The sequence below is a fragment of the Janibacter sp. CX7 genome, from assembly GCF_024362365.1.
Taxonomy (GTDB): Bacteria; Actinomycetota; Actinomycetes; order Actinomycetales; family Dermatophilaceae; genus Janibacter.
The window spans coordinates 1,070,813-1,298,789 of record NZ_CP101464.1 but is presented as its reverse complement, the minus strand read 5'-3'; the positions used below and the strand labels follow the sequence as shown (position 1 = coordinate 1,298,789).

Here is a 227,977-nt window from a genome sequence, read left to right as displayed (position 1 = left end):
AGAGGTCGTCGCCGGGCGGGATCCGGATCGTCAGACCGAGCACGACCGTGCCGACGACGAGCGTGACCCCGGCGATGACGCGTCGCCGACGGAAGAGCGCGTCGGGTTCACTGTGGTCACGCGGTACCGGCTCGACGAGCGCGGCGGCAGCGAAGTCCCGCAGCTCCTTGACCGGGTTGGTCACGGCGGCCTCCCGTGGGTGGACTGTGAATGCGTCGAGCCTCTCATGGCGTCCCTCGGCCAGGTCACCGCAGGACGGGTCACCGCTGCACGATGACCCGTCCTCGCCGAGCGCCAGCCCTGTTGACGAACCGCCCTCACGCAGCAGAGTGGGGGGATGACGAAGCGACGTGTCCTCATCACCGGTTCGACGGGCGGGGTCGGCACGATCCTGACCCAGCGCCTGCACGACGACTACGACCTCGTCGGGCACGCACGCGAACCCGACCCGGGCGCCGACCCGGTGGTCCGCGGGGCCGACCTGGTCGACTACGACGCGGTCCTGGCAGCCATGGACGGCATCGACACCGTCGTCCACCTGGCCGGGGTGGCACGGGTCGTCTTCGCCTCGTCCAATCACGCGATGGGCATGTACGACCGGCTCGAGCAGTGGCCGGTCTACCCTGGCACGCTCCCGCGTGCCGACTCGCTCTACGGGGTGTCCAAGGTCTTCGGCGAGACGCTCGGCCGGTACTACTTCGACGAGCACGGGCTGTCCTTCATCGCGTTGCGGATCGGCTGGGTCTGCGGTGACCCGACCCTCGTCGACACCGATCTCCTCCATGCCATGTGGCTGAGCGAGGACGACGCCGCACAGGTCGTGCGCTGCGCGATCGAGGCGGACATCGGCTTCGGCATCTACTACGCGATCTCCGACAACCTCAATCGCCGCTGGTCGATGACCAACACGACGCTCGAGCTCGGCTACCGACCCCGGGACTCGTGGTCGCACGAGGCACCCGCCGACGAGCCCGTCGTCGAGGGCGGCCGCGCCGTCGACGACTCCTGGCCGAAGGGGTCGTGACCCGGCCCTGACAGGATGACGCCATGTCCCGCATCACCTGTCCGCTCCTGAGCACGCGCGTCACGACAGCGGAGAGCGCGGTCGAGCACATCCGCCCCGGCGACAACGTCGGGATGAGCGGCTTCACCGGCGCCGGCTACCCCAAGGCGCTGCCGACGGCGCTGCACGACCGGATGGTCGCGGCCCACGCACGTGGTGAGGACTTCCGCATCGGGCTGTGGACCGGTGCGTCCACCGCACCCGACGCCGACGGTGTCCTCGCCGAGGCGAAGGGGGTCTCCTCCCGCCTGCCGTACAACTCGGACCCGACGATGCGTCGCCTCATCAACTCCGGCGAGGTGGACTACGTCGACGCGCACCTGAGCCACTCCGCCCAGCACATGTGGTTCGGTTTCTACGGCAACCTCGACGTCGCCGTTGTCGAGGTCACCGCAGTGCTGCCCAACGGCCTGCTCGTGCCGAGCAGCTCGGTGGGCAACAACAAGACATGGCTCGAGCAGGCCGACCGGGTGATCCTCGAGGTCAACCACTGGCAGCCGCGCGAGTTCGAGGGCTTCCACGACGTCTACTACGGCACCCAGCTGCCGCCGCACCGTCGCCCGATCCAGCTGACCGACCCGATGCAGCGCATCGGCGACCCCTACCTGCGGGTCGACCCGGCCAAGGTCGTGGCCGTCGTCGAGACCGACCGACCGGACCGCAACTCCCCCTTCAGCCCGCCCGACGAGACCTCGCGGGCGATCGCGGGTCACGTCGTCGACTTCCTCCGGCACGAGGTGAAGGCCGGGCGGATCCCCCCTTCGCTCCTGCCGTTGCAGTCCGGGGTCGGCAACGTCGCCAACGCCGTGCTCGCGGGGCTGGACGGCAGCGAGTTCACCGACCTCGTCGCCTTCACCGAGGTGCTCCAGGACGGACTGCTCGACCTCCTCGACAGCGGGACCGTGCGGGCCGCGTCGGCGACATCCTTCGGTCTCTCGGACGTCGGGGTCCGGCGCTTCCTCGACAACATCAGTGCGTACAAGGGGCGCATCCTGCTGCGCAGCGAGGAGATCTCCAACCACCCCGAGCTCGTCCGGCGCCTCGGCGTCATCGCGATGAACGGCATGATCGAGGCCGACATCTACGGCAACGTCAACTCCACCCACATCGCCGGCAGCCAGATCATGAACGGCATCGGCGGCAGCGGCGACTTCACCCGCAATGCCTTCCTCAACTTCTTCCTCACCCCGTCCACGGCGAAGGGCGGGAAGGTGTCCGCCATCGTCCCGATGGTCAGCCACGTCGACCACACCGAGCACGACGTGCAGGTCATCGTCAGCGAGCACGGGCTGGCCGACCTGCGGGGGCTCTCCCCGCGCAAGCGGGCGCCGCGGATCATCGAGCACTGCGCCGACCCGACCTTCCGTCCGGCGCTGCACGACTACCTCGAGCGGGCGCAGGCGGCGCGGCCGGGCGCCGTGCACACGCCGCACCTGCTCGGCGAGGCGCTGGCCTGGCACGAGCGCTTCCTCGAGACGGGGAGCATGCGCGAGGGGTGAGTGGGTCCGGCCCTTCGAGACGGCCGCGGGCGGCCTCCTCAGGGACCGGTGGGGGTGAGAGACTGCTGCCAGTGAGCAGTGTGTGGACCGCGCGGGGGATGCCCGCGCTGCTGGCGGCGACCTTCCTCGGCTTCAGCGGATTTTCCGTCCTCATGCCCGTCGTGCCCCTGTGGGTCGTGCGCGGTGGTGCGGACGAAGGGGGCGCCGGTCTCGTCAACGGCGTGCTGCTGCTCGTCACCGTCCTGACCCAGTTCACCGTCCCGGCGCTGCTGCGGCGCTTCGGCTGGGGGCCGACCCTGGCCGCCGGGCTGGTGCTGCTCGGCGCCCCGTCCCTGGGCCTGATCACCAGCGACGAGCTGTGGGCGGTCCTGGCCCTGTCCGCCGTGCGCGGCGTCGGCTTCGGCATCCTCACCGTCACCGGCAGCGCGGCCGTCGCCGAGCTGTCGACCCCCAAGACCCGCGGCAAGGCCGTGGGCGCCTACGGGCTGGCCGTCGCCGGGCCGCAGGTCGTCCTCCTGCCGCTCGGGTCGTGGGTGGCCGAGACGATCGGCTTCGCCTGGGTCTTCGTCGTCGGCGCCGTGCCCCTGCTCGGCGCGCCCGCCGCGCTCGCGCTCGGTCGGGTCCTCTCCCGGCTGCCGCACCCGTCGGCCGGGGACGAGGACGCCGGTGGCCCGAGCACGCCGCGGGTCGCGCTCACCCTGCTGCGGCCGATGGTCCTGCTCATGGGCGCGACGATCGCCGGCGGCGCCGTGCTGACCTTCGGGCCGCAGATGGTGCGCGACCCCGCGGTCGTCATCCCCACCCTCGCCCTCATGGAGCTCATGGCCGCGATCTTCCGCTGGTGGATCGGCGGCGTCGCGGACCGGCACGGTGCACAGCGGTTCGTCGCCCCCTTCGTCGTCCTCACGGTGCTCGGGGTCAGCGCTATCGCCTGGGCCGTCGACGAGCAGTCCGTGCCGCTGCTGCTCGTGGGTGCGCTCGTGCTCGGCAGCGCCTACGGCGCGCTGCAGAACCTCACGCTCGTGCTCTCCTTCGCCGCGGTCTCCCGCCGGCACGTGGGGCTCGCCAGCTCGATCTGGAATGTCGGCTACGACCTCGGCACCGCCATCGGCTCCATGCTCGTCGGTGCCATCGCGACGGCCTCGGACTTCCCCACGGCGCTGCTCGCCACGGCGATCTTTGCGCTCGTCACCCTGCCCCTGGCGGTGGCTTCGAGACGGTCGCGGGGCGACCTCCTCAGCCAGCGGTAAGGGAGGCGGAGGGCGCCGATCAGTGCCACTCTGGAGGGGTGAAGCGCACGCTCGCCCTGACCAGCGCCGCCGCGGTTCTCGCGGTCACCGCGGCGTCGGCCTCCGCCGCACCGACGACGGGAGCGGCGCCCCCTTCGGTCGTGACCGCCAGCCGGGCCGACCAGGTGCACGCGGCGATGACCCGGGACCAACGCATCGGGCAGCTCTTCATGGTGGCCACCCCCGCCGACTCGGTGTCCGCGGGCCTGCGCTCGGCCGTCAGCGAGCAGCACGTCGGCAACGTCATCCTCATGGGGCGCAGCACGAGCGGGGCCGACCACATCCGCTCGGTGACGACCTCGCTGCAGCGGCTCACCGAGCCCGCCGACGCGACGGCCGCGGTGCCGGCCTTCCTCTCCGCGGACCAGGAGGGCGGCAACGTGCAGGTGCTGCAGGGTTCCGGATTTTCGCGGATGCCGACGGCGCTCTCGCAGGGCACGCAGGCCACGTCGACCCTCCAGACCAATGCCGTGCGCTGGGGCACGCAGCTGTCGCGGGCGGGGGTCAACACCAACCTCGGGCCCGTGCTCGACACCGTCCCGTCGGCGTACAAGGCGACCAACGAGCCGATCGGTCGCTGGGACCGCGAGTACGGCGCCTACTCCGCCACCGTGACGACGAAGGGAGGTGCCGTGCGGGCCGGCATGTCGCGCGCCGGGGTCGCGACGACGGTCAAGCACTTCCCCGGTCTGGGGCGGGTCACGGGCAACACCGACACCACGAGCGGGGTCACCGACACCGTCACGACGAGCACGTCGGCACTGCTCACGCCCTTTTCCGACGCCGTGACGGCGGGGACCCCCTTCGTCATGATGTCGTCGGCCTCCTACTCGCGGATCGACTCCTCGCAGCCAGCGGTCTTCTCCCCCACCGTGATCCGCACGATCCTGCGGGAGCGGATGGGCTTCGACGGCGTCGTGATGACCGATGACGTCGGCAACGCGAAGCAGCTCGCGGCGTGGACTCCCGGGCAGCGGGCGACGAAGTTCATCGACGCCGGCGGCGACATGGTCCTCACCGCCCGGACCGACACGCTGCCGCAGATGGTCTCGGCGGTGCGCAGCCGGGCCGCGAGCGACGCGACCTTCCGGGCGAAGGTCGACGCCGCCTCCCTGCGGGTGCTGCGCGCCAAGGAGGCCGCCGGGATGCTCGGGACGCGGATGACGCCGACCGGCACCTTCAGCCCCTATCTCGTCGGGCGGATCCAGCGCTGGCTCGGCAAGCCCGAGACCCGCGTCTGGGACTCCGCGACGATCACGTCCCTCCAGTGGCGCATCGGGGCGACCACCTCGGGCCGCTGGGACCCCGCGTCGATTCGGACGCTGCAGGACTACCTCGGCATCAGTCGTGACGGGGCGACGCGGTGGACGCCGCGGACGACGGTGCAGCTGCAGCGGTACCTCAACACGCAGCTGTAGTCCCTTCGAGACGCTTGCAGAGCAAGCTCCTCAGGGACCGGGACGTCGGGGCGGGGAGTGCTCCCCCTCCCGTGGGCGGCCCTCTGCGTGAAAGGATCGCGCCAGACCAGCACCACGAAGGGGAATCGCCTTGAGCACAGGGGCACAGCAGTTCATGAACGCTGCCCGCCAGGTCGCGGGAGCGGCCGGCATGGGTGGCGCCGTCGACCAGGCGTTGGAGCAGGTGCAGCAGGGCACCGGCTTCGACCTCAATGCGCGGGACTTCCCTGCGGCCCGGGGCGAAGGGGGGTCCGCCGGCACCCGGATCAACGCGGAGCACGTCTCGCTCGACGACGCGGCCGAGGCGCTCAGCCGCAGCCGCTACGAGATGAGCCAGACCGGCCCGGTGCACGTCATCACCCCGATGGTCATGCCCAAGGGCGGCCGTCTGCGCGCCATGATCCCGGTCATCGCGCTCGTCCTCATCGGCATCGCCGGCGGGGTCGTGCTCATCCCCTTCGACCTGAGCTTCGGGGTCTTCGGGCCGCACTACTGGCTGCTCGTGCTCGTCGCCGCGGCCTTCCTCTGGTGGCGCCAGGGCATGGTCATGGTTCCCGAGGGCTGCACCGCGCTGATCTCGCGCTTCGGCAAGGTCGAGGCCGAGGTCGGTCCCGGCCGGGTGACGCTGTGGAACCCGTGGAAGCGCGTGTCCTACATCGTCAACACCACCCGCGAGTACCCCTTCAACGCGCCGATCCGCTCGGCACCGACGAAGTCGGGCGTGCAGGCGTCGGTCGACCTCTTCCTGCAGTTCCGCATCGTCAGCGCCCGTGAGTTCGTCTTCGTCCTCGGTGCCGTCCAGGGATTCCAGGACAAGCTCAACAACGCGATCTCGGAGACGACCCGCTCGCTCATCTACGAGCAGGAGGCCTCGGGCATCTACGACCTCGTCGGCGAGAGCACCGCGCGACTGCTCGAGCAGCTCAACGCGCAGTTCGCCCCCGCAGTCGAGCTGACGACGGCCAACATCACGCACGCGGAGCCGTCGGCGCAGGAGTACCGGATGGACCTCGCGGCGCCGGAGATGATCCGGGTCGCCAAGGAGGCCTACACCTATGACTACGAGCTGGGGCTGAAGAAGGAGCAGAACGAGGGTGACCTCAACAAGGACCTCGCCTCGCTCAACGAGAACCTCTCCGCCATCCAGGCCGACATCGCCCGCTACCAGGCGCAGATGGACACCGCCCTCGAGCGGGAGACCAACCGGGCCAACGCCGTCGCGCGCCAGCGCTTCGTCGAGTCGGAGTCCGAGGCCAATGCCAATGCCGCGCTGCTCGAGGCCCAGGCCCTCGACATCCGCGCACTGAGCGCGGCCCTCGCGCCGGAGATCCTCGACTACCGCTACCAGCAGGACATGCTCGACAAGATGGAGGGCGTCTCCGGGTCGCTGCCGCAGATCGTGCGCGTCGGCGAGGAGTCGGAGGGCGTCGACTACCTGCAGATCGCCCGCCAGCTCGTCGGCGGTCAAGGCGCCCAGCTCTTCACCGCCGAGGACATGGAGGCCATCCGCGCCCGCCAGGCCGACATCGCCGCCCGCGTCTCCGAGCGCGAGGCCGACATCGAGCAGCTGCTGCAGGTGCCCGAGGAGAGCGACGTCGAGATCCTTCCGGTCACCGAGTCCGACCTCGACGCCGAGGGCGCGCAGCGTCTCGACGAGATCCGGCAGTCCGTGACCGACGAGAGCGTCACCGAGGCCATCGGTGCCGTGCAGGAGGAGGCGACCCCGCCCCCTTCGGTCCCGGAGGACACCAACCCGCGGTCCGACCTGCAGGACGAAGGGGAGGACCCGCCGCCCCCGCCGCCGGGCCTGGCACCGCCCGCCCCGGGTGCCCCGCCGGTGCCGCCGGCACCCCGCGTGGCTCCGGCCCCGCGCGTCCAGGTGACCGACATGTCGACGGAGGGTGAGCGCAGTGAGTGACCAGATGATGGAGCAGGCGGTCCGCGCGGTGCGCGGCCAGGGCATGAGCTCGATCAAGGAGGTCGTCTCCGGGTGGGGCGACGTCGCGCGCTACCTGCGCGGTGGCGACTCCGGCTCGCTCGTACCGGTCGTCATCCCCAAGGACAAGCGCGGGATGCGCTGGACCTCCCTCGTGTGGTTCGGCGTGTGGGCACTGCTCAGCGGTGTCCTCCTCGCCGCGACCGACCACGGCGCCCTCGGCGGGCTGTCGATCTTCGTCGCGATCCTCGCCTTCATGCTGTCGGCCCTGTGGTGGTGGCGCAGCTCGATCATCGAGATCGAGGAGGGCACGGTCGGCGTGCTGACGAAGTTCGGCGCGATCACCGGCCCCGGTCTCTCCCCCGGCCGCCACTACCTGTGGCACCCGTGGGCGCGGGTCGCCTACGTCGTCGACGTGACGACCGAGATCCCTTACACCGCACCGGTGCTCAGCTCGCCGACGCACGAGAACGTGCCGCTGAAGTCGATCGAGTTCTTCCTGCGCTTCCGCATCGTCGACGCGATCCGCTTCGTCCAGACGATCGGCGCGGGCAACTTCGACCTCGTGCTGAGCAACTCGGTGCAGGACGCGATCCGGCAGCGCAGCCGCCAGGTGCGCACCGAGCAGGCCTACGACCTGCGCGGCAGCGACGTCAAGGACATGCAGGACCTGCTCAACCGCCAGCTGACCCGCTATGGCGTGCAGATCATGGGCTGCAACATCCCCGACGTGCAGCTGCCGGACCAGTACCGCGAGCACCTCGCGACGCGGGAGCGGGTGGCCAAGGAGCTCGTGGCCTACGAGAAGGAGTGGGAGCTGACGCGCAAGCGCCGCATCGACACCCTGCTGCTCGAGATCGAGCGGTCGAAGAAGGTGCGCGACGCCAAGGTCGTCGAGGTCCAGGCCTCGCTCAACAAGGCGCGCAAGGACGTCGCCCAGATGCTCGAGGAGCGCGAGACCGAGGCGCAGAAGGTGCGCTACGAGATCGAGACCCGCGCCCGCACCAACCTCGTTGCGGCACAGGGCGAGGCGAAGGCCCAGGAGCAGCTGGCCACCGCCTATCGCGACAACCGCGCGGTGCTCGGCTACGAGCTGGCCCGTCGTCGCCTCGACGTCGGCGCGACCCTCGCCGAGGACGCCCCGCGCCCGGTCATCGTGCACACCGACGCCGGTGCCGGGGACAGCTCAGCGCTGTCGACGCTGCTCATGGCCCAGCTGCTGCCGCAGCTGCAGTCCGGTGGTGGCGCCGCGCCGCGGGCTCCGCGGCAGGTCAGCGGGGCCGTCGGCCAAGCCGCGCAGCGGGCCGCCGAGGCCGTGCAGGAGCGCACCCAGGACTGAGGTCCGAGGCTGTGCGAAGGGGGCCGTCCCGGGAGACCGGGGCGGCCCCCTTCGTCGGCTATGCCGTTGCTCCAGAGCACGAGCCAGAACTCTGCAAGACCCTAGGGTTCTGCAGAGTTGGGTGCGCACGACCTCCAGGAGATGCGAAGGGGGCGGGGTCAGCCGTCGGCGCGGGCGTCGAGGACGGCGATGACCCGGCGGCCCCCTTCGTCGGCTATGCCGTTGCTCCAGAGCACGAGCTAGAACTCTGCAAGACCCTAGGGTTTTGCGGAGTTGGGTGCGCACGACCTCCAGGAGATGCGAAGGGGGCGGGGTCAGGCGTCGGAGCGGGCGTCGAGGACGGCGACGACCCGGCGGCCCCAGCGCAGGTTCTCCTCCTCGAAGCTGATCCCCCGCAGCAACGTGAGGTACTGGCCCACCGGCTCGCCCGAGGCGAGGAAGTCCTCCTCGCTGCGGCCGGCGAGGGTGCGCTCCTGGACGAGGCGGTAGGTCGCGAGCTTCGCCTCGAAGGTCTCCATCCGCTCGACGACGTGCTCACGGATCGCCTCGGGATCACCGGACTCGAGTGCGGCGACCTGGACGAGCATCTCGTCGCGCACCGCGAGCGGCTTGGGCGAGCGCAGGGTGTGCGCCCGCAGCGCCTTGCGGCCGGCGGCGGTGAGTCGGAAGACCCGCTTGTCGGGACGCTTGGACTGGGCGACGTGGCGGGCGGCGACGAGGCCGGCCTCCTCCATCTTGTCCAGCTCGCGATAGAGCTGCTGCGGGCTCGCGGTCCAGTAGTTGGCGACCGACACGTCGAAGGCCTTGGCCAGGTCATAGCCCGACGACTCGTCGTGGGCGAGAGCGGTGAGGATCGCGTCCTGGAGGGCCATGGGGCGATCGTAGGCGTCCCTTCGAGACGGTCGGCCGCGGGCGGCCTCCCTCCTCAGGGACAGAGGGGTTCCTCTTATTCACTTTGTTGAGTAGGTTGGCGTCATGTTCCGAGACGCAGTGGAAGCCAAGGACCTCGACGCGGTCGACGCTCTGCTCGCGGAGGACGTCGTCTTCCGCAGCCCGGTCGCCCACACCCCCTACCCCGGCAAGGCGATCACGAGCGCGATCCTGCGCGAGGTCGTGGAGGTCTTCGAGGACTTCCGCTACGTGCGCCAGCTGCGTGACGGGTCGGAGGAGGCCTACGTCTTCGAGGCGAAGGTCGATGGGCTCGACATCACCGGATGCGACTTCCTCACGCTCGACGACGAGGGCAAGGTCATCGAGTTCATGGTGATGACCCGCCCGCTCAAGGCATCGCAGGCGCTCGCCGCCCGGATGGCCGAGCGCTTCGAGGCGATCAAGCAGGCGGCCGCCAGCCGGTGAGGTCCGGCCGCTTGGCCACGACCCCGTCACCCGACGAGCGTCCGGTGAGCCGCCGCCCGACCCACGGGCCGACGTGCTCGCGCACCCAGACCGCCTCCGTGCGCACCGACCGACGCGGCGGATCCCCCTGCGGCACAGCCGCCCACGCGCCGACGTCCGGCACCCCGAGAGCGTCCGCCGCGGCCATCGCCAGACGCTCGTGCCCGAGCGGCGACAGGTGCAGCCGGTCGTCGGCCCAGGCCCGCCGGTCCTCGAAGACCGTCCCGGTCGTCACCGCCGGCGGCTCCATGCCGTGCTCGGTCGACAGCCACGCATAGATCTCGTTGAGCACCACCCGCCGCCGCGCGAGCAGCCGCCCGGCCGGCGAGACCGACCGGATGTCGGGGATCGGCACGACGACGAGACGCGCCCCCTTCGCCGTGAAGGGGGCGACGATCTCGGCGAGCGTCGCCCGCAGCGTGGCGGCGTCGAAGCGCGGACGCAGCAGGTCGTTCATGCCCGCGGTGAGCGTCACGACGTCCGGCTCCATCGCCAGCGCCGGCCCAACCTGCGTAGCGAGCACCTCGTGGGCACGCAGGCCACGCACCGCGAGGTTGGCGTAGTCGACCTCCCCGTGGTGCGCGGCGAGCAGCGCCGCGAGCCGGTCGGTCCAGCCCCGCGGCGTGCCGTCGGGCCACAGCTCGTCGCCGATGCCCTCCGAGAGGCTGTCGCCGATGGCGACGTAGCGCAGCGGCTGTCCCGTCATGCGATCAGACCGCAGCGGCGACGCGGGTGCCCTGGTCGATCGCTCGCTTGGCGTCGAGCTCGGCGGCGACGTCGGCACCACCGATGAGGTGCACGGTGACCCCCTTCGCCTGGAGCTCGTCGTGGAGGGTGCGGTTGGGCTCCTGCCCGGTGCACAGGACGATCGTGTCGACGTCGAGGACCTGCGGTGCCCCGTCCACGGTCACGTGCAGACCGTCGTCGTCGATCCGCTCGTAGGTGACGCCCGGGACCATGGTCACCCCACGGGCCTTGAGCTCGGTGCGGTGGATCCAGCCCGTCGTCATGCCCAGGCCGGCACCGACCTTGGAGGTCTTGCGCTGCAGGAGGGTCACCTCGCGTGCTGCCGACCGGTGCGAAGGGGAGGTCAGCCCACCCGGCGTGGTCTCGGCCTCGTCGATGCCCCAGGTCTGCTGGAAGGCCGCGATGTCGAGGCTCGCGTCGTCGCCGGGGTCGGTGACGAAGGCGGCGACGTCGAAGCCGATGCCGCCCGCGCCGAGGATCGCGACGCGCTCCCCCACCGGGGCGCCGCCGCGCAGCACGTCGAGGTAGCCCACGACCTTGTCGTGGTCGACTCCCGGCAGCTCGGGCACACGCGGGGTGACGCCGGTGGCGATCGCCACCTCGTCGTAGCCCTCGAGGTCGTCGGCCTCGACACGGGCGCCGAGCTTGACGTCGACCCCGGTGTCGGCGAGCTTGTGCCGGAAGTAGCGCAGGGTCTCGTCGAACTCCTCCTTGCCCGGGACGCGCCGCGCGACGTCGAGCTGGCCGCCGATATCGTCGGCCGCGTCGAAGAGCGTGACGTGATGGCCGCGCTCGGCGGCGGTCGTCGCGAAGGCCAGGCCGGCCGGCCCAGCACCGACGACGGCAATCCGCTTCGCCAGCCGGGTCGGGCCGATGACCAGCTCGGTCTCGTGGCAGGCGCGGGGGTTGACGAGGCAGGAGGTGATCTTGCCGGCGAAGGTGTGGTCGAGGCAGGCCTGGTTGCAGCCGATGCAGGTGTTGATCGTCTCGGGGGCACCGGCGGCGGCCTTGTTGACCAGCTCGGGGTCGGCGAGGAAGGGCCGGGCCATCGAGATCATGTCGGCGAAGCCGTCGGCGAGGAGCTGCTCGGCGACCTCGGGGGTGTTGATCCGGTTGGTCGCGACGAGCGGGATGGTGACGGCGCCCATGAGGCGCTTCGTCACGCCGGCCCACGCGGCACGCGGAACCTGGGTGGCGATCGTGGGAACGCGGGCCTCGTGCCACCCGATGCCGGTGTTGATGATGTCGGCGCCGGCGGCCTCGACCTCTCGGGCCAGCTCGACGACCTCGTCGTGGGTCGAGCCGTCGGGCACGAGGTCGAGCATCGACAGGCGGTAGACGAGGACGAAGTCGCCGCCGACGGCGGCGCGCACGCGGCGGATGATCTCGAGCGGGAAGCGCATGCGGTTGGCGTAGGAGCCGCCCCAGCCATCGGTGCGCTGGTTGGTCCGCGTGACGATGAACTGGTTGATGAGGTAGCCCTCGGAGCCCATGATCTCGACGCCGTCGTAGCCGGCCTGCTGGGCCAGGCGAGCGCAACGTGCGTAGTCCTCGATCGTGCGCTGGATGTCGGCCTCGGTCATCTCCCGCGGGACGAAGCGGCTGATCGGCGCCTGGATCGGCGACGGCGCGACCATCTGCGGGTGGTAGGCGTAGCGGCCGGTGTGCAGGATCTGCATCGCGATCTTGCCGCCCTCGGCGTGGACCGCGTCGGTGATGAGGCGGTGGTCGGCGACGTCGTCCACGCTCGTCAGCGTCTTGCCTCCGGGCAGTGGGGCGCCCTCGTCGTTGGGCGCGATGCCGCCGGTGACGATGAGGCCGGCTCCCCCCTTCGCCCGCTCGGCGTAGAAGGCGGCCATCCGTTCGAAGCCGTCGGGCTGCTCCTCGAGGCCGACGTGCATCGAGCCCATGAGGACGCGGTTGCGCAGGGTGGTCCGCCCGACGGTGATCGGCTCGAGCAGGTGGGGGTACGAGTGAGGCATGGTCGACGACTCCAATGGTCAATTTGTTGTCTAGGTGGAGTCTGCCACGTCGACCGGTGGTCGCGGAAGGTGTCGCGGCTCAGCCGACGCCCTGGTCGACGAGGCGCCACCGCTCGTCGTCGCCGTTGCGCGCGAAGACGTAGCCCCAGGTCGTGCGACTCGTCGGGGAGAAGGACCCGTCGGACTGGAGCACCCGAAACTGCACCGGAACGTACTGGACCTGCTGCCAGCCGTTCAGCCTCGTGCCGGCCAGCCAGTAGTCCCGCGCCCTGCCGATGCTGTCGTCGGTGACGACGAGGTCCTGCTGGGTCAGCAGGTCGACGTAGGACGGCACGAAGTGATCGGCCCGGTCCTCAGAGGCGATCGCCCGCATCGTGCCCAGGTCGCGGGCGTTGGCGGCGTCGATCCACGCGCGAGCCACCTCCTCGGGCGTCGCCTGCGCCGTCGGCACCGGCACCTGCTCCCGCGGCCCGACGAGCACATACGCCCCTGCCCCCACCAGCACGACGGACATGACCACGGCCACCACGGCCCACTGCCAACGCGACATCGCGTCCCCCTTCGATCCCCTGGGGGCACAGTACTCCGGCGGGCCCGCGATGATTGGGACCTAACGGCCCGCCACGTCCACCTAACATAGGTGAAGAACACTTACCCTATGTAAAATCGTCCCATGGCTCGTGCAGGTGACACCTCGATCACCTGGGAGACCCTGCCGTGGGATCGCGACCCTCGGCAGGTCCTCTCCCGCAGCCAGCGCGCCCGGATCACGTCGAGGTACGAGGCCGCCATCCCCCGACGCATCGCGACGCTCGCTCCCACGATCACGGCAGACGCCGCTGCAGCTGCCGACGACGCGCGGGCCGAGATCTCACGCTTCGACGCCGAGCTGTCGACCCTGCTGCCGGGCGCCGAGCTGGCCCCGCTCGCCTCGGTCCTGCTGCGCACCGAGTCGGCCTCCTCCTCCCAGATCGAGGACGTCACTGCCGGGGCGCGGGCGCTCGCCATGGCGGAGCTCGACCTGGCCCGCCCCGGCAGCAATGCCCAGCTGGTCGCCGCCAACGTCGAGGCGATGCGGCGCGCCGTCGAGCTCGCCGAGGAGATCTCGCCCGCCTCGATCCTCGCCGTGCACGCGGCCCTCATGCACGGCACGCCGACTGCGGACCCGGGCGCCTTCCGCGACCAGCAGGTCTGGGTCGGCGGCTCGTCGGTCTCACCGCACGGGGCGAGCTTCGTCGCCCCGCACCACGACTGGGTCCCCGCGGCCATCGACGACCTGTGCGCCTTCATCGGGCGCACCGACGTGCCCCTCGTCGTGCAGTGCGCGATCGCGCACGCGCAGTTCGAGACGATCCATCCCTTCGTCGACGGCAACGGACGCGTGGGGCGAGCCCTCGTGCACGCCATGCTCCAGCACTCCGGCGCGACGACCCGCGCCACCGTCCCCGTCTCCGCCGGTCTCCTCGGCGACACCCGCAGCTACGTCGACGCCCTCACGGCCTATCGCGAGGGTGACGCATCCCCGATCGTCACCCGGTTCGCCGACGCCGCCTTCGCCGCGATCGGCAATGGCCGGCAGCTCGCGCACGACCTCGTCGAGATCCACGAGACGTGGACGGCGAGGATCACCGCGCGGCGCACGGCCGCGATCTGGCGGGTGCTCACCCTGCTGCTGCGGCAGCCCGTCATCACCTCCGCGACGATCCAGACCGAGATCGGCCTCTCGCAGCCAGCAGCCGATGCCGTGATCGCCCGGCTGCGCGACCACGACATCGTCAGTCGCGCAAGCGGCAGGCAGCGCTACGTCGCGTGGGTCGCACCTGAGGTGACCAGCGCGCTGGACGCCTTCGGCGAGCGGGCTCGACGCGGCTGACGTCACCTGACGAAGGGGGCGACGCTGCGGTCATCCCCCCGAGGCCACCGCCAGCAGCGCCGAGGTCGCCGGGCTGAGCCGAGCGCCCTTGCGCCACACCGCCGTCAGCGGGCGCTCGAGGTCCAGGGTCGTCGGTACGACGACGAGCCCTCCGGCGTCCACCTCGGCGTCGACCGCCCGCTGCGAGACCACCGCCGGCCCGAGACCGGCGCGGACCGCGCCGAGCAGCGCAGCGGTCGAGCCTGCCTGCAGGGCCACGGTCGGCCGCTGCCCGAGCGCCCGCTCGAAGGTGCTGCGCGTCCCGCTACCCTCCTCGCGCAGCACCCACTCGGCAGCGCCGAGTGCTGGTGCGCTCAGCGGCGAACGGCGTCGCGCCCAGGGGTGGTCGGGTGGCACGACGACGACGAGTCGGTCGGCGCCGACGACGCGGTGCTCGAGGCCAGGGGTCGTCATCGTCGTCTCGACGAAGCCGATGTCCACGAGCCGGCTACGGACCATGTCGGCGACCCGGTCGCTGTTGACGACGTGCAGCTGGGGGTGGACCTCGAGGCGGTCGCCCAGCTCACCGAGCCAGCGCGGCAGGATGTGCTCGGCGATCGTCAGGCTGGCCGCGACGCTCACCTCGCCCCGCCGGGCTCCCCGCAGCGAGGCCAGGCCCGAGCGCATCGTGTCGGCCTCGCGCAGCACCTGCCGCGCCCAGGCAACGACGGCCTGCCCGTCGGTGGTCAGCCGCGAGCCCCGCGGGGTGCGGTCGAGCAGCGTCAGCTGCCATCGAGCCTCGAAGGCCCGCACCCGGGCGCTCGCCGAGGGCTGGCTGAGCCCTCGATCGCGTGCGGCCGCGCTCAGGCTCCCGGAGTCGTCGACGGCGACGACCAGCCGGAGGGTCTCGATATCGAGGTCGGGCAGCTCAGCCATAGTCCAAGACTATGACCCGTGCCGGGTTCGGGGTCTACCGAGGGGCTCGCGCCCACGGCACCGTGGTGGTCATGCAGACGATGACCGCGCGGCCCCCTTCGAGACGCTTGCTGCGCAAGCTCCTCAGGGAGCGAGGGTCGGCAGCGACCCTCGTCGCGCCACTGGCGGCCGCCGCCCTGGCGCTGGCCTTGGGCACGGTGGTCCCGCTGCTCGGCCCCCTGCTCATCGCCCTGGTCATCGGGGTGGTCGTGGTCAACAGCCGTCTGGGCAGCCACCCGGCCATCGCCGATCACGGCGGCACCACGAAGTTCCTCCTCCGGCTGGGCGTGGCCGCGCTCGGGCTGCGCCTCCCCTTCGCCGACATCGTCTCGATCGGGCCGAGCGGGCTCGTCGTCATCGCGGCCACGGTGCTCGCGACCTTCACGGGCACGCAGTACGTCGGTCGGCGGCTCGGCCTGGAGGACGGACTGGTCATACTCATCGGCACCGGCTTCTCCATCTGCGGCGCCGCGGCCATCGCCGCCGTCGAGGACACCGTCCGAGCCAGGCAGCAGCACGTCGCCCTGGCCGTCGCCATGGTGACGATCTATGGCTCGGCGATGATCGTCGCCGTGCCCTGGCTCGCCGGGGTCATCGGTCTGAGCGATGAGCAGGCGGCGATCTGGGCCGGCGCGAGCATCCACGAGGTCGCGCAGGTGGCCGCGGCGGGCTCGCTCATCGGCACCTCCGCCGTGGCGCTGGCCATGACGGTCAAGCTCGGCCGGGTCGCCCTGCTCGCACCGCTGTCGGTCGTGCTCGCCCGCACCACCCCCGGGGCGAAGGGAGCGACCGCTCCCCTCGTCCCGTGGTTCATCGTCGCCTTCGTCGGCGCCGTCGCGGTCCGCACGAGCGGCCTGCTGCCGCAGGGGGTCCTGTCGGTCACCGACGTGCTGACGACGCTGCTGCTCGCGGCCGGCATGTACGGCCTCGGCATGGGCATCCGCGCCCGTGACCTGTGGCCGCTGCCGGTGCAGGTGCTCACCCTCGCGACGATCTCGACGCTCATCGCCGCCGGGACCTCGCTCGCGCTCGTCCTGCTCGTGGGCTGGGGGGCGTGACGCTCAGGTCGACGTGCGGCCGTGGAACAACTCGGAGGTCAGGTCGTTGAGCACCATGTCGGGGCGCTCACCGTAGGTGAGGACAGAGTTGATCCGTGGCCTCGTACCCCTGATCGGGGTGGAGCGCCCTGGCGGACCGCGCGCGGTCCAGCTCACCGCTGCGGGAGAGCTCCTGCTGGGGCACGCGGGGGCGATCGTCGCCCGCTTGGACAGTGCCCGGGCCGACCTGCGGGCGTTGGCGGAAGGGGAGTCCGGCGCGCTGCGCGTCGGCTGCTACCAGAGCGTGGGCTCCCGGCTCCGGCCCCGCGTGGTCCGCGAGTTCCGCACGGCATGGCCTCAGGTGCGCATAGAGCTGACCGAGGCGGAAAACGACGAGCAGCTCCTGGACCTCGTCGAGAGTGGCGAGCTCGACCTCACCTTCGTCGTCCTGCCGATGATGAGCGGGCCCTTCGGCTATCAGGAGCTGCTGGAGGACCCCTACGTCGTCGTGGTCCGAGAGGACAGCCCCTCGTGGCGGACGGTGGGCCGATCCACCCTCGCGAGCTGACCGGCATGCCGCTGCTCACCTACGGGCACATGCGTGAGGTCCACGCCATCGAAAACCGCTTGGGGCGTCCGGAGCTCTTCGATCAGATCCTGCTGCGCTCCAACGACAACGGCACGATCCTGGGACTGGCCGCCGAAGGCGTGGGTGCCGCCGTGATCTCGTGGCTGTCCGTGGACTCGGCCCGCGAGGGACTGCGCACTCTCCCGCTCCAGCACGTCACACCGCGCACGGTCGCGATCGCCTGGCACCGCGATCGTCGCCGCAACCCCGCAGCAGACTCCTTCCTGCGCGTCGCCCGGCAGGAAGCTCATGCTGCCGCGCCCTGATGACTTCGGCGCGACGATGCGCGGCGAAGGGGAGCCGATGGGTCGAACAGGCCGCGGCGCAGCAGGTCACCGCGCGAGGCCCACCGGGACGGCGACCTCATCGAGATCCAGAGGGCTGGGTGTCGGCGATCTGGGCCCGCCGGACGGTGGCGATCTGGCGGGCGCTGCTCTCTCGGCAGCCATCGATCACATCGGCGATGGTTCAGCGCGAGATCGGTCTGTCACAGCCGACCGCAGACGCCGTCATCGCGCGCCGGCGTGACGCTGGCGTCGTCACCAAGGCGGCGGGCCTACAGCGTCGACGCCGGGTGGGCGGCTCCGCAGGTGACGTCGGCGCTCGACGTCTTCGCCGAACGGGCCCGGCGCGGCTGACCTCAGACCGCGAGATCGACCTGGTCACCGACGGGCGAGAGCACGATGACCTCGGGCTGAGCGAGCAGGTGCGGCGCGACGGTCTGGCTGAACTCGGCGAAGGCGTCCATCTCGCCGTGCCGCTTCAGCGCCTCCGTGGAGTCGTAGGCCTCGAGGAGGATGTACTCACCCTCGCTCTTGGCGACGCGCTGGAGGTCGTAGCGCAGACACCCCTCGTCGGCGAGGAATGTGCCCCGCGCCGCGGCGACGGCGGCCTCGATGGCGTCGGTGGACTCGGGCTTGGCGGAGATGCGGGCTACGACGTTGATCATGGGTCCACCATATGTGAATCATGGTTCAGATCAGGTGCAGCGCGTCGCCCTTCGACAGCCACGTCCTGCCCCCGCATCACCAGGGGCGCGGCTCACGCCGGGTCATCCGGCAATTGCATCGCCAGCAGGTCGACCGCTTCCGTCGCCACTCGCGCCGTGGTCTCGAGCAGCTCGTCGACGGAGGACGAGCGCAGCAGGGTCAGCTGGTCGAGGGCACCGACCGGTGCGATGCCGGCGAGTTGCCAGCTGCGGGTGACGGCATCGTCGGCGAGCTCGACGTCGGCGGGCCAGGTGTCGGAGCGGTGCTCGCTCATCACCGCGAGGGCGCGGCAGACCGTCGCCTCGGTCTCGGCGAGGATCTCGGCGTGCTCCCTGCTCCACCTGAGCTCGGGCAGAAGCCGCACCTCGGCGCGCGGGTAGGGGTCGTCGGGCAGCCAGCGGACGACCTCGAAGCGCTCCTGCCCCCGCGCCAGCAGCAGGACCCGCCCGTCAGGCGTCGGCCACGCCCGCTCGACCGCGGCGACGGTGCCGACGGAGAAGCGGTGGTCTCCACCGCCGACCTCGAAGCCGCGCTCGATGAGGACGACGCCGAACCTCCCTTCGCCCGCCGCGATGTCACGAAGCATCGCGAGGTAGCGCGGCTCGAAGATCTGGAGGGGCAGCGGTCGGCCGGGCAGCAGCGCCGCCCAAGGGGGAACATCGGCAGGACGTCCATCGCCCCAACCTCCCACACCCGCTGACCCACGGTCCCTGAGGAGCTTGCGCAGCAAGCGTCTCGAAGGGCCGGATCCCCACGTTCCCTGAGGAGGTCGCGAAGCGACCGTCTGGAAGGGGCGGGCGTTCCCGCCTGACGAACGGGCTGATCCCCTCTTTGCCTCGTCCCTACCTTTGGCGACGACGTCGAACAAAGGAGTTCACATGTCCCAGCACCCCGAGCACGGCCCTCATTGCCTGTGCGACCAGCTCCCCCACGAGCCTGTCCACTCGGAGCGCGAGGAGGCGATTGACGAGGCGCGTCGTGGCCTCGGGATCTCGCGCCGCTCGATCATGGCCGGCGTCGGCGCCGCCTCGGGTCTCGCGCTCGTCCCCGGGATGGCGGCGGCCTCCCCTTCGTCGAAGGGAGCGAAGGCTCGCCCGCCGCGTGGCAATGGCCTGGAGCTCGTCCTCCTCGGCACCCGCGCGGGCCCGCCGGTGGACCTGCACCAGGTGGGCGCGGCGAGCGCCCTCGTCGTCGACGGCCGCACCTATGTGGTCGACTGCGGTCGCGCGTCGGTGACCCAGTTTGCCGCAGCGGGGCTGCGCTTCGACTCGATCGCGGGGATCTTCCTCACCCACCTGCACGCGGACCACATCGCCGACTACTACAACTTCTTCATGCTCGGCGGGCACATCAAGAACCAGGCCGGTGACCACATCGAGCGGCAGGTCCCGGTCTTCGGGCCCGGTGCCGCCGGTGGTCTGCAGCCGAAGTTCGGCGGCGGCGAGGCGCCGACGGTCAACCCCGCGAACCCGACGCCCGGCACCGTCGAGATGACGCAGTCGCTGCACGCGGCCTACGCGTACAGCATGAACGTCTTCCTGCGGGACATGAACGTCGTCGACATCCGCACGCTCATGGACGTGCGCGACATCGCCCTGCCGGCCGGCGTGCACGCGACCTACCTCGACACGGCTCCGCGGATGCGGCCCTTCACGATCTTCGCCGACGACAAGGTGACGGTAACCGCGACGCTCGTGCCGCACGGGCCGGTCTTCCCCGCCTACGCCTTCCGCTTCGACACCGAGTACGGGTCGGTGACCTTCAGCGGAGACACGCGCCACTCCGACAACCTCATCGAGATGGCCGAGCGCACCGACCTGCTCGTGCACGAGGCGATCGGCGTGAAGGGAGCCGGGCTCGGCGAGGCCTCGCTCGACCACATGCTCCAGTCGCACGTCGAGAGCGACAAGGTGGGTCTCGTCGCCGAGGCGGCCCACGCCAAGCACCTCGTCGTCTCGCACTACGCCGACCTGGGCGCGGCCAAGGTCGACAAGAACCAGTGGCGACGCGATGCGCAGAAGGGGTACCGCGACAAGGTGACGATCGGGCAGGACCTCGACCGCTTCACCCTGCCGCTGCGCAATAAGGGACGAGGTCGCGGCTGACGTCCTAGAGCAGCTCGTCGAGGCACCACTCGGGGGCGCGGGACCCAGTCCAGCCGGTCACCGCATCGTCGGGCACGATCTCCGGCCCCGGCCACCCGGGGCCGGAGCCGGAGCGCAGGGACTCCATGCGGGCGCGCTCGGCCGTCGCCTCACGCCACTGGTCGGCCATCTCCCGATCCCTGGGGTGCTCGACGTCGACCCAGTCGCCACAGCAGTCGCAGACCTCCATCTGCTCGGCCCGAGTGGCTGACCCGCGACGCCACTCGTCCAGAACCCGCTGCGCCAGCGCGGCCAGCTCGCCCGTGCCCAGACCGCTCCGCAGGCCGTCCGTCATCCCACCCAAGGTCACTCCCCCTTCGTCCTCCGCCGACGAGGCCAACACTAGGTGCGGGCACCGACAACGCTCGGGCGTCGGACTGCTGCGAGGCTCCTCCGTCGCACCTCAGCCAACATGCGGGGAGCGCTCCCCCTGTCCGCGGGTCGCCGGGGCCGAAAGTATGTCGCCCATGACGACCTTCCCGCTCCCACTCCCTTCGACCCAGCCCGAGCCGCAGCCTGCCGTCGACCTCGGTGGTGGCACCGTGGCGACGCTGCGCTGCGCGACCGAGGTGGCTCCCTTCGCCCGGCCGGTCGTCGACCGCTACCGCCGCCACCACGAGGCGGGCAACACGGAGGACGGGCTGCGGACGATCGTGGGCTTCGGCTTCTGGCAGCTGCGGCAGGACCGGGAGACGCAGTTCGCGATCACGGCGCCGGACTACGCGGCGGAAGACTTCGTCGACGCCACGACCGACGACCTGACGCTCGCGCTGTGGATCGAGGCCGCCCAGGCGGACACGCTCAGCCGCGCGGAAGTCGATGGCGCGCCGATCGACATGGCGATGGGCGTGACCTTCACCAAGGCGGCTCTGACGGTCGTCGAAAAGGGTCGGACCGACGAGCTCGTCCTCGTGCGGCGCCCGTCGACGTCGGAGGACGACTCCGGCTGGCTGGTGCGCACGGCCGAGAAGTCCTTCCTGCGCAACAAGGAGGTTGAGATCCTCGCCGGGCTGCTCGTGCAGTCGGCCGCCTACCTCGTGCCGTTGCTCGCGCTGCCGACGGGGACGGTGGCGCGGGTCGCCGACGGCCGGTTCCTCGGTGCCTGGGCCACGCGGGCCACAGACGGCACCGTCACCGCTGCGGACCGGCAGCTGCTCGACGACGGTCGCGGCGCGGGTGCTCCCATCGGCGAGCAGAGCCCGGCGGCACCCACCACCGAGACGATCGAAGAGGTCGTCGACGGCGTGACCCTGCGCGCGCGGACCCACCCGCAGCTCGCGCCGCTGGCCGGCAGCGTCCTCATGGCCTTCGCCGCCGGCGCGGCCGGTCCGCTGCAGCCGGGCGCCCGGCTGCAGATGTCGTATGCGCCGTACACGCTCGAGGCCACGGACGAAGGGGGCGTCCTCCTCGTCACGACCCCGGACTTCTCCTCTCCCGAGGCCTATCGGGAGCGGACGACCGACGACCTCACCGGCGCGCTGATCGGGCAGGTCGAGCAGTTGCAGAAGGCTCGCCAGGCAGGCGTGGACGCGGCACCGGTCAGGGCCACCGAGACCATCGCGATCCAGTCGGCTGCCCTCGACGCGATCGTCCTGGGGCAGCCCGCCGCGTTCGTCATGGAGCGCTTCGAGCTCGACCCCGGCGCGCAGGCCCTGACCGATGGCACCCGCCGGTCCGGCTGGTCGATCGTCTTGCCGTCGGCGCAGAGCGACGAGGAGCGCGCGCTGCGCAACATCGACGCGGGCGAGCTGCAAGCATGCGACCGCACCTTCGGCCCCTACCTCGGGCTGCCGGTCGGGTCGCTGCTGCAGTTCGCCGGTGGTGAGCTGCAGTCGGCGCACCTCGTCGACCAGGCGAAGCTCGCGGAGGTCTTCGAGCGGGGCGAGTACCGCACGATGGGTGAGGTGCTGGCCTCGGGCAAGGCGTCGAGGCCGCTCTTCGTCGAGGCGGACTGAGGGCGGGCGCGACTGCCGACGCCGCCCGGAGGCCGTCAGTCGGACTTGTCGGGTGACTGGAGCGGCAGCAGCTCGAGGGCTTCGCTCGTGAGGCGCGCGGTGGTGTGCAGGAGCTCGCTGACCGATGCTGACCGCAGGAGGGTCAACTGGTCGAGGGCGCCGAGCGGGGCGACCCACGCCAGCTGCCAGCTGCGCGTGACCGGGTCGTCGGCCAGCTCGATGTCGGCGGGCAGCGCCGGCGATCGGTACCCGCTCATCACCGTCAGGGCTCGCCGGACGGTCCGCTCGGTCTCGGCCAGACGCGGGGCGTCATCGTCGGCTCACGTCAGGTCCGGCAGGCGCCGCACCTCCGCTCGCGGGTAGGGATCGTCGGACAGCCAGTCGACGACCTCGATGCGCTCCTGTCCTCGCGCCAGCAGTCCCACGCGACCACCGGGCATCGGCCGGACCTGCTCGATGCTCGCCACGCACCCGATGGCGAACCGCTGGTCTCCCCCACCGACCTCGAAGCCCCGCTCGATGAGCACCACGCCGAAGCCCCCGGCGCCGGCCGCGACGTCGCGCAGCATCGTCAGGTAGCGCGGCTCGAAGACCTGCAGCGGCAGGGGCTGCCCGGGCAGCAGCACCGTTCCGAGGGGAAACATCGGCAGGACGTCCATTGCCCCAACCTCCCACACACCGATCCCCGGGGAGGCCCACCCCTTCGTCCCTGAGGAGGCGAGGAACGAGCCGTCTCGAAGGGGCCGTCTCGAAGGGCCCGCGACGGTCAGGACCGTCGCGTCGTCAGATCACCATTCGCCCCTGCACGTGCCGCGCTCTCAACCGGGACAATTGCTTGAGTTCCGCACGTATGAGCGCGGCCTCAACTCGCATGTGCTGACCCCGATGCTCTCGAACGGCTACCCACACCCCTCCCAGGCCCCCGAGGGTCAGTGCCAGCGGGAGCAACCGCCCGTCCCAGAGAAGCCACGCGGACACGATCCACCAGGCCAACATCAGGGCGGCGGTGGTCGCACTGAGGCACGTCAGGGAGCGCGCCGCCCATCCCGACGACCCCACCTGACCGGCGACATACGTCATGGCAGGGGCACAGACCATGAGCGTCGCGCCAAGCCCCAGCGACCACATGACGCCAGCTTGATCGGCTGTCGCCGCCGATACAACCAGACCTCCCAGGACCGCTGCCGCGCCAGGCAGCAGGCCGAGTCTCCACCACGACCGCCAAGACATCGGCGTGAGGTCGTGTCCTTGGCGCTGGGAGGCACGGACCTTCAAGACCTCGAGGCGCGCTCGGAGGAGCGCGATGTGAGAGTCGGTCCACCGCATGGCATCACGCGAAGACATCCGGGGCATGACCAGTTGCAGTGCAGCAAAGGCGGTCATCCACGCCATGAACAGCGCCAGAACGCTGACGTGCGGCAGCCACTGATCGTCCGGGGGGACGGCCACCCAGAGGGACGAGAATGACCCAAAGAGGAGAGCACAGATGAGCATTCCGAGGCGGTTCTCCGCATCGCCACGCGTCTCCACTGTGTGTACGCCCTGAAAGTGCGTCAGGTCCTCGCCGGCCGGAAACGGCTTGAGCACGGCAAACGTCGGAGCCCCGAAGAAGGCGAGCAGCAATAGCTCGTCACCGACGGCGATCCCGCGTGAGGCCCTGAGCAGCTCCCACCCCTTCTCCATAGGTTCGGGGCGGACTGACTCGCCACCTCCCCTATCCAGGACTGCAGCTCCGAGTCCTATCACCAGAACCACGAGGCCCGAGACCAAGACGAGCAGCACCGGCACAACGGCGCGAACAAGCCACTTCCGCCCGGCGATCCGACGCCGACGCTCCCGTTGCTGTCGGAGCTCACTGTCGCGCCAACCTTCAGCCCCTCGGAACCGCACTTGGGCGCGACCGAGAGCGCCGTCACGGTTGGTGTCGTCACGTGCCGAATGCTGCATCGCCATCGCCCCTCTGGAGTCACTGCTGCTTAAGCCGTAGGCATATCAACCAGGTGTGACAACCAACTTCGACCCACCCCGCTGGGACTGCCACGACCGGCCCTGTCACCGGCTCCCAGTACCTTCGCTCGAAGAGACGCGCGGGACTGAAGACGGCTATTCGACTGGACGGCGGAGGGCGCATGGACAGCACGACGATCGGGACACTCATGGTGATCGCCGGAGGCGCTCACCAGATGTCGACCGCGCTCACACCTCTCAACGCGCTGCGCCAGGTGCTCGAGAGCGACGAAGGCTGGTCCGACCTGGCGAAGGACCCCACGTACCAGTTCCTTGCTCTGGTGTTCACCCTCATCGCCTTGGCCTTCGCGCCCCAGTCTCCGGCAGTCGTCATCCTGTTTCTCGGAGGGACTGCCATCTCGGCCCTCTTGGCCCTACGCCTCCTGATCCTCACCGCCGCCTTCCCCCAACGCATCTTCCCCATTCGCATCGACGAGACCCTGTCCGCCGACGACCAGGACCTGTTGTCGAAGGGTCCGCCTTCATTCATCGGATGGATGCTCGTCGTCATGGGTTCGAGCGTCTTGCTGTGGAATTCGATGGGCGCCGCGATCTCCGCCATCGCCGTAGGCTTCGTGTCCGGCCTCCTCGCGAACAAGCAGCGCCAGGAAGTCTTGGCCACTCGATTTCGCTCTCGCTACATCGGGGGTCGTGGCACACGTCGTAGCTAGCCGATGCAAGCTTCAGTTCTTGTTGTATCCAAGCGGGGTCCTACTCATCAGCGCGGCCTTGAAGTACGACTCCCCCTCGTTTACGACCTTCAGCGGGACCGACGGGTCGTAGACACGCAGCACGCTGAAGACGAAGTTGTGCCGGTGGTCGGGCGCCGAGTCCGAGACCTCCTTCAGGGCAACGTTGCCGCCATGCCCGTCGGCCGCGTATTGCCGCCAGCGCCCCAGGATGCGCTCACGCCCGTCCGCCTTCCCCACGTAGAGCTTGCCGTTGGTGGTGTCGGCGATGACGTAGATGCCTTGCACGGATCCGAGGGCTGATCGCCAGTTGGCGTAGCGCGACTCAGTCATCACCTCGACGAGCTTCCAGTACGGCAAGCTCAGGCGCTCGAAGCCCGGAAACACCTCCTCTTGCCGGTCAGCGATCTCCACGACCGGGAAGGAACTCGCCAACGAGCCCTTCTTGGACCAGTTCACCGCATCGAGAGACCACTGGATGACCAAGCGGCCCCGAAGGGACGACAACACGTCCGTGGCCTCCAGGTCGAAGTACTTGAGCTCGCTAGTCCGGTGCTCGGCGACCTCACCGCGGTTGGTGAAGGCTCCGTAGTACCGCGACCTCCGCTGGCCGTCGGCAAAGAAGCACAACCATGTCTTGGCCGACGCCCCAACGCTCCACGAGACACTCTGTCGCTGCGTGTATCGCAGCACGACCTCGGGCGGGGTCTGCCCCTCGACCAGTCCACCTGCGTTGTAGGTGTGCCGGATGACGACGACGTCCTCCGCGGCGAGGCCAGCGGCGTCCATGACATGGCCGAGCGTCAGGTCTCCGGCAGGGCTCAACTGACTCATGCAGCCACTGTGCCGCATCTTCCGCGACATAAGCCCGCGCCCTACCGCACCCGCGGTTCGTCGTGGCCATAGGCTCACCCCAACCACACCAACGAAGGGAAGAGATGGCGCCAGTTGGCTTCGCGGACAAGGTCGCGTTCGTGTGGAAGGTCGCCGACAGGTTGCGCGGCACCTTCAAGCAGCACGAGTACGGGTCGGTCATGCTCCCCCTGCTCGTCCTCCGGCGCATGGACGCGGTTCTCGCTCCCACCGCGGACGCAGTCCTGGACGAGGCCGTCAAGCTCGGAGCGCTCAAGGCCGACCGCAAGACGATCGGCAAGCCTGCCGACGGGGCCATCGACGAGTTGCTCAAGCGAGCGGCGGGGCACCGCTTCTACAACCTCTCCCCACTCACGTTCCCGAGCCTCCTGCACAACGACACGCAGCTTGGATCAAGGAGCTCATGCTGGACCGACACGACAAGAACGGGACACTCTTCTCCCAGTTCTTCGCGAACCCGGACTTCCAAAAAACCCTCTTAACATACCTTGGCGGCACATACTAAGCCCTGAGGACAGCCAATTGAGAAATATCCGTCGCTCGCGACAGGCAGGTAGTCGATGCAACCTATGCCCACCTCCCTAATTTCGCGCTTGAAGCTCCACCAGGCTGCGCTTGAAAAGGACACACTAGGACGAAGCCTCCTGCCCGAAGAGCCCAACTGGCGAGTCAAAGGGCACGCCCACATTGTCTCCCAATCAATTCAGGCACAATTGTCACAAGGCATGCCCATTCATGCCCCTGCGCAAATTTCCGCACGCAAGTCCCGGCACGGCCTAAGACCCATCCCAGTCTTGGGTGTCCATGAGCGCATAATCTATGCCGCGCTGGTCGACGCAGCGACCGCAGGTTCCTCCACCCCGAACTCAGGGCCCAGCGACTGGCTCAAATTCGTACGGGAGCCGATCTTGGCCGCCGAGGCTGAAATGCAACCGAATGTGCCGAAATTCTTTCTTCCATTTAGCACAAAGTTCAAGTATGTCGTCAAATCCGACGTCGTTGCCTTCTATAGGCACGTGGACCACGAACTCCTCAGGGATCAGTTGACGCTGATCGGAGGCGACTATGAAGCAATTACATACCTAATGCAATTTCTGGGTGAACTACAAGGGCGCTCGACGGGTCTCCCCCAAGCCTCCACTCCATCAGATATCCTGGCAGAGGTTTATATCAGCGCAGTAGAGCGCTCCATGATTCGACGCGGTCACCACGTTTGGAGATTCAGTGACGACTTTCGAATCGCATGCACCAGTTACACGCATACGATGGATGCCATCGACGATCTAGACCAAGCCCTTCGATCAATGGGGCTAACACTTAACGAGTTCAAGACAACAACACCTTCGTATGCCAACTATTACCTCGATTCCATGGACCTCGAAGAGAGTCCCGGTGGGCCAATACAAAAGGAAGACGCTGAGGACATCGTCGGCGACTACACTGACGATTTCGATCAAGATCCAGACAGCGCCGCCGAGTATCTCGAGAGATTTTCCCCCACACCGGACGGCGACGCCCAGCTCTCCCTGAGGGACGCGGGAGCCGCCGAAGTTAGGATGGCAAGAAGAGCCCTATCTTCTCTCGCTAAGAGCAAAGACCTTCGCGCACTCGACTCCGTGGCAGAAATTGTTCGGTTCATGGCTCCCGTCACGCCCAGCGCAATGCGATACCTCATTCAACTTGGTCAAGCCAAAAGGTCTCGCACCAGAATTGCGGCCGTCTTGGATGAGCTGGCCCATAAAGCGGCCCTGAACGACTGGCAAAAGACTTGGATTATCCATGCCTACGACGCGACCGGATGCCTGACCCTCAAGCGAAATCGAACCTCACGCATTGAATGGATCCGTCATGAGACGGAAAGTCGATCGAATGCAATTTTGAGCGCCCATGGGGTCTGGGTCCTCGCACGCCATCATGAGGTTGACGCTCCCCAAATCATGAACTTTAACAACTCAGCGCCGACCGCACTAAGTATCTTTTACGCCGCGGCCATGTCTCACGTAGACGATCCAACCAAAGGCGCAAAGGCCTTCGATGAACCACTCCTACGACGGATCGTCACGAACTCATGATCCAGCCGATCCTCGGAGCAACCGAAGAGACCCTGCTCCTACTGAGACACTCGGAGGGCGGCTGCGCGGAGACGTTGACCCGAAATGCGGCCGATTCACACACCCGCAACCTAGTATTAGCGGGTACCTGGACGAGTCTAGTCAGTTACGTCGAGTTCTATTCAGACAAAATTGTCGAGTTCCTCCTAGAGGCTGCGGAGACCACGGCCCAAGGCGTGGCGAAAGAGCTCGTTAAGAGGCATCGTAAAAACGCATACCAAAGCTGGGATTCACGAAGGGACACTCTGAATTGGGGACTGCACACGTCAATTCAGCAGTGGCCCGAGTGGCAACTGTTCGACTGCGCCGTCTGGGTCCGAAATGGGATTGCCCATGGCCGGGGCAGTCTCACTCGCAAGCAGAAGCCGAGCGAAGCGCTAAAGGGCGCGAGCCTTGGAGTAGTCGTGGTCGATGGCCGGTTATCACTTTCCGGTGACTCACTCAAGCAATGCCTCACAGCGTGCACGGATTTCGTCCTACGACTCGACTCTGAGGTGCGTCAATCAAGCCACGATATAGTCGATCTTTGAAATACCTGCACCCGCTCGTTATTGACGGTCCCTCAAACTCTTCACTTTATTGCGCGGACCGGGTCGGGGCCCTCCTCGAGGTCCTGCTGGTAACGATGAGTCCATCAAGCTTCCCTTCCCTAACCCAGACTCGAAGACGGCCCCCGGAGCCTGGTCCAGATCGTCGCCGGTCCTGGCCTTCGCCCGTTCAGTTGAGTCCCCGATAGTGGTGTAGCGCGGTGCCTGAGTTCGTCTCGGTCGTGGACGTAGGCGCGGCCACCGCGTGATCCTTCGAGTTCATCTCTCACAGCTCTCTCATTTTCCCGGCAGGTTCGCCTGCGACAGGTATGCCGCCGCTCGACGCAGGACCTCGTTCTCCTGCTCCAGCAAACGGATGCGTCTCTTCGCATCCCGATGGTCAGCGTTCTGCTCGCTCGTGATGGCTGTCGCGTTCCCGTCCTCGACGTCAGCGCGCTTGAACCAGTTCGTCAGGCACGACTCGCTGATCCCGAAGTCAGCAGCGATCTGCTTCAACTGCTAACCCGGCTGACGACTCCTGGCCACCCGGACCACGTCGTCACGGAACTCTTTGGGATAGGTCTTGGGCACGGTGTCCATCCTTCCAGCAGCGTCCCTCGACGCCACAGATCAGATGTCACCTATCCGTGCAGCAATCCCCCTCGATCGGCTCAACGGGCTGGCTTCAAGTTCCCGAACAGGGACACCGCTCGACCAGACACCGAGCCCGCGGGCGACCACTCAGCAGTACAGGGATCACCACGTGTCCCGGTCGGTTGTTCGGCCCGCCCGCGGACCCACTCAGAGGCTGAATGTCGGTGGTCACCGCTTGACTGTTCTCATGACCGACATGGTGATGAGGCCGGCGACGCAGCCGGTGGGGGTGGGGGCGGTTTCGAGGCTTCGGCCGCAGGCGGCCTCGCGCCTCAACCTGCGTGAGGCGCACATCGACATCGACGCGGAGATCTCCGCGCTCGAGGCACACCTCGCGGAGCTCCTCGCGGCCCGCGAAGCGCAGACCACCGAGGACACCACCCCGTGGGTCCTTGACCACAGCGACGACGAGTGGACGAGCTCCGGAGCGGTCGGCCAGTCCGCCTTCGGACGGCGCGCCCACCGCACTCCCCTGCTGACCGCGGAGCAGGAGGTCGTCCTCGCCCGCCGCATCGAGGCCGGCGCCTTCGCGCAGCAGCGCCTCGACTCCGGTGTCGAGCTGCGCCGCACCGAGCGTCGCGGCCTCGAGCACGTCGTGCGCACCGCCGACGAAGCCCGCGAGCGGATGATCCTCGCCAACGTCCGGCTCGTCACGAGCATCGCGCGCAAGGCGCTGCCGCGCGTGGGTCAAGGCATGCAGTTCGACGACGTCCAGCAGGCCGGCCTCATCGGCCTCATGCGCGCGGTCGACAAGTTCGACCACACGCTTGGGCACAAGTTCTCCACCTACGCCACGTGGTGGATCAAGCAGAGCATCAGCCGCGCCATCGATGACGAGGCCCGCGTGGTCCGCATCCCGGTCCATGCCCTCGAGTCCGCGCGTCGCATCGACACCCCAAGGCGAAGGGAGGGACTCACCTGGCAGGAGGCCCTCGCCGACCCCGGCCGGCTCGGTCTCGACGCGACGAGTGACGACATCGCGAAGGCCCAGACCCATCTGCGGCCGTGCCTGAGCCTCGACCAGGTCGGCGCAGAGCTCGACGTCGTCGACGACGACCCGGGCCTCGACCCGATCGAGCAGTGCATCGACCGGCTCGACGACGAGGCCGACGTCCACGACCTGCTCGAGAGCCTGGTCGAGCTGCCTGGCCTCGGCACTCGCGCGGTCACCGTGCTGCAGCTGCGGCACGGGCTCACCGGTCAGCCGCCGATGACCCTCGACGAGATCGGCAAGCGCTTCGGCGTCACCCGCGAGCGGATCCGCCAGATCGAGAAGAGGGCACTCGATGCCCTTCGCGAGCGCGTCGAGACACGTTAACCAACCAAATTGACCAACTTACCGTTGACGGTATGGAGGTCACGGTGCACGAGGCCAAGACCCACCTCTCCCGACTGCTGCGGAGGGTGGAGGCTGGCGAGACGATCGTCATCCGGCGGGGCGCCCACCGGGTCGCGATCTCAGCCCTGCGCCCTTGGTCACCGAGCAGCGCATGATCTGGGGCGACCTCGCCGGCTCCTTGCCCGACGACTTCGACGCGCCCGTGGCCGACTTCGCCGACTACTCATGACGCGATATCTGCTCGACACCAATGTCGTGGTCCGCCTGCTCCTCGGCGACCGCGACTCCATCTCGCCCGAGGCCACGGAACTCATCAGCGACCCAGGCAACGAACCACTGCTGAGCGCTGGCACCACCGCGACCCCTTCGACAGGCTCCTGGTCGCACAGGCCCTCTGCGAGGAAGCGATCGTGGTGACGAGCGACCCGCAGATCGACGCCTACGACGTCGCCACGCTCAGGGCCTGACCACGGCGCGAGCAACCCCCTTCGCCTCAGGAAGCGGAGGACCGCCGCTCCGCCAGCCTCTCCAGCAGCCGCTCCTCAGCATCCTGACCGGGCGCCACTCCCCCGGGCACCCGCACGAGGAAGACGACACCGAGCAGCCACCACAGGCCGAGGATCACGTAGGGCTGCACGTCGAGCATCGCGGGCATGCCGGGGACGTAGAGCGCGAGCAGGCAGGCGGTGGTGATGACGGCGGCGACGCCCACCGCGATGCCACCGGCCGCCGAGCGACCACCGACTCGCAGCGGGCGGTCCATCTCGGGCTCACGCCGACGCAGCACGATGAAGACGGCGGACACGAGCAGATAGGTGATGACGATCGACACCGAGCTCGAGTCGACGAGCCAGCCCATCATCACCTCGCCGAAGAAGGGCGCGACCGCGCAGATGGCGCCGATGAAGAGCAGGGCGTTGACCGGGGTCTTGTGCTGCGGGTGCAGCTTGGCAAACCACGCCGGCAGCATCCCCGAGTTGGCCATGGCCCACATGAGTCGGGAGGCGCCGATGAGGAAGGCGTTCCACGAGGTGAGCAGGCCGGCGAGCCCGCCAGCGACCACGAGGTTGCCCCAGAACTCACCGGACAGCGCCGCCATCGCCTCCGCGGTGACGAGGTCGAAGTCCTGCATCTCCGATGCCGGCAGCGCCAGACCGGTCGTGACGATGATGGCGACGTAGAAGGCCGTCGCCATGGCGACCGAGACGATGACGAGGCGGCCGACCTTGTGGGGCGGGACCTTGACCTCTTCGGCCGACTGCGGGATGACATCGAAGCCGACGAAGAAGAAGGGGACGACGACCAGGACCGCGAGCAGCCCGGCGCTGTCGGTGAAGAGCGGCTCGGCATTGCTCGTGTCGCCCTCGAAGAGCGAGAGGCCGACGAGGGCGAAGGCCATGACGACGAGGAAGACGATCACCGAGCTCTGCAGCAGGCTCGCCGCCTTGATGCCGCGGATGTTCAGCGCCGTCAGCACGATGCTCGTGATCGTCCCGATGAGCGCCCACACGAGGTAGACCTGCGAGCCGGCGACGCTCCACAGCGGGATCGAGTAGACGTCGGGGAAGATGTAGGCGACCGTCCGCGGGATCGCCACCGCCTCGAAGGCCGCGACGCTGATGTAGCCGCCGATGATGCCCCACGAACCGATGAAGGCCAGCCGCGGCCCGAAGCCGCGCATGAGGTAGTTGTGCTCGCCACCCGCGAGCGGCATCGCCGCGACGAGCTCGGCGTAGACCAGGCCGACGAGCCCCATGATCGCGCCACCGATGACGAAGGCGATCGCAGCACCGAGCATGCCGGCGTCGTTGAGCCACGTGCTCGTCGAGGTGATCCACCCGAAGCCGATCATCGCGCCGAAGCCGATGAAGAAGATCTCGATGCGCCCGAGCGAGCGCTTGAACCTCTCGCTGCCGTGCGGGCTGGTGTCGGTCCGGGTGCTCACGATCGCGCCTCCTGCGTCGTCGGAAGAGGTGGTCGGGTCAGCATGGCATCGTCGCGACGTCGAGGCGCGGTGGACCGAGACGCAGTCCACCGTCTGGGCAGGCAGCTGGTCGCACGTATCGCAGCAGCACCACGCCACCGGCAAAGGACCGGCTCTCGAGCGGCGCGAGGAGGGAAGATGGGGTCCATGGGCATGGACATCACCAACGACACCGACCCGGACGAGGGACGTCTCGCGGCCAAGATCGATCGGGTCCACACCATCGTGCGGGCCTACGGAGACACCCCGCCCGGCCGGGACCGCGTAGTGACCGACGGGGACGACCTCTACGACGAGCAGACCGGACTCCCCCGGTGATCGTCGCCTCGCGCTGAGTCCACTGATGTCGAGCTACGCAGGCGCCTGTGAGGTGTGCACCGCGGCGTGCATCCACGCAGCCCGCCACCCCAGCGTGCGCCAGGTGGCGACAGCCGACTGGGTGCAGATCCGCCACTGCAGCCGGTGCGGCGCGTGGTGGGACATGCAGCCCGCCAACCGGCCCGCGGTCATCACGCGGGACGAAGCGGCGCGTCGAGTGCCCGATGCGGACGGCTGGACCGTCGTCGGCCCCCTGCTCGAGCCCCGCGCCCCCGGCGCCCTCCTCGTCGACACCCAGCGCGTCGACGCCCACTCAGGCGACCAGGTCGACCTGCACCGTCAGGTCGAGCTCGCGGGCGACGCCACCCTGCGCGATGTCGTCGTCACGGTGGTGGAGCCCTTCGTGTGGAGCGCGCCGCGCACGACGTGGCTGGTCCGCGGCCGGTCCGAAGGGGGCGCATGGCTGCCCCTTGCCGAGGTCGTCACCGCTGGCCCACCCGAGAGGCACGGCACCCGGATGCTGCTGGCGGACAGCTCTGCTCGTGAGTTCGCGGGTGGGTCTCGTCTGGAGATCTCCTGCCTGACCCCACGGTGACCAGCCTCTACTTCCCGGCGAAGACCGCCTTGGCCACAGGAGTCTCCACCGGCTTGCCCTTGTTGGTCGAGCGCTCCACGGTCCACGCCTGCTCGTCGTCGTCGAAGGTGTCGGCGATCTGCTCCTCGGTCAGCAGCTCGGAGCCGTCGGAGCAGCCGTACCAGCTGAACATGTCGTCCCAGTGCTGGGCCTGGTCGTGGCTGAGCACCCCGCACGTCGTGCCGTCGCCGAGCTCGACGTAGAGCGGGATGGCCTCGGCCTCGCGCTTGCTGACCTTGGCGGGGTCGATCGGCTGGTGCGGGAAGTGGATCGCGATGCGGTCCTGGCCGTTGGCGACACACGTGGCCGTCTCGCCGCCCTCGTCGTCGAGGCAGGCGAGGGCGCTCGATGCCGTCGCCCCGCACGTGTAGACGTCGTCCTGCGTCGAGAACTGCGACTGGTAGGCCGACCCGCCGCACACGTCCTCGTCGACCTCCTCGACCTTCCACGAGTCGTCGACCCAGACGTTGACGACCTGAGTCGCAGGTCCCGCGGCGCCGTCGTCGTCACCGTCGTCATCGCCGTCCGCCTCGCTCGACGTGGGGCTGGAGGTCGTGGTCGTGGACTCGACGGAGGATGACGTGCTCGACGGCGCCGTGGTCGACGACGAGGTCTCGGTCTCGCCCCCTTCGGTCGTGCTCACCGAGGTCGTCTCCATGACGGTGGGCGAGTCGCCGGCGTCATCCCCCGACCCGCAGGCAGTGGCGCCCACGAGCAGCAGCGCGGCGGCGCAGGACGTGATTGCGGTGCGGTACATACCGATTCCCCTTCGTCGCGACCCCCTGTCGCGTCGCCTCCATGACACCGTGTCGAAGGGAGGTCCGCAACCGTCGGCGTGTCAGGCAGCGCTCAAGGTCACTCCGGCAGCAGCCCGAGGATGTCGGCGAACTGGTAGATCGCCAGCCCGGTGACGACGATGAAGACCAGCACACCGAGCGTCGTGGCGACCGGGCCGTTCTTGTGGCGGCCGAGCACGGACGAGCGGCTCATCACCACGAGGAGGAAGCCGGCGACGATCGGCAGGAGCAAGCCGTTGGCGGCCTGGGCCAGCAGGATGATCTGGATCGGGTTGACCCCGGTGAGGGCGATGACCATGCCGATCCCCATGACCGCGATCCACACGGCTCGAAATCGGGGCGACTTCAGGTCGCTCCCCCAGCCCATGACTCCGCAGATCGCGTAGGCGGCGCCGAGCGGACCGGCGACGGCGCTCGTCATGCCGGCGGCGAAGAGCCCCAGCGCGAAGACGTACGGCGCGGCCGCGCCGAGCAGCGGCTCCAGCTGCGTGGCCATGTCCGCACCCGACTCGGCGGTCACTCCCTTCGTCCACATCGCGGCAGCTGCGGTGATCATGATCGCGAGGGTGATGACGCCGCCGATCAGGATCGACACGATCGTGTCGACCTTGGCGTCACGGATCGCGCGGTCCTTGGGGAGGCCACCCCACTTCTCCTGGGCGAGGTTGGCGTGGAGGAAGAGGTTGTACGGCACGACCGTGGTGCCGATGAGGGCGATCGTCGTGAGCAGCGCACCGCTCGGGATCGTGGGCGTGAAGGTGCCTCGCAGGATCGCCCCGACGTCGGGCCGGACGACGATCATCGTGAGGAGGAAGACGGCCGCGAGCACGGCCACCATGACGACGAGCGCCCGCTCCAGCACCTTGTAGCTGCCCGTGATGAGCAGCCCGAAGATGATCAGCCCGACGACCACGACGAGCAGCTTGGGCGACAGACCCGTCAGCCCGGAGAGGCCGAGGGCCGTGCCCGTGGTGTCCCCGCCCGCATAGCTGGCTCCACCGACGCCGATGGCCGCGACGATGAGCGCGACCATCGCGAACCGCAGGACCGGGTGCTGGAAGGTCGTGCGCAGCGCCTCGCCGAGCCCCTGCCCGGTCGCGATCCCGAGCCGCGCCGACATCTCCTGCAGGATGATCGTCGCGACGATGGAGAAGGCGATCGCCCACGCCAAGGCGTAGCCGTACGACGAGCCGGTGACCGTCGCCGTCGTGATCGTCCCCGGGCCGATGAACGAGGCGCTGATGATCAGCCCGGGACCCATCCGCTCCCAGATGCCCTTGCGTGCCGAGGGGTCGCCGACCTGCTCTGCCTGTGTGGACTCGTCGTTGAGTCTGCTGCGTGCCACCACGTGCTCCGTCTCGTCAGGGGTGGGTGAGTCACCAGACGTTAGGGATTGTTGAGCAGTTCGTCAACGCCTTCTCAACCAACTGTCGACTCTTCGAGCGTTGGCACGTGAGATTTGTTGAGCAATCGTCGCGACGTCGCTACTGTCTCCCCCATGACTCAGGACCAGCCGGGCGGCACGACCTCGCAGCTCGCGGCCATTCTGCGCTCGCGCATCATCACCGGAGACCTCGCCCCGGGGGCACCCGTGCGCGACTCTGCCGTTGCCGCCGAACTGGGCGTCTCCCGCAACACCGCCCGCGAGGCGCTCAGCCTCCTGCGGCACGAGGGCCTGCTCGATCACCGCAACCACCAGGGCTTCGTCGTGCGCACCCTGACGACGGCCGACGTGCGGGACATCTACGCCGCCCGCATCGCCCTCGAGGTGCGCGCAGTCCAGGACGCCGCCTACGCCCCCGACGACGCGCTCGACGAGCTGCGCCGGGCCGTCGAGACGACCGAGACCGCCGAGCGCGCAGCGCGGTGGGAGGACTACGCCAGCTCGAGCCTGGAGTTCCACTCCGCGCTCGTCCGCCTGCTCGGCTCTCCCCTGCTCGACCAGTTCTTCGACACGATCCTCGGTCGGCTGCGTCTCGCGTTCCACGCCGCCGGCGACACCAGTTCCTTCCAGCGCCCATGGGGCCCGCGCGACCGCGCGATCTGGGAGCACCTCGCCGACGGCGACCGTGCGGGTGCCGAGCGCCTCCTGCGTGGTTACCTCCACGACTCCGAGCTGACCGTGCTCGACATGGTCCGCCGCCAGACCACCCACCGATAGGAGACCCCATGGACCTCACCGAAGCCGCCTACCAGGCCGACCCCGGCGGCCCCCTCGACGTCGACCGCGAGCTCTACGGCCGCATCGGCTCGACGACCGAAGGGCGGGAGCTCGTCGACTCCTTCACCATCCCGATCCGCAGCGGTCGGGCCTGGGAGGTGCCGGCTGGGCACGTGTGCCGGATCGTCACCATCGAGGGTCCGCAGGTCGCCGACCTCAACCTGTGGAACCTGCACGACCCCCGCGAGCGTCTGTGGGCCTCGCGCACCCGGCAGCTGCAGGCCGCGCACGTCTCGGTCTTCGACCGACTGTGGTCGACCCTGCCCTTCCTGCGTCCTCTCGTGACGATCACCGGTGACTCGCTGGCCGACTACGGCGTCGATGACGAAGGGGGGCGCGTCCACGATCTGCTCGGAACCCGCTGCGATCCCTACGTCAACCAGATGCTCAACGACGCCCCCTTCGACTACCACTGCCACTCCAACCTGACGCGGGCCGTGCGACCGTGGCACCTCACGGAGTTCGACGTGCACGACGTGCTCAACGTCTTCCAGTGCACGGGGCTGAACGACGACGACCAGTACTTCATGAAGACCTGCCCTGCGCAGCAGGGCGACTACTTCGAGTTCTTCGCCGAGATCGACATCCTCGCTGCGCTGTCGACGTGCCCCGGCGGCGACCTGTCGGTGCCGATGTTCGGCCCCGAGGCCGGCGACACGGAGGCGGTCTGCCGCCCGCTCGGCATCGAGGTCTACCAGGTCCCCGACGCCGCGCTCGAGGGTTGGACCCCGCCGGAGCGTGCTGCCTACGCGCAGGACCACGGCCTCGCCGCGCGCCCCTGGGCCTGAGCACCCGCCCCTGCCGCCGAGGTCGGGCGACGTCCGGGAATTAGTTGCCGTGACAACCAGTTGCACGGGTCATGCACGCCTTCGGATTCTTGAGCTTCGGGCACTACGGCCACGGCAGCGGGCCTGGTGACCCCGACGCGGGCCAGGCCCTGCGCGATGCCGTCGAGATCGGGGTCGGGGCGGACGAGATCGGCGTCAACGGCGCCTACTTCCGCGTCCACCACTTCGCCCGGCAGGGCGCGGCGCCCATGCCGGTCCTGTCGGCGATCGCGGCCCGGACCAAGCACATCGAGGTCGGCACCGGCGTCATCGACATGCGCTACGAGACCCCGCTGCAGCTGGCCGAGGAGGCTGCGGCCCTCGACCTGATCTCCGAAGGGAGGGTCGCGCTCGGCGTGAGCAGGGGGTCACCGGAGCCGGCCCTGCGTGGGTGGGAAGCCTTCGGCCACACCGGTGCTCGCGATCCGCGCGGCGCCGACATCGCCCGCGAGCACTTCGACACCTTCATGTCCGCGGTCCGAGGGGACAAAGTCGTCGACGCCGACCCGACGCAGGGTCCCGCCGGCCGGCTGCGGGTCGAGCCGCACTCCCCCGGCCTCGACCGCCGCATCTGGTGGGGCGCCGGCAGCCGCGAGACCGCCGAGTGGACCGCGCGCCAGGGAGTCAACCTCATGAGCTCGACGCTGCTCACCGAGGCCACCGGCGCCTCCTTCGGCGAGCTCCAGCGCGAGCAGATCGACCTCTACCGCGCCGCGTGGCGCGAGGCGGGCCACGACTGGTCGCCGCGGGTGTCGGTCTCCCGCAGCATCTTCCCGATCGTCAGCGACCTCGACCGGCACTTCTTCGGCCTGCAGGGCCAGGGCAGCGACCAGGTCGGCATCATCGACGGCTTCCGCTCGACCTTCGGCAAGACCTATGCCGCCGAGCCCGACCAGCTCGTCGAGCAGCTCAAGGCCGACCCTGCCATCGAGGCCGCCGACACCGTCATGCTCACCATCCCGAGCCAGCTGGGCGTCGACTACAACCTGCACATCCTCGAGGCCTTCGCCCAGCACGTCGCCCCCGAGCTCGGGTGGCGCCGCAACAGCGACGGCCCCGTCGCGCCCATCCCCGCCTGTAACCCCAACAGATAGGAACACCATGAGCACCATCGTCATCTTCGGCGGCACCGGATACGCCGGCGGCAACATCGCCCGCGAAGCCGCCTCCCGCGGCCACCAGGTCATCTCCTACAGCCGCACCGCCCCGGCCGAGCAGGCCGAGGGCGTGGAGTACCGCACCGGCTCGCTCACCGACGACACCGTCCTCGCGCAGGCCGCGGCCGACGCCGACGACCTGGTCGTGGCCACGCACGGCGCCGACGTCGGCGGCTCCCCGCTCGTCGACCACGTCGCCCGCCTCACCTCCGCCGCCATCGACCACGGCGCGCGCCTGTCCTTCGTCGGCGGCGCCGGGTCCCTGCACGTGGCGAAGGGCGGTCCCCGCCTCATCGACACCCCGGACTTCCACGAGGACTGGAAGCCGGAGGCCCTCTCCCACGCCAAGGTGCTCGACGCCCTGCGCGAGGGCCCGGCCGAGCTCGACTGGTTCTACGTCTCCCCCGCTGCCCTCTTCGGTTCCTTCGCTCCTGGCGAGACCACCGGCAGCTACCGGCTCGGCGGCGACGAGCTCGTCACCGACGCCGAGGGCAACTCGGAGATCTCCGGGACCGACTTCGCCCTGGCCTACGTCGACGAGATCGAGCAGCGCAAGCACCCGCGCCAGCGCTTCACCGTCGCCCACTGACGCGGCGTCGGCCGGCGCGCGGTCCGCATGGCGGGACGAGTTCGGGCCCTAAGGTCAAGATCCGGTGACGAGATCGCCGACTCGCCACTCTGGATCGCCGGATCGTGCCATCGGTGCAACCGTGGATGACATGAACCTCACGACAGGCCTTCTGACGGGAGCGGCGACGATCTCGGTCGCGGCCCTCCCCTTCGTCATGGCCTGGGTCGAGCAGACCCTCATGACCAACTCGCGCGTCAAGCAGCCGCCGAACTGACCCACGACTCCCTTCGCCCCGCCGGCCCACCGGCGGGGCGATGAGTCGTCGGCGGCGCTGGTGGGCGGGGCACTCCTGAGGCCCCCAGAACCGCGCCCTGTCGGGCCAAATCGGCGACTACGCCGTTGCTCCGTACGACGGGCCACGCCGGGCCTGTGGATCGTCAAGAGGCGGCTTCCCCGGATTTCACTACGGTGGATGCAGTTCGGGGGCGGGCTCTGCCCCACATGCGACGAAGGGGAGAGCCCGTGCAGTCCACGCGAGGTGCAGCGATCCTTGCTGCCGTGGCAGTCCTGACCGGCGGCCTGGCCGCCTGTGGTGACGACAGCGAGCCAGAGGAGTCGACGACCACCGCCTCCCCCATCGACGCGAGCAAGTCGTCGTCCACGTCTTCGGATTCGAGTTCCTCGTCCGAGTCCAGCTCGGAGCCGAGCACCTCAAGTGATGACCCGTCCTTGCCTGACGACATGCCAGCCGAGGCCCGCGAAGAGACGAAGGAAGGCGCAGCAGCCTTCGGCGAGTACTTCCTTCTCGCATACGGAGACGCTGCCAAGAGTGCCGATACCACTGTCTTCCAGACCCTTGGGGCCAGCGATTGCAGCGTCTGTGCAACCGCCATCAAGAACATCGAGGCTGACAAGGCCAAGGGCTGGAAGAAGGACAAGAACCCATACACGGTCCGACGGGCAGTCGCTACAAAGCGGCCCGACGAGGGCTACAAGGTTGTCCTTGACGTGACTGTCGCTAGCCATCACCGCATCGACTCGAAGGGCGTGTCAAACGGAGATGTGAATGCCACGAGTTACACAGTGACCGAGCACGTGTCCTGGGCGGATGGCCGCTGGCAGGTCAAGGATTGGATTGTCACGTGACACGGCCAAGCCTGTGGGCCTTCTGCATCCTGCTGGCTGCGTTGTTCGCAGGCCCTCAGATCGCGTATGCAGACCACGGCAGTCCGCATAGTGATCTCACGGACGGCTTCGCGGAAGCGTCCGTTGAAGAGCACGGCGTTTTGCCAGGTACGACCAAGGGCGCGGAGGCAGGCGGCGCGCCTGCGGCGCGCTCGGGGACACCCCGATCCGCCAACATCTCGCAGCCGACGGTGAAGGGCACGAAGAAAGCAGACAAGATCGAGGTCATGTACGACCCCCGTGCGAACCGGACATGGACGAGTGCAACGGCACACGCGCAGGGTGCATCACGCTCTCGGGAGACCCCAGCAACTTCGATACCCCCATCGTGACCTCCGTCCGGGTCAACAACGGGCCTTGGGAGCCCGTCCGGGTCTCATGCGGTATCCCTGACTCGGTGACGGTTCCAGGCGCACCCGGGCAGCCCCCGCGAACGGTTCCGGTCCAGGCGCCGCCGGTCCCGACCTTCGCCCAGATCCAGACCGCCTTCCGCGAGCTGCCCTTCAGCAAGCCGAGCGTCACCGTCCAGCCCAGGGGCAACAAGACGCTCAAGGGCCTCAAGACCTTCTACGCGGCCCAGTGGCCCGACGACTCGGGCCTCGAGCCCGGCGAGGTCAGCGACAAGATCAAACTCCTGTCCTGGACCGTCGAGTTCAAGGTCGCAGCCAAGGAGTACCGCTACGACTTCGGCGACGGCACGACCTCCGGCTGGACGACGAGCACCGGCGGGACCTACCCCGACGGCGACGTCGTCCACACCTACAAGGACACCGGCACCCGGGAGATCAAGGTCGACGCCCGACTCACCGGCCAGTACCGCGTCAACGGCGGTCAGTGGCAGGACATCGCCACCGTCGCCGACCTGCAGGACGAGCCCGTCGACACCCTCGAGGTCCTCGGCACCCGCACCCGCCTGACCCGCTGAGTCGCCCCGACCGCACCGCCAGCCGACGTCACCCCGCCACGAAGTCAGGCCACCCCGCGTCGAGGTAGTCGATGAAGGTGTCGCTCACCCGCTCGTCACGCAGGTGCTGCCGGCTCACCGGCAGCGCCGCCATCGCGAAGCTCGAGTCCTGCTCGATCCGCCGCGGCATGTCGTGGTGGATGATCGCGGCGCGTCCGAGGTCGACGAAGTCCGCCCCCTTCGCCAGGCACCACCGCGCCTGCTGCGCGGAGCGGATCTTGCCCGCGACACCCAACCGCGTCCGGCCCCGCTCGAGCCCGGTGAAGGCGTCGATGAGGAGGTCCTCCCCTTCGCCGACGGTCATGAAGGCATCCCACAGCGACATGTCGACGTAGTCCACGAGGCCGGAGTCGAGGGTCCACTGCGCGACGGTGACGCCTTCGTCGAGGACGATCCCGTTGCCCTGCGGCGTCAGCCGGATGCCGACCTGGAAGTCCGGGCCGGTGCGCTCACGGATCCCGCGGAGCACCTCGAAGATCACCCGCGCCCGGTCCTCGAGCGACCCGCCGTAGCCGTCGGTGCGGTGGTTGTGCCGCCCGTCGAGGAACTGGCACAGGAGATAGCCGTGCGCACCGTGGACCTCGACGCCGTCGAAGCCCGCACGCTGCGCGCGCTCCGCCCCGACGACGAAGTCCTCGACGGCCTGCTGGACCTCACCGGTGCTCAGCGCCCGCACCCCGCGCTCGGGGTCCTCCCACGGCGCGACGTTGTCGACCCCGGTGACGCCCGGGTCGGATCGCCGGCCGCCGTGGTGCAGCTGCACCGACGAGACGCTGCCCGCGGCGCGGATGCCGTCGGCGAGCCGGGTCAGACCCTCGAGGTGGCGGTCGTCGCTGATGCCCAGCTGGCCACCCCACGCCTGCCCCGCGCGCGCCACGTAGGTCGCGCAGGTCATCGTCATGCCGAAGCCGCCCTCGGCCCGCGCCACCAGCCACCGGTACTCGTCGTCCGAGAGCGTCCCGTCCGCGTGGCTCTGCGTGTTGGTCAGCGGCGCCAGGGCGAGCCGGTTGGCCCACGCGGGCCCGTGGGTGAGGTCGAGGCGATCGTGCAGCGAGGTCATCGCGCCATCGTCGCAAACGGGCGCGGCGCCCCTCACGTCGAGTACCACCGCCGCGCACCGTCCGGCGCGACGTGCAGGGTCAGCCCACGCGGCCGACCGCGCCTCCCCAGGCGAAGGGGGTACACGGTCCCGGGCGGCGGGTGCGGGCCGGAAGCCCCCTTCGGGTACACGGTGCGGTGGAAGGGCAGCCACCACCGCGACAGGTCCGCCACCGCATACGACGTCGCCGGCTGCGCCCCGCCGAGCACCGCGTCGACGTCACGACGCAGGCGGCGCTCCTGCCACAGCGCCCCGGCCGCCAGCAGCAGGAAGACGAGGGCGATGCCGCCGACGAGCAGTCGCCACACCAGCGCGGACTCCGTGTAGGGCATGCCCGACGTCGACCAGATCTCGACGCGCTCACCGACGTCGTACTCGCCACTCCCGCAACGGGTGATGGTCTCCTGACGGGAGGCGCCCCCTTCGTCCCAGGTGAGCGTGTAGTGGTGCTCGCGCTGCGCGCTCCGGCCGCACAGACCACCCGCGTCGACGCCGACGACCGTCGCCTGCGTGTGCACGCTCTGCCCGAGGAGATGCTCGCGCCGATCCTGGGCGCCGAGGGCCACCGCGACCGTGCCGACGACGATCGCGACGAGCAGAGCGGCACCGCCGCGGAAGACCCAGGCGGCGGTGCGGCGGTAGGAGCGGAGCGCGTGGACTTCGTCAGGAGGCACCTTCGATGACTACCACGCACCCCGCTCCCCTGTCCGGGTCAGACCCGCAGCGCGCCGAAGACCTCGTACATGTAGTCGCTGCCCTGCTGGAGCGCCTCGACGTAGATCCGCTCGTTGTTGCCGTGCATGCCGATGAGCTGCTCGTTGCTCAGCACATAGGGGTAGACGCCGTAGCCGGGCACGCCCTTCTCCCGCCACGGGCCGAGGCTCGTGCCGGCCTCGAAGAGCGCCGGGGCGAAGGGGGTGCCCTCGTAGGTCTCCTCCGCGGCCGACTCGAGCGCCCGCCACAGGTCGGTGTCGATGTCGGCCGGCGGCGTCGCCCAGGTCGTGTCGAGCCGGGCCAGCGCCTGCTCCTCGCTCTCGCCGGGGTTGCCGGCGAGGACGACCTCGACCTCCTTGTCCGCGAGCAGCTTGCGCACCGCGGCGAGGAACTCGCGCGGCTTCTCCCCACCGGGGATCCCGCGGCAGTTGACGCGCGTCGTCGCCTCCGAGGGGATGACGTTTTCCTTGTACCCCGCCTCCTGGATGACGAAGGCGTGCGTCGTGCGCAGCAGCGCGCGGTGCAAATAGGGGTAGTCGGAGTGCTTGACGACGAGCGCGGCGGCCCGCTCGCGCGAGGGCTGGCTCTTCGCCTTGAGCATCAGGCGGATCGCCTTGGCGAAGTCCCGGTTGGTCGTCGCGTCGGCGAGCGCCTGGAAGTACTCGCGGGTGACGTCGGTGAGCTCCACCCGCGCCTCCCACTCGCCGAGCGTCGTCAGCGCCCGCGAGAGCGTGACGATCGCGGAGTCGTCGGGCATCGGCTTCGACGAGTGCGTGGCGGTGCCCTTCGCGACGATGTCGATGTTGAAGTAGACGTTGTCCTGCCGGGTGGCGGTGATGAGCATCGGCGTCGTCTTGTCGCTCTGCGCGAGGAACCAACCTCCTTCTGTCAGAACGCAACCCGCGTCGATCTTGTCCCAGTGGTTCTCCGCCAGCCAGCCCGAGCCGTAGGAGCCGGCCTCCTCGTCGCAGTCGGTGAGCACGATGATGTCGCGGTCGAAGGTGGCGCCCTCGTCGAGGTGTCGGAGCAGGGCGCTGATCATCGCGGAGTTGGCGCCCTTCATGTCGAGCGCACCGCGGCCGTAGATCTCGCCGTCGACGACCTCGCCGGCGAAGGGGTCGACGTCCCAGTTTTCCTCCTCTACGGGCACGACGTCGGAGTGGCCGAGGATGAGCAGCGGCTTCTCGCTGCCCTGTCCGGGGATGCGGGCGAGCAGGTGGACGTTGTCCGGCTGCGGGGTGTCGATGATCTCGGCCGTCACGCCGGCGCGCTCCCACACCGCCTTGAGCATCTCGGCGTGCGGCCGGGTCTTGCCACCCTGGCCGCTGTTCTGCGTGTCGAAGGACAGCATCCGCTTGAGCAGGTCGAGCGGGTCCATGTCCGCGGCCGGGATCGCCGCCCCCGACATGCCGGTCGAAGGGGGCGACGTGCGCTGGAAGGCCCCGGCGCCTCCCGCGGTGGCCACCCCCATGACGGCGACACCCACGCCGCCGAGGAAGGCGCGGCGCGGCAGTCGGCTGGTCGTGGCGTGGTCGTCACCGGTAGGGCGGTCAGCGGTCCGGTCAGGGGTCTCGTCGGGCGAGCTGTGCATCTGCGACTCCTTTGTCGGTGGTCAGCGCAGGCTGTCGCCGAGCACCCGAGCGACCCAAGGGTGACCGCTCGGTAGTGAGGCGAGCGGTCCTCCCTTCGCGACCGGCGGGCACGACCTGACCGGGCCATGAAGTCCCCCTGACGATGCCGTGACCCGGCTAGCGCCGCACCCCGCGCATCGCCCGCCGGACCGCCTCGTCGAAGCCGACGAGTCCCTGCGCGGGCAGACCCACGAGGGCGTCGAGGTCGTGCTCGCGCCGCACTACCTCGTGCACGAGGCTGCCGACGAGCGGCTTCGCCACGCCGGCGTCGACCGGGGTGACGACCCCGACCCAGTGGCTCGCGAGCCACGGCGTGAGCACCGGCAGCGTGACGACCACCCGTCGCCGCAGTCCGGTCACCGTCGCGAAGCGCTGGATCATCTGCTCGTAGGTCAGCACCTCGGGCCCCCCGATGTCGAAGGCCCGGTCGACCTCAGCGGGCAGGGACGCCGCACCGACGAGGTAGTGCAGCGCGTCGTCGATCGCGATCGGCTGGATCCGGTTGCGCAACCACCGCGGCGCGACCATCACGGGTAGCCGCTCGGTGAGGTAGCGCAGCATGTCGAAGGAGACCGACCCGTCGCCCAGCACGACCGCCGCCTGGAGCACCGCGGCCGGCACCGGCCCGTCGAGCAGGATCTGCCCGACCTCGACGCGCGAGGCGAGGTGCTCCGACAGGTCCGCACCCTCGGGGTGCAAGCCGCCCAGGTAGACGATGCGCCCCACTCCGGCCTCGTCCGCGGCCGCGGCGAAGCCCTCAGCGAGCTCTCGGTCGCGGCGCGCGAGATCACCCCCGCCGTCCATCGAGTGCACGAGGTAATAGGCGACGTCGGTCCCCGACAGTGCCCGGCGCAGGTCGGCCTCGGACGTCGCGTCGCCCTCGACGACCTCGACACGGTCGGCCCAGTCGCGGCCGCGCAGCCGCTCACTCGAGCGCGTGAGGACCCGCACCGTCCAGCCGTCGTCGAGCAGCCGGGGCACGAGCAGCCCGCCGATGTAGCCGGTGGCGCCGGTGACGAGTGCGGTGCCGGGCTCTTCCGGCGCGGCGAAGGGGGTGGAAGTTTCGGTCATGGGTGGATCACCTCAGGAGGTCGAGGGCGGGTGGAAGGAGCACGAGCATCGAGCTGGACCAGATGACATGGGTGATGACCGGGGCGAGCACTCCCCCGGTGACCCGACGCTGGGCCCCGGTGAGCAGCCCCAGCAGCAGGGCAGCAAAGGTGAGCATGACGTTGCCGGTGGCGGCGGTGACAAGTGTGTAGACGAGGGTCGTCACGGCGAGCGCGTGCCGACTACCGACCGCGGCGAAGAGGGCCCCGCGGAAGAAGAGCTCCTCGCCGACCCCCGTCACGACGGTGATGAGCCAGACGATCGGCAGCGAGCCGTAGCGGGCGTGGTCGAGCACCGCATCGACCCGGTCGGCGAGCCACGGCACCGCGCCGACGACGACGGCGCCGGCGACGAAGACTCCGACGGCGAGCAGCGCCAGTGCCACGGGCTGCACCACCGGTCGCGCCAGCCCGGACTCGCGCGTGTGTGCCCACCCGACGTGCAGCCTCCCGGCCGCCAGGCTCCCGACCGCCCACACCCCGGCGAGCGCCAGCCCGCCGACGTAGAAGGACTCGTCACCAGGCGGGATGCGCAGGGTCACCGCGAGGACGACCGCTCCGACGACGAGGGTCAGCGCGCTGACCACCCGGCGTCGGCGTACCAGCGCGTCGGGCTCCCGGTGATCACGCGGCACCGGCGCGACAACCGCTGCTGCGATGAAGGCCCGCAGCTCCACCACGGGGTGGATCATGCCCGCACTTGCTCGTAACGGTCCAGCCTTACACGTCGCGGCCGCACCGTGTGGTCGGCCAGGCGCAGGTCCCGGCGAAACCACATCACGCTGGTCACGAGCTCCCCGCCAGTCGCGCGGACAGCGCCGTCCATGCGCGCACCGGCAGGAGGCGGGCGAGCTTCATCGTCACCGCCATGGGCCACGGGAAGACGATCTCGGGTCGGCCCGACTCGAGGCCGTCGGCGATCTCGCGCGCCGCCTCGTCGGCGTCGATGATGAAAGGCATGGGGAAGGAGTTGCTCTCCGTCATCTCCGTCCGGACGAAGCCGGGGCAGACCGTCGTAACGCGAACTCCCTTCGCGGACAAGGACGCTCGCATGGACTCCAGGAGGGTGATCTGGGCCGACTTCGTTGCGGCGTAGGCCTCTGCACCGGAGAGCCCGCGGTAGCCTGCGACCGACGCGACCCCCACGACGTGCCCGCTGCGCCGGGCGACCATCTCGGGCACGGTCGCGTCGATGACGTGCCCGAGCCCGAGCAGGTTGACCTCGACATGCCGGGCGAACTCCTCGGCCTGCCAGTCGGTCGCGTCGAAGGTGTGCCAGTAGCCGGCACACCACACGACCGTGTCGATGGGCCCGATGGTCTCGCCCACCTGCCGTGCCCCCTCGAGCACCGCGGCGTGGTCGGTCACGTCGACCGGGACGGTCGCGAAGCGCCCGCGGGACAGCTCGTCGAGCCGATCCGCCCGGCGCGCGCTCACGGCGACGATCGCGCCGCGCTCGTGCAGCTCATCGGCGAGAGCCGCGCCGATGCCGCTCGACGCCCCGACGAGCCAGACCCGCTGCCCCACCAGGCTGCTCACAACAGCACCTCGCGCTCGAGGCGGATCTGCGCCACGTCGAGGTAGCCGGCAGCGAAGCCGGCCTCGCAGTAGGCGAGGTAGAACTCCCACGTGCGCCGGAAGGTCTCGTCGAAGCCCGCCGCGGAGATCGTCGGCCACTGCTCCAGGAAGCGCTCGCGCCACCGGCGCAGCGTCACCGCGTAGTCCTGGCCGAAGTGGTGCGCGCTCGTCACCCGCAGCGAGGTGTGCCGCTCGGTCGTCTCCTCGATCGCCCGGGTCGAGGGGATGAGGCCTCCGGGGAAGATGTGCTTCTGGATCCACCCGTAGGAGCGACGGGTCGCGAGGTAGCGGTCGTGCGACATGAGGATCGACTGGATCGCGGCAACCCCACCGGGGGCGAGCAAGTCGTCGATCGCCCGGAAGTAGGTCGGCCAGTACTCCTCGCCGACCGCCTCGATCATCTCGACGCTGACGACCGCGTCGAACTCCCCGGCGACCTCGCGGTAGTCCTGCACCCGCACTTCGACCTGCTCCGCGAGCCCGGCAGCCGCGATGCGCTCGCGGGCGAGCTCGGCCTGCTCGCCCGACAGCGTGATCGTCGTGACGTGCGCCCCGCGCTGGGCGGCGGCAATCGCGAGTGACCCCCACCCGGACCCGATCTCGAGGACCCGGGCGCCGGCCCGCACGTCGGCGGCGTCGAGCACCGCCTCGATCTTGGCCCGCTGCGCCTCCTCGAGGCTCTGCTCCGCCACGGGTCGGGAGGGGTCGAAGAGCGCAGAGCTGTAGCTGAGCGTCTCGTCGAGGAAGGCGGCGAAGAGCTCGTTGCTCAGGTCGTAGTGCGCCTCGATGTTGGTCCGGGACCCGGAGAGAGTGTTGCGGGTAGCGGCCGGGATGCTCCGGTCGACGACCCGGCGCAGTCGGCTGAGGCCAGCCGGGATCATCGTCGTCATCCGCTCCGCGAAGGGCACGAGCGCGTCGGCCAAGTCGGTGCCCGGCGCCGCGTCCCAGTCGCCGGCCATGTAGCCCTCGCCGAGCCCGATCTTCGGGTGGTGCGCCATCCGCTCGTAGAGCGCGGTGGGGCGCAGCATCCGCAGGGTCGGAGCGGCGGGGTCGTCGGCCGCGCCGCCGAGCGCGCGACCGTCGGGCAGGGTGACCCGGACCGGGACCCGGCCGAGCACCGTGGCGAGGATCGGGCGGGCCAGGTGCGCGCGCACGCACCACGGTCGGAGGGAGGGCCGGCGCAGGCACAGCGGTCGGTCGAGGGCGGGGGCAGTCATCTCAGGTCCTCCTGGTGGTGGGGGCTGCGGGGCTGGATCGGCAGGCGCCTGGCCCACAGCCAGACGCCGTGGAGTCGGATCAGAGCGGTGACCCGCCAGGTCATGGGCAGGTGGCGAAGGGCGGTGCGCACCACCGCAGCTCGCGACGCCTGCCGGATCGCCCCGGTGGTCGTCGCCGTGAGCACCCGCTCGCCGTCGCGATCGAGCGCGACGGTGACCGCGACCCGGTCCGCGTCGAGGTGCACGCGCACATCGTAGGTGCCGCGGGTGTCGTTGAAGGGCGAGACGTAGAACTGCTTGTCGGTACGCGTCCGCCCTCGGTCGTCGAGGTCGAGCAGGTAGGCGTGCCGCTCGCCGTAGGTGTTGTGCACCTCGAGGACCGTGGCGCGCAGCCCCCCGTCGGGCGCGAGGCACCAGTAGACGGTGAGCGGGTCGAAGACGTGGCCGAGCACGCGCGCGTGGGCGAGCATGACGACCCGGTCGGTGGGATCGAGGTCGACGCCCCGACGAGCGAGGAAGCGCTCGAGGTCGCCACGGATCCCGCCTCCTGCCGCGCCACCCGAGAGGTGGTCGCGCGCCTCGATGCGAGTGAGCAGCCGCAGCGGCCACCGGTGCCGCGGCAGGTCGGCGAGGTCGACGAGCCACTGGTAGTGCGGGTGCGTGAAGGAGTGGTCCATGGGGGTCCGGCGTCGATGGCTCACCGTCCCGACGACGAGGCTCGGCAGGGACGGAAGCGTGGTGAATGTGGGCGCGGTGGTCACCAGGTCACCCCGAGACGCTGCGCGGCCTCGACGCCCGAGCGGCACCCGTCCTCGTGGAATCCCCAGCCCAGGTGCGCCCCCGCGAAGGCGAGCCGGTCGCCGCCCGCGGTGCGCAGCCGCGCGGCGGCAGCGACGGCCTCCCGGGTGAAGACCGGGTGTGCGTAGTCCATCCGGGCGACGACACTCCCTTCGGCGAAGTCATCGGCAGAGTTGAGCGAGACGAGCAACTGGTCACCGGTCTCGTCAAAGCCCTGCAAGCGGTTCATCCAGTAGGTGACCCGGGGCCGGTCGGCGCCACCGCACGTGGCGCTGCGGTAGTTCCACGAGGCCCGGGCCCGCGGTGCCGTCGGGAGCAGGCTGGCATCGCGGTGCAGCACCGTCGCGTTGCGGGAGTAGCGGATCGCGGCGAGGTCCTCCCTCTCCTGCAGAGTCGCGTCGGCGAGCAGGGCGAGCGCCTGGTCGGCGTGGGTCGCGACGACCGCCCGGTCGAAGGACGTAACCCCGGCGGCGGTGCGCACGTCGACGCCGTCGGGGTGTCGCGTCACGGAGGTGACCGGAGCACTGGTGCGCACCTCGCCCAGCCGCGCGGCGAGCGCGTCGACATAGGTGGCGGATCCGCCGACCACGGTCCGCCACGTGGGCGAGCCGGAGACGCTGAGCATGCCGTGGTGCTCGAGGAAGGCGAAGAGGTGCCGGGCGGGGTAGTCGAGCGAGTCATCGTCCCCGGACGACCAGACGCAGGAGACGAGCGGGAGCGCGAAGTGCGCCACGAAGTACGACGAGAAGCCGCCCTCCTCGAGGAACTCGCCCCACGTCGGGTCGTCCGGGGACTGCCCTCCCCCCGGCTGGTGCAGGAGCGCCCGCGCGGCGCGGTGGAAGCGCGGGATCTCCCAGAGCATCCGCACGAAGCGGGGGTCGGCCGCCCGCCGGGGCTGCGCGAGCACCGCTGCGGCGCCACGCCCCCCGGCCCACGACAGGCCGCACCCGTCGCAGGTGATGGACATGCTCATCTCGGTCGGCCGAGTCGCGATGTCGAGCTCGCGGAAGAGTCGCAGAAGGTGGGGGTAGGTGCGCTCGTTGTGGACGATGAAGCCCGAGTCGACCCGGACCTCCCCGGCGGCGGTGTCCACAGTGTGCGTGTGGGCGTGGCCGCCGAGGCGCTCGTCCGCCTCGAAGAGGGTGACGTCGTAGGACCGGGCGAGGACGTGGGCGGCGGTCAGGCCGGAGACCCCGCCACCAATGATGGCTGCGGTGGGTCGAGAGGCTCGGTCTCGGGGCTCGGTCACGTCGTGCGCTCCAACGGGGGACGAAGGGGGGGACCTCACGGGTTCGTCGCCGAAGGGCCGCAAGGATTGTTCAACCTTTGTCCAAAAGGTAGGGTGAGATCTGCCCGCATGTCAAACCTTTGTCCAAGGATGGTTCGCCGTGAAGATCACCCGCACGATCCCCGCCCCCGACACCCCCCCGAGTGCCGTCTTCGCCTACCTCAGCGACTTCACCACGAGCGAGGAGTGGGACCCCGGCACGCTCCAGACGACCCTCGTCGAGGGCGACGGCGGAGTCGGCAGCCGCTACCGCAACCGCTCCGTCTTCCGCGGACGCGAGACCGAGCTGACCTACGTCACCGTCGACCTGCAGCCGGACCGGCTCGTCGTCATGCGCGGGGAGAACTCGAGCGTCGTCGTGCACGACCGGATGTCGATCCGCCCGGGTACCGGCGGGAGGGGTAGCGCGCTCGTCTACGAGGCCGACTTCCGCTTCAAGGGACTCGCCCGGCTGGCCACGCCGCTGCTCCGGCGCCCGCTGACGCGCCTGGGTGACGACGCCGAGCAGGCGCTCGCCCGGGTGCTGCCACGGCTGTGACGGAGCCGGAGGACCCCCCCGATGTACACGATCAAACGCGCCGCCGAGCTGACCGGCGTCCCCGCCGCCACGCTGCGGGCCTGGGAGCGCCGCTACGACGTGGTCGAGCCGCAGCGCACCGAAGCCGGATACCGCCTCTACGACGACGAGACGCTGGCGCGGCTGCGCACGATGGCCGAGCTCGTCGCCGACGGCTGGACGGCGAGCAATGCTGCGGCAGAGGCAGGCCGACGCCACAGCGGCACGGGGTCACCCTCCCCCGCACCATCGGCCACCCCCGACCCACCCGCCCCCTCGCGGGCGGACGGCCCCCACGTCGAGGCTCCTCCGTCGCACCTCAGCACACCGCCTTCGTCCGGCGACGAGGCGACCCGGCGGCTGCTCGACGCCGCCGCTGCGATGGACCCGGCCGGGGTCGCCGCGGTTCTCGACGAGCGATTCGCCACCGGCTCCTTCGAGGCGGTCGTCGACGACTGGCTGATGCCCGCCCTCGTCGAGCTCGGCGAAGCCTGGGCCGACGGCCGGGTCACGGTCGCCGGCGAGCACCTCGTCGCGCACACCGTGCTGCGACGGCTCGCTGCCGCCTTCGACGCCGCCGCCAGCCGGACCGGTGGACCACGCGTGATCGTCGGCCTGCCCGCCGGGGCGCACCACGAGCTGGGGATCTTCGCCTTCGCCGTCGCCCTGCGTCGGCTGGGCGTCGACGTCGTCTACCTGGGCGCCGACCTGCCGACCGACGCCTGGACCGCTGCTCTGACGGCCCACACCGCGCGGTGCGTGGTCATCGGCGTGCCGCGGCGCCCGGACGCCCGCGCGGCCCGCACGCTCGTCGGGACCCTCGCCGACCACGACGGGGTGACCGTCTGCGTCGGCGGCAGCCACCAGGACGACGTCGAGGCGGCCACCCGGCTCGGGCACGCCGTCGGGCCCGCCGCCGCGGAAGTGAGCCGGCTCCTGCGGGGCGGCCGCCGGCGCCCGGCCCCTGCGTAGACTCCGGAGCACTTCGACGAGCTGCGCGCGACCGCCGCGTCGCGCCCGACGACAAGGACGGTCAATGACGATCTCCCCGACTCTCGTGGGCCACGGCCCGACCAAGGTCATCGCCGTGCACGGCTGGTTCGGCGGCGCCGACGGGTGGGGACTCCTGCCCGATCTCGTCGACACCGAGGCCTTCACCTTCGCCTTCCTCGACCTGCGCGGCTACGGGGCGCGGCAGGGCGAGGCCACCGACTTCTCCCTCGACGACGTCGCTGACGACGTCTTCACGCTGGCCGACGAGCTCGGCTGGGACAGCTTCGCGCTCGTCGGTCACTCGATGGGCGGCGCCATGGTGCTGCGCGCCTGGAGCCGGCACCCCGAGCGCATCACCGCGATCGTCGGCATCTCCCCCGTGCCCGCGTCCGGCGTGCCGCTCGACGCCGACGGACAGGCGCTCTTCGGCGGGGCCGCGCAGGAGCCGGGCAACCGGCGCGCGATCATCGACTTCACGACGGGCAACCGGCACCCCGGCAGCTGGCTCGACGCGATGACCGCCTACTCGCAGGAGCACTCCACGCCAGAGGCCGTGGCCGGCTACCTCGCCTCGTGGACCGGGGCCGACTTCGCCGACGAGCTGCCCGCGCCGAGCATCCCCGTGCGCGCCGTCGCCGGCGCCCACGACCCGGCCCTCGGCGAGGAGACGATGCGCGCGACGTGGTTGGAGCAGATCCCCGGCTGCGAGCTGACGGTGCTGCCCGACGCCGGGCACTACGCGATGTTCGAGTCGCCGCTCGGCCTGCTGGCAGCCATCGAGGCGACCCTGCCTGCTGCGTAGACTGCGGGAGCCATGAGCACCCTGCAGACCCTCGACCGCGGCCTCGAGGCGATCGAGATCATCTCGCGGCGCACGAGCGGCACCTCCCCGGCGGCGCTCGCGGACGAGCTCGGGGTGCACCGCGCCGGGGCCTACCGGGTGCTCGCGACCCTCGAGCAGCGACACCTCGTCGCCAAGGGCAGCGACGGCCTCTACCGGCTCGGCTCCGGCGCGCTCGCCTACGCCGGACGCTTCATGAGCCAGTACCGCCTGGCGGCGCAGCCGCTCGTGCAGGACCTCGCCGACGGCACGGGCTGCACGGCCTTCGTCTCGATCGCCGACCGCGACGAGTCGGTCGCCGTCGCCGTCGCCGAGCCGGGCGCGCGCGGCGCCATCGGCATCAGCTACCAGATCGGCACCCGCCACCCGATCGCCCACGGCGCCGACGGCATCGCGATCCTCGCACAGCGACCCGCCGCAGCGACCGACGCCGAGGCCGTGCGGGTCGCCCGCGAGCTGGGCTATGCCGTCTCCGACGGCCAGGTCCAGCCGGGCACCGTCGGCCTGGCCATCGGCACGGGGAGCATCGCCGACGAGGTCGAGGGCTCGATCGGCGTCATCCGCCTCGGGGCCCCTGCCGACCTCGACATCGACAGCCTGCTCCCCCACGTGCAGCGGGCTCGGGACCTCGTCTCCCAACTCTGACCCCACCCGGCTCAACGGGTCTTGACCGGGACTCCTGCCTGCTCTAGGTTGTGCGCTGAACGCACACAACGTGCGCTGTCCGCACAAGGGAGTGCCCTGCATGACCACCTGCCCCATCACCGGAGCCGTGTCGGCGGCTGCGGCCGACTTCGACCCCTTCGGCGACGGCTACCAGCAGGACCCGCCGGCCTACGTCGCCTGGTCGCGCGAGGAGGAGCCGGTCTTCTGGTCACCGCAGCTGGGCTACTGGGTCGTCACCCGCTACGACGACATCAAGGCGATCTTCCGGGACAACCTCACCTTCTCCCCCGCGGTCGCGCTGGAGAAGATCACGCCGACGAGCGACGAGGCCGACGCGGTGCTCGCCTCCTACGGCTACGGCATGGCCCGGACCCTGGTGAACGAGGACGAGCCGGCCCACATGGAACGACGACGTGCGCTCATGGCTCCCTTCGCACCCGAGCACCTGTCCCACCACGAGCCGGCGGTCCGACGACTCGTCCGCGAGCACGTCGACGCCTTCGTCGACACCGGCCGGGCCGACCTCGTCGACGAGATGTTCTGGGAGGTCCCGCTCACCGTGGCACTGGAGTTCCTCGGGGTGCCCGACGACGACAAGCCGAAGCTGCGGGAGTACTCCGTGGCGCACACCGTCAACACCTGGGGGCGCCCCGAGCCCGAGGAGCAGGTGGCCGTCGCCCACGCCGTCGGCAACTTCTGGCAGTACGCCGGCGGGGTGCTCGAGCGGATGCGCCAGCGCCCCGACGACGAGGGGTGGATGCAGTACGGCATCCGGGCCCAGCGTGAGCAGCCCGAGGTCGTCACCGACTCCTACCTGCACTCGATGATGATGGCCGGCATCGTCGCCGCGCACGAGACCACCGCCAACGGCATCGCCAACGCCGTCAAGCTGCTGCTCGAGCACCGCGTCATCTGGGACCAGATCTGCGCCGACCCCTCGCTCATCCCCAACGCCGTCGAGGAGTGCCTGCGGCACAACGGCTCCCAGGCCGCCTGGCGGCGCATCACGACCAGGGCCACCGAGGTCGGCGGGGTCGCGATCCCCGAGGGCGCACGCATCCTCATGGTCTCGTCGTCGGGCAACCACGACGCGCGACGATTCGAGGACCCCGAGCTCGTCGACGTCCACCGTGACGACGCAGCCGACCACCTGACCTTCGGCTACGGCGCCCACCAGTGCCTGGGCAAGAACCTCGCCCGCATGGAGATGCAGATCTTCCTCGAGGAGCTGACCTCCCGGCTTCCGCACATGCGGCTGGCCGAGCAGGACTTCACCTACGTGCCCAACACCTCCTTCCGCGGGCCGGAGCACCTGTGGGTCGAGTGGGACCCGGCGGCCAACCCCGAGCGCACCGACCCCGCGGTCCTGCAGCCTCGGCTGCAGGTCAACATCGGCGAGCCGACGGCGGCGCACCACAGTCGCCCGCTGCGGGTCGAGCGAGTGGTCGACGCGGCCGACGGGGTCCGCCACATCACCCTCGTGAGCGCCGACGGCACCGCCCTGCCGGCCTTCACCCCCGGTGCGCACATCGACATCGAGTGCGGCGACACCGGCATCGTGCGCCAGTACTCGCTGTGCGGTGCTCCGCCCGCGCCGGTCCAGCCGGAGGGCTGCCCCGTCCCGCACGCCCCGCGTCCCGAGCGCTACGAGATCGCCGTGCTGCGCGAGGAGGAGTCGCGTGGCGGCTCCACCTGGGTGCACGACCACGTGCGCGAAGGGGAGGTCCTCACCGTCCGCGGTCCGCGCAACCACTTCCGGCTGCCGGACCAGGCCCATCGGCTTGTCTTCGTCGCCGGTGGCATCGGGATCACCCCGATCCGGTCGATGGCGGCGCGGGCACGACGCGACGGTGTCCCCTACGAGATCCACTACCTCGGTCGCGAGCGCTCCCGGATGGCCTTCCTCGACGAGCTCGCCGACGAGCACGGGGAGCACCTGCTGGTCCACTGCTCCGGAGAGGGCGGCCGCGCCGACCTGCGTCGCCTCATGGGGGATCTCGCCGAGGAGGGGCGCGCGGGCCGGGTGCACGTCTACGCCTGCGGACCCCAGCGGATGATCGACGACCTCACCGCACGGAGCGACGACTGGCCGGAGGACACGGTCGTCTTCGAGCACTTCTCCTCCACGCTCGGCGCCCTCGACCCCGAGCAGGAGCACGAGTTCACCGTGCACCTGGAGGACGCCGACGTCGACCTCGTCGTCGCCAACGACCGCACCCTCCTGCAGACCCTGCGGGACGCCGGCCGGGAGATCCCGTCCAACTGCGAGGAGGGCCTGTGCGGCACCTGCGAGGTGCCGGTCCTCGACGGGGCGGTCGACCACCGCGACGTCGTCCTGTCCACAGCCGAACGCCGAGCCGGCGACCGGATGATGTCGTGCTGCTCGCGCGCAGTCGGCGACCGGCTCGTCCTCGGGCTCTGACCCCCTTCGTCCACCCACCGACCCACACCGAAGGCAACCAATGTCGATTGCACTCCTGGGCATCTTCATCTCCCTGGCACTGCTCATCACGCTGGCCTACCGCGGCCACTCCGTGATCGCCGTCGCCCCCATCGCGGCGTCGATCGCCGTCCTCATGTCGGGCGCGCCGCTGCTCGCCAGCTACACGCAGGTCTTCATGCCGGCGCTCGGCGGCTTCATGGCCAACTTCTTCCCGCTCTTCCTCGTCGGCGCGATCTTCGGTCGGCTGATGACGGTCAGCGGCTACGCCCACGACATCGCCGGCTGGATCTCCGGGGTCCTCGGGCCGCGCTTCGCCATCCTCGTCACGACGCTCGCGACCGCTCTACTCACCTACGGCGGCGTGAGCGCATGGGTCGTCGTCTTCACGATCTTCCCGATCGCCACCTCGCTCTTCGCGCAGGCCGACATCCCGCGTCGCCTCATGCCGGCCGCGATCGCGCTGGGCATCTTCACCTTCGCCACCGCGGCCCTGCCCGGCTCGCCGCAGATCCACAACACGATCCCGACGAAGTTCTTCGGCACGAACACCTTCGCCGCGCCCGGCCTGGGCCTGCTCGGCGCGGTCGTCGTCTTCGGTCTGGGCATGCTGTGGCTCGAGCGTCGTCAGCGTCAGCTGGCCGCGGCCGGCGAGTCCTTCGCCGACCCGACCGAGGCGGAGATCAAGGAGGCCGAGCGCACCGGGACCCCGCTGCCCACCGGCGGCGCCCGGGTCGCCGACCCGGACGTGCTCGACGGCGACGGGCCCGACGCCGACGGGCACGACGGTGCCGGCGCCACGCAGACCAGCCCCGCACGCACCGCGGTCGCGATGGCCGAGCGTCCCTCCCCTTCGTCCGCCGTGGCCATGGCCACCGAGGGCACTGGCCAGCGGCCCACCGCCCTCGCCGGCCTTGTCGGGCTCGCCCCGATCCTCGTCATCGTCGCGGTCAACGCGCTGTGCACCTACGTCGTCTTCCCCGCCCTCGACGTCAGCTACCTAGCCGAGGAGAAGTTCGGCGCCACCGACCTGAGCGCCGTGACCGGCATCTGGTCGGTGACCGTCGCGATGCTCGCCGGCATCCTGCTCGTCTTCGCCCTGCGGCCGGGGTCCGCCTCCTCGTACGTCGAGGGGATCACCGAGGGCGCCCGCAATGCCGTCCTGCCGGTCTTCAACACCGCGAGCGAGGTGGCCTACGGCGCGGTCATCGCGTCGCTGGCCGTCTTCGCCACCGTGCGCGACGGCTTCTTCGGCGTGAGCGACAACCCGGCCATCGTCGCCGCGGTCTCGACGACCGGCATCTCCGGTCTCACCGGCTCGGCGTCCGGTGGCCTGACGATCACGCTGTCGACCTTCGGCGAGCAGCTCGCGCAGATGGCGACCGAGCAGGGGATCCCGATGGAGCTGATGCACCGGGTGACCGCGATGGCCGCGACGGGCTTCGACTCACTGCCCCACAATGGAGCGATCATCACGCTCCTGCTCGTCTGCGGGCTCTCGCACCGTGAGTCCTACAAGGACATCTTCGCCGTGACCGTGGTCGTGCCGCTCATCGGCCTGGTCGTCGTCACCGCGCTCGGCCTGACGGTCGGGACCTTCTGACCCTCCTCCGCACCCGACCCCACGACACCCACCAGGCGGGGACCCCGCCGCAGACGAAGGAGTGACCATGGCCCACTACCGCCAGGTCGGACCCGTGCCGGACAAGCGGCACACCCTCTTCAAGGACGACGACGGCCGGATCCTCTCCGAGGAGCTCATGGGCGAGGAGGGCTTCAGCTCCGACAGCTCGCTGCTCTACCACCGGCACATCCCGTCGAGCATCGTCGGGGCGCGACCGTGGGAGCTGCCCGACCAGACGCTCACGCCCAACGAGCCGCTGCTCCCCCGGCACCTCAAGCTCCACGACCTCTTCACCGACGAGCAGGCCGCGACCACCGATGCGGTGACCGGGCGCCGGCTCGTCCTGGGCAACGGCGACGTGCGCATCTCTTACGCCCACGTCGGCGCCACCTCGCCGCTCTACAAGAACGCCGTCGGGGACGAGTGCGTCTACGTCGAGCGCGGGTCGGCGCTGCTCGAGACGCAGTTCGGCGCGCTCGAGGTGGCCGAGGGCGACTACGCGATCATCCCCCGCGCGACGATCCACCGGTGGGTGCTGCGCGAGGGCGAGACCGCGCGCCTCTACGCGATCGAGGCGAGCAGCCACATCGCCCCGCCGAAGCGCTATCTCTCCCGCTACGGCCAGCTGCTCGAGCACGCGCCCTACTGCGAGCGCGACCTGCGCGGCCCGACCGAGCCGCTGCTCGTCGACGAGCAGGACGTCGACGTGCACATCAAGCACCGCGGGCGCGGCCCGAGCGGCATCGCCGGCACGATCCACACGGTGCCGGAGCACCCCTTCGACGTCGTGGGCTGGGACGGCTGCCTCTACCCCTACGTCTTCAACATCCGCGACTACATGCCGATCACGGGCAAGGTGCACCAGCCCCCGCCGGTGCACCAGGTCTTCGAGGGGCACAACTTCGTCATCTGCAACTTCGTGCCGCGCAAGGTCGACTACCACGAGCTCGCCGTGCCGGTGCCGTACTACCACTCCAACGTCGACAGCGACGAGATCATGTTCTACGTCGACGGCGACTACGAGGCGCGCAAGGGCTCGGGCATCGGCAAGGGCTCGATCTCGGTGCACCCAGGCGGGCACGCGCACGGCCCGCAGCCCGGTGCCGTCGAGGCCTCGCTCGGTGCGGAGTACTTCGACGAGACGGCGGTCATGGTCGACACCTTCCGTCCGCTCGACCTCGGCGAGGGCGGCGTGGCCGTCGACGACGGCGTCTACGCGCGGTCGTGGACCGGCGGGCGCTGGGTGGGTGACGCATGAGTTCGGTGCCCGAGCAGTTCGTCGAGTTCTTCGACGACGCCGCGACCTTCCCGCCCGGGTTGGCGCCCGTGGCGCAGGCCGTCACCGACCACGTCGCGCGCCGCTCGACGCTCCTCGAGGGCGCCGTGGGCCCGGCCGTGCTGTCGCTGGCTGACCTGCCGGAGGCCCAGCGGGTCGCGGCCGGGCTCGACCTCTCCGGTGGCCCCGTCGAGGTCTCCGTCGTCACGCCGGCGGGCCGGCTCGGCGAGGCTCTCGAGATGGCGAAGGGGGTGACCCCCGAGCTGCAGGTCGTGGCCGTGGAGCTCAAGACCTCCCCCGACGACCGGTCGCTGTGGGAGGCCCAGATCGCCGAGGCCGCAGCGGTGACCGACCTGCCGGTCTACGTGGAGCTGACGGCAGCCCAGGTCTCGCAGGGGGCGCTCGACTTGCTGGCGGGGACCCCCCTTCGCCTGAAGTACCGGACGGGCGGGATCGAGGCGCACCTCTTCCCCACCCCGCAGGAGCTCGGTGACGTCCTCGTCGCCGCGGTGTCCGCGGGGCTGCCCTTCAAGCTCACGGCCGGGCTGCACGAGGCGGTGCGCTACACCAACGCCGGGACGGGCTTCACCCACCACGGCTTCCTCAACATCGCGCTCGCGACGCAGGCGGCGCGCGCCGGCGAGGACCGGGACGTCGTCGCCGGCTGGCTCGCCGAGACCGACCCGGCGCGCCTCGGCGAGGCCGCCGCGGCGTCCGACGGGGCGTGGCGCGACTCCTTCACCAGCTTCGGCACGTGCAGCGTCGGCGAGCCCGCCGACAGCCTGCACCGACTTGATCTCTTCCCCGCGACCTGACGAGAGGTACGACTCCATGACGACTGCGGCACAACGACTTTCGACCGAGGGCTTCGGCCCCGACAACCTGCCCTACGGCTCCTTCTCCCCCGCCGGCGGTGACCCGCGACTGGGCGTGCGCCTCGGCGACGTGGCGATCTCCCTGCGCGACCTCGTGCCGGCCGTCGCCGGTGCCGGCGGCCCCGCGCTGGCCGTCGAGGTGGGTGACGCGGCGTCCGGGAGCAACCTCGACGCACTGCTCGCCGCCGGCCACACTGCCTGGCAGCCGTTGCGGACGTGGCTGCAGGAGGTCGTGACGACCGACGGGCTCGACGGCATCGTCGCGGCCGCCGCGACGCCCGTCGCCGAGGTGGCGATGCACATGCCCTTCACCGTCGCCGACTACGTCGACTACTACGCGTCGGAGCAGCACGCGAGCAACATCGGTCGGATGTTCCGCCCCGACCAGGCGCCGCTGCTGCCGAACTGGAAGCACCTGCCCGTCGGCTACCACGGTCGCGCCGGGACGGTCGTGCCGTCGGGCACCGACGTGCCGCGGCCCAAGGGCCTGCGGCCCGAGGAAGGCGGGACCCCGAGCTTCGGTCCGTCGCGCCGGCTCGACATCGAGGCCGAGCTCGGCTTCGTCGTCGGCGGGTCCGCGCCCGAGGGCGAGGTGTCGGTGGCGCAGGCCGCCGCGGAGCACCTCTTCGGCGTCGTGCTCTTCAACGACTGGTCCGCGCGTGACATCCAGGGCTTCGAGTACGTGCCCCTCGGGCCCTACCTCGGCAAGTCCTTCGCCTCGTCGATCTCGCTGTGGGTCGTGCCGTGGGACGCGCTGGAGGCGGCCCGGGTGTCGCCGCCGGAGCGTGAGCACGCCCTCGCCGACTACCTCGACGAAGGGGGTCAGGACTGGGCCCTCGACATCACGATGGAGGTCGAGCTCGACGGCGAGGTCGTCTCGCACCCGCCCTACCGGGCGATGTACTGGACCGCGCCGCAGATGGTCGCGCACATGAGCGTCAACGGCGCCTCGCTGCGGCCCGGCGACTTCTTCGGCTCCGGCACCGTGTCGGGCGACGAGCGCGACCAGCGCGGCTCCTTCATGGAGCTGTCGTGGGGCGGCAAGGAGCCGCTCGTGCTCGCCGACGGTCGCGAGCAGCGCTTCCTCGAGGACGGGCAGACGGTCGTGCTGCGGGGCCGCGCGCCGGGTGCTGACGGGTCGGTCATCGACTTCGGTGAGTGCGTGGGGACGATCCTGCCGGCGAGGTGAGGTCGGCTGGTTCAAAGACATCCCGCGTGACTCTGCACGCGGGATGTCTTTCACCCGGAGAAGCAGGTGGCGACCGGCTGGACGGTCGCCCTCACCTCGACCCGCGCAGCCGGGCGGTGACGGCCGCTGCCGCGCGACGCACGGCGGTCGCCGCGGCCGCCTCCCGCTCGGGGTGCGGGGCCTCCCCTTCGGCCATGGTGTCGGACAGACCGATCGCGGCGACCGGGCGCTCGAGGTGGTCGACGACCGGGGCGGCCACGGTCCAGATGTGCGGGCTGATCTCGCCGCGCTCGACGGCATGACCCTCGGCTCGGGTCCGGCGGAGCAGCTCGGCGAGCTCGCGATGGGTGCCGGGTCCGGCGCCCGTGCGGTTGACGAAACCGTCCTCCGCACTGAGCAGCGCGAGGACCTCGCGACGCTCCATGCAGGACATGATCGCCTGCCCGGTAGCCGTGAGGTAGGCCGGCATCCGCACGCCCGTCGCGGTGATGATGGCGGCCGAGCTGACCGCCTGCTCCTTGACGAGGTAGACCGTCTCCCAGCCGCGCAGGACGGCGAGCTGGGCCGTCCCGCCCGTGCTCTCGGCAAGGTCCCGCACGACCGGCTGGGCCTGGCGACGAAGGGGGTCGCTGCGGACGTAGGCGCTGCCGAGCTCGGAGACACCGGCGCCGAGGAGGTAGCCGCCGTCGGTCTTGGCGACGAGCGCCAGCTCCTCGAGGACGGCGAGGAGGTCGTAGACGCTCGAGCGGGGCAGGTCGAGCGCGCGGACCAGCGCACCGGCACTCACCGGCCGGTTGGCACCCGACAGGTGGCGCAGGATCGCGACCGCGCGGCGCAGCGCCGGGACCTCTGGCATCCGCCGATGCTAGAGGAGGACGTGGGCCACCGGTGCGGCGACGAGGATCGTCAGCACGACGCGCTGGAACCACACGACGACGAGGTGCCAGATCTTCAGCGGGATGTCGGTCGCGAGGATGCACGGGACCATCGCCGAGAAGAAGATGATCTGCGAGACGGCCACCACGGCGACGACGAAACGCGTGACGAGCGAGTCGATGCCGGCGGCCTGCACGGCCGGGAGGAACATCTCGACGACGCCGAGGGCGACGGACTTGCCGGCGAGGACCGGCTCCGGCAGCTGCGCCGCCCAGGTGAAGGGGACGAAGATCCAGCCGAGCCAGTCGAAGACCGGCGTGTGCTCGGCGAGCAGCAGGCCGATGAGCCCCACCGACAGGATCGAAGGGAGGATCGCCGCCGCCATGAGGGTGCCGTCGCGCAGGTTGGACCAGATGTTGCTCCAGAAGCCGGGAACCTCAGCGAGGGTGGCCTTGGCCTCGCGCCAGGCGGTGCCGAGGCGGTCACGGGTCACGAGCTCCTCGGGCTGGGGCGTGGCCTCGGGGTGGTAGTCGTCGGCGATGCGCGACAGCGGCGGGATCCACACGGTGATCGCGGTGACGATGAAGGTGACGACGAGCGTGCCGAAGAAGTAGGTCAGCCAGAGGTCCATGATCCCGAGCGTCTTGGCGACGATGATCATGAAGGTCGCCGAGACGGTCGAGAAGCCGGTCGCGATGATGGCCGCCTCTCGCGCGCTGTACTTGCCCTCGCGGTAGACGCGGTTGGTGATGAGCAGGCCGAGCGAGTAGCTGCCGACGAAGGAGGCGACCGCGTCGACTGCGGAGCGGCCGGGCGTGCGGAAGATCGGGCGCATGATCGGCTGGACGATGACGCCGACGAACTCCATGAGGCCGTAGCCGACGAGCAGGGCGAGGAAGACCGCGCCGACCGGGACGATGAGCCCGACCGGGATGACGAGCTTGTCCCACAGGAAGGGGCCGATCCCCTCCGCCGCCAACCACGCCGGCGCCGACGAGGTGATCATGAGCAGCGCGACGACCAGACCGACGACGTTGAGCACGGCGAAGATCGTGCGCGTCGTGCTCGCCCGCCACGAGCCGGTGACGAAGGGGCGCGCGGTGCCCAGGGCCACGAGCGCCAGGATCGCGAAGGGGACGACCGGCGCCGCGTAGTCCTGGATCGCGGAGACGAGGTGGTCCAGGGGGATCGTGTTGGCGTCACCGATGGTGATCGGCACGAAGAACATGAAGATGCCGATGGCGCTGAAGACGAAGAAGCGCCACGTTCCCTTCGCCTCGTGGGCAGGTGCCGCGGTCGCGGCAGCCGTGTGACTCTCGGTGGACATGGCGTCTCCTGGTGAACGACGGTGTTTCGGCAGGTGCCCATCGTGACGCTCGGGCCCGTGCTCGCGCAGCGTCCTGGCGCAGGCTTTGTCCGAGATCTCGGACACCTCGTACCCCGTGGGGGTAGGCCACGGGAGGATCGGACGGCTGGCCTAGGGTGGGTCGCGTGAGCACGAGCAGGCCAGCGCACCGCGAGCTGCTCCGCGCGGCAGGAACCGCGTGGACGGCCGTCCTGCTCGCACTCACGACCGGGGTCATCGCGGGGATCATCGCGATGCACGGGTTCTCCATCGGGCACCATGCCGTCTTCGACCAGACGGTGGCCCATGCCTCCGGTCACGAGCAGCCCCACCCGACGGCCGTCGACTCGTGCCCGGCCGGGTCGTGCGACGACGCGGGAGCCATGGACGACGCGGGAGCCATGGGGGCCATGTGCCTCTTCGTCCTCCTGTCGCTCGCGCTCAGGCTCCGCGGACGTGGTCGGGCGGTCTGGCACGCGCACCCGACCTGGCTCACGGCCCTCCCCCTGCCCGTCGACGACGTCCCACCCGGGGCCAGGTCGCGCGAGCTCCTGACGAGGTTGTGCATCAGCCGGACGTGACCGGCCCAGCGGTGGCGCCCGACACCACGGCGCCGCCCGACGCACCCCGATCACCCAGCACCTCCCTTCGTCAGGAAGAGATCCACCATGCCCAAGCACGCACCGATCACCGCACTCGCCGCCGCGGCGGCCCTCGCCCTCGCCGGCTGCTCGTCGGACGGCTCCTCGCACACGGACGGCCACGGCTCCGGCACGTCGAGCTCGTCGAGCAGTTCCGCGGAGGACTTCAACCAGGCCGACGTCACCTATGCCCAAGGCATGTCGATGCACCACCAGCAGGCCGTCGAGATGTCAGACATCCTGCTCGAGAAGGACGACGTCGACGCCGACGTCGCCGACCTCGCCCGCCAGATCAAGAAGGCACAGGGGCCCGAGATCACGAAGATGCAGGGCTGGCTCGAGGACTGGGGTCACCCGATGGAGCACGGCGGCCACGGCTCCGACCCGTCCATGGACGGCGACCACATGGACGGCATGGTCAGTTCGGAGGACATCGCTGAGCTCCAGAAGGCCGACGGACCGCAGGCGTCCCGGCTCTTCCTCGACCAGATGATCGAGCACCACGAGGGCGCCGTCGACATGGCCGAGAAGCACCTCAAGGCCGGGAAGAACGCCGAAGCGCTGGCACTGTCCAAGACCGTCGTCAAGGACCAGAAGGCCGAGATCACGACGATGGAGCAGATGCGCAAGGCCCTCTGAGCTCGCCTCCTCCCCACCGGCCCGGCCGGCATCGCCGGCCGGGCCGCCCCCACTCCACCGAAGGACTCTCGTGACGACGACACGTCGAACCCTGCTCGCCCTCCCCCTCCTCGGGGTCCTCGCCGCCTGTGGCGGTGGTGCCACTCCGTCGACGTCCGCCTCCGCCGCAGACCCGCCTCGCGACGCCACCGGGCGCGCGTCGGACACCACGGACTCTGCTCGTGAAGAGCAGGTGACCATGACCGTCTACAAGGACCCGTCCTGCGGATGCTGCGGAGGCTGGGTCGAGCACGCCGAAGAGCACGACTTCGCCGTCACGACCGAGGTGACGGACGACCTCGATGCCGTGTGGAGCCGGCACGACATCCCGGCCGCCCTGCAGTCGTGCCATCTCGCCCGCACGAGTCGGGGCGACCTCTTCGTGGGCCACGTGCCTGCCCGCCACATGCGTGAGTACATCGCCAACCGGCCGAAGGGGGCCCGCGGCCTCAGCGTCCCTGCCATGCCGGTCGGGACGCCCGGGATGGAGCGAGGTGATCGCTTCGACCCCTACGAGGTCATGCTCATCGCCGATGGTGATCCGCAGGTCTTCGCGAAGGTCTCCTCGCCAGCGGATCACAAGTCGCCGGCTTCCACGTAGATCGAGGCGTGCGACCGGGTGTCCGACGGGCGGCTCCTGCCACGTGCCGGTGGCGGGAGCCTGCCCGTGCGTCAGTAGGCCTGCAGACGAGTGCGCGTCCCGACCACCTCGATGTCGGCGACGGGCTCGTCCTGAAGGTCGGCGACTGCGCCGAGGTCCTGCCAGGCGCCGCCGTTGACGCGGTACTGGCCGACGAGACGTGCGTCGACCTTGATGTCCTTCGTGCCCACCTCTCGGTAGGAGTGCGTCACGTCGCCGTCGGGATAGACACCACCGGTGCTCGACGTCCACCCCGAGGTGTGGCCGTCACCGAAGTCGTAGCGGTAGTCCTTCGACGCGATCTTGAACTCGATCGTCCACGACAGCAGCTTGACCGGCTTGCTCACGTCGCCGGGAGCCAAGCCCTCGTCCGGCCAGCTCGCCGCGTAGTAGGTCTTGAAGTCCTTGAGCGTCTTGCCATCGACCTCGCCCGGGTTGGTCGAGACCGTCGGCTTGGCGAAGGGGAGCTCGAGGAAGGCTTTGCGGATCTGCGTGATCGTCGGTGTGGGCGGCGGCGGAGGCGTGCGCGGAAGCGTCGGGTCGTTGGTGTCGGGAGCAGGCGGGTACCCGTCACCGCACTGGCTGAATGGCCCGTACCACTGGTTCGAGCCCTCTTCCCTCATGTAGACGATCCGTGGCGACTTCCCCGTTGCACGGCAGTCGATGATCGTTGCGCTGCATGCGCTGTCGAGCCCGCCGGACGAGCAGAAGATCGTCTTGGTGATCCACTTCTTCGGGGGTGCAATGAACTTGATCGACTTTCCCTTGACCGAAGGATCGGAGCGGCTCCCGTTCTCAGCGCCGATCTGGGCATCCCGGACGGCGGTTCGGTGGATCTGCCGCTTCTCCGCGACCTGAGAAGTGACGCGTTGGTTCTCAATGCGTGGCTTCGGCTCCGTGGCGACCGTTGCTGAAGCCGCCGACATCTGCAGCGAGAACAGGGAGAACAAAAAGAGGGAGAGTAGGAACCGAACGGCGATGACTCGCACTACCCGGTGATCATGAATGTGTCCACGACGACCCATCCCGACCCCTCCCAATCCACATAAATCTGGATGTCGTAGCTGACTGGGTCGGCTACGCCAGTCGACTCCCCCGACTCATCCACGAGTTCGTACTCGGAGTCCTTCACGGCAAGCGTGACCACTCGATCGGACTTGTTCTCGGTCTCGTCAGTGATCGATGCAGTGCCAATACGACTCGGATTCACGTTGGCGTGCAACCCCTTCCGGGCATCGCGCTCGATCGCCTTCGCATAGGTCGCGCACACGTCACATTCGTCCGACGCAAGTGCTCGAATGGTCGTCGTGTCCCCACTCTTCAGAGCCTCGCCACCTTCGGACCAATAGAACTTCGCGAAGGCCGTCGCCCCTTCGTCGGTGTGTTCCTTGGCGGCCGCGGGCAACTCGGGGGCATCCCCCTTCGCGCTGGTGGACGTCGACGACCCGGACCCGGACGACGAACTCGAGCTGCTGCTCTCGGACCCTGAGCTGCTGCTCGAGGAGGACGACGGGTCCAAGGGCGTGGCCGTGGTGGTGCTGGATCCGTCTCCGTCAGGGTCGTCTCCCCCGCATGCAGACAGGGCCCCGACAGCCAGGGTCATGGCGGCCAGCAGGGCAGCAGGTCGTCGAACAGCCTTCACGTGATCCTCCCTCGGGCCCGTCACCGGGCCCTCTCGGTCCACCACAGTAGAGAAATTGGCGAGGTTCGCACGTCGAGTTGTCCACAGGCGGGGCTTCGAGGCTTCGGCCGTGGGCGGCCTCGCACCTCAGCCACCGGGAGACGGGCGGGCGGCCTCGCACCTCAGCCATCGGGAGACGGGCGGGCGGTCTCGCACTTAGCCACCGCGGACGCGCTGTGGGTGGGGCCGTCTAGATTGACGCCGTGACGACGACCCAGCGCCTGCATGCGCGCCTGATCAAGCGCGACCTCGACGCCGAGGCCGAGCTGCCCGACGACGTGCAGCGCAACGTGCCGGGCAACACCCTTCGCCTGGTCGGGGCCAACGCGCTGCAGTCCTCGGGCGACCAGATGGTCAACGCCTCGACGGTCCTGCCGTGGCTCTTCCACGCCATCGGCGTGCCGGCCGCGCTCACCGGCGCCCTCGTACCGATCCGCGAGTCCGGATCGATGCTCCCCCAGGCCTTCCTCACCCCCTTCGTCATCAAGGTCCGCCAGCGCAAGCTCGTCACGCTCGTCGGCGCCCTCGTCCAGGCCGTGGCCGTCGCCGTCATGGCCGTCACCGCCGCGATCGGCAGCGGACTCGCCGCGGGCCTGACGATCATCGTCGCGCTCGCGGTGTTCTCCCTCGGCCGGTGCCTGACCTCCATCGCCTCCAAGGACGTGCAGGCCAGGACGGTGCCGAAGGGAGAGCGCGGCCAGATCAACGGCCTCGCCACGACCGCCTCCGGTCTCGTCGCCATCACCCTCGGCCTCGCCGTCCGCGCACTCGGCGAAGACCTCGATGCCCAGACGCTCGCCGCGATCCTCGGCATCGGCTCGGTGCTGTGGGTGCTCGTGGCGCTCGTGTGGTGGAGCGTGCGCGAGCCGGTGGACGAAGTCCCGCAGAGCGACGCCCCTTCGAGACGGTCGCAGAGCGACCTCCTCAGGGACCGGAAGAGTGAGGAGGAGCAGGACAACTGGTTCGCGCAGACGCTCACCCTGCTGCGCGAGGACGCGACCTTCCGCTCCTTCGTCACGGTCCGCAGCTTCCTGCTCGTCTCCTCGCTCAGCCCGCCCTTCATCGTCACCCTCGCGGTGCAGGCGGGCGCGCCGGCGCTGACCGGCCTCGGCGGCTTCATCATCGCCTCGGGCCTGGCGGCGCTCCTCGGCGGACGGATCTTCGGGCGCATGGCCGACCGCTCGAGCAAGCGCCTGATGACGACCGGCGCCGCCCTGGCGTCCCTCGTGCTCCTCGTGCTCGTGCTGCTCGACACGTCCCTCGACCTCGACGGCGACAGCCTCGTGACCTATGCGATCTTCGTCGCCGCCTACTTCCTCGTGACGATGCTGCACACCGGCGTGCGCGTCGGGCGCAAGACCTATGTCGTCGACATGGCCGAAGGTGACCAGCGCACGACCTATGTCGCCGTCTCCAACTCCGCGATGGGCATCGTGCTGCTGCTCGTCGGCGCGATCAGCTCGGCCATCGCCGGCTTCGGCGTCATCTGGGCGCTGCTCTTCCTCGCGGGTCTCGGCGTCCTGGGCGTCGTCTCCTCACGCCGCCTGCCCGAGGTCGAAGGCCTCGCGTGACCGCGCCCAGCGGCGTGCGCCTGGCCTCCCCGCAGGGGCGCCTGCTGCTGGTGATGACGATCCTCGGGTCCGGCATGGCGGGCATCGACGGCACGATCGTCAACGTCGCCCTGCCGCAGATCGGGCGCTCCTTCGACGCCCCCTTCGCCACCCTGCAGTGGGTCGTCACCGGCTATGCGCTCACCCTGGCCGCCTTCATCCTCCTCGGCGGCGTGCTCGGTGACCGGCTCGGCCGGCAGCGGGTCTTCGTGCTGGGCGTCGCGTGGTTCACCGCCGCCTCGCTGGCGTGCGGGCTCGCGCCGACCGCCGGGGCACTCGTCGCCGCACGGGTCGTCCAGGGCATCGGTGGCGCGCTGCTCACGCCCGCGAGCCTCGCGCTGCTCCAGTCGATGATCGTCCGCGAGGACCGGGCACGAGCCATCGGTGCGTGGGCTGGCCTGGGTGGCGTCGCGATGGCGGTCGGGCCCTTCGTCGGCGGCTGGCTCGTCGACGTCGCCTCGTGGCACTGGGTCTTCCTCATCAACGTGCCGATCGCGGCGGTGACCCTGGCCATCGCCGCACGCCTGCCGGGGCCCGCTCCGGCGGACCGGTCGCAGCAGGCCCCGCTCGACGTCATCGGCGCGGGGCTGGGTGTCGTCGCGCTCGCCGGCACGACCTATGCCCTCACCGCTGCAGGCGAAGGGGGACTTCCCCCCTTCGCCGTCGTGGCCGCGGTGGTCGGGGTCGTCGCCGCGGTCACCTTCGTCGTCCACGAGCGCCGCACGGCGGCACCGATGCTGCCGCTCGGGATCTTCCGGTCGCGCACCTTCTCGACCGTCACCGTCGTGACCTTCCTCGTGTACGGCGGCATGGGCGTGGTCTTCCTGCTCCTCGTCTTGCAGCTGCAGGTCGTCGCCGGCTGGTCGCCGCTCGCGTCGGGCATCGCCGCGCTGCCCACGACCCTGCTCATGATGGTCGGCTCGAGCCGCGCGGGCGCCCTCGGCGAGCGCATCGGGCCGCGCCTGCCGATGAGCGTCGGGCCGATCATCATGGCCGTCGGGATCGTCCTGCTGCTGCGCACCGGCCCGACCACCGACTACGTGCTCGACGTGCTGCCGGGGGTCGTCGTCTTCGGCCTCGGCCTGACCCTGATGGTCGCGCCGCTCACGGCCACGGCCCTGTCGAGCGCGCCCGACGAGCACGCCGGCCTCGCCTCCGGCATCAACAACGCCGTCGCCCGCGCCGGCGGCCTGCTCGGCGTCGCCGCAGTGCCACCTCTGGCCGGGCTCACCGGTCGCGTCGTCGAGGACCCGGCCGCCTTCGACGCCGGATTTCGCACCGCCATGATCGCCTGTTCCGTGGTCATCGCCGGCGGCGGGTTGCTCGCCGGAGCCGCCCTGCGGGGCCGTACCGTGGAACAGTGACTGGTAACACGCGCGACATCGAGGCCGGCGTCCATCGCGACTTCCGGGGGGAGATGTCCTACGGGTCCTACCTGGCCCTCGACACCCTGCTCGACGCCCAACGACCGATGAGCGAGCACCACGACGAGATGCTCTTCATCGTCCAGCACCAGACCTCCGAGCTGTGGCTCAAGCTCGTGCTCCACGAGACCCGCTCGGCGATGACGCTCCTCGCCGAGGACGAGATGCGCATGGCGCTCAAGCGGATCGCGCGGGTCAAGCACATCCAGCGCACCCTCACCGACCAGTGGTCCGTGCTCGCGACCCTCACGCCGACGGAGTACCAGGAGTTCCGGCCCTTCCTCGGGCACGCGTCGGGCTTCCAGTCCTGGCAGTATCGCGCGGTCGAGTTCGCCCTCGGCAACAAGCACGCCGGCATGCTCCCGGTCCATGCCAGCGACCCCGAGGCGCACGCCGTGCTCAGCGAGCTGCTCGAGGCGCCGAGCCTCTACGACGAGTTCCTGCGGTACCTCTCCCGCCGCGGCTACCCGATCCCGCAGCGCGTGCTGGAGCGCGACGTCACGACCGCCCACGTGCTCGACCCCGAGCTCACACGGGTGCTCACCGACATCTACCGCGACGCCGAGCAGCACTGGGACGTCTACGAGGCCTGCGAGGAGCTCGTCGACCTCGAGGACAACTTCCAGCTGTGGCGCTTCCGCCACCTCAAGACCGTGCAGCGCACCATCGGCATGAAGACGGGGACCGGCGGTTCCTCCGGCGTCGGCTTCCTCCAGCGGGCGCTCGACCTGACCTTCTTCCCCGAGCTCTTCGCCGTGCGGACGGAGATCGGGGCATGAGCGGGGCGACGGGCGGCGGCGCCGCGCGATCGGAGGCGGGCGGCGCGGCAGCGACGCTGCGTACCCGGGCCGCGCAGCTCGACGCGGCGGACCCCCTGCGCCACACCCGGGACCTCTACCTGCCCTCCCCCGGGCTCGTCGCCTATCTCGACGGCAACTCGCTGGGCCGCCCCCTTCGCGCCACCGCGGAGCGGATCGCCGACCTCGTCGCCGGGGCCTGGGGCACGCGGCTCATCCGGTCGTGGGACGAGCAGTGGATGGAGCTGCCGCTGCGGCTCGGTGACCGGATCGGCGAGGTGTGCCTCGGCGCGGCGCCCGGCCAGACCGTCGTCGGCGACTCGACGACCGTCATGCTCTACAAGCTGTTGCGCGCGGCGGTCACCGCGGCAGGTCCGGAGCGGCCGGAGATCGTCCTCGACACCGAGAACTTCCCCACCGATCGCTATGTGGCAGAAGGCATCGCGACCGAGACCGGCGCCGAGCTGGTCTGGCTCGAGCCGGACCCGGCGACAGGTGTGACGCCCGACCTCGTCGCCGCGGCGCTGACCGAGCGGACCGGTGTCGTCCTGCTCTCCCACGTCGCCTACAAGTCCGCGTGGATCGCCGACCTGCCCGAGATCACCCGGCTCGCCCACGACGCCGGCGCGCTGGTGCTGTGGGATCTGTGCCACTCCGTCGGCGTCGTGCCCAGCGACCTCGACGCGCACGGCGTCGACCTCGCGGTGGGATGCACCTACAAGTTCCTCGGCGGCGGGCCCGGCGCGCCGGCCTTCGGATATGTCGCGGCGCGTCACCAGGCGCGGCTGCGCCAGCCGATCCAGGGCTGGATGGGGCACGCCGACCCCTTCGTCATGGGGCCCGGCTACGAGCCGGGCGCCGGCATGCGCGGGTTCATCTCCGGCACGCCGCCGGTGCTCGGCATGGTCGGCATCGAGGACACCGTCGACCTCATCGAGTCCGTGGGGCTGGATGCGGTGCGGGACAAGGCTGCTCGGCTCGGGCGCTTCGTCATCGAGTCGGTCGACGACGTGCTCGGCGACCACGGCGTGCGGGTCGTCTCCCCGCTCGACGACGAGGCGCGGGGTGGGCACGTGACGCTGGCGCACCCGCGATTCCGCGAGGTCTACCGGGTGCTCTGGGACCGTGACGTCGTGCCGGACTTCCGCGAGCCCGACGGGATCCGCCTCGGGTTGTCGCCACTCAGCACGAGCTATGGCGAGGTGGCCGAGGCGCTCGTCATGGTCGACGAGGTGCTGCGCTCCGCCTGATCGCGTCGACGACGGCCGGCCAGTGCGGCGAGGTCGGGTCGATGAGGTCGAAGTGGTCGGCACCAGCCAGCACGGCGCGCTCCCAAGCCTGCGACTGGCGAAGGGGGACGCTCGCGTCCGCGTCCCCGTGGAGGACCGTGATGCCTTGTGCCGCCACGCCATCGGCCGCGCGCCGCTCCACGCCCTCCCGCAGGCGAAGGGGGTCGAGGCGGGCGTAGAGGTCCGGCGCCTCCGCCGGGGTGGCGCCGATCCAGTCCCGGACCGCGTCGTTGCCGAGTCGCTCGTGGACGGCTGCGCTGAGGTCGGCGACGGGCGCCAGGGCGACGACGGGGGTGTCTGGCAGCGTCGGGGTGAGCCCGCGCCACAGCACGAGGGTTCCGCCAGCGCTGTGCCCGACCCAGGCGGCGGTGTCGTGACCGTCGGCCCGCAGCCGGGCGTCGAGGGCGGTGAGGTCCGCGGTCGTCGCCTCGGGGTCGCCGGGGATGCGGCGGTACTCGGCCAGAGCGACGCGCCAGCCGGCCGCCGCGAGCGCTCGGGCCATGGGACGCGCGTGGGTGCGGTCGACGGCCGGGCGGAAGTACCCACCGTGCACGACGACGAGGGTGCGCGGGGCGTCGGGCCCCGCAGAGTGCGGCGGCTCGTGGAGCTCGACCACCTGGTCCGGTTGGTCGCCGTAGGCGATCAGGGTCGCCTCGACGAGGCGGGACGGGCCCCCTTCGCCTTGGAGGCGGGCCAGGGTCCGGTCCTCGGTCTCGCTGTCGCTACCCACGACGCCACTCTCCCACCTGGCTCGGCATCGTCGGCGCAAGGCTGTCGGTGGCCCTCCCTAGTCTGTTCAGCAGGAGCAGTGGGGCGGTCCGGATCGACACCGGACGAGACGGCGAAGGGGGTTGACCTATCGAACACATGTTCGATAGATTCTTCTCATGGGGCAAGCATCGGGGCTTGAGACGCGACTGGCGGAGTACATGACCGCTATCGACCTCGCGAACCTGCGCCGCCCCGCCGACCTCCCCCATCCGCCTCTGGCCACTCTCGTCCGGCAGGCGCATGGGCGCGTCGACGAGATGATGCGAGCGATCGGGGAACGCCCCGACGAGCTCACCGATCTGCGGGGACACATCGCCGAGGTCGAGCGGCTCTCTCGCCGAGTCGACGCGATCAAGCTGCGGTTGACCGCTCGAGCCGCGACCACCGGGGCGACCGGCTCGACGGGTCACACCGACACCGGGTCGTGGCTGGCCGGGGCGACGGGCAGCGACCGCAACAGGTCGGCCAGTGACGCGATGCTGGCCGAGGCCATGGGCGAGCTCCCGTCCAGCCACGACAACCCGGGCGCAGGCACCGAGACGCAGGAGACCCAGGGTGACCCGCCGGAGACCCAGCGCGATGCATCGGATGAGCAGGACGACGCGTCGGCCGCTCCGGGCGACGGGGAGCCCAGGCCGCGCCTGACCCTGACGGGTGCCGCCCTGGATGCCGGCGAGATCAGCTCCGACCACGCCCAGGTCATCCTCCGCGGTCTCGACGACCTGCCGGAGGGCGTGACGGCCGACCAGCGCCGCGAGTGCGAGGCCGAGCTGCTGCGGCTGGCGGCCAACCGCTCCCCCAGCCAGCTGCGACGCGCCGCCCGGCGAGTGCTCGCGACCTACGAGCCCGACGAGGCCGTCGTCGACCAGCACGAGGACGACCTCGTGGCCCGAGAGGAGGAGGCCGCGCGGGAACGCTCTGCCTTCTGGGTCAAGGACAACCGCGACGGCACCATGACCGGGCAGTTCACCGTGCCCTGGGTCTCCGGGATGATGCTCAAGAAGGTCATCGACGCCATGACCGCGCCCCGCCGCCGTGCCACGGACGGCCACGACGCAGGGGTGCAGGGCACTGGAGCAGGCGCGGGTCCTGCGGCAGGCACAAGCGCTGGGCTGGGCGCCGCCCCTGGCGCAGCGTCGGGCGAGTTCGCCGGGACCCGAGGGGATGCGGGGCGGCTCTCCGCCACCGACCGCAGCCTCGACTGGCAGCACCGCCGCGGCCTGGCCTTCGCCGACCTGCTGATGCGCATCCCGACCGACCACCTGCACTCCAAGGTGTCGGCGACGATGCTCATCACCACCCGGGTCGACGACCTGCTCGGCGGTCTCGTCGACGAGGGTCTCGTCCCCGCCGGCACCCGAGTCGGCTCGACCGACGTCCACGACGTCATCAGCGCCGGCACAGCACGGCGCCTCGCCTGCGGCGCGGGCCTGCTGCCGACAGTCCTCGACGGCGAGTCCGTCCCGCTCGACCTCGGTCGGCAACGCCGACTCTTCACCGACAACCAGCGGATGGCGCTGGCCACCCGTTACGACGAGTGCGCCGCCGAAGGGTGCGACCGACCGTTCGCCTGGACCGAGGTCCATCACCTCAGACCGTGGGAGGCGGGCGGGTTCACCGACCTCGACAACGCCGCCCCGCTGTGCGGCACCCACCACCACATGATCGACAGCGCCCTGTGGCGACATGTCGTCACCCAGCTCGGCAACGGCACGGTGTCGCTCGCCTTCCACCGGCGCACGTAGGAGTGCTGGCTTCGCGCCGCGGATCGGCTCACCCGGGCACGACCTCGTCACCCACGCGGATCTCCCCTTCGCCCATCGGGACCAGACGGGTGCCGAACCACGTCTTGCCGTCCCACTTCCGGTGCTGCGACAGGGAGCGGATCGGCTCCTTGCCCGTCGCGAGGGTCTCGGGATCGATGGTCGTCATGACGCAGCGGTCGCACACCTCGGCGGTCCGGAAATCGACGTCGCCGATGCGGACCGTCGGCCAGTCGTCCTCCGCGAAGGGCGCTTCGCCGTCGATGACAACATTGGGCCGGAAGCGCACGACACTCAGCGCGCCGGGCCCAGCCGCTGGTGGCGACCCGTCGTCGGCGCCGTCCCCATCCGCAGCCTCGTCGACCCACTCCTGCAACCGCGCCAAGGACGACTCGGAGACGAGGAGCAGCGGACCGGCGTCGGCCAGGGAGAGCGTGTCGCCCTCCACGCCGCCGTGGGCTCCCGACACGCGACGCACCGTCGGGTCCTCCTGCCACACCAGGCGCAGCGGGCGGCCGACGCGGTCGCTGATCCATTCGCTGACGTCCTGGTCGGCGGGTACGGCGAAACCCTGCCGCGAGTGGCTCACGGGCACAGGCGGAAGCCCGAGCGGGATGTCGACGAGGATGGACTCGTCGCCGTCGTGGATCCGGATCGTCTCATCGTCAACCTGCTGGACCCGCAGCCGCAGGAGGGTGTGCTCCTCCCGGGCGGTGACCTTCTCACCCGCCGGGTCGACCAGCCCCCACCGGCGATCGCCCGCGACACCCCACGGCTCGACGTGCGCCGACTCGACCTCCGTGCCGCCGAGGGACTTGACCGGGTAGAGCCGCAGCTGGGTGACGCGCATGCTCTCGATCGTAGGTGAGCACCAGGCACCGCTCGGCGACCGACCACGAGGTCAGCCCCGACGCGCGCGGATGGTCTGCTGCTCCGACAGCAGGGCGTAGAGCTCGGCGGGCGACGCCGCGATCGTCGGCGAGAGGGTGTGCGAGCCGCCCTCCGTCAGCCGCAGCGTCACCGCCGGACGGGATCCCACCGCGTCACGCTCGACGGCAGCGATCTCGTCCCACCCGAGCCAGGTGGCGCGGCGGTCGCGCAGCCACACCCCGTCCTGCGCACTGACCTTCAGCTCGATCGTGGGCTTGACCAACCGCCACACGGCCACGGGGATCCCCACGGCGCCGAAGAAGATGAGCAGCGCGACGCCGAGCATCCGCAGCAGCCCGTCACCACCGCCGACGAGGCACAGCCCGATGACCGTGAAGCCCAGGCAGAACAGCAGGACGAAGACCATGCCCGTACGCACGCTCCGGTAGTCGAGCTCGTCGCCGCGGGCCAGTCGGGAGGCGTGGTCGGTGCTCATGGGGGACATCGTCCCCTACGAGGTGCGGCCGCGTGTCAGGCCCCGATCGGCACGTCGTCGGTGCTGATCTCCTCCGCCCCGGGCGTGCCCTCCGGCAGGTGGGTGTCGCCCGCGCGCTTGAGCGCGAACCAGCCGCCGAAGAAGGCCGCGAACATGCCCCCGTCGGCGTCCCTGACCTCGATCCGTGCGCAGTGGCCCGACTGGACGCGGAAGGCGACGGCTCCCGACGTCGTCAGGCCGTCCTTGAGGTAGAGCACGTGCTTCCCGGACGGGATGTCGTACTGCACCGACGACGCGCTCCCGTCGAGGACTCCGAGCTCGACGCCGCCGAGCATGACCCGCTTGCCCGCGAGGTGCTCGGGTCCGATCGTGCCGGTGCTGATCTCGACTGCTGCGCCCATGGGGGAACCTCCTGGTGTCGGTGGGACCCGGTCGGGCAACCAGGCCCTCTGCCCCCATGATGCTCCGGCCACCTGTGAGATGTCTGCACCATGACACCTGTCATTGCGCACTCGTGACATCAGGGGATGGTGGCCGGTACCCGCTGCCCGGGAGTGTGGAGCCATGACCACGACGACGAGCCCGACGACGGGCGCCACCACCTCCACCGCCGAGGGTGTGCGCCTCGAGGGTGTGACGAAGCACTTCAGATCCGGCGGCGAGACGGTCCGCGCCGTCGCCGGCGTCGACCTGACGATCGCCCCCGGGGAGGTCGTCGCGGTGCTCGGCCCCAACGGCGCGGGCAAGACGACGACCCTCGACATGGTGCTCGGCCTCACCGAGCCGACCTCGGGCACCATCACCTCCTTCGGCGCGGCGCCACGTCGGGCCGTGCACGAAGGGAGGGTCTCCGCGGTCCTGCAGACCGGGGGCCTGCTGCGTGACCTCACGGCCCGGGAGGTGGTGCGCTACGTCGCCTCGACCTTCCCGCGGCACGAGCCCGTCGAAGCGGTCATCGAGCGCGCGGGGCTGCCGGACAAGGCCAACCGCCTCGTCTCGAAGCTCTCGGGCGGCGAGCAGCAGAGGCTGCGCTTCGCCTTGGCGCTGCTCCCCGACCCCGACCTGCTCATCCTCGACGAGCCGACCGCGGGCATGGACGTCGGGGCGCGAGCGGAGTTCTGGCGCACGATGCACGAGGACGCGAGCAACGGGCGCACGGTGCTCTTCGCGACCCACTACCTCGAGGAGGCCGACCGCTTCGCCGACCGCATCGTGATGATGGCCGGCGGCCGGGTCGTCGCCGACGGCACGACCGAGCAGATCCGGGCCCGCGCGAGCGGCCGCACGGTGAGCGCCGACGTCCGCAGGGGGGACATCGGCGCCGCCGCGGACCGACTTCGGGAGCTCCCGGGGACGAGCTCGGTCACCGTCACCGGCGAGCGCGTCACCGCCATCGGCGAGGACTCCGACGCTCTTGCCCGGCTGCTGCTCACCGACCTCGGCGGCAGCAACCTCGAGGTCACGACGGCCTCGCTCGACGCGGCCTTCCTGGCCATCACCGGCAGCCCGACGGAGGAGAACTGATGAACCCCACACTCATTGGCCTGGAGCTCAAGCGGATCGCCCGCGACTACGTCGGCCTGTTCTTCATCGCCGTGCTCCCGGCCTTCATGTACGTCGTCTTCGGCGCATCGCAGCACTTCGCGAAGGAGGACATCGGCCGCGGCAACGTCGCGCTCTACATCATGATCTCGATGGCCGTCTACGGAGCCGTCACGGCGACCGTCTCGGTCGGTGGTTCGTCCGCGGTCGAGCGCATGCAGGGTTGGGGTCGACAGCTGGGGCTCACCCCCCTTCGCGACGGCTGGTACGTCGCCGCCAAGGCGGTCGTCGCCATGGTCATCGCGTGCATCCCCATCGGCCTGATCTACGCCATCGGCGTGGCGAGCGGGGCGAAGGGGGACACCTGGGTGTGGTTCGCGACGGCCGGGATCACCCTCTTCGCCGCCTGCCTCTTCGCGCTCTACGGGCTGGTCTTCGGGCTCGCCTTCAAGTCCGAGTCCGCGGTCGGGGCGGCGAGCGGGTCGCTCGTGATCTTCGCCTTCCTCGGCAACATCTTCATCCCGCTCTCGGGCGTCATGCTGACGATCGCGAAGTTCACCCCGCTCTACGGCATCGTCTCGCTGGCGCGCTACCCGCTCACCGAGGGGTACTCGGTCGACACGGACGGGGCCCTCCACCACGAGGCGCTGTGGGTCCCGCTGACTAACGTGGGCGTGTGGACACTGATCCTCGCGCTGCTGACGGTCTACCTCGTGCGACGGGGTCGGGACCGGCAGTGACGCCCACCGACGACGTCGACCACCTCGCGGACGAGCTGTCCGCGCAGGTGGTCGACCCGTGGGCGCGGCACGGGTGGCTGCTCGCCGCGGTGTGGCTCGTCTTCCTGCTCTTCCCCGCCAACGAGGTCGCCCAGCAGACGACCGACCGTCCGGTCGTGCGGTTGCTCGGCTGGGGTTTGATCCTCGCCTTCGCCCTCGTCTACCTCCTCGCCTTCATCCAGAGCCAGATGGGCGTGCACGGCTGCTGGACCACGCGCCGGCGGGTGTGGGCCTTCGGCGGCTTCGCCGGCATGGTGGCGGCGATGGCGACCCTGTGGCCGATCATCGGGCTCGAGATCTTCGGGATGAGTGCCTTCCTCGCCAGCCTGGCGGCCTTCGGCTGGCCCCGGGGCTGGTCCGTGGGAGGTGTCGTCGGCGTCGGTGTCGGCACCGCGCTCGTCATCGCGGTCACCGACGACCTGAGCAACCTGTGGCCGTTGCTCTTCATCCCCATGCTCATCGGCGGCTTCGGCCTGCTGCTGCGCCGGTTGATGGAGGGCGACGAGCGGCGCGAAGAGCTCCAACGCACACTGGCCGTCGCTTCCGAGCGGGACAGGGTGGCGCGCGACGTCCACGACGTCCTCGGCCACTCGCTGACCGTCGTCTCGCTCAAGGCCGACCTCGCCGAGCGCCTCGTCGACCGCGACCCGGAGCGAGCCAAGGCGGAGATCGCCGCCATCCGCTCCCTCACCCGGCAGTCCCTCGCCGAGATCCGCGCGACGGTGTCCGGGCTGCGGGTCACCCGGCTGTCCGACGAGCGGGATGCCGCCATCGCGGCGCTGGGCGACGCCGGCATCGAGGTGTCGATGCCCGATGACATCGACATCGTCGACCCGGCGCACCGGATCACCATCGCCTGGGTCCTGCGCGAGGCGACGACCAATGTGCTGCGCCACAGCGGCGCCCAGCACGCCGACGTCTCGTGGGGGCCGACCTGGCTCGAGGTGACCGACGACGGTCGCGGCCTGCGCGGGCGGCGCGAGGGTCATGGACTCACCGGCCTGCGGGAGCGGCTCGCCCGGGTCGGTGGGACCCTCGACGTCAGCGAGGGCAATCCCGGACCCCGGGGGCCGGGCACGAGACTGAGGGTGGACCTGCCGTGATCACGCTGCTGCTGGCCGACGACCAGGCCCTCGTGCGGGGCGCCATGGCCGCGCTGCTCGGCCTCGAGGAGGACCTCGAGGTCGTCGCGGAGGTCGGCTCGGGCGACGAGGTGCTGGCGGCTGCCCGCCGGACCCGCCCCGACGTCGCCGTCCTCGACGTGGAGATGCCCGGTCTCGACGGCATCTCTGCCGCAGCGCAGCTGACGAGCGAGCTGCCCGGCACACGGGTGCTCATCGTCACGACCTTCGGCCGGCCGGGCTACCTGCGGCGGGCCCTCGAGGCCGGCGCCAGCGGCTTCGTCGTCAAGGACACCCCGTCCGACGAGCTGGCCGAGGCCGTGCGCACGGTGGCGAAGGGAGGTCGCGTCGTCGACCCCTCCCTCGCCACCGAGGTCGTCGTCGGCGGGCCCAACCCGCTCACCCACCGCGAGCGCGAGGTGCTCGCCGTCGCCCTCGACGGACGCTCTGCCGCGGACATCGCCGCCCGGGTGCACCTCTCCCCCGGCACCGTGCGCAACCACCTGTCCTCCGCCATCGGCAAGACGGGCACGAGCAACCGGGTCGAGGCCGCCCGGCGCGCCCAGGACCTCGGCTGGCTCTGAGCCGGCGCCGACCCACGCGATCTACCCGTGGGTCACAATGGGCCGGGGGCTCCCCCTTCGCCGGGAGCACCGTCAGCCGTCCGCACCAGCCGTCCACACCCGCCAGGAGCACCGCATGCGACGAACCGGCGCCGCCGCGGCCCTCGCCGCGCTTGCCGTCGGCGCCGGCCTGCTCGCGGCGTGCAGCGACGACGCGCCGTCGCAGGCGTGCGAGGCCGTGGGAGCGGAGCTCGACTGGGCGACGCCGAGTCGCGACGACGACGAGCGCTTCGAGCTCACCGGGCCCGGGTGGATCGCCGGCGACTCGACCTACTCCGTCCGGCTGCCCGACGAGCGGACGCTCTGGCTCTTCAGTGACTCCTTCATCGGCCAGGTGACGTCCAGCGGCCACCCGCAGCCCGGGATGGCGATGGTGCACAACGCGCTCGTCACCGAGGACGAGAGCGGCCGGCTGAGCACCCGCACGGCGGAGGGCCCGGAGTCCTTCTTCCCCGACCCCGACGACGAGTCGTACTACTGGGTCCAGGACGCGGCCGTCGAGGGCGACGAGCTCGTCGTCTTTCTCTCCCGCACGCGGCAGGTGGGCAAGGACGGCTTCGAGTGGAGCCACAACGCCACGGCGCGGGTCTCGCTGCCCGACCTCGAGGTCACCGAGATCGACGACCCCGGCCCGAGCACCGACCACGTCGCGTGGGGTGCAGGCGTGCTGACGACGAGCACGACCAGCTACGTCTACGGCATCGAGGACCTCGGCGACACCAAGCACCTGCACCTGGCGCGCGTGCCCGCCGGCAACCTCACCGACCGCAGCCAGTGGGAGTACCGCACGGACAGCGGCTGGACGAGCGACCCCACGCGCAGCACCCGCCTCACCGACGGTGTGGCCAACGAGCTGAGCGTCAGCCGCTTCCGCGACGGCTACGTCATGATCTCGTCGGACACCTCGCAGCCCTTCAGCCCGAAGATCAACGCTTGGACCGCCTGCACGCCCGAGGGGCCGTGGCAGGACCGGCAGACGATCTACGAAACGCCGGAGTCGGGGGTGGGGCGGCACTTCACGTACAACGCGCACGGCCACCCGGAGATCTCCGACGACGGCGAGCTGCTCATCTCGTACAACGTCAACACCTTCGACTTCGACGAGCTGACGCGTGACCCGACGCTCTACCGGCCGAAGTTCATCACCCTCGACCTGGAGTGACCTGCCCCGCCCCGATCCGGTCGAGGAGCCAGGCCCACTCCCACGCCGTCTGCTCCCAGGCGTCGTAGCGCCCGGAGCGCCCACCGTGGCCGGCGCTCATCTCGGTGCGCAGCAGGACCGGACGGTCGGCGTCGTGCCGCGTCACCTCGCGCAGCCGCGCCACCCATTTCGCCGGCTCGGTGAAGTAGACCCGCGTGTCGTGCAGCGAGGTGGTCGCGAGGATCGCCGGGTAGGCGACGGGCGCGATGTTCTCGTAGGGGCTGTACCCGCGCATGTAGGCGTAGACCTGCGGGTCCTCGAGGGGGTTGCCCCACTCCTCCCACTCCCCCACGGTGAGCGGCAGGTCGGGACGCAGGATCGTCGTCAGCGCGTCGACGAAGGGCACTGCGGCGAGCACGGCCGCGAAGCGGTCCGGGGCGAGGTTGGTCGCGGCGCCGACGAGGAGACCGCCGGCGGACCCCCCTTCGATCGCGAGCCGGTCCCGCGCCACCCAGCCGCGCTCGTGCAGGTGCTCGGCCGCCGCGACGAAGTCGGTGAAGGTGTTGCCCTTGGCGAGCATCTTCCCGTCGTCGTACCAGTGCCGACCGAGCTCGCCGCCGCCGCGCACGTGGGCGACCGCGTAGACGACCCCACGGTCGAGCAGCGAGAGGCGGGCGATGGAGAAGTACGGGTCGAGGCTGATCTCGTAGCTGCCGTAGCCGTAGAGCAGGCCGGGGTTGCTGCCGTCGGGTCGCACCCCGCGCCGCATGACGAGCGAGATGGGCACCTGCGTGCCGTCGGGCGCCGTGGCCCAGGTGCGCTGCTGCTCGTAGTCGGCCGGGTCCACACCGACGACCGGCTGACGCTTGAGCACGGTCTGCGCGCCGGTGGCGACGACGACGTCGAGGACGGAACGCGGGCTGACCCACGACTCGTGGACGACGCGGATCCGGTCGGTGTCGGGGTCGGCGACCGGGCCCAGCGCCACGCTGGCGAGCTCGGCGTCGAGCCCCACGGATCGCGCCGGGCCGTAGTCCGAGGCGACGAAGGGGGTCGACCGCGCCACCCGGGGCAGCACCCGCAGGGTCGGCAGGCCGTCGGCGCGCAGGCTGAGAACGGCGAAGTCGTCGAAGGCGTCGACGCCGACGAAGCGCTCCCCCTCGGCCCGGTCGAGGAGCGGCTGCCACTGCTCGTGGCTCGTCGCGTCGATCGGGGCCCACGCGAGGTCGCCCTCGGGCTGGCGCTCGTTGTGCACGACGAGCAGGTGGTCGCCGGCCGGCTCGACGTCGTACTCGACACCCTCGCGGCGCGGCGCGACGCAGCGCATCGGGGCGGTCGGGTCGTCGGCGTCGATGAGGTGGACCTCGGAAGTCGTCTTGCTGCCGAGCCCGAGCACGATCCAGCGCTCGTCGCGGCTGGTGCCCAGCCCCATCCAGAAGCGCTCGTCCTCCTCGCGGTGGACGAGGACGTCGGCGTCGCGGGGCGCGCCGACCTCGTGGCGCCACACCTCGTGCGGACGCCAGGCGTCGTCGACGGCCACGTGGAAGAGGTGCTGTCCGTCGCGGGAGAAGGCCAGCCCGTAGCCGGCGCCGGTGACGCTCTCGTCGAGGACCTCGCGGGTGGCGATGTCCATGACCGTCACGTCGAAGCGCTCGTCGCCGGTGACGTCGACGGCGTAGGCCAAGCGCGTGTGGTCGGCACTGACCTCGAAGCCCCCGAGGGAGAAGAACTCGTGGTCCTGCGCGAGCTCGTTGCCGTCGAGGAGGACGATCTCGCCCGGCAACGGCTGCGAGGGGTCGAGCTCGGGCACGGCGGTGCGGTCGGTGAGCGGCGCCCGGCACTGGATGGCGTACTGGCTGCCCTCGACCGTGCGCGAGTAGTACCACCAGTCGCCGGAGGCGACGGGCACGCTGAGGTCGGTCTCGAGGGTGCGGTGCTTGATCTCGTCGAAGATGGCCTGCCGAAGGGGGGCCAGGTGCGCCGTCGTGCCCTCGGCGTAGGCGTTCTCCGCCTCGAGGTGGGCGATGACCTGCGGGTCCTCGCCGTCGCGTAGCCACTCGTAGGGGTCGGCGACGTCGTCGCCGTGGTGGCGACGGGTCCACGGCTTCTGCGCGGCGACCGGCGGCGTCATGCCCTCGCTCATGCGCTCACCGCCCGGGCTCCGAGGATCACCTTGAGGTCGCCGATGAGCGCCTCGGTCGGTTCGACCCGGTAGGCCGCGTCGACGGACATCGTCACCGAGCGGCCGGGCTGGACGAGCTTGATCTGCACGTCGGTGCTGCCCGGATGCTGCGACAGCACCTGCTTGACCTCCTCGATGCGCCCGGTCGTCGCCCGGGCGTAGTCGAGGGTGAGCACCACGGGGCCGCGCGGGCCGTCGGTCAGCTCGGGGATCTGCAGGTCCTCGGCGTAGATCGAGACGGTGTCGTCACGTGCATTCACCCGGCCGCGCACGACGGCGACGATGTCCTGGGTGAGCATCGTCTGCACCGTCAGGTAGGTCTTGGGGAAGAAGAGGCACTCGATCGCACCCTCGAGGTCCTCGATGGTCGCGATCGCCCAGAGGTCACCCTTCTTCGTCCGCTTGACGCTCAGGCCCGTCACGAGGCCGGCGATCGTCACCGTGCTGTTCTCCTTCACCCCGGAGTCGGCCTGGGTGAGGGTCGCGATCGAGGTGTCGGCGGCTCGCTGGAGGACGTGCTCGACGCCGAAGAGCGGGTGGTCGGAGACGTAGAGACCGAGCATCTCGCGCTCGTTGCTCAGCTTCGCCCGCTTGTCCCACTCCACCTGCGGGATCGGACGCAGGCCCATCCCCTCGATGCCGGAGCCGGACGTGTCCTCCTCGTCGTCACCGCCGCCGAACATGTCCCACAGAGAGTCCTGGCCGACCGCCTCCTGGCGCTTGACCCCGACGAAGGCGTCGACGTACTCCTCGTGGACCATGACCAGACCCTGGCGCGGGTGGCCGAGGTCGTCGAAGGCGCCGGCCATGATGAGCGACTCGATGGTCCGCTTGTTGCACACGACCGCCGGGCACTTGGCGAGGAAGTCGTCGAAGGAGGTGAAGGCGCCCTTCTCCTCGCGGGTGGTGATGATCGCCTCGACGACATTGCGGCCGACGTTGCGGATGGCGTGCAGGCCGAAGCGGATGTCGGCGTCGACGGCGGCGAAGGGCCCGACGGACTCGTTGACCGACGGCGGCAGCACCTTGATGCCCATGCGACGGCACTCGTTGAGGTAGAGCGCCGACTTGTCCTTGTCGTCGCCGACCGAGGTGAGCAGCGCTGCCATGTACTCGGCCGGGTAGTTGGCCTTGAGGTAGGCGGTCCAGTAGGAGACAAGGCCGTAGGCGGCGGTGTGCGCCTTGTTGAAGGCGTAGTCGGAGAAGGGGACGAGGACGCCCCACAGCGCGGCGATCGACTCCTCGTTGTAGCCATTGGCCTTCATGCCCTCGGAGAAGGGGATGTACTCGGCGTCGAGCACCTCCTTCTTCTTCTTGCCCATGGCACGGCGCAGCAGGTCGGCGTTGCCGAGCGTGTAGCCCGCCAGCTTCTGCGCGATCTCCATGACCTGCTCCTGGTAGATGCACAGGCCGTAGGTCGTGCCGAGGATCGGGCCGAGGGCCTCCTCCATCTGCGGCTGGAGCTTGCCCTTGAGCTGCGGGTCGAGCGGCACGACCTCCTGGCGGCCGTTCTTGCGCAGGGCGAAGTTGGTGTGGGCGTTGACACCCATCGGGCCGGGTCGGTAGAGCGCGAGGGCGGCGGAGATGTCCTCGAAGTTGTCGGGCTGCATCAGCCGCAGCAGCGTGCGCATGCCGCCACCGTCGAGCTGGAAGACCCCGAGCGTGTCGCCGCGCGAGAGCAGGCGGTAGGTCGCCTTGTCGGTCATGTCCTTCGAGAGGGCGTCGAGGTCGATCTCCTCGTCGCGGTTGCTCTTGATGTTGATCAGGGCGTCGTCGAGGATCGTCAGGTTGCGCAGGCCGAGGAAGTCCATCTTGACCAGCCCGAGCGTCTCGCACGTCGGGTAGTCGAACTGCGTGAGGACCTGGCCGTCCTGCAGCCGGCGCATGATCGGGATGACGTCGATGAGCGGCTCGCTGCTCATGATGACGCCAGCGGCGTGCACGCCCCACTGGCGCTTGAGGCCCTCGAGGCCCTTGGCCAGGTCGACGACCTCGCCGAGGTGCTTCTCCGACTCGACGAGCTCGCGGAACTCCTGCCCCTCGCCGAAGCGGTCGTGCTCCTTGTCCCACATCTTCGCCAGCGGCACGCCCTTGCCCATGACGTCGGCCGGCATCGCCTTGGTCAGCTGCTCGCCGACGTTGAAGGGGTGACCCATGACGCGGGCGGAGTCCTTGACCGCCTGCTTCGCCTTGATCGTGCCGTAGGTGGCGATCATCGCCACCCGCTCGTCGCCGTACTTGTCGGAGACATAACGGATGACCTCGGAGCGCCGGCGCTCGTCGAAGTCGACGTCGAAGTCGGGCATCGACTTGCGCTCGGGGTTGAGGAAGCGCTCGAAGATCAGACCGTGCGGGATCGGGTCGAGGTCGGTGATGCCCATCGCGTAGGCGCACATCGAGCCGGCACCGGAGCCACGGCCCGGGCCGACACGGATGCCGTTGTCCTTGGCCCAGTTGATGAAGTCGGCGACGACGAGGAAGTAGCCCGGGTAGCCCTTGCCGACGATGACGTCGATCTCGTAGTCGGCCTGGCGCTGCGCGTACTCGGGGATGCCGTCGGGGAAGCGGCGGTGCAGACCGGTCTGCACCTCCTTGATGAACCACGAGGTCTCGTCCTCCCCCGGCGGGCACTCGAAGCGCGGCATGTACCGCCCTTCGCCCTCCGTGAAGGAGACCTCGCACATGTCGGCGACGAGCAGGGTGTTGTCGCAGGCCTCGGGCAGCTCGCGCCACAGCTGGCGCATCTCGGCGGGCGACTTGAGGTAGTAGCCCTCGCCGTCGAACTTGAAGCGGTCGGGGTCGTGCAGCTTGGACCCGGAGTTGATGCACAGGAGCGCGTCCTGCGCGATGTAGTCCTCCTGCTTGACGTAGTGCAGGTCGTTGGTCGCCAGGAGGGGCAGCTGCAGGTCCTTGGCCAGCCGCATGAGGTCGTCGCGGACCCGGCGCTCGATCTGGTTGCCGTGGTCCATGAGCTCGAGGAAGTAGTGCTCGCGGCCGAAGATGTCGCGGAACTCCGAGGCGGCCTCGACCGCCTTGTCGTACTGACCCAGGCGCAACCGGGTCTGGATCTCGCCGGAGGGGCAGCCGGTCGTCGCGACGAGCCCCTCGCCGTACTGCGAGAGCAGCTCGCGGTCCAGCCGCGGCCACTTGGCGAAGACCGAGTCCAAGGACGCGCGCGAGCCCATGGTGAAGAGGTTGTGCATGCCGGTGTTGTTGCGCGCCAGCAGCGTCATGTGGGTGTACGCGCCACCACCGGAGACGTCGTCGCCGGGTCGGGTGCGCTCGTCGCCCCACTTCACGCGGTTCTTGTCGGTGCGGTGGGTCCCCGGCGCCACGTAGGCCTCGAGCCCGATGATCGGCTTCACGTCGTAGGACTGCGCCGTCTTCCAGAACTCGTGGGCGCCGAAGAGATAGCCGTGGTCGGTCATCGCGATCGCCGGCATGCCCATCTCCTGGGCGGTGGAGAACATGTCCTTGATGCGCGCAGCACCGTCGAGCATCGAGTACTCGGTGTGGTTGTGCAGGTGGACGAAGTTCTCGGAACGCGGCAGCTCGGACATCGGTGTGAGTCTAGATCGCCCCACCGACACCCCCGCACGCCGCCGGTCGACTCCTGCCAGCCGCTCGGCGCGCCGCTTCCGGTGGCCCGCCGTCACCGCGGACGAAGGGGGATAACGTCGCCTCGACAGCGTCGTCCACACCGCATGGAGGATCTTCCGGATGTTCGTGCCCATGTCCGTCAACGACTTCATCGACCGTGCTGCCGCCGTGTACGGCGACCGTCTCGCGGTCGTCGACGAGCCCGACCAGCCGGCACCGCCCCTCGAGGGCGTCACCTATGCCCGCATGCGCCAGCTCGCGAACGCGCAGGCGGCCCACCTCGACTCCCTGGGCATCGAGGTCGGCGACCGCGTCGCCGTCGTCTCGCACAACTCGGCCCGTCTGCTCACGAGCTTCTTCGGGGTCGCCGGCTCGGGCCGCGTGCTCGTGCCGATCAACTTCCGCCTTGCCCCCGAGGAGGTGAAGTTCATCGTCGAGCACTCCGGCGCGCGCGTCCTCTACATCGACCCCGAGCTCACCGCGCTCGTCGACGAGGTCTCCGCCGAGCACACCTTCGTCCTCGGCGAGGACGAGCACCTCTTCGGCGACGTCGACCCCGAGAGCGCGCAGCCGCGCGCCTGGGAGGCCGACGAGGAGGCGATCGCGACGATCAACTACACCTCCGGCACGACGGCCCGCCCCAAGGGCGTGCGGATCACCCACCGCAACATCTGGACCAATGCCGCGACCTTCGGGCTGCACGCGGGCATCAGCGACCGCGACGTATACCTGCACACCCTGCCGATGTTCCACGCCAACGGGTGGGGCATGCCCTTCGCCATGACGGGTGTCGGCGCCCAGCACGTCGTCATCCGCAAGATCGACGGTGCCGAGATCCTGCGGCGCGTGGAGCGGCACGGAGTGACGGTCATGTGCGCCGCCCCCGCCGTGGTGAACTCCGTGCTCGCGGCCGCGGCCGAGTGGGAGGGCGAGATCCCCGGTCGCGACCGGGTGCGGATCATCGTCGCCGGCGCCCCGCCGCCCACGACGACCGTGGCGCGGGTCCAGACCGAGCTCGGCTGGGAGTTCATCCAGATCTACGGCCTGACCGAGACCTCTCCCCTGCTGACGATCAACCGCTCGCGGGCCGAGTGGGACGAGCTCTCGCCGCAGGACCGTGCGGCCAAGCTCGTGCGCGCCGGCGCCCCGGCGCTCGGCTGCCGGATGCGGGTCGACGACGAGAGCGGCGAGGTCCTCGCCCGGTCCAACGTCATCATGGAGGGCTACCACGACCTGCCCGACGAGACGGCCCGCACCTTCGAGGGCGGCTGGTTCCACACCGGTGACGGCGGCGTCGTCGGCGACGACGGCTACGTGACGATCAGCGACCGCAAGAAGGACGTCATCATCACCGGTGGCGAGAACGTCTCGTCCATCGAGGTCGAGGACGTCCTCTTCTCGCACCCCGACGTCACCGAGGTCGCGGTCATCGGCGTCCCCGACGACAAGTGGGGCGAGACGATCAAGGCGCTCGTCGTCGTCACCGAGGGGTCGACGGCCACGGAGGCCGACCTCATCGCCTGGTGCAAGTCCAAGGCGGCCGGCTACAAGGCCCCGACGTCGATCGAGTTCCGCGACGAGCTGGCCCGCACGGCGACGGGCAAGCTGCAGAAGTTCAAGCTGCGAGCCCCCTACTGGGAGGGCCGCGAGCGTCAGGTCAACTGAGCCATGACGAAGGGGAGGGTGCCGGTCCGACCGGCGCCCTCCCCTTCGTCTGTCAGGACATGTCGGCGAGCCGGTCCAGCGCCGTCTGCAGGTCCTGCGGGTAGGTGCTCTCGAAGTGCACGTAGTCGCCCGTGCCCGGGTGGATGAAGCCGAGGCCCATCGCGTGCAGCCACTGCCGCTCGAGGCCGAGCGTGCGGGCCAGGCTCGGGTCGGCGCCGTAGGTCGGGTCACCGACGCACGGATGACGAAGGGCGGCCATGTGCACCCTGATCTGGTGGGTGCGTCCGGTCTCGAGCTTGATCTCGAGCAGCGACGCGTGGCGGAAGGCCTCGAGCAGCTCGTAGTGGGTGACGGCGTGCTTGCCGGAGTCCATGACCGCGAACTTGTACTCGCCGCTCGGGTGCCGGCCGATCGGCGCGTCGACCGTGCCGACGTGCGGGTCGGGCAGGCCCTGGACGAGCGCGTGATAGGTCTTGTCGACCGTGCGCTGCTTGAAGGCGCGCTTGAGCACGGAGTAGGCGTACTCGCTCTTGCACACGACCATCAGGCCCGAGGTGCCGACGTCGAGGCGCGAGACGATGCCCTGCCGCTCGCTGGCGCCGCTCGTGCTGATCCGGTAGCCGGCCGCGGCCAGCCCGCCGAGCACGTCGGGGCCGGACCAACCGACGCTCGGGTGGGCGGCGACGCCGATCGGCTTGTCGACGACGACGATGTCGTCGTCGTCGTGAACGATCCGCATGCCGGGCACCGGCTCGGCGACGATCGCCAGGCTGGGGCTCTCGTCGGCGGAGGGCAGGGTGACCTCGACGTGGTCGCCGGCGCTCACCCGCGCCGACTTCGCGACCGTGGCGCCCTCGACGAGGACCTTGCCGTCGGCGGCCAGCTCGGCCGCCCGGGTGCGGGAGACGCCGAAGAGGCGGGCGACGGCCGCGTCGACCCGCTCCCCCTCGAGGCCCTCGGGCACGAGCACGTTGCGCACATCAGGCATCGGCCTGCTCCTCCTTGGTCCCGTCGAGACCGATCCCGCTGAAGACGAGCCACACGAGCACGATCGCCCCGCCGACGATGGCGATGTCGGCGACATTGCCCACGAAGAGCCCGCCGTAGTCGATGAAGTCGACGACGTGGCCGCGCAGCGGCCCCGGCTCGCGCACGAAGCGGTCGACGAGGTTGCCGACCGACCCGCCGAGCAGCGCCCCGAGCGCCAGGGCCCACGGCAGCGACCGGATGCGCGGGGTGACCCACACGATCGCCCCGGTCACGCCGAGCGCGACGAGGGTCATGACCCAGGTCATCGAGTCACCGATCGAGAAGGCGGCGCCGGAGTTGCGGATCAGGCGAAGGGAGAGCACGTCGCCGACGAGCGGGACGACCCTCCCGTCGTCGAGCGCGCCCATCGCCCAGACCTTGGTGGCCTGGTCGAGGACGAGCGCGACGACCGCGGTGGTGGCATACCAACGAAGCACCCCGGGGCGGGATCGCGTCGCCGGGGTGTCGTCGGATGGGGTGTCTGGGGCGCTCAGCGCCGCTCCTGTCGACTCTTGCATGACATGCACAGGGTCGCACGCGGATAGGCCTGGAGTCGAAGCTTGCCGATCGGGTTGCCGCAGGACTCGCAGATCCCGTAGGTGCCGTCGTCGAGGCGGTCGAGCGCGTGCTGGTTCTGCTCGAGGCCGGTGCGGGCCCCGGCGACGAGGCTCAGCTCGTGCTCACGCTCGAAGGACTTGGACCCTGCGTCGGCCTGGTCGTCGCCGGCCCCGTCGATCGGCTCCTTGAGGAACTCGTCGAGGCTGCTCTCGGCGGACGCGATCTCGGCGGTGAGGCGCTCGATCTCGGTGTGCAACTCGGCGCGCACCTCCTTGAGCTCCTTCGCGGTCCACGGGCTCTCGTCCTCGCGGACGACGAGCGCCTCGGGGGCGGCCTTCTTGGGGGCCTTCGTGGCGGTCGTCTTCTTCGCCGGCGCCTTCTTGGCGGCGCTCTTCGTGGCCGGAGCCTTCTTCGCAGGAGCCTTCGTCGCCGAAGCCTTCTTCGCCGTGGACTTCTTCGCGGCGGACTTCTTCGCGGGCGCCGCCTTGGCCGCACTCTTCGTCGCGGTCTTCGTGGCCTTCGAGCCGGTCGACCCCTTGGTCGCCGCCTTCGTGGCCGTCTTCTTCGCCGCCATGACCATCCTCACCTGGAGATGATCCGTGCCCCTGCACGGATCAGAGTCAACGAAGGGTACGACGTTTTGGCGCTGTGGGCGGGATCACCGCGCCGTGTTCTTCCTCCCGACGTCGACATCCCACCCTCCGGGACGCGACGAGGCGACGCCACCCGTGTCGGGTGACGCCGCCTCGTGGAGCGCTCGCGCGGCATCCGCGCGGGCTTCTTCAGTGCTTGACGGGCTGCTCGGGAGCGACGCTCGCCGAGGTGTCGAGGCCCTTGAGCTGGCCCGAGATGAAGTCCTTGAGCTTGCGGCGGTAGTCGCGCTCGTAGGTCGTCAGCTCGGCGATCTGGGTCTCGATCTTCGACTTCTGGGCGTTGAGGTCGTCGAGGATCTTCTTGCGCTGCGCCTCGGCCTCGCTGACCATCGTCGTGCTCTTGGCCTGGGCGTCGGAGATCAGCTTGTCGCGCTGGGTCGTGCCCTCGCCGATGAACTGGTCGCGCTTGCCCTGACCGGTCTTGATGAACTCGTCGTGCTTCGACTGACCGGTCGACAGCAGCTCGTCGTGCTTGCCCTGACCGGTGGAGACGAGCTCGTCGTGGCGACGCTGCGCCTCGGCGATGAGCTTGTCGCGCTGGGTCTGGCCCTCGGCGACGTGCTCGTCGTGCAGGCGCTGGGCGAGCGCGATGAGGCCGGAGGCGCCGGCGCCACCGCCAGCGGCGGCAGCCATCTCGCCGGCGCCGGAGTCCTTGGCCGCGGCGACGGGGGCCTTGGCGGCCTCGTCCTGGCGGGCCTTCGCCTCGGCCTCGGCCTTCTCGGCTGCGGCGTTGGCGGCCTTGATGCGCTCCTGGGCGCTCGCCTCGGCCTCCTCGGCACGGGCGTTGACGGTCGCGATGCGCTCGTCGGCGCCCTGCTGGGCCTTGGAGAGGTTCGCGGCGTCACCCTTGGCGCGCTCGTCGCTGGTGCGAGCGGTCTGCTCGAGCTCGGTGGCGCGCTTCTCGGCGGCCGCGCGGGCGGCGGTCTCCTTGTCGAAGCGGGAGCGCAGGTCCTCGAGTCGGCTGCGCAGGTCGCGGTTCTCGCGGGTCAAGGCCTCGTCGGCCTTGCCCGTGTCGGCGACGGCGGCCGCGGCGGCCGGGCGGGAGCCGGAGCCGTCCTGGGCGCGAGCCCGCAGGTCCTCCGAGTCCTTGACCATGCGACGCATCTCGGCGACGACCTCGTCGAGGAAGTCGTCGACCTCGCGCTCGTCGTACCCGCGACGGAACTGGGTCTGGGTGAAGGTCTTGTTGAGGACGTCCTCGGGCGTGAGCGCCATTGTTCCTCCGTTGAGCGACTGGACAGGGTGCACGCTCGTGGCGCGCAGCGCGCGCACGGGCATCGAGGCCAGCCTAGACGATGCGCAGGAGGACCGAGACCACGAGGATCAGGACGAGGAAGGCGAGGTCGAGGGCGACGCCACCGATGCGCACCGGCTTGATGACGGTGCGGATGGCCCGCAGGGGCGGGTCGGTGAGCGTGTAGATCGCCTCGGCGACGACGAGGATGACTCCTCGGGGCCGCCACTGGCGGGCGAAGACCTGGATCCAGTCGAGGACGAGGCGTCCGATGAGGACGAGGAAGTAGACGTACAGCAGCAGGTGCAGCACGTCGCGGACGATCGACATGGGTCCAGCCTAGGTAGGGGGCCTGAGGCCCGGCTGTGAGGTCAGCTCTGGTTGAAGAGGGCGCGCGGCTGGGGCGCGTCGCCACCCTCGGCGTCGACCTCGATGTGCTCGGGCGAGAGCAGGAAGACCTTGTTGGTCACCCGCTCGATCGAGCCGTGGAGACCGAAGACCAGACCGGCGGCGAAGTCGACGAGACGCTTGGCGTCGGAGTCGTCCATGTCGCTGAGGTTCATGATCACCGGGGTGTTGTTGCGGAAGCTCTCACCGATCGCCCGGGCGTCGTTGTAGGTGCTGGGGTGGATCGTCGTGATGCGGTTCATCGGGGTGACCTCCACCTCGCGGACGGCCGGTGCCGTGGGGACGCGGCGCAGGGGGGTGACCTCGGCGGCGGTGTGCTCCTCCTCGAGGAGCTCGTGACCCGCGTCGTACTCGTCGACGTACTGGTCGTCGTACTCGTCGTAGCGCTTGTCGTCCTCTGCGAGCCCGAGGTAGACCATCGCGTTGCGCAGTGCCGTCATGTCTGTCAGATCCTTTGTCGCCGGGTGCCTCGTCGGTGTCACCGAAGTTACCGGTGTGACGGACGTTCTCCGAGGATTGCCGTCCCGACACGCAGGTGTGTCGCACCGTGGCGCACGGCCGACTCGAGGTCACCGCTCATGCCTGCGGAGACCCACGTCGCCTCCGGGTGGTCCGCGCGCAGGGCCTCGGACAGCTCCGCGAGACGGGCGAAGGCGCGGTCCGGGTCCGCCCCGAGCGGCGCCACCGCCATGAGGCCCCCGAGACGAAGGGAGGAGCTCGCGATCGCGTCGGCGAGGGCCGGCACGTCGGCCGGGTCCGCTCCCCCACGACCGCCGTCTGCCTGCGGGTCGAGGTTGACCTGGACGAGGGCGGTGACCTCCCGGCCGGCGGCCTCGGCGCCGCGCGCGAGCGCACCGACGAGCTTGGGCCGGTCGACCGACTGCACGACATCGGCCCAGCGGGTGACGGCGCCGGCCTTGTTGGACTGGAGCTGCCCGATGAAGTGGGCGCGCACCCCCACCGGGGTGCCTCCGTCGGCGAGCTTGGCCGCCGCCTCCTGCTCGCGGTTCTCGCCGAGGTCACGCATCCCGAGCTCGACGAGCAGGTCGAGGTCGCTGCGCGGGAAGTACTTCGTCACGACGACGAGGTGCACCTGCCCCCGGTCCCGCCCGGCGGCCTCGCAGGCCGCGTCGATGCGCTGCTCGACCGCCGCGAGGTTGGCGGCGAGCTCGTCCCGACGCTCGGCGCTCATGCCGACTCGCCCCGCCGGCCGATGATGCCCGCGTAGCGGCCGGTCCGGCCGTCGCGGCGGTAGGAGTAGAGCGAGTCGTCCTCGCGGGCGCACCCGGGCACCCACTCGACCGGGACGCCGGCGCCCTGCAGCTGGTCGACGACCCCGGTCGCGACGTCGATGGCCGGTGTGCCGGTCCAGGTGACCGCGGCGGAGGGCGGGGAGACCTCGGCTGCAGCGGCCCGCATGTCGGCCGGCACCTCGTAGCAGCGTCCGCAGACCGAGGGCCCGACGGTGGCGCGCAGGTCACGGGCACCGAGGTCGCGCATCGCCTCGACGAGCCGCAGCACGACGCCGGCGACCATCCCCGGCCGACCGGCGTGGGCGGCCCCGACGAGGCCACCGGCCGCGTCGTGGACGAGCACGGGGGTGCAGTCGGCGACGAGGACGCCCAGGGCGACGCCGGGCAGGTCGGTGACGAGTGCGTCGCCCTCCCCGACGGCGCCGGTGGTGGTGCGGGGGGCCTCGAGCAGCTGCGAGGTCACGTGGACGACGTCGGCGCCGTGGACCTGGTCGGCGAGGACGAGCGGCAGGCCGACGGCCTGCTCGACGACCTCCCGGTTGCCCCGGACGGCGTCGGGGTCGTCACCGACGTGGGCGCCGAGGTTGAGGCCGGCGAAGGGGGCGACGCTGCGGCCGCCGTGTCGGTCGGTGAAGGCTCGCACGAGCCCCGGGGCGTCATCTCTCCAGGCGAACACGTCTGCAACCTATCTCCCCGCGGTCGACGGACGACACACGACGCAGGGCCCCGACCGGTGCGGTCGGGGCCCTGCGTGTCACGTCAACCGGTGGTCACTTCAGGAAGTCGGGGACGTCCAGGTCGTCACCGTCGTCGAAGGTCACCTGACGCGGCGGCGCGGCCTGGGCCGGACGCTGCTGCGCCGGCGGCTGCTGGGCCGGGGGCTGCTGCACGGGCTGCTGGGCCGGCGGCTGCTGCTGAGCGGGCGCCTGCTGCTGAGCAGGAACCTGCTGGGCCGGAGCCTGCTGCGCCGGGGCCGCCTGCGCCGGAGCCTGCTGGGCAGGACGCTGCTGGGCGGGAGCGGCCTGCGCCGGAGCCTGCTGGGCAGGACGCTGCTGGGCCGGCGCCGCCTGGGCGGGAGCCTGCTGCGCCGGGGCCGCGGCACGACCCTGACCGCCCGACTGCACCTGCCCGAGGGCCCGGTCGTCGGGACGCTGCTGCGGTGCACCGCCGTCGAAGCCGGCGGCGATGACCGTCACGCGCACCTCGTCGCCGAGGGCGTCGTCGATGACCGCGCCGAAGATGATGTTGGCCTCCGGGTGGGCGGCCTCCTGCACCAGGCGGGCCGCCTCGTTGATCTCGAAGAGACCGAGGTCGCTGCCACCCTGGATCGACAGGAGCACGCCGTGGGCGCCGTCGATGCTCGCCTCGAGCAGCGGCGAGGAGATCGCCAGCTCGGCGGCCTGGACGGCACGGTCCTCACCACGCGCCGAGCCGATGCCCATGAGGGCGGAGCCGGCCCCTTGCATGACGGACTTGACGTCGGCGAAGTCGAGGTTGATCAGACCCGGCGTGGTGATGAGGTCGGTGATGCCCTGGACACCGGAGAGCAGGACCTGGTCGGCGCTGCGGAAGGCGTCGAGCATGCTCACGGCCCGGTCGCTGATCGACAGCAGCCGGTCGTTGGGGATGACGATGAGCGTGTCGACCTCGTCGCGCAGGGCACCGATCCCGGACTCGGCCTGGTTGGCGCGACGACGGCCCTCGAAGGTGAAGGGGCGCGTGACGACGCCGATGGTGAGCGCACCGAGGCTCTTGGCGATCTTGGCCACGACCGGGGCACCACCCGTGCCGGTGCCGCCACCCTCGCCCGCGGTGACGAAGACCATGTCGGCCCCCTTGAGGACCTCTTCGATCTCCTCCGCGTGGTCCTCGGCGGCCTTCTTGCCGACCTCGGGGTCCGCGCCGGCACCGAGACCACGGGTCAGCTCACGACCGACGTCGAGCTTGACGTCGGCGTCGGACATCAGGAGGGCCTGGGCGTCGGTGTTGATCGCGATGAACTCGACGCCCTTGAGGCCGACCTCGATCATGCGGTTGATGGCGTTGACGCCACCGCCGCCGATGCCGACGACCTTGATAACGGCCAGATAGTTCTGGGCTGATGCCACGGGGGACTCCTGTTGCTGCTGCTCGGTGGTGCCTCGACCTCGAAGCTCAAGGTGAACTTCAGGGTTACGTTTTGATCACGCTCGGTGTGCGGGTGACGTTATGCGGCGCGGGCCGCCGGGGCAAACGCCACGCCCGCGTGTCGCCAGCCTATCCCCCGCTAGCCCGTCGTGACGGGCGTGTCGGGCGCCGAGACGTCGATCGTCCTCGGCTTCTTGTCGAGGAGCACCTGGATGACCCTCACCTTCACGTCCGGACTGCTGCCGTCACCCCAGGAGACCTTGGTCTTCCCGAGCTGGAAGGTGATCTGGTCGGCCGAGTCGACGGTGACGTCGTCGACGTCCTCGCGCAGGTCGTCGGGCAGCGCGGCGAGCATGCCCTGCGCCGCGCGCACCCCGTGACCGGAGACCTCCGCGCCGCTCTCGGCGCTGACTGTCGGCACGTCCCGGGGCGCGGAGCGCACGGTGCGGATCTCGACGCCGTCGAGGTCGAGCAGCCGGAAGCCGCCCCCGTCCTGGCGCACCGCGAGCGCCGGAACCCTCGACGTCACCTTGACCTTCAGGGTGTGCGGCCAGCCCCGCTCCACGCGGGCGTGGGCGACCGCCGGGACCTCGTCGGTGATCGACGAGGCCACCGCGTCACCGTCGACCCGGGCGAGCGGCGTCCCGACCTGGCGCTCGGCGATCTCCTCGACGTCGGCCCGGTCGGCCGGGTCGGCTCCGCTGACGGTCACCTCGCGGGTGGCGAGCAGGGAGGAGAAGCCGACCGCCCAGCCGAAGGCCACGAGCAGGGCCACGACGAGCAGGCCGACGAGCCAGCGGCGCACCCGCTGGCCGCGCGCCTGGGCTGCCCGCTGCGCGAACCGCTCCTCGGTCGCCGCGCGGGTCCCGCTCCCCCGGCTCATCGCCCCAGGGCCTCGAGCAGTCGCGGCCCGAGGTGGGTGATGTCGCCGGCCCCCACGGTGAGCACGAGGTCTCCGGCGACGGCGCCTGCGGCGACGCGGGCGACGGCCTCGTCGGCGGGCAGCACCCGCGCCGAGCGACCACGCGCGGCGAGCGGGTCGGCGATCAGCTGCGAGCTGACCCCGGGCATCGGGTCCTCGCGCGCCCCGTAGACGTCGAGCAGCAGCACCTCGTCGGCCGGCTCGAGCCCGGCGGCGAAGGCCTCGGCGAAGTCGCGCGTCCGCGAGTACAGGTGCGGCTGGAAGAGCACCCACAACCGGTGCTCGCCGGCGATCTCCTTCGCCGTGCGCACGACGGCCTCGACCTTGCCGGGGTTGTGCGCGTAGTCGTCGACGACGGTGACCCCGCGGGCCTCCCCCTTCGTCTCGAAGCGACGTCGGGTCCCGCCGTAGGCCGCGAGCCCGTCGAGGACCGCCTGCGGGTCGGTACCGGTGCCGTGGGCGGCCGCCGTGTAGGCGGCAGCGGCGTTGAGCAGGTTGTGCCGACCGGGCACACCGATGACCAGCTCACGCCGCACGTCGCCCTCGACGAGACCGGCGCGGGCGCTCGTCCCGTCGAGCTCGGGGTCGACGAGACGCACGTCGGCGCCCTCGGCGAAGCCGTAGCGCAGCACGCGCACACCCGCTGCCTGCGCCCGGGTCGCGAGGCGCTCGGAGCCGGGGTCGTCGGCGCAGGCGACGAGCAGACCCCCGTCGTTGATCGTCTCGGCGAACTCGAGGTAGGCGGCCTCGACGGTGGCGAAGTCGCCGTAGAAGTCGAGGTGATCGGGCTGGACGTTGGTGACGACGGCGACCTGCGGCGCGTAGGCGAGGAAGGAGCCGTCGGACTCGTCGGCCTCGGCGACGAAGGGGGCGCCCTCGCCGAGCGCGGCATTGACGCCCTGGGTCGACAGCTCGCCACCGAGGGCGAAGGAGGGGCGGGCCCCGGCCTCGAGGAGCGCGACGGTGAGCATCGAGCTCGTCGTCGTCTTGCCGTTGGCCCCGGCGACGGCGATGCGGGTCTGCTCCCCCATCGCGGAGGCGAGCGCCTGGCTGCGGTGGAGCACGCGCAGTCCCCGCTCCCGGGCCGCGGCCAGCTCGGGGTTGTCCTCGCGGATGGCGGAGGAGACGACGACGGTGTCGGCGCCCTCGAGGTGCGCCGGGTCGTGCCCGACCCAGATCGTCGCGCCGCGCTCACGGAGCCGTTCGAGCAGCGGCGACTCGTGGGCATCGCTCCCGCGCACCTCGACGCCCGCGTCGAGGAGCAGGCGCACGATCGCCGACATGCCCGCGCCACCGGCGGCGAGCACGTGCACGACCCCGAGGTCGGCCAGTGGCACCCGGGGGGCGAGGACGTCGAAGCGGGGGTTGCGCGGGACGGGGGGCAGGGTGTCAGCCACGCCGGCCACCGCCGACCCACGCCTCGGTCACCATGTCGGCGAGGGTCTCGTCGGCGTCGCGGTGCCCGACGGCGGCCGCGGCCGCCGACATCGACTCCAGGCGCGCCCGGTCGCTCAGCAGCGGGACGATCTCGCGGGCGACCCACGCCGGGTCGACGTCGGCGTCCTCGACGAGCAGGCCGCCGCCGGCCTCGACCACCCCGGCCGCGTTGAGCCGCTGCTCGCCGTTGCCGATGGGCAGCGGGACGTAGACGCCGGGCAGGCCGACGGCCGTCAGCTCGCACACGGTGTTGGCACCCGCCCGGCAGACGACCGCGTCGGCGGCCGCATAGGCCAGGTCCATGCGGTCGACGTAGGGCAGCACGACGTACGGCACCGAGGGGTCGCCGCCGGTGGCGACGAAGTCCTTGCCCGCCCCGGTCGCGTGCAGCACCTGCACGCCTGCGTCGCGCAGCGTCGCGACGCTCGCCTCGAAGGCGTCGTTGAGCCGCTTGGCGCCGAGCGACCCACCCGTGACGAGCAGGACCGGCAGGTCCTCGCGCAGCCCGAGGCCCGCGCGGGCCTCCGCGCGCGTCGCCGCCCGGTCGAGCGCGACGATCTCGGGGCGCAGCGGCATGCCGATGACCCGGCCGCCGGAGAGCTTGGTGCCGGGGAAGGTCACGCCGACGACGTCGGTGAAGCGGGCACCGACCTTGTTGGCCACCCCGGCGCGGGCGTTCTGCTCGTGGATGACGATCGGCACGCCCGCCTTGCGGGCGGCGAGGTAGGCCGGGGTCGAGACGTAGCCGCCGAAGCCGACGACGACCTGCGCGTCGACCTGCTCGATGGCCCGCCCGGCCGCGGCGACGGCGCGACGGAGGTTGACCGGCAGCCGGACGAGGTCGCCGGAGGGCTTGCGTGGCAGCGGCACCTTGGGGATGGTCGCGAAGTCGTAGCCGCGCTCCGGCACGAGCCGGGACTCCAGGCCCTCGGACGTGCCGAGGGCGAGGATCTGCGTGGCGGGGTCGCGCCGGCGCAGGCAGTCGGCGAGGGCGAGCAGCGGCGAGACGTGACCCGCTGTGCCACCCCCCGCCAGCAGGATGCGTGAGGGGCGGGTGGGCGTCATCGCGACGAGGTCCTCCTGCTCGGGAAGCGGGCGAGCAGGGCACGCGCCCGCGAGGGCTTGGCGGCGATCATCTCAGAGCACCCCGGCTCGCCCCGCGCGAAGCTGAGCAGGATGCCGACGGCGAGCATCGAGGTCACGAGCGATGACCCGCCGGAGGAGACGAAGGGCAAGGGGACGCCGATGACCGGGAGCATCCCGATGACGGCGCCGATGTTGATCATCGCCTGCACGAGCACCCAGGTGCAGATGCCGGCGGTGGCGATGCGGACGAAGAAGTCGTCCGTGCGGGTCACCAGGCGCAGCCCGGCGAGGGCGAAGGCGGCGAAGAGACCGAGGATGGTCAGCGTGCCGATGAGGCCGAGCTCCTCGCCGATGATCGCGAAGATGAAGTCGTTGTAGGGCTCGGACAGCCAGCCCCACTTCTCCCGGCTGGCGCCCAGACCCACACCGATCCACCCGCCGTCGGCGAGGGCGTAGCGGCCGTGGACCGACTGCCGGCAGATGCCGTAGAAGAGGTCGGTGCCCGGCGCGCACTGCTGCGGGTCGAGCCAGATCTGGATGCGCTGCATGCGGTTGTTGCCGATGCTCGCGGCGAGGACGCCGAGCAGCGCCAGGACGCCGGCGCCGAGCGCGAACCAGCGCAGCTGCACGCCCGCCGCGAAGAGCATGCCGACGGCGATCGCGCAGATGACCATGGCGGTGCCGAGGTCGTGGCCGAGCATGACGAGGCCGACGACGATCATGACGCCCGGCACGAGGAAGGGCACGATCGCGTGCTTGATCGAGCCGAGCAGGGCGCGCTTGCGCTCGAGGACGAGGGCTCCGGCGAGGACGAGCCCGATCTTGGCGATCTCGCTCGGCTGGATCGACAGCGACCCGACGCCGATCCAGTTGCGGTTGCCCTGGAAGCCGAAGCCGAGCGGGGTGAGCACGAGCAGAAGCAGGAGGATCGAGAGACCGACGGCGGGCAGCGACATCTTCTTCCAGAAGCCGATGCTGCGCCGCGAGGCCCACCACAGGGCGAGGCCGCCCGCGATGGCGAAGATGAACTGCTTGAGGAAGATCGTGAAGGAGCTGTCGTTCTCCCGCAGGGAGACGATCATCGACGCCGACAGGACCATGACCAGGCCGATGCCGACGAGCAGCCCGATGATGCCGAGCAGGAGGTAGTAGGTCGTCATCGGCGACTCGAAGCGCGCCACCCACTCGTCGACCCTGGTGGAGCGCGTCCGGCGCGCGCGGCCTCGACCGGACCCGGTCGCTGCGCTGCTGCTCACGCTCACCCCTCCTGCAGGTACCTGTGCACCGCCGCGGCGAAGGCGTCGCCGCGGGCCCCGTAGTTGTCGAACATGTCCATGGACGCCGCCGCCGGGGCCAGCAGCACGACGTCGCCGGGGACGGCGAGCGAGGCCGCGTGCCGGACGACGAGGTCCATCGCCCCAGTGTCCGTCGCGGCGACGTCGATCACCGGGACATCGGGCGCGTGTCGGGCGATGGCGGCCGCGATCTGCTCCCGGTCACGACCGATGAGCACGGCGGCCCGCAGCCGGCCGGCCGCGGCCGCGACGAGCTCGTCGACGTCGGCGCCCTTGAGCAGGCCGCCGGCGACCCAGACGACGTGCTCGTGAGCCGTCAGGCTCGCCTCGGCGGCGTGCGGGTTGGTCGCCTTGGAGTCGTCGATCCAGTGCACGTCACCGGCGGTCGCGACGTGCGCGATGCGGTGCGGCTCGGGCTGCCAGGCGCGCAGCCCGTCGCGGACGGCGACCGGCGGCACCCCGTGGGCACGGGCGAGAGCGGCGGCGGCGAGGGCATTGGCCACGAGGTGCGGCGCGACGCTCGGCGCGTCGCCGCGCAGGTCCTCGAGGCTGCCGAGCTCGGCGGCGGTCGTCGCCCGGTCCTCGACGAAGGCCCGGTCGGCGAGGACGTCCTCGACGAGCCCGAGCATCGACGGCCCGGGCGAGCCGAGGGTGAAGCTCACCGCCCGGCACCCCTCGACGACGTCGGCCTCCTCGACGAGGCGCCGGGTCGCGGGGTCCTGCTCGTTGTAGACGCACGCGATCTCGGCGTTGGCGTAGACCTTGCCCTTGGCCCGCGCGTACTCCTCGAGGGAGCCGTGCCAGTCGAGGTGGTCGGGCGCGATGTTGAGGCAGGCCGCCGCCTGCGGACGAAGGGAGTGGCTCCAGTGCAGCTGGAAGCTGCTCAGCTCGACGGCGATGACGTCGTAGGGCTCGGGGTCCTGCACGAGGTCGAGCACGGGGGTGCCGACATTGCCCGCGCTCGCGGCGCGCAGCCCGGCGGCGCGCAGCATCGAGGTGAGCATCTGCACCGTCGTCGTCTTGCCGTTGGTGCCGGTGACGAGCAGCCAGGGCGCGCCCCCGGCGCGCGGGCGCATCCGCCACGCGAGCTCGATGTCGCCCCAGATGGGGATGCCGGCCGCGGCTGCCGCGGCGAGCAGCGGCTGGTGCGGGGGCCAGCCCGGTGAGGTGACGACGAGGTCGATCTCGTCGGCGGGCACCGGCAGGCTCTGCTCGGCGCCGTCACCCAGGTGCAGGTGGGCGTCGAGGACCTCGAGGATCTGGGCGCGCTGGGCCATCTGGGTGTCCGGCTCGGGCACCTTGGCGTCGACGACGTGCACCTGCGCGCCGTACTCGAGCAACGCGTCGGTGGCGGCGAAGCCGGAGACGCCGAGTCCGGTGACGACGACGCGCAGCCCGGCCCAGTCGGCCTCGCGGCAGGTCAGCCCGGCCAGACGCGCCTCGCGGGAGGCAGCGTCGGTCACGGTGCCCCCACGACCCACTCGGCGTAGAAGATCGCCAGGCCGATGGCGACGAAGAGCCCCGCGATGATCCAGAAGCGGATGACGATCGTCACCTCCTGCCAGCCGAGCAGCTCGAAGTGGTGCTGCAGGGGCGCCATCCGGAAGACCCGCTTGCCGGTGGACTTGAAGGACGCGACCTGGATGATCACCGAGAGGGTGATCGTCACGAAGAGGCCGCCGAGGATGACGACGAGCAGCTGGGTGCGCGAGAGGATCGCCAGACCGGCGATCGCGCCGCCGAGGGCGAGCGAGCCGGTGTCGCCCATGAAGATCTTGGCCGGCGAGGCGTTCCACCACAGGAAGCCGAAGCAGGCCCCGGTGCCGGCGGCTGCGACGACGGCGAGATCGAGCGGATCGCGCACGTCGTAGCAGTTGGCCACGGGGTTGGTCTGGCAGTTCTGGTTGAACTGCCAGATCGAGATGACGACGTAGGCCCCGAAGACCATGACCGAGGCGCCCGTCGCCAGACCGTCGAGACCGTCGGTGAGGTTCACGCCGTTGGACGTGCCCGCGATCATGAGGTTGGCCCAGAGCACGAAGAGGATGAGGCCGACGAGCGGGGTGAAGAAGGCCAGGTCGAGGGCGGTGTCGCGCACGAAGGAGATGTGCGTCGACGCCGGCCGGCGCAGCGCCTCGTTGGGGAACTGCAGGGCGAGCACCGCGAAGGTCACGCCGACGAGGGTCTGGCCGAGGAGCTTCTCGCCCGACTTCAGGCCGAGGCTGCGCTGCTTGCTGATCTTGATGAAGTCGTCGGCGAAGCCGACGGCCCCCAGACCGACCATGAGGAAGAGCACGAGCAGGCCGCTCGCCGTCGGCGTCTGGAGGGTGGCCAGGTGCGCGACGAAGTAGGCGATCACGGTCGCCGCGATGATCACGGCACCGCCCATCGTCGGGGTGCCGCGCTTGGTGTGGTGCGAGGTCGGGCCGTCGTCGCGGATGAACTGGCCGTACCCCTGCTTGACGAGGTACGTGATGAACATCGGCGTGCCCAGCAGGGCGACGACGAGTGACACGACAGAAGCGATGACCACCGCCATCATGCGCGGGCCTCCCTCTGGACGATGCGGTCTCCGAGCCACCGTAGCCCGGCGTCGCGGCTGGACTTGAGAAGGACGACGTCGGGCGCGGCGAGCTCGGCGGCGAGCACCGCCTCGGCGGCGTCGGCGTCGGGCACGACCCGCACGTGCGGACCGTCCTCACGAGCAGTGTCGCGCGCCCCGGCCGCGATCGGCTCGGCGACCTCGCCGACGACGAGGATCTCGTCGGTGCCGAGCTCCGCGGCCTCGCGGCCGACGGCGGCGTGCAGCTCCGCGGAGGCCTCGCCGAGCTCGAGCATCGCGCCGAGCACGGCCCAGCGGCGCCCGGTCGTCGACATCGACGCGAGGCTGCGCAGCGCGGCGGACATCGAGTCGGGGTTGGCGTTGTAGGCGTCGTTGACGACGACGACCCCGTCGTCGCGGCGGGAGACCTCCATCCGCCAACGGCTCAGCGGCCGGGCGGCCTCGAGGGCGGGCACGACCTGGTCGAGCGTCATCCCCGCGGCTTCGGCGGCCGCGATGACGGCCAGGGCATTGCCGACGTGGTGGCGCCCGATGAGCCCCAGGCGCACCCGCGCCGTGCCGAAGGGGGCGGTGACGGTGAAGGACGCGGCCCCCATCTCGTCGACGGTGACGTCGGTGGCCCGCACGTCGGCGGTCTCGGACTCGCCGACAAGCACGACCCGGGCGGTGGTCCGCTCGGCCATCGCGGCGACGAGCGGGTCGTCGGCGTTGAGCACGGCGACACCGTCTGCGGGCAGGGCGGCGGGCAGCTCCCCCTTCGCCTCGGCGATCGCCTCGACGGAGCCGAACTCGCCGACGTGGGCGTGGCCGACGTTGAGGACGATGCCGATGCGCGGCGGGGCGATGCGGGTGAGGTAGTCGATGTGGCCGATGCCGCGGGCGCCCATCTCGACGACGAGGTGCGCCGTCGTCGGGGTGACCCGGCAGACGGTCAGGGGCACGCCGACCTCGGAGTTGTAGGACCCGACGGGGGCGACGGTCTCCCCCGCGGTCTCCAGCACGGACCCGAGCAGGTCCTTGGTGCTCGTCTTGCCGGAGGAGCCGGTGATGCCGATGACGGTCATCTCCGGGCGGGAGTCGACGAGGTGGCGGGCGATGGCCACGAAGGCCGCCTGCTCGTCCTCGACGACGAGGCACGGCAGCCCGTCGACCTCACGGGTCGTCAGGGCGGCCACTGCACCCGCCGCGGCGGCGCCGGGGACGAAGTCGTGCCCGTCGGCGCTCTCGCCGACCCGGGCGACGTAGAGGCTGCCGGGGCCGGCCTCGCGCGAGTCGGTGACGACGGGGCCGTCGACGACGATCGCGCCGGCCTCGTCCGGGCTGGCGGCGTGGAGGCGCCCGCCGGTGATGTCGGCGAGGGCGCCCAGGCTCGTGGGGATCATCCGGTGACGCTCCGGCGGTCGAGGGCGGCCCGCAGGACCGCCCGGTCGTCGTGCTCACGGATCTCTCCGCGCACTTCCTGTCCTTGCTCGTGGCCCTTGCCCAGGACGGCGACGGTCGCGCCGGGCCCGGATCCGTGGGCGATCTCGACGGCCAGCTCGATGGCCGCGACGCGGCCCTCGACGACCTCGAGACGGGCCCGTGAGCGGGGCCAGACCCCCTCCGCGACGGCATCGCGGATCGTGGCCGGGTCCTCCTCACGGGGGTTGTCGTCGGTGACGATGACGACGTCGGCGTGGGCGGCAGCGGCGGCACCCATGCCCGGGCGCTTGCCCGGGTCGCGGCTGCCGCCGGCGCCGAGCACGACGACGAGCAGGCCGTTGGTCTGCGGGCGCAGCGCGGCGAGGGCCGCCCCGACGGCGTCGGGCGTGTGCGCGAAGTCGACGACCGCCGTCGGCAGGTCCTCACGGGTCGGGTCGCTCGGGGCGACGAGCTCCATGCGACCGGGGACCTGCGGGCGGGTGAGGACGGCGCGGGCGACGTCCTGCGGCGCGATACCGCTCTCGAGCAGGGCGACGGCAGCCATCGCGGTGTTGACCCGGTTGAAGTCGCCCGGCAGCGCCGACTCGAGCTCGAGCACCTGCTCGCCGCGCGTGAGCGTCATCTGGGCCTCCCGCGGGTCGCCGCCGATGATCCAGTCGGCCTCGACGTCGAGCCGCGAGGTGACCGTCGTGACCGGCACGGTGGCCTCCTCCGCCAGCCGCATCCCCCACTCGTCATCGACGCAGACGACGCCGCGGCGGGAGCGGGCGGGGGTGAAGAGGCTCGCCTTCGCGCGGAAGTAGGCCTCCATCGTGCCGTGGAAGTCGAGGTGGTCCTGGCTGAGGTTGGTGAAGAGGGCGACGTCGTAGACGACCTCGTCGACCCGGTGGAGGGTCAGCGCGTGGCTCGAGACCTCCATGACGCAGGCGTCGACATCGCGCTCCCCCATCGTCGCGAGGAGGGCGTGCAGGTCGGTCGTCTCGGGGGTCGTGCGCACCGACTTGATCCGCTCGTCGCCGATGCGGGTCTCGATGGTGCCGATGAGACCGGTCGTGCGGCCGAGCGCCTCGAGCGCGGACACCATGAGGTAGGCGGTCGTCGTCTTGCCGTTGGTCCCCGTGATGCCGAACATCGTCGGCCGCCGCGCGGCGCTGTCGTAGACGGCGTCGGCGACCCGGCCGAGGACGCTGCGGGGTCCTTCGACCTCGACGAAGGGGAGGTCACTCCCCTTCGCCTGCAGCCGGGAGACGCCGTCGGCGTCGGTGAGGACGGCGACGGCACCGGCAGCCACCGCCTTGTCGACGAAGTCGGCGCCGTGGGCGCGGGCGCCGGGCAGCGCGGCCCAGAGGTCCCCGGGGCGCACGGTCGAGGTGTCGAGGGAGACACCGGTGACCTCGGTGGCCGGGTCACCGTGGACCGGCGCGGGTGCGCCGTCGCCGACGAGGTCGGCGACGGCAGCCAGAGTCAGCGGGGCGACCCGCTCGGGGCGAGGAAAAGACACGATCCGCGACCTTACCCGCCGTCCGGCGCGCCCCGGTCACGCAGCAGCCCCGGGGTGTCGTCGGCGGGCTTCTTCGACAGCTTGGTGCGCACCTTGGGCGACTTCGCGTCCTGCGGCGTCGGCGGGACCTGCTCCTTCTGGAGGGCGTAGGTCATGACGTCCTTGAAGACGGGCGCGGCGACCGCGCCGCCGTAGTAGCCCTTGATCGGGCGCTGGAGGATCACCGAGACGACGAGCTTGGGGTCGTCCGCCGGGGCGAAGCCGATGAAACTCGCGGTCTTGCCGCTGTAGCCACCGGTCTCGGGGTCGTAGCGGTCGGCGGTGCCGGTCTTGCCGGCGACGCGATAGCCCTTGATCTTCGCCTGCGGGGCGGTGCCCTCGTCGGAGACGACGCCCTCGAGCATCCGGGAGACCTGGTTGGCGGTCTTCGACGAGACGGCACGGTTGCGCTTGCCGGCCGGGGCCGGCTCCCAGCCGCCCTCGCCGTCGCTGACCTCCTTGACGAAGGTCGGGCTGATCCGCACGCCGTCGTTGGCGATCGCCTGGAAGACGTTGGTCACCTGCACGGCCGTCGTCGAGACGCCCTGACCGTAGGTGATCGTGTAGCGCTGCGAGCCGTTCCACGTCTCCGACTTCGGCAGCAGGCCGGCGGACTCGCCGGGGAATCCCGAGCCGCTCGTCGACCCGAGGCCGAAGCGGCGCAGGTACTCCTCGAGGGTCTTCGGCGACATCGTCTCGCCGATGAGCATCGTGCCGGTGTTGCTCGACTCGGCGAGGGCGCCGGCGACGGTGCGGTACTCGTCGGGGTGCGGGTGGCTGTCGTTGAGCGTCTGGTTGCCGCGGCGCATCGACCCCGGGAGGATCATCGGCGTCTCGGGGGTGATCTCCCCCTCCTCGAGGCCGGCGGCGACGGTCATGATCTTCGACGTCGAGCCGGGCTCGAAGACGTCGGAGAAGGCGAGGTTGGAGAAGACGCCCTTGCCGTCGCCGATGTCGTTGGGGTCGAAGGTCGGGTAGGACGCGAGGGCGACGAGCTCGCCGGTGTCGACGCGCTGGACGACGATCGTGCCGGAGAGCGCGTCGGTCTCCTTGACCTGGTCGGCCAAGGCGTTCTGCGCGTACCACTGCACGTCGTTGTCGATCGTCAGGCGCACGTCGCGCCCGCTCTCGGCCGAGCTGACGTCGTCGGAGGCATTGGGCAGCCGCGAGCCGTCCTGGGCGATCTCGTAGGTCGCCTGGCCGGGCGTGCCCTTGAGGATGTCGTCGAGCTGCAGCTCCAGCCCACCACCGGCGGTCTGGTCCTGCGGCTGCACGAAGCCGACGAGCGAGGCGACGGTCGTCGACTGCGGGTAGGTGCGCTGGGTCGAGCGCTCGGAGTAGATGCCGGGGATGCCCAGGGCGTTGATCTTGCGCCAGGTCAGGGGCGAGATGTTCTTGGCGAGCACGCGGTAGCGCTGCGTGCCGGTGAGCTTGGGCTCGAGGTCCTCCGCGGTCGTGCCGAGCGGCTCGGCGAGGTCCTTGGCGGCCCCTGCCGTCCCGACCTTGGTCTGGGTGCCGTCGACGTCCTTCTCGTAGGCCGGCACGGCCGTCTGGTCGACGACGACGGTGCGCCGCTCCTGGCTCTGCGCGAGCACGGTGTCGTTGGCGTCGTAGATCGTCCCGCGGTGCGCGGGGATCGCCTCGGTCTGGGTGCGCTGGCGCAGGGCGTCGGCGGCGACCGCGTCGGAGTCGAAGCCCTGGATGCGCAGCAGCTGGGCGGCGAAGAGGCTGAGCACGATGAGCGAGACGACCATGAGTGCACGCATCCGCCCGCGCGGGTTGGCCGCAGCGGCGGGGGCCGCGGCCGGCCGACGGGCCGGAGCCTTGCGGGCGGGAGCGGTCTTGCGAGCCGGTGCGGCCTTCTTGGCGGGTGCCGCCTTGCGAGCGGGAGCGGTCTTCTTGGCCGGAGCGGCCTTGCGAGCCGGAGCAGCCTTCTTGGCGGGGCCGGCTGCCCGCTTCGCTGGTGCCGCCTTCTTCGCAGGCCGCGACGAGCCGGAGGGTCGACCGGTGCCCTGGGGGCGGTGTGGTCGGCGCTGGCTCACGTGGGGCCCTTCCTCAGTTGCTCGAGCGGGTGGACTTCTGGCTCTTCTTCGTGCTCTTGGCGGTGCTCTTCTTCGTGGACTTCGACGGGGGCGCTGAGGCGCTCTTCGTCGACTCGTCGGCGGTCGCCGTGGCCGCCGCTCCCACGGTAAATCCGTCCGGCTTCTGCGCCACCGACGCCACGCCGAGGACCTTGCCCTGGTCGAGGTCGATGAAGGCGGCGCTGCTCGCGGGCACCATCCCGAGCTCGTCGGCCTTCGTCGCCAGGCGCTGCGGCGCGGCCCGGTCGTTGATCGTCTGGGCCAGCGAGTCCTCCTTGTCGGCGAGCGATGCGGAGCGGGCCTCGAGCGCGGTGACCTCGAAGGAGTCCTGGGCCATCGCGGTGTTGAGACCGAGGACGGCGCCGAGGCCGGCGAGCAGCAGGGCGACGCAGGCCGCGGGGAACCACGGGGACCCGGCCCGGTCGGCCGGGGTGACCACCTCGAGGGAGGCTCGGGTGCGGCGGGCGGGCGCACGACGGGCGACGGTCGTGGCGACGGACGACTGGCTCATCGGGACGTACCTCTCTGCTGGCGGGGCGGTCGGATGCGCTCGGCGCCGCGCAGGCGGACCGAGGCGGATCGGGAGTTGGTCTCGAGCTCGTGGGCGCCCGGGGTGAGGGCGCCACGGGTGAGCAGCCGCAGCTCGGGGGCGTGCTCCGGCAGCTCGACGGGCAGGTCGGCGGGGGCGGTCGAGGTCGCCCCTGCGGCGAGGCCCCGCTTGGTGATGCGGTCCTCGAGGGAGTGGAAGGACAGGACGGCGATGCGACCGCCGACGGCGATCCGCTCGAGCGCGACGGGCAGTGCCCGGGCCCAGCCGGCGAGCTCGGCGTTGACCTCGATGCGCAGCGCCTGGAAGGTGCGCTTCGCCGGGTGGCCGCCGCCGCGCTGCGAGGCCATCGGGATCGTGGCGCGCAGCAGCTCGACGAGCCGGCCGGACCGGTCGAAGGGGGTCACCCCCCGTTCGCGGACGATCGCGCCGGCGATCTTGCGGGCGAAGCGCTCCTCGCCGTACTCGGAGAGCACGCGCGCAAGGTCACGGGCGTCGTAGGTGTTGAGCACCTCGGCCGCGGTGATCCCGGTCGTCGGGTCCATGCGCATGTCGAGCGGCGCGTCGTGGGCGTAGGCGAAGCCGCGCTCGGTCTCGTCGAGCTGCAGGGAGGAGACGCCGAGGTCGAAGAAGGCGGAGGTGACGGTCTCGATGCCGAGGTCGTCGAGGACCTCGCCGATCTCGTCGTTGACCGCGTGCACGAGGGTGACCCGCTCGCCGAAGGGTGCCAGCCGCTCCCCCGCCAGGCGCAGCGCCTGGGGGTCGCGGTCGATGCCGACGAGCCGCACCTGCGGGTCGGCCTCGAGCACGGCCTGCGCGTGCCCGCCCATGCCGAGCGTGCCGTCCACGTGGACGGCGCCCTCCGTGGAGAGCGCCGGGGCGAGCAGGTCGAGGACCTCGTCGAGCATGACGGGCACGTGGCGGGAGGCCGCGTCGCGGCCGGTGCCGGTGTCGTTGTGCTCCACGGTGCTCCCTTCGTGCTGGTGGTGGTGGGTGGTGATCTCCGGGCTGTCCGGCAGCTGCCGCCTGGTCCCCATCCGGGACGATCCGGCCCGGGGGAAGTCGGGTCGGCGCCGTCACGGCTGGAGGCCGGGCGGCAGCTGCTCACATGAGTCCGGGGATCACCTCCTCGGACTGGTCGGCGAAGGCCTGCTCGGTGCTGGCCAGGTAGTCCTCCCACGCGGCGGTGTCCCAGACCTCGACCCGCGAGCCGGTGCCGATGACGGTGCACTCGCGGTCGAGGCCGGCGTACTGGCGCAGCGCGGCCGGCACGGTGACCCGGCCCTGCTTGTCGGGGATCTCGTCGCTCGCGCCGGAGAGGAAGACGCGCATGTAGTCGCGAGCTGCCTTGCTCGAGGTGGGGGCCTCCTGGAAGCGCTGGGTGATCTTGACGAACTCGTCCATGGGGAAGACGTAGAGGCAGCGCTCCTGGCCACGGGTCATGACCAGACCGCCGGCGAGCTTGTCGCGGAACTTCGCCGGCAGGAAGAGGCGGCCCTTGTCGTCGAGGCGGGGGGTGTGGGTACCGAGGAACACGGCGGCCACCTCCCCTTCGTCTCGACCCGAGGGCTCCCTGCGCTTCCTTGTTCCACCACTTTACTCCACCTTTGCTCCAGATCACACCCATCAGCGCACTTTTCGGGCACTTCTTTGGTGACTTTTCCCTGATAAATCAGGGGTGGTGCAAAGTGGGGCAATTTCGCCCGTACATCACCACGAAGGGGGACCTCGAGTGCCCGGACCGACGGCGCCTCCGTCTCGTGACCCCGATTCCTAGGGCCGGGGGCGCGGCGCCACGTAGGGTCGGGGGCACATCGGAGCGAAGTGGGGCGGCGCGCTGTCGGCCCCCGGATCGGAGTCGTGGTGACCCTCAGCAGGGAAGGTGCGCCCGCGGTGCAGGTGAGCGACGACCTCGAGTACGTCGTCTCCGTCGGCCGCGCGCTCGCCGAGACGATGAACGGCGTCATCGAGGGCAAGCCCGATGTCGTGCGCACGGCGATCACGGTGCTCCTCGCGGAAGGGCACATCCTCGTCGAGGACGTCCCCGGCACCGGCAAGACGATGCTCGCCAAGGCCCTCGCGCGCAGCATCGACGCCTCGGTGCGACGGGTGCAGTTCACGCCAGACCTGCTGCCGAGCGACATCACCGGCGTGAGCATCTACAACCAGGACCAGCACGACTTCGAGTTCCGCCCCGGCGCGGTCTTCGCCAACGTCGTCATCGGTGACGAGATCAACCGCGCGTCGCCCAAGGCGCAGTCCGCCCTCCTCGAGTGCATGGAGGAGGCGCAGGTGACGGTCGACGGCACGACCTACGAGCTGCCGCGGCCCTTCATCATCATGGCCACGCAGAACCCGGTGGAGATGGAGGGCACCTATCCCCTCCCCGAGGCGCAGCGCGACCGCTTCATGGCCCGCCTGTCGATGGGCTACCCGACGGCGGCTGCGGAGATCAACATGCTCGACCACCACAGCGCCCGCTCGCCGCTCGAGGACCTGCACCCCGTCGCCGACGCCGCCGGCATCGCCCGGCTCATCGCCGCCGTGCGCACCGTCCACGCCTCCGCCGCCGTGCGGCAGTACGTCGTCGACATCGCGACGGCGACGCGCACCAGCTCGCTCGTGCGTCTGGGGGCCTCGCCGCGCGCGACCCTGCACCTGCTGCGGGCCGGCCGGGCCCATGCCGCCCTCGCCGGTCGTGACCACGTCCTGCCCGACGACATCCAGCAGATCGCCCCGGTCGTCCTCGCCCACCGGCTGCTGCTGAGCAGCGAGGCCCAGCTCGCCCGCCGGGAGGCCACCGACATCGTCAGCGAGCTGGTCCAGCGCACGCGCGTGCCGGCCACCCGGTGAGGCGAGCGCGATGACCGGCCGTGGGCGGCTCTTCGTCGCCGCCGGCGTGCTCGTCGCCCTCACCGGGCTCGTCCTCGGCCTGCACGACCTGACGAAGGTCGGCGGGCTGCTCGTCGTCCTGCCGGCCCTCGCGCTGCTCCTCTCCCGTCGTGACCTCGACCTCGACGTCTCGCGGCAGGTCTCCCCGGTGCGCATCCCGACCGACGGGCACGCCGACGTGACCGTGCAGGTGCGCAACGCCGGACGGCTGAGCACCCCCCTGCTGCGCGGCGAGGAGACCCTCGCCTATGCCCTCGGCGACCGCCCGCACCTGCTCGTGCCGCGCCTCGACAGCGGCGAGAGCCGACAGCTCTCCTACCGGGTGCGCTCGCACGTGCGCGGGCACCACGTGATCGGTCCGCTCTCGGTGCGCGTCACCGACCCCTTCGGCCTGGCGACCCGATCGATCCCCGTGCCGGGCCAGACCTCGCTCGTCGTCCTGCCCCGCGTCCTGCCGCTCACCCCCGTCCGCGGCGTGCCGGCCGGCGGGGGCGGCGAGACATCGACCTCCTCGCGCGTCGCCCTCCAGGGAGAGGACGACATCGGGGTGCGCGAGTACCGCATCGGCGACGACCTGCGGCGCATCCACTGGCGCTCGACCGCCCGCACCGGCGAGACGATGGTCCGTCAGGACGAGCAGCCCTCACGTCGCCGCGCGCTCGTCCTGCTCGACGACCGTGCGGGCTCGCACGCCGGCACGGGCGGCGGGGGGTCCTTCGAGTGGTCGGTCACGGCCGTCGCCTCGATCGTCACCGTGCTGCTCGGCGAGCGCTTCGAGGTGCACCTGTGCCTCGCGTCCGACGAGACCGGCGCCGTCGTCCCGCTCGTCGACCTCGACCACGCGCTCGACGAGCTGGCGGCGGTCGGGCCAGCGGAGACGACCTCGCCCGACGGGCTCGTCGAGGCGCTCGACGACTTCATGCTCCACGGGGGCGGTCTCGTCGTCGGCGTGCTGGGGCAGCTCGACGACGAGGTCGTCGACCTGTGCACCTCCCGCTCGCGCCACGGCCGGGCCCTCGTCGTGGACCGTGGCGGCTTCACCGGACGTTCGGGCACCGGTCCTGCCGACGAGACAGCCCACCGGCTCGCCCTCGGCGGGTGGCGGGCCGAGGTCGTGCGCCCCGGAGCCCAGCTGCCGGAGCTGTGGACACGGCTGTCGGTCGGCCTGGGGGTGCGGGCATGAGACACGACCTCCGCGCCGTCGCCGGGCTGCTCGCCGCGCTCGGCACCCTCGTCGTCGCGCTCCCGCTGCGCTCGCTCTTCGACGACAACCCGTGGGTGGGCCCGGCGATGGGAGGGATCCTCCTCGTCATGCTCAGCGGCATGCTGCTGCGCGGACTGACCACCCGGGCGGGTCTCGTCGTCCTGGGCCAGGCGCTCGTCGCCGGCTTCTACCTGCTCGTCACCCAGCTGCGGGAGACGACGTGGTTCGGCGTCGTGCCGACGCCGCAGACCATCTCGACCTTCGCCGCGCACGTCTCCGACGCGCACGAGACGATCACCCGCTATGCCGCACCGGCCCCCGCGACGCCGGGCATCGTCGTCATGCTCGTCACCGTCGTCGTGGTCGTCGCGCTCGCCGTCGACATGTCGAGCGCCACCGCCATGTCGCCATCGGTCGCCGGCCTGCCGCTGCTGTCGCTCTTCCTCGTCTCCGCGGCCAACTCCGGCGGGTCCCTCCACGGGCTGTGGTTCCTCGTCGCGGCCAGCGTCTGGCTGGCGATGGTCGTCCACCAGGCCGACGTCGACCTCCACGGCTGGGTGACCTCGGTCCCCCGGCTCGCGCGCGGCGACGGCGAGGAGGTCGCGGCGCGCTCGCACCGCTGGCAGGCCGTGCGCCTGGGCGCCCTCGGCCTGGCCGGTGCCGTCGCCCTGGCGACCTTCGTCCCCCACCTGCCCACGCGCTACGTGCTCGACGGGCTCGGACGCGGCGGCTCGTCGGTCGGCGGCTCGGGCGTGCGCCTGGCCAGTGCGCTCGACCTGCGCCGCAGCCTCGCCTCGCCGAGCGAGGAGCCGGTGCTCACCTACACGACGAGCGCCCCCTCGCCCGAGCCGCTGCGCGTCGCCGTCGTCGAGGACTTCTCCGACGGCCTGGGACGGATGCGCTCCGATGCCCCCGAGCCGGTCGACGGCTTCTCCCCGGTCGACCCGACGCTGCGCATCCCGGGCAACATCCCCGCCGAGCGGCGGACGATCGTCGTGCAGTCCAACGGCGTCGCGGCACCGCAGCTGCCGCTCCCTTCGCTCGTCAGCTCCGTCGACACCGGGGGCATCGCCTGGGCCCTCGGCCAGGACGGCACCGCCCGCGTCCAGCAGACGCCCGGGACCTACTCGGCGACCTTCACCGAGCTGACGCCCGAGGAGGACGACTTCGACCTGGAGACCGCGCTGCCCGTCGACCCGAGCGCGGCCGACGACTCCTACCTCACCCTCGACCCCGGCTCCTCGACGGAGATCACCGAGCTCGTCGACGAGGTCGTCCCCCAGGACGCGACCCCGCTCGCCAGCGCGCAGGCGATCCAGGAGTACCTGCGCGGCAGCGAGTTCACCTACAGCCTCGAGCTGCCCGACGCTCAGGGCCGCGACCCGATCGTCTCCTTCCTCGACACCAAGACCGGCTACTGCCAGCAGTTCGCCGTGACGATGACCCTCATGGCCCGCGCCCGCGGCATCCCGGCGCGCGTCGCCGTGGGCTTCCTCCCCGGGTCGCTGTCGACCGGCGAGGAGCGGGTGGTGCGGGTGAGCGACGCGCACGCGTGGCCGGAGCTGTACTTCGAGGGCGTCGGCTGGACGCGCTTCGAGCCGACGCCCGGCTCGCGCGCGGCCTCGACGCCGGGCTACTCGGTGGACACGACCGACTCCAGCGCAGGCAGCGAGACCTCGACCAGCTCCGACGACGCGAGCAGCAGCTCGGCCAGCTCCGCCGATCGTCCCGAGGACGTCGCCGTCCCCGAGGCCGCGACCGGGCAGGACGAGGGACGACCCGCGTGGCTGACCTGGCTGCTGTGGCTGCTCGGCGCCGGGCTGGTCCTCGCGATCATGCCGGTGTCCGCGCTCGTGGCGCGCCGTCTGGATCGACGCCGTTCGCTCGACGACACCGAGCGGGTCGAGCGCGAGTGGCACGAGCTGGTCAGCCAGCTCGACGACCTCGGGCTGCGTCCTCCGGTCGGGGCGACGCCGCGGCAGACGGGCGCCTGGCTCTCCCGACGGCTGCACCTCGAGGGCGAGCCCAAGGAGCACCTCGACCACGTCGTCGCGACGCTCGAGCGGGCGCGCTACGCACCGCCCGGCGCCGACCTGCCGGACATCTCCCGCGAGGTCGGCCAGGTCGTCGACCGGGTGCGCGCGAGCCGCCAGCGCTCGATGCAGCTGCGCTCCGTGCTGTGGCCCCAGGACGGGGTCGACGCCTGGCGGACGCTCGGCCGCGCGATCCTGCGCCGCCTCCCCCGCCGGGGGTGATCAGTCGAGGTAGTCGCGCAGGACCTGGGAGCGGCTCGGGTGACGGAGCTTGCTCATCGTCTTGGACTCGATCTGGCGGATCCGCTCACGGGTCACGCCGTAGACCTTGCCGATCTCGTCGAGCGTCTTCGGCTGGCCGTCGGTCAGGCCGAAGCGCATCGAGACCACGCCGGCCTCGCGCTCGCTGAGGGTGTCGAGCACCGAGTGCAGCTGCTCCTGCAGGAGCGTGAAGCTCACCGCGTCAGCCGGCACGACGGCCTCGGAGTCCTCGATGAGGTCACCGAACTCGGAGTCGCCGTCCTCGCCGAGCGGGGTGTGCAGCGAGATCGGCTCGCGACCGTACTTCTGGACCTCGACGACCTTCTCGGGGGTCATGTCGAGCTCCTTGGCCAGCTCCTCCGGCGTGGGCTCGCGGCCCAGGTCCTGGAGCATCTGGCGCTGAACACGAGCGAGCTTGTTGATGACCTCGACCATGTGCACGGGGATGCGGATCGTGCGCGCCTGGTCGGCCATCGCGCGGGTGATCGCCTGACGGATCCACCACGTGGCGTAGGTCGAGAACTTGTAGCCCTTCGTGTAGTCGAACTTCTCGACCGCACGGATCAGACCGAGGTTGCCCTCCTGGATGAGGTCGAGGAAGAGCATGCCGCGACCGGTGTAGCGCTTGGCCAGCGAGACGACGAGTCGCAGGTTGGCCTCGAGCAGGTGGTTCTTGGCGTTCTTGCCGTCCTGCGCGATCCACCACAGCTCGCGCTTGAACTTCATGTCGATCTTCTCGCCGGAGGCGAGCTTTTCCTCGGCGAAGAGGCCGGCCTCGATCCGCTTGGCGAGCTCGACCTCCTGCTCGGCGTTGAGGAGCGCGACCTTGCCGATCTGCTTGAGGTAGTCCTTGACCGGGTCAGCGGTGGCACCGGCCGTGACGACCTGCTGCGCGGGCGCGTCGTCCTCGTCGTCGTTGCTGATCGTGAAGCCGGACTTCTCGTCCTGCTCCGTCTCGGGCTTGGTCTTCGCCTCGGGCTCGTCGACGAGCAGCTCGTCCTCGCCCGGTGCCGGCTCCTCGGCCGTCGTCGTCGTGGGATTGGCCGCGGCCTTCTTGGCAGCGGCCTTCTTCGCGGCGGCCTGCTTGGCCGGCGCCGCCTGCTTCACGGGCGCAGCGGCGGCTGCGGCCGTCGCCGTCGACGCGGCCTTCTTGGCCGCGACCTTCTTCGCCGGAGCAGCCTTCTTCGCGGGCGCGGCGGCCTTCTTGGTCGCGGTCTTCTTCGCGGCCGTCTTCGTCGCCGCGGTCTTGGTCGCCGCCTTCTTGGCGGGAGCCTTCTTCGCGGTCTTCTTCGCCGGGGTGGACTCTGGCACCTGTACCTCGATTCCCTGGTCGCCCAGTGCACGCAGGACGACCCGACCCCGGGTGGGGCTGATCTTCGCCTCGCTGAATGCTGCCTGCAGCTGGTCGCTGGTGATGGATCCGGTCGTGCGGCCCTTCAGGACGAGCTCCTGCAACGATGGGTGCGAGAACTCCTTGGGGAGGGAGCCCTGCGTCTCGCCGGACCGTGGGGACACAGCAGTCACCAACAACCTTTCGTCACGGAGGATTCCGCCGGGACGAAGGGGGTGGCGTCACCCCGCGGTCCCGACTCGCCCGGTCGCTGTGCGCTGGGCTCGTGACCATTATAAAACGCGGGCGGCGCAGATGCCGCCACCAGGGGTGGCAGCGGCCCGTCAGCGGGCCTTGACCGCCAGCACGTCGCAGGGCGCGTCGAGCAGCACACGCTGGGCGTTGGAGCCGAGGATCAGCTTGCCGACGGGGGTGCGACGACGCAGGCCGATGATGATCAGCTCGGCGCCGGTCTCCTCCGCCACGACGATGAGGTCCTCGGCCGGCTCCTTGCCGCGCACGAGCCCACGGACCTCGCCGTCGACCCCGGCCTCGTCCATGCGGGACCGCACCTGCGCGAGGTCGTCCTCGTGCTTGCGCGCGGTGTCACCGCTCAGGCCGACACCGCCGCGGTCGGAGTGGATGACGACGAGCTTGTCATTGCGCAGGCGGCACTCCTCGAAGGCCCGCTCCAGGGCGGCTTCGCCTTCCTTGGTGGACACGTATCCCACGACGATCGTCATCGGTGCTCCTCGTCAGCTCGCTCAGGTGGACAACCTGGGCCAGACGCTACACCGCGGTCCCGTGACCTGTCTCACTCCCCGCCGGGGTGTCGACGAGTCAGGCGTCGCGCAGGGTCTCGTGGAGCAGCTCGCCGACCTGGTCGACCTCGGTGAGGAAGCCGTCGTGACCCACCGCCGAGTGGATCGTGCGCAGCCGGGTGCCGGGCCGCGCCGCGGCGATCTCGCTCGAGAGCCGGGGCGGGTAGAGCCGGTCGGAGTCGACGGGCGCGACGACGAGACGACCGGCGAAGGGGGCGAGCGCCGCCTCGAGCCCGCCGCGTCCACGACCGATGTCGTGGGAGTTCATCGCCTCGGAGAGCACCGCATAGGAGTTGGCGTCGAAGCGACGCGCGAGCTTGCCCCCGTGGTGGTCGAGATAGCTCTCGACGGTGTAGCGCGGTCGCCCCGACTCCCCCGCCGGCTCGTCCTGCTCCTCGCGGCCGAAGCGCTCGTGCAGCTCGAGCTCGCTGCGGTAGGTGATGTGCGCGATGCGGCGGGCGATGGCCAGGCCGCTCTCCGGTCCCTGCGGGTGGTCGTAGTAGTCGCCCCCGGCGAACCACGGGTCGTTGCGGATGGCGAGGATCTGCGCCTGGCACCAGCCGATCTGCTCGGCGGTCGCCCGGGCACCGGTCGCGAGCGCGATCGCCGTGCCGACCCGGTCGGGGTGGCTCGCGACCCACTCGAGGGTCCGCATGCCACCCATCGACCCGCCGATGACGGTGTGCCAGCGTTCGATGCCGAGCGCGTCGGCCAGGCGCGCCTCGGCGGCGACCTGGTCGCGGATCGTCAGTCGGGGAAACCGGCTGCCCCAGGGCCGCCCGTCGGGCGCGGTGCTGGCGGGCCCGGTGCTGCCCTGGCAGCCACCGAGGACGTTGACCGCGACGACGAAGTAGGAGTCGTCGAGGGGCGCACCCTCACCGATGAGCCCGGGCCACCAGCCGGCCGTGGGGTGACCGGGACCGGCGTCACCGACGACGTGGCTGTCACCGGTCAGCGCGTGCTCGACGAGCACCGCATTGTCCCGCTCGGGGCTCAGCCGCCCCCACGTCTCGTAGGCGAGCACGACGTCGGGCAGGGACTCGCCGGACTCGAGCCGCAGGTGGCCCACGGAGTGGAAGTGCCGGTCGCCCGGCTCGTCACCGTCGCGCCACGACGCTGTGCTCGTGGGGGGTGTGGTGGTCACGCTCACGGAGTGCTCCCGAAGTGTCTCGCCTTGCCACATCGCCTCGACGCGGCCAGGTCATCACCCGGGGCACCCCGTCGCGAGGAGGGTTGCCGGCCAGCAAGCCGGGGCTTTGCGCTGGCACTCATGACCTGCCGCCAACTCTAACGTCATGAGGCGCGCGGGATCGAGACGCGTCCGTCGTGCGGACCCGCCACCGCGTCGCTCCACGGGTGCGCGCCGGTGACGAGCAGCCGCGACATCAGGTCGGCGAGCCGGTGGTCGGGGTCGACCTCGAGAGCCCGCTCGAGGCAGATGCCGGCGATCGTGCCGTCGCCCGCCCACCAGGCCAGCTGCGCGACCGCGACGTGCACCGCCGCCGTCAGGGGCGGCGGCAGCAGACGGCCCACCTCGACGAGGCGCTCGCGCACGAGCAGCACCTCCTCGGGCCACTCCTGCGGCCGCGGCCACTCGTCGCCCTCCTCCCACAGGTCGACCCACGGGCAGTCCCCCGCTGCGTCGATGACGAGCGTGGCGATGTGCGGCGGCAGCGCGTCGAGGTCGAAGAAGCCGGGGGCGAGCATGGCGAGCAGCCCGTCGCGCCACGGGATGTCGAGCAGCGAGATCGCGAGCAAGGCGAGCTCGGCGTCGGTGAGCACCGCCACCGGCTCCGCGGTGCGGCGCGGGTCGAGGACCCGGGCCCAGACGTCGACCAGCTCGTCCTCGTCGACGTGGGCGAGGTCGAGTCCCTCGGCCGCGGCAGCGACCCGGTCGGCCCTCACCTCGTCGGTGGGCGGCACCACCCCGTCGACGAGCGCCTGCCGGCTCGGCCAGGGACTCACGCCGGCGAGGACGAAGGGAGCGACCGCCGGCACCTCGTGCGGCTGCGGCAGCTCGCGCCCGCCCGGCCAGGTGCGGCCCTCGCGGACGACGAGGTGCGGTGTCACGTGCAGACCTGCGACGAGGGCGGCTGAGGTGACCGCCGTGCGCAGGGGGCGGGACCCCCCTTCGTCCTCCTCGAAGGCCGTGACGGCCAGACCCTGCGCCCCGCTGTGGGCCAGCACGGCGACGCAGTGCGCCGCGACCTGCTCGCACGCCGCGGCGTCGGGCAGGAGGTCGAGCCGCTGGACCATGCCCACGCGACGACCGTGCAGCGCCGTGAGGACGAGGGAGGGGCCCGGGTGGTAACCGAGCTGGTAGGGCACGAGGACGGCGAGCTCGGCGGGGTCGCGGGGGGAGGCAGTCGGTGTCATGCCCCGACGATGCCGAGCGGCCCGCCCCCTCGACAGAGGGGCGGGCCGCCTGTGGATCCTCGCGGCAGCGGCCACGAGGCTGTGGATCAGTCCGGCACGACGTGCGAGCGCACGGTCCCCGGCTGGGGCTGGGGCTGCGGCTGGAAAGCCGTGCCCTGCTCCCACGCGATGAAGTCCTCGGTCTCCTTGACCAGGGTCGCGGCGAGCCAGCCGACGACCATGACGTCGTCGAGCAGGCCGAAGGCCAGCAGCAGCCCCTCGGGCGCGATGTCGATCGGCGAGACGACGTAGCCGACACCGGCGAGCATCATGACCAGGCGCGCGGACGACAGGCCGGTGTAGGCCCCGGAGCGGACCGCGCGGATCATCCGCGGCACGGCCCGCAGGCGCGCGATCATGCCGGGGCTGCCGGGGCGCGAGGCGCTCCGGACGGCCGACGCGAGGTGGGCAGCACTACGGACTCGGCGGCTCATGGCCATCGGGGTCTCCTGACGCTCGGGCGCTCCCGGGTCGGGGGCGCTCCACGGGGGTCAACGACCCGCGTCGGCCGGGGATTCCACCGGGGCACCCTGTGTGACGAGCCCGTCAGCGCGGTCCTCCCAGAAGGTCGCGCCCACGATGCCGTGGTCGCGCGGGTCGAACTGCGGGTCCAGACCCTGCTTCTTCTGGGCGCGGAAGTCCTTGAGCGCCTTGAGCGCCGGGCCCTGCAGCATGAGGATGCCGAGGATGTTGAGCCAGGCCATCGTGCCGACGCCGATGTCACCCAGGCCCCAGGCGGAGCCGGCCGTCGTCGTCGCGCCGTAGGCGACGGAGACGAGGATCAGCGCCTGCAGTGCACGGATCATGCCGCGGCGCACGACGCCGTTGCGGATCTTGCGGGTGAGGTAGGCGAGGTTGACCTCGGCCATGTAGTAGTAGGCGACCATCGTCGTGAAGGCGAAGAAGACGAGGGCCAGCGCGACGAAGCTCGAGCCCCAGCCGGGCGCGAGGGTGTCGAAGCCCGCCTGGACGAAGCCCGGACCGGGCTCGGTGTCGGTGCCGACCCCGCCGACGTAGAGCGTCTCGTCGCCGAAGGTCTCGCCCTTGAAGACGGTGTACATGTCCGTCGAGATGATGATGAAGGCCGTCGCCGTGCAGACGAAGAGGGTGTCGATGTAGACGGCGAAGGCCTGGACGAAGCCCTGCTTCGCCGGGTGCGACACCTCGGCCGCGGCGGCGTGGTGCGGGCCGGTGCCCTGGCCGGCCTCGTTGGAGTAGATGCCGCGCTGGACACCCCACTTGACGGCCTGGCCGACGATGGCGCCGTAGACGGCGTGCCCGCCGAAGGCACCGGAGAAGATCTCGCCGAAGACGTGGCCGATCTGGTCGAAGTTGACGAAGAAGACGACGAGCGCGAAGAGGATGTAGAGGATCGCCATCGGCGGCACGACGAACGCCGCGAAGGTCGCGATGCGCTTGACGCCACCGATGACGATGAAGGCCAGGCCGATGACCACGCCGATGGCGGTCGCCCAGGTCGGCACGCCCCACGCGGACTCGATGGCCGAGGACATGCCGTTGGCCTGCACGCCCGGCAGGAAGAAGCTCATCGCGAAGACGGTGACGACGGCGAAGACGATCGCGTAGACGAGCGAGAAGGTCTTGGCCTTGTGGGCGTAGGCCTTCTCGAAGTAGTAGGCCGGACCACCGCGGTACTCACCGGTGTCCGGGTCCTTCTCCTTGTAGATCTGCCCGAGGGTGCACTCGACGAAGGAGGTCGCGGCACCCAGGAGGGCGACCGCCCACATCCAGAAGACCGCGCCCGGGCCGCCGAAGGCGATGGCCGTCGCGACGCCACCGATGTTGCCCATGCCGACCCGGTTGGCCAGCGACATCATCAGCGACTGGAAGGACGAGGTGCCGTCCTGCGACTTCTCGCCCCGCACGAGCTGGGCGATCATGTCGGGGATCCCGAGGACCTGGACGAGGCGGGTGCGGATCGTGAAGTAGACGCCGGCAGCCAGGCAGAGCCCGACGAGCGGTATCGACCAGATGACGCCGTTGGTGGCGTCGACGAGTTCGGCGAAGGACATGCGGTACAGCTCCCCTGTGGCGCGGGTCATGGACCCGCGGGACGCTACCTCAGGTCCGGCGCCGCCGCAGGGAACTCGGTCCGCACGTGCGTGCCGATCTGCCGCATCAGCCACACGTCCATGCCGGCACCGACGGCCCCTCCGACGACGGGCACGGCCTTGCCGAAGCGTGCGAAGACGCCCTTGCCGGCGCTCGAGAGGATGCGGAAGCCGACGGCCTTGTTGACCACCATCAGGGCCGGCCCGGGCAGTCGCTGGGCGGCCATGCCGGCGAGTCGGCCGGTGGGCGCCACGACCCCCGCCTTGGCGAGCAGGTCCTGGGCGTCGGCGCCGACGAGGCTGAGCAGGACGGCGGAGCGGATCTCGGGCTGGGCGAGGTCGTAGCCGCGCAGCCGGGCCACGGCCGCCGACATGCGCGTGGCGAGCACGTAGAAGCCGAAGACATTGGCCGGCAGGGCGACGATCATCGTCGCGAAGCCGCCGAGGTTGGTGAGGAAGCCGCTGGCACCGGCGAGCTTGAGCGTGTCGCCGACGACCTCGTCGACCGCCTTGTCGACGTCGCCGCCGTGCTTGGCCAGCGCCTTGTCGGCGACCTGCGCCGCGGAGTCGAAGGGGCCGCTTCCGTCGATGCCGGTGTCGAGGAGGTTCTCGACGAGCGTGAGCGAGGAGCCGGACAGGCCCCGTCGGCTCTTGGGGTCACGCGCCTGCTCGAGCGCGCTCCGCGTGTCCTGCATCTGCTTCTTCTTGCCGAAGCCGAGTCGGTCGGAGATGAATCCCATGTCGGCATCCTGTCATGACGAAGGGGGCCCCGTCGGTGCGCGCGGGTAGCCTCACCGCTCGTGGGTGGAGAGCAGCCGGGAGCCGTCGTCGTCGGGGTCGACGGCGTCGGAGCCGTGCTCCCGCCGGAAGGCGACCCCCTGCTGGCGACGGACCTCCCTTCGCTCGTCGCCGCCCTCTCCCCCGGCACCCGATGGGTCACCTGGTCGGCTGCGTCGGTGGCACCGCTCGTCGCCGCCGGCGCCCGGCTCGACCGCACCTGGGACGTCGCCGAGGCGCACCGCCTGACACACGGTGGCTGGGCTGCCGGACCCGAGCGAGCCTGGGCCGCGGTGCACCGGCTGGACCCCGCGGGCGCCCCGAGCGCGCCGACGGGAGACCTCTTCGACCTGCTCACCGACGAGGTGCCGGCCGAGCAGCTCGTCCGCGACGACGGCCACCTGCGCGCCGACGCGGTGACGGGCGCCTGGCTGACGACACCGCAGCGGTGCGCCGCCTTCGCCGAGGCCGCCCGGCAGGTCGCCGCGCACCAGCGTGACGCGATGTCCGCCCGCGGCGGGCGGGCGCTCGCCACGGCCCACGCCGAGTCGGCCGCCGCCGTCCTGTGCGTCGAGCTCGAGCTGCACGGCCTGCCCATCGACCGCGCCACGGCGCGCCGGCTGGTCACCGAGGCGGCCGGCGAGGAACCGCACACCGTCGACGAGGAGCTCGCGGCCCGCACGGCCCGCGATGCCCCGGTGCTCGCGGCGCTGCCGGGCACCGGCCACGTCGACCTGCGCAACCCCGCCCAGGTCAAGGCGATGCTCGCCCGCGCGGGTGTCGACGTGCCCTCGACCCGCAAGTGGGTCCTCGAGGCGCACCGGGCCACCCACCCGGTCGTGCCCGCTCTGCTCGAGTGGCGCAAGCGCGAGCGGATCGCGACGACCTACGGCTGGCGGTGGCTGCGCGAGCACGTCGGCGCCGACGACCGGCTGCGCGGCGCCTGGGCCGCGTGCGACGGGGCGGCCGGGCGGATGACCGCACAGGCCGGTCTGCACAACCTGCCCGCGGAGCTGCGGCCGGCGGTGGCCGCCGACGAGGGGTGGGCCTTCGTGCGCGCCGACCTCGGCCAGGTCGAGCCGCGGGTCCTCGCCGCCGTCTCGCGCGACGAGGCCTTCGCTGCGGCGACCCGCGAGGACGACCTCTACGCCCCGGTCGCGCAGCGCCTCGGCGTCGAGCGCTCGGTCGCCAAGATCGCGGTGCTCGCGGCGATGTACGGCCAGCGCTCGGGGCCGGCGGCCGAGGCGCTCAAGGGACTGGAGCGCACCTACCCGGTCGCGATGGCGCACCTGCAGCGCGCGCAGGACGCGGGCCGGCGCGGCGAGCCGGTGCGCACCCACGGCGGCCGGCTCGTGCGCACCGACTTCACGGGCGGCGGCGATGACGAGGCGCGCGAGGGCCTGGCCGCCGCCCGTGGGCGCTTCGCGCGCAATGCCGTCATCCAGGGCTCGGCCGCCGAGCTCTTCAAGGCATGGGCGGCGACGGTGCGCGTCGCGGTCCGCCCGCTGCAGGGACGCATCGTGCTCTGCCTGCACGACGAGCTGCTCGTCCACGTGCCGCTGGAGCACGCCGAGGAGGCGGCGGCACTCGTCGACCGCGCGCTGACCGACGCGGCCCGGCGCTGGCTCGGCGGCGAGCAGGTGCGCTTCGTCGCCGACACCTCGGTCGTGCGCCGGTGGTCGGAGGCGAAGTAGCGGCTACTGCTCCGAGTCGTCGACCGTGCGCAGGAAGTCCTCGAACTCCGCGCCGAGCTCGTCCGCGGAGGGCAGCTTCTCCCCTTCGCCGGCAAGCAGGCTGGGCCGCTCGAGGCCCCGCAGGTGCACGTCGTACTGGCGCTCGAGCGCCTGGACGGCCTCGCGGACCTCGTCGTTGTCCTCGATCTCGCGCTCGATCTGCATGCGCCCCTCCCGCGCGGCCTCGGCGAGCGCGTCGTTGGGCAGGTTGAGACCCGTGCAGTCGACGATCGCGTTGAGCGCCGTGAGCGCACCGTCGTGGAAGGTCGACTGCGCGAGGTAGTGCGGCACGTGCATGCTGAAGCCGACGGCATCGCGCCCGCTCTCGCCCAGACGCATCTCGAGCAGGGCCGCCAGGGAGGCGGGCACCTGGACGGTGCCGAAGACCGGCTTGTGCTCGCCGATGAGGCGCTCGTCGGAGCCGTGGACGGTCATGCCGACGGGGCGGCTGTGCGGCACGGCCATGGGGATGCCGTGCGCGTGCGTCGCCAGGCTGATGCCGATCTCGTCCATGAGGCGGATGACCGACTCGACGACGGCCTCCCACCGGTAGTCGGGCTCGGGGCCGGTGAGGATGTAGTAGGTCTGCCCGTCGCGGTCGAGCAGGTGGTAGAGCAGCAGCGCCGGGTCCGCGTAGTCGGTGTAGCGGTTGGCGTCGAAGGTGATGACCGGCCGGCGGCTGCGGTAGTCGATGAGCGAGTCGACGTCGAAGGACGCGACGACGGTCGGGTCGCCCGCCTCGAGGAGGTGGTCGACGAGCAGGCGCTGGGCCATGCCGGCGTCGAAGAAGCCGTCGAAGGCAACGATCATCGGCCCGGGCTGGAGCAGCGCGGGGTCGGTGTCGACCTCGTAGCGGTAGAGGCGCTCGGTCACGTCAGGTCCTCCTGGTCGGTGAAGCACTCATTGTGGCAACGACGCACGTGCCGGGACCATTCCCCCGCAAGGGATCACGCCCGGTGGCTACCGCTCGACCGCGGCGATCGCCGCCCGCACCCGCTTGGCCGAGACGGACTGCGCGGTGCCGATGGACTGGGCGAAGAGCGAGATGCGCAGCTCCTCGATCATCCACCCGATGGCGACGACGTCGGCGGAGCGGCGCCGCAGGGGCGGCAGCGCGTCGAGCAGGTCGGCATAGGCGCCCTCGACGCCGTCGACGACCTCCTGGTGGGTGCCGTCGCGGCGCGGGTTGTCCGCAGCCCGCTCCAGGCGAAGGGAGATCCCGCGCAGGTAGCGCCGCAGGTCGGGCAGCCGGGCCAGCCCGGTGTCGGCGATGAAGCCGGGGCGCACGAGCCCGTCGAGCTGGGCGCGCACGTCGGCGACGGTCGTCGCGACCGCGGGCGCGCTCATCCGGTCGAGGGTGGCGATGATCTCGGTGCGCTGGCCGAGCACGGGCTCGACCTCGGAGACGGCGGTGAGCACCCGCTGGGCGACGTGCGTGCGGGTCGCGGCCAGCGCCTCGTCGAAGGCCGCGCGCGTGCGCACCGCCCCCGTGACGTGCTGGGTGACGATGTCGTCGACGGCGGCGGCGAGCGCGTCGTCGAGCAGCTTGGGGACGGAGCCGTGTGGGTTGTCGGCGAGGGCGAGCTTCTGCGCATTGGTCAGCCGGGCGAGCACGCGCTTCCACGGCGGGGTCGTGCCGAGGAGGAGGAGCCGACGCACGCCGGCGGTGTGGGCCGCGACGGCCTGCTGCTCGTCGGGCAGCACGCGGATGGCGACGCTGCTCCCTTCGTCCACGAGGGCCGGGTAACCGACGACGGTGTGCTTGCCGGTCTTCGTCGTGAAGGTCGCGGGCAGCTCGTCGAGGTCCCATGTCGTCAGACCGGTGCGCTCGATGGAGGCACCGGCGCGCGACATGCCCTGCTGGACATGACCGGCGAGGCTCTCGCGGAGCGCCTCGAGGTCCTTGCCCCGGCCGAGTCGACGACGCCGCGAGTCCTCGACGGCGAAGGTGACGCGCAGGTGGTCGGGCACCTTCGACCAGTCCCACTCCCCCTCGTCGATGCGGATGCCGGCCCGGCGCCCGAGCACGCTCGACAGCTGCTCGGTGATCGAGGTGCCGGCGTCGGGGTCGAGCTCGGCGAGCGCGGCGCGGGCGTGGTCGGGCGCGGGGACGAGGTGGCGGCGGGTGGCCTTGGGCAGCGACTTGATGAGCGCCGTGACGAGGTCGGCGCGCAGCCCGGGCACCTGCCAGTCGAAGCCCTCGGCGGTCAGCTGGTTGAGCAGCGCGACGGGCACGTGGACGGTGACGCCGTCGTCCTCGGTGCCGGGCTCGAACTGGTACGTGACGACGAGCTCGAGACCGTCGGTGCGCCAGCGGCGGGGGTAGTCGCGGCCGTCGACCTGCTCGGCGTCGTCGCGGGTGAGCAGCTCCTCGGTGAGGGTGAGCAGCTCGGGCTGCTCGTGGCGAGCTGTCTTCCACCAGCTGTCGAAGTGCGCCCCGGAGACGATGGTGTCGGGCAGGCGGGCGTCGTAGAAGTCGACGACGTCCTGCTCGTCGACGAGCAGGTCGCGTCGGCGGGCGCGCTCCTCGAGCGCCTCGAGCCGGCGCACGAGCTTGCGGTTGGTCGTGAGGAACTCGTGCCGGCCGTCCCACTCCCCCTCGACGAGCGCGTGCCGGATGAAGAGCTCACGGCTCGTGACCGGGTCGATCTTGCCGTAGGAGACGGCGCGGCCGACGACGAGCGGCACCCCGAAGAGCGTCACCCGCTCGGTCGCCATGACCGACGCGGCCTTCTTGCTCCAGCGCGGCTCCGAGTAGGTCCGCTTGACGAGGTGCGCGCCGGCCCGCTCGGCCCACACGGGGTCGATGCGAGCGGTCGAGCGGGCCCACAGCCGGCTGGTCTCGACGAGCTCCCCCGCCATGACGAAGGGGGGTTGCCGCCGGAAGTTCGTCGTGCCCGGCTGGATGGAAAATCGGGCTCCCCGGGCACCGAGGTAGTCGCGCTTCTCCTCGTCGCGCAGGCCGATGTGGCTGAGCAGCCCGGTGAGCAGCGCCTGGTGCACGCGGTCCCAGTCGGGCTCGGCGTCGGGGGCCGAGGTGCGCTGGCGGGTGTCGATCTTGCACTGCTTGGCGGCGCGCACGAGCTGGCTGTGCAGGTCCTGCCACTCGCGGGTGCGCAGGAAGTGGATGTACTCGCGCTTGCACATGCGGCGGAAGGCGCTGCCGGACAAGGCCTTCTGCTGGTCCTTGAGGTAGACCCAGAGGTTCCACCAGCTCGCGAAGTCGGACCCCTCCTGGCGGAAGCGGGCGTGCTGCTGGTCGGCCTGGGCCCGCTGCTCGGTCGGCCGCTCGCGGGGGTCCTGGATCGACATCGCGGCGACGATGACGAGGACCTCGGTGGTGCAGCCGAGTCGGTCGGCCTCGATGAGCATGCGGCCGAGCTTGGGGTCGACGGGCAGGCGGGCGAGGGTCCGTCCGGTCGGGGTGAGGCGACGCGCCCCCTTCGCCCGGTGCTCCGTGTCGAAGGCCTGCAGCTCCTGCAGCAGGCGGACACCGTCGGTGATCTGACGGGAGTCCGGCGGCTCGACGAAGGGGAAGCGTGCGACGTCGCCCAGGCCCAGCGCGGTCATCTGGAGGATGACGCTCGCGAGGTTGGTCCGCAGGATCTCGGGGTCGGTGAACTCCGGCCGGGCCTCGAAGTCCTCCTGCGAGTACAGCCGGATGCACACGCCCTCGGCGACGCGACCGCAGCGGCCGGAGCGCTGGTTGGCCGAGGCCTGCGAGATGCGCTCGATCGGCAGGCGCTGCACCTTGGTCCGCTGGTTGTAGCGGGAGATGCGCGCGGTGCCGGTGTCGATGACGTAGCGGATGCCCGGGACGGTCAGCGAGGTCTCGGCGACGTTGGTGGACAGCACGATCCGGCGCCCGGAGTGCGGGGCGAAGACGCGGTGCTGCTCGGCCGCGGAGAGCCGGGCGTAGAGCGGGATGATCTCGGTGTCCGGCAGGTTCATCCCGGTCAGGGCGTCCTGCGCGTCGCGGATCTCGCGCTCGCCGCTGAGGAAGACGAGGGCATCGCGCGGGCCGCCGGACTCGGGCTCGGTCCACAGCTCCTCGACCGCCCGGCAGATGCCGGTCACCTGGTCGCCATCTCCATCGACTCCGCCGTCCTCGCCGTCTTCTTCTCCGAGGGGGCGGTAGCGCACCTCCACGGGATAGGTGCGGCCGGAGACCTCGATGATCGGTGCGGGCTCGCCCCCTTCGTCGCTGAAGTGGGCGGCGAAGCGCTCCGGGTCGATCGTCGCCGAGGTGATGATGACCTTGAGGTCGGGGCGACGCGGCAGCAGCTGCTTGAGGTAGCCGAGGATGAAGTCGATGTTGAGCGAGCGCTCGTGGGCCTCGTCGATGATGATCGTGTCGTAGCGGCGCAGGTCGCGGTCGCGCTGCATCTCGCCCAGCAGGATGCCGTCGGTCATCACCTTGACCGCCGTGCTGTCGCTGCTGTGGTCGGCGAAGCGCACCTGGTAGCCGACGAGCCCACCGAGGTCGACCCGCAGCTCCTCGGCGATGCGCTCGGCCACCGAGCGGGCGGCAATGCGGCGCGGCTGGGTGTGGCCGATCTGCCCCTCGCGCCCACGACCGATCTCGAGCGCGATCTTGGGCAGCTGGGTCGTCTTGCCGGACCCCGTCTCCCCCGCGACGATGACGACCTGGTGCTCGCGCATCGCCGCGGCGATGTCGTCCTTGCGCGCGACGACCGGCAGGTCCTCGGGGTAGTGCAGGTCCTCCGCCGCGATGGGCTCACGCAGGGCGGACTCGGACATGGGCGTCAGGATACGTGCTCCGCTAGAAGTCGATCGTCGTCACCGGACCGGTCGGCGTGCGCAGCGCAGCGTCGAGCGCCGCCACCGCCGCCGGGTCTCCTGTGACGTACCCGGCGGCCGCCCGGGCGGCGATTGTCTGCCCGCCGAGCCACACGGCACCGAGGTCGCCGATGTCGACCGTGACGTCGGCGGCGGCGTCGGTGCGCTCGAGGGCGCCGACACCGTCGCGTGCGGCGGTCCAGCGCCAGCGGCCGGCCTGCTCGGGCAGGATCGCGTCGCCGATCTCGACGACGACGTCGAGGTCGGCGGCGTGGCCGCGCTCGGCGACGGCCGTCGGCAGGTCGACGATGCGCAGCCAGAGGTTGTCGCTCGGCCCGCTTCCGCCGAGGGCGCGCGGCGAGGGCAGCCACTGCACGAGCGGGTCGTCGAGGGTGACCCAGTACTCCGTGCTGCCCATGAGGTCGAGGTCGACGAGCCGCTCGGCGAGCGCGAGCCGGGCCCCGACGTCGGTCGAGACGAGGAAGAAGACGCCCACCTCGCCCTGGGGTCGCCCATCGGACCACTTCGCCGTGCGGTGGAAGTACGCGGCGCCGACGTCGCGACCGTCGCGGGTGGCCCACAGCAGGCGTGCCGGCTCACGGTCGCCGCGGCTCTCGGGGCTGTCGTGGAGCAGGCGCGCGCAGTCCTCGCGGCTGCGCACGACCTGCCCGGCACCGGTGGCCGCGGCCGCTCGGGCGATGTCGTGCCACCGGTCACCCTGGTCCGGGCTGACCGTCGTGGTGCGCAGGGTCGTCGCGTCGGCGAGCGCCCGCACCTGCGCCGGCGCGGCGAAGCTCGTGCCCCGGCCGAAGCTCGACCGCAGCACCGTGCTCGCAACCCCGTAGCCGAAGCGCCCGTAGATCGTGTGCTCCGACGCCTTGAGCACAGACAGCGAGCGCCCCTGCTCGTCACGGATCCACCGCAGGTGGTGGGCCATCGTCGCCGTGAGCACCCCGCGGCGCCGGTGGTCGGGGTGCACCCCGACCCACGTCAGCCCCTCCGCAGGACGAAGGGAGGCGACCTCGCCTCCCGCAGCCGGCACGGAGACCTCGACGTCCCACGACCCGGCCGTCCCGGCGGGCTCTCCCCCACGGGTGGCGACGAAGCCGGCCCGGCTCGGGGTGTCGCGCAGCTGCGCCTCACGCGGTCGGCGCCCCGCGTCGGCCCACACGAACTTGTCGAGCTCGAGCAACCCCTCAACCTGACTCTCGTCGGCGGGGTCGATCCGGGTGATCTCGATGTCGCTCGTCATGCAGCAACCGTGGCACCCACCCCTCGACGCGGCAACGGCTTTAGCGAACGAGCGTGACCGCGGGTTCGTGCAGCGGGCCGGCCGACAGGTCGTGAACCCGCTCGTCCCGACGCTGCTGCTCCGCGAGCTGCCGACGCTGCGCCGCCTCCTCCTTCTCCCGGCGGGCTCGGCGGTCTGCCGGGGACTCCGTTGCCTGCTCGATCCGGCCCGCAGTCGACGTCACCGAGCTGGCTTGGGACGTCACCTTGCTGGTGGTCCGCACGGAGTACTTGACGACGTAGCCGCCCTTGCGCACACGACCCGACCCAGCGACCGCCGCCCAGTCGGTCACCATGTCGTCGACCAGGCGGGCGCCACTCGCCTCGGCCAGCTTGTCAGTGGCCCGGTGCTTGAGCTTCACCGTGTTCGTCGCGACCTTGTGCTTGGTCCAGCTCTTGGCGTTCGCCGCGATCCGTCGATGGGCGATGGGGTTGGTGGACGTGTCCGCCGCCCTGATGTTCTTGAGCTCGTCGGCACGGTGACTGAGCCTGGTGGCATTCTTGGCATCGGCCCGCTTGCTCCCGGGGATGACGATGTCGACGGCAGTGAGGACGGTCGTCGCGCCGACGTCCTTGTAGCTCCCCTCGCCGTAGACCGCGCGGCGGCCGAGCTTGCCGATGGGATCGCCTGCGGTCATGATCGCCGCCGGCTTGCCCCACGGGGTGACGTCGACGACCGGGTTGTTGAAGAGGCTGCTCGTCCCCGTCCGGCTGGCCATCTCGAAGCTGTTGTAGGTCCGGGGGTCGGACAAGGCTGTTCCGACCGAGCCCAGCCGCCCGGCCGTCGCCCGCTCGTCGGCCACTGCGGCGTCGGCCACCCGCCGGTACCCTCGCTTGTTCATCTCCCGCGAGTTGCTCGCCGCGCGGTACTCCCGGTCGACCGTCGCGTACTCGGGGTCCTCCGGGGTCATCGTCTCGAGCCTCGCCCGCCGGTCCTCGCTGGTCCTGTCGTTGGCGTCGTAACGAGCGCGCAGCCTCGCGAGCTCGGCCTGGCTCTTCTCGAGCCGGTCGGCATAGGGCCGGATGATCTGCTCGGTGTCGCTGAGCCGGTTGGCGATCGCGACGAGGTCCTGCGGGGTCGTCCCGACCTCCTGCTCGAAGAGAGTGCCGGAGCACGACTCCCAGACTCCCTTCGTCGAAACCATGCGGAGCATCTCGGCGACGGTGTGGATGTTGGCGGCGACCGTCTTGAGCTCGTCCGCCTCCGCCCGGATCATCTCCGGGTCGCCCTCCTCGATCGTCCCTGTCTCGTCCAACGCCATCAGAGGACTCCCTGGTGCCGTCGGTCGAGGAGGTCCTCGGTCTTCACGTACCAACCCCCGGCATCCTTGGCGAGGCGGCCGAGCTCGCGCAGCTGCTTGCCCACCCGGATCCGCTCCCGCTCGAAGTCGCCGATCGCGCCCTCGTACGCATCGGTGCCGTACCAGCTCGGGAAGCCGAAGGTCTCGACCGCCTCGTTGTTCGCCTTCGCCGCCTTCTCCTCCAGGAAGTCGGCGATGGCCTTCAGCTGTCGGCCGAGCCCGTCGATGCCCTCGCTGTCGATGGAGATGCGCTGCTGTCCGTCCATGCCCCCACGCTAGGAAAGAACGCCGAAGGGCCCGTGGAATTATCCACAGGCCCCTCGGACGAGCTCGATCACTTCGCCGCGGCGAAGCCCTCCTCGAGGTCGGCGATGATGTCGTCGATGCCCTCGAGGCCGACCGCCAGGCGCACGAGGCCGGGGGTGACGCCGGCGGCGAGCCGGTCCTCCTCCGGACCCTGCGAGTGGGTCGTCGACGCGGGGTGGATCACGAGGGAGCGCACGTCACCGATGTTGGCGAGGTGGCTGTGCAGCGTGAGCCCCTCGACGAACTTCTTGCCCGCCTCGAAGCCGCCGGCGATCTCGAAGGAGATGACGGCACCGGCCCCCTTCGGCGTGTAGCGCTGCGCCTGCTCGAAGCTCGCGGAGCCCTCGAGGGAGGCCCAGTTCACCGACTCGACCTGGCCGTGGCCGGAGAGGAAGTCGACGACCTTGCGGGTGTTGTCGAGGTGGCGCTCGATGCGCAGGCTGAGCGTCTCGATGCCCTGCCCGATGAGGAAGGCGTTGAAGGGCGAGATCGCCGGACCGATGTCGCGCAGCAGCTGCACGCGCGCCTTGAGGATGAAGGAGAGGTTGGCCCCCAGGGCGCCGTTGACACCGAGGTCGGGCCCGAAGCGCAGCCCGTGGTAGCTCGGGTCGGGCTGGTTGTAGTTGGGGAACTTCTCCGCGTCGGCGGCGTAGTCGAAGTTGCCGGAGTCGACGATGACACCGGCGATCGCGGTGCCGTGGCCACCGAGGTACTTCGTCGCCGAGTGCACGACGACGTCGGCGCCGTGCTCGATGGGCCGCAGGACGTAGGGCGTGGCGATCGTGTTGTCGACGACGAGCGGGACCCCCGCCTCGTGGGCGACCTCGGCGATGCCGGCGATGTCGAGCACGACCGGCTTGGGGTTGCCGATGGTCTCGCCGAAGAAGACCTTGGTGTTGGGCTTGACCGCCGCGCGCCACTGCTCGAGGTCGCTCGGGTCCTCGACGAGGGTCGTCTCGATGCCGAACTTCGCGAGGGTGAACTTCAGCAGGTTGACCGTGCCGCCGTAGAGCGCGGCGCTGGCGACGATGTGGTCACCGGCCTCGGCGATGTTGACCAGGGCCAGGTGCGTCGCGGACATCCCCGATGCGGTGAGCAGGGCCCCGACGCCGCCCTCGAGCGCAGCGATCTTCTGCTCCACCGCGTCCTGGGTGGGGTTCATGATCCGCGTGTAGATGTTGCCGAACTCCTTGAGCGCGAAGAGGTTCGCCGCGTGCTCGGTGTCCTTGAAGGCGTAGGAGGTCGTCGCGTGGATCGGCAGCGCCCGCGAGCCCGTCGTGGGGTCGGGTGCCTGGCCGGCGTGGATCTGACGGGTGTCGAAGCTCCAGGTGGAGGGATCGGTCATGGTGGTGCTCCTGTGCTGTGCGCGCTTGACCGCGACGGTCGTCGCGGACCAGGTCGTCTCCCGGGGCACCCCACCGCGGAGGAGGGTTGCCGGCCAGCGAGCCGGGGCTTCGCGCTGGCGCTCAAGACCTGTCGCAAGACTAGGAGATGCTCGCGTCGCCGATCAGGCGCGTCTCACACGGTGGATCCACCACAGGCCGACGAAGGGGAGGACGAGCGGCAGGTAGCCGTAGCCGGACCCGTAGTGGGACCAGACGGTCTTGTCCGGGAAGAGCTCCGGACGCACGAAGGACAGGGTGCCGACCGCGAGCACGCCGACCGCCTCGACGGTGATCGCCCCGGTCGCCAGCCGGGCGCCGGAGGGACCCCCCTTCGCCAGGGCCACGGTCGCGACGACGTAGATGACGGCCGCGACGGCCGAGAGCACGTAGGCCAGCGGCGCGCGGTCGAAGTACTGGGTGATCTGCAGGACCGAGCGGCCGGTCGCGGCGAGCGCGAGGACGGCGTAGACCGCGACGACGACCCGGCCGGGCCCGGTGCCCGTGCGCACCTCAGGCCGGGCCATGGGTCTGCCAGATCTGGAGGATGCGGTAGGCCATGACCCCGACGGTGAAGGCGCCGGCGAGGACGACGCCCATGGCCCAGCGGGTCTTCTCCTTCAGCGCGATGAAGACGACGATCGGCGGCAGGATCGGCAGCGTGAGGGCGTAGGCGAGCATCGTCGCACCCTCGCCCTGGCCCGACACCTTGCCCATCGCGATCGCAGAGACGACGACGAGCACGAGCAGGGCGAGCTCGAGGACCGCGGTGACGATCAGCATGAGGTCGTCGACGAGGCGGTCGAGGACGAGGTAGGCCAGGGACTGCAGTCCGAGCACGCCGACCGCGACGATGACGACAGTGGTCAAGGGCACAAGCACCGGGCAAGGGTACCCAGCGCGCGGCCTGCGACCATCACTGCCATGAGTGACCCGCGTCCCGGTGCCCAGCAGCTCATCGCCTCCGTCGTCGACGCCGGCAGCTTCGTCTCGTGGGACGAGCCGATCGACGTCAGCGGCCTCTCCCCCGACTACCGCGCCGCGGTCGACAAGGCCGCAGAGCGGGCCGGGACCGACGAGTCCGTGCTGACCGGGCGGGCGAGCATCCACGGTCACGACGTGGCGCTCATCGTCGGCGAGTTCCGCTTCCTCGGTGGCTCCATCGGGCGGGCCGCGGCCGCGCGGATCGTCGCGGCGATCCGCCGGGCGACGTCGGAGCGCCTGCCCCTCGTCGCGGCCACCGCGAGCGGCGGCACCCGCATGCAGGAGGGCACCCCGGCCTTCGTGACGATGGTCGACATCTCGGCGGCCGTCGTCGCGCACAAGGCGGCCGGACTGCCCTACCTCGTCTACCTGCGCCACCCCACGACCGGCGGCGTCTTCGCCTCGTGGGGGTCCCTGGGCCACATGACGATCGCCGAGCCCGACGCGCTCATCGGCTTCCTCGGCCCGGTCGTCTACGAGACGGTCAACGGCGTGCCCTTCCCCGACGGGGTGCAGGTCGCCGAGAACCTCGTCGACAAGGGCATCGTCGATGCCGTCGTCCCCGTCGAGGGCCTGGCCGACATCGCCGCCCGCGCGCTCACCCTGCTCTCGGCGAGCACGACCCGCACCGCCGACCCGGCCGACCACCCGGCGTGGCCGATCTCCCCCTTCGTCTCCCGTCCGGAGCCCACCGACGAGGAGGTCGCCCGCGTCTGGCAGTCCATCGAGACGACGCGGCGTGCGGACCGGCCCGGTGTGCGCGAGCTGCTGCGGCACGCCGCCGACGACGTCATCCCGCTCAACGGCACCGGCTACGGCGAGTCGGACAAGGGCGTCATGCTCGCGCTGGCGTCCTTCGCCGGGCGGGCCTGCGTGCTCGTCGGTCAGGACCGGCGCTACCAGGCCGCCCAGTCGATGGGGCCGGCCGCGCTGCGCGAGGCGCGACGCGGCATGCGGATGGCGACCGAGCTCGGGCTGCCGCTCGTGACGATCATCGACACCCCCGGCGCCGACCTGTCGCCCCGTGCCGAGGAGGGCGCCCTCGCGGGCGAGATCGCCCGCTCGATCTCCGACATGACCGCCCTGACCGTGCCGAGCGTCTCCGTGCTCCTCGGCGAGGGCACCGGCGGCGGCGCCCTCGCGCTGCTGCCGGCGCAGCGGATCATCGCCGCGGGCCACGCCTGGCTCTCGCCGCTGCCCCCGGAGGGTGCGAGCGCGATCGTCTACAAGGACACCGAGCACGCCGCGCTGCTCGCCGCCCGGCAGCGGGTCGGCGCCACGCAGATGCACGAGGACGGCACGGTCGACGTCATCGTCCCGGAGGAGCCGGCCGCGCACGAGGACCCCGAGGGCTTCGCCGCCGCGATCGCCGCCGCCATCGCGGCCGAGGTCGAGGGGCTGCTGCACGAGGGGTGACCCGGCCGGTCGCTACCCGGCGATCGCGAGGCCCGGCCACGCGGGCATCTCGACGACCCCGTGCACCGACGCGAGATAGGTGCCGAGCAGGGGCACCCGGTGCTCGCGGCAGGCGGCGATCGCCGCCTCGTGCCACCCCCTCGCCACGTCGTCGGGCGTGTAGCCGCGGGGACGGCCGACGGCGACGACGATGCCGCCGAGGCGGTCGGCGAATCCGCTGAGGAAGACGTCGAATGGGCGGCGCCGCTCGTGCGGCGGGACCCCCTCGACGTCGTTGATCGTCACCGGCTGCACGAGTCGGTGTTCCCGGCTGCACAGCAGGATGCTCAGGCACCCCTCCGCGCGGTCGGCCTCACGCACGACGAGGTCGACGACGTCGGCCGTGAGGGTGGGGTCGGTCAAGGGGCGCTGGGGCCAGTCGGCCGGCAGGTCGTCGTAGGTCATGCCCTTCATCATGGCCACGTCACGACGGGCCGCCGCGAGCTTTTCCACAGGCACCCGCCGAGCATCGCGGCGCGGGTAGTGTGACGACCGGCACGCCGGCCCACACCCCGTCGGCGGCACCACCACGACCTCCGGGAGACCCCCAGTGGCACTCAGTGTCTTCGACCTCTTCTCTGTCGGCATCGGCCCGTCGAGCTCGCACACCGTCGGCCCGATGCGTGCCGCCGTGATGTTCGTCGAGGGGCTGCGCGACGAGGGCCTGCTGCCGCAGGTGCGGCGGGTGCGGGCCGAGCTCTTCGGTTCCCTCGGTGCCACCGGTCACGGCCACGGGTCCAACACCGCGGTGCTGCTCGGGCTCACCGGCGAGCGTCCCGAGCTGTGCGACCCGCGCACGGTGACGGGCCGGCTCGAGCAGATCCGGTCCAGCCGTCGGGTGAGCCTGCTCGGCGAGCACGAGATCGACTTCGTCGAGGACGACGACCTGGTCCTCCACCGACGCAAGTCCCTGCCCCTGCACCCCAACGGCATGACCTTCACCGCCTGGGGCGAGGAGAGCGGCGAGGGCGCCACTCCCCTGTCGAGCCACACCTACTACTCCGTCGGCGGCGGCTTCGTCGTCGGCGAGGACGCGTCCGGCTCGACCCGGATCGTCGCCGACACGACCCCGGTCAAGCACCCCTTCACCACCGGCGACCAGCTGCTCGCGATCTGTGCCGAGACGGGCCTGTCGATCTCGCAGGTCATGCTCGACAACGAGCTGTCGTGGCGCACCGAGGCGGAGGTGCGCAGCGAGCTGCTGCACATCTGGTCGGTGATGCGCGAGTGCATCGACAACGGCCTGCGGACCGAAGGGGTCCTGCCCGGTGGTCTCAAGGTGCGCCGGCGCGCTCCCCAGCTCCACCAGCGGCTGCGGACCGAGGGCCGCAGCGACGACCCCCTTCGTGGCATGGACTGGCTGTGCCTCTACGCCCTGGCGGTCAACGAGGAAAATGCCGCGGGCGGTCGCGTCGTCACGGCGCCGACCAACGGCGCTGCCGGGATCATCCCGGCCGTGCTGCGCTACTACACCGACTTCGTGCCGGGCGCGGACGACGACGGCATCTGCCGCTTCCTGCTCACGGCTGCCGCGATCGGCGTGATCTACAAGGAAAATGCCTCGATCTCCGGCGCCGAGGTCGGCTGCCAGGGAGAGGTCGGGTCGGCGTGCTCGATGGCCGCCGGAGCGATGGCCGCGGTCCTCGGCGGCTCCCCCGCCCAGGTCGAGAATGCTGCGGAGATCGGCATGGAGCACAACCTCGGCCTCACCTGCGACCCCGTCGGCGGGCTCGTGCAGATCCCCTGCATCGAGCGCAATGCGGTGGCCTCGGTCAAGGCGATCACCGCCGCCCGGACCGCGCTGCGCGGCGACGGCTCGCACGTCGTCTCGCTCGACAAGGTCGTCAAGACGATGCGCGAGACGGGCCGCGACATGAAGGTCAAGTACAAGGAGACGGCACGCGGCGGGCTCGCCGTCAACGTCATCGAGTGCTGATCTCCCACTCACCACCGGGGCTGAAGATCACGAGATATCTCGTGCCGGTGGGAGGGGTCGTCGACTCCTCGTGGTCGTCGTCGACGGTGAGGACCGTCTCGATGACTCGGCCGTCGGCGTCCAGGGCCTGCAGGTAGAAGGACCTGGACGGGGCCTCGGTGATCTGGGAGTAGGTCAGGTCCAGACGGTCGCCGTCCGTGCCGTCCCAGGCGAAGACCCCCGGACCACGCCCTCGCTCGACCGCCCCGGCCGCGGGCGCCCGGTCCAGCGGTGCGAAACGGACGGTCCAGTCCCCCTTCGCCTCCACCTTGATGCGCTCGGTGGGCGCGCCGTGGGCGTTGACGTTGAAGAGGACGGTGCCGGACCGGCCCGTCGAGCTGTCGAGGATCGCCTCGGTCTCCAGCCCGTCGGCGTCGACCCCGGTGAGCGACAGGGGGTCGAAGGGGAGGCCGCGCTGGGTGTAGGTGATCAGGGCCGGCTCCTCGCCGGCCACCTCGGGCACGTCGACGGTCCCGCCATCGCGGGTGCCCGAGGAGACCCCGCCCCACGGTGACGCAGAGGTCGGGGCCGAGGCCGACGGCGAGGACGACGGCGAGGACGCAACGTCCTCGGGGCCATCAGCACCGCTGGACAACCAGCGGACACCGATGACCCCGAGGACGATCAGAGCGACGAGCCCCGCGCCGACCACCGTGGCGATGATGATCGGGAAGACCCGGCTGCTGCTCACTTCTTGGTGAGCTCCCAGTCACCCGTCGCGTCAACGACGAGGTACTTCGTGCCGTCCTGGACGGTCGTCGTGCCCTCGTAGTTGTCGTACTCGCTGATCAGGCGGTCCGGGTAGTCCTCGGTGCCCACGGCCTGGACCCGGAAGTTGCCGAGGAAGGAGTCGGCCGGCTGGGTGTACTTGGCCGAGAGGTCGCTGCGCTTGCCGTCCCACTTGAAGACCTGGGCGCCGGTGCCCTTCTGCGAGGAGCCGAAGTTGGGCGCCTGGTTGATGCGGATGAACTTGATCGTCCAGTCACCCTCGGTGTCCATCTCGATGCGCGAGGTGGCCGCCGTGTAGTTGGTGAGGTTGTAGGCGACCGTGCCCTTCGTGGCGTCGGACGCGGTGAGGACGTACTCGGAACTGCGACCGTTGCCGTCGAGGCCCTTGATCGTCAGGGAGTCGTAGTCGTCGCCCTTGTAGGTGAACTCGACGAGGCCGGCGCCGTCACCGGAGGGAACCCCGATGAAGGCCTTGCCGCTGCCGGTGTACTTCTTGCCCCACTCGGCGGCCTTGTTCTTGTTGTCGAGGATGCTCGTGCCCGGGTCGTCCGAGGTGGACGAGCTCGTGGTGCTCGGGTCGGTCGTCGACGAGTCCGTCGGGGTGTCGGTCGAGCTGTCCGTCGAGGAGTCCGTCGGCTGCGAGGTCGTCGTCGAGTCGGTCGGGTCCGCGGTCGGGTCGTCGTCGCTGCCACCGATGAGCTTGAAGCCCACGAAGGCGAGGACGAGCACGAGGACGAGGCCCACGGCAGCGAGCGAGATGATCAGCGGCATCTTGCTCTTGCCCTGGGGCGGCTCGCCCTGGCCCTGCTGGCCGTAGGCGGGCTGGCCGTAGCCCTGCTGCTGGTCGTAGCCCTGGGTGTAGGGCGAGGACTGGCCGTAGCCCTGCTGCTGGTCCTGGCCGTAGGCCTGCTGACCGTAGGCGGACTGGCCGTAGCCCTGCTGGTCCTGGCCGTAGGAGGACTGCCCGTAGGCGGACTGGCCGTAGGCCGACTGCCCGTAGCCCTGCTCCTGGCCGTAGCCAGCGGCACCCGCACCCGCGGCGCCGGCGGCCCCGGCCTGCGAGGAGGAGTCGGTGGTGGAGATCGCCTCGGTCTCGGGGGCGCGGTCGGCGCTCGGGCGCACGCGCGTCGCCTCGTCGACCTCGCTCGTCGAGCCCACGGTGTCCTGACGGACGCCGGTGCCGGCCGCGTCGGGGCCGGGCTGGCCGACGCCGAAGCCCTCTGGGGTCGCCTGCCGGTGCTCGGTCCATCCGTTGCCGTCGTAGTAGCGGATCTGACCCTCGTGCTCGGGATCTTGATACCAACCGGCCGCCCAGGAGCTCATCGAGGCCCCCTCCATCTCTGTCTCGAGTGCAGTTGTCCAACTGCCGTGAATTGCTGTCGCAAGAGTACCCACCGATCGGGCCGTCAGCAGTGGGGAGCACTCCCCATGGGACTCAGCCCGCGTAGCCCGCCCGCCGGTTGGCCTCGACGGCGCCCTGGTAGGCGTGCCACATGCCCCAGCCCCAGGCGAGGAGCATCAGGGGCAGACCGATGAAGCCGATGAGCACCCAGCCGAAGCAGACGAAGAAGACGATGCTGAAGATGTAGAGCATGAGGAAGCCGATGCCCGGGCCGACGTCGCCGTTCATCATCGAGCCGACACCCGGCACGAGGAAGGAGACGAGCAGCGCGATGGCCGGGTCCTTGCGCGGTACCGGCGGGGCGAAGGGGGCGCCCGTCACCCCGTAGGGAACGAGCTGCTGCGGTGGCGGTGCGTAGGCCGGCGGCGGGAAGCCCGCCGGGGGCGTCGTCGTGGCGTGCGTCCACTGGGTGCCGTCCCAGTAACGGCGCTCGCCGTCGTGCTCGTACCACCCGGGTGCGTGCTCGGTCATCTGTCCCCCTGATCTGCTCGAGGCACTCTAACCCTGCGGCACCCTGACCCCGGCACGGGCGAGCGCCTGCGGGTCGCCGACGACGACCAGACGATCGGTCGCCCGGGACAGACCGACGTAGAGGCGCTCACGGAACCTCTCCCTCGTCCCGTCCTCGTTGATGCTCAGCACGACGACGCGACGTTCCATCCCCTTCGCCCCGAGGACGTGGCCGTAGAAGACGTCGTCGTCCTCCCAGAAGGTGCGCCAGTAGCCGCCCTGCCCGAGCTCCTCCTGCCGCTCGACCTGGACGGGGTGGCGCTTGCCGGTGGTGAGCAGCGCGACGTGACCGGGGCTCCAGCCCTCGTCGAGCAGGAGGTCGATCTGGTCGTCGGCGGTCTCGAGGGCGTCGCCGGGAGCGGCGCTCACGAAGGCGACCTCCGGCCCGTCGCCGCCCTCGAGGCGCATCCGCAGCGGGGCGAGCGGACGGAAGACCTCGGCGATCTGCTTGGTGTTGCGCAGGTTGTGGTCAAGCACGAGCGGGACGAGGGGCACGGGCGGACGGCCGAAGCGGTGGAAGATCCGCTGGTTCTCGTCGGAGTAGATGAAGAGGCCGCCCTCGACCTCGTCGGTGAGCGCGCCGACGAGCGGGTGCCACCACGACTCGGCGAAGTCCTGCGCCTCGTCGACGACGAAGGAGTCGAAGCGTTCCCCCGGCGGCAGCTCGGCGGCCCGCTCGGCCATGAGGCGCGGCATGACCTCCTCCCAGTAGTCGGGGTCGTCGCGCGAGCCGGAGGGCACGCCCCACTGGTTGGCCAGGTCCTCGAAGGTCCCGACGAAGGCCGGCCGCTGCCGGTGCGGCCAGGTCGCGACGACGCGGGAGAAGTAGGTGGCCAGGCCGATGGAGTAGCACAGCAGCGCGACCCGCTCGGGGCGGCGTCCGTCGCGACCGGCGCTCAGCTGCTGGGCCTGGGTGAGGGCGAGCACGGTCTTGCCGCTGCCGGCACCACCGCGAACTTCGATGCGCCGCAGCAGCCGGGTCACCCCGAGGATCTGGCTCTGCTCCTGGGTGAGCCGGTCGGCGCGGGCTTCGCGCTCGTCGGCGTCGGCGACGAGTGCCGTGCCCACGTGGGTGCCGCGGCCGGTGAGGATGTCGACGATGAGCTCGCAGTCGTCAAGATCGGGCACGAGCTGGGCGGTCTCCTGCCGCAGCGGGATGTCGGCGAGGCGCTGGGCGAGGTCGGCCTGGTCGTCGCGGTCGTGGACGAGCCAGCGGGGGCAGTCCGGCAACGAGAAGTCCGGCCCCAGCACGGTGAAGGGGGTGACCACGGCGTGGGCGAAGCGCACCCGTCGCCGGCTGCTGTCGCGCCACCGCGGATCGGCCTCGACGTAGGCCCGCAGGGCGTAGCGCGACTCCCGCGCCTGCCGCACGGGGTCCGTCGGCCTCACCCGATTGCCCTGCCGCATGGTCCAGGCCCCGTCGTGCACGGCCAGCCCCGATCCCTTGACCTCCACGACGACGATCCCGACGTCCGGCATGACGACGACGAGGTCGAGCTCGTGGTCCTTGGCTTGGTCGGTCAGCCGGAGGCTCGCGATGATCGTGTCCTGCGGGCGAAGGGAGTCACGCAGCCGCTCCCACACCTTGCGTTCCGACGTGGTCGTCAGCTGCGGGTCCTGCGGGATCAGTCGCGGCATGGCCACAAGGTAGCGGCCACCGTTTGCCCCCTCAGAAGGGGGCAAGTGCCCCGCCGAAGGCCTCCCCCACGAACTTGGCGTAGCCGGTGTGGCATCGGGCGAGCTCCCCGTCCTCGTCGAGCACGTAGGTGGGTTGGCGGTCCCGGTCCTCCTCCGGCACCGGGATCTGCCCCTCCTCGAGGGAGTGCACCCAGTGGCCGGGATGCGTGCTCGCCGCCGCACCCGTCGGGCTGACCCACTCGGTGCGGCCGTCCTCGTGGAGGGTGTGGGTCCAGCGGGGCGAGTGCTTGAGCCGGTGGTGGTGGCGGCACAGGCCGGAGAGGTTGGTCGGGCAGGACGGGCCCTCGGGGTAGGGCACGGCGTGGTCGAGGTCGGCGTCGTGCTGGGAGCAGCCCGTGACGATCCGGCGGTTGCAGCCCCACATGCGGCAGGTCTCGTCGCGGGCGGCGACGAAGTCGCGCATCGAGTCGGTGACCACGTAGCGCGGGTTGGAGGTCTCCATGAGCACGCCTGTCCGGGCGTCGATCAGGGCACGGGAGATCTTGGTGTCGAGGTTGGTCATCAGCGCGGCGACGACGTCGGCAGGGACGAAACCGACGCCGGGGACTTCGCAGCCACTGACCCACGAGGCCGGCCCACCCGGCCCCAGCGCGGTCGGCACCTGGGAGGTGATGGCATCGCCGGCCCACTCCTCGGGCAGCACGTCCACGGCATCAGCACCCTCGCCGGTCACGAAGCGGCCACCCACCGCGGTCGGCCCGTGGAGAGCTTCGGCGATTTCGTCACGTTGGTCGAGGTGCGACGAAGGAGCCTCGAGACCCCATGGCGCAAAGGACAGGCGCGAGGCGGCGGACGTGATCAAGGGCAGGCCGAGCCGGACCTCGGCCCGGACCTCGACGCCCCGGAGCACGAGGTCGGCCAGGCCCTGCGCCCGCGCAGCACCGGCGGTGAGGCCGGGGTCGTCCTCGCGGCAGATCTTGGCGGCGGCGTCGACCGCCGCCTGGATCGCCAGCGCCACTTCCGTGGGCAGGGTCGCGTACATGTTGCTGCAGCCGACGGGGCCGGCGGCGAAGCCGATATGCAGCTGCTCCCGCCGGTTGCGTTGCGCCTTGCGCTCGAGCACCTCCGGCTCGACGCGGGCGAGCATCCGCCGGATCGCCTTGCGCAGCTCACGCTCGTCGAGATCACCGGCCCGCACCGTCCCGGGCTGCCCGCGAAGGGAGAGCAGCAGGTAGGCGACGATCTCCGCCACGGCTTCCGGGCTGGCGTCCTTGGTCTCCTTGGCGACGACCTCGAGGGACCGCTCGCGCATTCGACCGGCGGCGACGAGGTCGGCCAGTTGGCTCAGGTCCGTGATCGCCCGGGCTGCGAGGTCGCAACGACGCCCTGCCTCGGGCGGCCCGGCGTCGACGGCCAGGCCCACGGCCTCGACCGCGAACTCGGCCACCTGCCCGGCGTGCAGATGCACCGGCCGGTAGACGTGGTCGTCACCGACCTCCTCACCCCACCGTGCCGCGTGCCCGATCACCGTCAGCTCGAGCGCGTCTGCCGCCCGTCTGAGTCGCTCGGTCGCCTGGAGCATCTCGCCCAGCGACGCCTCGTCAGCCCATGCGGCCTGCTCCCCCACCCCCTCGCGGACCCGCCCCAGCCCCCTGAAGGACTCCTCCACCACGGCCAGCTCGTCTTCGAACATGTGTCCATGGTCGCAGCGACCACCGACAGCGCCGGGCTAGGTCGTGTGCGGCACCTTCCCCTTGTTCTCGCTCCGCGACGGCAGGGCCCGGTAGGTCTCCGGTCGTAGGTCGCAGCTCGCACGCAGGTCCCCGCGGAGGGAGTAGAAGCGCACCGACTCCGGCCGGAAGTCGTGGAGTCGGTAGAGGTGGTACGACTCCGCCTCTGAGACGCTCACCTCGACCTCGTTGCGGGTGATGACCATCGGCCAATGCGCTCCCTGGGTCGTCGTCTTGACCTCGATCAGCTTGTCAGCCCCGCTGGGCTCGAAGGACCGGATGTCGAACCCGAGGCCGTCACCGACGGTCTGGCTGACGTGCTCGACCCGCGCCGCCAGGGTGTGCTCGCCCATCCGGGTGAGCAGCCGTCGTTCCCGCTCCAGGACCGCTCGTTCACCGGCAGCACCCAACGCACGATTCATCGCCTCCAGCTCCACGAAGTCCCACCGACCCACGTGTCGCCCTGGCCCAGCGCTGACGACATCAAGGCCGAGGGTGGGGGCCTCCCCTTCGACCCAGGCAGCCGATCCGCTCACGTCCGGCATCGCGCGGGTGATCTTGTCGAAGGCGAGGTCAGTGAGCTCAGGCCGACGCAGGATCTCGTCCCGGACGGCGTCTCGTAGAGAGGCCTGGATGTTGGGGTAGGGCTTGTACCCGTTGACGAAGGGAAAGCTCATCTCTCGCAGGACCGCGCTGACATTCATGAACTTGTACTCGATCGATCCTCGACCGCGATCCATGACGTCTTGGAGCTGGCGGTTCACCTGTGCCTTGACGAACCTCTCGTCCTGAAGCTCTGACCGGAGCATGTCGAAGTAAGCGCTGACGAGGATTCCGTTCTCCTCGTCCGTCCAGTCGCCAGACTCCGCCACACACCCTCCCGCCCTGTGAGTCGCACCCTAGAGACTCTCCGCCACCAGGTCAGCTAGGAGGCACGGAAGGACTCGTACGCGAGCTCGAGCAGCGACGGGTCGGGGTGCTCAGCCCGCCGCGCGGGAAGCACCATGAGCTTCTCGTTGTGTCGCTCCTTCAGTCCGTGCTGAAGCATCGGCCCGTCGATCTCCTCGAGCAGATCTCGCCGGATCTGGACGACATGGTCTGGACGGATGCCCAAAATGCCGGAGTCGAAGGCGGCGTGGTGAATTTTGCACAGCGCGAGTCCGTTTCGCACAGAGGCAACTCCGAGCTCGTGACCGTCCTCGACGATGTGCGCAGCGTCCAACAGGTCGCCATGCCTGAGTGCGCACACCGCGCACCGGGTCTTGTAAGCCCGCATCACCGTTGACCTGAAGACCCTCTGGTGAACCCTCTGGTTGCGCTCAACCCGGATGTATCGCCGTACGTGCTCGTCCACCTCGGACAAGGACTCCCGCTGGGTCTCGTCGATGGCTACGACGAACTGGTGCTGAGCCGGCTCTTCGGCCTCGATGTAGACGGGATAGATGGGCTTGTAGTCGCCCGGTCCAACCCCGAAGAACCAGATCAGAGGCAACGAGGCGTTCATTGCGGCCCGGAGGGCCCTGTTCTCCGGGTGCAGGGCGTCTGTGCCCCGCCACTTGTAGCGGAGGCGACCGTCCACCCCGACCGCATCCTCGTAGGGCCGCTGCGCCCCCTCTGCCCGGTAGACGGTGCGTATCGACAGGGCCGCCTGCGCGTCGGCCGGCTTCCGGATCCCACGCTGAGCGTCGACCAACGGGACCCTGACCCCCTCGAACTGGAACTCCCGCAGTGCCTCAGAGCGAAGCCAGTCGCGCTCTGCGGAGGTCGCTCCGTCGAGCCACCCCATCGCGGCCGACCGAAACTCACGCTCGAAGTGCAGGTCCCAGCCCATGGGCCCGAGCTTGCCATCTCGGGTACGCCGAAGGGGGCCAACCGGACTGGCCGGTTGACCCCCTTCGTCAGCTCGTCAGCGGATCAGCTGCAGCCGCTGGTGGAGCCGCAGCCCTCGCAGACGTAGCAGGAGCCGGCGGGACGCATCTTGGTGCCGCAGGTCATGCACATCGGGGCGTCGGCGGTCTTGCCCTGGAACTTCTCGAGCAGCTCGGCCGAGGAGTGGACCGTGGCGTCGACCTCGCGGACGGAGGCGGCACCGGAGCCGGTCTGGTCGGTGGACTCCTCCTCGGAGGTGGCGACCGTGGCGGTCGCAGCCTCCTTGGTCTCCTTGACCTCCGAGGTGGCAGCCGACTGGCTGAAGGACTCGTCGTAGTCACCGTCGTCGTCCGTGGACTCCGGGGCGTACGAGCCGGTCTCGAGCTGGCGGGCCCGCTCCTCGGCGGTGTGGATGCCCATGAAGGACCGGGTGTCGAAGTCCAGGTAGTCCAACGCCAGGCGACGGAAGACGTAGTCCATGATCGACTGCGCCATCCGCACGTCCGGGTCGTCCGTCATGCCGGCCGGCTCGAAGCGCAGGTTGGTGAACTTCTCGACGTAGGTCTCCAGCGGCACACCGTGCTGCAGCGCGATCGAGATCGCGATGGAGAAGGCGTCCATCAGCCCGGCGAGGGTCGAGCCCTGCTTGCCGAACTTCAGGAAGATCTCGCCGAGCTCGCCGTCGTCGTAGGTGCCGGCGGTGAGGTAGCCCTCGGCGCCACCCACGGCGAAGCTCGTGGTCTGCGAGGTGCGACGCTTCGGCAGGCGACGACGCAGCGGGCGGTACTCGACGACCTTCTCCGGCTCGGCCGCAGCGGCCGAGGCACCGGCCTTGGCCTCCTTGGCGGTGGAACCGCCGTCGGAGAGCGGCTGGCCGACCTTGCAGTTGTCGCGGTAGACCGCGAGCGCCTTCAGGCCGAGCTTCCAGCCCTGCATGTAGACGTCCTCGATCTCCTCGACCGTGGCCGACTCCGGCAGGTTGACCGTCTTGGAGATGGCACCCGAGAGGAAGGGCTGGACCGCGGCCATCATGCGCACGTGACCCATCGGGGCGATCGCCCGCGCACCCATGGCGGTGTCGAAGACCTCGTAGTGCTCGGGCTTGAGGCCGGGAGCGTCGATGACGTGACCCTTGTCAGCGATGTACTCGACGATCGCCTCGATGGTCTCCTCGGTGTAGCCGAGCTTCTTGAGCGCGCGCGGGATCGTCAGGTTGACGATCTGCATCGAGCCGCCGCCGACGAGCTTCTTGAACTTCACGAGGGAGAAGTCGGGCTCGATGCCGGTGGTGTCGCAGTCCATCATGAAGCCGATGGTCCCGGTCGGGGCGAGCACCGACGCCTGGGCGTTGCGGTAGCCGTTCTTCTCACCCGTCTTGACGACCGCGTCCCAGGCCTTCGTGGCGTAGGCGTGGATGTCCTTGTCCATGGTGTGCATGGTGCGGATCTGGTCGTTGGCGGCCTGGTGCTTGCGCATGACGCGCTTGTGGGCGTCGGCGTTGCGGGCGTAGCCGTTGTACGGGCCGACGATCCCGGCGATCTCCGCGGAGCGCTTGTAGGACGCACCCGTGAGCAGCGAGGTGATCGCGGCGGCGAGCGCACGACCGCCGTCGGAGTCGTAGCCGTGGCCGGTCGCCATGAGCAGCGCGCCGAGGTTGGCGTAGCCGATGCCCAGCTGGCGGTAGTCACGCGTCGTCGCGCCGATCGACTCGGTCGGGAAGTCCGCGAAGCAGATCGAGATGTCCATCGCGGTGATGACCAGCTCGGCGACCTTCTGGAAGCGCTCGGCGTCGAAGGTGTCGTCGTCCTTGAGGAACTTCAGCAGGTTGAGCGAGGCGAGGTTGCACGAGGAGTTGTCGAGCGACATGTACTCGCTGCACGGGTTGGACGCGGTGATCCGACCGGTCTCCGGGTTGGTGTGCCAGTCGTTGATCGTGCCGTCGTACTGGATGCCCGGGTCGGCGCACTCCCACGCGGCCTTGGCGATCTTGCTCATCAGCTCGCGGGCGTCGACGGACTCGATGACCGAGCCGTCCATGCGGGAGGTCAGGCCGAAGTCGGTGCCCTCCTCGACGGCGCGCATGAACTCGTCGGTGACGCGCACCGAGTTGTTCGCGTTCTGGTACTGCACCGAGGTGATGTCGGCGCCACCGAGGTCCATGTCGAATCCGGCGTCGCGCAGGGCGCGGATCTTGTCCTCCTCGCGCGCCTTCGTCTCGACGAACTCCTCGATGTCCGGGTGGTCGACGTCCAGGACGACCATCTTGGCCGCGCGGCGGGTCGCGCCACCGGACTTGATGGTGCCCGCGGAGGCGTCGGCACCACGCATGAAGGAGACCGGGCCGGAGGCGGTGCCACCGGAGGACAGCAGCTCCTTGGAGGAGCGGATGCGGGAGAGGTTGAGGCCGGCGCCGGAGCCGCCCTTGAAGATGAAGCCCTCTTCCTTGTACCAGTTGAGGATCGAGTCCATCGAGTCGTCGACCGAGAGGATGAAGCAGGCGCTGACCTGCTGCGGGCTCGCGGTGCCGACGTTGAACCACACGGGCGAGTTGAAGCTGAAGATCTGGTGCAGCAGCGCGTAGGTCAGCTCGTGCTCGAAGATCTCCGCGTCGGTGTCCGTCGCGAAGTAGCCGTGCTCCTTGCCCGCCTTGACGTAGGTGAGCACGACCCGGTCGATGAGCTGCTTGAGGCCCGCCTCGCGCTCCGGGGAGCCGACCGCACCCCGGAAGTACTTCGTCGTGACGATGGTCGAGGCGTTGACCGACCAGAAGTCGGGGAACTCGACCCCACGCTGCTCGAAGATCGTCGCGCCGGTCTTCCAGTTCTGCTGGACGACGTCACGCTTCTCCCAGGTGACCTCGTCGTAGGGGTGGACGCCCTCGGTCGTGTGGATGCGCTCGATCGTCAGGCCCTTGGTGCGGGACCCGCGACGGGCGCTGGACTTGCCGGCGGTCTCGGTCATGCTGCTTCTCCTCGATCCGTGTGGTGACGGTCTGCTGCTGGTCGGTGTGGAGTGCTGTGTCAAACGGTGTCACCGGGTACCGACAGCCCACTCGCTGGCGGCACCCGGGGGGTCTCTAGGTGGCGGTCGCGTGCTCGGCGCGCAGGCGCTCGATGGCGGTCTCGAAGTCCTCGAGCGAGTCGAAGGACTGGTAGACCGACGCGAAGCGCAGGTACGCGACCTCGTCGAGCTCGCGCAGCGGCGGCAGGATCGCCATGCCCACCTCGTGGGCGTCGATCTCGGCGCTGCCCTGCGAGCGGATGCTCTCCTCCACGCGCTGGGCGAGGATGGCGAGCTGGTCCTCGGTGACCGGGCGGCCCTGGCAGGCCTTGCGGACACCGGCGAGCACCTTGGCCCGGCTGAAGGGCTCGGCCGCACCCGAGCGCTTGGTGACGGTCAGGCTGGCGCTCTCCAGGGTGGTGAAGCGCCGGCTGCACTCGGGGCACTGACGGCGGCGCCGGATGGCGCTGCCGTCCTCCGTCGTGCGGCTGTCGATGACCCGGGAGTCGGTGTGACGGCAGAACGGGCAGTGCACGCCGTGCTCCCTTCGCTCGTGCGTCCTGTGGACGGTGCGGTGGACGAGTCTGGGGATGGAACCCCATCACCTGTGGAGAACTGGCCCCATCCTGTGCACTAGATGTGGACGAATGACAACCGTGTAACCACTAGATGTAGTGACCATTAGAACCCTCCGTGAGCCTCGACGCAAGTCCCCCACGTGAACCGTCGACGAACGGCACATCGGCCGCCCCCGCATGCTGCGGAGGCGGCCGATGGCTGGCCCGGGCCGGGTCGAAGGGCCCGGGTGTCAGGGGCGCCTCACGGCGCGGGGATGGTGAGCACCTGGCCCGCGTGGACGTGGCTCGTCGACAGGTCGTTGGTCACCTGGAGGCGGGCGACCGCCTCGCGGGTGGGCAGCTGGGAGAGCTCGGCCTCGGCGATCTGCCCGAGGGTCTGCCCCGGCTCGACGGTCACCTGCTGCGGGGTGGTCGCCGGACCGCCGAAGGCGACCGTGGCGCCGGCGACGCTCGCGACGAGCATGGTGGTCACGGTGATCGCCAGGCGCCCACGACGGGTCAGGCGAAGGGAGGTCGTCGCACGCTCCGGGACGGCGTCGCCGGTGGGCACGGAGACGAGGTGACGCGAGCGCGCGGGGCGCGCCGGGTGCACGTCGATGCGGGCGGGGGCGGCGGTGAGAGCGGTCATGCGGTCCTCCTCGTGGCGGCTCTGTCGAACCGGTGTTCGATAGAACGTCTGTACGATGTCTAGCACGGGTGTTCGAAGGAAATCAACAACACGCTCGAACAGATGTTTGAAATGCCTGTTCGATCGGCCTACTGTCGGTCACAGCGAGAAGTTGACCAGCGACCACCGACAACGGTGTCGCGGCGGACGCACGAAGGGGTCGAGATGGGCGACGAGGACAACATCCACCAGCTCCCGCAGCGGGACACCGGCGACGGGCTGACCGTGCGCCAGCGCAAGGTGCTCGAGGTGATCCGCAATGCCGTCGCCACCCGCGGCTACCCGCCGAGCCTGCGCGAGATCGGCGAGCTCGTGGGCCTCACCTCCCCCAGTTCGGTCGCCCACCAGCTCTCCTCCCTGGAGCGCAAGGGCTACCTGCGTCGCGACCCCAACCGCCCCCGCGCGATCGAGGTCATCTCCCCCGACGACCAGCCCTCCCCGACCGACCCCGGGTCGGTCGCTGACATGGCCGGCATGCGCGGCGGCGCGAGCCCCGACGACGAGCCCGTCGACCCGACCGGCTCCGGCGACGAGCGCCCCGAGGCGAGCTACGTGCCCGTCCTGGGTCAGATCGCCGCCGGCGTCCCGATCACCGCCGAGGAGGTCGTCGACGACGTCTTCCCGCTGCCGAAGCAGATCGTCGGCGAGGGCTCGCTCTTCCTGCTCAAGGTCGTCGGTGACTCGATGATCGACGCCGCGATCTGCGACGGCGACTGGGTCGTCGTGCGGCAGCAGCCGAGCGCGGACAACGGCGACATCGTCGCGGCGATGCTCGACAACGAGGCGACGGTCAAGACCTTCAAGCGCAAGGACGGCCACGTGTGGCTGCTCCCCCACAACCCCGCCTTCGACCCCATCGACGGCGACCACGCGACGATCCTCGGCAAGGTCACCGCGGTGCTGCGGCGTCTCTGACGCCTACCTCCGCGAGGTCGACGAGGGAGCGAAGGGAGTCCCCCAGCTCCCCGTCGACGCGGTGGTCGACGAGGTCGTCGCCGCGGGTGGGACCGCGGGTGATGAGCGAGACCGGGATCCCGCGCTTCGCGGCGTGCCGCACGAAGCGCAGCCCCGACATCACCTGCAGCGAGCTGCCGAGCACGAGCAGGCTCGGCGCCGCGTCGACGAGGTCGAAGCAGTGCTGCACGAGCGGCTTGGCGACCGCTCCGCCGAAGAAGACGACGTCCGGCTTGAGCATGTCGGTCCCGCACCGCTCGCACTCCGGTGCGACGAAGCGCTCGACGTCGACGGTCTCGAGCCGCACGTCGCCGTCCGGCCGGATCTCGTCGCTGTCGACGTCGAAGCCGGGGTTCTGCGCCGCCATCCGGGCATCGAGGGTGGGTCGGTCGATGCGCGCCCCGCAGGTCAGGCAGACGACCTCGACGAGGTTGCCGTGCAGCTCGACGACGTCGCGGGTCCCGGCGGCCTGGTGCAGGCCGTCGACGTTCTGCGTGATGACCGGCCCCACCGCCCCGAGCTCCTGCAGGCGGGTCACGAGACGGTGCGCGGCGTTGGGCCGCGCCGCGTGGAACCGCCGCCACCCGACGAAGCTGCGCGCCCAGTAGCGCTGTCGCGCCGAGCTGCTCCCGACGAACTCCGACAGGTGCATCGGGGTCACTCGCCGCGTCCCGTCCGGGCCCCGGTAGTCGGGGATCCCGCTCTCGGTCGACATGCCGGCCCCGGTGAGCACGAGGGCCGGCCCATGGCGCAGCACCCTCGCGATCTGCTCGACCCGATCGACGTCGTCTGGCATGCCTCGATCCTAGGTCGGCGCGACGACCTACGATGGGCCCCATGATCGACGCCGCTGGGCTGCGCGTGATGCGGGCCATCGCCGATGAGGGCAGCTTCACCGCCGCTGCCCTCGCGCTCGGCTACTCGCAGCCCGCGGTCTCCCAGATGGTCAAGCGCCTCGAGCAGCGCACCGGCACCGTCCTCGTCGAAAAGGTCGGTCGCTCCGTTCGGCTCACCGAGGCCGGCGCCGTCCTCGCCCGCCACGCCACCCCCGTGCTCGCCGCTCTCGACGCCGCCGAGGAGGAGGTCGCCGCGATCGCCGGGCTGCGCTCGGGTCGGGTGCGGCTCATGGCCTTCCCGTCGTCGTCGGTGACGCTCGTCCCCCGCGCCCTGGCGGCGGTCCGCGCCGAGCACCCCGACCTGTCCGTGCAGTTCACCGAGGCCGAGCCGCCGGAGTCGCTCGCGGCCCTGCGGGCCGGCGAGGTCGACCTCGCCGTCGCCTTCTCCTACGACGGCAGCGAACTGGCCCGGGGCGAGGACCTCGAGGGCTTCGTCGTGCACCCGCTGCTCGACGAGGAGGTGCGCGTGGCCCTGCCGCGCCACCACCCGCTCGCCGACCACGAGGTCGTCTCGATGACCGACCTCACCGACGACGAGTGGATCGCCGGCTGCGCCCGCTGCCGGGGCCACCTGCTCAAGATCGCCCACGACGCCGGCTTCGCGCCCAAGGTCGCCTTCGAGACCGAGGACTACGTCGCCGTCCAGGGTTTCGTCGCCGCCGGTCTGGGCGTCGCCCTGATCCCCGACCTCATCCGGGCGGCGACGTCCAACGACGACGTCGTCATCCGCCCCCTCGACCCGCAGACCCGGCGCCGGATCCACGTCGTGACGACGGAGGACCTGCTCAAGGTGCCGGCAGTGGCGACGACGCTCGAGGCGCTGACCGCGGCGGCCGAGACGTCACTGCCGGCGTAGGCACCGTCCAGTCGCGCCACTGCGCGAGGATCTCCTGCGGCCGGTCCGAGGCCACGATCACCACGCCCGGGTAGTCCTCGAGCAGCCGGCGCAGCAGCGCTCTCCCCTGAGTGCCCAGGTCGTCGTCGACGTGCTCCAGCAGGAGCAGCGCCGGCTCGCCGAGCATGGCGCGCGCCAGGTGCAGCCGGGCCCGCTCGTGCCGGGTGAGCGGCTCCCCACCCCGACGAAGGGAGGTCCGCTCCCCCTCGGGGAGAGCAGCCACCCGCTCCGCGAGACCGACTGCCGCCAGGGCCGAAGTGCCCTCCTCCGCCGGGAGGTCGGGTCGGCGGTAGCGCACCGCCCGGGAGATCGGGCCACGCTCGAGCCGGGCCCCGGCCGCAGCATGGCCGATCCGGCGTCGGCGGGTCTTCGGCCCGGTGACGGCGAGGTCCTTGCCGTCGACGCACAGGCTGCCCCCACCCGAGCGGCCGGGCACGGCGAGGGCCGCGAGCACCTCACGGGCGTGGGCCGGCGAGGCCCCTCGCACGAGGATGCGCTCCCCCGGCTCGGCGACGAGGCCGGGCAGCTCGCGACCGTCGACCCGCAGCCCGCGCACGACGACGCGGCCACCCGAGGAGACCCCGGGGTCGACGAGGGGAGCCGGCGCGACCGGCCCCGGGCCCGCGGCGGTCTCAGCCGTCTCGACGAGCAGGGGCGCGATGATCCGGCGGGCGGCACGGTGGTTCTGCCGGTACTCCACGATCCGGCCCGCGTCGCCGACGGGGCCGGTGACGATGCCGATGATCGTCAGCGCGACGGCGACGGTGGCGACCGGCACGATGCCGAGGGCCCCGAGCGCGGCAGCGCCGGCCGACCCCGCCACCGGTGCGACGACGGCACAGGCCCCCAGCAGACCGGCCGTGCGCGAGCGGTGCACGGCGGCGTCGACGACCCGCGAACCCGAGCGGTCGATGGCCCGCAGCTCGCGATCTACCCCGCCGGCCGCCGCGATGCCGGGGGCGGCGCTCACCGTGTCGGCGACGCGGGCGGCGAGGGCCCCGCGACGGCGACGCAGGTCCCGTGCCCGCTCGAAGGCCGGCCCGGAGACCCGGGCGAGCGCGAGCCCGAGCAGCCCGAGAGGGGCGGCGAGCGCGAGCGCGAGCGGCCACGCGATGACGGCGAGGGCGGCGACCGACCCCACGACGAGCGGCACGAGGGCCACGAGCGGGGCGATGCCGAGCGAGACCCAGTTGCGCACGCTGGCAAGGTCGTTCGTCGAGCGGGCGATGGTGATGCCGAGCGAGGGAGCGCTCGCCGCGGTCATCGCGTGCTCGACGAGACCCCTGCGGATCTGCTGCACGTAGTCCTGGCCGAGGCGCTCCGCGACCACCCGCTCGACGTACTTCGTGGCCCCGAGACCGACAAGGGCGCCGAGCAGCACGGCGACGTCGACGCCGACCTCGCGGGCCGGCCGGCCCGCGTCGCGCAGCAGCACGCCGACGAGCAGACCCGCACCGATCGCGCACGCCGTGTGGGCGATCGACGTCGCGACGAGCAGGGCCATGAGCAGCCGTCGCGGGCCACGCAGGAGCGGAGGCATCAGGACGCCAGCGCGCCGGCCGCCTCGACCGGCAGCAGCCCGAGCGCCGTCGCCGGCTCGCGCAGGTCGAAGGTGCCGATGACCGGCACGGGCAGCGTCGCCCCCGCCTCGCGCGCAGCGAGCGGCGAGGAGGTGACCACACCGGAGACGGCCGCCGTGGTCAGCCCGGCACCGTCGAGCACCTGCAGACCGGCGACCGCACCGAGGGCGTCCTGCGAGGCGAAGACGACCCGGTCGACGCGGTCGTGGAAGGCGCCGTCCTGCAGCAGCCAGCGGGTCTCCTCCTGGTAGACCCCGTCCGCGACCTCGATGACGACGGCATCCGGGCCGGTGGCCACGAGCTCGTCGACCATGCGGACGAAGATCTCGCGGATGCGCTCGTGCCCCAGGCGGTAGGTCGTCGCGTGGCCGAAGTCGGTGAAGTCGAGGACCGTCGAGGCACCCGCGTCGCGGAACTGGTGGGGGTCGTTGCCCGCCCCGGTGCCGGTGGACTTGCCGGCGGCGACCTGCAGGCCCGCGCCCACGAGGCCGTTGACGATCGAGCCGAGCACCGTGGACTTGCCGGAGTTCATCGACGAGCCGAGGACGACGACGACCGGCGGCCGGGCCCCGGCGGGCGCGGCGGCGCTCGTGCCCGACCCGAGCGGCGCGAAGCGGTCGAGGGTGACCCGCCCCTCGGCATCGGCGAGCAGGCCCAGCGGCTCAAGACGAGTGGCCATGTCGATGCTCGCGTGCTGCTCGAGCACCTGCGAGGCGAGGCCACCGCCGGCGACGAGGTCGGCCGGGGCGAGCGAGTCGGGCACGTGCGCGAGGAACTGGTCGGGGGCGTAGCGGTCGCCGTAGGCGACGAGGACCTCGCGGCCGGGGAAGAGCATCTGGCGACGGGAGACGGGGCTCTCGAGACGGGTGTGCTTGCCGATCTCGACGACCCGCGCGAGGACGACGTCACCGGCACGCGGGACGACGTCCGCTCCGTACTCGAGGTGGTAGCCGTCGGGGGCTGCGTCGACGGCCGCGGCGACGAAGCGGGTGGTGTAGGCCTTGAGCACGCGGCGCAGCCGCAGCGGGTCCAGTGCCTCGGTGTGGTGGCCGGGGGCCATCGCCGGGGTCGGGTCGAGGACGAGCGTCGTGGCCTCGCCGGTGCGGTCGGTGGTCGTCGTCATGATCGGCTCCTGTGCTCGTGTCCGGTGCTCGCAGGGTCCTGCGTTCACAAGAGACAGATCACCGCACCGGGGTGAAGCGGGCATGAGATCCGGATGAGGGTCCCTTCATCCGCCCTCATCCGGACGTGACGACCGCCGGCCCGTCGAGCACGGCGACGTCGCCGTCCCGGTCCGTCCGCAGCACGCGCGACCCGTGGCGAGCGGCCCAGGCCAGGGCCGTCGGCGTGGGGTGGCCGTAGGTGTTGTCGGCGCCCACGCTGATGATCGCGACGGGTGCGACCACCGCATCCATGAGCCCCTCGTCGACATTGCTCGACCCGTGGTGCGGCATCTTGAGCACGTTGAGGTCCCCTGCAGCGGCACTCATCCGCGGGTCGCGACGCAGCGCGAGCCGGATCGCGCTGCCGGCCTCGCGCTCGATGTCGCCGAGCAGCAGGGCACTGACGTCACCGACCTGCACGTGGAGCACGATGCTGCCGTTGTTGGCCGCGGACCCTCCGGCGACCGGCCGGTCCGGCCACCACGTCTCGGCCGCGACATCGCCGAGCTGCCAGCTATCGCCAGCGCGCAGGGTGCGCACCGGCACCCCGTGCCGGTCGGCGATCTGGCGCACCTGCCGCACGGCCCAGGCCGGGTCCTCCACCGGCGAGACGAGCACCTGCCCGACCGCGCGCCCGTCCATCGCGGCGGCGAGGTCGCCGACGTGGTCGTCGTGGAAGTGGGTGAGCACCACCGCGTCGAGCGTGCGCACACCGAGCCGGCGCAGGCAGCCGTCGATGCCGCCGCCCTCGGGCCCGACGTCGACGACCACCGCCCGCCCGGGCCCCGAGGCGAGGACGAGCCCGTCCCCCTGCCCGACGTCGCAGGCGACGAGCCGCCACCCCGGCGGCGGCCAGGCGAGACTGCGGGAGGGCACCGCACCGACGGCGACCACGACGACGAGGGCGATCGCCACGAGCGGGCTCCCCCGCGGGCGCCGGATCGTCCAGGGCCCACCGAGGACGACCACCCCCGTGACGAGCGTGAGCAGGACCGCGCCGGGCGGACCATCGGGCCACGGCAACGCCCCGCCGGGGACGTCCGCGCTCACCCGGGCGGTCCACGCGATGGCCAGGGCGAAGGGGGCGCCGCACCAGGCGACGAGCCCCGCCAGCGCTCCGCTCACGACGGCCACGAGGGCGGCGGTGACGCCCAGGACCGTGGCCGGTGCGACGAAGGGGGCCGCCACGAGGTTGGCGACGACGGCCACAAGACTCACATTGCCCTGCAGCAGGACGACGACCGGTCCGCAGACGAGCTGGGCCGCGACCGGGATCGCCACCGCGGGGCCGATGAGGTGGAGTCGACGCGGCAGGTGAGCGTTGATCGCTGCCGACCACGGCCGGACGAAGAGCAGCAGCCCCAGCGTCGCGAGTGTCGACAGGACGAAGCCGTAGGAGCGTGCGAGCCACGGGTCGAGTGCGAGCAGCGCGAGGACCGCGCAGCACAGCGCGGGGGTGCCCGCGCCGCGCCGGTCGGTGCTCATGCCGAGCAGCCCGATCGCCCCCATGGTCGCCGCCCGGATGACGCTCGGCTCGGGCCGGGCGAGCACGACGAAGAAGGCCAGCCCGATCCCCGCGACCCAGGGTCGCCAGCGGCGCGGCAGGCCGAGCAGTCGACCCACCCCGACGAGGGCCGCGAGGACGACCGCGACGTTGGACCCGCTCACCGCCGACAGGTGCGACATGCCGGTGACGAGCATGTCGTCGGTGAGCTCCTGCGGCGTCATCGAAGTGTCACCGATGACGAGCGCGGGCAGCAGTCCGCGGGCGTCGCCGGGCAGTGGGTCGACGGCCTGCCGCAGGCCGTCACGCAGGTGCTCCGCGGCCCGCCGCACGGGCGAGCGATCGCCGACCGCCTCGGGTGGTCCGCGCGGGCTGAGAAGGGCGACCTCCGGGTCGGCGGGTTCTGCCGGAGCGAGCTTGCCCGACAAGCGGATCCGGTCGTGCCAGCCGACCTGCGCCCACGCGTCCGCGGCCCGCACGTAGACGGGCGCGCTGACCCGCGTCGTCGTCCCCCGCGCGGTCACCGACTCCAGCCGGACCCGCAGCAGCACCTGCTCGGGCGGGTCACCGTCCTCGTCGCCCGACCCGCGACCGGCCCGCACGATCGGCTCGGTGAGCACGACGCCCTCGGCCCGGACCATGGCCCGCTCCTGCGCGAGGTCGTCGACCGGCCCGGTGCGCCGGGTCGTCTCGTGGGCCGCCGAGGACCCGAGCACGAGCACCGTCGCGAGGAGCGTGAGGGCGAGGACACCCGGCCCGTCCCGCCGCAGGGAGGCGCGGGCGTGCCGACCGCGGTAGCGCACCCCGGCCCCGACGAGGGCGACGACCCCGACGACCGCGCCCACGGCCACCCGGGCGCGCAGCCCGCCCGGCCACGACAGGGCCCACGCCCCGATCCCCCACGCGGTGAGGCAGGGCAGCAGCAGACGCAGGTCGAGGGCCGCCGGGGTCGGCTGCTCCTCGCGGCTCACACCGTGACCTCGGGTGCCAGCTGGGCATAGATCTTGTCGCCGATGCCGCTCACCTCGCCGAGCTCCTCGACCGCCGTGAAGCTCCCGTGCTCGGTCCGCCAGTCGAGGATCCGCTGGGCGAGCACCGGACCGACGCCGGGCAGGGTCTCGAGGGTCGCGAGGTCGGCGGTGTTGAGGTTGACCGGGGCCCCGGCGGCGGGGGTGCCCGCGGGGGCGCCTCCAGCAGAGGGTGCGCCCCCGGCCGGCGCTCCGGCCGCGGGTGGTGTCTCCCCCGGCTTGGGCACGACGACCTGCTCGCCGTCGACGAGCAGCCGCGCGAGGTTGACGCCGTCGAGGTCGGCCCGACGGGTCGCCCCGCCGACCTCCTCGATCGCATCGGCGACCCGCGCTCCGGCGTCGAGGGTGACCATGCCCGGCCGGCGCACCTGACCGACGACATGGACGGTGACCCCCGCCGTCGTCGGCGCCGCACCCGGGGTCGCCGACGCACCGGCTGGTGCCGTCGTCGGCTCGCCGTCCGGTTCCCCGCTCGCCGCTACCGCCCCTGCCGGGCTCGTCGTGACGGGCTGAGGTGCGGCGTCCTGCCGGGCGAGCACGGTGCGCCCGGCGAGCATGGCCACCGCCACGGCGACGACGAGCGCGACCCCGACGATCGCCTGTCGACTCACGCCGTAGCGCCCGCCGGCGAGGGTGGACGGCAGCTCGAGCGGTCGCGGGTCACGCGACTCGTCGAGGATCTCGGCGACCCGCTCGGAGGGCTCGGAGGTGCGTCGGCTCATGCTCCCGACGCTAGGCAGCACCCGCCGTCACCAGCCGCACTCGAGCAGACCTGTGGACCGGCCCCCTTCGCCCCGGGGGCTTGTGGATCAGTCGCGCGGACGCGGGCTGACGACGACGCCGATCGTGCCGAGACCGACGTGCGCGCCGATGACGGCGCTCATCGGCGACAGCTCCACCGGGCCGGCGATGCGCTCGGAGAGGGCGGCGGCGAGGGGCTCGGCCCGCGTGGCCGCGTCGACGTGGTGCACACCGACCTCGACCCCGTCGGCCCACTCGGGCAGCGCCTCGCACTCGGCGACGGTCAGCTCCTGCAGGCGGGCGATCGCTCGCCCGGCCGTGCGCACCCGCTCGAGGGGCTCGACGTGACCGTCGACCATGTGCAGCACGGGCTTGATCGCCAGGGCCGAGCCGAGCAGCGCCCGTGCGCCCCCGATCCGTCCCCGCGGTGCAGCCGGTCGAGGGAGTGCACGACGAGACGCACGCTCGAGCCGCCGCACCGGCGCTCGACCCGCTCGACGACCTCGTCGACCGACCGGCCCGCGGCCGCGTCCCGCGCGGCGGCGATGACGGCGAAGCCCAGGCCCATGCCCACGAGCCGCGAGTCGACGACCCGCACGGGCACCGGCGCCTCGTCGGCAGCGGCCCGCGCCGCCTCGACCGTGCCCGACAGCCCACCGCTGATGTGGACGGAGACGATCTCGGTGGCGCCCCCCTTCGCCGCCTGCTCGTAGGCCCGCAGGAAGGTCGCCGGAGCCGGCCGCGAGGTGTTGATCTCCGCCTTGCGACGCAGCGCCTCGATGACGACCGAGGCATCGACCCCGTCTCCCTCGATCCGCTCCCCGCCGTCGATGACCAGCTGCAGCGGCACGACCCTGATGCCGTGCTCGGCGACGACCGTCGCGGGCAGCGTGGCGGTCGAGTCGGTGATGACGGCGGTACTCACGGGCCGAGACTACCGAGAGCCCTAGCCTGTGGTCATGGCCGACACCGACCGACTGCCCTACCTCGACACGTCCCTGCCCGAGGCGTGGAAGGCCCTCAACGCCCTCGCCCTCAAGGTCTCCGCCGCGGCCGAGGCCGCCGGCCTCGAGCGCGAGACCGTCGAGCTGATGAACGTGCGCATCTCGCAGCTCAACGGCTGCTCCTTCTGCCTCGACCTGCACACCCGGAAGGCGACCGAGGCCGGCGCCACGGTGCAAAAGCTCGCCCAGCTGCCCGCGTGGCGCGACTCGACGCTCTTCGACCCCGTCGAGTGCGCCGTCCTCGACGTCGCCGAGGCGACGACGACCCTGCCCGACCCGCAGGTGCGCGGCGAGGCCCTCAGCGCCGCCCGGTCGCTGCTGGGCGACGAGACCTTCGCCGCGGTCGAGTGGGCCGCGGTGACGATGAATGCCTTCAACCGGGTGTCGATCCTCTCCGAGCACCCGGTGCGCGTCAGGTAGTGCGCGTCAGGAGCTAGACCGGCACGACGTTGACGAGCTTGGGCGCCCGGACGATGACCGTGCGGACGCCGCCCTCCGTCGCCGCCCTGACCTTGTCGCGGCCGAGGGCGAGCTCACGCAGCTCGTCCTCACCGATGTCGGCCGGGACCTCGACGCGGTCGCGGACCTTGCCCTTGATCTGGATGACGCAGGTGACGCTCGCCTCGACCATCTTGCTCTCGTCGGCGACGGGGAAGTCCTCGTGCGCCAGCGACTGCGGGTGACCCAGACGCGACCACAGCTCCTCGGCGAGGTGCGGGGCCACGGGGGCGACCATGAGCACGAGCGGCTCGATCGCCGCGCGCGGCACCGCGTCGAGCTTGGTGAGCGCGTTGTTGAGCTCGATGAGCCGGGCGATCGCGGTGTTGAAGCCGAGGGAGCCGTAGTCCTCGCTCACCGCCGCGATCGTCTGGTGCAGCAGCCGCTCGGTGTCGGCGTCGAGGGCGTCGTCGGTGACCCGCAGCTCGCCGGTCTCCTCGTCGACGACATTGCGCCACAGGCGCTGCAGGAAGCGCTGGCTGCCGACGACGGCGCGGGTCTCCCACGGCTTGGACTGCTCGAGCGGACCGAGCGACATCTCGTAGACGCGGAAGGTGTCGGCGCCGAACTGCTCGTACATCTCGTCGGGGCTGACGGCATTCTTCAGCGACTTGCCGATCTTGCCGTACTCCTGGGTGACCGGCTCGCCCTGCCAGGTGAACGTCGTCTCGCCACCGTCGCCGACGTGCTCCTCGACCTCGGCGGCCGGCACCGGCTGGCCGCGGTGGTCGCGGTAGGCGTGCGCCTGGATGTAGCCCTGCGAGAAGTACTTGCGGAAGGGCTCCTCGCTGCTCACGTGGCCGAGGTCGAAGAGCACCTTGTGCCAGAAGCGGGCGTAGAGCAGGTGGAGCACGGCGTGCTCGACACCACCGATGTAGAGGTCGACGCCGCCCGGGTCACGGGTGCCGGCGGGGGCGCCGGGCACCGGCTCGTCGCGCGGGCCGACCCAGTAGGCCTCGTTGGCCGGGTCGACGAGCGCCTCGGCGTTGGCCGGGTCGAGGTAGCGCAGGTAGTACCAGCACGAGCCGGCCCAGTTCGGCATCGTGTTGGTCTCGCGGCGATAGGTCTTGGGCCCGTCGCCGAGGTCGAGCTCGACCTCGACCCAGTCGGTGGCGCGGCCCAGCGGCGGCTCCGGCTCGCTGCTCGCGTCGTCGGGGTCGAAGGTCCGCGGGCTGTAGTCGTCGACCTCGGGCAGCTCGACGGGCAGCATCGAGTCGGGGACCGCGTGCGGGACGCCGTCCTCGTCGAAGACGATCGGGAAGGGCTCGCCCCAGTAGCGCTGCCGGGAGAAGAGCCAGTCGCGCAGCTTGTAGTTGACCGTGCCGCGGCCGACGCCCTGCTCCTCGAGCCAGGCGGTGATCGCCGCCTTGCCCTCGGCGACCGACATGCCGTCGAGCGAGATGGAGTCGTTGGTGGAGTTGATGATCGCGCCGTCGCCGCCCCACGCACCCTCGTGCCCCTCGGGGGCCTGCACGGTCGGGACGATGTCGAGACCGAAGGCGGTCGCGTAGTCGAAGTCACGCTGGTCGCCCGACGGCACCGCCATGATCGCGCCGGTGCCGTAGCCCATGAGGACGTAGTCGGCGACGAAGACCGGGATGCGTGCGCCGTTGACCGGGTTGGTCGCCCAGCCGCCGGTGAAGACACCGGTCTTGTCCTTGGTCTCGATCTGGCGCTCGACGTCGCTCTTGCGGCCGGCGGCGTCGCGGTAGGCCGACACGGCGGCGAAGGGGGTGTCCGCGCCACCGGTCCATGCGTCGAGGGTGCCCTCGGGCCAACCGCCCTGCGGGACGAGGGAGTCCACGAGCGGGTGCTCCGGCGCGAGGACCATGAAGGTCGCGCCGAAGAGGGTGTCGGGGCGGGTCGTGAAGACCTCGATCGGGTGCTCGGTGCCGTCAGCACCCGTCGCGGTGAAGGTCACCTGCGCGCCCTCGCTGCGGCCGATCCAGTTGCGCTGCATGGCCTTGACCTTGTCCGGCCAGTCGACGCGGTCGAGGTCGTCGGCCAGGCGGTCGGCGTAGGCGGTGATGCGCATCATCCACTGGCGCAGGTTGGCCTTGAAGACCGGGTAGTTGCCGCGCTCGGAGCGACCGTCGGCCGTGACCTCCTCGTTGGCCAGGACGGTGCCAAGACCGGGCGCCCAGTTGACCGGGGCGTGGCTGGTGTAGACGAGGCGGTACTCGTCGAGGACGTCGGAGCGCTCCTTGGCCGACAGCTGCGACCAGGTGCGGGTCTCCCCCTTCGGCAGGGGGCGCTCACCGGACTCGAAGGCGGCGACGAGCTCCGCGATGGGCCGGGCCCGGCCGAGACCGCCGTCGGGCCGCACGGCCTCCTCGTCGTACCAGGCATTGAAGATCTGGCTGAAGATCCACTGCGTCCAGCGGTAGTAGTCGGGGTCGATCGTCGCGAAGGCGCGCCGGTCGTCGTGGCCGAGGCCGAGGCGGCGCAGCTGCCGCTTCATCGTCGCCATGTTGGCCTCGGTCGTCACCCGCGGGTGCTGACCGGTCTGCACGGCGAACTGCTCCGCGGGCAGGCCGAAGGCGTCGTAGCCGAGGCAGTGCAGCACGTTCTTGCCGAGCATCCGCTGGTAGCGGGCGTAGACGTCGGTCGCGATGTAGCCCAGCGGGTGACCGACGTGCAGGCCGGCGCCCGAGGGGTAGGGGAACATGTCGAGGACGAGCATGTGGCCGTCGTGCTCGCGCACGCGCTCCGGCTCGGCCCACGGGCCGGCAGGGTTGGGCGCGCGGAAGGTCCCGAGCTCCTCCCAGCGGTCCTGCCAGCCGGTCTCGATCCGACCGGCCATCTCCGCGGTGTAGCGGTAGGGCGTCTCGCTCATCTGTGGTGCTTCTCCCGGGGTCGACGTGTGCGCGCCAAGCCTACGTGTCCCCCGGGAGGTCGAGGACGAAGTGGTCACCGTCCGGCACGAAGCCGAGGCGGGCGTAGTAGGGGTTGCGCATGCCCGACGGCGTGCGCACCCGCGTGTAGCCCCGCCGGCGGAAGGGACCCTCCTGCCCGAAGACGAACTCCCCGGGCGTGCGGTCGCGGTAGCGGGCGGTGACGTGGTCGAGGACGATCCGGGCCTCCCCCTTCGCCCCGGGTCGCACGACGACCACCCCCACGGTTTCGTCGCCGGTGAGCACGAGGTAGCAGTCGTCGTCGGCGCTCGGGTCGTGGACGAAGCCCGGCTGCCAACGCTCGATGTCGGCCGCGTGCACCCGCAGGACGTGCCGCAGGTAGGTGTCGTCGGCGGCCACCTCGAGGACCTGGTAGGCGCGCCCGTCGTGGCGGTCGCGGTGCGCCCGCACGAGGTACCAGACGTTGATCGCGGCGAGCACGACGTTGAGCCCGACCATGGGCCACACCCCGACCGCGCCGTTGTAGCCGATCAGGACGAGGCAGCCGAGGAGGTTGATCCACCGCAGCCGGTGCAGGTTGGTCTGCAGCAGGGACACCACGAGGACCGCGGAGCCCACCCAGCCGACCACCTCGAGCAGGGTCGAAGTCATCGCCCGAACCTACCGGCCTAGGGTGCCGTCATGGAGCCCTTGCACCACGCGCCCATCATCGACATCCACACCCACTTCATGCCGCAGCGGGTCCTCGACAAGGTGTGGGCCTACTTCGACTCCGCCGGTCCGCTCACCGGCCGGCCGTGGCCGATCACCTATCGCACGGACGAAGGGGAGCGCCTGGCCACCCTGCGAGCGCTCGGTGTGCGGGCCTTTCCCTCGCTCAACTACGCCCACCGTCCCGGTATGGCGCAGTGGCTCAACGACTGGTCCACAGACTTCGCCGCGCGGGTGCCCGAGGCGATCCACTCGGCGACCTTCTACCCGGAGCCGGGTGCGGCGGAGTACACGCAGGCGGCGATCGAGGCCGGGGCCCGCATCGTAAAGGTGCACGTCCAGGTCGGCGACTACCCGCTCGACGACCCACGTCTGGACGAGGTCTGGCCGGTGCTCGAGCGCTCGCGCACGCCCATCGTCATGCACGCCGGCAACGGCCCGGCGCCGGGGCGCTTCACCGGGCCGGCCGCCGTGCGCGACCTGCTCGAGCGGCATCCGCGCCTCGTGCTCGTCATCGCCCACATGGGGATGCCCGACTACGGCGACTTCCTCGACATCGCCCGCGAGCACCCCGACGTGCACCTCGACACGACGATGGCCTTCACCGACTTCACCGAGGCCCTCGCCCCCTTCCCCACCGACCGGCTCGACGACCTGGCCGAGCTCGACGACCGGGTGCTCTTCGGCAGCGACTTCCCCAACATCCCCTACTCCTACGAGCACGCCGTGCAGGCCGTCACCGACCTCGGGCTCGGCGACGACTGGACGCGGGCCGTGCTGCACGACAACGCTGCCCGGCTCCTCGGGGAGTGACGTCGGGGCGGCTCAGGCCGTCGTCGGCCGGTGCAGCACCGCCCGCAGCACGAGCCCGGCCACGAGGGCCCAGAAGGCCGCGCTGACCCCGGCGACGGCGGTGCCCGACGCCGCGACGGCGAAGGTGACGACCGCCGGCACCTGCTCGCCCGGCTCCGCCAGCGCGGAGCGAAGGGAGGTCGCGAGCGTGCCCATGAGCGCCAGTCCCGCCACGGCCGCCACCACCCCTTCGGGCGCGAGCGAGACGAGGGTGGCGAAGGCTGCGGAGGCGATGCCGATGGGCACGAGGACGATGCCGGAGGTCACGCTCGCGATCCAGCGGCGGGAGCGGTCCTCCCCGGCATCGGGACCGGCGGCGAGGGCGGCGCTGATCGCCGCGAGGTTGATCGCGTGCCCGCCGGCGGGCGCCCCGAGGACGGTCCCCGCACCGGTGACGAGCATCGAGCGTCGCCACGGCACCTCGTAGCCGAAGCCGCGCATCACCGCGACACCCGGCACGTTCTGCGAGGCCATGGTCACGAGGTAGAGCGGCAGGGCGATCCCGACGAGGCCGCCGAGTGTGAAGGTCGGGGCGGTGAGCTCGAGCCGGGGCACGAGGGAGCCAGCGTCGACGGGCGCGCCGGAACGGGCGAGGTGGACGGCGATGACGACCGCCGCCGCGACGAAGGCGAGCGGCGAGGCCCACCGCGGCGCCAGCCGCAGGGCGAGCACCCACACGATGACCACCGGCCCCACCGCCCACGGGTTGGCCGCCATGCCCGTCACCGTCCCGAGGCACAGCTGCATGACGATGCCGGCGAGCATCGCCTGCGCCACCGAGGCGGGGATCCGGGTGATGAGCGACCCGAGGGCCGGCACGAGTCCCGTCGCGAGGACGAGGACACCGGTGACGACGAAGGCCCCGACCGCCGCCGGCCAGCCTCCGTCGACCGTCCCCGTGGAGGCGAGCAGCGCGGCTCCGGGCGTGGACCACGCCACGGTGATCGGCAGCCGGGTCGTCAGGGAGAGGACGATCGAGCTCAGGCCCATGAGGATCGTCACGGCCAGCAGCCCGCTGGCGGCCTGCGCGTGGGTCGCCCCGACGGCGGTCAGTCCCTGCAGGACGACGACGAAGGCGCTCGTGAAGCCGACGAGCGCCGTGACGACACCGGCCGCGACCGGGCGGCTCGTCTCGATCGGCATGCGCACACGCTAGAGGGTGCCGTGACATGCAGAAGGCCCGGACCGCGATGCGATCCGGGCCTTCTGGCTCCCGGGTGGAGCTGAGGGGATTCGAACCCCTGACCCCCTCCATGCCATGGAGGTGCGCTACCAACTGCGCTACAGCCCCGAGTGGGTTTCCCCCGAAGGGGACTGCGAGAGTTTAACCCTACGCACCCCCGCTTTTCCAAATCGGGCTCCGCGAGGGGCTCACAGGCCCTCGGCGGAGGCATTCCACTGGGTGATCCGCCAGCCGGAGCGCCCCTGCTCCACGACCGCCCAGTGGCAGTTGCCGAAGCCCCCGAGCACCCGCCAGGCGGTCTGCTGCTCGAGGCCGACGAGCTCGGCGACGACGGTGCGGCCGGTCACGCCGTGGGTCGCGACGACGACGGTCTCCCCCGGGTCCATGCCGTCGACGAGCTCGTCGATGGCCGGGCGCACGCGCTGGGCGAGCTCGGCGAGCGACTCGCCGTGGCCGCCCCGCTTGAAGTCCTCGCCGCTCACGAGCCGCTCGGCGTCGAGCGGGTACTGCTCGCCCACCTCCGCGGCCGTCAGACCCTGCCAGGCGCCGGCGTGGATCTCGCGCCAGCGCTCGTCGACGGCCACGTCGAGGTCACCGCTCGCGGCGGCGACGGCCAGTGCCGTGTCGTGGGCACGGGAGAGGTCCGAGGAGACGATCCGCGAGGGACGAAGGGCGGCGATCGCCCGGGCCGCAGCCGCGGCCTGCTCCCGACCCAGGTCGGTCAGCTCGTGGTCGAGGTGCCCCTGCCAGATGCCCTTGAGGTTGGAGACGGTCTGGCCGTGGCGCAGCACGATCAGGCGACGGGGCTCCCCCTTCGCCTCGCTCACCGCTCGTCGGACTGCTGCGAGCCCACGACACCGAGGTCGAGGCGCGGGCAGTCGCGCCAGAGGCGCTCGAGGTCGTAGAAGTCCTTTTCCTCGTCGTGCTGCGCGTGCACGACGACGTCACCGAAGTCGATGAGGACCCATCGACCGGGGCCGTTGCCCTCACGGCGCAGCGGCTTGATCTGGGCCTCCTCGCGCATGGCCTCCTCGACGGCGTCGACGATGGCCTGCACCTGACGCTCGTTGTCGGCGGAGACGATGAGGAAGATGTCGGTGAGCGGCATCTGCCCGGACACGTCGAGCCCGGTGATGGTCGTCGCGAGCTTGTCGGCCGCCGCGCGGGCGGCGATGGTCGCGTTGTCGATGGCCTGCTGGGTGGCTACCACGGTGTGTCGGTCACTCCCGGTCGTCGGTGTAGAGCTCGTACTTGTTGATGTACTGCACGACGCCGTCGGGCACGAGGTACCAGACGGGTTCGCCGGCGGCGACGCGCTGTCGGCAGTCGGTGGAGGAGATCGCCATGGCGGGCACCTCCTGGAGGGTCACCCGGTCCTCGGGCAGCCCCGTCTCGCTGAGGTGGTAGCCGGGGCGGGTGACGCCGATGAAGTGGGCGAGGTCCCACAGCTCGCCGACGTCCTTCCACGACAGGATCTGCGCGAGGGCGTCGGCGCCGGTGATGAAGAAGAGCTCGTCGTCGGGGCGCAGCTCGCGCAGGTCGCGCAGGGTGTCGATCGTGTAGGTCGGGCCCTCACGGTCGATGTCGACGCGGCTGACGGTGAAGCGCGGGTTGGACGCCGTCGCGACCACCGTCATCAGGTAACGGTGCTCGGCCGGGCTGACCTGGGTGTCCGCCTTCTGCCACGGCTCCCCCGTGGGGACGAAGACGACCTCGTCGAGCCCGAAGCGCGAGGCGGCCTCGCTGGCGGCGACGAGGTGACCGTGGTGGATGGGGTCGAAGGTCCCACCCATCACGCCGAGGCGCTTGCTCAGTGGTGGTCCCCGTGTGCGTGGTCGTCGTGGACCTCGTGGGCGACCGTGTTGTCCGCGGTCGGGATCTTGGTCGCGGCCTGGCGGAAGGCGAAGAGGACGGCCAGCATCATCGCGAAGATCAGCAGGGCGAAGAGGCCGTAGCCCCACGGCGGGATCGGCAGCGCGTTGTGGTGCTCGGTCTCGGCAGCGAGGGAGACGAAGGTGCTCAGCATGCGGCCCATGCTACCCGGCCGTCCCCGGCCGAGGTTGTCCACCGTCGCCGTCCACAGGCCTGTGGGTGAGAGCGAGGAACGCGCCCTGCGCCTGTGGACAGACGTGTGGGCGGTGTCCGCTCACCGATGGGCGGGCTGTGGTGTTGCCGGGGGCCGCCGCAGCGGCGTAGAACAGTCCTCACACCGCGGCCGTCGGGAGGCGGCCGGCAGGACCACAGGGATAACGACGATCGCACGTCTGGCACGGGGGAGGCTCCGAGTCGGGCTCGGGCGACCATGGCGACGTCGGCGCCTCCTGGTCCACGTGTCACCGCATCGTCGCGGCCTCGTGCCGCGCGTTGTGCTGCAGTCGCCGCAGGACCCCACGGGGCGTGACACGCACAGCGGTCGAGGGCCCTCCCCCGCGTCGGGGGGAGGGCCCTCGGCTGTGTCCGGGACGGGCGAAGGGGGGTCAGCCCCGGATCTGGCCGTCGCCCTCGACGACCCACTTCGTCGTCGTCAGCTCGGGCAGCGCCATCGGGCCGCGGGCGTGCAGCTTCTGCGTCGAGATGCCGATCTCCGCCCCGAAGCCGAACTCCCCGCCGTCGGTGAAGCGCGTCGAGGCGTTGACGAGCACCGCCGCCGCGTCGACCTCGGCGGTCCAGCGCCGGGCAGCCGCCCGGTCCTCGGTGACGATGGCCTCGGTGTGGCCGCTGCCGTGGCGGCGCACGTGCTCCATCGCCGCGTCGAGGTCGTCGACGACGGCGACGGACATCTCGAGCGCGAGGTACTCGGTGTCGAAGTCCTCGTCCGTCGCGGGCTCGACCGTCACGCCCTCGGGGGCGAGCTCGCGGGTCGCCTCGTCGCCGTGGAGCACGACGCCGGCGGCCGCGAGCTCGCGCAGCGCGTCGGGCAGCACGTCGGCGGCGACGGCGCGGTGGACGAGGAGCGACTCGGCGGCATTGCAGACGCTCGGGCGGTGGGTCTTGGCGTTGAGCGTGATCGCCAGGGCCTTGTCCCGGTCGGCGGCGGCGTCGACGTAGACGTGGCAGTTGCCCACGCCGGTCTCGATGACGGGCACGGTCGACTCGGTGACGACGGTCTGGATCAGGCCCGCACCCCCGCGCGGGATGAGCAGGTCGACCAAGCCGCGGGCGGTCATGAGCGCCTTGACCGCGTCGTGGTCGCCCTCGAGCAGCTGGACGGCGTCGGCCGGCAGGCCGTGCGCCTCCAGGGCCGAGCGAAGGGCGGTGACGAGGGCACGGTTGGTGCTCGCGGCGGCCGAGCCGCCGCGAAGGATCATGGCGTTGCCGGACTTCAGACCCAGGCCGGCGGCGTCGACGGTGACATTGGGGCGGGCCTCGTAGATCATGCCGACGACCCCCATCGGCACCCGCACCTGGCGGATCTGCAGGCCGTTGGCGAGCGTCGATCCGCGCACGACCTCGCCCACGGGGTCGGGCAGCCCGGCGAGGTCGCGCAGGGCGTCGGCGACGGCCGCGACGCGCTCGGCGTCGAGGGCGAGGCGGTCGAGAAGGCCGGTGGCCATCCCCCCTTCGCGCCCGCGCTGGAGGTCCTGCGCATTGGCGGCGACGACGTCGTCCGTGGCGGCATCGACGGCGTCCGCGAGCGCCAGCAGGGCGGCGTCCTTGTCGGCGCGGGTGAGCAGGGCGAGAGTGCGGGAGGCGACGCGGGCCCGCTCGGCGAGGTCCGTGACCGTGGCGATGCTGTCCGTCATGCGCACAGGCTACGACCGGGCGATGCGATGATGCCGGGGTGACCACGATTCTGTCGATCCAGTCCCACGTCGCCTACGGCCACGTCGGCAACTCCGCTTCTGTCTTCCCCATGCAGCGCCTCGGTGTCGAGGTCTGGCCGGTGCACACGGTCAACTTCTCCAACCACACCGGCTACGGCGCGTGGCGGGGTCCGCTGATGGACCCGGCCGACGTCGCCGACGTCATCACCGGGATCGGTGAGCGTGAGGCCTTCGCCGAGGTCGACGCCGTCCTGTCCGGCTACCAGGGCGGTGAGGGCATCGGCGCGACGATCCTCGAGGCCGTCGCCGCGGTCAAGGCCGCCAACCCCGACGCCATCTACGCCTGCGACCCGGTGATGGGCAATGCGAAGTCGGGCTGCTTCGTCCACGAGTCGATCCCCGTGCTGCTGCGCGACAAGGTCGTCCCGCAGGCCGACCTCATCACGCCCAACCAGTTCGAGCTGGGCTTCCTCACCGAGACCGAGCCGGAGACGCTCGAGGAGACCCTCGCCTCCGTCGACGCCGCGCGGGCGATGGGGCCGAGCACCATCCTCGTCACCTCGGTGCTGCGCCCCGACCGGCCCGAGGGCACGATCGAGATGCTCGCCTGCCACGAGGACGAGGCGTGGATCGTGCGCACCCCGCACCTGCCGCTCAAGGCCAACGGCTCCGGCGACGTCACAGCCGCGCTCTTCACGAGCCACTGGCTGCGCAGCCGCGACCTGCAGCAGGCCCTCGGCGCGACCGTCTCGGCGGTCTTCGACCTGCTGCAGCTCACCCTCGACTCCGGCAAGCGGGAGCTGCAGCTGGTCCAGGCGCAGGAGGCCTACGCCCACCCGCGCATGCAGTTCGAGGTCACCCGCGTGCGCTGACCCGGGTCAGAGCAGGGCGAGGTGGTCACGGTGGATGACCTCGCGCTCGTACTGCGGGCCGATCTCCTTGGCCAGGTCCTTGGTGCTGCGCCCCATGAGGTGCGGCAGCTCACCCGAGGTGTAGTTGACGAGGCCGCGCGCGATGACGGTGCCGTCGGGGCCGACGACGTCGACCGGGTCGCCGTCGGTGAAGGAGCCGGTCACCCCGGTGATGCCGGCGGGCAGGAGCGAGCGGCCCCGCTCCCGCAGCGCGGTCACCGCGCCCTCGTCGATCTGCACCGACCCGCGCGGGGTCGTCGCGTGGGCGAGCCACAGGGCGCGTGAGCCCCGCCGACGTCGCGCGGGCGCGAAGGCCGTGCCGACGTCCTCGCCGGCGAGCGCCTCGGTGACCTGGTCGGCGGAGGTGAGCACCGTCGGGATGCCGGACGCACCGGCGATCGTCGCGGCCTCGACCTTCGTCGTCATGCCGCCGGAGCCGACGGCCGAGCCGGTGCCGCCGATGGAGATCGACTCCAGCTCCGCCGGGTCGGCGACGAGCTCGACCCGCTCGGCCCCGGGTGTGCCCGGCTTGGCCGTGTAGAGCGCGTCGACGTCGGTGAGCAGCACGAGGGCGTCGGCGCCGACGAGCTGGGCGACGAGCGCGGCGAGCCGGTCGTTGTCACCGAAGCGCACCTCGTGGGTGGCGACGGTGTCATTTTCGTTGACGATCGGCAGCACGCCGAGGTCGAGCAGCGAGTCGAAGGTGCGCTTGGCATTGGTGTAGCTCGTGCGCCGGGTGACGTCGTCGACCGTCAGCAGGACGAGCCCGATGGTGTGTCCGTGCCGGCCGAAGGCCTTGTCGTAGGCCGACAGCAGCACGCCCTGCCCGACGCTCGCGGCCGCCTGCTGGCGGGCGAGGTCGCTGGGCCGCGTCTCCATGCCGAGCGGGCCGATACCGGCGGCGATGGCGCCGGAGGAGACGAGGACGACCTCGGTGCCCTCGCTGCGCCGGGCGGAGATCGCGTTGACCAGCGCGGTGAGCCGGGCGACGTCGAGCTCTCCCCCGGCGGCGCTCGTCAGCGACGACGAGCCGACCTTGATGACGATGCGCCGGGCCCGGGCGATCGCCCGCCGGGCGTCGGCTCCCATCAGTCGTCCTCGGTCCAGTGCCCGGCGTCGCGCTCGGTGCGCAGGTCCTCGCGGGCCGCGGTCTGGGCGTCCTTGCGGGCGTGGAACTGCTCGCGCCGCTCCTGGGTCGTGCGCCGAGTGCTCTCCTCGAGGCGCAGGTCGGTGCCGCGGCCGCCGAGCAGCTCGGCACCGCCGACGAGGGTGGGCTCCCAGTCGAAGACGACGGCGTCGTCCTCGGGGCCGATGAGCACGGTCGAGCCGGCGACGGCTCCCGCCTTGGTCAGCTCCTCCTCGACGCCCGCACGGTTGAGGCGGTCGGCGAGGTAGCCGACGGCCTCGTCGTTGGCGAAGTCGGTCTGGTGGACCCAGCGGGTGACCTTGGCACCGAGGACGCGGAAGACCTCGCCCTCCGAGCCGCCCTCGCGACGCACGACGAAGCCGGCGTCGTCGACGGCCTTGGGGCGCAGGACGACCCGCTGCGGGGCGACCTCGACGGCCGACTCCGCGCGCGCCGCCTGGACGTGGCGGGCCATGGCGAAGGTCAGCTCGCGCAGGCCGGTGTGGGCGACGGCGGAGACGATGAAGACCTCGAGGCCGCGCTCCTCCAGGTCGGCCTTGACCATGTCGGCCAGGTCGAGCGCGTCGGGCACGTCGGCCTTGTTGAGCACGACGATGCGGGTGCGCTCCGACAGCGGGCGACCGCCGAGGGTCTCGTCGGCGACATAGGCCGCGAGCTCGGCCTCGATGACGTCGAGGTCGCTCATCGGGTCACGGCCCGGCTCGAGCGTCGCGCAGTCGATGACGTGGACGAGCACGGAGCAGCGCTCGACGTGGCGCAGGAACTCCAGACCCAGGCCCCGCCCTTCGCTCGCCCCGGGGATCAGGCCCGGGACGTCGGCGACGGTGTAGCGCACGTCGCCGGCGGTGACGACGCCGAGGTTGGGCACGAGGGTGGTGAAGGGGTAGTCCGCGATCTTGGGCCGCGCCGCGGAGAGCACGGAGACCAGCGAGGACTTGCCGGCGCTCGGGAACCCGATGAGGGCGACGTCGGCGAGGGACTTCAGCTCGAGGACGACGTCGGTCGACTCCCCCGGCTCGCCGAGCAGCGCGAAGCCGGGCGCCTTGCGCCGCGCGCTCGCCAGCGCCTTGTTGCCGAGACCGCCACGACCGCCCTGGGCCGCGACGAAACGCGTGCCGGGCGTGACGAGGTCGGCGAGGACGTCACCGGCGCGGTTGGTGACGACGGTGCCGGCGGGCACGGGCAGGACGAGGTCCTCGCCGTTGGCGCCGTTCTTTTCGTCGCCGGCGCCCGGAGCACCGTTGGTCGCCCGGCGGTGCGGGCTGCGGTGGTAGTCGAGCAGGGTCGTCACCTGCGGGTCGACGACGAGGACGACGTCGCCGCCGTGGCCGCCGTTGCCCCCGTCGGGGCCGCCGAGCGGCTTGAACTTCTCCCGGTGCACGGACGCGACGCCGTGGCCACCCCGGCCCGCCTCGACGTGCAGGGTGACCCTGTCCACGAAGGTCGTCACGACCTCACCTTTCCTTCGATCTGGTACGGCGAAGGGGGCAGGTCACCTCGACCCGCCCCCTTCGCGCATGCTGTGGCTCGCGTCAGCTGGCGGTACCCGCCGGGAGGACGCTGACGACCTTGCGGCCGCGCTTGGCACCGAACTGGACCTCGCCGTCCGCCAGGGCGAACAGCGTGTCGTCACCACCGCGGCCGACGTTGTCGCCCGGGTGGAAGTGGGTCCCGCGCTGGCGCACGATGATCTCACCGGTGCCGACGATCTGGCCGCCGTAGCGCTTCACGCCGAGGCGCTGCGCGTTGGAGTCGCGGCCGTTCTTGGACGAGGAGACACCCTTCTTGGAAGACATGTCAGTGGGTTCCTAACTGTTGAAGGAAGGCTCAGGCCTTGATGTCGGTGATCTTCAGCTGCGTGAGCGGCTGACGGTGACCCTGGCGCTTGCGGTAGCCGGTCTTGTTCTTGTACTTCATGATCGTGATCTTCGGGCCCTTGGCGGCCCCGACGACCTCGGCCTTGACGCTGACCTTGGCCAGCTTGTCGGCATCGCTGGTGACGGTCGAGCCGTCGACGAGCAGGATCGGCTGCAGGTCGATGCTGTCGCCGGCCTCGCCCTTGATCGAGTTGATGAGGATGGTGTCGCCGACGGAAACCTTTTCCTGGCGGCCACCCGCGCGAACGATCGCGTACATCAGGGGGAACTCACTCTCTGTCTGAAGTGCACTCGCTCTGTCTGACCGGCCAACAGTCCCCATGCACAGGCATGGAGCGTCCGCTCGGTGGGCGCACCAAGGGTCAAGACTACCGGCGACCCCCTCCACCGGACAAACCGGCGAAGGGGGTCGACGTGCAGTGCTCGGGTCAGGCCTTGGGCGGGCCGGCCTCGGAGGTCACGCGCTTGCGCTTGCGACGGGCCGGGGCGGCCGGCTCGGGGTCGGCGACCGGCGTGGTCGGAGCCTCGCCGGACTCCCCCGCGACCTTGGTCAGCGGGGCGCCCGTCGGCTCGGCCGGGGCGGTGAGGTCGACGGCCTGGAGGGCCACCGGGGCACCGGCGCTCGAGGCGGCGCGGCGGCCCCCACGACGACGCGTGGGCGCCGGCTGCTCGGGCTGCTCCACCTCGGCCACCTGCTCCTCGGCGGGCTGCTCCACCTCGGGCTCGGGCTGCGGCTCCGGCCGGGCCTCGGGCTCCGCGGTCGCGGTGAGGTCGACCGGCTCGAGGGCCACGGGAGCCCCCGCGCTGGATGCGGCGCGGCGGCCGCCGCGGCGACGCGTGGGCGCCTTCGGCTCGTCGGCCGGCTCCGGCGTCGGCTCGTCCGTGGTCGCGGCCTCGGTCTGCGCGATCTGCGCGACGTCGTCCTCGCCCGGCTCTCCGGCGATGTTCTTGATCGCCGCGGCGTGGGCCGCCGCCGCGATCTGGGCCGCGGTGCGGCCGTTGGCGTCGGTCGACTCCTCGACCGGCTCCGGCCGCTGCTGCGAGGACTCCTTGTCCCCCTTCGACCGGCCGCGACGGGACTTGCCGCCACCGTGGTTGCCGCCGTGGTCGCCCCCGGCGTGACCGCCCGGGTCGTGGGCCACCGGCTCGTTGGAGACGATGATCCCGCGGCCGTGGCAGTGCTCGCACTCGGTGGAGAAGACCTCGATGAGGCCGGAGCCGACCCGCTTGCGGGTCATCTGGACCAGGCCGAGCGAGGTGACCTCGGCGACCTGGTGCTTCGTGCGGTCGCGGCCCAGGCACTCGAGCAGGCGGCGCACGACGAGGTCGCGGTTGGCCTCGAGGACCATGTCGATGAAGTCGACGACGATGATGCCGCCGATGTCGCGCAGCCGCAGCTGGCGCACGATCTCCTCCGCGGCCTCGAGGTTGTTCTTCGTCACCGTCTCCTCGAGGTTGCCCCCGGAGCCGGTGAACTTGCCGGTGTTGACGTCGATGACCGTCATCGCCTCGGTGCGGTCGATGACGAGCGAGCCGCCGGACGGCAGCCAGACCTTGCGGTCCATCGCCTTGGCGATCGCCTCGTCGATGCGGTGCGCGGCGAAGACGTCACCGTCCCCGGTCCAGCGCTCGAGGCGCTCGGACAGGTCGGGCGCCACGTCGTCGACGTAGCCCTTGATCTCGCGCCAGGCGCCCTCGCCGGCGACGACCATGCGGGCGAAGTCCTCGTTGAAGATGTCACGGATGACCCGCACGGTCATGTCGGGCTCGGCGTGGAGCAGGACGGGCGCGCCGCCGGCGGAGCCCTTCTTGCCCTTCTTGCTCTCGGCCTTGGAGCTGATCTTGTCCCAGGCGCGGGTGAGCCGCTCGACGTCGGCGGTCAGCTCGGCCTCGGAGGCGCCCTCGGCCGCCGTGCGCACGATGACGCCGGAGTGGTCGGGGACGACCTGCTTGAGGATGCCCTTGAGGCGCGAGCGCTCGGTGTCGGGCAGCTTGCGCGAGATGCCGGTCATGCTGCCGCCCGGCACGTAGACGACGTAGCGGCCCGGCAGGGAGATCTGCGAGGTGAGGCGGGCGCCCTTGTGGCCGATCGGGTCCTTCGTCACCTGGACGAGCACGGAGTCGCCGGCGGACAGCGCATTCTCGATCCGTCGGGCCTGGCCGTTGCCGACGCCCTGCGCCTCCCAGTTGACCTCGCCGGCGTAGAGCACGGCGTTGCGGCCCTTGCCGATGTCGATGAAGGCGGCCTCCATGCTCGGCAGCACGTTCTGCACCCGGCCGAGGTAGACATTGCCGACCATCGTCGAGGTCGTCTCGCGGGAGACGTAGTGCTCGGCCAGGACGCCGTCCTCGAGGACGCCGATCTGCGTGCGGTCGCCGTGCTGGCGCACGACCATGACCCGCTCGACGCTCTCGCGGCGGGCGAGGAACTCGGCCTCGGTGATGATCGTGCGGCGGCGACCGGCCTCGCGGCCCTCGCGGCGGCGCTGCTTCTTCGCCTCGAGGCGGGTCGAGCCCTTGATCGACTGGGGCTCGTTGCGGCGCGACTCGCGCACCTTGGTCACGGTGCCGGGCGGGTCGTCCTGGCTGCCGTTGCCACCGCCGCCGCCACCGCGACGGCGACGGCGCCGACGGCGCGAGCTGCTGCCGCCCTCGTCGTCACCCTCGCCCTGGTCGGCGTCGGAGTCCTCGTCGGAGCCGGCGTCGGCGTCGGCGTCGGTGTCGGACGTGTCGTCGGCGGTGTCCTGCTTCTTCTTGCCGCCGCTGCCACGGCCGCCCTTGCCCTTGGCCTTGCCCTCGGACTGCTGCTCGTCGTCGCCCTCGGCGGACGCCTCGTCGTCGGAGCTGCCGGAGGAGTCGCCGGAGTCCTGACCGGAGTCGGAGTCGTCACCGGAGCGGTTGTTGCGGCCGCGGCCGCCACGCCGCCGGCGACGGCGCCCGCCGTCAACCTGACCGGGGTCGGCGTCCTGCGAGCCGGAGTCGTCCGAGCCGGAGTCCTCGTCCGTGTCGGGCTGGTCGTCCTCCTCCTCGTCCTCGACGTCCTGCGGCTCGGGGGCCGGACGACGGGCCGGGGCCGGCGCGGGGGCCGGGGGCTGGAAGAGCAGACCGAAGCTCGGGACGGCCGCGGGGGCCGGGGTTGCTTCGGTCTCGGTGGCGGTCTCGACGGTGTCGTCGACCGGCTGGTCGTTGTCGGTGGCCATGTGGCACCTCCTGCACACCGGCCGGACCCCGACACCAGCACCCGAGGGTGCAGTCCAGCCGCCGTGCGGCGTGGCGGGCGCTCGCCCGCGGAAGAGTCCGTGTTGCCTCGACGTGGCTCGCGCCCAGCGCGGCACCCCGTCGGGGCCGGCGACGGCTCAGTCGGTGGCCAGTGGGTCGGCCACGCTCTCGGTCTCGCTGCTCCAGATCCCCTGCGCCAGGCGCGTCGCCTTGGGCGATCGCGTCGGCGCGAACGAGGTGGCAGCGGTGATCGCGCTGAGGACGTCGTCGGGGCGAACGGCAGGTGTGGTGTGCCGCACGACCATCGTCAGTATCGCACAGCCCTCGTCGGACAGACCCGTCTGTGCCCGGATGACGGGCTCGCGCGCGTCGTAGGACTTCATGCCCTTCTTGAACATCCGGCTGACCTCGACCCGCTCCTGCGCGAGGAAGCCCTCGACCGCCCGGTCGAGATCGGCCAGCTCGACGCCGGGGAACTCCAGCAGCCACCGGCTCGCCTGGAGCCGATCGGCGAGTGCGCCCGGCTGGGCCTCGACGACGGAGACGATGTCGAGCCCGTCGGGCAGGGCCGCGTCGAGCGCCCGGCCGAGGGCGTCGGGGTCGACCCGCTCGGTCACCGAGATCTCGAAGTACTCCGCCTCGCTCGCGGCGCCGGTCGCCGCGCCGTTGGCGTAGGAGATCTTGGGGTGCGGGTGGAAGCCCGCGGAGTAGGCCATCGGGACGCCTGCACGACGCAGGGCCCGCTCGAGGGCACGCCCGAAGTCACGGGTCGAGGAGTAGCGCAGCCGACCGCGTCGGGCGTACTGGATGCGCAGCTTCTGGACCGCCGGCGGTGGCGGCGGACCGTCGGGGGTGCGTTGCGGGGACATGGAGGTCAAGCCTAGGCGCCGCGCGCGAGCAGCTCGACCAGGTGGACCCCGGTCCGCTCCGACAGGTCGGCGATCTGCGTCTGGCACGAGAAGCCGTCGGCGAGGACGACCGCGTCGCGGCCGGCCGCCTCGATCGCCGGCAGGAGCTGCTGCTCGGCAACCTTGACCGAGACCTCGTAGTGGCCGAGCTCGACGCCGAAGTTGCCGGCCAGGCCGCAGCACCCGCCGAGCCGGGTCACCGTCGCGCCGGTGCGGGCGAGCAGCGCCTCGTCGGCCGACCAGCTCATCACCGCATGGTGGTGGCAGTGCGGCTGGGCGACGACCTCGGTGCCGGTGAGGTCGGGGGCGACCCAGCGCCCTTCGTCGATGGCGCTGGTGAGCACCTCGGCGACGGTGCGCACTCCCCCGGCCACCTGCCGGGCCGCGCCGGACTCGACGAGGGCCGGCAGGTCGTGGCGCAGGGCCGCGGTGCAGCTCGGCTCCATGCCGACGACCGGGATGCCCGCGGCGACGACCGGGGCGAGGACGTGGGCGGCCTCGGCGAGCGTCTTCTTCGCCGCGTCGAGCTGCCCCGTGGAGATGAAGGTCAGGCCGCAGCACAGCGCCTCCGCCGGGACGAAGGGGGTGAACCCCGCCTCCCGCAGCACGGCCACGGTGGCCCGCCCGACCTGCGGCGAGAAGTGGTCGGTGAAGGAGTCGACGAAGATCGCGACGGGGTGATCTGTGCCGGCGGCCTGCGCGGCCGAGGCGACGAGCCCCTCGTCGGCGGCCCAGGAGCGGAAGGTCTGCCGCGCGAAGGTCGGGATGCTCCGCCTCGGGTCGACGCCCGCGGCGGGCAGGGTGAGCCGCTTGATGCCCGGGAGCGAGGTGAGGGCGTTGGCGACCCGGGGGATCTTCGAGGCGACGCGGGCCAGCTGCGGCAGCCGGCCGAGCGAGTAGTGGCTGCGCGGACGGATGCGGCCCTTGTAGGTCTGGTGGAGGGTCTCCGACTTGTAGGTCGCCATGTCGATGCCCGTCGGGCAGTCGCTGGCGCAGCCCTTGCACGACAGGCACAGGTCGAGCGCGTCGTGGACCTCGGGCGAGCGCCAGCCGTCGGTGATCGTCGTCCCGTTGAGCATCTCCTGCAGGGCGCGGGCGCGGCCGCGGGTGGAGTCCTTCTCCTCCCCCGTCGCGAGATAGCTCGGGCACATGACCGTGCTCGACGTGCCGGCGGCGCGGCACTTGCCGACCCCGGTGCAGCGGTGCACGGCCTGGCTGAAGTCGCCGTCGTCGCCCGCGTAGCCGAAGGCGAGCGGCACGGTGACCTTGTGGGCCGCGGGGATGCGGATGTCGGCCTCGACGGGCGCAGCATCGACGAGGACCCCGGGGTTGAGCAGGTTGGTCGGGTCGAAGGCGTGCTTGACCGCGCCGAAGAGCGCCATCGTCTCGGGCCCGTACATGCGCGGCAGCAGCGCCGAGCGGGCCCGGCCGTCGCCGTGCTCGCCGGACAGGGAGCCGCCGTAGGAGGCGACGAGGTCGGCGGCCTGCTCGACGAGCCGGCGGTAGCGGTCGGTGGCGTCGGGCGCGTCGAGGTCGACGTCGAGCCGGATGTGCAGGCAGCCGTCGCCGAAGTGGCCGTAGGGCAGGCCCTGCACGTCGTGCTCGTCGAGCAGCGCGTCGAAGTCCCGCAGGTAGTCGCCGAGCCGCTCCGGCGGCACGGCCGCGTCCTCCCAGCCCGCGTGCGCGGGGCGGTCGCGGGGCGAGCGCGAGGACAGCCCGGCGCCGTCCTCGCGGATCTTCCACAGCGAGCGCGCGTGGCCGGGGTCGGTGACGACGAGCGAGTCGGTGTGCGGGATCTCGCGGCAGACCCGCTCGGCGGCGGCCTGCGCGGCCGCGGCGTCGTCCCCGGGGACCTCGACGAGCATCCACGCGGCGCCGCGCGGCAGGTCGGGCACGGCGTGCGGGCCACGGCGGCGGCGCACGATGTCGACGATGCGCGAGTCGATGCCCTCGGCCGCGACCGCGCCCAGCCCCTTGAGCTGGTGGGCGACGTCGCCGGCGGCGTAGATGTCGGGGAAGCCCAGGACCGCCAGGCAGGTGGCCGCCGGGTCGGTGACCAGCCGCACCCGCGCCTGCGTGACGACGGCGAGGGTGCCCTCGGAGCCGACGAGCATGCGGCCGATGTCGCGGCCGCGCTCGGGGGCGAGGTGCTCGAGGGCATAGCCCGAGACCTGCCGGCCGAAGCGGCCGAACTCCGTGCGGATCGTGCCGAGGTGGTCGTCGGCCAGCTGTGTCAGGCGGGCGACGAGGGCGTCGTCCCCGGTGAGCGAAGGGGGTCCCCCCGCCACTCCCGTCGTCGCGGACAGGGTCGTGCCGGCCGCGGTGAGCAGCTCCATGCCGACGACGTTGTCGCTCGTGCGGCCGTAGCCGAGCGCGCGGTTGCCGCACGCATTGTTGCCGATCATGCCGCCGACGGTGCAGCGGCTGTGGCTGCTCGGGTCGGGGCCGAAGCGCAGCCCGATCTCGCGGGCACGGGCCTGCAGCGTCGCGTGCACGGTGCCCGCCTCGACGAGGGCGGTCGCGCTGTCGCGGTCGACCTCGAGGACCCGGCCGAGGTGGCGGGCGGTGTCGATGACGATGCCCGGGCCGACGGCATTGCCTGCGCACGAGGTGCCGGCCCCTCGCGTGGTCACCGGGACGCCGAGCTCACGCGCGACCGCGAGGGTCGCGGCGATCTCGTCGGTGTGCCGCGGGAAGACGACCGCCCGCGGGGGCACCCGGTAGATGCCCGCGTCGGTGGCGTACATGCCGATCGTCAGGGCGTCGGTGCGGGCGTCGGCGACGCCCTCGCGCCGCAGCGCCTCGGTGAGCACGGTCGGCGTCGCGGTCGTCGGCGTCGCAGTCATGTCGGGCATTCTCCCCCTTCGTCCGTCGTCGGGGTCGAGGGGCCCGCAGGGCGGTCAGGAGGGGCGGACCATCTCCTGCTTGCCCGCCCCGAGGACGGTGAGCGGCAGCAGCGTCTTGCCCGTGGGGCCGATCTCGATGTCGGTGCCCATCTGGGGGCAGACGCCGCAGTCGAAGCACGGGGTCCAGCGGCAGTCGTCGACCTCGGTCTCGTCGACGGCGTCGAGCCAGTCCTGCCACAGCCACTCCTTGTCGAGGCCGGAGTCGATGTGGTCCCAGGGCAGGACCTCCGACTCCTCACGCTCGCGGGTGGTGTACCAGGCGACGTCGACGCCGGTGCCCTCGAGAGCGGTCTCGGCGGCCGACATCCAGCGGTCGTAGGAGAAGTGCTCGCTCCAGCCGTCGAAGCGACCGCCGTCGCGCCACACCTGCTCGATGACCCGGCCGACGCGGCGGTCACCGCGCGAGAGCAGGCCCTCGACGATGCCCGGCTTGCCGTCGTGGTAGCGGAAGCCGATGGACCGGCCGTAGCGCTTGTCGGCGCGGATCGCGTCGCGCAGCTTGTGCAGCCGCTCGTCGGTCTCCTCGGCGCCGAGCTGCGCGGCCCACTGGAAGGGGGTGTGCGGCTTGGGCACGAAGCCACCGATGGAGACGGTGCAGCGGATGTCGTTGTGCCCGGCGACCTGGCGACCGGTCTCGATGACCCGCTTGGCGACCTCGGCGATCTGGAGGACGTCCTCGTCGGTCTCGGTCGGCAGGCCGCACATGAAGTAGAGCTTCACCTGGCGCCACCCGGCGCCGTAGGCCGCGGAGACGGTCTTGATGAGGTCGTCCTCGGTGACCATCTTGTTGATGACCTTGCGGATGCGCTCGGATCCGCCCTCCGGGGCGAAGGTCAGGCCGGACCGACGGCCGTTGCGGGTCAGCTCGTTGGCCAGGTCGATGTTGAAGGCGTCGACGCGGGTGCTCGGCAGCGACAGGCCGGTGTTGGTGCCCTCGTAGCGGTCGGCCAGGCCCTTGGCGATGTCACCGATCTCGGTGTGGTCGGCGCTCGAGAGCGAGAGCAGGCCGACCTCCTCGAAGCCGGTGGCCTCGAGGCCCCGCTCGACCATCTCGCCGATGCCGGTGATCGAGCGCTCGCGCACCGGGCGGGTGATCATGCCGGCCTGGCAGAAGCGGCAGCCGCGGGTGCAGCCGCGGAAGATCTCGACGCTCATCCGCTCGTGCACCGACTCGGCGAGCGGCACGAGCGGCTGCTTCGGGTAGGGCCAGGCGTCGAGGTCCATGACGGTGTGCTTGTCGACCCGCCACGGCACGCCGGTCTCGCTCGGCACGACGCGCTGGATGCGCCCGTCGGGCAGGTAGTCGACGTCGTAGAAGGCGGGGACGTAGACGCCGCCGGTCGCGGCGAGGCGACGCAGCACCTCGACCCGGCCGCCCGGGCGGCCCTGGGACTTCCACTCGCCGATGATGTCGGTGGCGGTGAGCACCGCCTCCTCGCCGTCGCCCACGATCGCGGCGTCGATGAAGTCGGCGACCGGCTCGGGGTTGAAGGACGCGTGCCCGCCCATGACGACGATCGGGTGCTCGTCGCCGCGGTCGGCCGCGTGGAGCGGGATGCCCGCGAGGTCGAGGGCGGTGAGCATGTTGGTGTAGCCCAGCTCGGTGGAGAAGCTCAGCCCGAAGACGTCGAAGTCGCCGATCGCGCGGTGCCCGTCGACGGTGAACTGCGGCAGCCCGTGCTCGCGCAGCAGGGCCTCCATGTCGGGCCACACCGCATAGCTGCGCTCGGCGAGCGCGTCGGGCCGCTCGTTGAGCACCTCGTAGAGGATCATGACGCCCTGGTTGGGCACGCCGACCTCGTAGGCGTCGGGGTACATCAGGGCCCAGCGGACCGTGAGGTCCTGCCCGCCGGGGCCGTGACCACCGACGTGCCAGTCCTTGACCGTGGAGTTCAGCTCGCCCCCGACGTACTGGATGGGCTTGCTGACCTGCTCGAGCAGGGGCTCCAGGGCAGGGAAGATCGACTCACCGGACATACCCCAAGGGTAGGTCCGGTCCGCGGCTGTCCCAAACGCCACGGACCGGACCTCCCTTCGGACGACGCGACCACTCAGCTCGGGTAGAGCTCCTCGATGTCGGCCTTGAACTTCTCGGCGACGACCTTGCGGCGCAGCTTCAGGCTCGGCGTCAGCTCGCCGTCCTCGACCGTGAGGTCACGACCGAGGATGTGGAACTTCTTGATCTGCTCGTGCCGGTTGAGGCCCGCGTTGAGCTCGTCGACGTAGGACTGGACCATGTCGCGGGCCTGCATCGAGGAGACGATCTCGGTGTAGCTCGCGCCCTCGAGGCCGTTGGCCTGGGCCCACGGCTGGATCGCCTCCTCGTCGAGGGTGACCAGGGCCGAGACGAACTGCCGGTTCTCGCCGTGGACGAGCAGCTGGCCGACGTAGGGGCACAGGCCCTTGAAGGTCGACTCGATGAGCGAGGGCGCGACGTACTTGCCGTTGCTCGTCTTGAAGAGGTCCTTCTTGCGGTCGGTGATCTTGACGAAGCCGTCGGCGTCGATCTCGCCGATGTCGCCGGTGTGGAACCACCCGTCGTCCGTGAGCACCTCGGCGGTCGCGTCGGGGTTGTCGTGGTAGCCCTGCATGACGTGCTCGCCGCGCACGAGGATCTCGCCGTCCTCGGCGACCTTCATCTCCGTCTGCACGTTGGGCCAGCCGACGGTCCCCACACGAAGGGCGTAGGGCCGGTTGACCGTCGCCGCCGCCGAGGTCTCGGTGAGGCCGTAGCCCTCGAGGATCGGCAGGCCGGCGCCGTTGAACCAGTGGGCGATGTCGGTGTTGAGCGCCGCCGAGCCGGAGATGAAGAAGCGCACCCGACCGCCGAAGCGCTCGCGCACCTTGCTCAGGACGAGCTTGTCGGCGACCTTGTGCTTCAGGCCGAGCGCGACGCCCGGGGAGCGCCCCTCGGACATCGCCTGGGAGTAGGCGCGGGCGGTCTCCGACGCGAAGTCGAAGATCTTCGCCTTGGCACCGCCCTCCTCCTGCATCGACAGGGAGAGCTTGCCGTAGACCTTCTCGAAGATGCGTGGCGCCGCGGCCATGAAGGTCGGCCGCACCTCGCCGAGGTTGTCGACGATCTTGTCGATCCGGCCGTCGACCGCCGTCTGCATGCCGACGTCGGTGCTGATGAGCAGCAGCACCTTGGCGAAGACGTGCGACAGCGGCAGCCACAGGTAGTGCACGTCGTCGGCGGTGAGCATCCCCGTCGAGCGGATCGCCGCGCCCTGGTAGGTCCACGTCCGGTGCAGCAGTCGCACGCCCTTGGGCCGGCCGGTCGTGCCCGAGGTGTAGATGATCGTCGCGAGCGACTCGGGACCCGTGCCGTCGATGCGGGTGTCGACGACGCCCGGCTCGGAGGCGAGCAGGGCGGCACCGCGCTCCTCGAGGTCCTCGAAGGAGATGACCCAGTCGTCGAGGTCGACGCCCTCGGTGTCGACCGCGACGACGGTCATGACGTCGGGGATCGCGTCGCGGACCTCGCGCAGCTTGGCGACCTGCTCGGCGTCCTCGGCGACGACGACGCGGGAGCCGGAGTTGGCGATGATGAAGGCGACGTCGTCGCTGATCGACGTCGGGTAGATCGTCGTCGTCGCAGCGCCCGCGGCCATGATCGCGTAGTCCGCGAGCACCCACTCGATGCGGGTGCTCGAGGCGAGCGAGACCCGGTCCTCCGACTGGATGCCGAGGTCGACGAGGCCCGCGGCGAGCGCCCACACCCGCTCCCCCAGCTGGGCCCACGTCAGCTCCCCCCAGGCGATGCCCGAGGGGAAGGAGTAGGCGGTGGTGTCGGGTGTGGCGGCGATGCGGTCACGCAGGAGGTGACCGACGGAGGGGGCGCGGTGGGTGAAGACGCTGGCGTCGAAGACCTCGTCGGACGCGCGCGAGGGGATGGGGTCAGGCACGGGAAGTCCACTCCTTCGTGGGCTGCGGGTGGTGCGCGCATCTTCTCCCACGAGGGCGGGCGGTGTCACTGCCCTGTCCGGACAGTAACCGATTGGTAACCAACGGCCCGGGGCGGCGGCCCGGCCGGGGGGGCACTCAGGCCGGCTTGCGCCGCACGTAGAGCTGCTTGCGATAGCGGGCGACGAGGGTTCCGTCGGGCGCGACGACGTCGTTGTCGCACCACACGAGGTGCTTGGAGCCGTCGGCGGTCGCCGCCCGGATCCCGTCGAGGAGCTCGTCGGTGAGCCGGATGCTCGTGCTCACGTCGGTGCGGCCGGGGCTGACGAAGTCGATCTCGCCCGCCTTGTCCCACACGATGTAGTCCCCACCGAGGTTGCGCAGGGCGCCGAGCATCCACCACGGGTCGCACATCGCGAAGAGCGATCCCCCGAACTGCGTGCCGACGTAGTTGCGGCTCCACGGGCGCATCCGCAGCGAGACGTCGAACTCGCGGAAGTCGGGCGAGATGCGGTCGACGTTGACGCTCGCCGCGAGGAAGGGCGGCCACAGGTTGAGACCGCGGCGCAGGGCGGTGGCGCCGAGGTCCTTGGACAGGGTCTGGAAGGTCGGGATCTGCACGGCGACATCGTCACCCGCGCGGTCGCGCCGGTCCACGACCTGTGGCGGACCTCTCCTCCCGGGTCACGGCGACGACGAGGCCGATCGCCGCCCAGCAGGCGAACATCGACGACCCGCCGTAGGAGAGGAAGGGCAGCGGCAGGCCGGTCACCGGGAGCAGGCCGAGGTTCATCCCGATGTTCTCCACCGACTGGACGGCGAACCAGCTCGCGACCCCCCAGCACACGAGCCGGACGAAGGGGTCGTCGCTGCGCGTGCCCGCCAGGGCGATGCGGGCGACGACGAGCCCCAGGAGGCAGACGACGAAGGCCGCACCGACGAAGCCGAGCTCCTCCCCCGCGACCGAGAAGACGAAGTCGGTCTCCTGGAAGGGGATGGCGCCCGAGCTCGTCAGGTCGCCGGCGTGCAGTCCCTGCCCGCCCCAGCCACCTCCGGCGATCGCCCGTCGTACCTGCTGGGTCTGGTAGCCGATGCCGAGCGGGTCGGTGCTCGGGTCGAGGAAGGCGGTGAGCCGGTCACGCTGGTAGGCGCTGAGCAGGGGCGTCGTGAAGGCCGCGGTCACCGCCGCGACGCCGGCGAGCAGCACCCCGGCGAGCCAGGGCCAGGAGGCGCCGGAGACGACGAGCACGCCGAGCGCGAGGGCGACGAGCACGAGCGCCGAGCCGAGGTCGGGCTGGGCCATGACGAGCAGCACGGGTACGGCCGTGACGAGCCCGGCGAGCAGGACCTCGCGGGGCCGTGGCCGGTCACGGCGCTCCGCCGCGGGCGCGAGCAGCATCGGCAGGGCGACGCACAGGCCGACCTTGGCCATCTCGCTCGGCTGGATCGAGAAGCCCCCGGGCACCTGGATCCACGACCGCGAGCCGTTGATCTCGGAGCCGAGCGGGGTGAGCACGAGGGCGAGACCGATGATCCCCGCGAGGTAGACGAAGGGGGCCAGTGCCCGCAGCGCAGCCCGGTCCAGCCGGACGACGGCCAGGGCGATGAGCAGCCCGATGGCGAGGTTGAGCAGGTGCCGCACGAGATAGGCGGAGCCGGCGTCGGCCCGGGTGGCGGAGTGGACGAGCACGGCGCCCAGGCCCGAGGCGATGAGCGCCGCGGCGAGCAGGACGAGGTCGGAGCGCAGCAGCTGCCGCGCGAGCCGACCACGCCGACCTGGCTCGGGCACGGCCGGCGTCAGAGGTCGAGCAGGTCGCGGGTGCGCTCGACGTCGCGCGCCATGGCCACGAGCAGCTCGTCGATGGACTCGAAGCGCAGCGTCGGGCGCACGTGGCCGACGAAGTCGACGGCCACCCGCTCGCCGTAGAGGTCGAGGTCGGTGCGGTCGAGGACGTAGGACTCGACGACGCGGACCTGCCCGTCGAAGGTCGGGTTGGTCCCCACCGAGATGGCGGCCGGCAGGCGACGCTCCGGGTCGCCCTCCGGCCGGTCGAGGCGGATGAGCCAGCCGGCGTAGACGCCGTCGGCCGGGACGAGCCCGAGGCTGTCGGCGCCGAGGTTGGCCGTCGGGTAGCCGAGCTCGCGCCCGCGGTGGTGGCCGTGGACGACGGTGCCGACGACGCGGTGCGGACGGCCGAGGATGGCGGCGGCCTCGGCGGCCTCGCCGGCGGCGAGGTGGGCGCGCACGGCCGAGGAGGACCAGCGCTCGGTCTCGCCCTGGTCCTCGATGACGACGACGTCGAAGCCGTGCTCCTCGCCCAGGCGACGCAGCAGCTCGACGTCACCGGTGTAGCCGGCGCCGAAGCCCTTGGTGTCGGCCCCGACGACGAGGCACTGCGCCTGCAGCCCGGTGACGAAGGTGTCGACGACGTAGTCGACGGCGCTCGTCTGCGCGAACTCCATGGTGAAGGGCAGCGACAGCAGCCCGTCGACCCCGGCCTGCTCGAGCAGCTCGTCGCGCAGCGGGCCGGGCGAGATGATCTCGGGCGCGCGCTCCGGGTGCATGACCTCGACCGGGTGGGGGTCGAAGGTCACCGCGACTGCGGGCAGGTCACGCTCGCGCGCCTGCCGGCTGAGCTCGTCGAGGATCGCACGGTGGCCGCGGTGCACCCCGTCGAAGTTGCCGAAGGTCGCCACGCACGGCCGCAGCTGCGGCGGGGTGTCGCTCGGGGCTGTCCAGTGCTGCACGAGAGGACACTCTACGAACTGGCGGGGGCGAAGACGACGTGGGCTCGCGCGCGGGCGCGACTCTCGTCGAGCACGGCGACGAGCTCGCCCTCCGGCGACAGGGCGGCGACCGGCTCGGTGCGACCGGGCTCGGCGCTCTCGACGCGCTGCCCGTAGCCGAGGGCGCGGGCCTCGTCGGCCGTGAGCTCACGGGTGACGAGAGCCGCCCGGGCCGCGTCGGCGAGCGGGGTGAGCGGCAGCTGTGCGTCCTCTCCCCCGCTCTCGCGCAGGGCGGTGAGCTCGTCGAGGGTGTGGGCGTGCTCGAGCGTCAGCCCGCCCACGCGAGTGCGGCGCAGCGCGGTGAGGTGGCCGTGGGTCCCCAGGTCGGCCCCGAGGTCGCGGGCGAGTGCGCGCACATAGGTCCCGGACGAGACCTCGACGACGACGTCGACGTCGAGCACCGGGTGGCCGTCGGCATCAGCGGGGCGCACGTCGAGCACGTCGAATCGGGAGACCGTGACCGGCCGCGCCGGCAGGTCGACCTCCTCGCCGGCACGCACGCGGGCGTAGGAGCGCTCGCCCTTGACCTTGATCGCGCTCACCGCGCTCGGCACCTGCTGGATGTCGCCGGTGAGCCGCCCGATGGCCGCGTCGAGCGCGGCCCGGTCGACCCCGGCCACCTCGCCGACGCTCGTGACCTCCCCTTCGGCGTCGTCGGTGATCGTCGCCTGACCGAGGCGGATCGTCGCGGTGTACTCCTTGTCCGCGCCGACGAGGAAGGTGAGCAGCTTGGTCCCCCGCCCGACACCGAGGACGAGGACGCCGGTGGCCATCGGGTCGAGGGTGCCGGCGTGGCCGACCTTGCGGGTGCGGTAGAGACGCCGGCTGCGGGCGACGACGTCGTGGCTGGACCAGTCGGCCGGCTTGTCGACGACGACGAGACCGTCGCTCACGCCGGGGAGGTCCCCTCGTCGTCGGCGTCCTTGGTCCGGTAGGGGTCGGCCTCGCCGGCGGGACGGGCATCGGTGCGCGAGCGGGCGAGGTCCTCGTCGCGCTCGCGCGCCGAGCGCAGCAGGTCGTCGATGTGGGACGCATTCTCGGGCAGCGCGTCGGGGATGATCTCGAGGGTCGGGGTGAGCCGGATCCCGAGCTGCTTGCCGACGAAGGAGCGCAGCTTGCCGCGGTTGGCCTCGAGGACCTCGGCGCTGCGCTCGCGCTGCGCGTCGTCGCCGAAGACGGTGTAGAAGACCGAGGCGTGCTGCAGGTCGCCGGTCACCCGCACGTCCGTGATCGTCACGAAGCCCAGGTCGGGGTCCTTGACGACCTGCTGCAGGTTGGCCGCGATGAGCTCCTGGATGCGGTCGGCGATCTTGCGGGCGCGGGCCGGGTCGGCCATGGCACACCTCCGTGAGGGGCTGGGTGGGGACGGTCCCACCGTATGCGACGCGCGACGCCCCCGGCACCATCGTGCCGGGGGCGTCGCGCGGGTGTCGATCAGAAGTCGCTGTAGTACTCGAAGCTCGAGTCGACGACGCCGGTGGCGATGAGGATCCAGTAGATGATCCCGATGACGATGCCGGCGATGCCGAGGCCGATGCCGACCTGCGCCAGCGTCTTCTTCTGGCCGGTCTTGTCGTACTCCTTCATGCCGAAGAAGCCGAGGACGACCGCGGCAATCGAGAAGATGAACCAGGTGCAGCAGCACAGGCCGAGGACACCGGTGACGACCGAGATGATCGACAGGATCTGGCCGTTGTTGTTGCCGCCCTGCTGCGGGAGGCCACCGCCGGGCGGCGGGGCCTGCGGCGGCATGCCGGAGCCGTACTGCTGGCCCTGGCCGTAGGCCGGCGGCTGCTGGGAGCCGTAGGCGGGCTGCTGGCCGGGCGTCGAGCCCTGGCCGGTCGGGTCGTAGGGCTGGTTGCCTCCGCTGCCGGGCGGAGGAGGAGGCGTGCTCATTGAGGCTCCCCTGAAGTCGTGGGTGTGGTCACCGCAACCCTAGTCGGCATCGGGCCGTCACCGCGGGAGGGACGGCCCCGGGCGCGGCGAAGGGGGGTGGGCAGCTCGCGCTGCCCACCCCCCTTCGACCTGTCCTGCGTCCGACGAGATCAGTCGCGCGGCTTCTCGCGCATCTCGTAGGTGGTGATGAGGTCACCCTCCTGCACGTCGTTGAAGCTGCCGAGGTTGATACCGCACTCGAAGCCCTCGCGGACCTCGGTGACGTCGTCCTTGAAGCGACGCAGACCGGTGAGCTCGAGGCCCTCGGTGAGCACCACGCCGTTGCGCGTGATGCGCGCCTTGGAGCCACGCTTGATCTCGCCGCTGCGGACGATCGAACCGGCGATGTTGCCGAACTTGCTCGAGCGGAAGACCTCGCGGATCTCCGCCGAGCCGAGCTCGACCTCCTCGTACTCCGGCTTGAGCATGCCCTTGAGCGCCTGCTCGATCTCCTCGATGGCCTGGTAGATCACGCCGTAGTAGCGGATCTCGACGCCCTCGCGCTCGGCGACCTCGGCGTTCTGGCCCTCGGCACGGACGTTGAAGCCGATGATGATCGCGTCCGAGGCCATGGCGAGGTTGATGTTGTTGAGCGTGATCGCGCCGACGCCGCGGTCGATGATCCGCAGGTCGACGTCGTCGCCGACGTCGATCTGCAGCAGGGCGTCCTCCAGGGCCTCGACCGAACCCGACACGTCACCCTTGAGGATGAGGTTGAGGGTGTCGATCTTGCCCGCCGCGATGACCTGGTCGAGGTCCTCGAGGCTGATCCGCTTGCGCGCCTTGGCCAGGCTGGCCTGACGGTCGGCGGCCTCACGCTTCTCGGCGATCTGGCGCGCGGTCCGGTCGTCGGGGGCGACGACGAAGGTGTCGCCGGCCCGCGGGACCGAGGAGAGACCGAGCACCTGGACCGGACGGGACGGGCCCGCCTCGTCGACGTTGTTGCCGTGCTCGTCGAGCATGGCGCGCACACGACCGAAGGCCGAGCCGGTGACGATCGCGTCACCGACGTGCAGCGTGCCGGACTGGACGAGGACGGTCGCGGTCGCACCGCGGCCCTTGTCGAGGTTGGCCTCGATCGCGACACCCCGGGCGTCCCGGTCGGGGTTGGCCCGCAGGTCGAGCGCCGCGTCCGCGGTGAGCAGGACGGCCTCGAGCAGGGTGTCGATGTTCTGACCCTGCTTGGCGGAGACGTCGACGAACATCGTGTCGCCGCCGTACTCCTCGGCCACGAGGTTGTACTCGGTGAGCTGACCACGGATCTTCGCCGGGTCGGCGCCCTCGACGTCGATCTTGTTGACCGCGACGACGATCGGCACGTCCGCAGCCTGGGCGTGGTTGAGCGCCTCGATGGTCTGCGGCATGACGCCGTCGTCGGCCGCGACCACGAGGATCGCGATGTCGGTGACCTTGGCACCACGGGCACGCATGGCCGTGAAGGCCTCGTGACCCGGGGTGTCGATGAAGGTCAGCGGGCGGTCCGCACCCTCGTGCTCGGTGTGGATCTGGTAGGCGCCGATGTGCTGGGTGATGCCACCGGCCTCGCCCGAGCCCACGTCGGCGTTGCGGATCGCGTCGAGCAGACGCGTCTTGCCGTGGTCGACGTGACCCATGACGGTGACGACCGGCGGACGGGCCGCCAGGTCCTCCTCGTCCTCGGCGTCGACCCCGATCTCGAGGTTGATGTCGAAGGAGTCGAAGAGCTCGCGCTCCTCCTCCTCGGGCGAGACGATCTGGATGTCGTAGCCGAGCTCGGCGCCGAGGAGCTGGAAGGTCTCCTCGTCGAGCGACTGCGTGGCCGTGGCCATCTCACCGAGGTTGAAGAGCACGGTGACGAGCGACGCGGGGTTGGCGTTGATCTTGTCCGCGAAGTCGGTCATCGAGGCGCCCTGACGCACGCGCACCACGGTCGAGCCGTCGCCACGGGGGACGATGACACCGCCGATCGACGGCGCCTGCATCTGCTCGAACTCGGCCCGCTTCGCCCGCTTGCTCTTGCGCTGCTTGCGCTTGCCGCCACCGCGACCGAAGGCACCCTGGGTGCCGCCACGGCCACCGGGGCCACCGCGGTAGCCACCGCCACCGGGGCCACCGCCCGGACGGGCACCGGGGCCGCCACCGGGGCGACCACGACCGGCGCCCGGGCCACCACGGCCACCGGGACGCTCACCCGGCCGCGGGACGGCCGAGCTGGAGGGCATCATGCCGGGCGAGGGACGGGGACCGCCGCCGGGGCGCGGACCCGCGGGACGCGGACCGCCCTGGCCGGCCGCAGCCGCCGGACGCTGACCGGCGCCACCGGGGCGCTGGCCGCCGGGACGCTGGCCCGGACGGGGCATCCCCTGGCTGGACGCGAAGGGGTTGTTGCCGGGGCGAGCGCCGCCGGAGCCACCCCCTTCGCCACGACGGGTGCCCATGCCCTGGCTGGAGGCGAAGGGATTGTTGCCCGGACGCGGGCCGCCGCCGCGGGCGGCGGGCTTGGCCGGAGCCGGCTTGGGGCCGGGCGTCGCGGGCTTGGGGCCGGGCGTCGCCGCGGGCTTCGCCGGCGCAGCCGGGGACTCCGCAGCCGGAGCAGCGGGGGCCGGGGTCGGCTCGGCGGGTGCCGGGGCCTCGGGGGCCTGGGGCGCGGCGGCCGGCTTGGGACCGGGCGTCGGCGCCTTGGGGCCGGGGGTCGGCGCGGCGGCGGGTGCCTCGGCGGCGGGCTCCTGCGCAGCGGGCTGCGCGGGGGCCGGCTTCGGACCGGGCTTGGCACCGGGCTTGGGAGCCGCGGCGGCCTTCTTCGCCTTGGGGTCGGCGGCGGGCGGGTTGTCCTTCACCCGGCGCACGACCGGCGCCTCGATCGTCGAGCTCGCAGACTTCACGAACTCTCCCATGTCGCCCAGGTGGGCGAGCAGGGCCTTGCTGGAAACCCCGAGCTCCTTGGCGAGCTCGTGGACACGGACCTTGGCCACGTTTCTCCTTCTCTGGTCCGTACCTGAGAGAAGGCGCGGACCGTCGTCAGTTGAGGTGAATGCTCATTGCTGAGTACTCATCGGGTGCTCATCAGCGTCAAACCCGCTCTCGGTTGCTGTACGTACGGATGACAACGACTGCGCCATCTGATCGATCCAGGCACGAAGGGCGTCGGTCACCTCGACCTGGCGTCGGAACGCCCGGGCGAGGGCCCGCCGCCGGACGGCGAGGTCCAGACAGGCGATGTCGGGGTGGAGCCATGCCCCACGACCCGGCATGCGCCGCCGCGGGTCGGGCACGGCCGTGGCGATGCCTCGGCCGTCCGTCTCCACGACGATGCGCAGCAGAGTCGACCGGCTATCCCGTCCGCGACACCCGATGCACGTCCTGACAGGACCTGCGACGGGCGGGTCGGACTGGAGTCCAGACCGGTCGATCCCCATCAGTCTAGCCCCTGCACCGCTCGGCCCCGTCACCCCTCCGGCTGACCGGGGACGGCGACGCCCCCGCTCGAGTCCGGCGCGGTGTCCGGTCGGATGTCGATCCGCCAACCCGTGAGCTTGGCGGCCAGGCGCGCGTTCTGCCCCTCCTTGCCGATGGCGAGGGAGAGCTGGTAGTCGGGCACGACGACGCGCGCGGAGCGCAGCTTGGGGTCGACGACGGTGACCGACTCGACCTTCGACGGCGAGAGGGCGGCGGCGATGAAGCGCTGCGGGTCCTCGGACCAGTCGACGATGTCGATCTTCTCGCCCTGCAGGTGGGTCATCACCGCGCGGACGCGGGCGCCCATCGCGCCGATGCACGCGCCCTTGGCGTTCAGGCCCGGCACCTTGGAGTGCACCGCGATCTTCGTGCGGTGACCGGCCTCACGGGCGAGCGCCGCGATCTCGACGGAGCCGTCGGCGATCTCGGGCACCTCCATCGCGAAGATCTTGCGCACGAGGTGGGGGTGCGTGCGCGAGAGGGTGATCTCGGGCCCGCGCATGCCGCGCTTGACCGAGACGACGTAGACGCGGATGCGGTCGCCGTGGTTGTAGACCTCGCCGGGCACCTGCTCGGAGGAGGGCAGGACGCCCTCGACCGTGCCGAAGTCGACGAGGACGTTGCGCGGGTTGGAGCTCTGCTGGATGACGCCGGCGACGATGTCGCCCTCGCGGCCGCGGAAGTCACCGAGGATCGCCTCGTCCTCGAGGTCACGCATGCGCTGCGTGATGACCTGGCGGGCGGTTGCCGCGGCGACCCGGCCGAAGTTCTCGGGGGTGTCGTCGAACTCCGGGCCCAGCTCGCGACGGGTGCGCGTGCGCATGAGCGGCTGGCCCTCCTCGTCGACGGGAGGCTCCTCCCCTTCGCCCGCCTCGACCGGGACCTGCTCCTCCACGAAGTGCTCCTCACGAGCCCACACGACGACGTGACCGTCCTTGCGGCCGAGCTCGGCCCGCGCGTTCTTGTACGCGCCCTCGGTGCGGTGGTAGGCGCCGAGCAGCGCCGCCTCGATCGCGTCGACGAGGATGTCGAAGGGGATCTCGCGCTCTCGCTCGAGCGCCTTGAGGGCGTGGATGTCGATGTCCATGTCAGTCCTCCGTCTCGCCGGCGGCCGGCGTGCTGTCAGGTCGCGTGAACTCCACCTGGGCCACGGCCCGGGTGATGTCGGCGAAGGGGATGTGCTGGGTGTGCGGGGCAGCCTTCTTCGTCCCCTTGACGTGCAGGTCGACCCCGTCGGCGGTCGTCGCGAGGACCCGCCCGGTGACCTGGGCGTCGGCGAGGAACACCTCGACGAGGCGGCCGACGAGGCGGCGGAAGTGGACCGGCTCCGTGAGGGGGCGGTCGGTGCCCGGGGTGCTCACCTCGAGCGTGTACGGCTGGCTGCCCATGACGTCGCTCGCGTCGAGGGCGTCGCTGACCAGGCGGGTCGCGTCGGCGATCTCGTCGAGCGTGAGCGGCTCGACGGGGGTGTCGCCGACGGCGTCGGCGACCGGCCGCTCGACGGTGATCCGCGCGACGCGGCGCTTGCCGGCAGGGGTGACGCTCACTCCGGCCACGGTGAAGTCGTCACCCAACGCGCCGGACACCTGCTCGAGGATGTCCTGGTCCGAACCCATGGGAAGCCTTCCGTGTGGAGTTGACGTGCTGGCGGCACACTCTAGTCATGATCGGCGCGGTGCGTGGCGTGCGAAGATCGACACCGTGCCTGCCCGACCCAGCCGACGCCTCCTGCTCACCGGTGCCCTCACCCTCTCGGTGACGGCCGTGACCGGCTGCGGGGTGCGCCTCGAGGACGACGCGCCGGACCTCCCCTTCGTCCCGCGGCGGGAGCCGATCCCCGGCGAGGGCGCCCTGCTCGCGGTGCTCGGGGCGCTCGACGAGGGCACCGAGCTCCACGCGGCCCAGCGGGCCGACCTGCTGCGCGACGCGCTCACCGAGGCCGCCGTCCCGGCCGAGGTCGTCGAGCACGCGACCGCGCCGGGCTCCGACGCCGAGACCGCGGCGGCCTTCGAGGCGTCGGTGCGCGAGTGCGGCCCGGGCCTGCTGCAGCTCGTCGGTCAGCTCACCGCGACGCAGCGGATCACGACCCCCCTCGGGCGGAAGTCGCGGCTGTGGACCGCTCCCGGCACCGGGACGTGGCGGCGGGGCGAGGTCGCCGCGACCGCGCTGCAGGCCACCCGGGCGACGATGTACGCCCTCGACGTCATCGCCGGCCAGGCGAAGGAGCCCGGCCAGGGAGTCGTCGCCAAGGCGGCACTCGCCGCGGCCGACGAGCTGCGGGACCTCAGCGCCCGTCAGGCGACGGCCGCCGGCGACGACGTCGAGCCCACCCCGCTCGGCTACGAGCGACCCGACGACCTGTCGGGGACGGCCGGACGCGACTGGGTCGTCGGGAGCTTCGTGCGGCTGCAGGCCGCGTATGCCGACTGCTTCGCCCGGCTCGATGACGACCGCGACGCGGCGCTCGAGGTGACCGGCTGGATGGTCACGGCCGAGCGGATCTCGCGGGCGCAGTTCCGCCAGGACGTCCCCGAGCTCTACGGGGACGGCAAGCACCAGTCGTGAGGGTCGAGGACGCCGCGGCCCTCGTGCCCGCGGACTTCGCGGCGCGGATCGCGGGCTTCGCTGCCGAAGGGGGTCCCGCCGGCGGTGACTGGATCGCCGCCCTGCCCCACCTGGTCGCCGAGGTCGTCGACGCCTGGGAGCTGACCGTCGACGGCGCCCCGATGACCGGTCACTGCTCGCTCGTGCTGCCCGTGCGCTGGCCCGAGGGTGCGGCGGTGCTCAAGCTGGGCTGGCCGCACACCGACGCCGACGGGGAGCACCTCGCCCTGCGGGCCTGGGACGGACGCGGTGCCGTGCGGCTGCTGCGCGCCGACCCTCGTCGATCGGTGCTGCTGCTCGAGCAACTGACGACCGAGGACCTCGACGGGCTCTGGGACGAGGAGGCCGTCGCGATCGTCGCCGGGCTCTACGCCGACCTGCACACCGCTCCCCTGCCGCAGCTGCCGGTGCTCGTGCCGTGGGCGGCCGAGATCCTCGGCCGGTCGGCGGCGGCCGGCGTGCCGCGACGCTACGTCGAGCAGGCGCGGTCCTCCCTTCGCTCGCTGGAGGAGCTCGGCGGCGAGCGGCTGCTCCACGGCGACCTGCACTACGGCAACGTCCTGTCCGACGGCACCGACTGGGTGGCGATCGACCCCAAGCCGATCGTCGGCCACCCCGCGTGGGAGGTCGGGCCGCTGCTCACCAACCGGTGGGCGGAGATGGGGACCGGCGCGTCGCTGCGCTGGTCGGTGCGGCGCCGGGTCGAGGTCGTGTCCGACGTGGCGGGGCTCGACGAGGACCTCGTGCGGGCGGTGAGCGCGCTGCGCGAGGTGGTGAACGCGGTCTGGGCGACCGAGGACGGTGACGGCGAGCGGGTCTCGCGCGCGATCGCGCTCATCAAGGCCCTGGGCGACTGAGTCGTTCCCTGTGTGAGCATCTGCGCGGCCGTGTCACCCCATACGGTCACACGGCGAGCGGGAACGTCACACGGGTCAGGCGGTGCGACGTCGACGCGCGCGGTCCAGGGCTGCCCCGACCTTCCGACGCACGACCCGTGGATCGCTCAGGTCGGCCCACGTCAGGCGCACGACCTCGTAGCCGAGCTCACGGAGTCGGTCCTCCCGCAGCTTCTCGGCGCGCAGGTCGTCGATGTCGCGGTACTTGCGCATCCCGTCGACCTCTATGACGACGCCTGCCTCTTCGATGAGGAAGTCGAGCCGAGCCCACAGCTCTCCGTACTCGTCACGCAGCTCGACCTGTGGGGTGGCTGGTGGGAGTCCAGCAAGGTGGAAGCACCACCGGGCCCGCGACTCGGCGGCGGACTCGGCCTTCGAGTCAGCCAGCGCGAGCACCTGACGGGGCGCGCTCGACGTGCGACCGGCGCCCACGGCCGCCACAGCCTCCTCGAGGTCGCGCATCGTCATCCGCTCCCGGTGCAGGGCGTCGTCAACGCTCACGAGTGCCGCTTCTGGCCCGCAGGCGGCGGCGACCTGGACGCACGCGGCAGCGACCGAGACCACCGGTAGACCCGCTGCTGCGTCGAGGAATCGCTCGGGCACGAGACGGTGGACCCTGACCAAGGCGGAGGTACGCCCCCTTCGCCCGTCGGCCCACGAGAGGTGCACCCGGTCGTCGACCCCGTGCAGAGAGATGCCGTGGACCGCGAGCGCACTGTGGTGGGTCAGGACGACCGGGCACCCCGCGTCCGTGGTCAGACCGGCCGCCACAGCCACCGCCCGCATCCCGTGACGCTCCCACGGCGGGGAGGTGCGCCACCGCTCCCCGTCGACGAGGGCATTGCGTCGCAACCTGAGCAACACGCCTGCCGACACCGCGCGCTCGATCTCGCGACGGCTCACCCCAGCGGCCACGAGCGACGTCGCCGAGGTGGCGCCGGTTCGCTCGAGGGCGAAGACGATCCGGGGGTCCATGACGCCAGCGTGGCGGATCGCGCGCCGTCCACCGTCGGGTTCTCCACAGCGCCCACGCGTCTCACCCGCCTGTGTCACCGTGTGGTCACCCGTGTGACCGCATGGGGTGACACGGGTGCGCACAAGGTGACACACGCCGGCGGTGCGCTGCTCGGCTAGACGCCGGGCACGACGACGGCGTGCTCGTAGGCGAAGACGACCGCCTGGGCGCGGTCGCGCAGGCCGAGCTTGGCGAGCACCCGCGACACGTGCGTCTTGACCGTCTGCTCGGCGAGGTAGAGCTCGCCGGCGATCTCGGCATTGGAGCGCCCACCGGCGATGAGCTCGAGGACCTCGCGTTCCCGGGCGGTGAGCGACTCGAGCTGCGGCGACCGGCGCGGGACGGTGCCGCGGCGACGGGTGGACTCCTCGATGAGCCGGCGGGTGATGCTCGGCGCGAGCAGCTGGTCGCCACCGGCGACGACGCGCACGGCGCGGACGAGCTCGTCGGCGGGCGCGTCCTTGAGCATGAACCCGCTGGCGCCGAGGCGCAGGGCCTCGTAGACGTAGTCGTCGATGTCGAAGGTCGTGAGCATGAGCACCCGCGGGCGGGTCGGGCTCGGCGCCGAGAGGATCGTCGCCGTGGCCTCCAGGCCGTTGACCTCCGGCATCCGCACGTCCATGAGGACGACGTCGGGGGCGAGCCGGGCCACCTCGCGCACGCCGGTCGCGCCGTCGGCTGCCTCCCCGATGACGCTGATGTCGGGCTGGGCGTCGAGGAGCGCACCGAAGCCCTGCCGCACCATCGCCTGGTCGTCGACGATGACCACCGAGATCGCCATGCGCCTAGCCTCCCAGCCCGGGCCGGTCGTCGAGCGGCACCTGCGCGGTGACGACGAAGCCGCCCTCGGGCGTGGGCCCGGCCGTGAGGACTCCCCCGACCGCCTCGACGCGCGTGCGCATGCCGGGGATGCCGTGACCGCCGCCCTGCTCCGTCACCGGCCGAGCCGCCCCGGACGAAGGGGAGGTCCCCACCGTGAGCAGGGCGGCCCGCGGGGCGTCCTCGGCGTGCACCAGCAGCAGCTCCACACGCACCGACGAGCCCGGGGAGTGCCGGCTGGCGTTGGCCAGCGCCTCCTGCAGCACGCGGTGCAGGGCCAGCCCGGTGCCGGGCGGGCACCGCTCGGGGTCGACCCCGAGGTGCCAGGTGAGGTCCATGCCGGCGGCGCGTAAGGACTCGAGCAGGGCCGGCAGGTCGGCGAGCGTCGGCTGCGGCGCGGTCGCGACGGGCGTGCCCTCCTCCCGCAGGACCCCGAGGACGGAGCGAACCTCCTGCAGCGCGGCTCGGGCCGACTCCTCGATGCCGGCGAGCTCTCCCTTCGCCTCCGGGGTGAGGCCGGGGACGCGGTAGGGCGCGGTCTGTGCCTGCACGACGACCATCGACATGTGGTGGGCGACGACGTCGTGCAGCTCACGGGCGATGCGGCTGCGCTCCTCGACGACGGCGCGACGGGCCCGCTCGACCTCCGCCTCCTCCTCCTGTCGGGCGATCTGGCGACGGGAGAGGACGAGCCAGCGCACGAGCAGGCCGAAGGCGACGATGACGACGACGCCGATCGCCCACGGCTTGAGGCCGGTGTCCATGACGACGAGGAAGAGCAGCGCCGTGACGACGGTGGCGAGGGCGACCTCGCGGGCGGCGCCGGCGAGCGCCACGACGAGCACCGTGAGCAGCAGGACGAGGAAGTGCGTCACCGGCCACGGCATCGGCCAGTCCGCGTGGCCCAGCACGACGAGCCACACGAGGGAGGCGGCCATCGACACCACCCACGCGGCGATCGCGCGCTGACCCGCCGCGAGGACGACGAGGGGCGCCACCGTCATGAGCGCGAGGACCGGCAGGAGCGAGTCCGGGACGTCGTGGGTGACCGTCGTCGTCGACCACGTGACGACGAGCAGGAGCAGCGCCAGCGCCCACAGCAGGACGAAGGGGTGAGCGGCCGCCCCCTTCGTCAGCCGGGTGAGGCCACGACCGCTCGCGGCGAGGGCACGCCCGACCCACGAGCGGGGCGGGCGCGGGAGGCGGGGCATGGCACTCAGGCTACGGAGCCGCGGGGTCCGCGTCGTCATACTTCGGAGCCATCTGCGATGGCCCCCGGGTAGCACCCGACGACGGCCCGTGCGGGTGACGCGGCGCGCGGGGCGCGCTCGCGAGGTTCACCGGCATGACCTCGCCACTGACCCGCACCGCCCTGCTCACCCTCGTCGCCGCAGCGCTCTGGGCGGCCTTGACCCTCGCCGGCCGACCGCCGACGACGCAGTCCGACCCGGGGTCCCGCTCGGCCGTCGCCGCGCTCACCTCGGGCTCGGTGCCGCGTGCCGCCGCTGCGCTGCCCGCCGGCTTCGCCGCCGACGTGGGCTACACGCCGGTCGTGGAGGACGGTCGCCTCGTCAACCCCACCGGGTCGTGCTCCTCGCCCGTTCCGCTGCCGGCGGAGTTCGAGGGGCCGTGCCGGCAGCACGACCTCGGCTACGACCTGCTGCGCCATGCCGCGCACGTCGACGGGGCACTGCCCCCGGGGTCGCGGCAGGCCCTCGACGCGCAGCTGACCCGGTCGGCCGTGGCGAGCTGCGCTGCGCGCGAAGGGATCTCGCGCACCTGGTGCACGTCGTGGGCGCACATCGCCGGCTTCTTCGTGCGCGCCAACTCGGTGCGCCAGCACGACGTGGCGCCGCTCCCGGAGGACGCCGCGTCGACGGCCGCGATGGCCTCCGGGGCCGTGGCCCTCGTCGGCACCGGCGGTCTCCTGTCGCTCGGTGTCGCTCGCCTGCGGCGCCTGCTAGCCAAGCGGGTGGAGTCGCTGCCACGGGTGTCGGGTGCGGCGTCCGTCGCGGTCGGTCTGCTGCTCAGCCTCTCCCCCGCGCACCTGCCGCACGGGCCACTCCTGCAGGGCGCCCTGACCGCCGTCCTCGTCGGTGGCTGCGTCACGCTGACACGCCTGCTGCGCCCGGCCGTGCCCCGGCTCGTCGGCCGCGCCCGGTCCGTCGGTCTGCTCGTCGTGGCGGTCGGATCCGCGGGCACGGTCGCCTGGGCGCAGGGCGCCCTCTCCGCGCGAAGGGCGGGAGTCGGGCTGCCCGGGACCGACGTGACCTGGTGGGCCGGGGTGGGCGCCGTCGTCGTGGCTGCGTGGCTGGTGGTGCGCTCCCTTCGGTGGGGGTGGGCGCGGCGCCGGACCGCCTGGCGACCGGCGCTGGCCGTGGCGATCGGCTCGGCCGCGGTCCTGTCCGGCGGCCCGGTGCACGGTGCCCCGACCTCACCGGAGGACCGCGTGCTCCTCACGCCGTCCCCGGTGGGTGCCGTGCGCGAGTATGCCGGGCTGCGCGAAGGGGAGGCCGCCACCGCTCGCGCACAACGGGCCGCGACGGACCTCGTGCGGTCCGGCGGCCTGCAGCGGGACCACATCGTCATCGCCGTGCCGACCGGATCGGGGTGGATCAACCCCAACCTCGTGGCGGGTCTGGAGCGACGCTTCGGGTCGCGGGTCGCGACCGTCGGGATGCAGTACGACGACTCGCCGAGCTGGCTGGCCTACCTCGCCCACCGGGATGCTGCGGAGGAGGCGGCCGGCGAGATCTTCGACGCGGTGACCGCCCGGGTGGCGGCGCTGCCTGCCGATGCGCGGCCCCAGGTGCACGTCGTCGGCGAGAGCCTCGGGGCCACGGCCGGTCAGGCGATCTTCGCCGGCCCGGGGGCCGCACGCTCCCGGCAGGTGTGCTCGGTGCTGTGGACCGGCACGCCCGGCGGGCACCGCGTGGGGCTGCCGCGCGAGGCGTCGGTGGCCAACGCCGACGACCCCGTCGTGCACGCCTCGGTCCGCGATCTCGTCGTCCCGCCCGAGGGTGACCGCAGGTGGGTGCCGGTCGTGAGCGCGGTGCACGACGCGGCCGACTTCATCGGGTCGCTCGAGGTGCCCGACGGCAGCGGCCACCGCTACGGGGCGGACCAGGCCGAGCGGCTCGCGACGTGCTAGTCGACGACGTCGTAGGTCGTCACCGAGCCGGGCAGCACCGGCTCGTCCCAGTCGATGTCACGGTGCGAGGTCGAGCGCAGCCAGGCGAGCGCGGCCCGGATCGTGTGCTCGTGGCTGACGACGACGAGGTGGTCGGGCTGCTCGATGAGCGCGGGGGCGAACCACTCGCCGACCCGCTCGAAGACCTCCTGCATCGACTCGCCCCCGCCCCACCGCACCTCGCTGATGTGCTCCCCTTCGGGGACGGGCACGGAGCGAAGGGCGTCGGTTCGCTCCCCCTCGAGGTCGCCGAGCGCCTGCTCGCGCAACCCGGGCTCGTTGCGCACCGACGCGCTCCACCCCATGGGGCGCAGCGTGACGGAGATGATCTCGGCGGTCTGCAGCGTGCGCATGAGGTCGCTCGTCCACAGCTGCAGCGAGCGCTCGTCACGGGGTCGGCCGAGCCGGGCACCGAGGACCATGCCGGCCCGGGCCGCCTCGGCCCGGCCGGTGTCGGTGAGCAGGGCCTGGTTGGAGCCCCGGTGCGCACCCTGGACCAGGCCGTCGCGGTTCCACGTCGACTGCCCGTGTCGGACCAGGTGCACGTGCGTCGGGCTCACAAGAGCCACGCTAGTGGTGATCCGTAGAGTGTCCGATCGTGAGCGGCCTCTTGATCACCGGAACCTCGTCCGACGCGGGCAAGTCGCTCGTCGTGACGGGTCTGTGCCGGGCATTCGCCCGTCGTGGGCTGGCCGTCGCGCCCTACAAGGCGCAGAACATGTCCAACCACTCGATGGTCTGCCGCGACGGCGCTGAGATCGGGCGCGCGCAGTACCTCCAGGCGCAGGCTGCGGGGGTCGAGGCGACGTCGGCGATGAACCCCGTGCTGCTCAAGCCCGGCAGCGACCGCCGCGCCCACGTCGTCGTGCGGGGTCGGCCCGCTGGTGAGCTGCAGGCCGGCGAGTACGCGACCGGGCGGGCGCATCTGGCACAGGCGGCCTTCGCCGCCTACGAGGAGCTCGCGGCCGAGCACGACCTCGTCGTCTGCGAGGGCGCCGGCTCCCCCGCCGAGATCAACCTGCGGGCCGGTGACTACGTCAACCTCGGTCTGGCGCAGCGTTTTTCGCTACCCACGGTCCTCGTGGGCGACATCGACCGCGGCGGCGTGCTGGCCGCGCTCTACGGCACGTGGGCGCTCGTGTCCGACGAGGACCGCCCGCTGCTCGCGGCCTATGTCATCAACAAGTTCCGCGGTGACGCCTCGGTCCTCGAGCCGGGCCTGGCCGAGATCACCCGGCGCACCGGCATGCCCTCGCTCGGGGTCCTGCCGTGGCTGCAGGACGTGTGGCTCGACTCCGAGGACTCCCTGTCGATGGGCGCCTGGGGCGACGCCGAGGACGGCGTGCCCGCCGACCGCCGGCTGTCGGTCGCGGTGGTGCGCCTGCCCCGCACCTCCAACGGCACCGACGTCGACGCGCTGGCCGCCGAGCCCGGCGTCGACGTGCGGGTGACGGTCGATGCCGATGCGGTGCGCGAGGCCGACCTCGTCGTCCTGCCCGGATCCCGAGCGACGACCTCGGACCTCGCCTGGCTGCGGCGCACCGGCCTCGCCGACGTCGTCCTCGAGCGGGCCGCGCGCGGTGCGCCGGTGCTCGGCATCTGCGGTGGCTACCAGATGCTCCTCGACGAGATCGTCGACGACGGGGTCGAAGGGAGCGAGACCCCCTCTGCCGCAACGGTCCCGGGCCTCGGGCTGCTGCCGGGACGGGTCGTCTTCCACGACGACAAGGTGCTGGCCCGGCCGAGCGGGAGCTGGCGCGGGCACGACGTCGAGGGCTACGAGATCCACCACGGGGTCGTCGAGCCGACCGGCGGCGAGGACTTCCCCGGCGGCCACGCGATCGGCCCGGTCCGCGGGTCCATCTGGCACGGCACCCTGGAGTGCGACGACTACCGGCGGGCCCTGCTCGACGACGTGGCCGCGACGACCGGGGCGCGGTGGTCCGCGGACCCGGGGGCCGCCCCCTTCGCCGCTCGTCGCGAGGGGATGATCGACATCCTCGCCGATGCCCTCGAGACCCACGTCGATGTCGACGCCCTGCTGTCCCTCGTCAAGGAGACCACTTGAGCACTCGAGCCATCCACGTCATCGGCATCGGGGCCGGCTCGCCCGAGCACGTGACCGCCGAGGCCGCCGCGGCGCTCGCCGAGGTCGACGTCTTCCTCGTCGCGGACAAGGGCGGGGCCAAGGACGAGCTGGTCGCGGTGCGCCGGGCGATCTGCGACCGCTTCATCCCCGCCGACCACGCCTACGAGTTCGTCACCGTGCCCGACCCGAAGCGCGGGCCGGACGCCGACCGCGACTCCGCGGAGTACGCGCAGGGGGTGCGCGACTGGCACGCCGCCCGCACCGACGCCTACGTGCAGATCATCGACGAGCTGCCCGCCGACGCGGTCGTGGGCTTCCTCGTGTGGGGCGACCCGGCCTTCTACGACAGCACGATCCGCATCGTCGACGCGATCGGTGAGCGGATCGCGACGCGGGTGCGGGTGATCCCGGGGATCTCGGCCTTCCAGACCCTCGCGGCCGCGCACGGCGTCGTGCTGCACCGCGTCGGCGAACCGGTGCACATCACGACCGGCCGCCGGCTCGTCGAGGAGTGGCAGGCCGCTGGGGCCGCCGACCTGACCCTCGGCACCGTCGTCGTCATGCTCGACGGGCACCTGCACTGCCGCGAGCTGGCCGACACCCACCCGGACACGGTGATCCACTGGGGTGCCTACGTCGGCATGCCGCAGCAGGAGCTGCGCTCCGGCCGCCTGGCCGATGTCATCGACGAGATCGTCGAGCTGCGGGCGCGCCTGCGCGAGACCCACGGCTGGGTCATGGACGTCTACGCGCTGACGCCCTAACCCTGCAAAACCCCAGGGTTTTGCAGGGTTAGGGGGCCGCCAACTGCGCAGGACCCTATGGTTTTGCGAAGTTGGTCCGTGGGTCAGCGGGTGCGAGCCGCGATGCGGCGGACGGCGAGGCCCTGGAGCACCATCGAGGCGGCGAGGCAGGCGCCGACACCTTCACCGGAGCGCAGGCGCAGGTCGAGCAACGGCTCGAGGCCCAGCTCGCGCAGCACGAGGGCGTGCGCCCGCTCGCGACTGACCTGCCCGGCGAGCAGGTAGGCCTGGGCGGCCGGCTCGAGGCGCGCGGCGATGACGCCGGGCAACGACGCGGCGAGACCGTCGAGCACGACGGGTGCGCCGGCGGCCGCGGCCCCGAGCGTCACACCGGTGAGCAGCGCGATCTCGGGCCCACCGACCATCGCGAGGAGGCGAAGGGGGTCCCGCTCACCCTGCGTACGCGCCACCGCAGCGGCCACGACCTCCCGCTTGCGGGCGACCATATCGGCGTCGGAGCCGGAGCCCAGGCCGACGGCGTCCTGAGGCTCGAGGTCGAGGAGGGCACAGGCGAGGGCCGCGGCGACGGTCGTGTTGCCGACGCCGACCTCGCCCAGGCAGACCAGGCCGGAGGCCGCGGCCTCGGTGCCGATCTCGCGCCCGGCGGCGACGAGGGCGTCGACGTCGGCGAGCGTCATCGCATCCGTGGACGCGAGGTCGCCCCGCTCCCCCGTTGGTCGGACTCCGTGCGCACCCGGGACTGCCTGGGCCACACCGGCGTCCACCCCGACGACGGCGAGTCCGGCTCCCTTCGCCGCGGCGGCACCGAGCGAGGTGCCGGCGACGGTCGCGGTGAGCACGTCGTGGGTCGTCGCGTCAGGGAAGGCGCTGACGCCGAGGCCCGTGACCGGGTGGTCGGCACCGGCGAGCACGAGGGTGCCGCCGGTGACGTCCTGGGCACCGACGGCGAGCACGCGGTTGAGCGCCCGGTCGAGGACGCCGAGCGACTCGGGGGGCGAGAGCAGCTCGTCGGCGGCGTCGGTCGCGCCGACGAGCCGGGCCGGCTCGGGCCCGCGCAGGTGCGAGACCGGCTGCTGGGGCGCGCCCTCGTCGGCCGGCCAGCGCTCCCGCAGGACGACCTGCTCGAGCGGGGTCTTCTTCGACCAGGCGGCGCGCTCCAGGCCGGGCGACGGCGGGCGCTCGTCGGGCCAGCCGAGACAGAGCCAGCCGAGCGTGACGACGCCCTCGGGCAGGCCGAGCAGGTCGGCGAGCTCGTCGGGGTCGAAGAGCGTCACCCAGCCCATGCCGAGGCCGTGGGCGCGGGCGGTGAGCCACATGTTCTCGATGGCCGTCGCGCACGACCACAGGTCGGCGTCGGGGAAGGTCGCCCTCCCGAGCACGCCGGTCGCCGGGGTGCGCCGGTCGCAGGCGACGACGACGCCGACGGGGGCCTCACGCAGGCCCTCGAGCTTGAGGTCGAGCATGCGCGCGGCCCGCTCCGAGGCGAGGTGCGCGGCCTGGTCGACCCGCGCCCTGTCGGCCATCGCGGCGGCCCGGTCACGGGTCGCGGGGTCGGTGACGACGATGAAGCGCCAGGGCTGCGAGTGGCCGACGCTCGGCGCCCGGTGCCCGGCCTCGAGGACGGCCGTGATGAGTTCCTGGGGCACGGCGTCGGGCCGGTAGCGGCGGATGTCGCGCCGCCCGGCGACGACGGAGGCGAGGGCCTCGGTGACGGCCTCGCCCATGGCCCAGCCGGAGGGGTCCTCGCGGCGCTGGGCCGCGCTGCTCGTGTCGCCGATCGTCGGGACCGGGCGGGCGTACCGGGCGCCGTCGAGGCTCCTGCCCTCGCCCTGCCCCGCGCTCACTCGTCGTCCTCGAGGTCGCCCTCGATGTCGAGGTAGACCTGCTGCATCGCCCGGACGACCTCGGGGTCGGGCTCCTCCCACAGGCCGCGGTCGGCGGCCTCGGTGAGCTTTTCGACGATGCCACGCAGGGCCCACGGGTTGGCCCGGCGCATGAACTCCTGGTTGGTCTCGTCGAGGACGTAGTCCTGCGCGATCCGGTCGTACATCCAGTCGTGGACGACGCCGGCCGTCGCGTCGAAGCCGAAGAGGTAGTCGACGGTCGCCGCGAGCTCGAAGGCGCCCTTGTAGCCGTGGCGCTGCATCGCCGAGATCCACCGCGGGTTGACGACGCGCGAGCGGAAGACGCGGTTGGTCTCCTCCTGCAGCGTGCGGGTGCGCACCGCGTCGGGCGAGGTCGAGTCGCCGACATAGGCCTTGGGCTCGGCCCCGGTGAGCGCTCGGACGGTCGCGACCATGCCGCCGTGGTACTGGAAGTAGTCGTCGCTGTCGAGGATGTCGGACTCGCGGTTGTCGACGTTCTTGGCCGCGACCTGGATGCGGCGGTAGGTGCGCTCCATGTCCTCGGCGGCCGGTGCACCGTCGAGGTCGCGGCCGTAGGCGTAGCCGCCCCACGCGGTGTAGACCTGCGCGAGGTCGTCGTCGCTGCGCCAGTTGCCCGACTCGACGACCTGGAGGATGCCCGCGCCGTAGGAGCCAGGCTTGGAGCCGAAGATCCGTGTGCGAGAGCGTCGCTCGTCACCGTGCTCGGCGAGGTCGGCGACGGTGTGCGCGCGCACGTGGTTGTCCTCAGGGGCCTCGTCGAGGCCGGCGACGAGCGCGACGGCGTCGTCGATGAGGGCGATGACGTGCGGGAAGGCGTCGCGGAAGAAGCCCGAGATGCGCACCGTGACGTCGATGCGCGGGCGGCCCAGCTCGGCGAGCGGGATCGGCTCGAGACCGGTGACGCGGCGGGACTGCTCGTCCCACACCGGCGTCACGCCGAGCAGGGCGAGCACCTCACCAATGTCGTCGCCCGAGGTGCGCATCGCCGACGTGCCCCACATCGACAGCCCGACCGAGGTCGGCAGCTCGCCGGTCTCCTCGCGGTAGCGGGCGAGCAGCGAGTCAGCCATCGCGGTGCCCGTCTGGTAGGCCAGCCGCGAGGGGATCGCCTTGGGGTCGACGGAGTAGAAGTTGCGCCCGGTGGGCAGCACGTTGACGAGGCCACGAAGGGGGGACCCGCTCGGCCCTGCGGGGATGTAGCCGCCGTCGAGGGCGTGCAGCACCATCGGCAGCTCGCGTTCGGTCGCGGCGAGCCGCGGCACGACCTGCGTCGCGGCGAACTCGAGCACCCGGGTGACCTCGGCGGCCGCCTCCGGCGCGAGGTCGGGCTCGTGCTGCGCGACGAGATCGCCTGCGGCAGAGGCAGACCAGTCCGCGGCGGCGAGGGCCTCGACGAGGTGACGGGCCCTCCCTTCGACCGCATCGGTCTCGGTGGTGGAGGCATCCTCGGCGAGGCCGAGCGCCGCCCGCAGACCGGGGACGGACCCGACCTGGCCGGAGAAGACCTGCGCGGCACGCAGGACGGCGAGCACGAGGTTGACGAGCTCCTCGCCCTGCGGCGCCTGGCCGAGCACGTGCAGGCCGTCGCGGATCTGGACGTCCTTGATCTCGCAGAGCCAGCCGTCGACGTGCATGACGAGGTCGTCGAAGCCGTCGGCGTCATCGAGGTCGACGTCGTCGCCCAGACCGAGGTCGACGTGCATCTGCGCGGCGTGCAGCAGCTGCCAGATCTCGCCCCGCAGGGCCGGCGCCTTGGCCGGGTCCATGACCGAGACGTTGCCGTACTCGTCGAGGAGCTGCTCGAGGCGGGAGATGTCGCCGTAGGACTCGGCGCGGGCCATCGGCGGGACGAGGTGGTCGACGATCGTCGCGTGGGCGCGGCGCTTGGCCTGCGTGCCCTCACCGGGGTCGTTGACGAGGAAGGGGTAGACGAGCGGCAGGTTGCCCAGGGCCGCGTCGGTACCGCAGGAGGCGGACATCGCGAGGTTCTTGCCCGAGAGCCACTCGAGGTTGCCGTGCTTGCCGACGTGGACGACGGCGTGCGCGCCGAACTCCTCCTCGATCCAGCGGTAGGTCGCGAGGTAGTGGTGCGTCGGCGGCAGGTCGGGGTCGTGGTAGATCGCGATGGGGTTCTCGCCGAAGCCGCGGGGCGGCTGGACGAGGAGCGCGACATTGCCGCGGACGAGGGCTGCGGTGACGATCTCGCCACTCGCGTCACGCGTCGTGTCGACGAAGACCTCGCCGGGCGCCTCGCCCCAGTGCTCGGTCATCGCCTCGCGCAGGTCGGCGGGGAAGGCGTCGAACCACTCCCGGTAGCGCGCGGCCGGGATGCGCACCTGCGCGCCCTCGACCTGCTCCTGGGTGAGCCACTCCTCGTCCTGCCCGCCGGCGGCAATGAGCTCGTGGATCAGGGCATTGCCCGAGGTCGTGTCGGACGCCTCGCCCTCGACCGAAGGGAGCGGGTCCATCCCCACGAAGCCGTCACCGAGGTCGTAGCCCGCCTCGCGCATCGCACGCAGCAGGCGGATCGTCGAGACCGGGGTGTCGAGGCCGACGGCATTGCCCAGGCGGGAGTGCTTCGTCGGGTAGGCGGAGAGGACGACGGCGATCTTGCGCTCGGCGACCGGCGTGGAGCGCAGGCGCGCGTGGTTGACGGCGATGCCGGCGACGCGGGCGGCGCGCTCGGGGTCGGCGACGTAGTGCGGCAGGCCCTCGTCGTCGAACTCCTTGAAGGAGAAGGCGACCGTGATGAGGCGACCGTCGAACTCGGGGACGGCGACCTGGGTCGCGACGTCCAGCGGGCTCATGCCGTCGTCGGACTCCTCCCAGTCGGCGCGACCCCAGGTGAGGCACAGGCCCTGGAGGATCGGGATGTCGAGGGCGGCGAGCTTCTCGACGTCCCAGGCCTCGTCGTCCTCGCCGGCGCCGGCGGTGGCGGGCTTGGTGCCGCCGGCCGCGAGGACCGTCGTGACGAGCGCGTCGAGGGTGCCGAGGTGCTCGAGCAGACCGTCGGGGGCGTCGCGCAGCGAGGCGGAGTGGATGACGACGCCCTGGCCGCCGGCCGCGTCGATCGCGTCGGCGAGCGCGTGCGCGTAGTCGGTGTTGCCGGCGGCGTACTGGGCCCGGTAGATGAGGACGCCGACGCGGGGACGACGGGTGTCGCTGCCGGAGGTGTCGAGGGCGGCAGGCTCGTCGCGCTCGAGGACGCCCCACTGCGGCAGCGCCTGCGGCGCCTCGAAGCCCTCACCGGTGAGCAGGAGGGTGTCGCCGAGGAAGGCGTGCAGCTGCGCGAGGTTGGCCGGTCCCCCTTCGGCCAGGTAGCGGTGGGCCTCGGCCGCGGTGCCGGGCGGGACCGTCGACAGCTCCATGAGCGCCGCGTCGGGCTCCTGGGTGCCGCCGAGGACGACGAGCGGAGCGCTCGCCGCACGCAGGTCCGCGAAGCCCTCCCACAGCCCCTGCGGGGATCCGAGGTAGCGCACGACGACGATGTCGGCGCCGGCGACGCGCTCGGCGATCTGCTCGTCGGTGAGGCGAGCCGGGTTGCCGACGACGTAGTCCGCACCGGCGCTGCGCGCGCTCAGCAGGTCGGTGTCGGAGGTGGACAGCAGGGCGACGGTGGTCACGTCTGGCTCCTTGGCGGGGGTCCGCGCCCCGCGGTCGAAGGGAGGGACCCGCACGGTCTCGTGCGAGCCGGCCGACAGGGCGTGTCTGACTCGCGAAGGGGGTTTCGCTCACAGTGGCGGGACCGTCCCGGACTTGCACCGGGTTCCGCGCTGCTCGGTTGTCCGGCAGCCTACCGGGGCCGCGTAGGCTGCCCTGCCGTGAGCACACCGACGCCCTCCCGCAGCGGCGCCGACCGCTGCCCGGGGCTGCTCACCCCCTTCGTCTCGGCAGACGGGGCGATGGTGCGCCTGCGCATCCCCGGCGGTCGGGTGGATGCCTCCACGCTGCGCGAGATCTCTTCTCTCGCACAGCGATTCGGCAACCCGGACATCACGCTCACCTCGCGGGGCAGCCTGCAGCTGCGCGGCCTGCCCGACCCGCTCCCCCGTGAGCTCATCACGGCGATCGGCGACCTCGGGCTCGTCCCCTCCGGGCCGCACGACAAGGCGCGCAACATCGTCGCCGATCCGCATCCCGGGCTCGACGACCTCGTGACCGCCCTCGACGAGGGGCTGCTCGCGGACCCCGGGCTGGCCGGGCTGCCGGGGCGCTTCCTGCTCGCCGTCGCCTCCCCCGGCGGCCCCGTGCTCGCCGAGCCGTGGGACGTCGCGGTCGTGGCCGAGCTGGGCGAAGGGGGCATCGCACAGGTCGTCGCCGACGGTCGCGCGATCAGCGTCCCCCGCGACGAGTCCGCCGAGGCCGGGCTCGACGTCGCCCGGCGCTTCCTCGCCGCACGCACCGACACCCGCACGTGGAACCTGCGCGACCTCCCGGAGGAGGCCCGGGCCGACCTGCTGCCGGGGGGTGATCCCTTCGACGTCGTGGCGGGTGCCCCGCCCGCGCCGGGGCCGGTGGGTGAGGACCTGGTGGCGCTCGTTCCGCTGGGGCTGCTGACGCCGGCGATGGCCGCGGCGCTCAAGGGGACGCTGCGCATCACACCCTGGCGCTCGGTCGTCGTGCCGGGGGGCGCGCGGGCCGAGGAGCTCGCGGCGGCCGGCTTCGCGACGTCCCCAGACTCACCCTGGACCGTCCTCACCGCCTGCGCCGGAGCCCCCTCGTGCGGGCGGACGACCACCCGCACGCGCGACCTCGCCCTGGAGGCCGCCCCCTTCGTCGACGTCACCGGACCGGCCGTGCACGTCATCGGCTGCGAGCGCTCGTGCGGCCACCCCGCCCGCGCCCACGCGACCGCCCTCAACCCCACCAGCGCAGCGGATGTCGTTGCGGCACAACACGAGAAGGCTTGATGAACCCCCTTCGCCAACCGCCTCGCCGGTACGACTACGTCACCGACGGGCAGGAGATCTACCGCCGCTCCTTCGGGATGATCCGCGACGAGGCCGACCTCAGCGGCCTGCCCGCCGACCTTCACGGTGCTGCCGTGCGGATCATCCACGCCGCCGGTGACGTCGGCATCACGAGCGAGATCGCCGGCCACCCCGAGGTCGCCGCTGCCGCCCACGCTGCGCTCGTCGCCGGGGCGCCGATCCTCACCGACAGCAACATGCTCGCGCAGGGCGTCACCCGCCGCCGCCTGCCCGTCGACAACGAGGTGGTCTGCACCCTGCGCGAGCCGCAGGTGCCCGACCTCGCCGCCCAGTGGGGCACGACCCGCGCGGCCGCCGCCGTCTCCCTCTGGGGCGAGCGGCTCGAGGGTGCCGTCGTCGCGATCGGCAATGCGCCGACCGCCCTCTTCCACCTGCTCGAACTGCTCCACGACGGCGCCCCGCGTCCCGCCGCGATCATCGGGATGCCCGTCGGCTTCGTCGGGTCCGCGGAGTCCAAGGTCGCCCTCGCCGAGCACGACCTGCCCGGCGGCCCGGTCCCCTGGCTCGTCGTCCACGGCCGCCGTGGCGGGTCCGCGATGGCCGCTGCCGCGCTCAACGCCCTCGCCCACCGGGACGAGCTGGCATGAGCGGCGGCCGCTTCTACGGCGTCGGCATCGGCCCCGGCGACCCCGAGCTCATCACTCTCAAAGCCGCCCGGCTCATCCGTGACGCCGATGTCATCGCCTACCACGCGGGCACCGGCAAGCAGTCGCTCGCGCGCTCCATCGCCGCCGACCTCATCCCCGAGGGTGCCATCGAGGAAGAGCTGCGCTACCCGGTGACGACCGGTTTCACCGACCACCCTCGCGGCTACTACGGGGCCCTCGCCGACTTCTACGACGAGTGCTGCGACCGGCTCGAGACCCACCTTGCTGCCGGCCGCAGCGTCGTCGTCCTCGCCATCGGCGACCCGCTCTTCTTCGGCTCCTTCATGTACGTCCATGACCGGCTGAGTCCGCGCTACCCCACCGAGGTCGTCCCCGGGATCACCTCGCTGTCCGCCGCCACCGCCGCGGTCGCGACCGGCCTGTGCCGTCACGAGGACACCCTCACCGTCCTGCCCGGCACCTTGCCCGTGCCCGAGCTGGCTCGGCGTCTCGCCGACACCGATGCGGCGATCATCATGAAGCTCGGCCGCACCTTCGCCGGTGTCCGAGAGGCCCTGCGCCAGGCAGGGATGCTCGAGCGTGCCGTCTACGTCGAGCGCGCGTCCTACCCGGGCGAGCTCGTCATGCCGGCTGCCGAGGTCGACGAGGGCCGGGTGCCCTACATGTCGATCGTCGTCGTCCCCGGCGAGGGGCTGCGTGACGATGCCGCCGGCCGGGCCGCGGACTTCGCGCGGCTGACGGGTGGTACGGAGTCCCCTGATCTCGAGGGTCGGCCGCGGGCGGCCTCCCACCTCGATCAGCAGGAGGTGGGCACGGTGCACGTCGTCGGTCTCGGGCCGGGGCCGGACCACTGGCTGACGCCGCAGGCGAGCGAGGTGCTCGCCCGGGTCGACCACGTCGTCGGCTACGCGCCCTACGTCGCGCGGGTGCCGCAGCGCGAGGGCCTGACCCGCCACGCCTCCGGCAACTCCGTCGAGCTCGACCGCGGGCGCCTGGCGCTCGACCTGGCCCGCGAGGGGGCGGACGTCGCGCTCGTCTCGGGTGGTGACGCTGGTGTCTTCGGCATGTCGACGGCGCTCTTCGAGTCGCGCGAGGCAGCTCTGTCCGACGACCCCGGCTACGCCGACGTGCCGGTCGACGTCGTGCCGGGCGTCACCGCGGCCCACGCGGCGAGCGCCCTCGTCGGTGCCGTCCTCGGCGGCGACCACGCGCTGGTCAACCTCAGCGACAACCTCAAGCCGTGGGACGTCCTCGCCGCACGGCTGACCGCGCTCGCGACGAACGACATCTCGATCGCCCTCTACAACCCGCGCTCCCGCTCGCGCCCTGACACCCTCGGCGCCGCCCGTGACCTGCTCGTCGACGCGGTCGGCCCGGACCGCGTCGTCGTCGTCGCGCGCCACGTCGGCCGCGACGAGGAGTCGTCGTGGGTGACGACCCTCGGCGAGCTCGACGTCGAGGCCGTCGACATGGGCTGCCTCGTCGTCGTCGGTGCCTCGACCACCCGGGTCACCGACGACGGTCGGGTGTGGACCCCGCGCTCGGTGGACTGACTGCCGTGCACAAGAGGTCGCACTGAGGGCGATCTGGCGCGGTCAACGCCACGAGATGCACCAGGACGACCTCTTGTGCTCACCCCCAGAAGGGCGGCGGTCCTGCCGGTGCGTCCTCGCGCGGCGAGGGCAGCCGGGTCCCGTCTCCCCACCCCTTCGCCCAGTCCGGCACGTGGCTGGGCGGCGGCGTCATCCCGAGCATCGGCCACAGCCGGTCGGTGTCGACGCCCTTGCCGCGCTGGAGGAAGCGCATGCGCACCAGCGCCTGCGCGCTCACCTGACCGTCCACGACGAAACGCTGCTCGAAGAAGACGCTGACGCGGTCCCAGCCGGCGATCACGGTGTGCAGCTCGTAGGCCTGCAGCGGCTGCAGCGAGCTGCGGAAGGTCATCGTCTCCTGCATGACGACCGGCGCCACCCGCTTGCGCACCTGCGCCAGACCCCACCCGGAGCGGATCGCCAGGTCGATGCGTCCGAGGTCGGCCATCGTGAAGTAGACGCCGTTGTTCATGTGCCACGCGAAGTCGATGTCGTTGGGCAGCACCCGCAGCGGCAGCACGGCGACCTCGCCGGGGGCGACGGGCCCGCGACGCCTCGCGGTCGCGACGGTCCACAGGATGCGGGGGACGCGGTTCATCGTGGGTGTCCTCGGGGTCTCGGGCAGGGCGAAGGGAGCGTAACCGCGCCTCGTCGCGGCGGCGGGGACGGGTGTCGGTGGTGCCTGTCACGCTGGGTCGATGGCGACGATCTACTGCACCGCGACGAGTCTCGACGGCTACATCGCCGACGACGAGGAGAGCCTGTCATGGCTCTTCGCGACGCCGGCCCACGACAAGGACCCCGGCGGGAGGTACGGCGACGGGGACAGCCTCGACTTCGACCAGTTCATCCCGACGGTCGGGGCCGTCGTGTGCGGGGCCAACACCTATGCGTGGGTGCACCGCGAGCTGACGCACGACGGGCGGGACTTCGCCTGGCCCTACGAGCAGCCCTCGTGGATCGTCACGCACCGCGACCTCGACCTGCCCGAGGGGGTGCAGGCGCACGCGGGCGACGTGCGCGAGCTGCACGCCGCGGCGACCGAGGCGGCAGCGGGCAAGGACGTGTGGATCGTCGGCGGCGGCGACCTTGCCGGTCAGTTCGCCGACGCCGGGCTGCTCGACAAGGTGTGGGTCCACCAGACGCCCGTCGTCCTGGGCGCCGGCGCTCCCCTGCTGCCGCGGCGCCTGCGGCTGCGGCGCGAGCGGGTCGAGCAGGACGGGCAGTTCACGGCCATGCTCTTCGAGGTCGTCGGGCCCGAGCCGCGACGAGCCGGTGAGGTCGACGGCGCGGCCGAGGTCTACGCCGAGGGGTGAGCCGCGGCTACCGTCGAGGGGTGAACCAGCCGCCCTTCGAGCACGAGGTCCCCTTCGACGCGTCGGCGCGCGAGCAACTCCTCGCATTCGTCGACGAGCACCGAGGGGCACTGGGCCGCTGCCTCGAGGGCCTGACCGAGGACCAGGCACGCCGCAGCCTGGTGCCGTCGCGCACGACCCTGCTCGGGCTGGTCAAGCACGCCACCTTCGTCGAGCGCGTGTGGTTCGACGAAGGCGTCCGCGGCCGCTCGCGCACCGAGATCGGGATCCCCGCGACCCCTGACGAGTCCTTCGAGCTGAGCCCGCACGACACCATCGCCTCGGTCGGGGCCGCGCACCGCCGGGCGTGCGAGGACAGCCGGGCGGCGATCGCCGGGCTCGACCTCGACGACGTGGTGACCGGCAACCGTCGGGGGCCGCTCCCCCTTCGCTGGGTCCTCCTGCACGTGCTGCGCGAGCTCGCCCAGCACGCGGGCCACGCCGACATCCTGCGCGAGCAGGTACTGGCCGCCCGCGAGCGCTGACCCGCGGATTATCGGGTGACCCGAGAACCGTGGGACGCGTGGGACGACCCGAGCGCCACCGCCACCTCGGCGGGCGTGCGGGGCCAGCCGACCGCGGCCGGCTCGATCCCCATCTCGCGCAGCAGCTGCACCGACCACGGCGGGCGCAGCCGGGCCGCCTCGACGAGGGCACCGTCGGTCAGGGCGTCGGTCACCTCGCCCTGGTGGACGACGTGGTCGACGACGAGCGCGACCTCGTCGGCCCAGCTCCAGGCGAGGTCGACGTCGTGGGTCGACAGCACGACCGTCGTGCCGTGCGCCTCGAGCGCCGCGACGGCGGCGAGCATCTCCTCGACCCCGGCCGGGTCGAGCCCCGCCGTCGGCTCGTCGAGCAGCAGCACCCGGGGGTGCATCGCGAGCGCACCGGCCACCGCGACCCGCTTGCGCTGACCGAAGGAGAGCCGGTGCACCGGACGGTCGGCGAGCGCCGCGAGCGAGAGCACCGCGAGCGCCTCGTCGACCCGGTCCGCGATCTCCTCAGCAGGCAACCCGAGGTTGGTCGGCCCGTAGGCGATGTCGCTGCGCACGTCGGCGCTGAAGAGCTGGTCGTCCGGGTCCTGCATGACCAGCTGCACCCGCTGCCGGTGGGCGGTCAGGCCGCGCCGCGTGTGCCGCAGCACCTCACCGCCCGAGACGACCGCCCCCTCGGCCGGCTCGTGAGCGCCGGACAGCACGCGCAGCAGCGTCGTCTTGCCGGAGCCGTTGGCCCCGAGGATCGCGATGCGCCGGCCGGTGCCGATCGTCAGGCTGACGCAGTCGAGGACGCCCGGAGCCCCGGGATAGCCGGCGTGCACGCCGCGCAGCGCGAGGACGGTGGCCGCGTCGTCGGGAGGTGTCCAGGAGCCGAGGCGGTGCGTCATGCCAACCCCGCCCTCAGCGACAGCCCGGCCAGCCCGACGACGAGCACTCCCGCCGCCAGGACGAAGGGGGTCGACACGGCCCGGGCAGGCACGAGCGGCACGGCGGCGACCCCGCCACGACCGGCCAGTCCGTCCTCGAGACGGCGGGCCTTGTCCCACGCGGCGACGAGCACCGCGGCGCACAGCTGGCCGACCGAGCGCCGCGCGGCCCGGCCGCTCGCGTAGCCCAGCCGCCCGGCCTGCGCGGCCCGGATCGCCGACGCGGCGTCGAGCAGGGCGAAGATCATCCGATAGGTGACGGCCGCGATGTCGACGGCCACCTCCGGCACCCGCGCCCGCCGCAGCCCGGCGAGCAGGTCGACCATCGGGGTGGTCGCCGCGAGCAGGACCATCGCGCTCGTGGCCGCGAGCGCCCGGGCGGCGACGAGCGCGGCCCGGGAGGCACTCCCGGTGTCGATGCCGACAGGACCGAAGGACCACAGGTCACCGGGGCCGAAGGTCACCGCGATGGTCACCGCACCGATGCCGACGAAGACCGCCGGCCCGATCATCGCCCGCAGCCACACGCCGACCGGGACCCGGGCGAGCGCCGCGAGGCCGACGGCGCACGCCCCGACGAGCCCGGCCACCGCCATCGAGGTGGTCGTCGCGGCGACGAGGAGCAGGCCCAGGCAGAGAAGGGACTTCTCCAGCGTCGAGCGGGTCCGCCACCGGGAGGACCACGCGGCGTCGTCGAGGGTGGGCCTCATGCGCGGGGGTCGACCGTCTCGGTCCGGGTGCGCCGTCCCTTGAGCCGACCGAAGACGTAGCCGAGCGCGAGACCGCCGAGACCCGCCTGCAGGGCGAAGAGGCCCGACTCGATCTCGCCACCGGCGGGCGGCAGGAGCGGCTCGAACCACGGCTCGTGACCGGCCTCCTCGAGCTGGGCGGTCGCGGCGGCATCGGACCCGCCGAAGGCCTCCTCCTCACCCGAGGCCGCCCGGCCACCGAGGTAGAGCGCGACGACGAGGACGAGGACGATGGCGCCGACGACGAGCGCGACGCCGCGCCGACCGAGGGTCTGGGTGGACTCACGCACGAGCGGCCTCCGTGGTCTCGACGGTCTCGGCGGGCACGACCTGCAGGTCCTCCAGCTCGGGCCGCGCCCACGCGATGAGGGCATTGAGGAGCAGCACGCCGACGAGGCCCTCGACGATCGCGAGCGGCACCTGGGTCACGGCGAAGATCCCGAGGAAGCGACCCCACGCCTCGACGAATCCCCCTTCGGGGTAGGCCAGCGCGAGCTGCGTGGCGGTCGTGACATAGGTGGCGAGGTTGGCCATCGCGACGCCGACGAAGACCCGCACGACGAAGGGAGCCGCGGCGAGCAGCCGGAAGAGCCCGTAGCCGACCCACGGACCGACGACCGCCATCGAGACGAAATTGGCCCCGAGCGTCGTGATGCCACCGTGGGCGAGAAGCAGCGCCTGGAAGAGCAGCACGATCGTGCCGAGCAGGGCCATGACCGGGGGGCGGAAGATGATCGCGCCGACCCCGGTGCCCGTCGGGTGCGAGCTCGAGCCGGTGACCGACGGCAGCTTGATCGCCGACATGACGAAGGTGAAGGCGCCGGCAGCGCCGAGCAGCAGGCGGGCACTCGGGTTGTCCCGCACGACGCGGGCGGCACTGCGGGTGCCATGGATGACGAAGGGGGCGGCGACAGCGGTCCACGCGGCGGCGTGGACCGGGGGCAGGAAGCCCTCGGCGATGTGCATCGGTGCACTCTCTCTCTGGCCGGATGACGCGTCCGACCGCGGCAGCCCTCGCCCCGGAGTTCCTGACTCGCGGAAGACCCGCTCACAGTGGCGCGACCGTCCCGGACTCTCACCGGGTTCCCCCAGGTGGAGGCGAAGGCTGCGGCCGAGACTAGCGAAGCCCGCCCGGGATGTCTGCCGCCGTCCGCTCCTCGCGCTCGGCCGCCCGACGGCACGAGTAGAGGTGCGACTCGACGAAGCCCTCGGCCCGCAGCGCCCACCCGACGACGATGATCGCGGCCTGCCGCAGGTCGTGCGCCTCGACCTGGTCGGCGATGTCGGCGAGGGTGCCGCGCAGGACGATCTCCTCGGGCTGCTCCACCCGGTAGGCGACGGCGACGGGGCAGTCGGCGCCGTAGTGCTCGGCGAGCCGGTCCGCGAGCTCGCGGGCGCGGCGGATCGCCAGGTGCAGCACGAGGGTCGCACCGGTCGCGGCGAAGGCCTCGAGGCTCTCCCCCGACGGCATCGCCGTCGAGTCGCGCTGCGCGCGGGTGAGCACGACGGACTGGGCGACCTCGGGCACGGTGAGCTCGCGGCCGAGCCGGGCGGCGGTCGCGGCGTAGGCGGCGATGCCGGGCGTGATGTCCCACGGCACGCCGGCGGCGTCGAGCCGGCGGGTCTGCTCGGCGATCGCGGAGTAGACGCTCGGGTCGCCGGAGCACAGCCGGGCGACGTCCTCGCCGCGCTCGTGCGCGGCCACGCACTCGGCGGTGATCCCGTCGAGGTCGAGGTCCTGGGTGTCGACGAGCCGGACCCCCTCGGGGCAGTGCTCGAGGACGGCCGCGTCGAGGTAGGTGCCGGCGTAGAGGCAGACCGGGCTCGCCGCGAGCAGTCGGGTCGCGCGGATCGTCAGCAGGTCGGCGGCACCGGGGCCGGCGCCGATGAAGTGAACGGTCATGTCTGGTCCTCGGAGTCGGTGCGGATCGCGGCGAGCTGGGTGACGGTGCGGGCGGGCGTCCACGACAGGAAGCGCCCGAGCGGCACGGCCCGCTCCACCGACAGGCGGGTGAGCTCGCCCCCGGTGCGGGCGTGCAGGCCGATGAGTGCGGCGTCCCCCTCGAGCGTCACGGCGTGCGCGACGAGCCGTCCGCCGGGGCGAAGGGAGGACCAGGCCCGGTCGAGCAGGTCGGGGTCGAGCCCGCCGCCGACGAAGACCGCGTCGGGTGCGGTCAGCGTCGTCAGGTCGGTGCCGGCGGTGTCGCCGACGACGACGTCGACCCGAGCAGCGAGGCCGAGGGCGGCGGCGTTGTCGCGGATGCGCTGGGCGCGGGTCGCGTCGCGCTCGACGCAGGTGACGGTCGCGCGGTCGACGGCGAGGCACCACTCGAGGGCCACGGAGCCGTTGCCGGCGCCGAGGTCCCACAGGTGCGCACCGGGCGTGGGACGCAGGCGGGCCAGGCCGCTCGCGCGCACGTCGCGCTTCGTCAGCTGGCCGTCGTGGTCGATGAAGTCCTCGGGGCGGCCGGGCACCGGGCCGGCGGTCGCGCCGGCCACGGTGGGGTCGTCGGCGCGCACGTCGAGGCAGGCGAGCACGAGGTCGGGCGTGGCCTCGGCGAAGCCGTCGGCGCGGCCTGAGTGGGCGCCCTCGTCGGGGCTGCCGAGGTGCCAGCGAGCGGTGAGCGTCGTTGCGCCCCAGCCGTGCTCGGTGAGCAGGGCCGCCAGACGGGCCGGACCGTCACCGTCGGAGAGGAGGACGACGAGACGGGCACCGTCGGTCAGGTGGGGCAGGACCGCGCGCAGGTCGCGCCCGACCGTCGTGACGACGAGCGTCTCCTCCGCGGACCAGCCCTGTCTGGCCCGGGCGAGGGCATCGCTGCCGACGGCAGGGTGGACGCGGACACGCTCGGCCCCGACGACGTCGATGAGGGTCGTCGCGATGCCGGAGCGCAGCGGGTCGCCGCTGGCGAGGACGACGGCGTCGGGGTGCGCCTCGACGAGTGCGGGCAGCGCCGGGCGAAGGGGGCTGGGCCAGGGCACGAGCCGGGCGTCCGGCGCGTGGGGGGCGAGCAGGTCGAGGTGGCGGGCGCCCCCGAGGAGGATCGTGGCACCGGTGATGAGGGCGCGTCGGGCCTCGTCCAGGCCGGACCACCCGTCGTCCCCGATACCCACGACCTCGATCACGGACGCCCACCCTAGGGCCTAGCCCCGCTGTGAGAGGATCTCGCCCAGGCACCCCACCGAGGAATCCGGTGCAACTCCGGAGCGGTCCCGCCACTGTCACGGCCCACACGGCCAGAGCCAGACACTCGGTCGGTGCCCGTCGTCGCGAACCCGCGATGACGTCGTCGGACGGCGAGCGTGGACACTCGCCAGGAGGCCGCCGCTGTGAGCCGCACCGGGTCCCGCACCCCCACCTTCCCCTTCACCGCGCTCGTGGGCGCCGACGAGCTGACGTCGGCACTGCTGCTGAGCGCGATCTCCCCCGAGATCGGCGGCGTGCTCGTCCGGGGCGAGAAGGGCACGGCCAAGTCGACGGCCGTCCGGGCCCTCGCCTCGGTGTTGCCCGAGCAGCGGGTCGCGAGCGACTGCCGCTTCGGCTGCGACCCCGACCGCGACGAGGACTGCCCCGACGGCCCGCACGAGAGCGCGGCCACGACCCGCCCGGCCCGGCTCGTCGAGCTGCCGGTCGGTGCGACCGAGGACCGCGTCGTCGGCTCCCTCGACCTGCGCCGCGCGCTCGGTGACGGCGAGGCGGCCTACCAGCCCGGCCTGCTCGCCGAGGCCCACCGCGGGATCCTCTACGTCGACGAGGTCAACCTGCTCCACGACCACCTCGTCGACGTGCTGCTCGACGCCGCGGCGATGGGCCGCAACACCGTCGAGCGCGACGGCGTCTCGATCTCGCACCCGGCCCGGATCACCCTCGTCGGCACGATGAACCCCGAGGAGGGCGAGCTGCGCCCGCAGCTGCTCGACCGCTTCGGCCTGACCGTGCACGTCGCCGCGAGCCGCGACCCGCACGTGCGCGCCGAGGTCGTACGACGTCGCCTCGAGGCCGACCTCGACCCGGCGGGCTTCGCGGCCCGCTTCGCCGACGCCGAGGCCGAGCTGACCCAGCGCCTCGCCGCCGCCCGCGAGGCGGTGCGCTCGGTGCGGCTCGACGAGCGCACGCTGCGCACCATCGCCCGGGTGTGCGCCGGCTTCGACGTCGACGGCATGCGCGCCGACATCGTCACCGCGCGGACCGCCGCGGCGCACGCCGCCTGGCAGGGCCGCGCGCAGGTGACCCGCGAGGACATCCGGGCCGCGGCGCTGCTCTCCCTGCCCCACCGGCGCCGTCGTGCCCCCTTCGACGCTCCGGGGCTCGACGAGGACCTGCTCGACCGGCTGCTCGACGAGGAACCCGAGGACGACCCGCCGGGTGGCGGCGAGCCCGACGACAGCGGCGACCAGCCCGACGAGGGCCCGGGCGAGGCGCCCGACGCCGACCCCTCCGGCCCGCCCCCGAGCTCGACGTCGTCCGGCGACCAGCCCCCGACCGGGCCCCAGTCGTCCGCCGACCCAACCCCCGACTCCCCGGACGAGTCGGCGGAGGCCCCCGAGTCACCCCCTTCGCCCCCTGCGGGTGCCCAGCCGACCCCCACCGGCACCGCCGCGGCCACCGAGCCCTACCGCGCCCGCCGGCTCGAGCTCACCGGCGTCGGCGCCGGCCCGACCGGTCGCCGCTCCCCCGCACTCACCCCCGCGGGCGGGTCGTCGGCACCCACCCGGCCGGGCACGAGCCCGCCGGGTCGCCGGTGCACCTGACCGCCACCCTGCGCGCCTCCGCCGCCCGCCGGGCCGCCCGCACCGGGCCCGCCCGGGTGACCGGCGACGACCTGCGCCACGCCATCACCCGCGGCCGCGAGGCCAACCTCGTGCTCCTCGCCGTCGACGCCTCCGGCTCGATGGCCGCGCGCAAGCGGATGGGCGAGGTCAAGACCGCCGTCCTCTCGCTCCTGCTCGACGCCTATCAGCGACGTGACCGGGTGGGTCTGGTGACCTTCCGCGGGACCGGCGCGGAGCTGGCGCTGCCGCCCACCTCGTCCGTCGACGCCGCCGCCGCCCGCCTCGCCGAGATGCCGCACGGCGGGCGCACCCCGCTCGCCGAGGGACTGACCGAGATCGCCAGGGTCGTTGCGCGAGAGCGCATCCGCGACCGCAACCAGCGCGCGCTCGTCGTCCTCGTCACCGACGGCCGGGCCACGGCCGGGCCTGATGCTCTCGCCCGGGCGCAGCGCATCGCCGACGCCTGGGGCCACACGGCCGAGACCGTCGTCGTCGACTGCGAGTCGGGCCGCTTCCGCATGGGCCTGGCCGCCGACCTCGCCCACCGCATGGGCGCCGAGCACATCGCCCTCGAGCAGGTCGCCGCGAGCGGCCTCGTCGAGATCGTCACCGACCGCACCACCCCCCGAAGGAGCGCCGCCTGATGGCCCAGGGACAGACCCCCGTCACGCCCGAGGACGGACTCACCACGCGGCAGCGCCGCAACCGCCCGCTCGTCGTCGTCCACGGTGGCGTCGGCAAGGGCAAGTCGACGGCGGCCTTCGGCCTCGGCCTGCGCGGGTGGAACCAGGGCTGGTCGATCGGCGTCTTCCAGTTCGTCAAGTCCGCGAAGTGGCGCATCGGCGAGGAGGAGGTCTACAAGACCCTCGGCCGCGTCCACGAGGAGACGGGCGAAGGGGGTCCCGTCGAGTGGCACAAGATGGGCTCGGGCTGGTCGTGGTCGCGCAAGGCCGGGTCCGAGGAGGACCACGCCGCCGATGCGCGTGAGGGCTGGGAGGAGATCAAGCGTCGCCTCGCCGACGAGACGCACACCGTCTACATCCTCGACGAGTTCACCTATGTCATGAAGTGGGGCTGGGTCGAGCTCGACGACGTCATCGACACGCTGACCAACCGGCCCGGCTACCAGCACGTCGTCATCACCGGCCGCGACCCGCACCCGCGGCTGCTCGAGATCGCCGACGTCGCCACCGAGATGACCAAGGTCAAGCACCCCTTCGACCAGGGGCAGAAGGGCCAGAAGGGCATCGAGTGGTGACGGCCCTCCCCCGGGTGCTCGTCGCGGCGCCCGCGTCGGGCCACGGCAAGACGACGATCGCCGTGGGGATCATGGCCGCCCTCGCCCGGCGCGGTCTCACCGTCGCGCCGGCCAAGGTCGGCCCCGACTACATCGACCCCGGCTACCACGCGCTGGCGACCGGGCGACCGAGCCGCACCCTCGACCCGTGGCTCGTGGGCGAAGGGAGGGTCGCTCCCCTCCTCGCCCGCGGCGCCACCCACCCGACGCCCGCGGACGTCGCCGTCCTCGAGGGCGTCATGGGGCTCATGGACGGGCGGCTCGGGGGCGACGGCTTCGCCTCGAGCGCGCACGTCGCGGCCCTCACGCGCACCCCCGTCGTGCTCGTCGTCGACATCAGCTCGACCTCGCGGACCGTCGCCGCGACGGTGCACGGTCTCGCGACCATCGACCCCGACCTCGACGTCGTCGGCGTCGTGCTCAACAAGGCCGGCACCCCCCGCCACGGCGACGAGGCCCGCCGCGCCGTCGAAGGCGTCGGCGTCCCCGTGTGGGGCGTGCTCCCCCGTGACGCCGCGATGCACGTGCCCTCACGCCACCTCGGGCTCGTGCCCGCCGCCGAGCGCGGCGAGGCCGCGGCCACCCTCGACCACATCGCCGCCGTCGCCGAGGAGCACCTCGACCTCGACGCGCTCCTCGCCGCCGCACGCACCGCACCCGACCTCGACGTCGAGCCGTGGGACCCCTCGCTCCCTGAGGAGCTTGCAGGTCCTGAGGAGGCGCGCCAGCGCCGTCTCGAAGGGCAGCACGCGTCTCGAGGGGAGGTCGTCATCGCCGTCGCCGGAGGCCGGGCCTTCACCTTCCGCTACCCCGAGACCGTCGAGCTGCTCGAAGCGGCGGGTGCGCGAGTCGTCGAGGTCGACCCGGCACGCGACTCGGCACTGCCCGAGGGCACCTGCGCCCTCTACCTCGGCGGCGGGTTCCCCGAGGTGCACGCACGCACCCTCGCGACCAACCGCCCTCTCGTGCAGGTGATCCGGGATGCCGTCGCCGATGGCATGCCGACCATCGCCGAGTGCGCCGGCATGCTCTACCTCGCCGAGACCCTCGACGACCACCCGATGGTCGGTGCCCTGCCGGCCCGTGCCGCGATGGGCCGACGGCTGACCCTCGGCTACCGCGAGGCGACCTCGCTCGTCGACTCGGTCGCCGGCCCCGCCGGCACCCGCGTGACGGGCCACGAGTTCCACCGCACGGTGACCGATCCGCCCTTCGGCACGCAGGCGGCGTGGGACCTCGGCGGACGCACCGAGGGCTTCGCCCTCGACCCCGCCGGCACCGGCCGCGCGACCCTCGTCGCCTCCTACCTGCACACCCACTGGGCCGGCTCCCCCGACGTCGCCGCCTCCTTCGTCGACGCGGCTCGGGGCTGGGGCGTCCGTGGATCGGGTGGGGTGGCGCTGGGGGCTTCGCCCGTGCACCACGAGTCCTCGGAGCCCTCACCTGACTCATCGCAACCGGCTCAGCCCTTGAGTCGCGCCACCCCAGCCCGAACCACGTCCTTCCCGGTGAGCCCGTCACCGGTCGCCTTCGAGGGATCGGTGCCCGATCCGCTGCGGCATCACGGGGACGTCGAGGTGTCAGACGACCTGGTGGACCTGGCGGTCAACGTACGGCTGACGAGTCCTCCGGAGTGGCTCACGCGAGCGCTGGTGGATGAGCTCGGCAAGGTGGCGAGCTATCCGGACGCCACCGTGGCGCGCGATGCGATCGCGGCGCGGCACGGGGTGGCCCGCGGCCAGGTGCTGCCGACGAGCGGCGGGGCGGAGGCCTTCACGCTCGTCGCGCGGGCGCTGACGCCGCGTGACGCGGTCGTCGTGCACCCGCAGTTCACCGAGCCCGAGGCGGCACTGCGCGCCGCAGGCCACGACGTGCGGCACGTGCTGCTGCGGGCCGAGGACGACTTCGCGCTCACTCCCGAGGCACTCGGGCAGGTCGGCGACGCCGACCTCGTCGTCATCGGCAACCCGACCAACCCGACGGGCGTGCTGCACCCGGCCGACGCCATCCGCACGCTCGCGCGGCCCGGGCGCGTGCTGCTCGTCGACGAGGCCTTCATCGACGCCGTGCCCGGCGAGCGCGAGTCGCTCGTCGGCGGTGACCTCACCGGTCTGCTCGTCGTCCGCTCGCTGACGAAGACCTGGGCCGTCGCCGGCATCCGTGCCGGCTATGTCGTCGGCGACGCCGAGCTCGTCGCGGCCCTCGCCGCGCACCAGCCGCACTGGTCGGTCGGCTCGCTCGCGCTGCGGGTCATGACCGAGACCGCGACCCCCGCCGCCCTGACCGAGGCGGGGCGCGCCACCGAGGAGCTCGCCGGCTGGCGCCGGCACCTGACCACGGGGCTGCAGGCCCTGGGCATCCCGACCGGCGGCGGCGACGCCCCCTTCGTCCTGGCGCAGGTCGGGGCCGGGGTCCGCGAGCATCTGCGCGACGCGGGCTGGGCCGTGCGCCGTGGAGACACCTTCCCCGGGCTCGACGCCACCTGGGTGCGGATCGCCGTCCGTGACCCCCACACCATCGACGGGCTGCTGCGAGAGCTGGCCCATCTCTCCCACCGGAGGACCGCATGACCGACGCCACCACCACCGCCACCGGGCGGGTCGTCCTCGTCGGCGGGGGCCCGGTGACCCCGGCCTGCTCACCGTCGCCGGCCGCGACGCGCTCGCCGCCGCCGACGTCGTCGTCACCGACCGCCTGGGCCCGGTCGCCGCGCTCGACGAGATCGCCCCGCAGGCCGAGATCGTCCACGTGGGCAAGATCCCGCGCGGCGAGTTCACCCCCCAGGAGCGCATCAACGAGCTGCTCGTCGAGCACGCGCGCGCGGGGCGCACCGTCGTCCGGCTCAAGGGCGGCGACGGCTACCTCTTCGGCCGCGGTGGCGAGGAGTGGAACCACTGCGTCGCCGCCGGCATCGCCGTCGAGGCCGTGCCCGGTGTCTCGTCCGCCTTCTCCGTCCCGGCGCTCGCCGGCATCCCCGTGACCCACCGCGGCCTCTCGCAGGGCGTCGCCGTCGTCTCCGGGCACGTCGGCCCCGACGACACGCGCAGCGAGGTCGACTGGGCCGCCCTGGCAACCTCGCGGCTGACCATCGTCGTCCTCATGGGCGTCGCGACGCTCGGGGCGATCGCCGAGGCGCTCGTCGCCGCCGGCCTGTCCGCCGACACCCCGGCCGCGTGCATCGCGGACGGGGCCACCCCGCAGCAGCGGTCGGTGCGGGCCCCCCTCTCGCAGATCGCCTCCGCGGCGGACGAAGGGGGCTTCGCTCCCCCGGCCATCACCGTCATCGGCGACGTCGTCGACGCCCTCGAGGCACCGGCCCCCACCTCGCCGTGAGTGCGTCCGAAGGGCTGCGCCTGGCGGTCGGGACCTTCACCCGGTCGCCGAGCGGTCGGGTGACGATCACCTCGGACACGGCACGCGCCGCGCTGCTCCTCGCGCCACTCGCCGTCCTCCCCTTGGCACTCCAGGTCGTCGTCGTCGGACTGACCGTCGAGATCGGCGTGCCGCCGCTCGTCGCCGCGGCCCTCGCCCTCGGCGTCCTGGCCCACGGCTCACGGGGCATGCACCTCGACGGCCTGGCCGACACGGTCGACGGACTCGGTGCCGGCTGGGACCGCGAGCGGGCGCTCGAGATCATGCGACGCGGCGACGTCGGCCCGATGGGGGCCGTGGCTCTCGTGATCGTGCTGCTCGTGCAGGTCGGCGCGATCGCTGCTCTGCTCGGCGCCGGCTGGCGAGGCGCGCTCGTCGTGGGGGCCGCGGTCGTGGCGTCCCGGGCTGCTGCCGCCGCCGTCTGCGGTCGCGGGCAGCAGGCCGCACCGGGCTCGAAGCTCGGGGCCGCCTTCGTCGGCACCGTGCCCTTCGCCGGGGCCGTGCTCGTGGTCCTCGCCGTCGGCGCCCTCCTCGTGGCATCGGTGCTGCCGGTAGCCCTGCTGCTGGGGGGGCTGGGTGACGGGAGCTCCACGGCGCCGTTCTGGATGACCACTCGAGCCGTCCTCGTGGCGGCAGCGGCCGTCCCCGTCGCCATCTGGGCGGCGATCTCGCTCCGGGACAAGGCCGCCAGCACCTTCGGCGGTGTGGGTGGCGATGTCATCGGGGCCGGTGTCGAGGTGGCTCTCACCGTGCTGCTCGTCCTGCTGACGGTGGCGTGGTGAGCATGCGTGTCCTCGTCACCGGCGGTGTGCGGTCGGGCAAGTCCCGGCACGCCGAGTCGCTCCTGCTGCCCCCACATCTGCCCGAGGGCACGCCCGTCACCTATCTCGCCGCCGGTCCGCAGCGCGACGACGCCGACTGGGCGGCGCGCGTCGCGGCCCACCGCGAGCGGCGACCGGAGACCTGGTCGACCGTCGAGAGCACGGACGCCGCGAGCGCACTGTGGGACGCAGAGGGGCCGGTCCTGCTCGACTGCCTCGGCACCTGGCTGACCGCACAGCTCGACGAGATCGAGGCCTGGGAGGCGCCCGAGCACCACTGGGTCGGCGCCCTCGAGCAGCGCGTCGAGGACCTCGAAGCAGCTTGGCGCGCAACGGATCTCGCCGTGGCAGTGACCAACGAGGTCGGCTGGGGGCTGGTGTCGGAGCACCGGTCCGGGCGGATCTTCGCCGACCGTCTGGGCTGGCTCAACCAGCGCATCGCCGCCTCCGCCGACCGGGTCGACCTCGTCGTCTCGGGCCAGGTGCTGACGATCAAGGGCGGGGCGTGAGCACGGCCCACCGTGGCCGTCGCCTCGACCAGGTCGCGCTCGGGCTCGCCCTCGGCTGGGTCGCCGACCTCGCGCTCGGCGACCCCCGGCGTGGGCACCCGGTCGCGGCCTTCGGCAGCTGGGCCGCGGCCGTCGAGACGCGGCTGCACCGTGACTCCCGAGCCGCCGGAGTCCTCACCGAGGTGGTCGTCCTCGCCCCCGTCGTGGCGCTGGGTGTGGGCGCCGGCCGCCTGCCCGCGCCCGCCCGCGCCATGGCCACGGCTGCTCTCACCTGGGCGGCGCTCGGCGGCACGAGCCTCGGCCGGGAGGGCCTGGCCGTCCACGACCTGCTCGCCACCGGCGACCTGCCCGGCGCCCGCGCGCGGGTCCGCAACCTCGTCGGCCGGGTCACCGACGACCTCACCCCCGACGAGGTGGCTCGAGCCGCGGTCGAGTCCGTCGCGGAGAACTCCTCGGACGCCGTCGTCGGCACCCTCGTCTGGGGCGCCGCCCTCGGCCCGCTCGGCGTCGTGCTCCACCGCGCGGCCAACACCCTCGACGCGATGCACGGTCACCGAACCGCTCGCTACGCCCGATTTGGTTGGGCCGCAGCGCGGCTCGACGACGTGCTCGGCTGGGCGCCGGCCCGGGTGACCGTCCTCGCCACCGCCGCGGCGACCCCCCTTCGGGCCCGGGACGTGGTG

Annotated in this window: 204 protein-coding genes, 1 tRNA gene, 3 pseudogenes and 5 riboswitches (2 of these 213 cut by a window edge); of the genes and pseudogenes, 78 read left to right on the top strand and 130 right to left on the bottom strand. The window is 71.7% G+C overall.

Translation table 11 applies throughout. The annotated features are described in order from the left end of the window. Positions 1–184: the 5' end (the start) of a CPBP family intramembrane glutamic endopeptidase gene (locus NMQ01_RS06340; RefSeq protein ID WP_255186019.1), read on the bottom strand. Its footprint begins 539 nt before the window's first position; only the first 184 of its 723 coding nucleotides appear in the window; the start codon lies at positions 182–184; the stop codon falls past the left edge of the window. Positions 185–337: 153 nt separating this feature from the next. On the opposite strand from NMQ01_RS06340, the gene NMQ01_RS06335 reads away from it, so the two are divergent. From NMQ01_RS06335 to NMQ01_RS06310, 6 genes are all read left to right on the top strand, one after another. Next, on the top strand, positions 338–1,024 hold the full coding sequence (locus tag NMQ01_RS06335) for an NAD(P)-dependent oxidoreductase (protein WP_255186018.1): 687 nt from the start codon (positions 338–340) through the stop codon (positions 1,022–1,024). A 23-nt stretch (positions 1,025–1,047) separates the two neighbouring features. Continuing rightward, positions 1,048–2,562, top strand: coding sequence for an acetyl-CoA hydrolase/transferase family protein (locus NMQ01_RS06330; RefSeq protein ID WP_255186017.1), 1,515 nt, complete (start codon positions 1,048–1,050; stop codon positions 2,560–2,562). 71 nt (positions 2,563–2,633) lie between these two features. Continuing rightward, on the top strand, positions 2,634–3,812 hold the full coding sequence (locus tag NMQ01_RS06325) for an MFS transporter (protein ID WP_255186016.1): 1,179 nt from the start codon (positions 2,634–2,636) through the stop codon (positions 3,810–3,812). A gap of 38 nt (positions 3,813–3,850) precedes the next feature. Continuing rightward, positions 3,851–5,269 carry a glycoside hydrolase family 3 N-terminal domain-containing protein gene (locus tag NMQ01_RS06320; protein WP_255186015.1) on the top strand — a complete coding sequence of 473 codons (1,419 nt, stop codon included), beginning with the start codon at positions 3,851–3,853 and terminating at the stop codon, positions 5,267–5,269. Between the two features lie 130 nt (positions 5,270–5,399). Next, positions 5,400–7,226, top strand: coding sequence for an SPFH domain-containing protein (locus NMQ01_RS06315; protein WP_255186014.1), 1,827 nt, complete (start codon positions 5,400–5,402; stop codon positions 7,224–7,226). Continuing rightward, the gene (locus NMQ01_RS06310; protein ID WP_255186013.1) at positions 7,219–8,583 is read left to right on the top strand and encodes an SPFH domain-containing protein; all 1,365 of its coding nucleotides are present in this window, start codon (positions 7,219–7,221) and stop codon (positions 8,581–8,583) included. The genes NMQ01_RS06315 and NMQ01_RS06310 overlap by 8 nt, the downstream gene beginning before the upstream one ends. 314 nt (positions 8,584–8,897) lie before the next feature. Here the strand turns inward: NMQ01_RS06310 and NMQ01_RS06305 are convergent, their stop codons facing one another. Further along, positions 8,898–9,455 (bottom strand): PadR family transcriptional regulator, encoded by a 558-nt coding sequence (locus NMQ01_RS06305; protein ID WP_255186012.1) that lies wholly within the window; start codon positions 9,453–9,455, stop codon positions 8,898–8,900. 103 nt (positions 9,456–9,558) lie between these two features. Between NMQ01_RS06305 and NMQ01_RS06300 the strand changes: the two genes are divergently transcribed. After that, entirely contained in the window at positions 9,559–9,939 is a 381-nt protein-coding gene (locus tag NMQ01_RS06300; RefSeq protein ID WP_255186011.1) for a nuclear transport factor 2 family protein, read from the top strand. Here the strand turns inward: NMQ01_RS06300 and NMQ01_RS06295 are convergent. The 3 genes from NMQ01_RS06295 to NMQ01_RS06285 form a co-directional block, all read right to left on the bottom strand. Next, entirely contained in the window at positions 9,914–10,684 is a 771-nt protein-coding gene (locus NMQ01_RS06295; protein ID WP_255186010.1) for an SGNH/GDSL hydrolase family protein, read from the bottom strand. The genes NMQ01_RS06300 and NMQ01_RS06295 overlap by 26 nt on opposite strands. Before the next feature lie 4 nt (positions 10,685–10,688). Next, positions 10,689–12,707, bottom strand: a complete 2,019-nt coding sequence (locus NMQ01_RS06290) for an NADPH-dependent 2,4-dienoyl-CoA reductase (RefSeq protein WP_255186009.1) — start codon at positions 12,705–12,707, stop codon at positions 10,689–10,691. Positions 12,708–12,786: 79 nt separating this feature from the next. Further along, the gene (locus NMQ01_RS06285) at positions 12,787–13,257 is read right to left on the bottom strand and encodes a hypothetical protein (protein ID WP_255186008.1); all 471 of its coding nucleotides are present in this window, start codon (positions 13,255–13,257) and stop codon (positions 12,787–12,789) included. A gap of 123 nt (positions 13,258–13,380) precedes the next feature. On the opposite strand from NMQ01_RS06285, the gene NMQ01_RS06280 reads away from it, so the two are divergent. Then, positions 13,381–14,580 carry a Fic family protein gene (locus NMQ01_RS06280; protein ID WP_255186007.1) on the top strand — a complete coding sequence of 400 codons (1,200 nt, stop codon included), beginning with the start codon at positions 13,381–13,383 and terminating at the stop codon, positions 14,578–14,580. Between the two features lie 30 nt (positions 14,581–14,610). On the opposite strand, the gene NMQ01_RS06275 is transcribed toward NMQ01_RS06280, so the two are convergent. Continuing rightward, on the bottom strand, positions 14,611–15,495 hold the full coding sequence (locus tag NMQ01_RS06275; protein WP_255186006.1) for a LysR family transcriptional regulator: 885 nt from the start codon (positions 15,493–15,495) through the stop codon (positions 14,611–14,613). Positions 15,496–15,566: 71 nt separating this feature from the next. On the opposite strand from NMQ01_RS06275, the gene NMQ01_RS06270 reads away from it, so the two are divergent. Beyond that, on the top strand, positions 15,567–16,592 hold the full coding sequence (locus NMQ01_RS06270) for a YeiH family protein (RefSeq protein WP_255186005.1): 1,026 nt from the start codon (positions 15,567–15,569) through the stop codon (positions 16,590–16,592). 76 nt (positions 16,593–16,668) lie between these two features. Next, positions 16,669–17,465 (top strand): annotated as a pseudogene (locus NMQ01_RS15955) (LysR substrate-binding domain-containing protein). A gap of 374 nt (positions 17,466–17,839) precedes the next feature. Here NMQ01_RS15955 and NMQ01_RS06255 read toward each other — a convergent pair. Together NMQ01_RS06255 and NMQ01_RS06250 are read right to left on the bottom strand one after the other, a co-directional pair. Further along, complete coding sequence (locus NMQ01_RS06255; RefSeq protein ID WP_255186002.1) at positions 17,840–18,148, bottom strand: putative quinol monooxygenase; 309 nt, start codon at positions 18,146–18,148, stop codon at positions 17,840–17,842. A 92-nt stretch (positions 18,149–18,240) separates the two neighbouring features. Next, positions 18,241–18,774, bottom strand: coding sequence for an LON peptidase substrate-binding domain-containing protein (locus tag NMQ01_RS06250; protein WP_255186001.1), 534 nt, complete (start codon positions 18,772–18,774; stop codon positions 18,241–18,243). Between the two features lie 292 nt (positions 18,775–19,066). Between NMQ01_RS06250 and NMQ01_RS06245 the strand changes: the two genes are divergently transcribed. Further along, positions 19,067–20,293: an MBL fold metallo-hydrolase gene (locus tag NMQ01_RS06245; RefSeq protein ID WP_255186000.1), complete on the top strand. Its 1,227-nt coding sequence runs from the start codon at positions 19,067–19,069 to the stop codon at positions 20,291–20,293. Between the two features lie 4 nt (positions 20,294–20,297). Here NMQ01_RS06245 and NMQ01_RS06240 read toward each other — a convergent pair whose 3' ends face one another. Continuing rightward, the gene (locus tag NMQ01_RS06240) at positions 20,298–20,627 is read right to left on the bottom strand and encodes a hypothetical protein (RefSeq protein ID WP_255185999.1); all 330 of its coding nucleotides are present in this window, start codon (positions 20,625–20,627) and stop codon (positions 20,298–20,300) included. Positions 20,628–20,799: 172 nt separating this feature from the next. Here NMQ01_RS06240 and NMQ01_RS06235 point away from each other — a divergent pair, with 172 nt between their 5' ends. Next, on the top strand, positions 20,800–22,287 hold the full coding sequence (locus tag NMQ01_RS06235; protein ID WP_255185998.1) for a hypothetical protein: 1,488 nt from the start codon (positions 20,800–20,802) through the stop codon (positions 22,285–22,287). A gap of 35 nt (positions 22,288–22,322) precedes the next feature. Here the strand turns inward: NMQ01_RS06235 and NMQ01_RS06230 are convergent, their stop codons facing one another. The 3 genes from NMQ01_RS06230 to NMQ01_RS06220 all read right to left on the bottom strand — a co-directional run bounded on the left by NMQ01_RS06230 (position 22,323) and on the right by NMQ01_RS06220 (position 24,069). Beyond that, on the bottom strand, positions 22,323–22,544 hold the full coding sequence (locus NMQ01_RS06230) for a hypothetical protein (RefSeq protein WP_255185997.1): 222 nt from the start codon (positions 22,542–22,544) through the stop codon (positions 22,323–22,325). 63 nt (positions 22,545–22,607) lie between these two features. Beyond that, on the bottom strand, positions 22,608–22,946 hold the full coding sequence (locus NMQ01_RS06225) for an LON peptidase substrate-binding domain-containing protein (protein ID WP_255185996.1): 339 nt from the start codon (positions 22,944–22,946) through the stop codon (positions 22,608–22,610). Between the two features lie 124 nt (positions 22,947–23,070). Beyond that, positions 23,071–24,069: a hypothetical protein gene (locus tag NMQ01_RS06220; protein ID WP_255185995.1), complete on the bottom strand. Its 999-nt coding sequence runs from the start codon at positions 24,067–24,069 to the stop codon at positions 23,071–23,073. Between the two features lie 347 nt (positions 24,070–24,416). On the opposite strand from NMQ01_RS06220, the gene NMQ01_RS06215 reads away from it, so the two are divergent. Then, positions 24,417–24,965, top strand: coding sequence for a hypothetical protein (locus NMQ01_RS06215; RefSeq protein ID WP_255185994.1), 549 nt, complete (start codon positions 24,417–24,419; stop codon positions 24,963–24,965). Positions 24,966–24,977: 12 nt separating this feature from the next. Here the strand turns inward: NMQ01_RS06215 and NMQ01_RS06210 are convergent, their stop codons facing one another. After that, positions 24,978–25,817: a GIY-YIG nuclease family protein gene (locus NMQ01_RS06210; RefSeq protein WP_255185993.1), complete on the bottom strand. Its 840-nt coding sequence runs from the start codon at positions 25,815–25,817 to the stop codon at positions 24,978–24,980. A 140-nt stretch (positions 25,818–25,957) separates the two neighbouring features. On the opposite strand from NMQ01_RS06210, the gene NMQ01_RS06205 reads away from it, so the two are divergent. Further along, the gene (locus NMQ01_RS06205; protein WP_255185992.1) at positions 25,958–26,338 is read left to right on the top strand and encodes a type I restriction-modification system subunit M N-terminal domain-containing protein; all 381 of its coding nucleotides are present in this window, start codon (positions 25,958–25,960) and stop codon (positions 26,336–26,338) included. A gap of 426 nt (positions 26,339–26,764) precedes the next feature. Beyond that, positions 26,765–27,928 carry an RNA-directed DNA polymerase gene (locus tag NMQ01_RS06200; protein WP_255185991.1) on the top strand — a complete coding sequence of 388 codons (1,164 nt, stop codon included), beginning with the start codon at positions 26,765–26,767 and terminating at the stop codon, positions 27,926–27,928. Between the two features lie 863 nt (positions 27,929–28,791). Here NMQ01_RS06200 and NMQ01_RS06195 read toward each other — a convergent pair. Further along, on the bottom strand, positions 28,792–29,010 hold the full coding sequence (locus tag NMQ01_RS06195) for a hypothetical protein (protein WP_255185990.1): 219 nt from the start codon (positions 29,008–29,010) through the stop codon (positions 28,792–28,794). Positions 29,011–29,335: 325 nt separating this feature from the next. On the opposite strand from NMQ01_RS06195, the gene NMQ01_RS06190 reads away from it, so the two are divergent. Beyond that, positions 29,336–30,466: an RNA polymerase sigma factor RpoD/SigA gene (locus NMQ01_RS06190; RefSeq protein WP_255185989.1), complete on the top strand. Its 1,131-nt coding sequence runs from the start codon at positions 29,336–29,338 to the stop codon at positions 30,464–30,466. Positions 30,467–30,620: 154 nt separating this feature from the next. Continuing rightward, entirely contained in the window at positions 30,621–30,716 is a 96-nt protein-coding gene (locus NMQ01_RS06185) for a DUF2281 domain-containing protein (RefSeq protein WP_255185988.1), read from the top strand. 264 nt (positions 30,717–30,980) lie between these two features. On the opposite strand, the gene NMQ01_RS06180 is transcribed toward NMQ01_RS06185, so the two are convergent. Continuing rightward, entirely contained in the window at positions 30,981–32,432 is a 1,452-nt protein-coding gene (locus tag NMQ01_RS06180) for an APC family permease (RefSeq protein WP_255185987.1), read from the bottom strand. 186 nt (positions 32,433–32,618) lie between these two features. On the opposite strand from NMQ01_RS06180, the gene NMQ01_RS06175 reads away from it, so the two are divergent. Both NMQ01_RS06175 and NMQ01_RS06170 read left to right on the top strand, forming a co-directional pair. Continuing rightward, positions 32,619–32,789: a hypothetical protein gene (locus tag NMQ01_RS06175; RefSeq protein ID WP_255185986.1), complete on the top strand. Its 171-nt coding sequence runs from the start codon at positions 32,619–32,621 to the stop codon at positions 32,787–32,789. Positions 32,790–32,892: 103 nt separating this feature from the next. Beyond that, positions 32,893–33,384, top strand: coding sequence for a hypothetical protein (locus NMQ01_RS06170; RefSeq protein ID WP_255185985.1), 492 nt, complete (start codon positions 32,893–32,895; stop codon positions 33,382–33,384). A gap of 7 nt (positions 33,385–33,391) precedes the next feature. Here NMQ01_RS06170 and NMQ01_RS06165 read toward each other — a convergent pair whose 3' ends face one another. Continuing rightward, positions 33,392–34,180 (bottom strand): hypothetical protein, encoded by a 789-nt coding sequence (locus NMQ01_RS06165; RefSeq protein WP_255185984.1) that lies wholly within the window; start codon positions 34,178–34,180, stop codon positions 33,392–33,394. A 98-nt stretch (positions 34,181–34,278) separates the two neighbouring features. Beyond that, complete coding sequence (locus NMQ01_RS06160; RefSeq protein ID WP_255185983.1) at positions 34,279–35,565, bottom strand: Nramp family divalent metal transporter; 1,287 nt, start codon at positions 35,563–35,565, stop codon at positions 34,279–34,281. A gap of 153 nt (positions 35,566–35,718) precedes the next feature. Here NMQ01_RS06160 and NMQ01_RS06155 point away from each other — a divergent pair, with 153 nt between their 5' ends. The 7 genes from NMQ01_RS06155 (at position 35,719) to NMQ01_RS06125 (ending at position 41,106) form a co-directional block, all read left to right on the top strand. Continuing rightward, positions 35,719–36,381, top strand: coding sequence for a GntR family transcriptional regulator (locus NMQ01_RS06155; RefSeq protein ID WP_255185982.1), 663 nt, complete (start codon positions 35,719–35,721; stop codon positions 36,379–36,381). Positions 36,382–36,389: 8 nt separating this feature from the next. Continuing rightward, positions 36,390–37,229: a DUF1989 domain-containing protein gene (locus NMQ01_RS06150; RefSeq protein ID WP_255185981.1), complete on the top strand. Its 840-nt coding sequence runs from the start codon at positions 36,390–36,392 to the stop codon at positions 37,227–37,229. Positions 37,230–37,300: 71 nt separating this feature from the next. Next, entirely contained in the window at positions 37,301–38,362 is a 1,062-nt protein-coding gene (locus tag NMQ01_RS06145) for an LLM class flavin-dependent oxidoreductase (protein WP_255185980.1), read from the top strand. A gap of 7 nt (positions 38,363–38,369) precedes the next feature. Then, entirely contained in the window at positions 38,370–39,014 is a 645-nt protein-coding gene (locus NMQ01_RS06140; RefSeq protein ID WP_255185979.1) for an NAD(P)-dependent oxidoreductase, read from the top strand. Between the two features lie 130 nt (positions 39,015–39,144). Continuing rightward, complete coding sequence (locus NMQ01_RS06135) at positions 39,145–39,270, top strand: hypothetical protein (protein ID WP_255185978.1); 126 nt, start codon at positions 39,145–39,147, stop codon at positions 39,268–39,270. A 284-nt stretch (positions 39,271–39,554) separates the two neighbouring features. Then, entirely contained in the window at positions 39,555–40,142 is a 588-nt protein-coding gene (locus tag NMQ01_RS06130) for a DUF6318 family protein (RefSeq protein WP_255185977.1), read from the top strand. A 436-nt stretch (positions 40,143–40,578) separates the two neighbouring features. Further along, entirely contained in the window at positions 40,579–41,106 is a 528-nt protein-coding gene (locus NMQ01_RS06125) for a hypothetical protein (RefSeq protein ID WP_255185976.1), read from the top strand. A 28-nt stretch (positions 41,107–41,134) separates the two neighbouring features. On the opposite strand, the gene NMQ01_RS06120 is transcribed toward NMQ01_RS06125, so the two are convergent. From NMQ01_RS06120 to NMQ01_RS06080, 9 genes are all read right to left on the bottom strand, one after another. Next, positions 41,135–42,205 carry an NADH:flavin oxidoreductase gene (locus tag NMQ01_RS06120; RefSeq protein WP_255185975.1) on the bottom strand — a complete coding sequence of 357 codons (1,071 nt, stop codon included), beginning with the start codon at positions 42,203–42,205 and terminating at the stop codon, positions 41,135–41,137. A 32-nt stretch (positions 42,206–42,237) separates the two neighbouring features. Continuing rightward, positions 42,238–42,918: a hypothetical protein gene (locus NMQ01_RS06115; protein ID WP_255185974.1), complete on the bottom strand. Its 681-nt coding sequence runs from the start codon at positions 42,916–42,918 to the stop codon at positions 42,238–42,240. A gap of 38 nt (positions 42,919–42,956) precedes the next feature. Then, complete coding sequence (locus tag NMQ01_RS06110) at positions 42,957–44,549, bottom strand: M20/M25/M40 family metallo-hydrolase (RefSeq protein ID WP_255185973.1); 1,593 nt, start codon at positions 44,547–44,549, stop codon at positions 42,957–42,959. 157 nt (positions 44,550–44,706) lie between these two features. Further along, entirely contained in the window at positions 44,707–45,660 is a 954-nt protein-coding gene (locus NMQ01_RS06105; protein WP_255185972.1) for an NAD(P)H-binding protein, read from the bottom strand. Positions 45,661–45,667: 7 nt separating this feature from the next. After that, a complete protein-coding gene (locus tag NMQ01_RS06100; RefSeq protein ID WP_255185971.1) occupies positions 45,668–46,390 on the bottom strand; it encodes a CPBP family intramembrane glutamic endopeptidase in 723 nt (240 codons plus the stop codon). Positions 46,391–46,484: 94 nt separating this feature from the next. Then, entirely contained in the window at positions 46,485–47,237 is a 753-nt protein-coding gene (locus NMQ01_RS06095; RefSeq protein ID WP_255185970.1) for an SDR family oxidoreductase, read from the bottom strand. Continuing rightward, complete coding sequence (locus tag NMQ01_RS06090) at positions 47,234–48,493, bottom strand: cyclopropane-fatty-acyl-phospholipid synthase family protein (protein ID WP_255185969.1); 1,260 nt, start codon at positions 48,491–48,493, stop codon at positions 47,234–47,236. Before NMQ01_RS06090 ends, NMQ01_RS06095 begins: the two co-directional genes overlap by 4 nt. Further along, positions 48,490–49,254, bottom strand: coding sequence for a DUF1365 domain-containing protein (locus NMQ01_RS06085; RefSeq protein WP_255185968.1), 765 nt, complete (start codon positions 49,252–49,254; stop codon positions 48,490–48,492). Before NMQ01_RS06085 ends, NMQ01_RS06090 begins: the two co-directional genes overlap by 4 nt. After that, positions 49,251–50,540, bottom strand: a complete 1,290-nt coding sequence (locus tag NMQ01_RS06080) for an NAD(P)/FAD-dependent oxidoreductase (RefSeq protein WP_255185967.1) — start codon at positions 50,538–50,540, stop codon at positions 49,251–49,253. Before NMQ01_RS06080 ends, NMQ01_RS06085 begins: the two co-directional genes overlap by 4 nt. Positions 50,541–50,679: 139 nt before the next feature. Here NMQ01_RS06080 and NMQ01_RS06075 point away from each other — a divergent pair, with 139 nt between their 5' ends. The 9 genes from NMQ01_RS06075 (at position 50,680) to fahA (ending at position 61,039) form a co-directional block, all read left to right on the top strand. Beyond that, positions 50,680–51,117, top strand: coding sequence for an SRPBCC family protein (locus NMQ01_RS06075; RefSeq protein WP_255185966.1), 438 nt, complete (start codon positions 50,680–50,682; stop codon positions 51,115–51,117). A 21-nt stretch (positions 51,118–51,138) separates the two neighbouring features. Further along, the gene (locus tag NMQ01_RS06070; RefSeq protein WP_255185965.1) at positions 51,139–52,107 is read left to right on the top strand and encodes a MerR family transcriptional regulator; all 969 of its coding nucleotides are present in this window, start codon (positions 51,139–51,141) and stop codon (positions 52,105–52,107) included. Between the two features lie 64 nt (positions 52,108–52,171). Next, the gene (locus tag NMQ01_RS06065; RefSeq protein WP_255185964.1) at positions 52,172–52,930 is read left to right on the top strand and encodes an alpha/beta fold hydrolase; all 759 of its coding nucleotides are present in this window, start codon (positions 52,172–52,174) and stop codon (positions 52,928–52,930) included. A 12-nt stretch (positions 52,931–52,942) separates the two neighbouring features. After that, complete coding sequence (locus tag NMQ01_RS06060; RefSeq protein ID WP_255185963.1) at positions 52,943–53,614, top strand: IclR family transcriptional regulator; 672 nt, start codon at positions 52,943–52,945, stop codon at positions 53,612–53,614. Between the two features lie 100 nt (positions 53,615–53,714). Continuing rightward, positions 53,715–56,057, top strand: coding sequence for a cytochrome P450/oxidoreductase (locus tag NMQ01_RS06055; RefSeq protein ID WP_255185962.1), 2,343 nt, complete (start codon positions 53,715–53,717; stop codon positions 56,055–56,057). 40 nt (positions 56,058–56,097) lie between these two features. Then, entirely contained in the window at positions 56,098–57,678 is a 1,581-nt protein-coding gene (locus tag NMQ01_RS06050) for a GntP family permease (protein ID WP_255185961.1), read from the top strand. Between the two features lie 67 nt (positions 57,679–57,745). Then, entirely contained in the window at positions 57,746–58,957 is a 1,212-nt protein-coding gene (locus NMQ01_RS06045) for a homogentisate 1,2-dioxygenase (protein WP_255185960.1), read from the top strand. Continuing rightward, the gene (locus tag NMQ01_RS06040) at positions 58,954–59,790 is read left to right on the top strand and encodes a hypothetical protein (protein WP_255185959.1); all 837 of its coding nucleotides are present in this window, start codon (positions 58,954–58,956) and stop codon (positions 59,788–59,790) included. Before NMQ01_RS06045 ends, NMQ01_RS06040 begins: the two co-directional genes overlap by 4 nt. 16 nt (positions 59,791–59,806) lie before the next feature. Next, complete coding sequence (gene fahA / locus NMQ01_RS06035; protein WP_255185958.1) at positions 59,807–61,039, top strand: fumarylacetoacetase; 1,233 nt, start codon at positions 59,807–59,809, stop codon at positions 61,037–61,039. Between the two features lie 91 nt (positions 61,040–61,130). Here fahA and NMQ01_RS06030 read toward each other — a convergent pair whose 3' ends face one another. Both NMQ01_RS06030 and NMQ01_RS06025 read right to left on the bottom strand, forming a co-directional pair. Continuing rightward, positions 61,131–61,895 (bottom strand): IclR family transcriptional regulator, encoded by a 765-nt coding sequence (locus tag NMQ01_RS06030; RefSeq protein WP_255185957.1) that lies wholly within the window; start codon positions 61,893–61,895, stop codon positions 61,131–61,133. Positions 61,896–61,904: 9 nt separating this feature from the next. After that, positions 61,905–63,242, bottom strand: coding sequence for a YjiH family protein (locus NMQ01_RS06025; protein WP_255185956.1), 1,338 nt, complete (start codon positions 63,240–63,242; stop codon positions 61,905–61,907). A 164-nt stretch (positions 63,243–63,406) separates the two neighbouring features. On the opposite strand from NMQ01_RS06025, the gene NMQ01_RS06020 reads away from it, so the two are divergent. The 3 genes from NMQ01_RS06020 (at position 63,407) to NMQ01_RS06010 (ending at position 65,180) form a co-directional block, all read left to right on the top strand. Continuing rightward, the gene (locus tag NMQ01_RS06020) at positions 63,407–63,841 is read left to right on the top strand and encodes a hypothetical protein (protein WP_255185955.1); all 435 of its coding nucleotides are present in this window, start codon (positions 63,407–63,409) and stop codon (positions 63,839–63,841) included. An 87-nt stretch (positions 63,842–63,928) separates the two neighbouring features. Next, the gene (locus NMQ01_RS06015; protein ID WP_255185954.1) at positions 63,929–64,540 is read left to right on the top strand and encodes a DUF305 domain-containing protein; all 612 of its coding nucleotides are present in this window, start codon (positions 63,929–63,931) and stop codon (positions 64,538–64,540) included. Positions 64,541–64,778: 238 nt separating this feature from the next. Further along, positions 64,779–65,180: a DUF411 domain-containing protein gene (locus NMQ01_RS06010; RefSeq protein WP_255185953.1), complete on the top strand. Its 402-nt coding sequence runs from the start codon at positions 64,779–64,781 to the stop codon at positions 65,178–65,180. A gap of 71 nt (positions 65,181–65,251) precedes the next feature. Here NMQ01_RS06010 and NMQ01_RS06005 read toward each other — a convergent pair whose 3' ends face one another. Both NMQ01_RS06005 and NMQ01_RS06000 read right to left on the bottom strand, forming a co-directional pair. After that, on the bottom strand, positions 65,252–66,208 hold the full coding sequence (locus tag NMQ01_RS06005) for a hypothetical protein (RefSeq protein WP_255185952.1): 957 nt from the start codon (positions 66,206–66,208) through the stop codon (positions 65,252–65,254). Continuing rightward, the gene (locus tag NMQ01_RS06000; protein ID WP_255185951.1) at positions 66,208–66,861 is read right to left on the bottom strand and encodes a DUF6318 family protein; all 654 of its coding nucleotides are present in this window, start codon (positions 66,859–66,861) and stop codon (positions 66,208–66,210) included. The genes NMQ01_RS06005 and NMQ01_RS06000 overlap by 1 nt, the downstream gene beginning before the upstream one ends. Before the next feature lie 242 nt (positions 66,862–67,103). On the opposite strand from NMQ01_RS06000, the gene NMQ01_RS05995 reads away from it, so the two are divergent. The 4 genes from NMQ01_RS05995 to NMQ01_RS05980 are packed head-to-tail and all read left to right on the top strand — an operon-like array spanning position 67,104 to position 71,981. Continuing rightward, on the top strand, positions 67,104–68,471 hold the full coding sequence (locus tag NMQ01_RS05995; protein WP_255185950.1) for an MFS transporter: 1,368 nt from the start codon (positions 67,104–67,106) through the stop codon (positions 68,469–68,471). Then, on the top strand, positions 68,468–69,874 hold the full coding sequence (locus tag NMQ01_RS05990) for an MFS transporter (RefSeq protein WP_255185949.1): 1,407 nt from the start codon (positions 68,468–68,470) through the stop codon (positions 69,872–69,874). The genes NMQ01_RS05995 and NMQ01_RS05990 overlap by 4 nt, the downstream gene beginning before the upstream one ends. Then, on the top strand, positions 69,871–70,713 hold the full coding sequence (gene kynA / locus NMQ01_RS05985; protein ID WP_255185948.1) for a tryptophan 2,3-dioxygenase: 843 nt from the start codon (positions 69,871–69,873) through the stop codon (positions 70,711–70,713). The genes NMQ01_RS05990 and kynA overlap by 4 nt, the downstream gene beginning before the upstream one ends. Continuing rightward, on the top strand, positions 70,710–71,981 hold the full coding sequence (locus NMQ01_RS05980; protein ID WP_255185947.1) for a kynureninase: 1,272 nt from the start codon (positions 70,710–70,712) through the stop codon (positions 71,979–71,981). The genes kynA and NMQ01_RS05980 overlap by 4 nt, the downstream gene beginning before the upstream one ends. On the opposite strand, the gene NMQ01_RS05975 is transcribed toward NMQ01_RS05980, so the two are convergent. Further along, entirely contained in the window at positions 71,950–72,750 is an 801-nt protein-coding gene (locus NMQ01_RS05975) for a S9 family peptidase (RefSeq protein ID WP_255185946.1), read from the bottom strand. The genes NMQ01_RS05980 and NMQ01_RS05975 overlap by 32 nt on opposite strands. Before the next feature lie 199 nt (positions 72,751–72,949). On the opposite strand from NMQ01_RS05975, the gene NMQ01_RS05970 reads away from it, so the two are divergent. Next, positions 72,950–74,536: an HNH endonuclease signature motif containing protein gene (locus NMQ01_RS05970; protein WP_255185945.1), complete on the top strand. Its 1,587-nt coding sequence runs from the start codon at positions 72,950–72,952 to the stop codon at positions 74,534–74,536. A 28-nt stretch (positions 74,537–74,564) separates the two neighbouring features. Here the strand turns inward: NMQ01_RS05970 and NMQ01_RS05965 are convergent, their stop codons facing one another. Genes NMQ01_RS05965 through NMQ01_RS05955 form a run of 3 tightly spaced genes read right to left on the bottom strand, consistent with a single transcriptional unit; the run spans position 74,565 to position 76,321 of the window. Further along, on the bottom strand, positions 74,565–75,404 hold the full coding sequence (locus NMQ01_RS05965) for an MOSC domain-containing protein (RefSeq protein WP_255185944.1): 840 nt from the start codon (positions 75,402–75,404) through the stop codon (positions 74,565–74,567). Positions 75,405–75,455: 51 nt separating this feature from the next. Beyond that, positions 75,456–75,920: a hypothetical protein gene (locus tag NMQ01_RS05960; protein ID WP_255185943.1), complete on the bottom strand. Its 465-nt coding sequence runs from the start codon at positions 75,918–75,920 to the stop codon at positions 75,456–75,458. A gap of 35 nt (positions 75,921–75,955) precedes the next feature. Then, positions 75,956–76,321 (bottom strand): hypothetical protein, encoded by a 366-nt coding sequence (locus NMQ01_RS05955; RefSeq protein WP_255185942.1) that lies wholly within the window; start codon positions 76,319–76,321, stop codon positions 75,956–75,958. 163 nt (positions 76,322–76,484) lie between these two features. On the opposite strand from NMQ01_RS05955, the gene NMQ01_RS05950 reads away from it, so the two are divergent. The 5 genes from NMQ01_RS05950 (at position 76,485) to NMQ01_RS05930 (ending at position 81,147) form a co-directional block, all read left to right on the top strand. Further along, positions 76,485–77,444: an ABC transporter ATP-binding protein gene (locus NMQ01_RS05950; protein ID WP_255185941.1), complete on the top strand. Its 960-nt coding sequence runs from the start codon at positions 76,485–76,487 to the stop codon at positions 77,442–77,444. Next, entirely contained in the window at positions 77,444–78,202 is a 759-nt protein-coding gene (locus NMQ01_RS05945) for an ABC transporter permease (RefSeq protein WP_255185940.1), read from the top strand. The genes NMQ01_RS05950 and NMQ01_RS05945 overlap by 1 nt, the downstream gene beginning before the upstream one ends. Next, a complete protein-coding gene (locus NMQ01_RS05940) occupies positions 78,199–79,344 on the top strand; it encodes a sensor histidine kinase (protein ID WP_255185939.1) in 1,146 nt (381 codons plus the stop codon). Before NMQ01_RS05945 ends, NMQ01_RS05940 begins: the two co-directional genes overlap by 4 nt. Continuing rightward, positions 79,341–79,946 carry a response regulator transcription factor gene (locus NMQ01_RS05935; RefSeq protein ID WP_255185938.1) on the top strand — a complete coding sequence of 202 codons (606 nt, stop codon included), beginning with the start codon at positions 79,341–79,343 and terminating at the stop codon, positions 79,944–79,946. Before NMQ01_RS05940 ends, NMQ01_RS05935 begins: the two co-directional genes overlap by 4 nt. 115 nt (positions 79,947–80,061) lie before the next feature. Further along, the gene (locus NMQ01_RS05930) at positions 80,062–81,147 is read left to right on the top strand and encodes a DUF4185 domain-containing protein (RefSeq protein WP_255185937.1); all 1,086 of its coding nucleotides are present in this window, start codon (positions 80,062–80,064) and stop codon (positions 81,145–81,147) included. Here NMQ01_RS05930 and NMQ01_RS05925 read toward each other — a convergent pair. Together NMQ01_RS05925 and dnaE are read right to left on the bottom strand one after the other, a co-directional pair. Beyond that, on the bottom strand, positions 81,128–83,269 hold the full coding sequence (locus NMQ01_RS05925) for a S9 family peptidase (RefSeq protein WP_255185936.1): 2,142 nt from the start codon (positions 83,267–83,269) through the stop codon (positions 81,128–81,130). The genes NMQ01_RS05930 and NMQ01_RS05925 overlap by 20 nt on opposite strands. Beyond that, positions 83,266–86,868 (bottom strand): DNA polymerase III subunit alpha, encoded by a 3,603-nt coding sequence (dnaE, locus tag NMQ01_RS05920; protein WP_255185935.1) that lies wholly within the window; start codon positions 86,866–86,868, stop codon positions 83,266–83,268. The genes NMQ01_RS05925 and dnaE overlap by 4 nt, the downstream gene beginning before the upstream one ends. Before the next feature lie 160 nt (positions 86,869–87,028). Here dnaE and NMQ01_RS05915 point away from each other — a divergent pair, with 160 nt between their 5' ends. Then, positions 87,029–88,573: an AMP-binding protein gene (locus NMQ01_RS05915; RefSeq protein WP_255185934.1), complete on the top strand. Its 1,545-nt coding sequence runs from the start codon at positions 87,029–87,031 to the stop codon at positions 88,571–88,573. A gap of 52 nt (positions 88,574–88,625) precedes the next feature. Here NMQ01_RS05915 and NMQ01_RS05910 read toward each other — a convergent pair whose 3' ends face one another. From NMQ01_RS05910 to mraZ, 21 genes are all read right to left on the bottom strand, one after another. After that, positions 88,626–89,561, bottom strand: a complete 936-nt coding sequence (locus tag NMQ01_RS05910) for an RluA family pseudouridine synthase (protein WP_255185933.1) — start codon at positions 89,559–89,561, stop codon at positions 88,626–88,628. Further along, positions 89,554–90,039: a signal peptidase II gene (gene lspA / locus NMQ01_RS05905; RefSeq protein WP_255185932.1), complete on the bottom strand. Its 486-nt coding sequence runs from the start codon at positions 90,037–90,039 to the stop codon at positions 89,554–89,556. The genes NMQ01_RS05910 and lspA overlap by 8 nt, the downstream gene beginning before the upstream one ends. A 53-nt stretch (positions 90,040–90,092) precedes the next feature. Further along, complete coding sequence (locus NMQ01_RS05900; protein ID WP_255186328.1) at positions 90,093–90,740, bottom strand: TraR/DksA C4-type zinc finger protein; 648 nt, start codon at positions 90,738–90,740, stop codon at positions 90,093–90,095. Between the two features lie 202 nt (positions 90,741–90,942). Continuing rightward, the gene (locus NMQ01_RS15910; protein WP_303708275.1) at positions 90,943–92,091 is read right to left on the bottom strand and encodes a DivIVA domain-containing protein; all 1,149 of its coding nucleotides are present in this window, start codon (positions 92,089–92,091) and stop codon (positions 90,943–90,945) included. 10 nt (positions 92,092–92,101) lie between these two features. Then, entirely contained in the window at positions 92,102–92,377 is a 276-nt protein-coding gene (locus NMQ01_RS05890) for a YggT family protein (RefSeq protein ID WP_255185931.1), read from the bottom strand. Between the two features lie 41 nt (positions 92,378–92,418). Beyond that, positions 92,419–92,895: a cell division protein SepF gene (locus NMQ01_RS05885; protein WP_255185930.1), complete on the bottom strand. Its 477-nt coding sequence runs from the start codon at positions 92,893–92,895 to the stop codon at positions 92,419–92,421. A 47-nt stretch (positions 92,896–92,942) separates the two neighbouring features. Further along, complete coding sequence (locus tag NMQ01_RS05880) at positions 92,943–93,647, bottom strand: YggS family pyridoxal phosphate-dependent enzyme (RefSeq protein WP_255185929.1); 705 nt, start codon at positions 93,645–93,647, stop codon at positions 92,943–92,945. Then, a complete protein-coding gene (locus NMQ01_RS05875; RefSeq protein ID WP_255185928.1) occupies positions 93,644–94,384 on the bottom strand; it encodes a polyphenol oxidase family protein in 741 nt (246 codons plus the stop codon). Before NMQ01_RS05875 ends, NMQ01_RS05880 begins: the two co-directional genes overlap by 4 nt. A 94-nt stretch (positions 94,385–94,478) precedes the next feature. Then, positions 94,479–95,816, bottom strand: coding sequence for a cell division protein FtsZ (ftsZ, locus tag NMQ01_RS05870; protein ID WP_255185927.1), 1,338 nt, complete (start codon positions 95,814–95,816; stop codon positions 94,479–94,481). Positions 95,817–95,974: 158 nt separating this feature from the next. Beyond that, positions 95,975–96,718, bottom strand: a complete 744-nt coding sequence (locus NMQ01_RS05865; RefSeq protein WP_255185926.1) for a cell division protein FtsQ/DivIB — start codon at positions 96,716–96,718, stop codon at positions 95,975–95,977. Next, a complete protein-coding gene (murC, locus tag NMQ01_RS05860) occupies positions 96,715–98,094 on the bottom strand; it encodes a UDP-N-acetylmuramate--L-alanine ligase (protein ID WP_369694862.1) in 1,380 nt (459 codons plus the stop codon). Before murC ends, NMQ01_RS05865 begins: the two co-directional genes overlap by 4 nt. Before the next feature lie 52 nt (positions 98,095–98,146). Continuing rightward, positions 98,147–99,259 carry an undecaprenyldiphospho-muramoylpentapeptide beta-N-acetylglucosaminyltransferase gene (murG, locus tag NMQ01_RS05855; RefSeq protein WP_255185924.1) on the bottom strand — a complete coding sequence of 371 codons (1,113 nt, stop codon included), beginning with the start codon at positions 99,257–99,259 and terminating at the stop codon, positions 98,147–98,149. Further along, entirely contained in the window at positions 99,256–100,536 is a 1,281-nt protein-coding gene (gene ftsW, locus NMQ01_RS05850) for a putative lipid II flippase FtsW (protein WP_255185923.1), read from the bottom strand. Before ftsW ends, murG begins: the two co-directional genes overlap by 4 nt. A gap of 2 nt (positions 100,537–100,538) precedes the next feature. Then, a complete protein-coding gene (gene murD / locus NMQ01_RS05845) occupies positions 100,539–102,038 on the bottom strand; it encodes a UDP-N-acetylmuramoyl-L-alanine--D-glutamate ligase (RefSeq protein ID WP_255185922.1) in 1,500 nt (499 codons plus the stop codon). Continuing rightward, positions 102,035–103,117 carry a phospho-N-acetylmuramoyl-pentapeptide-transferase gene (gene mraY / locus NMQ01_RS05840; protein WP_255185921.1) on the bottom strand — a complete coding sequence of 361 codons (1,083 nt, stop codon included), beginning with the start codon at positions 103,115–103,117 and terminating at the stop codon, positions 102,035–102,037. Before mraY ends, murD begins: the two co-directional genes overlap by 4 nt. Next, positions 103,114–104,520 carry a UDP-N-acetylmuramoyl-tripeptide--D-alanyl-D-alanine ligase gene (gene murF, locus NMQ01_RS05835; RefSeq protein ID WP_255185920.1) on the bottom strand — a complete coding sequence of 469 codons (1,407 nt, stop codon included), beginning with the start codon at positions 104,518–104,520 and terminating at the stop codon, positions 103,114–103,116. The genes mraY and murF overlap by 4 nt, the downstream gene beginning before the upstream one ends. Further along, positions 104,517–106,061: a UDP-N-acetylmuramoyl-L-alanyl-D-glutamate--2,6-diaminopimelate ligase gene (locus NMQ01_RS05830; RefSeq protein WP_255185919.1), complete on the bottom strand. Its 1,545-nt coding sequence runs from the start codon at positions 106,059–106,061 to the stop codon at positions 104,517–104,519. Before NMQ01_RS05830 ends, murF begins: the two co-directional genes overlap by 4 nt. Positions 106,062–106,072: 11 nt before the next feature. After that, the gene (locus tag NMQ01_RS05825; RefSeq protein WP_255185918.1) at positions 106,073–108,142 is read right to left on the bottom strand and encodes a penicillin-binding protein 2; all 2,070 of its coding nucleotides are present in this window, start codon (positions 108,140–108,142) and stop codon (positions 106,073–106,075) included. Positions 108,143–108,155: 13 nt separating this feature from the next. Further along, positions 108,156–108,692: a hypothetical protein gene (locus NMQ01_RS05820; protein ID WP_255185917.1), complete on the bottom strand. Its 537-nt coding sequence runs from the start codon at positions 108,690–108,692 to the stop codon at positions 108,156–108,158. After that, on the bottom strand, positions 108,689–109,765 hold the full coding sequence (gene rsmH, locus NMQ01_RS05815; protein WP_255185916.1) for a 16S rRNA (cytosine(1402)-N(4))-methyltransferase RsmH: 1,077 nt from the start codon (positions 109,763–109,765) through the stop codon (positions 108,689–108,691). Before rsmH ends, NMQ01_RS05820 begins: the two co-directional genes overlap by 4 nt. Before the next feature lie 67 nt (positions 109,766–109,832). Continuing rightward, positions 109,833–110,264 (bottom strand): division/cell wall cluster transcriptional repressor MraZ, encoded by a 432-nt coding sequence (gene mraZ / locus NMQ01_RS05810; protein ID WP_255185915.1) that lies wholly within the window; start codon positions 110,262–110,264, stop codon positions 109,833–109,835. A gap of 417 nt (positions 110,265–110,681) precedes the next feature. Between mraZ and NMQ01_RS05805 the strand changes: the two genes are divergently transcribed. The 3 genes from NMQ01_RS05805 to NMQ01_RS05795 are packed head-to-tail and all read left to right on the top strand — an operon-like array spanning position 110,682 to position 115,079. After that, positions 110,682–111,581 carry an AAA family ATPase gene (locus NMQ01_RS05805; protein ID WP_369694861.1) on the top strand — a complete coding sequence of 300 codons (900 nt, stop codon included), beginning with the start codon at positions 110,682–110,684 and terminating at the stop codon, positions 111,579–111,581. Between the two features lie 10 nt (positions 111,582–111,591). Then, positions 111,592–112,803 (top strand): DUF58 domain-containing protein, encoded by a 1,212-nt coding sequence (locus NMQ01_RS05800; protein ID WP_255185913.1) that lies wholly within the window; start codon positions 111,592–111,594, stop codon positions 112,801–112,803. Beyond that, positions 112,800–115,079 carry a DUF3488 and transglutaminase-like domain-containing protein gene (locus tag NMQ01_RS05795; RefSeq protein WP_255185912.1) on the top strand — a complete coding sequence of 760 codons (2,280 nt, stop codon included), beginning with the start codon at positions 112,800–112,802 and terminating at the stop codon, positions 115,077–115,079. Before NMQ01_RS05800 ends, NMQ01_RS05795 begins: the two co-directional genes overlap by 4 nt. Here NMQ01_RS05795 and NMQ01_RS05790 read toward each other — a convergent pair whose 3' ends face one another. The 7 genes from NMQ01_RS05790 to NMQ01_RS05760 form a co-directional block, all read right to left on the bottom strand. Next, the gene (locus tag NMQ01_RS05790) at positions 115,080–116,642 is read right to left on the bottom strand and encodes an RNA polymerase sigma factor (protein WP_255185911.1); all 1,563 of its coding nucleotides are present in this window, start codon (positions 116,640–116,642) and stop codon (positions 115,080–115,082) included. 150 nt (positions 116,643–116,792) lie between these two features. Further along, the gene (locus tag NMQ01_RS05785) at positions 116,793–117,191 is read right to left on the bottom strand and encodes a universal stress protein (protein WP_255185910.1); all 399 of its coding nucleotides are present in this window, start codon (positions 117,189–117,191) and stop codon (positions 116,793–116,795) included. Positions 117,192–117,288: 97 nt separating this feature from the next. Next, a complete protein-coding gene (locus NMQ01_RS05780; RefSeq protein WP_255185909.1) occupies positions 117,289–118,419 on the bottom strand; it encodes a homoserine O-acetyltransferase in 1,131 nt (376 codons plus the stop codon). A 16-nt stretch (positions 118,420–118,435) separates the two neighbouring features. Then, positions 118,436–118,545, bottom strand: a riboswitch (SAM riboswitch). A gap of 17 nt (positions 118,546–118,562) precedes the next feature. Beyond that, a complete protein-coding gene (locus tag NMQ01_RS05775) occupies positions 118,563–119,645 on the bottom strand; it encodes a DUF4192 domain-containing protein (RefSeq protein ID WP_255185908.1) in 1,083 nt (360 codons plus the stop codon). Between the two features lie 86 nt (positions 119,646–119,731). Further along, complete coding sequence (locus NMQ01_RS05770) at positions 119,732–120,118, bottom strand: YkvA family protein (protein ID WP_255185907.1); 387 nt, start codon at positions 120,116–120,118, stop codon at positions 119,732–119,734. Positions 120,119–120,175: 57 nt separating this feature from the next. Then, complete coding sequence (locus tag NMQ01_RS05765; protein WP_255186327.1) at positions 120,176–121,717, bottom strand: sodium:alanine symporter family protein; 1,542 nt, start codon at positions 121,715–121,717, stop codon at positions 120,176–120,178. A gap of 44 nt (positions 121,718–121,761) precedes the next feature. Next, the gene (locus NMQ01_RS05760; RefSeq protein WP_255185906.1) at positions 121,762–122,496 is read right to left on the bottom strand and encodes an EcsC family protein; all 735 of its coding nucleotides are present in this window, start codon (positions 122,494–122,496) and stop codon (positions 121,762–121,764) included. Positions 122,497–122,556: 60 nt separating this feature from the next. Here NMQ01_RS05760 and NMQ01_RS05755 point away from each other — a divergent pair, with 60 nt between their 5' ends. Then, positions 122,557–124,227: a DNA polymerase gene (locus NMQ01_RS05755; RefSeq protein ID WP_255185905.1), complete on the top strand. Its 1,671-nt coding sequence runs from the start codon at positions 122,557–122,559 to the stop codon at positions 124,225–124,227. Positions 124,228–124,230: 3 nt separating this feature from the next. On the opposite strand, the gene NMQ01_RS05750 is transcribed toward NMQ01_RS05755, so the two are convergent. The 8 genes and pseudogenes from NMQ01_RS05750 to NMQ01_RS05715 all read right to left on the bottom strand — a co-directional run bounded on the left by NMQ01_RS05750 (position 124,231) and on the right by NMQ01_RS05715 (position 134,227). Then, positions 124,231–125,139, bottom strand: coding sequence for a PAC2 family protein (locus NMQ01_RS05750; protein ID WP_255185904.1), 909 nt, complete (start codon positions 125,137–125,139; stop codon positions 124,231–124,233). An 87-nt stretch (positions 125,140–125,226) separates the two neighbouring features. Further along, entirely contained in the window at positions 125,227–129,027 is a 3,801-nt protein-coding gene (gene hrpA, locus NMQ01_RS05745) for an ATP-dependent RNA helicase HrpA (RefSeq protein WP_255185903.1), read from the bottom strand. Between the two features lie 22 nt (positions 129,028–129,049). After that, entirely contained in the window at positions 129,050–130,318 is a 1,269-nt protein-coding gene (locus NMQ01_RS05740) for a GNAT family N-acetyltransferase (protein ID WP_255185902.1), read from the bottom strand. A gap of 40 nt (positions 130,319–130,358) precedes the next feature. Next, the gene (locus tag NMQ01_RS05735) at positions 130,359–131,618 is read right to left on the bottom strand and encodes a hypothetical protein (protein ID WP_255185901.1); all 1,260 of its coding nucleotides are present in this window, start codon (positions 131,616–131,618) and stop codon (positions 130,359–130,361) included. Further along, the gene (locus NMQ01_RS05730; protein WP_255185900.1) at positions 131,618–131,923 is read right to left on the bottom strand and encodes a hypothetical protein; all 306 of its coding nucleotides are present in this window, start codon (positions 131,921–131,923) and stop codon (positions 131,618–131,620) included. The genes NMQ01_RS05735 and NMQ01_RS05730 overlap by 1 nt, the downstream gene beginning before the upstream one ends. 68 nt (positions 131,924–131,991) lie before the next feature. Continuing rightward, positions 131,992–133,311 (bottom strand): annotated as a pseudogene (locus tag NMQ01_RS05725) (bifunctional o-acetylhomoserine/o-acetylserine sulfhydrylase); the annotation flags it as partial. A 13-nt stretch (positions 133,312–133,324) separates the two neighbouring features. Beyond that, positions 133,325–133,437: riboswitch (SAM riboswitch) on the bottom strand. Between the two features lie 33 nt (positions 133,438–133,470). Then, positions 133,471–133,872, bottom strand: coding sequence for a hypothetical protein (locus NMQ01_RS05720; protein WP_255185899.1), 402 nt, complete (start codon positions 133,870–133,872; stop codon positions 133,471–133,473). Further along, positions 133,859–134,227 carry a hypothetical protein gene (locus tag NMQ01_RS05715; protein ID WP_255185898.1) on the bottom strand — a complete coding sequence of 123 codons (369 nt, stop codon included), beginning with the start codon at positions 134,225–134,227 and terminating at the stop codon, positions 133,859–133,861. Before NMQ01_RS05715 ends, NMQ01_RS05720 begins: the two co-directional genes overlap by 14 nt. Before the next feature lie 42 nt (positions 134,228–134,269). Between NMQ01_RS05715 and NMQ01_RS05710 the strand changes: the two genes are divergently transcribed. Next, positions 134,270–135,745 carry an acetyl-CoA carboxylase carboxyltransferase subunit alpha/beta gene (locus tag NMQ01_RS05710; RefSeq protein ID WP_255185897.1) on the top strand — a complete coding sequence of 492 codons (1,476 nt, stop codon included), beginning with the start codon at positions 134,270–134,272 and terminating at the stop codon, positions 135,743–135,745. A gap of 12 nt (positions 135,746–135,757) precedes the next feature. Here the strand turns inward: NMQ01_RS05710 and NMQ01_RS05705 are convergent, their stop codons facing one another. Further along, positions 135,758–136,243: a hypothetical protein gene (locus tag NMQ01_RS05705; protein ID WP_255185896.1), complete on the bottom strand. Its 486-nt coding sequence runs from the start codon at positions 136,241–136,243 to the stop codon at positions 135,758–135,760. Between the two features lie 91 nt (positions 136,244–136,334). On the opposite strand from NMQ01_RS05705, the gene NMQ01_RS05700 reads away from it, so the two are divergent. Then, a complete protein-coding gene (locus NMQ01_RS05700; RefSeq protein WP_255185895.1) occupies positions 136,335–137,720 on the top strand; it encodes an L-serine ammonia-lyase in 1,386 nt (461 codons plus the stop codon). Here the strand turns inward: NMQ01_RS05700 and NMQ01_RS05695 are convergent. The 10 genes from NMQ01_RS05695 to NMQ01_RS05645 form a co-directional block, all read right to left on the bottom strand. Next, positions 137,707–138,450, bottom strand: coding sequence for a hypothetical protein (locus NMQ01_RS05695; protein ID WP_255185894.1), 744 nt, complete (start codon positions 138,448–138,450; stop codon positions 137,707–137,709). The genes NMQ01_RS05700 and NMQ01_RS05695 overlap by 14 nt on opposite strands. Next, positions 138,447–139,811, bottom strand: coding sequence for a DUF2510 domain-containing protein (locus NMQ01_RS05690; protein WP_255185893.1), 1,365 nt, complete (start codon positions 139,809–139,811; stop codon positions 138,447–138,449). The genes NMQ01_RS05695 and NMQ01_RS05690 overlap by 4 nt, the downstream gene beginning before the upstream one ends. Positions 139,812–139,923: 112 nt before the next feature. Next, on the bottom strand, positions 139,924–140,361 hold the full coding sequence (locus tag NMQ01_RS05685) for a hypothetical protein (RefSeq protein ID WP_255185892.1): 438 nt from the start codon (positions 140,359–140,361) through the stop codon (positions 139,924–139,926). A 27-nt stretch (positions 140,362–140,388) separates the two neighbouring features. Beyond that, on the bottom strand, positions 140,389–142,038 hold the full coding sequence (locus NMQ01_RS05680; RefSeq protein ID WP_255186326.1) for a nuclease-related domain-containing DEAD/DEAH box helicase: 1,650 nt from the start codon (positions 142,036–142,038) through the stop codon (positions 140,389–140,391). 31 nt (positions 142,039–142,069) lie between these two features. Then, positions 142,070–143,731, bottom strand: a complete 1,662-nt coding sequence (locus NMQ01_RS15905) for an HNH endonuclease signature motif containing protein (protein WP_303708269.1) — start codon at positions 143,729–143,731, stop codon at positions 142,070–142,072. A gap of 36 nt (positions 143,732–143,767) precedes the next feature. Then, positions 143,768–144,640, bottom strand: coding sequence for a DUF3883 domain-containing protein (locus NMQ01_RS05665; RefSeq protein ID WP_255185891.1), 873 nt, complete (start codon positions 144,638–144,640; stop codon positions 143,768–143,770). A 53-nt stretch (positions 144,641–144,693) separates the two neighbouring features. Beyond that, positions 144,694–145,599, bottom strand: a complete 906-nt coding sequence (locus tag NMQ01_RS05660; RefSeq protein WP_255185890.1) for an HNH endonuclease — start codon at positions 145,597–145,599, stop codon at positions 144,694–144,696. An 83-nt stretch (positions 145,600–145,682) separates the two neighbouring features. Next, on the bottom strand, positions 145,683–148,598 hold the full coding sequence (locus NMQ01_RS05655) for a vitamin B12-dependent ribonucleotide reductase (protein WP_255185889.1): 2,916 nt from the start codon (positions 148,596–148,598) through the stop codon (positions 145,683–145,685). A 115-nt stretch (positions 148,599–148,713) separates the two neighbouring features. Beyond that, positions 148,714–149,172 carry a transcriptional regulator NrdR gene (gene nrdR, locus NMQ01_RS05650; RefSeq protein WP_255185888.1) on the bottom strand — a complete coding sequence of 153 codons (459 nt, stop codon included), beginning with the start codon at positions 149,170–149,172 and terminating at the stop codon, positions 148,714–148,716. A 284-nt stretch (positions 149,173–149,456) separates the two neighbouring features. Then, complete coding sequence (locus NMQ01_RS05645) at positions 149,457–149,843, bottom strand: LysM peptidoglycan-binding domain-containing protein (RefSeq protein WP_255185887.1); 387 nt, start codon at positions 149,841–149,843, stop codon at positions 149,457–149,459. 204 nt (positions 149,844–150,047) lie between these two features. Here NMQ01_RS05645 and lexA point away from each other — a divergent pair, with 204 nt between their 5' ends. Next, positions 150,048–150,797: a transcriptional repressor LexA gene (gene lexA / locus NMQ01_RS05640; protein WP_255185886.1), complete on the top strand. Its 750-nt coding sequence runs from the start codon at positions 150,048–150,050 to the stop codon at positions 150,795–150,797. Here the strand turns inward: lexA and NMQ01_RS05635 are convergent. Then, positions 150,772–151,632 (bottom strand): NAD-dependent protein deacetylase, encoded by an 861-nt coding sequence (locus NMQ01_RS05635; protein WP_255185885.1) that lies wholly within the window; start codon positions 151,630–151,632, stop codon positions 150,772–150,774. The genes lexA and NMQ01_RS05635 overlap by 26 nt on opposite strands. Before the next feature lie 41 nt (positions 151,633–151,673). Between NMQ01_RS05635 and NMQ01_RS05630 the strand changes: the two genes are divergently transcribed. Next, a complete protein-coding gene (locus tag NMQ01_RS05630; protein ID WP_255185884.1) occupies positions 151,674–152,588 on the top strand; it encodes a LysR family transcriptional regulator in 915 nt (304 codons plus the stop codon). Here the strand turns inward: NMQ01_RS05630 and NMQ01_RS05625 are convergent. The 5 genes and pseudogenes from NMQ01_RS05625 to NMQ01_RS05605 form a co-directional block, all read right to left on the bottom strand. Then, on the bottom strand, positions 152,518–154,167 hold the full coding sequence (locus NMQ01_RS05625) for an ABC transporter ATP-binding protein (protein WP_255185883.1): 1,650 nt from the start codon (positions 154,165–154,167) through the stop codon (positions 152,518–152,520). The two genes, NMQ01_RS05630 and NMQ01_RS05625, sit on opposite strands and share 71 nt — an antisense overlap. Continuing rightward, positions 154,167–155,330, bottom strand: coding sequence for a DUF1611 domain-containing protein (locus NMQ01_RS05620; RefSeq protein WP_255185882.1), 1,164 nt, complete (start codon positions 155,328–155,330; stop codon positions 154,167–154,169). Before NMQ01_RS05620 ends, NMQ01_RS05625 begins: the two co-directional genes overlap by 1 nt. 115 nt (positions 155,331–155,445) lie before the next feature. Then, positions 155,446–157,845: a ComEC/Rec2 family competence protein gene (locus NMQ01_RS05615; protein WP_255185881.1), complete on the bottom strand. Its 2,400-nt coding sequence runs from the start codon at positions 157,843–157,845 to the stop codon at positions 155,446–155,448. Next, a complete protein-coding gene (locus NMQ01_RS05610; RefSeq protein ID WP_255185880.1) occupies positions 157,842–158,624 on the bottom strand; it encodes a helix-hairpin-helix domain-containing protein in 783 nt (260 codons plus the stop codon). Before NMQ01_RS05610 ends, NMQ01_RS05615 begins: the two co-directional genes overlap by 4 nt. A gap of 87 nt (positions 158,625–158,711) precedes the next feature. Beyond that, positions 158,712–159,568, bottom strand: a pseudogene (locus tag NMQ01_RS05605) (DegV family protein). Positions 159,569–159,602: 34 nt separating this feature from the next. Here NMQ01_RS05605 and NMQ01_RS05600 point away from each other — a divergent pair. Further along, positions 159,603–160,067 carry a carboxymuconolactone decarboxylase family protein gene (locus NMQ01_RS05600; RefSeq protein WP_255185879.1) on the top strand — a complete coding sequence of 155 codons (465 nt, stop codon included), beginning with the start codon at positions 159,603–159,605 and terminating at the stop codon, positions 160,065–160,067. A gap of 13 nt (positions 160,068–160,080) precedes the next feature. Here the strand turns inward: NMQ01_RS05600 and leuS are convergent, their stop codons facing one another. Both leuS and NMQ01_RS05590 read right to left on the bottom strand, forming a co-directional pair. Further along, positions 160,081–162,981, bottom strand: a complete 2,901-nt coding sequence (gene leuS / locus NMQ01_RS05595) for a leucine--tRNA ligase (protein ID WP_255185878.1) — start codon at positions 162,979–162,981, stop codon at positions 160,081–160,083. 40 nt (positions 162,982–163,021) lie between these two features. After that, entirely contained in the window at positions 163,022–163,651 is a 630-nt protein-coding gene (locus tag NMQ01_RS05590) for a hypothetical protein (protein WP_255185877.1), read from the bottom strand. Positions 163,652–163,681: 30 nt separating this feature from the next. Between NMQ01_RS05590 and NMQ01_RS05585 the strand changes: the two genes are divergently transcribed. Next, the gene (locus NMQ01_RS05585) at positions 163,682–164,524 is read left to right on the top strand and encodes an amidohydrolase family protein (protein ID WP_255185876.1); all 843 of its coding nucleotides are present in this window, start codon (positions 163,682–163,684) and stop codon (positions 164,522–164,524) included. 12 nt (positions 164,525–164,536) lie between these two features. On the opposite strand, the gene NMQ01_RS05580 is transcribed toward NMQ01_RS05585, so the two are convergent. The 7 genes from NMQ01_RS05580 to NMQ01_RS05550 form a co-directional block, all read right to left on the bottom strand. Continuing rightward, complete coding sequence (locus tag NMQ01_RS05580) at positions 164,537–165,706, bottom strand: benzoate/H(+) symporter BenE family transporter (protein ID WP_255185875.1); 1,170 nt, start codon at positions 165,704–165,706, stop codon at positions 164,537–164,539. Positions 165,707–165,781: 75 nt separating this feature from the next. Further along, a tRNA-Ala gene (locus NMQ01_RS05575) sits at positions 165,782–165,854 on the bottom strand. Positions 165,855–165,934: 80 nt separating this feature from the next. After that, complete coding sequence (locus NMQ01_RS05570; RefSeq protein ID WP_255185874.1) at positions 165,935–166,573, bottom strand: histidine phosphatase family protein; 639 nt, start codon at positions 166,571–166,573, stop codon at positions 165,935–165,937. Next, positions 166,570–166,956 carry a ribosome silencing factor gene (gene rsfS / locus NMQ01_RS05565; RefSeq protein WP_255185873.1) on the bottom strand — a complete coding sequence of 129 codons (387 nt, stop codon included), beginning with the start codon at positions 166,954–166,956 and terminating at the stop codon, positions 166,570–166,572. The genes NMQ01_RS05570 and rsfS overlap by 4 nt, the downstream gene beginning before the upstream one ends. A 10-nt stretch (positions 166,957–166,966) precedes the next feature. Further along, complete coding sequence (nadD, locus tag NMQ01_RS05560) at positions 166,967–167,542, bottom strand: nicotinate-nucleotide adenylyltransferase (protein WP_255185872.1); 576 nt, start codon at positions 167,540–167,542, stop codon at positions 166,967–166,969. A gap of 14 nt (positions 167,543–167,556) precedes the next feature. Next, positions 167,557–167,772: a hypothetical protein gene (locus tag NMQ01_RS05555; protein WP_255185871.1), complete on the bottom strand. Its 216-nt coding sequence runs from the start codon at positions 167,770–167,772 to the stop codon at positions 167,557–167,559. Between the two features lie 451 nt (positions 167,773–168,223). After that, positions 168,224–169,489, bottom strand: a complete 1,266-nt coding sequence (locus NMQ01_RS05550; protein ID WP_255185870.1) for a glutamate-5-semialdehyde dehydrogenase — start codon at positions 169,487–169,489, stop codon at positions 168,224–168,226. A gap of 38 nt (positions 169,490–169,527) precedes the next feature. Between NMQ01_RS05550 and pdxY the strand changes: the two genes are divergently transcribed. Then, entirely contained in the window at positions 169,528–170,382 is an 855-nt protein-coding gene (pdxY, locus tag NMQ01_RS05545) for a pyridoxal kinase PdxY (protein WP_255185869.1), read from the top strand. A 6-nt stretch (positions 170,383–170,388) separates the two neighbouring features. On the opposite strand, the gene proB is transcribed toward pdxY, so the two are convergent. The 19 genes from proB to rimP form a co-directional block, all read right to left on the bottom strand. Beyond that, positions 170,389–171,510 carry a glutamate 5-kinase gene (proB, locus tag NMQ01_RS05540; RefSeq protein ID WP_255185868.1) on the bottom strand — a complete coding sequence of 374 codons (1,122 nt, stop codon included), beginning with the start codon at positions 171,508–171,510 and terminating at the stop codon, positions 170,389–170,391. Further along, a complete protein-coding gene (obgE, locus tag NMQ01_RS05535) occupies positions 171,510–173,018 on the bottom strand; it encodes a GTPase ObgE (protein ID WP_255185867.1) in 1,509 nt (502 codons plus the stop codon). Before obgE ends, proB begins: the two co-directional genes overlap by 1 nt. A gap of 82 nt (positions 173,019–173,100) precedes the next feature. Beyond that, positions 173,101–173,364: a 50S ribosomal protein L27 gene (rpmA, locus tag NMQ01_RS05530; RefSeq protein WP_255185866.1), complete on the bottom strand. Its 264-nt coding sequence runs from the start codon at positions 173,362–173,364 to the stop codon at positions 173,101–173,103. Between the two features lie 31 nt (positions 173,365–173,395). Then, complete coding sequence (gene rplU / locus NMQ01_RS05525) at positions 173,396–173,704, bottom strand: 50S ribosomal protein L21 (RefSeq protein ID WP_255185865.1); 309 nt, start codon at positions 173,702–173,704, stop codon at positions 173,396–173,398. 169 nt (positions 173,705–173,873) lie between these two features. Further along, entirely contained in the window at positions 173,874–176,645 is a 2,772-nt protein-coding gene (locus NMQ01_RS05520; protein WP_255185864.1) for an Rne/Rng family ribonuclease, read from the bottom strand. 156 nt (positions 176,646–176,801) lie between these two features. Beyond that, complete coding sequence (locus NMQ01_RS05515; protein ID WP_255185863.1) at positions 176,802–177,533, bottom strand: TIGR03936 family radical SAM-associated protein; 732 nt, start codon at positions 177,531–177,533, stop codon at positions 176,802–176,804. A gap of 11 nt (positions 177,534–177,544) precedes the next feature. After that, complete coding sequence (locus NMQ01_RS05510; RefSeq protein ID WP_255185862.1) at positions 177,545–180,418, bottom strand: FAD-binding and (Fe-S)-binding domain-containing protein; 2,874 nt, start codon at positions 180,416–180,418, stop codon at positions 177,545–177,547. A 54-nt stretch (positions 180,419–180,472) separates the two neighbouring features. Next, on the bottom strand, positions 180,473–182,455 hold the full coding sequence (locus NMQ01_RS05505) for a TIGR03960 family B12-binding radical SAM protein (RefSeq protein ID WP_255185861.1): 1,983 nt from the start codon (positions 182,453–182,455) through the stop codon (positions 180,473–180,475). Between the two features lie 74 nt (positions 182,456–182,529). Beyond that, positions 182,530–184,386 carry a long-chain fatty acid--CoA ligase gene (locus tag NMQ01_RS05500; RefSeq protein WP_255185860.1) on the bottom strand — a complete coding sequence of 619 codons (1,857 nt, stop codon included), beginning with the start codon at positions 184,384–184,386 and terminating at the stop codon, positions 182,530–182,532. Positions 184,387–184,522: 136 nt separating this feature from the next. Further along, positions 184,523–185,005: a DUF4442 domain-containing protein gene (locus NMQ01_RS05495; protein WP_255185859.1), complete on the bottom strand. Its 483-nt coding sequence runs from the start codon at positions 185,003–185,005 to the stop codon at positions 184,523–184,525. Positions 185,006–185,015: 10 nt separating this feature from the next. Next, positions 185,016–186,173 (bottom strand): FtsW/RodA/SpoVE family cell cycle protein, encoded by a 1,158-nt coding sequence (locus tag NMQ01_RS05490; protein WP_255185858.1) that lies wholly within the window; start codon positions 186,171–186,173, stop codon positions 185,016–185,018. A gap of 8 nt (positions 186,174–186,181) precedes the next feature. Next, on the bottom strand, positions 186,182–187,132 hold the full coding sequence (locus NMQ01_RS05485; protein WP_255185857.1) for a bifunctional riboflavin kinase/FAD synthetase: 951 nt from the start codon (positions 187,130–187,132) through the stop codon (positions 186,182–186,184). 11 nt (positions 187,133–187,143) lie between these two features. Continuing rightward, positions 187,144–188,064, bottom strand: a complete 921-nt coding sequence (gene truB / locus NMQ01_RS05480; RefSeq protein WP_255185856.1) for a tRNA pseudouridine(55) synthase TruB — start codon at positions 188,062–188,064, stop codon at positions 187,144–187,146. Further along, on the bottom strand, positions 188,061–188,507 hold the full coding sequence (gene rbfA / locus NMQ01_RS05475) for a 30S ribosome-binding factor RbfA (RefSeq protein ID WP_255185855.1): 447 nt from the start codon (positions 188,505–188,507) through the stop codon (positions 188,061–188,063). Before rbfA ends, truB begins: the two co-directional genes overlap by 4 nt. 98 nt (positions 188,508–188,605) lie before the next feature. Further along, complete coding sequence (locus tag NMQ01_RS05470; protein ID WP_255185854.1) at positions 188,606–189,067, bottom strand: DUF4190 domain-containing protein; 462 nt, start codon at positions 189,065–189,067, stop codon at positions 188,606–188,608. Between the two features lie 149 nt (positions 189,068–189,216). Next, entirely contained in the window at positions 189,217–192,057 is a 2,841-nt protein-coding gene (gene infB / locus NMQ01_RS05465) for a translation initiation factor IF-2 (protein WP_255185853.1), read from the bottom strand. Positions 192,058–192,120: 63 nt separating this feature from the next. Continuing rightward, positions 192,121–192,501 carry a YlxR family protein gene (locus NMQ01_RS05460; protein ID WP_255185852.1) on the bottom strand — a complete coding sequence of 127 codons (381 nt, stop codon included), beginning with the start codon at positions 192,499–192,501 and terminating at the stop codon, positions 192,121–192,123. 29 nt (positions 192,502–192,530) lie between these two features. Beyond that, the gene (nusA, locus tag NMQ01_RS05455) at positions 192,531–193,628 is read right to left on the bottom strand and encodes a transcription termination factor NusA (protein WP_255185851.1); all 1,098 of its coding nucleotides are present in this window, start codon (positions 193,626–193,628) and stop codon (positions 192,531–192,533) included. A gap of 1 nt (position 193,629) precedes the next feature. Continuing rightward, complete coding sequence (gene rimP, locus NMQ01_RS05450; protein WP_255185850.1) at positions 193,630–194,157, bottom strand: ribosome maturation factor RimP; 528 nt, start codon at positions 194,155–194,157, stop codon at positions 193,630–193,632. 85 nt (positions 194,158–194,242) lie between these two features. Between rimP and NMQ01_RS05445 the strand changes: the two genes are divergently transcribed. Together NMQ01_RS05445 and NMQ01_RS05440 are read left to right on the top strand one after the other, a co-directional pair. Further along, the gene (locus NMQ01_RS05445) at positions 194,243–195,106 is read left to right on the top strand and encodes a hypothetical protein (RefSeq protein ID WP_255185849.1); all 864 of its coding nucleotides are present in this window, start codon (positions 194,243–194,245) and stop codon (positions 195,104–195,106) included. Continuing rightward, entirely contained in the window at positions 195,103–196,002 is a 900-nt protein-coding gene (locus NMQ01_RS05440; RefSeq protein ID WP_255185848.1) for an aminoglycoside phosphotransferase family protein, read from the top strand. Before NMQ01_RS05445 ends, NMQ01_RS05440 begins: the two co-directional genes overlap by 4 nt. A 75-nt stretch (positions 196,003–196,077) precedes the next feature. Here the strand turns inward: NMQ01_RS05440 and NMQ01_RS05435 are convergent, their stop codons facing one another. From NMQ01_RS05435 to NMQ01_RS05425, 3 genes are all read right to left on the bottom strand, one after another. After that, on the bottom strand, positions 196,078–197,016 hold the full coding sequence (locus tag NMQ01_RS05435) for an endonuclease domain-containing protein (protein WP_255185847.1): 939 nt from the start codon (positions 197,014–197,016) through the stop codon (positions 196,078–196,080). 155 nt (positions 197,017–197,171) lie between these two features. Then, entirely contained in the window at positions 197,172–197,837 is a 666-nt protein-coding gene (locus tag NMQ01_RS05430) for a response regulator transcription factor (RefSeq protein ID WP_255185846.1), read from the bottom strand. Between the two features lie 4 nt (positions 197,838–197,841). Continuing rightward, positions 197,842–199,086, bottom strand: coding sequence for a sensor histidine kinase (locus tag NMQ01_RS05425; protein ID WP_255185845.1), 1,245 nt, complete (start codon positions 199,084–199,086; stop codon positions 197,842–197,844). Positions 199,087–199,220: 134 nt separating this feature from the next. Here NMQ01_RS05425 and NMQ01_RS05420 point away from each other — a divergent pair, with 134 nt between their 5' ends. Further along, the gene (locus NMQ01_RS05420; RefSeq protein WP_255185844.1) at positions 199,221–201,026 is read left to right on the top strand and encodes an alpha/beta-hydrolase family protein; all 1,806 of its coding nucleotides are present in this window, start codon (positions 199,221–199,223) and stop codon (positions 201,024–201,026) included. Here the strand turns inward: NMQ01_RS05420 and NMQ01_RS05415 are convergent. Continuing rightward, complete coding sequence (locus NMQ01_RS05415) at positions 201,023–201,625, bottom strand: histidine phosphatase family protein (protein ID WP_255185843.1); 603 nt, start codon at positions 201,623–201,625, stop codon at positions 201,023–201,025. The two genes, NMQ01_RS05420 and NMQ01_RS05415, sit on opposite strands and share 4 nt — an antisense overlap. Before the next feature lie 38 nt (positions 201,626–201,663). On the opposite strand from NMQ01_RS05415, the gene NMQ01_RS05410 reads away from it, so the two are divergent. Beyond that, a complete protein-coding gene (locus tag NMQ01_RS05410) occupies positions 201,664–203,133 on the top strand; it encodes a cobyric acid synthase (protein WP_255185842.1) in 1,470 nt (489 codons plus the stop codon). Next, on the top strand, positions 203,130–203,918 hold the full coding sequence (gene cobF / locus NMQ01_RS05405; protein WP_255185841.1) for a precorrin-6A synthase (deacetylating): 789 nt from the start codon (positions 203,130–203,132) through the stop codon (positions 203,916–203,918). The genes NMQ01_RS05410 and cobF overlap by 4 nt, the downstream gene beginning before the upstream one ends. An 83-nt stretch (positions 203,919–204,001) precedes the next feature. Here cobF and bluB read toward each other — a convergent pair whose 3' ends face one another. Continuing rightward, positions 204,002–205,762 (bottom strand): 5,6-dimethylbenzimidazole synthase, encoded by a 1,761-nt coding sequence (bluB, locus tag NMQ01_RS05400; protein WP_255185840.1) that lies wholly within the window; start codon positions 205,760–205,762, stop codon positions 204,002–204,004. Further along, positions 205,759–209,427: a cobaltochelatase subunit CobN gene (cobN, locus tag NMQ01_RS05395; RefSeq protein ID WP_255185839.1), complete on the bottom strand. Its 3,669-nt coding sequence runs from the start codon at positions 209,425–209,427 to the stop codon at positions 205,759–205,761. Before cobN ends, bluB begins: the two co-directional genes overlap by 4 nt. Before the next feature lie 81 nt (positions 209,428–209,508). Continuing rightward, a riboswitch (cobalamin riboswitch) is annotated at positions 209,509–209,574 on the bottom strand. 51 nt (positions 209,575–209,625) lie between these two features. Between cobN and NMQ01_RS05390 the strand changes: the two genes are divergently transcribed. The 3 genes from NMQ01_RS05390 to NMQ01_RS05380 are packed head-to-tail and all read left to right on the top strand — an operon-like array spanning position 209,626 to position 212,956. Further along, positions 209,626–210,714: a cobalamin biosynthesis protein CobG gene (locus NMQ01_RS05390; RefSeq protein ID WP_255185838.1), complete on the top strand. Its 1,089-nt coding sequence runs from the start codon at positions 209,626–209,628 to the stop codon at positions 210,712–210,714. Beyond that, positions 210,714–211,382, top strand: a complete 669-nt coding sequence (locus NMQ01_RS05385) for a precorrin-8X methylmutase (RefSeq protein ID WP_072624198.1) — start codon at positions 210,714–210,716, stop codon at positions 211,380–211,382. The genes NMQ01_RS05390 and NMQ01_RS05385 overlap by 1 nt, the downstream gene beginning before the upstream one ends. After that, on the top strand, positions 211,379–212,956 hold the full coding sequence (locus NMQ01_RS05380) for a precorrin-2 C(20)-methyltransferase (protein ID WP_255185837.1): 1,578 nt from the start codon (positions 211,379–211,381) through the stop codon (positions 212,954–212,956). Before NMQ01_RS05385 ends, NMQ01_RS05380 begins: the two co-directional genes overlap by 4 nt. A 79-nt stretch (positions 212,957–213,035) precedes the next feature. Here NMQ01_RS05380 and NMQ01_RS05375 read toward each other — a convergent pair whose 3' ends face one another. Next, positions 213,036–213,593 (bottom strand): acyl-CoA thioesterase, encoded by a 558-nt coding sequence (locus NMQ01_RS05375; protein WP_255185836.1) that lies wholly within the window; start codon positions 213,591–213,593, stop codon positions 213,036–213,038. 100 nt (positions 213,594–213,693) lie between these two features. On the opposite strand from NMQ01_RS05375, the gene NMQ01_RS05370 reads away from it, so the two are divergent. Both NMQ01_RS05370 and NMQ01_RS05365 read left to right on the top strand, forming a co-directional pair. Continuing rightward, complete coding sequence (locus tag NMQ01_RS05370; RefSeq protein WP_255185835.1) at positions 213,694–214,311, top strand: dihydrofolate reductase family protein; 618 nt, start codon at positions 213,694–213,696, stop codon at positions 214,309–214,311. Positions 214,312–214,331: 20 nt separating this feature from the next. Then, positions 214,332–214,835, top strand: coding sequence for a DinB family protein (locus tag NMQ01_RS05365; RefSeq protein WP_255185834.1), 504 nt, complete (start codon positions 214,332–214,334; stop codon positions 214,833–214,835). Positions 214,836–214,843: 8 nt separating this feature from the next. Here the strand turns inward: NMQ01_RS05365 and NMQ01_RS05360 are convergent, their stop codons facing one another. The 6 genes from NMQ01_RS05360 to cbiE form a co-directional block, all read right to left on the bottom strand. Next, positions 214,844–215,734 (bottom strand): energy-coupling factor ABC transporter ATP-binding protein, encoded by an 891-nt coding sequence (locus NMQ01_RS05360; protein ID WP_255185833.1) that lies wholly within the window; start codon positions 215,732–215,734, stop codon positions 214,844–214,846. Then, complete coding sequence (gene cbiQ / locus NMQ01_RS05355; protein WP_255185832.1) at positions 215,731–216,483, bottom strand: cobalt ECF transporter T component CbiQ; 753 nt, start codon at positions 216,481–216,483, stop codon at positions 215,731–215,733. Before cbiQ ends, NMQ01_RS05360 begins: the two co-directional genes overlap by 4 nt. Then, the gene (locus NMQ01_RS05350) at positions 216,480–216,812 is read right to left on the bottom strand and encodes an energy-coupling factor ABC transporter substrate-binding protein (RefSeq protein WP_255185831.1); all 333 of its coding nucleotides are present in this window, start codon (positions 216,810–216,812) and stop codon (positions 216,480–216,482) included. The genes cbiQ and NMQ01_RS05350 overlap by 4 nt, the downstream gene beginning before the upstream one ends. Next, on the bottom strand, positions 216,805–217,488 hold the full coding sequence (locus NMQ01_RS05345) for an energy-coupling factor ABC transporter permease (protein WP_255185830.1): 684 nt from the start codon (positions 217,486–217,488) through the stop codon (positions 216,805–216,807). The genes NMQ01_RS05350 and NMQ01_RS05345 overlap by 8 nt, the downstream gene beginning before the upstream one ends. A gap of 55 nt (positions 217,489–217,543) precedes the next feature. After that, a riboswitch (cobalamin riboswitch) is annotated at positions 217,544–217,611 on the bottom strand. Between the two features lie 28 nt (positions 217,612–217,639). Continuing rightward, complete coding sequence (gene cobM / locus NMQ01_RS05340; RefSeq protein ID WP_255185829.1) at positions 217,640–218,425, bottom strand: precorrin-4 C(11)-methyltransferase; 786 nt, start codon at positions 218,423–218,425, stop codon at positions 217,640–217,642. After that, a complete protein-coding gene (cbiE, locus tag NMQ01_RS05335) occupies positions 218,422–219,648 on the bottom strand; it encodes a precorrin-6y C5,15-methyltransferase (decarboxylating) subunit CbiE (RefSeq protein WP_255185828.1) in 1,227 nt (408 codons plus the stop codon). Before cbiE ends, cobM begins: the two co-directional genes overlap by 4 nt. Before the next feature lie 58 nt (positions 219,649–219,706). Next, positions 219,707–219,775: riboswitch (cobalamin riboswitch) on the top strand. 50 nt (positions 219,776–219,825) lie between these two features. Between cbiE and NMQ01_RS05330 the strand changes: the two genes are divergently transcribed. The 8 genes in view from NMQ01_RS05330 to NMQ01_RS05295 are tightly spaced (at most 2 nt apart) and all read left to right on the top strand, a layout consistent with a single transcriptional unit that may run on beyond the window. Continuing rightward, positions 219,826–221,274, top strand: a complete 1,449-nt coding sequence (locus NMQ01_RS05330) for an ATP-binding protein (RefSeq protein WP_255185827.1) — start codon at positions 219,826–219,828, stop codon at positions 221,272–221,274. After that, on the top strand, positions 221,265–221,939 hold the full coding sequence (locus tag NMQ01_RS05325; RefSeq protein WP_255185826.1) for a VWA domain-containing protein: 675 nt from the start codon (positions 221,265–221,267) through the stop codon (positions 221,937–221,939). The genes NMQ01_RS05330 and NMQ01_RS05325 overlap by 10 nt, the downstream gene beginning before the upstream one ends. Beyond that, complete coding sequence (cobO, locus tag NMQ01_RS05320) at positions 221,939–222,553, top strand: cob(I)yrinic acid a,c-diamide adenosyltransferase (protein ID WP_255185825.1); 615 nt, start codon at positions 221,939–221,941, stop codon at positions 222,551–222,553. The genes NMQ01_RS05325 and cobO overlap by 1 nt, the downstream gene beginning before the upstream one ends. After that, positions 222,550–225,162, top strand: coding sequence for a cobyrinate a,c-diamide synthase (locus tag NMQ01_RS05315; protein ID WP_255185824.1), 2,613 nt, complete (start codon positions 222,550–222,552; stop codon positions 225,160–225,162). Before cobO ends, NMQ01_RS05315 begins: the two co-directional genes overlap by 4 nt. Beyond that, positions 225,095–225,925: a uroporphyrinogen-III C-methyltransferase gene (gene cobA, locus NMQ01_RS05310; protein WP_369694852.1), complete on the top strand. Its 831-nt coding sequence runs from the start codon at positions 225,095–225,097 to the stop codon at positions 225,923–225,925. Before NMQ01_RS05315 ends, cobA begins: the two co-directional genes overlap by 68 nt. Beyond that, positions 225,922–226,746, top strand: coding sequence for an adenosylcobinamide-GDP ribazoletransferase (locus NMQ01_RS05305; protein WP_255185823.1), 825 nt, complete (start codon positions 225,922–225,924; stop codon positions 226,744–226,746). Before cobA ends, NMQ01_RS05305 begins: the two co-directional genes overlap by 4 nt. Before the next feature lie 2 nt (positions 226,747–226,748). After that, entirely contained in the window at positions 226,749–227,294 is a 546-nt protein-coding gene (locus tag NMQ01_RS05300) for a bifunctional adenosylcobinamide kinase/adenosylcobinamide-phosphate guanylyltransferase (RefSeq protein WP_369694860.1), read from the top strand. Beyond that, on the top strand, positions 227,291–227,977 hold the 5' portion of the coding sequence (locus NMQ01_RS05295) for a CobD/CbiB family cobalamin biosynthesis protein (protein WP_255185821.1). The gene runs 255 nt beyond the window's last position; the window shows 687 of its 942 coding nt (coding positions 1–687); the start codon lies at positions 227,291–227,293; its stop codon lies off the right edge, out of view. The genes NMQ01_RS05300 and NMQ01_RS05295 overlap by 4 nt, the downstream gene beginning before the upstream one ends.

What these genes read in the sequence shown, in the direction of transcription:
- NMQ01_RS06335 (WP_255186018.1), top strand. Translation starts at nt 338, where the DNA reads ATGACGAAGCGACGTGTCCTCATCACCGGTTCGACGGGCGGGGTCGGC.
- NMQ01_RS06330 (WP_255186017.1), top strand. Translation starts at nt 1,048, where the DNA reads ATGTCCCGCATCACCTGTCCGCTCCTGAGCACGCGCGTCACGACAGCG.
- NMQ01_RS06305 (WP_255186012.1), bottom strand. Translation starts at nt 9,455, where the DNA reads ATGGCCCTCCAGGACGCGATCCTCACCGCTCTCGCCCACGACGAGTCG.
- NMQ01_RS06300 (WP_255186011.1), top strand. Translation starts at nt 9,559, where the DNA reads ATGTTCCGAGACGCAGTGGAAGCCAAGGACCTCGACGCGGTCGACGCT.
- NMQ01_RS06295 (WP_255186010.1), bottom strand. Translation starts at nt 10,684, where the DNA reads ATGACGGGACAGCCGCTGCGCTACGTCGCCATCGGCGACAGCCTCTCG.
- NMQ01_RS06290 (WP_255186009.1), bottom strand. Translation starts at nt 12,707, where the DNA reads ATGCCTCACTCGTACCCCCACCTGCTCGAGCCGATCACCGTCGGGCGG.
- NMQ01_RS06285 (WP_255186008.1), bottom strand. Translation starts at nt 13,257, where the DNA reads ATGTCGCGTTGGCAGTGGGCCGTGGTGGCCGTGGTCATGTCCGTCGTG.
- NMQ01_RS06280 (WP_255186007.1), top strand. Translation starts at nt 13,381, where the DNA reads ATGGCTCGTGCAGGTGACACCTCGATCACCTGGGAGACCCTGCCGTGG.
- NMQ01_RS06275 (WP_255186006.1), bottom strand. Translation starts at nt 15,495, where the DNA reads ATGGCTGAGCTGCCCGACCTCGATATCGAGACCCTCCGGCTGGTCGTC.
- NMQ01_RS06270 (WP_255186005.1), top strand. Translation starts at nt 15,567, where the DNA reads ATGCAGACGATGACCGCGCGGCCCCCTTCGAGACGCTTGCTGCGCAAG.
- NMQ01_RS06255 (WP_255186002.1), bottom strand. Translation starts at nt 18,148, where the DNA reads ATGATCAACGTCGTAGCCCGCATCTCCGCCAAGCCCGAGTCCACCGAC.
- NMQ01_RS06250 (WP_255186001.1), bottom strand. Translation starts at nt 18,774, where the DNA reads ATGCTTCGTGACATCGCGGCGGGCGAAGGGAGGTTCGGCGTCGTCCTC.
- NMQ01_RS06245 (WP_255186000.1), top strand. Translation starts at nt 19,067, where the DNA reads ATGTCCCAGCACCCCGAGCACGGCCCTCATTGCCTGTGCGACCAGCTC.
- NMQ01_RS06240 (WP_255185999.1), bottom strand. Translation starts at nt 20,627, where the DNA reads ATGACGGACGGCCTGCGGAGCGGTCTGGGCACGGGCGAGCTGGCCGCG.
- NMQ01_RS06235 (WP_255185998.1), top strand. Translation starts at nt 20,800, where the DNA reads ATGACGACCTTCCCGCTCCCACTCCCTTCGACCCAGCCCGAGCCGCAG.
- NMQ01_RS06230 (WP_255185997.1), bottom strand. Translation starts at nt 22,544, where the DNA reads ATGAGCGGGTACCGATCGCCGGCGCTGCCCGCCGACATCGAGCTGGCC.
- NMQ01_RS06225 (WP_255185996.1), bottom strand. Translation starts at nt 22,946, where the DNA reads ATGGACGTCCTGCCGATGTTTCCCCTCGGAACGGTGCTGCTGCCCGGG.
- NMQ01_RS06215 (WP_255185994.1), top strand. Translation starts at nt 24,417, where the DNA reads ATGGACAGCACGACGATCGGGACACTCATGGTGATCGCCGGAGGCGCT.
- NMQ01_RS06210 (WP_255185993.1), bottom strand. Translation starts at nt 25,817, where the DNA reads ATGAGTCAGTTGAGCCCTGCCGGAGACCTGACGCTCGGCCATGTCATG.
- NMQ01_RS06190 (WP_255185989.1), top strand. Translation starts at nt 29,336, where the DNA reads ATGACCGACATGGTGATGAGGCCGGCGACGCAGCCGGTGGGGGTGGGG.
- NMQ01_RS06175 (WP_255185986.1), top strand. Translation starts at nt 32,619, where the DNA reads ATGGGCATGGACATCACCAACGACACCGACCCGGACGAGGGACGTCTC.
- NMQ01_RS06165 (WP_255185984.1), bottom strand. Translation starts at nt 34,180, where the DNA reads ATGTACCGCACCGCAATCACGTCCTGCGCCGCCGCGCTGCTGCTCGTG.
- NMQ01_RS06155 (WP_255185982.1), top strand. Translation starts at nt 35,719, where the DNA reads ATGACTCAGGACCAGCCGGGCGGCACGACCTCGCAGCTCGCGGCCATT.
- NMQ01_RS06150 (WP_255185981.1), top strand. Translation starts at nt 36,390, where the DNA reads ATGGACCTCACCGAAGCCGCCTACCAGGCCGACCCCGGCGGCCCCCTC.
- NMQ01_RS06145 (WP_255185980.1), top strand. Translation starts at nt 37,301, where the DNA reads ATGCACGCCTTCGGATTCTTGAGCTTCGGGCACTACGGCCACGGCAGC.
- NMQ01_RS06140 (WP_255185979.1), top strand. Translation starts at nt 38,370, where the DNA reads ATGAGCACCATCGTCATCTTCGGCGGCACCGGATACGCCGGCGGCAAC.
- NMQ01_RS06135 (WP_255185978.1), top strand. Translation starts at nt 39,145, where the DNA reads ATGAACCTCACGACAGGCCTTCTGACGGGAGCGGCGACGATCTCGGTC.
- NMQ01_RS06120 (WP_255185975.1), bottom strand. Translation starts at nt 42,205, where the DNA reads ATGACCTCGCTGCACGATCGCCTCGACCTCACCCACGGGCCCGCGTGG.
- NMQ01_RS06110 (WP_255185973.1), bottom strand. Translation starts at nt 44,549, where the DNA reads ATGCACAGCTCGCCCGACGAGACCCCTGACCGGACCGCTGACCGCCCT.
- NMQ01_RS06105 (WP_255185972.1), bottom strand. Translation starts at nt 45,660, where the DNA reads ATGACCGAAACTTCCACCCCCTTCGCCGCGCCGGAAGAGCCCGGCACC.
- NMQ01_RS06100 (WP_255185971.1), bottom strand. Translation starts at nt 46,390, where the DNA reads ATGATCCACCCCGTGGTGGAGCTGCGGGCCTTCATCGCAGCAGCGGTT.
- NMQ01_RS06090 (WP_255185969.1), bottom strand. Translation starts at nt 48,493, where the DNA reads ATGACTGCCCCCGCCCTCGACCGACCGCTGTGCCTGCGCCGGCCCTCC.
- NMQ01_RS06070 (WP_255185965.1), top strand. Translation starts at nt 51,139, where the DNA reads ATGTACACGATCAAACGCGCCGCCGAGCTGACCGGCGTCCCCGCCGCC.
- NMQ01_RS06065 (WP_255185964.1), top strand. Translation starts at nt 52,172, where the DNA reads ATGACGATCTCCCCGACTCTCGTGGGCCACGGCCCGACCAAGGTCATC.
- NMQ01_RS06060 (WP_255185963.1), top strand. Translation starts at nt 52,943, where the DNA reads ATGAGCACCCTGCAGACCCTCGACCGCGGCCTCGAGGCGATCGAGATC.
- NMQ01_RS06055 (WP_255185962.1), top strand. Translation starts at nt 53,715, where the DNA reads ATGACCACCTGCCCCATCACCGGAGCCGTGTCGGCGGCTGCGGCCGAC.
- NMQ01_RS06050 (WP_255185961.1), top strand. Translation starts at nt 56,098, where the DNA reads ATGTCGATTGCACTCCTGGGCATCTTCATCTCCCTGGCACTGCTCATC.
- NMQ01_RS06045 (WP_255185960.1), top strand. Translation starts at nt 57,746, where the DNA reads ATGGCCCACTACCGCCAGGTCGGACCCGTGCCGGACAAGCGGCACACC.
- NMQ01_RS06040 (WP_255185959.1), top strand. Translation starts at nt 58,954, where the DNA reads ATGAGTTCGGTGCCCGAGCAGTTCGTCGAGTTCTTCGACGACGCCGCG.
- fahA (WP_255185958.1), top strand. Translation starts at nt 59,807, where the DNA reads ATGACGACTGCGGCACAACGACTTTCGACCGAGGGCTTCGGCCCCGAC.
- NMQ01_RS06030 (WP_255185957.1), bottom strand. Translation starts at nt 61,895, where the DNA reads ATGCCAGAGGTCCCGGCGCTGCGCCGCGCGGTCGCGATCCTGCGCCAC.
- NMQ01_RS06025 (WP_255185956.1), bottom strand. Translation starts at nt 63,242, where the DNA reads ATGTCCACCGAGAGTCACACGGCTGCCGCGACCGCGGCACCTGCCCAC.
- NMQ01_RS06015 (WP_255185954.1), top strand. Translation starts at nt 63,929, where the DNA reads ATGCCCAAGCACGCACCGATCACCGCACTCGCCGCCGCGGCGGCCCTC.
- NMQ01_RS06010 (WP_255185953.1), top strand. Translation starts at nt 64,779, where the DNA reads ATGACCGTCTACAAGGACCCGTCCTGCGGATGCTGCGGAGGCTGGGTC.
- NMQ01_RS05980 (WP_255185947.1), top strand. Translation starts at nt 70,710, where the DNA reads ATGAGCGGGGCGACGGGCGGCGGCGCCGCGCGATCGGAGGCGGGCGGC.
- NMQ01_RS05970 (WP_255185945.1), top strand. Translation starts at nt 72,950, where the DNA reads ATGACCGCTATCGACCTCGCGAACCTGCGCCGCCCCGCCGACCTCCCC.
- NMQ01_RS05965 (WP_255185944.1), bottom strand. Translation starts at nt 75,404, where the DNA reads ATGCGCGTCACCCAGCTGCGGCTCTACCCGGTCAAGTCCCTCGGCGGC.
- NMQ01_RS05960 (WP_255185943.1), bottom strand. Translation starts at nt 75,920, where the DNA reads ATGAGCACCGACCACGCCTCCCGACTGGCCCGCGGCGACGAGCTCGAC.
- NMQ01_RS05955 (WP_255185942.1), bottom strand. Translation starts at nt 76,321, where the DNA reads ATGGGCGCAGCAGTCGAGATCAGCACCGGCACGATCGGACCCGAGCAC.
- NMQ01_RS05950 (WP_255185941.1), top strand. Translation starts at nt 76,485, where the DNA reads ATGACCACGACGACGAGCCCGACGACGGGCGCCACCACCTCCACCGCC.
- NMQ01_RS05945 (WP_255185940.1), top strand. Translation starts at nt 77,444, where the DNA reads ATGAACCCCACACTCATTGGCCTGGAGCTCAAGCGGATCGCCCGCGAC.
- NMQ01_RS05930 (WP_255185937.1), top strand. Translation starts at nt 80,062, where the DNA reads ATGCGACGAACCGGCGCCGCCGCGGCCCTCGCCGCGCTTGCCGTCGGC.
- NMQ01_RS05925 (WP_255185936.1), bottom strand. Translation starts at nt 83,269, where the DNA reads ATGAGCGAGGGCATGACGCCGCCGGTCGCCGCGCAGAAGCCGTGGACC.
- dnaE (WP_255185935.1), bottom strand. Translation starts at nt 86,868, where the DNA reads ATGTCCGAGCTGCCGCGTTCCGAGAACTTCGTCCACCTGCACAACCAC.
- NMQ01_RS05915 (WP_255185934.1), top strand. Translation starts at nt 87,029, where the DNA reads ATGTTCGTGCCCATGTCCGTCAACGACTTCATCGACCGTGCTGCCGCC.
- NMQ01_RS05910 (WP_255185933.1), bottom strand. Translation starts at nt 89,561, where the DNA reads ATGCCTGATGTGCGCAACGTGCTCGTGCCCGAGGGCCTCGAGGGGGAG.
- NMQ01_RS05900 (WP_255186328.1), bottom strand. Translation starts at nt 90,740, where the DNA reads ATGGTCATGGCGGCGAAGAAGACGGCCACGAAGGCGGCGACCAAGGGG.
- NMQ01_RS15910 (WP_303708275.1), bottom strand. Translation starts at nt 92,091, where the DNA reads ATGCCCGTGCGCGCGCTGCGCGCCACGAGCGTGCACCCTGTCCAGTCG.
- NMQ01_RS05890 (WP_255185931.1), bottom strand. Translation starts at nt 92,377, where the DNA reads ATGTCGATCGTCCGCGACGTGCTGCACCTGCTGCTGTACGTCTACTTC.
- NMQ01_RS05885 (WP_255185930.1), bottom strand. Translation starts at nt 92,895, where the DNA reads ATGACGGCACTGCGCAACGCGATGGTCTACCTCGGGCTCGCAGAGGAC.
- NMQ01_RS05880 (WP_255185929.1), bottom strand. Translation starts at nt 93,647, where the DNA reads ATGAGCGCCGAGCGTCGGGACGAGCTCGCCGCCAACCTCGCGGCGGTC.
- NMQ01_RS05865 (WP_255185926.1), bottom strand. Translation starts at nt 96,718, where the DNA reads ATGAGCCGGGGGAGCGGGACCCGCGCGGCGACCGAGGAGCGGTTCGCG.
- murG (WP_255185924.1), bottom strand. Translation starts at nt 99,259, where the DNA reads ATGACGCCCACCCGCCCCTCACGCATCCTGCTGGCGGGGGGTGGCACA.
- mraY (WP_255185921.1), bottom strand. Translation starts at nt 103,117, where the DNA reads ATGATGGCGGTGGTCATCGCTTCTGTCGTGTCACTCGTCGTCGCCCTG.
- murF (WP_255185920.1), bottom strand. Translation starts at nt 104,520, where the DNA reads ATGATCCCCACGAGCCTGGGCGCCCTCGCCGACATCACCGGCGGGCGC.
- NMQ01_RS05820 (WP_255185917.1), bottom strand. Translation starts at nt 108,692, where the DNA reads ATGAGCCAGTCGTCCGTCGCCACGACCGTCGCCCGTCGTGCGCCCGCC.
- rsmH (WP_255185916.1), bottom strand. Translation starts at nt 109,765, where the DNA reads ATGGGGACCAGGCGGCAGCTGCCGGACAGCCCGGAGATCACCACCCAC.
- NMQ01_RS05805 (WP_369694861.1), top strand. Translation starts at nt 110,682, where the DNA reads ATGAACGGCGTCATCGAGGGCAAGCCCGATGTCGTGCGCACGGCGATC.
- NMQ01_RS05800 (WP_255185913.1), top strand. Translation starts at nt 111,592, where the DNA reads ATGACCGGCCGTGGGCGGCTCTTCGTCGCCGCCGGCGTGCTCGTCGCC.
- NMQ01_RS05795 (WP_255185912.1), top strand. Translation starts at nt 112,800, where the DNA reads ATGAGACACGACCTCCGCGCCGTCGCCGGGCTGCTCGCCGCGCTCGGC.
- NMQ01_RS05785 (WP_255185910.1), bottom strand. Translation starts at nt 117,191, where the DNA reads ATGACGATCGTCGTGGGATACGTGTCCACCAAGGAAGGCGAAGCCGCC.
- NMQ01_RS05775 (WP_255185908.1), bottom strand. Translation starts at nt 119,645, where the DNA reads ATGACACCGACTGCCTCCCCCCGCGACCCCGCCGAGCTCGCCGTCCTC.
- NMQ01_RS05770 (WP_255185907.1), bottom strand. Translation starts at nt 120,118, where the DNA reads ATGAGCCGCCGAGTCCGTAGTGCTGCCCACCTCGCGTCGGCCGTCCGG.
- NMQ01_RS05765 (WP_255186327.1), bottom strand. Translation starts at nt 121,717, where the DNA reads ATGTCCTTCGCCGAACTCGTCGACGCCACCAACGGCGTCATCTGGTCG.
- NMQ01_RS05760 (WP_255185906.1), bottom strand. Translation starts at nt 122,496, where the DNA reads ATGGGATTCATCTCCGACCGACTCGGCTTCGGCAAGAAGAAGCAGATG.
- hrpA (WP_255185903.1), bottom strand. Translation starts at nt 129,027, where the DNA reads ATGTCCGAGTCCGCCCTGCGTGAGCCCATCGCGGCGGAGGACCTGCAC.
- NMQ01_RS05740 (WP_255185902.1), bottom strand. Translation starts at nt 130,318, where the DNA reads ATGACGAGCGACATCGAGATCACCCGGATCGACCCCGCCGACGAGAGT.
- NMQ01_RS05735 (WP_255185901.1), bottom strand. Translation starts at nt 131,618, where the DNA reads ATGGCGTTGGACGAGACAGGGACGATCGAGGAGGGCGACCCGGAGATG.
- NMQ01_RS05730 (WP_255185900.1), bottom strand. Translation starts at nt 131,923, where the DNA reads ATGGACGGACAGCAGCGCATCTCCATCGACAGCGAGGGCATCGACGGG.
- NMQ01_RS05720 (WP_255185899.1), bottom strand. Translation starts at nt 133,872, where the DNA reads ATGGCCCGGCCTGAGGTGCGCACGGGCACCGGGCCCGGCCGGGTCGTC.
- NMQ01_RS05710 (WP_255185897.1), top strand. Translation starts at nt 134,270, where the DNA reads ATGAGTGACCCGCGTCCCGGTGCCCAGCAGCTCATCGCCTCCGTCGTC.
- NMQ01_RS05690 (WP_255185893.1), bottom strand. Translation starts at nt 139,811, where the DNA reads ATGAGCTCCTGGGCGGCCGGTTGGTATCAAGATCCCGAGCACGAGGGT.
- NMQ01_RS05685 (WP_255185892.1), bottom strand. Translation starts at nt 140,361, where the DNA reads ATGACCGAGCACGCACCCGGGTGGTACGAGCACGACGGCGAGCGCCGT.
- NMQ01_RS05680 (WP_255186326.1), bottom strand. Translation starts at nt 142,038, where the DNA reads ATGCCGCGACTGATCCCGCAGGACCCGCAGCTGACGACCACGTCGGAA.
- NMQ01_RS15905 (WP_303708269.1), bottom strand. Translation starts at nt 143,731, where the DNA reads ATGTTCGAAGACGAGCTGGCCGTGGTGGAGGAGTCCTTCAGGGGGCTG.
- NMQ01_RS05660 (WP_255185890.1), bottom strand. Translation starts at nt 145,599, where the DNA reads ATGGGCTGGGACCTGCACTTCGAGCGTGAGTTTCGGTCGGCCGCGATG.
- NMQ01_RS05655 (WP_255185889.1), bottom strand. Translation starts at nt 148,598, where the DNA reads ATGACCGAGACCGCCGGCAAGTCCAGCGCCCGTCGCGGGTCCCGCACC.
- NMQ01_RS05645 (WP_255185887.1), bottom strand. Translation starts at nt 149,843, where the DNA reads ATGACCGCTCTCACCGCCGCCCCCGCCCGCATCGACGTGCACCCGGCG.
- lexA (WP_255185886.1), top strand. Translation starts at nt 150,048, where the DNA reads ATGGGCGACGAGGACAACATCCACCAGCTCCCGCAGCGGGACACCGGC.
- NMQ01_RS05635 (WP_255185885.1), bottom strand. Translation starts at nt 151,632, where the DNA reads ATGCCAGACGACGTCGATCGGGTCGAGCAGATCGCGAGGGTGCTGCGC.
- NMQ01_RS05630 (WP_255185884.1), top strand. Translation starts at nt 151,674, where the DNA reads ATGATCGACGCCGCTGGGCTGCGCGTGATGCGGGCCATCGCCGATGAG.
- NMQ01_RS05625 (WP_255185883.1), bottom strand. Translation starts at nt 154,167, where the DNA reads ATGCCTCCGCTCCTGCGTGGCCCGCGACGGCTGCTCATGGCCCTGCTC.
- NMQ01_RS05620 (WP_255185882.1), bottom strand. Translation starts at nt 155,330, where the DNA reads ATGACGACGACCACCGACCGCACCGGCGAGGCCACGACGCTCGTCCTC.
- NMQ01_RS05610 (WP_255185880.1), bottom strand. Translation starts at nt 158,624, where the DNA reads ATGAGCCGACGCACCTCCGAGCCCTCCGAGCGGGTCGCCGAGATCCTC.
- NMQ01_RS05600 (WP_255185879.1), top strand. Translation starts at nt 159,603, where the DNA reads ATGGCCGACACCGACCGACTGCCCTACCTCGACACGTCCCTGCCCGAG.
- leuS (WP_255185878.1), bottom strand. Translation starts at nt 162,981, where the DNA reads ATGAGCGAGACGCCCTACCGCTACACCGCGGAGATGGCCGGTCGGATC.
- NMQ01_RS05590 (WP_255185877.1), bottom strand. Translation starts at nt 163,651, where the DNA reads ATGACTTCGACCCTGCTCGAGGTGGTCGGCTGGGTGGGCTCCGCGGTC.
- NMQ01_RS05585 (WP_255185876.1), top strand. Translation starts at nt 163,682, where the DNA reads ATGGAGCCCTTGCACCACGCGCCCATCATCGACATCCACACCCACTTC.
- NMQ01_RS05580 (WP_255185875.1), bottom strand. Translation starts at nt 165,706, where the DNA reads ATGCCGATCGAGACGAGCCGCCCGGTCGCGGCCGGTGTCGTCACGGCG.
- NMQ01_RS05555 (WP_255185871.1), bottom strand. Translation starts at nt 167,772, where the DNA reads ATGCTGAGCACCTTCGTCTCCCTCGCTGCCGAGACCGAGCACCACAAC.
- NMQ01_RS05550 (WP_255185870.1), bottom strand. Translation starts at nt 169,489, where the DNA reads ATGACGGACAGCATCGCCACGGTCACGGACCTCGCCGAGCGGGCCCGC.
- proB (WP_255185868.1), bottom strand. Translation starts at nt 171,510, where the DNA reads ATGGGAGCCGACGCCCGGCGGGCGATCGCCCGGGCCCGGCGCATCGTC.
- rpmA (WP_255185866.1), bottom strand. Translation starts at nt 173,364, where the DNA reads ATGTCTTCCAAGAAGGGTGTCTCCTCGTCCAAGAACGGCCGCGACTCC.
- rplU (WP_255185865.1), bottom strand. Translation starts at nt 173,704, where the DNA reads ATGTACGCGATCGTTCGCGCGGGTGGCCGCCAGGAAAAGGTTTCCGTC.
- NMQ01_RS05520 (WP_255185864.1), bottom strand. Translation starts at nt 176,645, where the DNA reads ATGGCCACCGACAACGACCAGCCGGTCGACGACACCGTCGAGACCGCC.
- NMQ01_RS05515 (WP_255185863.1), bottom strand. Translation starts at nt 177,533, where the DNA reads ATGTCCCCGCAACGCACCCCCGACGGTCCGCCGCCACCGCCGGCGGTC.
- NMQ01_RS05510 (WP_255185862.1), bottom strand. Translation starts at nt 180,418, where the DNA reads ATGACTGCGACGCCGACGACCGCGACGCCGACCGTGCTCACCGAGGCG.
- NMQ01_RS05505 (WP_255185861.1), bottom strand. Translation starts at nt 182,455, where the DNA reads ATGTCCGGTGAGTCGATCTTCCCTGCCCTGGAGCCCCTGCTCGAGCAG.
- rbfA (WP_255185855.1), bottom strand. Translation starts at nt 188,507, where the DNA reads ATGGCCGACCCGGCCCGCGCCCGCAAGATCGCCGACCGCATCCAGGAG.
- NMQ01_RS05470 (WP_255185854.1), bottom strand. Translation starts at nt 189,067, where the DNA reads ATGAGCACGCCTCCTCCTCCGCCCGGCAGCGGAGGCAACCAGCCCTAC.
- NMQ01_RS05460 (WP_255185852.1), bottom strand. Translation starts at nt 192,501, where the DNA reads ATGGGGATCGACCGGTCTGGACTCCAGTCCGACCCGCCCGTCGCAGGT.
- nusA (WP_255185851.1), bottom strand. Translation starts at nt 193,628, where the DNA reads ATGGACATCGACATCCACGCCCTCAAGGCGCTCGAGCGAGAGCGCGAG.
- rimP (WP_255185850.1), bottom strand. Translation starts at nt 194,157, where the DNA reads ATGGGTTCGGACCAGGACATCCTCGAGCAGGTGTCCGGCGCGTTGGGT.
- NMQ01_RS05435 (WP_255185847.1), bottom strand. Translation starts at nt 197,016, where the DNA reads ATGGACCCCCGGATCGTCTTCGCCCTCGAGCGAACCGGCGCCACCTCG.
- NMQ01_RS05430 (WP_255185846.1), bottom strand. Translation starts at nt 197,837, where the DNA reads ATGGCGATCTCGGTGGTCATCGTCGACGACCAGGCGATGGTGCGGCAG.
- NMQ01_RS05425 (WP_255185845.1), bottom strand. Translation starts at nt 199,086, where the DNA reads ATGCCCCGCCTCCCGCGCCCGCCCCGCTCGTGGGTCGGGCGTGCCCTC.
- NMQ01_RS05420 (WP_255185844.1), top strand. Translation starts at nt 199,221, where the DNA reads ATGACCTCGCCACTGACCCGCACCGCCCTGCTCACCCTCGTCGCCGCA.
- NMQ01_RS05385 (WP_072624198.1), top strand. Translation starts at nt 210,714, where the DNA reads ATGAACCCCCTTCGCCAACCGCCTCGCCGGTACGACTACGTCACCGAC.
- NMQ01_RS05380 (WP_255185837.1), top strand. Translation starts at nt 211,379, where the DNA reads ATGAGCGGCGGCCGCTTCTACGGCGTCGGCATCGGCCCCGGCGACCCC.
- NMQ01_RS05375 (WP_255185836.1), bottom strand. Translation starts at nt 213,593, where the DNA reads ATGAACCGCGTCCCCCGCATCCTGTGGACCGTCGCGACCGCGAGGCGT.
- NMQ01_RS05370 (WP_255185835.1), top strand. Translation starts at nt 213,694, where the DNA reads ATGGCGACGATCTACTGCACCGCGACGAGTCTCGACGGCTACATCGCC.
- NMQ01_RS05360 (WP_255185833.1), bottom strand. Translation starts at nt 215,734, where the DNA reads ATGACGCACCGCCTCGGCTCCTGGACACCTCCCGACGACGCGGCCACC.
- cbiQ (WP_255185832.1), bottom strand. Translation starts at nt 216,483, where the DNA reads ATGAGGCCCACCCTCGACGACGCCGCGTGGTCCTCCCGGTGGCGGACC.
- NMQ01_RS05345 (WP_255185830.1), bottom strand. Translation starts at nt 217,488, where the DNA reads ATGCACATCGCCGAGGGCTTCCTGCCCCCGGTCCACGCCGCCGCGTGG.
- cobM (WP_255185829.1), bottom strand. Translation starts at nt 218,425, where the DNA reads ATGACCGTTCACTTCATCGGCGCCGGCCCCGGTGCCGCCGACCTGCTG.
- cobO (WP_255185825.1), top strand. Translation starts at nt 221,939, where the DNA reads ATGGCCCAGGGACAGACCCCCGTCACGCCCGAGGACGGACTCACCACG.
- NMQ01_RS05300 (WP_369694860.1), top strand. Translation starts at nt 226,749, where the DNA reads ATGCGTGTCCTCGTCACCGGCGGTGTGCGGTCGGGCAAGTCCCGGCAC.